This is a genomic window from Parasedimentitalea nitratireducens (assembly GCF_057444295.1).
The window spans coordinates 1-211612 of record NZ_JBYAXC010000007.1 but is presented as its reverse complement, the minus strand read 5'-3'; the positions used below and the strand labels follow the sequence as shown (position 1 = coordinate 211612).

At 55.7% G+C, this 211612-nt stretch carries 196 protein-coding genes, 1 tRNA gene and 1 pseudogene; 100 read left to right on the top strand and 98 right to left on the bottom strand.

Going from position 1 to position 211612, the window contains the following annotated elements; all coding sequences use genetic code 11:
• Positions 1 to 703: 703 nt before the first annotated feature.
• A complete protein-coding gene (locus AC2T28_RS18875; RefSeq protein ID WP_486750198.1) occupies positions 704 to 3196 on the bottom strand; it encodes an ATP-binding protein in 2493 nt (830 codons plus the stop codon).
• The gene (locus AC2T28_RS18870) at positions 3196 to 3924 is read right to left on the bottom strand and encodes a response regulator transcription factor (RefSeq protein WP_486750197.1); all 729 of its coding nucleotides are present in this window, start codon (positions 3922 to 3924) and stop codon (positions 3196 to 3198) included. The genes AC2T28_RS18875 and AC2T28_RS18870 overlap by 1 nt, the downstream gene beginning before the upstream one ends.
• A gap of 256 nt (positions 3925 to 4180) precedes the next feature.
• Here AC2T28_RS18870 and phnD (AC2T28_RS18865) point away from each other — a divergent pair, with 256 nt between their 5' ends.
• From phnD (AC2T28_RS18865) to phnE (AC2T28_RS18850), 4 genes are all read left to right on the top strand, one after another.
• Positions 4181 to 5161, top strand: coding sequence for a phosphate/phosphite/phosphonate ABC transporter substrate-binding protein (gene phnD, locus AC2T28_RS18865; protein WP_486750196.1), 981 nt, complete (start codon positions 4181 to 4183; stop codon positions 5159 to 5161).
• Between the two features lie 123 nt (positions 5162 to 5284).
• A complete protein-coding gene (gene phnC, locus AC2T28_RS18860; RefSeq protein WP_486750195.1) occupies positions 5285 to 6058 on the top strand; it encodes a phosphonate ABC transporter ATP-binding protein in 774 nt (257 codons plus the stop codon).
• Positions 6055 to 6849 carry a phosphonate ABC transporter, permease protein PhnE gene (gene phnE / locus AC2T28_RS18855; protein WP_486750194.1) on the top strand — a complete coding sequence of 265 codons (795 nt, stop codon included), beginning with the start codon at positions 6055 to 6057 and terminating at the stop codon, positions 6847 to 6849. The genes phnC (AC2T28_RS18860) and phnE (AC2T28_RS18855) overlap by 4 nt, the downstream gene beginning before the upstream one ends.
• Positions 6849 to 7658, top strand: coding sequence for a phosphonate ABC transporter, permease protein PhnE (gene phnE, locus AC2T28_RS18850; protein ID WP_486750204.1), 810 nt, complete (start codon positions 6849 to 6851; stop codon positions 7656 to 7658). The genes phnE (AC2T28_RS18855) and phnE (AC2T28_RS18850) overlap by 1 nt, the downstream gene beginning before the upstream one ends.
• A 324-nt stretch (positions 7659 to 7982) precedes the next feature.
• On the opposite strand, the gene AC2T28_RS18845 is transcribed toward phnE (AC2T28_RS18850), so the two are convergent.
• The 5 genes from AC2T28_RS18845 to AC2T28_RS18825 all read right to left on the bottom strand — a co-directional run bounded on the left by AC2T28_RS18845 (position 7983) and on the right by AC2T28_RS18825 (position 14381).
• A complete protein-coding gene (locus AC2T28_RS18845) occupies positions 7983 to 9074 on the bottom strand; it encodes an ABC transporter ATP-binding protein (protein ID WP_486750193.1) in 1092 nt (363 codons plus the stop codon).
• Positions 9075 to 9098: 24 nt separating this feature from the next.
• Positions 9099 to 10754 carry a beta-galactosidase BglA gene (bglA, locus tag AC2T28_RS18840; RefSeq protein WP_486750192.1) on the bottom strand — a complete coding sequence of 552 codons (1656 nt, stop codon included), beginning with the start codon at positions 10752 to 10754 and terminating at the stop codon, positions 9099 to 9101.
• 25 nt (positions 10755 to 10779) lie between these two features.
• Positions 10780 to 11934, bottom strand: coding sequence for a carbohydrate ABC transporter permease (locus AC2T28_RS18835; protein ID WP_486750191.1), 1155 nt, complete (start codon positions 11932 to 11934; stop codon positions 10780 to 10782).
• Between the two features lie 11 nt (positions 11935 to 11945).
• Positions 11946 to 12953, bottom strand: coding sequence for a carbohydrate ABC transporter permease (locus AC2T28_RS18830; RefSeq protein ID WP_486750190.1), 1008 nt, complete (start codon positions 12951 to 12953; stop codon positions 11946 to 11948).
• A gap of 75 nt (positions 12954 to 13028) precedes the next feature.
• Positions 13029 to 14381, bottom strand: coding sequence for an ABC transporter substrate-binding protein (locus AC2T28_RS18825; protein ID WP_486750189.1), 1353 nt, complete (start codon positions 14379 to 14381; stop codon positions 13029 to 13031).
• A 224-nt stretch (positions 14382 to 14605) separates the two neighbouring features.
• On the opposite strand from AC2T28_RS18825, the gene AC2T28_RS18820 reads away from it, so the two are divergent.
• The 3 genes from AC2T28_RS18820 to AC2T28_RS18810 all read left to right on the top strand — a co-directional run bounded on the left by AC2T28_RS18820 (position 14606) and on the right by AC2T28_RS18810 (position 20011).
• Positions 14606 to 15637, top strand: coding sequence for a substrate-binding domain-containing protein (locus AC2T28_RS18820; protein WP_486750188.1), 1032 nt, complete (start codon positions 14606 to 14608; stop codon positions 15635 to 15637).
• The gene (locus AC2T28_RS18815; RefSeq protein ID WP_486750187.1) at positions 15637 to 16962 is read left to right on the top strand and encodes a GH1 family beta-glucosidase; all 1326 of its coding nucleotides are present in this window, start codon (positions 15637 to 15639) and stop codon (positions 16960 to 16962) included. Before AC2T28_RS18820 ends, AC2T28_RS18815 begins: the two co-directional genes overlap by 1 nt.
• Positions 16963 to 17218: 256 nt before the next feature.
• Positions 17219 to 20011, top strand: coding sequence for a bifunctional aconitate hydratase 2/2-methylisocitrate dehydratase (locus AC2T28_RS18810; protein ID WP_486750186.1), 2793 nt, complete (start codon positions 17219 to 17221; stop codon positions 20009 to 20011).
• A gap of 121 nt (positions 20012 to 20132) precedes the next feature.
• Here the strand turns inward: AC2T28_RS18810 and AC2T28_RS18805 are convergent, their stop codons facing one another.
• The 4 genes from AC2T28_RS18805 to dctP all read right to left on the bottom strand — a co-directional run bounded on the left by AC2T28_RS18805 (position 20133) and on the right by dctP (position 23922).
• Positions 20133 to 21008: an isocitrate lyase/PEP mutase family protein gene (locus AC2T28_RS18805; protein ID WP_486750185.1), complete on the bottom strand. Its 876-nt coding sequence runs from the start codon at positions 21006 to 21008 to the stop codon at positions 20133 to 20135.
• Between the two features lie 49 nt (positions 21009 to 21057).
• Positions 21058 to 22329 (bottom strand): TRAP transporter large permease, encoded by a 1272-nt coding sequence (locus AC2T28_RS18800; protein WP_486750184.1) that lies wholly within the window; start codon positions 22327 to 22329, stop codon positions 21058 to 21060.
• Between the two features lies 1 nt (position 22330).
• On the bottom strand, positions 22331 to 22825 hold the full coding sequence (locus AC2T28_RS18795) for a TRAP transporter small permease (protein WP_486750183.1): 495 nt from the start codon (positions 22823 to 22825) through the stop codon (positions 22331 to 22333).
• Between the two features lie 101 nt (positions 22826 to 22926).
• Positions 22927 to 23922: a TRAP transporter substrate-binding protein DctP gene (dctP, locus tag AC2T28_RS18790; protein ID WP_486750182.1), complete on the bottom strand. Its 996-nt coding sequence runs from the start codon at positions 23920 to 23922 to the stop codon at positions 22927 to 22929.
• Positions 23923 to 24044: 122 nt separating this feature from the next.
• Between dctP and AC2T28_RS18785 the strand changes: the two genes are divergently transcribed.
• The gene (locus tag AC2T28_RS18785; RefSeq protein ID WP_486750181.1) at positions 24045 to 24524 is read left to right on the top strand and encodes a MarR family winged helix-turn-helix transcriptional regulator; all 480 of its coding nucleotides are present in this window, start codon (positions 24045 to 24047) and stop codon (positions 24522 to 24524) included.
• 126 nt (positions 24525 to 24650) lie between these two features.
• Here the strand turns inward: AC2T28_RS18785 and AC2T28_RS18780 are convergent, their stop codons facing one another.
• The 3 genes and pseudogenes from AC2T28_RS18780 to AC2T28_RS18770 all read right to left on the bottom strand — a co-directional run bounded on the left by AC2T28_RS18780 (position 24651) and on the right by AC2T28_RS18770 (position 28022).
• On the bottom strand, positions 24651 to 25724 hold the full coding sequence (locus tag AC2T28_RS18780; protein ID WP_486750180.1) for an ABC transporter substrate-binding protein: 1074 nt from the start codon (positions 25722 to 25724) through the stop codon (positions 24651 to 24653).
• Between the two features lie 308 nt (positions 25725 to 26032).
• Positions 26033 to 27003 (bottom strand): annotated as a pseudogene (locus AC2T28_RS18775) (ABC transporter permease).
• Positions 27000 to 28022, bottom strand: a complete 1023-nt coding sequence (locus tag AC2T28_RS18770; protein ID WP_486750179.1) for an oligopeptide/dipeptide ABC transporter ATP-binding protein — start codon at positions 28020 to 28022, stop codon at positions 27000 to 27002. Before AC2T28_RS18770 ends, AC2T28_RS18775 begins: the two are co-directional and overlap by 4 nt.
• 153 nt (positions 28023 to 28175) lie before the next feature.
• Between AC2T28_RS18770 and AC2T28_RS18765 the strand changes: the two genes are divergently transcribed.
• The 8 genes from AC2T28_RS18765 to gph all read left to right on the top strand — a co-directional run bounded on the left by AC2T28_RS18765 (position 28176) and on the right by gph (position 33978).
• On the top strand, positions 28176 to 28433 hold the full coding sequence (locus AC2T28_RS18765) for a helix-turn-helix domain-containing protein (RefSeq protein ID WP_486750178.1): 258 nt from the start codon (positions 28176 to 28178) through the stop codon (positions 28431 to 28433).
• Positions 28399 to 29085: a LysR substrate-binding domain-containing protein gene (locus tag AC2T28_RS18760; RefSeq protein ID WP_486750177.1), complete on the top strand. Its 687-nt coding sequence runs from the start codon at positions 28399 to 28401 to the stop codon at positions 29083 to 29085. The genes AC2T28_RS18765 and AC2T28_RS18760 overlap by 35 nt, the downstream gene beginning before the upstream one ends.
• 134 nt (positions 29086 to 29219) lie before the next feature.
• Positions 29220 to 30191 (top strand): phosphate/phosphite/phosphonate ABC transporter substrate-binding protein, encoded by a 972-nt coding sequence (phnD, locus tag AC2T28_RS18755; protein ID WP_486750176.1) that lies wholly within the window; start codon positions 29220 to 29222, stop codon positions 30189 to 30191.
• Positions 30192 to 30265: 74 nt separating this feature from the next.
• Complete coding sequence (gene phnC, locus AC2T28_RS18750; RefSeq protein ID WP_486750175.1) at positions 30266 to 31057, top strand: phosphonate ABC transporter ATP-binding protein; 792 nt, start codon at positions 30266 to 30268, stop codon at positions 31055 to 31057.
• A complete protein-coding gene (gene phnE / locus AC2T28_RS18745; RefSeq protein ID WP_486750174.1) occupies positions 31057 to 31869 on the top strand; it encodes a phosphonate ABC transporter, permease protein PhnE in 813 nt (270 codons plus the stop codon). The genes phnC (AC2T28_RS18750) and phnE (AC2T28_RS18745) overlap by 1 nt, the downstream gene beginning before the upstream one ends.
• Positions 31869 to 32684, top strand: coding sequence for a phosphonate ABC transporter, permease protein PhnE (phnE, locus tag AC2T28_RS18740; RefSeq protein WP_486750173.1), 816 nt, complete (start codon positions 31869 to 31871; stop codon positions 32682 to 32684). The genes phnE (AC2T28_RS18745) and phnE (AC2T28_RS18740) overlap by 1 nt, the downstream gene beginning before the upstream one ends.
• 77 nt (positions 32685 to 32761) lie before the next feature.
• Positions 32762 to 33316: a thioredoxin family protein gene (locus AC2T28_RS18735; protein WP_486750172.1), complete on the top strand. Its 555-nt coding sequence runs from the start codon at positions 32762 to 32764 to the stop codon at positions 33314 to 33316.
• A complete protein-coding gene (gph, locus tag AC2T28_RS18730) occupies positions 33316 to 33978 on the top strand; it encodes a phosphoglycolate phosphatase (protein WP_486750171.1) in 663 nt (220 codons plus the stop codon). The genes AC2T28_RS18735 and gph overlap by 1 nt, the downstream gene beginning before the upstream one ends.
• A gap of 54 nt (positions 33979 to 34032) precedes the next feature.
• Here gph and eda read toward each other — a convergent pair whose 3' ends face one another.
• The 10 genes from eda to AC2T28_RS18680 form a co-directional block, all read right to left on the bottom strand.
• Positions 34033 to 34680 (bottom strand): bifunctional 4-hydroxy-2-oxoglutarate aldolase/2-dehydro-3-deoxy-phosphogluconate aldolase, encoded by a 648-nt coding sequence (gene eda, locus AC2T28_RS18725; RefSeq protein WP_486750170.1) that lies wholly within the window; start codon positions 34678 to 34680, stop codon positions 34033 to 34035.
• Positions 34681 to 34683: 3 nt separating this feature from the next.
• Positions 34684 to 36492: a phosphogluconate dehydratase gene (gene edd, locus AC2T28_RS18720; RefSeq protein WP_486750169.1), complete on the bottom strand. Its 1809-nt coding sequence runs from the start codon at positions 36490 to 36492 to the stop codon at positions 34684 to 34686.
• Positions 36493 to 36520: 28 nt separating this feature from the next.
• Positions 36521 to 37972, bottom strand: a complete 1452-nt coding sequence (gene zwf / locus AC2T28_RS18715) for a glucose-6-phosphate dehydrogenase (protein WP_486750168.1) — start codon at positions 37970 to 37972, stop codon at positions 36521 to 36523.
• A 28-nt stretch (positions 37973 to 38000) separates the two neighbouring features.
• Positions 38001 to 39626, bottom strand: a complete 1626-nt coding sequence (gene pgi, locus AC2T28_RS18710) for a glucose-6-phosphate isomerase (RefSeq protein WP_486750203.1) — start codon at positions 39624 to 39626, stop codon at positions 38001 to 38003.
• A gap of 155 nt (positions 39627 to 39781) precedes the next feature.
• Entirely contained in the window at positions 39782 to 40777 is a 996-nt protein-coding gene (locus AC2T28_RS18705) for an ABC transporter ATP-binding protein (RefSeq protein ID WP_486750167.1), read from the bottom strand.
• Between the two features lie 2 nt (positions 40778 to 40779).
• Complete coding sequence (locus AC2T28_RS18700; protein WP_486750166.1) at positions 40780 to 41808, bottom strand: Gfo/Idh/MocA family protein; 1029 nt, start codon at positions 41806 to 41808, stop codon at positions 40780 to 40782.
• Complete coding sequence (locus AC2T28_RS18695) at positions 41805 to 42644, bottom strand: carbohydrate ABC transporter permease (protein WP_486750165.1); 840 nt, start codon at positions 42642 to 42644, stop codon at positions 41805 to 41807. Before AC2T28_RS18695 ends, AC2T28_RS18700 begins: the two co-directional genes overlap by 4 nt.
• Before the next feature lie 12 nt (positions 42645 to 42656).
• The gene (locus AC2T28_RS18690) at positions 42657 to 43571 is read right to left on the bottom strand and encodes a carbohydrate ABC transporter permease (protein ID WP_486750164.1); all 915 of its coding nucleotides are present in this window, start codon (positions 43569 to 43571) and stop codon (positions 42657 to 42659) included.
• A gap of 66 nt (positions 43572 to 43637) precedes the next feature.
• A complete protein-coding gene (locus tag AC2T28_RS18685) occupies positions 43638 to 44888 on the bottom strand; it encodes an ABC transporter substrate-binding protein (RefSeq protein ID WP_486750163.1) in 1251 nt (416 codons plus the stop codon).
• Between the two features lie 44 nt (positions 44889 to 44932).
• The gene (locus AC2T28_RS18680) at positions 44933 to 45826 is read right to left on the bottom strand and encodes an N-acetylmuramic acid 6-phosphate etherase (protein WP_486750162.1); all 894 of its coding nucleotides are present in this window, start codon (positions 45824 to 45826) and stop codon (positions 44933 to 44935) included.
• Between the two features lie 163 nt (positions 45827 to 45989).
• Between AC2T28_RS18680 and AC2T28_RS18675 the strand changes: the two genes are divergently transcribed.
• The 10 genes from AC2T28_RS18675 to AC2T28_RS18630 all read left to right on the top strand — a co-directional run bounded on the left by AC2T28_RS18675 (position 45990) and on the right by AC2T28_RS18630 (position 56930).
• Entirely contained in the window at positions 45990 to 46880 is an 891-nt protein-coding gene (locus AC2T28_RS18675) for a glucosamine kinase nucleotide-binding domain-containing protein (RefSeq protein ID WP_486750161.1), read from the top strand.
• The gene (locus tag AC2T28_RS18670) at positions 46877 to 47635 is read left to right on the top strand and encodes a GntR family transcriptional regulator (protein ID WP_486750160.1); all 759 of its coding nucleotides are present in this window, start codon (positions 46877 to 46879) and stop codon (positions 47633 to 47635) included. Before AC2T28_RS18675 ends, AC2T28_RS18670 begins: the two co-directional genes overlap by 4 nt.
• 11 nt (positions 47636 to 47646) lie before the next feature.
• The gene (locus AC2T28_RS18665; protein WP_486750159.1) at positions 47647 to 48675 is read left to right on the top strand and encodes an SIS domain-containing protein; all 1029 of its coding nucleotides are present in this window, start codon (positions 47647 to 47649) and stop codon (positions 48673 to 48675) included.
• A complete protein-coding gene (gene nagA / locus AC2T28_RS18660; RefSeq protein WP_486750158.1) occupies positions 48672 to 49814 on the top strand; it encodes an N-acetylglucosamine-6-phosphate deacetylase in 1143 nt (380 codons plus the stop codon). The genes AC2T28_RS18665 and nagA overlap by 4 nt, the downstream gene beginning before the upstream one ends.
• 75 nt (positions 49815 to 49889) lie before the next feature.
• Entirely contained in the window at positions 49890 to 51617 is a 1728-nt protein-coding gene (locus tag AC2T28_RS18655) for a sensor histidine kinase (RefSeq protein WP_486750157.1), read from the top strand.
• Entirely contained in the window at positions 51614 to 52954 is a 1341-nt protein-coding gene (locus AC2T28_RS18650) for a sigma-54-dependent transcriptional regulator (protein WP_486750156.1), read from the top strand. Before AC2T28_RS18655 ends, AC2T28_RS18650 begins: the two co-directional genes overlap by 4 nt.
• A gap of 131 nt (positions 52955 to 53085) precedes the next feature.
• The gene (locus tag AC2T28_RS18645; protein ID WP_486750155.1) at positions 53086 to 54093 is read left to right on the top strand and encodes a C4-dicarboxylate TRAP transporter substrate-binding protein; all 1008 of its coding nucleotides are present in this window, start codon (positions 53086 to 53088) and stop codon (positions 54091 to 54093) included.
• A 90-nt stretch (positions 54094 to 54183) separates the two neighbouring features.
• Complete coding sequence (locus AC2T28_RS18640; protein ID WP_486750154.1) at positions 54184 to 54816, top strand: TRAP transporter small permease subunit; 633 nt, start codon at positions 54184 to 54186, stop codon at positions 54814 to 54816.
• 12 nt (positions 54817 to 54828) lie between these two features.
• Positions 54829 to 56229, top strand: a complete 1401-nt coding sequence (locus tag AC2T28_RS18635) for a TRAP transporter large permease (protein ID WP_486750153.1) — start codon at positions 54829 to 54831, stop codon at positions 56227 to 56229.
• A gap of 158 nt (positions 56230 to 56387) precedes the next feature.
• Positions 56388 to 56930 carry a 3-hydroxyanthranilate 3,4-dioxygenase gene (locus AC2T28_RS18630; RefSeq protein WP_486750152.1) on the top strand — a complete coding sequence of 181 codons (543 nt, stop codon included), beginning with the start codon at positions 56388 to 56390 and terminating at the stop codon, positions 56928 to 56930.
• Between the two features lie 56 nt (positions 56931 to 56986).
• On the opposite strand, the gene AC2T28_RS18625 is transcribed toward AC2T28_RS18630, so the two are convergent.
• Together AC2T28_RS18625 and AC2T28_RS18620 are read right to left on the bottom strand one after the other, a co-directional pair.
• Entirely contained in the window at positions 56987 to 57931 is a 945-nt protein-coding gene (locus AC2T28_RS18625) for a LysR substrate-binding domain-containing protein (RefSeq protein WP_486750151.1), read from the bottom strand.
• Between the two features lie 9 nt (positions 57932 to 57940).
• On the bottom strand, positions 57941 to 58720 hold the full coding sequence (locus AC2T28_RS18620) for an aspartate dehydrogenase (RefSeq protein WP_486750150.1): 780 nt from the start codon (positions 58718 to 58720) through the stop codon (positions 57941 to 57943).
• Positions 58721 to 58877: 157 nt separating this feature from the next.
• Between AC2T28_RS18620 and AC2T28_RS18615 the strand changes: the two genes are divergently transcribed.
• From AC2T28_RS18615 to AC2T28_RS18595, 5 genes are all read left to right on the top strand, one after another.
• Complete coding sequence (locus AC2T28_RS18615) at positions 58878 to 60995, top strand: xanthine dehydrogenase family protein molybdopterin-binding subunit (protein WP_486750149.1); 2118 nt, start codon at positions 58878 to 58880, stop codon at positions 60993 to 60995.
• Positions 60992 to 61945, top strand: a complete 954-nt coding sequence (locus AC2T28_RS18610; protein WP_486750148.1) for a dihydrodipicolinate synthase family protein — start codon at positions 60992 to 60994, stop codon at positions 61943 to 61945. The genes AC2T28_RS18615 and AC2T28_RS18610 overlap by 4 nt, the downstream gene beginning before the upstream one ends.
• A gap of 12 nt (positions 61946 to 61957) precedes the next feature.
• Positions 61958 to 63151: a kynureninase gene (gene kynU / locus AC2T28_RS18605; RefSeq protein ID WP_486750147.1), complete on the top strand. Its 1194-nt coding sequence runs from the start codon at positions 61958 to 61960 to the stop codon at positions 63149 to 63151.
• A gap of 150 nt (positions 63152 to 63301) precedes the next feature.
• Positions 63302 to 64567, top strand: coding sequence for a sulfite oxidase (locus AC2T28_RS18600; protein WP_486750146.1), 1266 nt, complete (start codon positions 63302 to 63304; stop codon positions 64565 to 64567).
• 81 nt (positions 64568 to 64648) lie between these two features.
• Complete coding sequence (locus AC2T28_RS18595) at positions 64649 to 65359, top strand: c-type cytochrome (protein ID WP_486750145.1); 711 nt, start codon at positions 64649 to 64651, stop codon at positions 65357 to 65359.
• 87 nt (positions 65360 to 65446) lie between these two features.
• Here the strand turns inward: AC2T28_RS18595 and AC2T28_RS18590 are convergent, their stop codons facing one another.
• The 6 genes from AC2T28_RS18590 to AC2T28_RS18565 all read right to left on the bottom strand — a co-directional run bounded on the left by AC2T28_RS18590 (position 65447) and on the right by AC2T28_RS18565 (position 70676).
• Entirely contained in the window at positions 65447 to 66184 is a 738-nt protein-coding gene (locus tag AC2T28_RS18590; RefSeq protein WP_486750144.1) for a hypothetical protein, read from the bottom strand.
• Positions 66181 to 66684: an RNA polymerase sigma factor gene (locus AC2T28_RS18585; protein WP_486750143.1), complete on the bottom strand. Its 504-nt coding sequence runs from the start codon at positions 66682 to 66684 to the stop codon at positions 66181 to 66183. The genes AC2T28_RS18590 and AC2T28_RS18585 overlap by 4 nt, the downstream gene beginning before the upstream one ends.
• A gap of 196 nt (positions 66685 to 66880) precedes the next feature.
• Complete coding sequence (locus AC2T28_RS18580) at positions 66881 to 67663, bottom strand: heme ABC transporter ATP-binding protein (RefSeq protein ID WP_486750142.1); 783 nt, start codon at positions 67661 to 67663, stop codon at positions 66881 to 66883.
• Positions 67664 to 67675: 12 nt separating this feature from the next.
• Positions 67676 to 68752, bottom strand: a complete 1077-nt coding sequence (locus tag AC2T28_RS18575) for a FecCD family ABC transporter permease (protein ID WP_486750141.1) — start codon at positions 68750 to 68752, stop codon at positions 67676 to 67678.
• A complete protein-coding gene (locus AC2T28_RS18570; RefSeq protein ID WP_486750140.1) occupies positions 68752 to 69621 on the bottom strand; it encodes a heme/hemin ABC transporter substrate-binding protein in 870 nt (289 codons plus the stop codon). The genes AC2T28_RS18575 and AC2T28_RS18570 overlap by 1 nt, the downstream gene beginning before the upstream one ends.
• A complete protein-coding gene (locus tag AC2T28_RS18565) occupies positions 69621 to 70676 on the bottom strand; it encodes a hemin-degrading factor (protein WP_486750139.1) in 1056 nt (351 codons plus the stop codon). Before AC2T28_RS18565 ends, AC2T28_RS18570 begins: the two co-directional genes overlap by 1 nt.
• 297 nt (positions 70677 to 70973) lie before the next feature.
• Between AC2T28_RS18565 and AC2T28_RS18560 the strand changes: the two genes are divergently transcribed.
• The 15 genes from AC2T28_RS18560 to AC2T28_RS18490 all read left to right on the top strand — a co-directional run bounded on the left by AC2T28_RS18560 (position 70974) and on the right by AC2T28_RS18490 (position 85333).
• Positions 70974 to 72905, top strand: a complete 1932-nt coding sequence (locus AC2T28_RS18560) for a TonB-dependent receptor domain-containing protein (RefSeq protein ID WP_486750138.1) — start codon at positions 70974 to 70976, stop codon at positions 72903 to 72905.
• A gap of 23 nt (positions 72906 to 72928) precedes the next feature.
• Positions 72929 to 73366, top strand: a complete 438-nt coding sequence (locus AC2T28_RS18555; protein ID WP_486750137.1) for a hypothetical protein — start codon at positions 72929 to 72931, stop codon at positions 73364 to 73366.
• The gene (locus AC2T28_RS18550; RefSeq protein ID WP_486750136.1) at positions 73366 to 74025 is read left to right on the top strand and encodes a MotA/TolQ/ExbB proton channel family protein; all 660 of its coding nucleotides are present in this window, start codon (positions 73366 to 73368) and stop codon (positions 74023 to 74025) included. The genes AC2T28_RS18555 and AC2T28_RS18550 overlap by 1 nt, the downstream gene beginning before the upstream one ends.
• Positions 74015 to 74398, top strand: coding sequence for an ExbD/TolR family protein (locus AC2T28_RS18545; protein ID WP_486750135.1), 384 nt, complete (start codon positions 74015 to 74017; stop codon positions 74396 to 74398). The genes AC2T28_RS18550 and AC2T28_RS18545 overlap by 11 nt, the downstream gene beginning before the upstream one ends.
• Before the next feature lie 10 nt (positions 74399 to 74408).
• The gene (locus AC2T28_RS18540; protein ID WP_486750134.1) at positions 74409 to 74798 is read left to right on the top strand and encodes an ExbD/TolR family protein; all 390 of its coding nucleotides are present in this window, start codon (positions 74409 to 74411) and stop codon (positions 74796 to 74798) included.
• Positions 74795 to 75778, top strand: coding sequence for an energy transducer TonB (locus tag AC2T28_RS18535; protein ID WP_486750133.1), 984 nt, complete (start codon positions 74795 to 74797; stop codon positions 75776 to 75778). Before AC2T28_RS18540 ends, AC2T28_RS18535 begins: the two co-directional genes overlap by 4 nt.
• 119 nt (positions 75779 to 75897) lie before the next feature.
• Complete coding sequence (locus AC2T28_RS18530; protein WP_486750132.1) at positions 75898 to 77007, top strand: CaiB/BaiF CoA transferase family protein; 1110 nt, start codon at positions 75898 to 75900, stop codon at positions 77005 to 77007.
• Positions 77008 to 77106: 99 nt separating this feature from the next.
• Entirely contained in the window at positions 77107 to 79092 is a 1986-nt protein-coding gene (locus AC2T28_RS18525) for a CocE/NonD family hydrolase (protein WP_486750131.1), read from the top strand.
• A 200-nt stretch (positions 79093 to 79292) separates the two neighbouring features.
• Positions 79293 to 80288 (top strand): glycosyltransferase family 2 protein, encoded by a 996-nt coding sequence (locus AC2T28_RS18520; RefSeq protein WP_486750130.1) that lies wholly within the window; start codon positions 79293 to 79295, stop codon positions 80286 to 80288.
• Positions 80285 to 80674, top strand: coding sequence for a GtrA family protein (locus AC2T28_RS18515; RefSeq protein WP_486750129.1), 390 nt, complete (start codon positions 80285 to 80287; stop codon positions 80672 to 80674). Before AC2T28_RS18520 ends, AC2T28_RS18515 begins: the two co-directional genes overlap by 4 nt.
• Positions 80675 to 80691: 17 nt before the next feature.
• A complete protein-coding gene (locus AC2T28_RS18510) occupies positions 80692 to 81447 on the top strand; it encodes a methyltransferase domain-containing protein (RefSeq protein WP_486750128.1) in 756 nt (251 codons plus the stop codon).
• Positions 81444 to 82886 carry a hypothetical protein gene (locus AC2T28_RS18505; RefSeq protein ID WP_486750127.1) on the top strand — a complete coding sequence of 481 codons (1443 nt, stop codon included), beginning with the start codon at positions 81444 to 81446 and terminating at the stop codon, positions 82884 to 82886. Before AC2T28_RS18510 ends, AC2T28_RS18505 begins: the two co-directional genes overlap by 4 nt.
• 229 nt (positions 82887 to 83115) lie before the next feature.
• Positions 83116 to 83820, top strand: coding sequence for an ABC transporter permease (locus AC2T28_RS18500; RefSeq protein WP_486750126.1), 705 nt, complete (start codon positions 83116 to 83118; stop codon positions 83818 to 83820).
• Complete coding sequence (locus AC2T28_RS18495) at positions 83820 to 84530, top strand: ATP-binding cassette domain-containing protein (RefSeq protein WP_486750125.1); 711 nt, start codon at positions 83820 to 83822, stop codon at positions 84528 to 84530. Before AC2T28_RS18500 ends, AC2T28_RS18495 begins: the two co-directional genes overlap by 1 nt.
• Positions 84527 to 85333: an ABC transporter substrate-binding protein gene (locus AC2T28_RS18490; RefSeq protein ID WP_486750124.1), complete on the top strand. Its 807-nt coding sequence runs from the start codon at positions 84527 to 84529 to the stop codon at positions 85331 to 85333. Before AC2T28_RS18495 ends, AC2T28_RS18490 begins: the two co-directional genes overlap by 4 nt.
• Positions 85334 to 85418: 85 nt before the next feature.
• On the opposite strand, the gene AC2T28_RS18485 is transcribed toward AC2T28_RS18490, so the two are convergent.
• From AC2T28_RS18485 to AC2T28_RS18475, 3 genes are read right to left on the bottom strand one after another with little or no spacing between them, the layout of a single operon-like run.
• Complete coding sequence (locus AC2T28_RS18485) at positions 85419 to 85898, bottom strand: DUF6505 family protein (protein WP_486750123.1); 480 nt, start codon at positions 85896 to 85898, stop codon at positions 85419 to 85421.
• Positions 85898 to 86602 carry a biotin/lipoate--protein ligase family protein gene (locus AC2T28_RS18480; protein ID WP_486750122.1) on the bottom strand — a complete coding sequence of 235 codons (705 nt, stop codon included), beginning with the start codon at positions 86600 to 86602 and terminating at the stop codon, positions 85898 to 85900. Before AC2T28_RS18480 ends, AC2T28_RS18485 begins: the two co-directional genes overlap by 1 nt.
• The gene (locus AC2T28_RS18475) at positions 86599 to 87666 is read right to left on the bottom strand and encodes an Mrp/NBP35 family ATP-binding protein (RefSeq protein WP_486750121.1); all 1068 of its coding nucleotides are present in this window, start codon (positions 87664 to 87666) and stop codon (positions 86599 to 86601) included. Before AC2T28_RS18475 ends, AC2T28_RS18480 begins: the two co-directional genes overlap by 4 nt.
• A 66-nt stretch (positions 87667 to 87732) precedes the next feature.
• On the opposite strand from AC2T28_RS18475, the gene AC2T28_RS18470 reads away from it, so the two are divergent.
• On the top strand, positions 87733 to 88476 hold the full coding sequence (locus AC2T28_RS18470) for a hypothetical protein (protein ID WP_486750120.1): 744 nt from the start codon (positions 87733 to 87735) through the stop codon (positions 88474 to 88476).
• Here AC2T28_RS18470 and AC2T28_RS18465 read toward each other — a convergent pair.
• Positions 88470 to 90416 (bottom strand): 4Fe-4S binding protein, encoded by a 1947-nt coding sequence (locus tag AC2T28_RS18465; protein ID WP_486750119.1) that lies wholly within the window; start codon positions 90414 to 90416, stop codon positions 88470 to 88472. The genes AC2T28_RS18470 and AC2T28_RS18465 overlap by 7 nt on opposite strands.
• Positions 90417 to 90791: 375 nt before the next feature.
• Here AC2T28_RS18465 and AC2T28_RS18460 point away from each other — a divergent pair, with 375 nt between their 5' ends.
• The 9 genes from AC2T28_RS18460 (at position 90792) to AC2T28_RS18420 (ending at position 99359) form a co-directional block, all read left to right on the top strand.
• Positions 90792 to 91331, top strand: a complete 540-nt coding sequence (locus AC2T28_RS18460) for a DUF3305 domain-containing protein (RefSeq protein WP_486750202.1) — start codon at positions 90792 to 90794, stop codon at positions 91329 to 91331.
• A complete protein-coding gene (locus AC2T28_RS18455) occupies positions 91328 to 91960 on the top strand; it encodes a DUF3306 domain-containing protein (protein WP_486750118.1) in 633 nt (210 codons plus the stop codon). The genes AC2T28_RS18460 and AC2T28_RS18455 overlap by 4 nt, the downstream gene beginning before the upstream one ends.
• A gap of 14 nt (positions 91961 to 91974) precedes the next feature.
• Positions 91975 to 92592 carry a TorD/DmsD family molecular chaperone gene (locus tag AC2T28_RS18450; RefSeq protein WP_486750117.1) on the top strand — a complete coding sequence of 206 codons (618 nt, stop codon included), beginning with the start codon at positions 91975 to 91977 and terminating at the stop codon, positions 92590 to 92592.
• Positions 92593 to 92635: 43 nt separating this feature from the next.
• Positions 92636 to 92827 (top strand): twin-arginine translocation pathway signal protein, encoded by a 192-nt coding sequence (locus AC2T28_RS18445; RefSeq protein ID WP_167685046.1) that lies wholly within the window; start codon positions 92636 to 92638, stop codon positions 92825 to 92827.
• Positions 92828 to 92938: 111 nt separating this feature from the next.
• Complete coding sequence (locus tag AC2T28_RS18440) at positions 92939 to 95833, top strand: formate dehydrogenase subunit alpha (RefSeq protein WP_486750116.1); 2895 nt, start codon at positions 92939 to 92941, stop codon at positions 95831 to 95833.
• 12 nt (positions 95834 to 95845) lie between these two features.
• Positions 95846 to 96439 carry a formate dehydrogenase FDH3 subunit beta gene (fdh3B, locus tag AC2T28_RS18435; protein WP_486750115.1) on the top strand — a complete coding sequence of 198 codons (594 nt, stop codon included), beginning with the start codon at positions 95846 to 95848 and terminating at the stop codon, positions 96437 to 96439.
• A gap of 164 nt (positions 96440 to 96603) precedes the next feature.
• Positions 96604 to 97761 (top strand): formate dehydrogenase subunit gamma, encoded by a 1158-nt coding sequence (locus AC2T28_RS18430; protein ID WP_486750114.1) that lies wholly within the window; start codon positions 96604 to 96606, stop codon positions 97759 to 97761.
• Between the two features lie 114 nt (positions 97762 to 97875).
• Positions 97876 to 98010: a hypothetical protein gene (locus tag AC2T28_RS18425; protein WP_486750113.1), complete on the top strand. Its 135-nt coding sequence runs from the start codon at positions 97876 to 97878 to the stop codon at positions 98008 to 98010.
• Positions 98010 to 99359: a sigma-54-dependent transcriptional regulator gene (locus AC2T28_RS18420; protein ID WP_486750112.1), complete on the top strand. Its 1350-nt coding sequence runs from the start codon at positions 98010 to 98012 to the stop codon at positions 99357 to 99359. The genes AC2T28_RS18425 and AC2T28_RS18420 overlap by 1 nt, the downstream gene beginning before the upstream one ends.
• A gap of 75 nt (positions 99360 to 99434) precedes the next feature.
• Here the strand turns inward: AC2T28_RS18420 and AC2T28_RS18415 are convergent, their stop codons facing one another.
• The 10 genes from AC2T28_RS18415 to gap all read right to left on the bottom strand — a co-directional run bounded on the left by AC2T28_RS18415 (position 99435) and on the right by gap (position 111721).
• A complete protein-coding gene (locus AC2T28_RS18415; protein WP_486750111.1) occupies positions 99435 to 101384 on the bottom strand; it encodes a cache domain-containing protein in 1950 nt (649 codons plus the stop codon).
• A gap of 97 nt (positions 101385 to 101481) precedes the next feature.
• Positions 101482 to 102396, bottom strand: coding sequence for an FAD:protein FMN transferase (locus AC2T28_RS18410; protein WP_486750110.1), 915 nt, complete (start codon positions 102394 to 102396; stop codon positions 101482 to 101484).
• Positions 102393 to 102914 (bottom strand): nitrous oxide reductase accessory protein NosL, encoded by a 522-nt coding sequence (locus tag AC2T28_RS18405; protein WP_486750109.1) that lies wholly within the window; start codon positions 102912 to 102914, stop codon positions 102393 to 102395. The genes AC2T28_RS18410 and AC2T28_RS18405 overlap by 4 nt, the downstream gene beginning before the upstream one ends.
• Complete coding sequence (locus AC2T28_RS18400) at positions 102911 to 103735, bottom strand: ABC transporter permease (RefSeq protein WP_486750108.1); 825 nt, start codon at positions 103733 to 103735, stop codon at positions 102911 to 102913. The genes AC2T28_RS18405 and AC2T28_RS18400 overlap by 4 nt, the downstream gene beginning before the upstream one ends.
• Positions 103732 to 104625, bottom strand: coding sequence for an ABC transporter ATP-binding protein (locus AC2T28_RS18395; RefSeq protein ID WP_486750107.1), 894 nt, complete (start codon positions 104623 to 104625; stop codon positions 103732 to 103734). Before AC2T28_RS18395 ends, AC2T28_RS18400 begins: the two co-directional genes overlap by 4 nt.
• Positions 104618 to 105874 carry a nitrous oxide reductase family maturation protein NosD gene (locus AC2T28_RS18390; protein WP_486750106.1) on the bottom strand — a complete coding sequence of 419 codons (1257 nt, stop codon included), beginning with the start codon at positions 105872 to 105874 and terminating at the stop codon, positions 104618 to 104620. The genes AC2T28_RS18395 and AC2T28_RS18390 overlap by 8 nt, the downstream gene beginning before the upstream one ends.
• A gap of 4 nt (positions 105875 to 105878) precedes the next feature.
• Positions 105879 to 107795, bottom strand: a complete 1917-nt coding sequence (gene nosZ / locus AC2T28_RS18385; RefSeq protein ID WP_486750105.1) for a TAT-dependent nitrous-oxide reductase — start codon at positions 107793 to 107795, stop codon at positions 105879 to 105881.
• A 12-nt stretch (positions 107796 to 107807) separates the two neighbouring features.
• Positions 107808 to 110003, bottom strand: a complete 2196-nt coding sequence (locus tag AC2T28_RS18380; protein WP_486750104.1) for a 4Fe-4S binding protein — start codon at positions 110001 to 110003, stop codon at positions 107808 to 107810.
• Complete coding sequence (locus AC2T28_RS18375; protein ID WP_486750103.1) at positions 109994 to 110467, bottom strand: DUF2946 family protein; 474 nt, start codon at positions 110465 to 110467, stop codon at positions 109994 to 109996. The genes AC2T28_RS18380 and AC2T28_RS18375 overlap by 10 nt, the downstream gene beginning before the upstream one ends.
• A 225-nt stretch (positions 110468 to 110692) precedes the next feature.
• Positions 110693 to 111721, bottom strand: a complete 1029-nt coding sequence (gap, locus tag AC2T28_RS18370; protein WP_486750102.1) for a type I glyceraldehyde-3-phosphate dehydrogenase — start codon at positions 111719 to 111721, stop codon at positions 110693 to 110695.
• Between the two features lie 151 nt (positions 111722 to 111872).
• On the opposite strand from gap, the gene AC2T28_RS18365 reads away from it, so the two are divergent.
• On the top strand, positions 111873 to 112877 hold the full coding sequence (locus tag AC2T28_RS18365; protein WP_486750101.1) for a LacI family DNA-binding transcriptional regulator: 1005 nt from the start codon (positions 111873 to 111875) through the stop codon (positions 112875 to 112877).
• A gap of 178 nt (positions 112878 to 113055) precedes the next feature.
• On the opposite strand, the gene AC2T28_RS18360 is transcribed toward AC2T28_RS18365, so the two are convergent.
• The 7 genes from AC2T28_RS18360 to AC2T28_RS18330 form a co-directional block, all read right to left on the bottom strand.
• Positions 113056 to 114201, bottom strand: a complete 1146-nt coding sequence (locus AC2T28_RS18360) for an iron-containing alcohol dehydrogenase (protein WP_486750100.1) — start codon at positions 114199 to 114201, stop codon at positions 113056 to 113058.
• Positions 114201 to 115583, bottom strand: coding sequence for an aldehyde dehydrogenase family protein (locus AC2T28_RS18355; protein ID WP_486750099.1), 1383 nt, complete (start codon positions 115581 to 115583; stop codon positions 114201 to 114203). The genes AC2T28_RS18360 and AC2T28_RS18355 overlap by 1 nt, the downstream gene beginning before the upstream one ends.
• A gap of 114 nt (positions 115584 to 115697) precedes the next feature.
• Positions 115698 to 117050: a glutamine synthetase family protein gene (locus tag AC2T28_RS18350; protein ID WP_486750098.1), complete on the bottom strand. Its 1353-nt coding sequence runs from the start codon at positions 117048 to 117050 to the stop codon at positions 115698 to 115700.
• A 105-nt stretch (positions 117051 to 117155) separates the two neighbouring features.
• Positions 117156 to 118190 carry a TRAP transporter substrate-binding protein gene (locus AC2T28_RS18345; RefSeq protein WP_486750097.1) on the bottom strand — a complete coding sequence of 345 codons (1035 nt, stop codon included), beginning with the start codon at positions 118188 to 118190 and terminating at the stop codon, positions 117156 to 117158.
• Positions 118191 to 118242: 52 nt separating this feature from the next.
• A complete protein-coding gene (locus AC2T28_RS18340) occupies positions 118243 to 119745 on the bottom strand; it encodes a TRAP transporter large permease (protein WP_486750096.1) in 1503 nt (500 codons plus the stop codon).
• Positions 119745 to 120341 (bottom strand): TRAP transporter small permease subunit, encoded by a 597-nt coding sequence (locus AC2T28_RS18335; protein WP_486750095.1) that lies wholly within the window; start codon positions 120339 to 120341, stop codon positions 119745 to 119747. The genes AC2T28_RS18340 and AC2T28_RS18335 overlap by 1 nt, the downstream gene beginning before the upstream one ends.
• Positions 120334 to 121119, bottom strand: coding sequence for an N-formylglutamate amidohydrolase (locus AC2T28_RS18330; protein WP_486750094.1), 786 nt, complete (start codon positions 121117 to 121119; stop codon positions 120334 to 120336). Before AC2T28_RS18330 ends, AC2T28_RS18335 begins: the two co-directional genes overlap by 8 nt.
• A 147-nt stretch (positions 121120 to 121266) precedes the next feature.
• On the opposite strand from AC2T28_RS18330, the gene AC2T28_RS18325 reads away from it, so the two are divergent.
• The gene (locus tag AC2T28_RS18325; protein ID WP_486750093.1) at positions 121267 to 122139 is read left to right on the top strand and encodes a MurR/RpiR family transcriptional regulator; all 873 of its coding nucleotides are present in this window, start codon (positions 121267 to 121269) and stop codon (positions 122137 to 122139) included.
• Between the two features lie 7 nt (positions 122140 to 122146).
• Here AC2T28_RS18325 and AC2T28_RS18320 read toward each other — a convergent pair whose 3' ends face one another.
• Both AC2T28_RS18320 and AC2T28_RS18315 read right to left on the bottom strand, forming a co-directional pair.
• On the bottom strand, positions 122147 to 122473 hold the full coding sequence (locus AC2T28_RS18320) for an arsenate reductase family protein (protein ID WP_486750092.1): 327 nt from the start codon (positions 122471 to 122473) through the stop codon (positions 122147 to 122149).
• 66 nt (positions 122474 to 122539) lie between these two features.
• Positions 122540 to 123433: a LysR substrate-binding domain-containing protein gene (locus AC2T28_RS18315; RefSeq protein ID WP_486750091.1), complete on the bottom strand. Its 894-nt coding sequence runs from the start codon at positions 123431 to 123433 to the stop codon at positions 122540 to 122542.
• 99 nt (positions 123434 to 123532) lie between these two features.
• Between AC2T28_RS18315 and AC2T28_RS18310 the strand changes: the two genes are divergently transcribed.
• Complete coding sequence (locus AC2T28_RS18310) at positions 123533 to 125137, top strand: GMC family oxidoreductase (RefSeq protein WP_486750090.1); 1605 nt, start codon at positions 123533 to 123535, stop codon at positions 125135 to 125137.
• Between the two features lie 2 nt (positions 125138 to 125139).
• Entirely contained in the window at positions 125140 to 126240 is a 1101-nt protein-coding gene (locus tag AC2T28_RS18305; protein WP_486750089.1) for a mandelate racemase/muconate lactonizing enzyme family protein, read from the top strand.
• A 499-nt stretch (positions 126241 to 126739) separates the two neighbouring features.
• On the opposite strand, the gene AC2T28_RS18300 is transcribed toward AC2T28_RS18305, so the two are convergent.
• The 7 genes from AC2T28_RS18300 to AC2T28_RS18270 form a co-directional block, all read right to left on the bottom strand.
• Positions 126740 to 127801: an ABC transporter ATP-binding protein gene (locus AC2T28_RS18300; RefSeq protein WP_486750088.1), complete on the bottom strand. Its 1062-nt coding sequence runs from the start codon at positions 127799 to 127801 to the stop codon at positions 126740 to 126742.
• Between the two features lie 46 nt (positions 127802 to 127847).
• Positions 127848 to 129587, bottom strand: a complete 1740-nt coding sequence (locus AC2T28_RS18295) for an ABC transporter permease (protein ID WP_486750087.1) — start codon at positions 129585 to 129587, stop codon at positions 127848 to 127850.
• Positions 129588 to 129701: 114 nt separating this feature from the next.
• Complete coding sequence (locus AC2T28_RS18290) at positions 129702 to 131033, bottom strand: ABC transporter substrate-binding protein (protein ID WP_486750086.1); 1332 nt, start codon at positions 131031 to 131033, stop codon at positions 129702 to 129704.
• A gap of 163 nt (positions 131034 to 131196) precedes the next feature.
• Entirely contained in the window at positions 131197 to 132456 is a 1260-nt protein-coding gene (locus AC2T28_RS18285; RefSeq protein WP_486750085.1) for a sigma-54-dependent transcriptional regulator, read from the bottom strand.
• Positions 132453 to 134459: an ATP-binding protein gene (locus tag AC2T28_RS18280; protein ID WP_486750084.1), complete on the bottom strand. Its 2007-nt coding sequence runs from the start codon at positions 134457 to 134459 to the stop codon at positions 132453 to 132455. Before AC2T28_RS18280 ends, AC2T28_RS18285 begins: the two co-directional genes overlap by 4 nt.
• The gene (locus AC2T28_RS18275) at positions 134456 to 135772 is read right to left on the bottom strand and encodes an ABC transporter substrate-binding protein (RefSeq protein WP_486750083.1); all 1317 of its coding nucleotides are present in this window, start codon (positions 135770 to 135772) and stop codon (positions 134456 to 134458) included. The genes AC2T28_RS18280 and AC2T28_RS18275 overlap by 4 nt, the downstream gene beginning before the upstream one ends.
• Before the next feature lie 202 nt (positions 135773 to 135974).
• Positions 135975 to 136949, bottom strand: a complete 975-nt coding sequence (locus tag AC2T28_RS18270) for a potassium channel family protein (RefSeq protein WP_486750082.1) — start codon at positions 136947 to 136949, stop codon at positions 135975 to 135977.
• 616 nt (positions 136950 to 137565) lie between these two features.
• On the opposite strand from AC2T28_RS18270, the gene AC2T28_RS18265 reads away from it, so the two are divergent.
• The gene (locus AC2T28_RS18265; protein WP_486750081.1) at positions 137566 to 138945 is read left to right on the top strand and encodes a tyrosine-type recombinase/integrase; all 1380 of its coding nucleotides are present in this window, start codon (positions 137566 to 137568) and stop codon (positions 138943 to 138945) included.
• Here AC2T28_RS18265 and AC2T28_RS18260 read toward each other — a convergent pair.
• On the bottom strand, positions 138942 to 139208 hold the full coding sequence (locus AC2T28_RS18260) for a hypothetical protein (protein WP_486750080.1): 267 nt from the start codon (positions 139206 to 139208) through the stop codon (positions 138942 to 138944). The genes AC2T28_RS18265 and AC2T28_RS18260 overlap by 4 nt on opposite strands.
• A gap of 98 nt (positions 139209 to 139306) precedes the next feature.
• Between AC2T28_RS18260 and AC2T28_RS18255 the strand changes: the two genes are divergently transcribed.
• Positions 139307 to 140503 carry a MobA/MobL family protein gene (locus AC2T28_RS18255; RefSeq protein ID WP_486750079.1) on the top strand — a complete coding sequence of 399 codons (1197 nt, stop codon included), beginning with the start codon at positions 139307 to 139309 and terminating at the stop codon, positions 140501 to 140503.
• Positions 140504 to 140507: 4 nt separating this feature from the next.
• On the opposite strand, the gene AC2T28_RS18250 is transcribed toward AC2T28_RS18255, so the two are convergent.
• Genes AC2T28_RS18250 through AC2T28_RS18240 form a run of 3 tightly spaced genes read right to left on the bottom strand, consistent with a single transcriptional unit; the run spans position 140508 to position 141226 of the window.
• Positions 140508 to 140738 (bottom strand): hypothetical protein, encoded by a 231-nt coding sequence (locus AC2T28_RS18250; protein WP_486750078.1) that lies wholly within the window; start codon positions 140736 to 140738, stop codon positions 140508 to 140510.
• A gap of 10 nt (positions 140739 to 140748) precedes the next feature.
• On the bottom strand, positions 140749 to 140973 hold the full coding sequence (locus AC2T28_RS18245) for a hypothetical protein (protein ID WP_486750077.1): 225 nt from the start codon (positions 140971 to 140973) through the stop codon (positions 140749 to 140751).
• Positions 140974 to 141019: 46 nt separating this feature from the next.
• Positions 141020 to 141226: a helix-turn-helix transcriptional regulator gene (locus AC2T28_RS18240; protein ID WP_486750076.1), complete on the bottom strand. Its 207-nt coding sequence runs from the start codon at positions 141224 to 141226 to the stop codon at positions 141020 to 141022.
• Positions 141227 to 141699: 473 nt separating this feature from the next.
• On the opposite strand from AC2T28_RS18240, the gene AC2T28_RS18235 reads away from it, so the two are divergent.
• Positions 141700 to 143226 (top strand): hypothetical protein, encoded by a 1527-nt coding sequence (locus AC2T28_RS18235; protein ID WP_486750075.1) that lies wholly within the window; start codon positions 141700 to 141702, stop codon positions 143224 to 143226.
• A gap of 236 nt (positions 143227 to 143462) precedes the next feature.
• On the opposite strand, the gene AC2T28_RS18230 is transcribed toward AC2T28_RS18235, so the two are convergent.
• Positions 143463 to 143816: a hypothetical protein gene (locus tag AC2T28_RS18230; RefSeq protein ID WP_486750074.1), complete on the bottom strand. Its 354-nt coding sequence runs from the start codon at positions 143814 to 143816 to the stop codon at positions 143463 to 143465.
• On the bottom strand, positions 143813 to 144334 hold the full coding sequence (locus AC2T28_RS18225; RefSeq protein ID WP_486750073.1) for a replication/maintenance protein RepL: 522 nt from the start codon (positions 144332 to 144334) through the stop codon (positions 143813 to 143815). Before AC2T28_RS18225 ends, AC2T28_RS18230 begins: the two co-directional genes overlap by 4 nt.
• Before the next feature lie 352 nt (positions 144335 to 144686).
• Between AC2T28_RS18225 and AC2T28_RS18220 the strand changes: the two genes are divergently transcribed.
• Positions 144687 to 145208, top strand: a complete 522-nt coding sequence (locus AC2T28_RS18220; RefSeq protein ID WP_486750072.1) for a Pycsar system effector family protein — start codon at positions 144687 to 144689, stop codon at positions 145206 to 145208.
• Between the two features lie 16 nt (positions 145209 to 145224).
• A complete protein-coding gene (locus AC2T28_RS18215) occupies positions 145225 to 146181 on the top strand; it encodes an adenylate/guanylate cyclase domain-containing protein (protein ID WP_486750071.1) in 957 nt (318 codons plus the stop codon).
• Between the two features lie 385 nt (positions 146182 to 146566).
• Here AC2T28_RS18215 and AC2T28_RS18210 read toward each other — a convergent pair.
• The 4 genes from AC2T28_RS18210 to paaZ form a co-directional block, all read right to left on the bottom strand.
• Positions 146567 to 146643: transfer RNA gene (locus AC2T28_RS18210), tRNA-Met, on the bottom strand.
• A gap of 135 nt (positions 146644 to 146778) precedes the next feature.
• Complete coding sequence (locus AC2T28_RS18205; RefSeq protein WP_486750070.1) at positions 146779 to 147735, bottom strand: alpha/beta fold hydrolase; 957 nt, start codon at positions 147733 to 147735, stop codon at positions 146779 to 146781.
• Positions 147736 to 147760: 25 nt separating this feature from the next.
• A complete protein-coding gene (locus tag AC2T28_RS18200; protein WP_486750069.1) occupies positions 147761 to 148615 on the bottom strand; it encodes a PaaX family transcriptional regulator C-terminal domain-containing protein in 855 nt (284 codons plus the stop codon).
• 48 nt (positions 148616 to 148663) lie between these two features.
• On the bottom strand, positions 148664 to 150694 hold the full coding sequence (gene paaZ / locus AC2T28_RS18195; protein ID WP_486750068.1) for a phenylacetic acid degradation bifunctional protein PaaZ: 2031 nt from the start codon (positions 150692 to 150694) through the stop codon (positions 148664 to 148666).
• A gap of 118 nt (positions 150695 to 150812) precedes the next feature.
• On the opposite strand from paaZ, the gene paaG reads away from it, so the two are divergent.
• From paaG to AC2T28_RS18175, 4 genes are read left to right on the top strand one after another with little or no spacing between them, the layout of a single operon-like run.
• Positions 150813 to 151598, top strand: coding sequence for a 2-(1,2-epoxy-1,2-dihydrophenyl)acetyl-CoA isomerase PaaG (gene paaG, locus AC2T28_RS18190; RefSeq protein ID WP_486750067.1), 786 nt, complete (start codon positions 150813 to 150815; stop codon positions 151596 to 151598).
• Positions 151599 to 151600: 2 nt separating this feature from the next.
• Positions 151601 to 152026: a hydroxyphenylacetyl-CoA thioesterase PaaI gene (gene paaI, locus AC2T28_RS18185; protein WP_486750066.1), complete on the top strand. Its 426-nt coding sequence runs from the start codon at positions 151601 to 151603 to the stop codon at positions 152024 to 152026.
• Positions 152027 to 152041: 15 nt separating this feature from the next.
• Positions 152042 to 153352 carry a phenylacetate--CoA ligase PaaK gene (gene paaK, locus AC2T28_RS18180; RefSeq protein WP_486750065.1) on the top strand — a complete coding sequence of 437 codons (1311 nt, stop codon included), beginning with the start codon at positions 152042 to 152044 and terminating at the stop codon, positions 153350 to 153352.
• A gap of 4 nt (positions 153353 to 153356) precedes the next feature.
• Positions 153357 to 153953, top strand: coding sequence for a TetR/AcrR family transcriptional regulator (locus tag AC2T28_RS18175; protein ID WP_486750064.1), 597 nt, complete (start codon positions 153357 to 153359; stop codon positions 153951 to 153953).
• A gap of 169 nt (positions 153954 to 154122) precedes the next feature.
• Here the strand turns inward: AC2T28_RS18175 and AC2T28_RS18170 are convergent, their stop codons facing one another.
• On the bottom strand, positions 154123 to 154329 hold the full coding sequence (locus AC2T28_RS18170) for a cold-shock protein (RefSeq protein ID WP_486750063.1): 207 nt from the start codon (positions 154327 to 154329) through the stop codon (positions 154123 to 154125).
• Between the two features lie 58 nt (positions 154330 to 154387).
• Positions 154388 to 155416 carry a tryptophan--tRNA ligase gene (gene trpS / locus AC2T28_RS18165; protein WP_486750201.1) on the bottom strand — a complete coding sequence of 343 codons (1029 nt, stop codon included), beginning with the start codon at positions 155414 to 155416 and terminating at the stop codon, positions 154388 to 154390.
• Positions 155417 to 155539: 123 nt separating this feature from the next.
• On the opposite strand from trpS, the gene AC2T28_RS18160 reads away from it, so the two are divergent.
• The gene (locus AC2T28_RS18160; protein WP_486750062.1) at positions 155540 to 156226 is read left to right on the top strand and encodes a rhomboid family intramembrane serine protease; all 687 of its coding nucleotides are present in this window, start codon (positions 155540 to 155542) and stop codon (positions 156224 to 156226) included.
• Between the two features lie 117 nt (positions 156227 to 156343).
• On the opposite strand, the gene murJ is transcribed toward AC2T28_RS18160, so the two are convergent.
• Genes murJ through AC2T28_RS18145 form a run of 3 tightly spaced genes read right to left on the bottom strand, consistent with a single transcriptional unit; the run spans position 156344 to position 161851 of the window.
• Positions 156344 to 157894, bottom strand: coding sequence for a murein biosynthesis integral membrane protein MurJ (gene murJ, locus AC2T28_RS18155; protein ID WP_486750061.1), 1551 nt, complete (start codon positions 157892 to 157894; stop codon positions 156344 to 156346).
• Positions 157891 to 160719 (bottom strand): [protein-PII] uridylyltransferase, encoded by a 2829-nt coding sequence (locus tag AC2T28_RS18150; RefSeq protein WP_486750060.1) that lies wholly within the window; start codon positions 160717 to 160719, stop codon positions 157891 to 157893. The genes murJ and AC2T28_RS18150 overlap by 4 nt, the downstream gene beginning before the upstream one ends.
• Complete coding sequence (locus AC2T28_RS18145) at positions 160679 to 161851, bottom strand: penicillin-binding protein activator (RefSeq protein ID WP_486750059.1); 1173 nt, start codon at positions 161849 to 161851, stop codon at positions 160679 to 160681. Before AC2T28_RS18145 ends, AC2T28_RS18150 begins: the two co-directional genes overlap by 41 nt.
• 88 nt (positions 161852 to 161939) lie before the next feature.
• Here AC2T28_RS18145 and rsmI point away from each other — a divergent pair, with 88 nt between their 5' ends.
• Genes rsmI through gshB form a run of 3 tightly spaced genes read left to right on the top strand, consistent with a single transcriptional unit; the run spans position 161940 to position 164176 of the window.
• Positions 161940 to 162800 carry a 16S rRNA (cytidine(1402)-2'-O)-methyltransferase gene (rsmI, locus tag AC2T28_RS18140; RefSeq protein WP_486750058.1) on the top strand — a complete coding sequence of 287 codons (861 nt, stop codon included), beginning with the start codon at positions 161940 to 161942 and terminating at the stop codon, positions 162798 to 162800.
• A 2-nt stretch (positions 162801 to 162802) separates the two neighbouring features.
• Positions 162803 to 163183 (top strand): YraN family protein, encoded by a 381-nt coding sequence (locus AC2T28_RS18135; RefSeq protein WP_486750057.1) that lies wholly within the window; start codon positions 162803 to 162805, stop codon positions 163181 to 163183.
• Between the two features lie 60 nt (positions 163184 to 163243).
• Positions 163244 to 164176 (top strand): glutathione synthase, encoded by a 933-nt coding sequence (gene gshB / locus AC2T28_RS18130; protein WP_486750056.1) that lies wholly within the window; start codon positions 163244 to 163246, stop codon positions 164174 to 164176.
• 10 nt (positions 164177 to 164186) lie between these two features.
• Here gshB and AC2T28_RS18125 read toward each other — a convergent pair whose 3' ends face one another.
• The 4 genes from AC2T28_RS18125 to cobU all read right to left on the bottom strand — a co-directional run bounded on the left by AC2T28_RS18125 (position 164187) and on the right by cobU (position 167630).
• Entirely contained in the window at positions 164187 to 165695 is a 1509-nt protein-coding gene (locus AC2T28_RS18125) for a YifB family Mg chelatase-like AAA ATPase (RefSeq protein ID WP_486750055.1), read from the bottom strand.
• A 90-nt stretch (positions 165696 to 165785) separates the two neighbouring features.
• A complete protein-coding gene (locus AC2T28_RS18120; protein ID WP_486750054.1) occupies positions 165786 to 166472 on the bottom strand; it encodes a glutathione S-transferase in 687 nt (228 codons plus the stop codon).
• 58 nt (positions 166473 to 166530) lie between these two features.
• A complete protein-coding gene (locus AC2T28_RS18115) occupies positions 166531 to 167112 on the bottom strand; it encodes a histidine phosphatase family protein (RefSeq protein WP_486750053.1) in 582 nt (193 codons plus the stop codon).
• A complete protein-coding gene (gene cobU, locus AC2T28_RS18110; RefSeq protein WP_486750052.1) occupies positions 167109 to 167630 on the bottom strand; it encodes a bifunctional adenosylcobinamide kinase/adenosylcobinamide-phosphate guanylyltransferase in 522 nt (173 codons plus the stop codon). The genes AC2T28_RS18115 and cobU overlap by 4 nt, the downstream gene beginning before the upstream one ends.
• A 274-nt stretch (positions 167631 to 167904) precedes the next feature.
• Between cobU and AC2T28_RS18105 the strand changes: the two genes are divergently transcribed.
• The 8 genes from AC2T28_RS18105 (at position 167905) to AC2T28_RS18070 (ending at position 176276) form a co-directional block, all read left to right on the top strand.
• Positions 167905 to 168783 carry an RNA polymerase factor sigma-32 gene (locus AC2T28_RS18105; protein WP_486750051.1) on the top strand — a complete coding sequence of 293 codons (879 nt, stop codon included), beginning with the start codon at positions 167905 to 167907 and terminating at the stop codon, positions 168781 to 168783.
• The gene (locus AC2T28_RS18100) at positions 168780 to 169616 is read left to right on the top strand and encodes a ChaN family lipoprotein (RefSeq protein ID WP_486750050.1); all 837 of its coding nucleotides are present in this window, start codon (positions 168780 to 168782) and stop codon (positions 169614 to 169616) included. The genes AC2T28_RS18105 and AC2T28_RS18100 overlap by 4 nt, the downstream gene beginning before the upstream one ends.
• An 80-nt stretch (positions 169617 to 169696) precedes the next feature.
• Complete coding sequence (coaBC, locus tag AC2T28_RS18095; RefSeq protein ID WP_486750049.1) at positions 169697 to 170893, top strand: bifunctional phosphopantothenoylcysteine decarboxylase/phosphopantothenate--cysteine ligase CoaBC; 1197 nt, start codon at positions 169697 to 169699, stop codon at positions 170891 to 170893.
• Between the two features lie 49 nt (positions 170894 to 170942).
• Positions 170943 to 171398 carry a dUTP diphosphatase gene (dut, locus tag AC2T28_RS18090; protein ID WP_486750048.1) on the top strand — a complete coding sequence of 152 codons (456 nt, stop codon included), beginning with the start codon at positions 170943 to 170945 and terminating at the stop codon, positions 171396 to 171398.
• Positions 171398 to 172444 (top strand): HesA/MoeB/ThiF family protein, encoded by a 1047-nt coding sequence (locus tag AC2T28_RS18085; RefSeq protein WP_486750047.1) that lies wholly within the window; start codon positions 171398 to 171400, stop codon positions 172442 to 172444. Before dut ends, AC2T28_RS18085 begins: the two co-directional genes overlap by 1 nt.
• 65 nt (positions 172445 to 172509) lie before the next feature.
• Entirely contained in the window at positions 172510 to 173301 is a 792-nt protein-coding gene (locus AC2T28_RS18080; RefSeq protein WP_486750046.1) for a transporter substrate-binding domain-containing protein, read from the top strand.
• Between the two features lie 66 nt (positions 173302 to 173367).
• Entirely contained in the window at positions 173368 to 174168 is an 801-nt protein-coding gene (locus AC2T28_RS18075; RefSeq protein WP_486750045.1) for an amino acid ABC transporter permease, read from the top strand.
• Between the two features lie 92 nt (positions 174169 to 174260).
• Positions 174261 to 176276: a M3 family metallopeptidase gene (locus tag AC2T28_RS18070; protein ID WP_486750044.1), complete on the top strand. Its 2016-nt coding sequence runs from the start codon at positions 174261 to 174263 to the stop codon at positions 176274 to 176276.
• A 93-nt stretch (positions 176277 to 176369) separates the two neighbouring features.
• Here AC2T28_RS18070 and AC2T28_RS18065 read toward each other — a convergent pair whose 3' ends face one another.
• A complete protein-coding gene (locus AC2T28_RS18065; RefSeq protein ID WP_486750043.1) occupies positions 176370 to 177296 on the bottom strand; it encodes a 2-hydroxyacid dehydrogenase in 927 nt (308 codons plus the stop codon).
• Complete coding sequence (locus AC2T28_RS18060; RefSeq protein WP_486750042.1) at positions 177293 to 177703, bottom strand: VOC family protein; 411 nt, start codon at positions 177701 to 177703, stop codon at positions 177293 to 177295. The genes AC2T28_RS18065 and AC2T28_RS18060 overlap by 4 nt, the downstream gene beginning before the upstream one ends.
• Before the next feature lie 87 nt (positions 177704 to 177790).
• Here AC2T28_RS18060 and AC2T28_RS18055 point away from each other — a divergent pair, with 87 nt between their 5' ends.
• Positions 177791 to 178627 carry a LysR family transcriptional regulator gene (locus tag AC2T28_RS18055; RefSeq protein WP_486750041.1) on the top strand — a complete coding sequence of 279 codons (837 nt, stop codon included), beginning with the start codon at positions 177791 to 177793 and terminating at the stop codon, positions 178625 to 178627.
• Here AC2T28_RS18055 and rodA read toward each other — a convergent pair.
• The 6 genes from rodA to AC2T28_RS18025 form a co-directional block, all read right to left on the bottom strand.
• Positions 178624 to 179763 carry a rod shape-determining protein RodA gene (rodA, locus tag AC2T28_RS18050; protein ID WP_486750040.1) on the bottom strand — a complete coding sequence of 380 codons (1140 nt, stop codon included), beginning with the start codon at positions 179761 to 179763 and terminating at the stop codon, positions 178624 to 178626. The two genes, AC2T28_RS18055 and rodA, sit on opposite strands and share 4 nt — an antisense overlap.
• On the bottom strand, positions 179760 to 181703 hold the full coding sequence (mrdA, locus tag AC2T28_RS18045) for a penicillin-binding protein 2 (RefSeq protein ID WP_486750039.1): 1944 nt from the start codon (positions 181701 to 181703) through the stop codon (positions 179760 to 179762). The genes rodA and mrdA overlap by 4 nt, the downstream gene beginning before the upstream one ends.
• On the bottom strand, positions 181700 to 182239 hold the full coding sequence (locus tag AC2T28_RS18040; RefSeq protein WP_486750038.1) for a rod shape-determining protein MreD: 540 nt from the start codon (positions 182237 to 182239) through the stop codon (positions 181700 to 181702). The genes mrdA and AC2T28_RS18040 overlap by 4 nt, the downstream gene beginning before the upstream one ends.
• On the bottom strand, positions 182232 to 183146 hold the full coding sequence (mreC, locus tag AC2T28_RS18035; RefSeq protein ID WP_486750037.1) for a rod shape-determining protein MreC: 915 nt from the start codon (positions 183144 to 183146) through the stop codon (positions 182232 to 182234). Before mreC ends, AC2T28_RS18040 begins: the two co-directional genes overlap by 8 nt.
• Positions 183147 to 183200: 54 nt before the next feature.
• Positions 183201 to 184247, bottom strand: coding sequence for a rod shape-determining protein (locus tag AC2T28_RS18030; RefSeq protein WP_486750036.1), 1047 nt, complete (start codon positions 184245 to 184247; stop codon positions 183201 to 183203).
• Between the two features lie 111 nt (positions 184248 to 184358).
• Entirely contained in the window at positions 184359 to 184991 is a 633-nt protein-coding gene (locus AC2T28_RS18025; protein WP_486750035.1) for a TetR/AcrR family transcriptional regulator, read from the bottom strand.
• Positions 184992 to 185080: 89 nt separating this feature from the next.
• Here AC2T28_RS18025 and AC2T28_RS18020 point away from each other — a divergent pair, with 89 nt between their 5' ends.
• The 3 genes from AC2T28_RS18020 to AC2T28_RS18010 all read left to right on the top strand — a co-directional run bounded on the left by AC2T28_RS18020 (position 185081) and on the right by AC2T28_RS18010 (position 186697).
• The gene (locus tag AC2T28_RS18020; RefSeq protein ID WP_486750034.1) at positions 185081 to 185407 is read left to right on the top strand and encodes a darcynin family protein; all 327 of its coding nucleotides are present in this window, start codon (positions 185081 to 185083) and stop codon (positions 185405 to 185407) included.
• Positions 185397 to 186143, top strand: a complete 747-nt coding sequence (locus AC2T28_RS18015) for an SDR family NAD(P)-dependent oxidoreductase (RefSeq protein WP_486750033.1) — start codon at positions 185397 to 185399, stop codon at positions 186141 to 186143. Before AC2T28_RS18020 ends, AC2T28_RS18015 begins: the two co-directional genes overlap by 11 nt.
• Before the next feature lie 158 nt (positions 186144 to 186301).
• Positions 186302 to 186697 (top strand): DUF5071 domain-containing protein, encoded by a 396-nt coding sequence (locus AC2T28_RS18010; RefSeq protein ID WP_486750032.1) that lies wholly within the window; start codon positions 186302 to 186304, stop codon positions 186695 to 186697.
• A 292-nt stretch (positions 186698 to 186989) separates the two neighbouring features.
• Here AC2T28_RS18010 and AC2T28_RS18005 read toward each other — a convergent pair whose 3' ends face one another.
• A complete protein-coding gene (locus AC2T28_RS18005) occupies positions 186990 to 188561 on the bottom strand; it encodes a 2-isopropylmalate synthase (RefSeq protein WP_486750031.1) in 1572 nt (523 codons plus the stop codon).
• A gap of 220 nt (positions 188562 to 188781) precedes the next feature.
• Positions 188782 to 190158: a MocR-like pyridoxine biosynthesis transcription factor PdxR gene (gene pdxR / locus AC2T28_RS18000; RefSeq protein ID WP_486750030.1), complete on the bottom strand. Its 1377-nt coding sequence runs from the start codon at positions 190156 to 190158 to the stop codon at positions 188782 to 188784.
• 96 nt (positions 190159 to 190254) lie between these two features.
• Between pdxR and AC2T28_RS17995 the strand changes: the two genes are divergently transcribed.
• Complete coding sequence (locus tag AC2T28_RS17995) at positions 190255 to 190920, top strand: pyridoxamine 5'-phosphate oxidase family protein (protein ID WP_486750029.1); 666 nt, start codon at positions 190255 to 190257, stop codon at positions 190918 to 190920.
• A gap of 52 nt (positions 190921 to 190972) precedes the next feature.
• On the opposite strand, the gene AC2T28_RS17990 is transcribed toward AC2T28_RS17995, so the two are convergent.
• On the bottom strand, positions 190973 to 192418 hold the full coding sequence (locus tag AC2T28_RS17990) for an MORN repeat-containing protein (RefSeq protein ID WP_486750028.1): 1446 nt from the start codon (positions 192416 to 192418) through the stop codon (positions 190973 to 190975).
• Between the two features lie 163 nt (positions 192419 to 192581).
• On the opposite strand from AC2T28_RS17990, the gene AC2T28_RS17985 reads away from it, so the two are divergent.
• Both AC2T28_RS17985 and AC2T28_RS17980 read left to right on the top strand, forming a co-directional pair.
• Entirely contained in the window at positions 192582 to 194240 is a 1659-nt protein-coding gene (locus AC2T28_RS17985; protein ID WP_486750027.1) for an NAD+ synthase, read from the top strand.
• 167 nt (positions 194241 to 194407) lie between these two features.
• Positions 194408 to 194797, top strand: a complete 390-nt coding sequence (locus AC2T28_RS17980; protein WP_486750026.1) for a hypothetical protein — start codon at positions 194408 to 194410, stop codon at positions 194795 to 194797.
• 29 nt (positions 194798 to 194826) lie between these two features.
• Here the strand turns inward: AC2T28_RS17980 and AC2T28_RS17975 are convergent, their stop codons facing one another.
• Together AC2T28_RS17975 and AC2T28_RS17970 are read right to left on the bottom strand one after the other, a co-directional pair.
• Positions 194827 to 195216 (bottom strand): hypothetical protein, encoded by a 390-nt coding sequence (locus AC2T28_RS17975; protein ID WP_486750025.1) that lies wholly within the window; start codon positions 195214 to 195216, stop codon positions 194827 to 194829.
• The gene (locus AC2T28_RS17970) at positions 195213 to 195467 is read right to left on the bottom strand and encodes a hypothetical protein (protein ID WP_486750024.1); all 255 of its coding nucleotides are present in this window, start codon (positions 195465 to 195467) and stop codon (positions 195213 to 195215) included. The genes AC2T28_RS17975 and AC2T28_RS17970 overlap by 4 nt, the downstream gene beginning before the upstream one ends.
• A 316-nt stretch (positions 195468 to 195783) precedes the next feature.
• On the opposite strand from AC2T28_RS17970, the gene AC2T28_RS17965 reads away from it, so the two are divergent.
• From AC2T28_RS17965 to AC2T28_RS17945, 5 genes are all read left to right on the top strand, one after another.
• Complete coding sequence (locus tag AC2T28_RS17965) at positions 195784 to 196395, top strand: hypothetical protein (protein WP_486750023.1); 612 nt, start codon at positions 195784 to 195786, stop codon at positions 196393 to 196395.
• A gap of 117 nt (positions 196396 to 196512) precedes the next feature.
• The gene (locus AC2T28_RS17960; protein ID WP_486750022.1) at positions 196513 to 197844 is read left to right on the top strand and encodes an NAD(P)/FAD-dependent oxidoreductase; all 1332 of its coding nucleotides are present in this window, start codon (positions 196513 to 196515) and stop codon (positions 197842 to 197844) included.
• A 134-nt stretch (positions 197845 to 197978) separates the two neighbouring features.
• Positions 197979 to 199304 carry a glutamate--tRNA ligase gene (gene gltX / locus AC2T28_RS17955; protein ID WP_486750021.1) on the top strand — a complete coding sequence of 442 codons (1326 nt, stop codon included), beginning with the start codon at positions 197979 to 197981 and terminating at the stop codon, positions 199302 to 199304.
• Between the two features lie 528 nt (positions 199305 to 199832).
• Complete coding sequence (locus tag AC2T28_RS17950; protein ID WP_486750020.1) at positions 199833 to 200600, top strand: hypothetical protein; 768 nt, start codon at positions 199833 to 199835, stop codon at positions 200598 to 200600.
• Between the two features lie 36 nt (positions 200601 to 200636).
• On the top strand, positions 200637 to 201008 hold the full coding sequence (locus AC2T28_RS17945; protein ID WP_486750019.1) for an eCIS core domain-containing protein: 372 nt from the start codon (positions 200637 to 200639) through the stop codon (positions 201006 to 201008).
• Positions 201009 to 201025: 17 nt separating this feature from the next.
• On the opposite strand, the gene trxC is transcribed toward AC2T28_RS17945, so the two are convergent.
• Positions 201026 to 201451: a thioredoxin TrxC gene (gene trxC / locus AC2T28_RS17940; RefSeq protein ID WP_486750018.1), complete on the bottom strand. Its 426-nt coding sequence runs from the start codon at positions 201449 to 201451 to the stop codon at positions 201026 to 201028.
• Between the two features lie 171 nt (positions 201452 to 201622).
• Between trxC and AC2T28_RS17935 the strand changes: the two genes are divergently transcribed.
• Complete coding sequence (locus AC2T28_RS17935; RefSeq protein ID WP_486750017.1) at positions 201623 to 202198, top strand: L,D-transpeptidase; 576 nt, start codon at positions 201623 to 201625, stop codon at positions 202196 to 202198.
• Positions 202199 to 202485: 287 nt separating this feature from the next.
• On the top strand, positions 202486 to 202692 hold the full coding sequence (locus tag AC2T28_RS17930; protein ID WP_486750016.1) for a cold-shock protein: 207 nt from the start codon (positions 202486 to 202488) through the stop codon (positions 202690 to 202692).
• A gap of 70 nt (positions 202693 to 202762) precedes the next feature.
• Here AC2T28_RS17930 and AC2T28_RS17925 read toward each other — a convergent pair whose 3' ends face one another.
• On the bottom strand, positions 202763 to 203638 hold the full coding sequence (locus tag AC2T28_RS17925) for a DMT family transporter (protein ID WP_486750015.1): 876 nt from the start codon (positions 203636 to 203638) through the stop codon (positions 202763 to 202765).
• A gap of 124 nt (positions 203639 to 203762) precedes the next feature.
• Here AC2T28_RS17925 and AC2T28_RS17920 point away from each other — a divergent pair, with 124 nt between their 5' ends.
• Positions 203763 to 205145: an aminotransferase-like domain-containing protein gene (locus tag AC2T28_RS17920; protein WP_486750014.1), complete on the top strand. Its 1383-nt coding sequence runs from the start codon at positions 203763 to 203765 to the stop codon at positions 205143 to 205145.
• Here the strand turns inward: AC2T28_RS17920 and AC2T28_RS17915 are convergent.
• On the bottom strand, positions 205142 to 205786 hold the full coding sequence (locus AC2T28_RS17915; protein ID WP_486750200.1) for an arylesterase: 645 nt from the start codon (positions 205784 to 205786) through the stop codon (positions 205142 to 205144). The two genes, AC2T28_RS17920 and AC2T28_RS17915, sit on opposite strands and share 4 nt — an antisense overlap.
• 49 nt (positions 205787 to 205835) lie before the next feature.
• Between AC2T28_RS17915 and AC2T28_RS17910 the strand changes: the two genes are divergently transcribed.
• Together AC2T28_RS17910 and AC2T28_RS17905 are read left to right on the top strand one after the other, a co-directional pair.
• Positions 205836 to 206543 (top strand): ABC transporter ATP-binding protein, encoded by a 708-nt coding sequence (locus AC2T28_RS17910; protein WP_486750013.1) that lies wholly within the window; start codon positions 205836 to 205838, stop codon positions 206541 to 206543.
• Positions 206540 to 209059 (top strand): ABC transporter permease, encoded by a 2520-nt coding sequence (locus AC2T28_RS17905; RefSeq protein WP_486750012.1) that lies wholly within the window; start codon positions 206540 to 206542, stop codon positions 209057 to 209059. Before AC2T28_RS17910 ends, AC2T28_RS17905 begins: the two co-directional genes overlap by 4 nt.
• Positions 209060 to 209078: 19 nt before the next feature.
• Here AC2T28_RS17905 and AC2T28_RS17900 read toward each other — a convergent pair whose 3' ends face one another.
• Positions 209079 to 209525 (bottom strand): RrF2 family transcriptional regulator, encoded by a 447-nt coding sequence (locus AC2T28_RS17900; RefSeq protein ID WP_486750011.1) that lies wholly within the window; start codon positions 209523 to 209525, stop codon positions 209079 to 209081.
• A gap of 108 nt (positions 209526 to 209633) precedes the next feature.
• Here AC2T28_RS17900 and AC2T28_RS17895 point away from each other — a divergent pair, with 108 nt between their 5' ends.
• Together AC2T28_RS17895 and AC2T28_RS17890 are read left to right on the top strand one after the other, a co-directional pair.
• Entirely contained in the window at positions 209634 to 210200 is a 567-nt protein-coding gene (locus tag AC2T28_RS17895) for a gamma-glutamylcyclotransferase family protein (RefSeq protein ID WP_486750199.1), read from the top strand.
• A gap of 403 nt (positions 210201 to 210603) precedes the next feature.
• Positions 210604 to 211578, top strand: a complete 975-nt coding sequence (locus AC2T28_RS17890) for a DUF6538 domain-containing protein (protein WP_486750010.1) — start codon at positions 210604 to 210606, stop codon at positions 211576 to 211578.
• Positions 211579 to 211612 lie beyond the last annotated feature (34 nt).

The following is a 211612-nucleotide window of genomic DNA, read 5'->3' as shown; positions in this document are numbered from 1 at the left end:
TCTCATATCAATAAGGAAATTGAATCAGTCAGACATCCCTAAATCAACAAGAGTTTTTCAACAGAATAAGCCCAAAGCGGACCACCTACTTGCAAGTCGCTTGCTAGAGTCGCTGATGCAATTCGGCCGGTTTCCGGACCTACGCTGCGTTCACCACCAAATGCAGCAATGCGCAGTAATTGACCTTTGCAAAGTTAGCCCTCAGGACGCGCCGCATCCCGTCGAAATTCGTCTGCCCGTTTCAGTCCCATAGTCAGTTTCCTTTGCTGCTTTAGCGTCGGGGCGTCTCCAGAGGCTCAGCTGAAACCGGACGATTTTGCTACGGCGCCCTCGGTTTAGGCAAGCAGTTAAGATATGGGCGGAGGGTCGACCTTCGTTGCAGGTGCCTATACTTGTGATCGATAATAGACCGAAATTATTCAAAGCTACGGGGTGCGTTTCCTGAACGAAAGATAAATAGGTTGCTCAATCAGACCGGTTTAGACCGCCAATGACCTTGGCGTACATCGCAAATATACTGTTAATGCACTCGAAGCATGGCCCCTGCATCACAGCCAGTTCGTTGCGAAATCAAATCAATCAGATGAGCAGATTTCTAACACAGATGAGATCGCAATTGGTTCCAAAAACTCCGACGACAGTCACCACCGTATCCTAGCTTTAGGCGCGAACCAATTCATTGGGGGCGATTTTTTTCAAGCCATCAGGATGGCGTAACCAATTTTCGCATCATAGTTTCAGAAAAGGGTTTCATCAGAGTGGTAGGCCGAGGTGCGCTGCCAAGTGCTTTTGGAACTCGATAGGTCTCTCGGGTCGACATGAGAACTAGTCGGCACTCTGGAAACCGGTTATGCCCTAGCTGAAGAATCTCCCAACCGGACGCTCCATTGTCCAGATTCAAGTCGCTCAATACGATGTCAAATTTAGGTTGCTGCTGAAGCTGAGCGCAACCCGCGCTGAAACTCGCCGCCTTGAAAACGACATAGCCCAGACGTTCCAAAGTATCTGAGGCGGAGGCCAGATAAGTGGGGTCATCATCAACCACCAATGCAGTTCCTTGCACAAGCCTTTCATCGCGTCGGCCGACCTCTTGCGTCAGCGCAGGAAAACTTAGAGTCGCGGTGGTGCCCTGATGTGGGCGTTCGGTTTGAGAGGTGAGAGTTAGATGCCCACCAGATTGGTGGACGAAGCCGTCGACCATGGACAGCCCTAAGCCTGTGCCGCTACCATCCTCGCGGTTGGAGTAGAAGGGTTCAGTTGCGTGGCGCAGCACCTCCGGCGACATACCGGAGCCATTGTCGCGGATCGACAACGTTGCCCCTCCATCATCGGTTACGCGCACTCGGATGTGCCCGGCTCCGTCGATTGCTTGACCGGCGTTTACACAGAGATTCAGAACCGCGCTTTCCAATTGCCCTGGATCCACCCTGACCAAGACAGGCTCGGCCGGAATATCAAAGTCCATTGACACCGAGCTGGGCACCGCGATTTCTAGTAGATCGGCCATCCCTTTGACCAACACCCCAATGTCAGTCACTTGCGGCTCCAAGTGTTGTTTGCGAGCAAACGCCAACAATCTCTCTGTTAGCGAGACGCCCAGGTCCAGAGCGGATCTTAACCGGGTATGAAGATGTCGCGCATCTTCGGCCTCCGCCGCCTCAAGCAGGTGTAGATTGCCCGAGATGCTTGACAAGATATTGCCAAAATCATGGGCAACCTCGCCAGATACTTTACCCAGCGCCTCCACCCTTCGAATTTCCTCCAGTCGCTGCTCTACCCTTTTCCGCTCAGTGGTTTCTGACAAAAGCCAAACGTCTTCCCCATTAGGCAAAGGAGAGCATCGCAACTCCAAAACGTTTCCACTTGGATCTGCATATTCTTCAAATCCCCCGTGCTCAACGGCTGAGGTTCGCCGTGAAAAATTCGATTGTGCGATCAATTCTTGAAACTTTGCACGCGCTCCCTCTGTGGCAGGTTGCAATCTCAGAAGACGGCGGAGATTGTCATTTTCCGCCTCTATACTGCCATCGGTAGAGGCAATTGCCACACCATCCTTAATGTTTCGAAAAACGCGCGAAAATAGCGCGTTCTGATGGCCAATCTGCCGGGTTCTGCGTTCCAACTTGCGGGCACTCTCCCGAAACACATGAAACGCTGCATACAGCTGCCCAATTTCATCCTCTGATTTTGGCCCTTGTTGCAGAACTGTGCTGTGGTGCCCAGCTGCAAGTCTACGCATCGCCTCTGCAATGAGATGCAGATTGCGGGCTACGTAACGCGATACGTAAAGCGACGATGTGATCGCCACCAATAAGCTAGCAGCAGTTAATGCTATAAAAACATTTTTAGCAAATGCGAGATTGTTGGATGTCTCTGCACGGGCCAACGAAAGCCGAGCCTCGGCTTGTGCTACCGTTGCCTCAGCAAAAGTGCTGACACGACTGACTTCTTGCCGAATGCGAAACAACGCGTTTTCTGCGTCAAGCTGCGCTGCTAGATCGCGATGCTTTAGGGTGAACAGATTTTCGCTACGCAACGTCGCCTGCTCTATTTCTGCCAAAGTGCCTTCATGAACCGGCAATAGTTGTGGCAACAATTGATTCCGTTGATTCGTGAACCGGCGGCTGAAATTCCCCAGATCTATCAGCGTATTGGCCCGGCCCGCCCCTATCGCGCTCGCGGTAAGTTGTTGCAAACCAGCCCAGATTTCTCGCTCCTCCAATGGCAATGCTGTGTCTCCCGCTAGGCGCCGCACACGTTGGTTAAGCCGAACCATATCGCGATCAATTGCATCCAAATCCGCCTTGCGAGTGGCTTGCGGTGCCAATGCTGACGTTAAATCATCAATGGCAAACTGAAGACGGGCAACCGGTAAATCCAAGGCTCTATTGCCAGCTGCGAGTACCTCGATCCGGTTCAGGGTTTCCACCACTTTGTCCTGTTCTTGTTCCAACTGAAACGGAGGAAAGAGCGCATGCAGAAATGGCGCAGAAGTCGCCAGATCGGCGGATTCCCGTGACAAATCTAACGCATCAGACACTTCTGCCAACGTGTCTTTGTGCAACACATTCATCCAGAGTTCCGTGCGGTTTAGCACCAGCGCACCTATTAAGCTGACCAGCAAGATAAGGCCGAACAGAACGGCAAGCGCGGCCGACAAGCGAAACCGGACGCTCAAGTTGGAAAGAGTGGTCATCATTGGCCTTTCGGCAACAAGTGAAAGATATATCCCTGTGCTCGGCGTGTTTGTAGATGCACCGGCTTAGAGGCAACCGGTTCAATTTTGCGGCGCAGTCGCAGGATCAAAACATCGATAGTGCGATCCACGTAACGCTGCATATCAGACCCTAACTCTTCCAACAGTTCAGGCCGGGGGATGACCCGGTTGGGGTTGCGCGCAAAATACTCCAACAGACGGTATTCCGCATTGGTCAGCGGAATTTCCTCGCCCTCGGCGTCCAACACACGACGAGTCTGAACATCAATACGCTTGGTGCCAAAGGCAATGCCTTGCGCCGAAGTCAAGTTGGGTTTCGAGCCACCATGCCCGTAACGCCGCAACACCGCTCGAATACGTGCGACTAGCTCGCGCGGATTAAAAGGTTTGATTAAGTAGTCATCCGCGCCAGTTTCCAGTCCAATGATCTTGTCGATCTCGTCTCCCACACCAGTGAGCATAACAATTGGAATTTCGTAGCGCTCACGAATGTGGATCGCCAGAGTAAGCCCAGACTCCCCGCGCAAGCGCAGATCAATCAGTGCCAAATCAACTGGTGGCGGGTCACCCAGCGCAACAAAAGACGGGATGTCGGGACAACACACCGCATCAAATCCACTTTCGTGCATTAGAGCGGAAAGGGTGGTACGCACGCTCTCATCGTCGTCCACAATGGCAATGAGCGGTTCAGTTTTACCTGTCTGCATACAACTTTTTCCTGTGACTTACAGCGGCACCGGAATTCCACCATCTGCCGGACTTTTCAGTTTCAGTGATGCAGAGTATGCCAGACTTTTAGCCTGTGCGTACGCGTTTGTAATACTGTTAACATTAAACCGGTTTTCCGTCTGTTTCATTAACAGAACTAGTCTCGCTTCAGTGCTGTGCTCTTCTACCTTGAGCTGGTCAGCGTATTGCCTTTGGCCCAATTTGCAAAAGGCGAGCGTTTTAAGGGAGGACACCATGACACCATATATCACCCGCGCCGTAACGGCACTGGGCATCCTATCGGTAAGCGCTTTTGCTGCCGTTGCCGAAGATTGCGCTGATCGAGGCGCACTCGATGAGCTTTACTGTGACGCCAACGGCGATCTGGTTGCGGACACGCCGACCGACCCAGCGAAGCTAAGCAATCCCGATACCTTGGTATTTGCCTATACTCCGGTTGAGGATCCGGCAGTCTACGCGGACATTTGGGCCCCCTTTATTGCTCATATGGAAGACGTCACCGGCAAGGACGTGCAGTTTTTCGCGGTGCAATCCAACTCCGCTGAAGTCGAAGCGATGCGCTCGGGCCGCTTGCACGTGGCGGGTTTTTCAACGGGTCCAACGCCGTTTGCAGTGAACCTCGCAGGTGCGGTACCGTTTGCTATCATGGGCGCTGAGGACGGCCAGTTTGGCTACAAGCTACAGGTCTTCACCCAAGCAGGCAGCGATATCCAGAAAGTTGAGGATCTGGCAGGTCGCCGGGTCGCACACACCTCACCAACCTCGAACTCGGGCAACCAAGCGCCACGCGCATTGTTCCCATCTCTGGGCGTTGAACCTGACAAGGACTACGAAGTTATTTACTCAGGTTCCCATGATCAATCCATGCTGGGCGTTGTGGCTGGCGACTATGACGCGGCACCTGTAGCGTCTGAAGTAGTCGACCGAATGGCGGAACGTGGCCTCTATGACACCAGTGACGTGCGAATGATTTGGGAAAGCGATCCGTTCCCGACCACTTCCTTCAACCTGGCACACAACTTGGATCCAGCGCTTGCCGAGAAGATCAAAGAAGCCTTCTTCACATTCGAGTTTGCGGGCACAAAATTGGGTGATGAATTTGCGGGCGTCAGCAAGTTCATTCCAATCACGTATCAGGATCAATGGGCGGTTATTCGTCAGATTCAGAGGTCCAATGGAGTGGAATATACGCCCCAAGGTTTCGCTGGAAAGTAACCTGAACACCTTACTCAGCCCGGACAGCGTTTTCCGCAGTCCGGGCTCTTCTCCTGTCTATGACCTGCCGCCTTTAGAGGGAAACACGTCCTAGACAGGCAGCACTATGTCCGAGGGACCGCAATGCTAAAAATCACTAATCTGACCAAACGATATGGTTCCGGCGACCCGGTTCTCAAGGAGCTGGATCTGACTGTCGAAGGCGATCAGTTAACTTCCGTTATCGGCTCTTCCGGGGCCGGCAAAAGTACACTCTTGCGCTGTATCAATCGATTGGTTGAACCCACCTCGGGTTCCGTCGATCTGAACGGCACTGAATTCACCACCTTGAACCGACGAGACCTGCGCACCGCGCGTCGCCGCATTGGCATGGTTTTTCAAAGCTTCAATCTGATTGACCGGTTGACCGTGATGGAAAACGTACAGTCAGGGCGTTTGGGCTATATCTCGACGTGGGCCGCGCTCACTCGCCGCTATCCACGCGAGGACATTCGCCACGCTTATGAATTGATGGAGCGGGTTGGAATCGCGCATTACGCTGACCGTCGCGCCGATGAACTTTCTGGTGGAGAGCGCCAGCGCGTCGGTGTTGTGCGGGCCCTGATGCAGCGTCCCGAAATCCTCTTGGCTGATGAACCCACAGCTTCGCTCGATCCCAAAACGTCGGAGCAAATTATGTCGCTTCTTCGCGATCTAGCCTCCGAGCTGAAACTGCCGGTGATCATCAATATCCACAATGTGACTGAAGCGAAAGAATACAGCGACCGCATCGTCGGCATGCGGTATGGGCGCATCATATTTGATGACCAGCCTGCCAAGCTTGAGAAAGCGGAGATGGATGAAATCTACGCCGGAGTTCCAGCCATGGACCGCGCCGAAGTTGGAGCCGTGGCATGAACACTGGCAAAGACACCTGGCACAAGCCGCCGTTTATCAGCCACCCGGCCCTGAGGTACGGACTTTACATAGCTGTCTGCACCTATGTGGTTCTAACACTCGCCATGTTGCCAATTGACTGGGATCGGGTCTCTGATGGTATGCGCCGCGCGCAACGCATTTTTAGTGGAGCGTTTCCGCCAAATTTTGAGCGTTCCGGCCTGTTGATCGATGGATTTCTTGAGAGTTTGAAGATTGCCATATTGGCAACTGTAGGCGGCATTGCCCTTTCCGTGCCGCTGGCCTTTATGGCGGCCAGCAATATCTCGATCAAACCGATCTACTTGGTTGGTCGAAGCATAATTATTGTGGCGCGTAGCTTCCACCCGGTGATTGTTGCTATCATCTTTGTCAAGGCCGTTGGCTTTGGTCCCTTTGCTGGGGTGTTGACGCTGGTGGTCTATTCCATTGGCTTTGTTGCTAAATTGCTGGCCGAGCGCATCGAGGAGATCGATTTCGGCCAAGTAGAGGCAATGCGTTCCGTCGGCGCGGGCTTCCTTTCTACGCTGATCTATGCGGTGGTGCCACAAATTATGCCACGCCTGATTGGCCTGGGAATCTATCAGTTGGATAGCAATCTGCGAGCTTCCGCAGTGGTTGGCATCGTGGGCGCCGGCGGTATCGGTGCCACCTTGGCCAATGCCTTTGGCCGCTACGACTATGACTTTGCGCTCGCTATTACCATGGTCATTGTCGGCGCCATTCTCGTGTCTGAAGCGGTGAGTGGACTTATCAGGAAGAGGATTGCATGATGAGTACTCAATCTTTGCACCAGACACGTGATCACTGGTCTCGCTTCACGCTGCGCCAGCGTCTGATGCGCTATAGTGGCTTGACGTTAACACTCCTGGTTGTGGCTTGGGCTTTGAGCAGCATCGACGTGGTCTGGGAATGGGTTTGGGATGCGCCCGTTCAGATGGGTGATCTCTTTGGCCGTATGATGCCTCCGAACCCCAGCAATTTGCCTTCAATCCTTGAGGCTATCTGGCAGACCGTTAACATCGCAACGCTGGCTACAATGTTTGCTGTCGTGGTTTCGTTACCAGTGGCCTACATTTCAGCGCAGAACACCACGCCAAACCGAGTAACCCTCTGGATTGGCCGCTTCATCCTAGTGTCTTCGCGGTCGGTCAACACCATTATCTGGGCACTGCTCTTCGTGGCCATCTTTGGACCCGGCATCGTTGCAGGTATTGTGGCAATTATGTTTCGTTCGATCGGTTTTTTGGGCAAGCTGCTTGGTGAAGCCATTGAAGAGATTGATCAGAAACCGGTCGAAGCTCTTGAAGCCTGCGGCGCGTCGCGTCTCAAGATTGTACTCTACGCGATCGTGCCTCAGATCATGCCGGCTTTTTTCGCAATTGCCATTCTGCGCTGGGACATCAACCTGCGTGAGTCCACCGTACTGGGGCTTGTGGGGGCAGGCGGCATCGGCATGATCCTCCAAGGTGCGATAGACACTTTCAATTGGCCTGAGGTCTCCATGGTGCTGCTCACGATCCTCGCACTTGTGGTATTTGGCGAGGTGGTTTCTTCATACTTGCGCAAGAAGATCCTTTAAGAGTTTTGGCGGTCAGCAATCGCTGGCCGCCTTTCATTCGTAATTGACCAAGCATCACGATCGACACAAGTTTGACCTTTTAAAGGTATAAGCGTGTCCGGGCAGCATTGCCGACTGCAAAGGTTCATCAAGTATCTTTCTCTGGGCATGACCTGCTCCACACCGCCGCCAGGTTTTCCTACTTTCGCACTAGAGATTCGCGCCAAGTCGAACTGCGATCGCACCTATACCCTTTACGTCATCGCTACCGGCCGCAGCCTTAAAAGTCCAATTCTCTCGCCAAGTTGAACGAACTGCCTGATACTTCAATTGTGCCAAACGGCTTCATCGGTACAGTAAGGACTGGCCGTTATGGAAAATTTGAACTTTTTCGGGTTCCGCCGTCAGTCGCACTGTCTGGCCGCGAAGACCGTTGTGAATTCCCGGCAGTTTAGCAATCAAGGGGTCTTTGTCTTCTCTGGTTTGAAAGTAGAGAACAGTAACTTCTCCTAACGCCTCAACGATGTCCACGGTTCCTTCCATGATCCACTGATCGCTTTTTGTGCTCAGCATGTCTTCGGGCCGCACTCCGACGTTGACCTTTAGCCCTATATCACTGTCCAAGCTCGGAACTGTGGAGGAGGCTTCTCCACCGTTGTTCAGGCGCAGGGTTGTGATATCACCGGAGCCAACTATTTCTGCCGGAAACAAGTTCATGGCAGGGGAGCCGATGAACTGGGCCACAAATTCGTTCTCGGGCCGTTCGTACAGCTCTAATGGTGTCCCTACCTGGGCAATACCTTTGTTGGCAAGAACGACAATTCGGCTGGCGAGCGTCATGGCTTCAACCTGGTCGTGGGTGACGTAAATCATTGTGCTATTTGGCATGGCCTCTTTAAGCTGAGAGATTTCGATCCGGGTCGCAACACGCAGGGCTGCGTCAAGGTTTGAAAGGGGCTCGTCGAACAGATAAACTTTGGGATCACGGACGATAGAGCGGCCAATAGCGACCCGTTGACGTTGCCCGCCTGATAGGGCCTTGGGCAACCGGTCAAGGAGGGCATCCAGCTGTAATATTTTGGCGACCCGCTCGATCGAGGCGTCGATCTCAGCTTTGGGTTTGCCAGCAATTTTCAACGCAAAGGCCATGTTGTCGCGCACAGTCATATGCGGGTAGAGAGCGTAGGACTGGAACACCATCGCTATGCCACGTTGGGCTGGTGGAATGTCATTCACCACCTGGTCTTCAATTTCTAACGTACCCGAAGAGATCTTTTCCAGGCCGGCAATCATGCGAAGAAGTGTGGACTTGCCGCAGCCAGAAGGGCCAACAAATACCACCAACTCACCGGTTTTAATGTCGAGATTGATGTTCTTGAGAACGTCAACAGATCCCGCATAGGTTTTGGCAATATCGGTCAATTTCAGGTTGGCCATAAACGTCTATCTCCTTGTTCGTGTTCAGATCAGGCGTGCCAAGCAGGGCTGCCAGGGCTCTAACTCCACGATGTTTCCTGTTAAAAGCTCGGTGCTGCGCAGGTCCTTGCCGAATTGTTGCCAGTTACCCAGTGGAAGGGTTGCTTGGCTGGGGTCGTCGCCCAGGTTGAATGCGCAGAATAGTTTTTCGGCGCCCAGGGTTCTGGTGAAACTTAGAACCTCGCCTTTGGCCTGGATGTTGGTTAGCTCGCCCTTGGCCAGCGCGGGGCTGGTTTTCCTGAGCGCAATTGCTCGGCGGTAGTGATGCAGGATCGAACCTGCTTCCTGTTCCTGCACCGCGACCGAGCGATTGAGATGCTCAGCGCTGACAGGCAGCCATGGTTTGTTGCTGGAAAAACCGCCATTGCCGTTTGAGGCTTCCCAGGTCATCGGTGTGCGGCACCCGTCTCGGCCCTTGAATTGGGGCCAGAATTCTATGCCGTATGGGTCTTGGAGATCTTCAAATGCAACGTCAGCTTCGGGTAAACCCAGCTCCTCTCCTTGGTAAAGGCAAACAGTGCCACGCAGGCACATCAACATGGTTGTGAACAGGCGCTGTGCCTCGGCTGACAGGTTCCATCGGGATACATGGCGCATGACGTCATGGTTAGAAAAAGCCCAGCAGGCCCAACCCTCGGCGGCTACCCGGTCCACCTGTTCAAAGACTTCGACCACCCGAGCGGCGGTCAGTGGTGCTTGGGCCAGAAACTCAAAGGCATAACACATATGCACAAAGTCATTGCCGGCGGTGTACTGCCCGAGGATTTCCAGTCCCAGTTGAGCGTCACCAACTTCGCCAACAGCAGCTTTGTCTGGGTATTCGTTTAGCAGGGTGCGAAAGCGCCGCAGAAACTCGAGGTTCTCGGGTTGGTTTTTTGAGTACAAGTGCTCTTGGTGGTTATAGGGATTTACCGAGGGTGCAATGGTGGCGTTGCGATGTTGTGGCGGTAGAGCCGGATTGTCGCGCAGCTGTTTGTCATGGGTGTAGAAGTTGATGGTATCAAGGCGATATCCATCTACACCACGATCCAGCCAAAAGCGGGTCACGTCCAATAGGGCGTCCTGGACGTCAGGGCAGTGAAAGTTGAGGTCGGGTTGGCTGGACAGGAAGTTGTGCAGAAAATACTGTTCGCGTCGCGGATCCCATTGCCAGGCGGAGCCGCCAAAAATCGACAGCCAGTTGTTGGGTGGGGTCCCGTCCGGTTTGGGGTCTGACCAGACATACCAATCAGCTTTGTTATTTTTGCGACTGTTACGCGATTCCATGAACCAGGGATGTTGGTCTGATGTGTGTGACAACACCAGATCTATCATCACCCGAACACCCAGTTTGTGGGCTGTTTCAACAACCAGATCAAAATCATCCAGTGTGCCGAACATAGGGTCGACGCCGCAATAGTCGCTAACGTCGTAGCCAAAGTCTTTCATTGGTGATGTGAAGAAGGGCGAGATCCAAATCGCATCAACACCCAACGAGGCAATGTAGGGGAGGCGCCGGGCGATACCCAAAAGGTCGCCAATTCCGTCGCCGTTGCTGTCCTGAAAACTGCGCGGATAGATCTGATAGATCACCGCACCGCGCCACCAGTCTGGGTCGGCGGCCAGTATTTGTTCTGGCTGGATTTGGGCATTATTCTTCATGGTCGTAGTTCCGTCAAGAGGAGGGTTATTTGACTGAGCCGGCCAGCAGACCGCGCACCAGGTATTTCTGCATTGCAAAGAAAACGATCAGGGGAACCGAGATCGACACAAAGGCCGAGGTTGCTAGGATTTCCCAGTTGCCGCCGCGCGTGCCTAACATCTCGACGATTTGTTTGGTCATGACTGTTGTTTCTCCGGTCGAGTCGATCAGGAAAACCAGCGCCACTAGAAGGTCATTCCATGTCCACAAAAATTGGAAAATGGCAAAACTCGCCAGCGCAGGAAAGCTGAGCGGCAAGACAATTCGGGTGAAGATCTGGAAATCGGTGGCTCCATCAACGCGAGCGTTTTCGATGATATCGCGTGGGATGCCGACCATATAATTTCGCAGAAGATAGATGGCGAGTGGCAGCCCAAACCCTGTATGGGCCATCCAGGCCCCAAGATAACCTTTGCCGATGCCAATTTCGTTGTGAACTTTTAGCAAGGGGATCAACGCCAATTGTAATGGAACCACCAGCAGGCCAACGATTGCTGCAATCAACAGGGCGCGACCAGGGAATTCCATCCAGGCCAGCGCATAAGCGGCAAAGGCGGCGATCAAGATCGGGATGATTGTGGCGGGTATGGTTACGGTCAGCGTATTGAAAAACGCTTTGGCCATATTGTCAGTGGCGCCGCCGCTGATCAGAATTGTCTCGTAGTTCTTGAGGGTGAATTCCGGTGGCACCACGGCGGTTACAAAAACGCGAGGGCCGCGTTTGCCGGATATTTCCGTGTCACTTTCCAGCCGATAGCTGCCGTCAGCCTGAACCGTGATTTGGCCGCCCTTACGCAGTTCAGCCTGTTCGCCGGGTTGGTAAGCGCTAATCTCGCGGGATGAGGTTCCCCAAGCCGAGATTTCTGCGCTTTTGCTGTCCTCGGTGCCAAAGAGATTGCCCTCGATCACATATAATCCGCCAATCTGTACCTGTGTGCCCGGTGCGGCGGTGCGCAGTGTCAGGTTTTGCTCAGTAGGGAACAGGGCGCGCCACCAACCGCTGGATGCGATCTGATCTGCGGTGCGGAACGATGATACAAACAGCCCTAAGGTGGGAAACACCCAGAGTGCCACTAGCAGCACAACCGAGATATGGACCGCCCAGGTAAGTGCTGATTTTTGTCCGGCAATTGAACTCATGACATGTCTCCTCAGCGCATTTCGCGGCGGGCGTTACGGACGTTCCAAATCAGGATTGGCGAGACGAGCAGCATGATGACCATGGCGCTGGCCGATCCGACACCCCAGTCATTGGCGCGGAACAGCTTGTCGAACATGTAGTTGGCCAAAACCTGTGTTTCCCATTGCCCGTTGGTCATTGCAAAAACGATATCAAAGACCTTGAGCACAACGATTGTGATCGTGGTCCAAACCACCACGACGGTTCCCATGATTTGCGGCATCTTGATGCGAAAGAAGATTTGAAACGGGTTTGCGCCGTCAACGATAGCCGCTTCGATGGTTTCCTCAGGGACGCCGCGTAGGGCTGCTGACAGAATGACCATGGCAAAGCCCGTCTGAATCCAGATCAAAACGATCATCAATAAAATGTTGTTCCAGAACGGGATAGTCAGCCACTGCAGGGCCTCATCGCCGCCAAAGTAGACATAGATTGCGTTCAGTACTCCAATCTGTTCGGCCCCGGGTGGGCGGGCATCGTAAACCAGTTTCCAGATCACTGCCGCGCCAACAAAGGAGATGGCCATAGGCATAAAGATCAGCGATTTGGCAATATTTCCCCAGGCAATTCGATCCGTCAGCTGCGCGGCAAGCAGGCCAAAGGCTGTCGACCCTGCGGGTACAATTAGCAGCCATAGGAAGTTGTTCTTCAGGGCCTCCCAGAATTTGTCCTCGCCCAGCATTTGCTGGTAGTTGTCCAGCCCTACAAAAGCTGATCCGCCACCTGGCAACCGCTCGGTCAGCGAAAGCCGCAACGTTTCAACAACGGGGTAGGCAAGGTAAAGTCCCAGTGCCAGCATCGCGGGCAGCAAGAATAGCCAAGGACGAACGATATTCGCGCGGCGAATGTTGCGAGCGATATGCTTGCCGCGCGCTGGGAAAATCAACTGATCCAGAATGACGTTGGAGATGTAGAAGTACCCAACACAGCCGCCGACACCAAAGGCGATGGTCAGAATTCCTTGGAGTGCTGGATGCATGTCGTGTTCCAAGCTGCAAAGGGAAGGGGGAGGCCGCCCATAGGGGAGGGCGGCCGGTGGTCTAACGCAGAGTGTTTACTTTAGCGCATCCCAGGATTTCTGGATTTCCTCAGCGGCGTCGCCAGCAGCCTTGCCGCCGGCATAGTCGACCATGCCGGTCCAGAATGAACCCGCACCAACACCGCCGGGCATTAGATCAGATGCATCAAAGCGGAAGGTGTCGGCCGAAAGCAGGATTTCACCCATCTTCTTCAATGTGTCCGTGGCGTAGATTTCAGTGTTCACACCCTTGTGCGGCGTCAGGAAGCTTTGTTGTGCCATCCATAGCTCATGGGCGATGGGCGACTTGAGAAACTCCATCAACGCACGCGCGCCTTTGCTGTCGTTTGTGATCGACCACAGGGTGCCGGCACCTAAAACGGGGCTTCCGAGATCTTTTTCAGCATAGGCAGGGAAGTAAAAGAAGTCGGCATCCAACCCAACTTCGGTTCCATCCGGGAAGAATGCCGGAATGAACGAAGCCTGGCGATGCAGCATGCACTGCGAAGGGCTGGAAAACAGGCCTTTGGGGCTATCGCGGAAATCAGTTGAGGCTACTGCGCCAGCACCACCCGAGACATATTTGTCGTTCAATGCGAAATACCCGAATTCTTCGATCGCATTGACTACGCGCTCATCTGTAAAGGGAATTTCGTTTGAGACCCATTGATCATAGACTGCAGGTTCCTGGGTGCGCAGCATCAGGTCTTCGACCCAATCGGTCGCTGGCCAGCCGGTAGCGCCGCCTGATCCCAGTCCGATACACCAGGGCGTGTTGCCGTCAGCCACCATTTGGTCGGTCAGCGTTTTGAGATCTTCCATGGACTCGGGGACGTCATATCCAAAGTCCTCAAAATTCTCGGGGACATACCAGACAAGCGATTTCACATCGACTTTGTAAAACATACCATAAAGGTCTTTGCTGCCATCAGGTCCTGCAAATGTGCTGAGATCCACCCAAGAACTGCCTGCGGCATAGTTATCGCGAACCCAGTTGGCGGTTTCGTCACCTAATGGAGCAATAAATCCGCGCGAGGCCATATCCGCCGCGAGCCCGGGTTGCGGGAAGATGGCGATATTAGGGGCAGATCCCGCCTCGGCGTCCACCATGATTTGCTGTTCAAAGCTGTCTGATCCGACATAACGGACATCAGCACCCGTAGCTTCGCTGAAGTAGGCCAGTACGTTCTCAGCCATTTCCTGGTCCGGACCAAGCCATGGGCCAAAGACAGTGACTTGCTCTCCGTCGAGCTGCATGGCCTTCAGTGTATCAAAGCTTTCCCAATTAAAATCACCTTCGCCAACCGGAAATGGCATTTTTCCTTCAGCGTAAGTCAGGCCTGATGAAAGTGCTAAGATACCCGCTGCTGCAAGTAGTTTGGTCTTCATGGTTGATCCTCCCATACTGCGCCTAACCCGCGCTTGTTCGTACTGGCTTTGGTTCATCCAAAGCGATTTGGTAGGCCGAAACTTTAAGATTCTCCTTGATCTGTCAATGGTGAATGTCGGTGAGTCTATATAAATAAGTGAATCGTGTGTTAGGAGTAAGAACCTTTGACCTCACTAATTCTGCGCGTTATGCAGGGTGAGTTGAAAGCGCTTTGGATGGATGAATGAACCTCAAGGACCTGTCTGCCCTTCTGGGATTGTCACAAACAACTGTGAGCCGTGCCCTAAACGGCTATCCCGAAGTGAGTGAGGCGACTCGCCAACGTGTTGCCGTCGCTGCTGAAAAACATAGCTATCGCCCCAACACTCGGGCCAAAGGCTTGGCAACGGGGCGGTCAATGGCGATTGGTCATGTGATTCCGATCTCTGCACAGCATGAAATGGTGAACCCCGTCTTTGGCGATTTCATTGCAGGTGCTGGCGAAGCTTATGCAGCAGTCGGATATGATATGGTCCTGTCTTTGGTGCAGGATAGCCAAGAAGAGCGGGTTTACCGTGATATGTTTGCCAAAGGTAATGTAGACGGGATCGTTGTGCACGCTCCCGAGATGCGGGATCCGCGCATTGCGTTGTTGCAAGGTATAGGTTTGCCATTTGCGGTTCACGGGCGTGCCTCGGATGTTTCGACGCCTTACAACTGGTTGGACGTAAACAACAAAAGTGCCTTTCAGCGCGCTACAGATTTCTTGCTGGATTTAGGGCACCAGCGTATCGGATTGCTCAACGGCCTTGAAACTATGGATTTTGCCCACAGACGTCGGGAGGGTTATGTCGAGGCACTCCAGCGCCGAGGGCTGGGCATAGATGCGGCAATGATGCGATCAGAGGAGATGACCGAAAACTACGGTTATCAAGCGGCATCTCAGATGATGAAGCTGCCCGAACCGCCAACAGCATTCCTGGTGTCTTCGATGATCCCGGCGATTGGCATACGGCGGGCCATTCATGACGCCGGGCTTGAAATGGGGCGCGATATTTCGGTTATTACCCATGACGACGATCTATCCTACCTTAGAAATGGTGAGGATATTCCGCTCTTTACAGCAACGCGGTCGTCTGTTCGTGAGGCGGGGCGTCAATTGGCCCGTATCCTGATTGAACAGATCTCGGATCCGACCAAATCAGCTCAGACAAAGCTTCTTGAGGCGGAATTGACCGTTGGTCGGTCTACTGGCCCGAACTTGGGAGCGCGCTAATGCTGTCGCTGGGTCGTGCCGATTTTCCTAAGGGGTTCATGTTTGGGGCCGCAACCTCTAGCTATCAGATCGAGGGTCACGGTTTCGGAGGTGCTGGCGCGACCCATTGGGACAGTTTTGCCGCAACGCCGGGCAATGTCGCTCGTGCCGAGAGCGGTCAACGAGCCTGCGACCACTATCACCGCTACGAAGAGGATCTTGACCTTGTCGCAGCAGCTGGCTTTGACTTCTATCGTTTTTCAACCAGCTGGGCGCGGGTTCTGCCAGAGGGGCGGGGTGCTCCTAATCCAGAAGGGCTGGATTTCTACGACCGGCTTACCGATGCAATGCTGGAGCGGGGATTGAAGCCCTGTGCGACGCTGTATCATTGGGAGCTTCCGCAGCCTCTTGCGGATTTGGGGGGCTGGCGCAACCGTGACATAGCTGGCTGGTTCGCAGATTTCACCGAGATCATTATGGGCCGTATTGGGGATCGAATGTATTCGGTTGCGCCGATCAACGAGCCCTGGTGTGTGACTTGGCTCTCGCATTTCCTGGGGCACCATGCGCCAGGTATGCGGGATATTCGCGCTGCTGCTCGCTCGATGCACCACGTACTGTTGGCACATGGCCACGCCATTCAGGCAATGCGCGGAATGGGGATGTCAAACCTCGGAGGGGTCTTCAATTTAGAATGGGCGCACCCCGTGGACGATTCCCCGGAAGCAGTTGCAGCTGCAGAGCTATACGACGCCATTTACAATCAGTTTTTCCTAAGTGGTGTGTTTAAGGGGGAATATCCAGACAGCATAGTAGAGGGGCTTGGGGCTCACTTGCCTAAAGGCTGGCAGAATGACTTCGGCGTTATCACAACGCCTTTGGATTGGTGTGGGTTGAACTATTACACCCGAAAAATCATTGCTCCATGCGATGGCCCGTGGCCCGCTCATGCAGAAGTGGAAGGCCCGTTACCTAAGACCCAGATGGGATGGGAGATTTATCCTGACGGTCTATACAAATTCCTCAAGCGTACGGCTGATGAGTATACCGCTGATTTGCCGCTATTGGTCACCGAGAATGGTATGGCGTCCAACGATCGAATTGTAGATGGTAACTGTATTGACCTATCTCGGATCGATTTTATCGACACACATTTGCAGCGGACAAAGCAGGCCATAGATGAGGGCGTGCCGGTTCAGGGGTACTTCCTTTGGTCGCTTCTGGATAACTTTGAGTGGGCTTTGGGGTATGACAAACGCTTTGGTCTTGTGCATGTGGATTTTGAAAGTCTGAAGAGAACCCCCAAAGCATCATTTGAAGCTGTCAAAAATGCTTTGGTACGCTGACACTGATAGGCTGGGCGTTTTGTAAAATTGGATAGGTTTTGGATCCAAAAAGATGCAGCTCTGTTAGGACATGTTTGTTATCTGCTCGTCGGCAGCCATGATCTGTGGCATGAAACTGCTGATGCCAAGCCTGGGCATCTTGCAACCTAAGTTCGCTTGGTATACTGCCGCATACAACCCCTTGAGCGTCGGCTAGGCAGAGGTGCCTGAGACCCGGCGCTTGAACATCTTCTCGCACCTAACTGTTGGATTCGTCATGAGCCTGTATACAGACTACCTAAATGAGATCGCCACTCGTAAAGAGCAGGGACTGAACCCCAAGCCCATTGATGGTGCTGAACTTGTAAAGGAGCTCATCGCGCAGATTAAAGAGACCGGCAACGAACACCGTGAAGCTTCGCTGAAGTTCTTTATCTACAACACTTTGCCGGGCACGACGAGCGCCGCTGGCGAAAAAGCTGGGTTCCTGAAAGAGATCATTCTGGGCACTTCTGTTGTCGAAGAAATTTCACCTGAGTTTGCATTTGAGCTGCTGTCGCACATGAAGGGTGGACCTTCGGTTGAGGCGCTTCTTGATCTTTCTTTGGGGGATGACGCCGCCATTGCACAACAAGCAGCTGACGTTCTGAAAACCCAGGTTTTCCTATACGAAGCCGATACAGATCGGTTGACCGCTGCTTATTCTGCGGGCAATGCCATGGCCAAGGAAATTCTGGAAAGCTATGCAAAAGCAGAGTTTTTCACCACTCTTCCCGACATCGACGAAGAAGTTAAAGTTGTCACCTACATTGCTGGTGAAGGCGATATCTCTACTGACCTGTTGTCGCCTGGTAATCAGGCGCACTCGCGGTCTGATCGTGAGCTGCACGGTAAATGTTTGATCTCCGAAACGGCACAAAAAGAAATTGAGGCGTTGAAGCTGCAGCACCCCGAGGCCCGTGTGATGTTGATCGCGGAAAAAGGCACCATGGGTGTTGGCTCATCGCGCATGTCTGGCATCAACAACGTCGCCCTTTGGACCGGTAAGCAGGCCAGCCCCTATGTTCCATTTGTGAACTTCGCCCCGATTGTTGCGGGTACCAATGGCATTTCGCCGATCTTCCTGACCACTGTTGGAGTGACCGGCGGCATCGGCATTGATTTGAAGAACTGGGTCAAGAAAGTTGATGAAGACGGCAACGCGATTCTGAACAACGATGGCAACCCGGTACTAGAGCAGAAATACTCGGTGGAAACCGGTACTGTTCTGACCATCAACACTAAAGAAAAGAAGCTTTATAATGATGCAGGTGACGAAGAACTGGTGGATATGGCCAGCTCTTTTACACCGCAAAAAATGGAGTTCATGAAGGCTGGTGGGTCTTATGCCATCGTCTTTGGTAAGAAACTGCAGACATTTGCCTGTGAGACCTTGGGTGTGAAACTGGAATCTGCTTTTGCCCCGGCGAAAGAGATTACACATGAGGGTCAGGGCCTGACCGCCGTTGAGAAGATCTTTAACAAAAACGCCCGTGGTGTATCGTCAGATGCAGATCTACACGCCGGGTCGGACGTTCGTGTGAAAGTGAACATCGTTGGTTCGCAGGACACCACCGGTCTGATGACCTCGCAAGAGCTGGAAGCGATGGCGGCCACTATCATCTCTCCTTCGGTTGATGGTGCGTATCAGTCGGGTTGTCACACTGCTTCGGTTTGGGATCTTAAGGCGCAGGCCAACATCCCGCGTCTGATGAGCTTTATGAACAAGTTTGGACTGATCACCGCGCGTGACCCCAAGGGTGAATATCACGCGATGACCGACGTGATTCACAAGGTGCTAAACGACATCACTGTGGATGACTGGGCAATCATCATCGGCGGCGATAGCCACACCCGTATGTCCAAGGGCGTTGCCTTTGGTGCGGACTCGGGCACCGTGGCGCTGGCACTGGCAACTGGTGAAGCCACCATGCCAGTTCCCGAATCTGTCAAAGTGACCTTTAAAGGCGCCATGGCGGATCACATGGATTTCCGTGACGTGGTCCACGCTACCCAGGCGCAGATGCTGAAGCAGTTTGGCGACAACGTGTTCCAGGGACGGATCATTGAGGTGCACATCGGCACGCTTCTGGCGGACCAAGCGTTCACCTTCACCGACTGGACTGCCGAGATGAAGGCAAAAGGCTCTATCTGTATTTCCGAAGATGATACGCTTGTTGGATCGCTCGAGATCGCCAAGAGCCGTATTCAGATCATGATCGACAAGGGCATGGAAAACGAAGCCGGCACCTTGCAGGGGCTGATTGATATTGCCGATACACGCATCGCTGAAATCAAGTCGGGTGAAAATCCTGCTCTGACACCAGATGATAACGCCAAGTATTTTGCTGAGGTTGTTGTTGATCTGGACGAGATCGTTGAACCAATGATCGCCGACCCGGATGTGAACAACGCGGACGTCTCCAAGCGCTACACCCACGATACCATTCGTCCTGTGTCTTTCTACGGCGCGACCAAGAAGGTGGATCTGGGCTTTGTTGGTTCGTGCATGGTCCACAAGGGCGATATCAAAATCGTTGCTCAGATGCTGAAGAACATCGAGAAGAAAAATGGTGAGGTTAAGTTCAACGCGCCGCTGGTTGTTGCATCTCCGACCTACAACATCATCGATGAGCTGAAGGCCGAGGGTGACTGGGAAATCCTGCAGAAGTACTCGGGCTTTGAGTTCGACGACTTCATGCCAAAGAGTGCTGCGCGGACCGAGTACGAGAACATTCTGTACCTCGAACGCCCTGGCTGTAACCTTTGCATGGGTAACCAGGAAAAAGCCGCCAAAGGTGACACTGTTCTAGCGACCTCGACCCGTCTGTTCCAGGGCCGTGTTGTAGAAGACACCGCCGAGAAGAAGGGTGAATCCCTGCTAGCCTCGACCCCTGTTGTTGTCCTGTCGGCTATTCTGGGCCGGACACCAAGCATGGAAGAGTACAAGACTGCGGTTGCGGGCATTGACCTGACCAAGTTCGCTCCACCGGTTGAAAAACCTGCTGGCGCTAAGTCGGCTCACTTCTAAAGCCCTCGGGGGCACAACCCCTTATTGAATAAAACTAATGAGTCGCTCCACCTATGTGGGGCGGCTCATTGACTATTGGCGGGGAGGGCCAGTGCTTCGCCGAGCACCTAAGATCAATCGATCAGCTCGGTTTTTGATTGCGATATTGTTGTTCGGCTTTGAAATAGTCATTAAAGCCGATACGGGTCTTAACTTCATCAAATGGCATCAGGATCTCATGGCTTACCCGGTCAGATTTAAGTTCGCCAAGTACCGTAGTCATTGCCTTCATTGCGGCGGCCATCAGGGTGATGGGATAGGCTGCGATCTGAAATCCCAAATGCTGCAACTCTGCAGGAGAGAGGTTAGGGGTAAGCCCGCCCTCAATCATATTGGCCATTTTGGGGCCTGGCAGTTCGGTGCAGATCCGCTGCATTTCGTCTTGGTCACGCGGGGCTTCGACAAATAGGATATCTGCGCCCAATTCGTGAAAAACTTGGGCACGACTTATGGCTTCATCAAGGCCGTGATCGTGACGGGCATCTGTTCTGGCAAGGATCAGAATGTCATTGCCTTCGTTTCGCGCATCCACAGCTGCACGAATGCGATCAAATGCTTCTTCCTGATCAACAACAGCTTTACCTGCGGTATGGCCACATCGTTTTGGCGCGACCTGATCTTCGATCATCACTGCTGCAAAGCCAGCTTGGGCAAAACCCTGGACCGTGCGTTTGACATTCAAGGCATTGCCATAGCCGGTGTCGCCATCACCAATCACTGGAATATCGACCGCATTGCAGATGTTGCGTCCTTGGTCGATCACTTCCCCGTATGACATCAGCCCTGTATCCGGCATCCCAAGGCGGGCCGCAGACGCCCCGAAACCGGACATAAAGGAAAGGGGGAAGCCCTCTTGCTCAATCAGTTTGGCCGATAGCGGGTCAAAACAGCAGGGCATGACAATGATCTGCTCATCCTGCAACAGGGCGCGCAATTGGTCTGGCGGCGTTAGTTTCATGCGCTTTCCTTTTAGTGTGCTTGGGTGGTTCATGTTGGCAAAAGCAGCCCTAGAATAGCCGGTACGGAATATAGAGCGCGAGATCTTGCCAGAACCAAAGCAAGGCAGCCATCCCCAGCATCATCAATGCAAACGGCCAAGCGCCTTGGACGACACTTTCAAGCCTAGCTTTGCCAACCGCCTGAATGACAAAAAGGTTCAAACCTACCGGTGGGGTGATGAGTGCGGCCTCGATCAGCACAACAAAGAAGATACCAAACCAGATCGGATCGATGTTCATCGCCTGAAGGGCAGGGAACAGCACCGGCACCATGATTAGCATCATCGATAGGGATTCTAGGAAAAAGCCAATTATCAAGAGGACTATGCCAACCGCAAGAATGAACATGGTTGGGTCAGTGATGTTGTTGATCAGATAACCGCTAATGGTCTGAGGTATCAGATAAAGGGTTATCGCATATGAGAAAACCTTAGCCCCGGCCACGATGATGAAAATCATAGCGGTGGTTTTTAGTGAGTCCTCGACCGCGCCTTTCAGTTTGATCCAGTTCATCCGACCCATCAGAAACGTCATCACAATGGCAATCACAAAGCCCACACCAGCACTTTCCGATGGGGTTGCGATGCCGGCATAGATAGACCCGATGATTGCAAGCGCAAGAACAACTGTCGGCAATGCATAAACCGTGGCTTTTGCACGCTCGCTCCAGCTTGCCTTGGCTATGGGGGCCGCGGCGCCCATGCGGCTGTAGATCATCGCGTAGACGATAAAGACGCTGGCCATCAGCAGGCCCGGCCCGATGCCTGCCAAAAACAGGGTTGGGATCGAGGTCTCTGTAATTACACCGTAAATAATCAGAGGAATAGATGGCGGGATCAGGATCCCTAGGGTGCCCCCAGCAGCAAGCTGACCCAAAATGAATGGTTCGTCATATCCGCGTTGTTTCATCTCGGGGATAGCGACAGTGCCGATAGTGGCTGCAGTTGCAACGGATGAACCGGAAATAGCTGAAAACAAGGTGCAGCTCATGATGGTGGCAACGCCCAAGCCGCCAGGCCAATGACCCACCCAGGCCTGCACGCTGGCAAACAGGTCACGGCCTACGCCGCCCTTAAGCAGCACGTTGGACATCAGCAAAAACAGAGGTACTGCCAACAATTCAAAACTGTCCATCGTGCCAAACAGGCGTTGCGGAACTGCAATCAGCGGGAGCCCTTTGATCCAGAGCAGGGTTGCGCCCAACGCACCCATCGCAAAAGCCACAGGCACACGCAACAGCAGCAGCCCAATCAGGCTTCCGAGAATAAGAATAGTTTCCATGTTAGTGTACCAGTGTTTGCTTGGGCAGGTCGTCAGGATCCCAAGTCCAGATTTTGATAACCTCAGCCATGGACTGAAGGGCCATCACGCCAAAGCCAACCCAAATTGCTGATTGGATAAAGACTTTGGGAACGGCTAGATAGCTATCGGTGGTGTGGCCAGAGACGGTGGATTTCCACCAGATATCAATCCCGTATTTCACCGTGATCAGACAAAAGAAAATAATCACTGACATGGCAAAGGTGTCGGCCACCTTACGGTTAAACGAGTTGGGGTCGCGAAAGGTGATATCAATAATGATGTGGGCCTTGTGTTTCAAAACATATGCGATGGCCAGATATGCCGCCCAGACCTGAAAAATGCGGCTGACTTCATCCACCCAGATGGTTGGTGAATTCAGGACATAGCGCATGAACACCTCGAATGTAACAATGACGCCGGTGAAGAAAAACATCCACGCCGCGATCTTGCCGGTGATTTCCGATACGACATCCATCGTTCGGACATATGTTTGTAGTGTCGACGCCATATTTCCCCACACATCTCACAAAATCGCGGCCACCAAAGGGCGACCGCGACCTGATTTGCTTGTCTTGCTTAGTTTGCGGCTGCGCGAACTGCGGCTACGGCTGCAGCTCCGGCATCAGCCGTCTCGGCAACAAAACGGTCAACAACACCTGCGGTGGCCGAGATCCACTCGGCACGCTCAGCTTCGGTTAGTTCGACAACGTTCATCTTGCTGCTCACTTCGGTAACGGCCTCAGCTTCCTGGGCGTAGATAGCATCACGAAGTTTGGCCTCAACAATTGCTGCTGACTCCAGAACAATCTTTTGATGTTCTTCTGACAGGCCTTCAAAGAAGTCATTGTTGATCACAGCCACAAATTCAATCGCGCTGTCATAGGACAAAGTCAGGTTATCCATGACTTCGTAGAGCTTGCGCGACCGCACAGCAGAAGCCCCAGTCATGCCTACATCCACTGCACCCTGCTGGTAGGCCAGAAACTGTTTGGAGCCAGACATAAGGGTAGGTGCGCCGCCAAGTGCTTCGACGGTCCAGCCATGTACTTTGCCATAGGTCCGAACTTTTTGGTTTGCCATATCTGCGGGAACGCGGATCGCCTTGTCATTGGACAAATAGATATTACGGCCAAAAGCCTGCCACCACAGCACTTTGGCGTTTGTTTCTTTTAGAATTTCTGCATCAAGCCCGGTCCGCAGCTCGGATCCTGATGCCACTGCGGAACGCAAATGAGCTTCGTCTTCAAAAATAAAGGGAATTGCAACGACATCAACTGCGGGTACGGCGCCAGTGAAACGGCCCAGGAAGGCTGTCCCAGCCTCGACAGCGCCAGTTCCGACCGCTTCGGGCACTTCTTTGTCCTTAAACAGCTGGGCTGAGTCAAACAGTTGGAGTGAAAGCTCTCCGCCGGATTTCTCTTCGATCAGTTCTTTGAAATCCAACCAGTTCTGCCCCAGAGAATGAGTCTTGGGCAACTGCAGTGTGACCCTAATCACCGTTTCAGCCTGAATCGTGGCGGCTGACAGCAACACAGATCCGGCACACATGGCCCCCAATAATACTTTACGCATATTTTCCCTCCTTGAATAATAGAGCAATTTCCGCCCCTTTTTTGTTATAGAGTTGCGCGATGGTTGTATTTTTGTCAAGTTACCCATGTAACCAAAATGTATATGATAGCTGGTGAAGCCAAATGGATCAGAAACTGAATGGAATGACATCCGGCGAAATGATCTTTGCCGCAATCTATTCGCTCTCTCAAAAAATTATGATGCTTTATTCAAAAGCGGTGCTCCGTGAAACCGGATTGAATTGGCAGGATTGGCGTATTCTGCGAGCGGTCGTTTCACTTCAATCTTGTAGGGCGCAAGATATCTGCGAAGAAAGTGGTATTAAAAAATCGCATGTCAGCAACGGGTTGGCGCGACTTGAAGAATACGGACACATATCCAGGGTTGAGAATGAAGGGGACAAGCGAAGTCGAATTGTTGTCTCTACCGAGCAAGGGCAAGACCTTGTCGCGCGGGCGGAACCCAAGCTGCAGGAGTTTGAAGCGCAGATTTCAAACCAACCTGAAGTGGGAGATCCAGATGCTTTGCTAAGCAGCCTTAAGTCCTACAAGGATGAGCTGGGCCGATTACTTGAAGATAGTGAACCTGAACTAAAGTCCTAAAGTGATTGATGTTGCTCTTATTCAAAGTGCCAGGGCAAAGCGAAATAGGAATCGTAATCATTTAGACTGATAGCTTGTGTGTAGTTAACGGGGCCCAAAATGGCCCTCTTTGTTTTTGGAGTGGAGCTATTTTGGGAAATGCAGTCGGTCGTCCGCGTCCCAAGTGAATCCTGCGCTTGAAAGGATCTGACGTGCATTGTCCAAATTATAAGCTGGAACTTCAGGATCTGGATTGCCCCAAAACGCAGTTGAAGGAACGATCGAAGACGGCGTTGGCTCTGCATCGCCGCCCAAAACTTCTTCGATAATGGCCTCAAACGGAATGGCGTGTGACAAAGCCTGTCGAACCGCTTTATGCCCAAACAGCTCGTTGTTCATGTTGTAGCATGCCGACATGTAGCCTTTTGACTGGGCCTGTACCAATTCCAGTTGCTCGTAGGTTTTGAACTCTTCAATAACTGTTGGGACCAAAGGCTGCAGGGTGATGTCGATGTCGCCTTTGGTTAGCGATGCAGACAGGATTTCTGCTGATCCAAACTGGACCATCAGAAGGTCGGCCTTTGGCTCCATGAAGTGGTTTTCATTGCGTTCGAAATAAATCTCGCGCCCTTCTTTCCTGTGCTTCAGGCTGTATGGGCCGTTGCCAACAATAGTTGTGTTGTGGTTGTCCTGAGGCTTCTCAAAGCCGGTTTCCTCGAGGATGTTGGAACAGATGTACTCTGGCAGGATTGGGATTTGCCCCAAGGCACCAGACACAAATGGTGCTGAAGGTGTTGCCAGTTCAAAGCGGATCTTCTGACCGTCGATGCTGACTCCAACGAGGTAGCCGAAGGTAAATTTAACGTCCTCTGGGGTCAGCACCTCACCGTCGTTAAAGGTTAGGCCCTCGCGAAGGGAAACTTCAAATGTGGTTTCATTCACGGCTTCCAGTGATTCTGCGGCCCACATTTCGGGTTTGCCCGATGGGCTGGTGACAACCAGCCGGTCATAGACCAAACCAAGGCGACCGAGATCTTCAAGTGTTTTGAACGACAGGGGCTTCCAGCTGTCCTGATCAATGGTCCAGCCCAGGCGAACAATCTTGTCGTCGCTCAGTGGTTCGATGTTCAACTGGTTCCAGACCGACCGCAGGCCTTCGGGTGTGCTTTGGTAATCGTCGATGCGAACGTTTTCTTTGTTAAATGCGGTGGTGTTGACCACATAGGCCACCAATGCCCAGGGCTGTTAGTAGTCCTACCAACATTGCGGTGCGGGCTCCGAACAGCATTTGACTCAGGATATCGCGGCTTAATACTGCTGGTTCCCAGCTTGTGATCCAACGAAGGCGGGTCAAGCCGGAGCAGTTTCCCCGCGGCATCACAGCAGCGCTCATTAGGGCTATAAGATGCGATGCATGGTCCAACGAGCGCTAGTAGAAAGCAAAAGCCAAAGATCAGGATACTGATGCGGCCGCTGGTGGACTTCCAGGAGATCGTCAAAAAGGTCTTGAGAATGTTCATCTGTTTCGCTCACTCATTGACGATGCGCGGATCAAGCAGGGTGTAGAGAAGGTCGGCCCGCAGGGTGCCAGGCACTGTCAGCACTGCAATCAGAAGGAAGGCAGCCTGAACTACCGGGTGGTCAGAGCGTCCAACCGCCTCGACCATCAAGAGACCCAGACTTGGCCACGAGAAAACGGTTTCGATGACCACAGATCCAGCGACAGCCCCCCCAATGTCATCGGCAGTGTTGTTGCCAGCGGCAGCAGCGAATTGCGCATGGCATGGCGATAGAGGATTTCACGCTCGGACAGGCCTTTCATCCGGGCCAGTTCTATGTAGTCCTCGCCGATAGGGGCTAGAATGCTGGACCGCATTAGCAGGAAGGGGAAGCAGAACTGGTACAGAGTGTTGACCAAAAACGGCAGCGCCAAGTGGTGCAGGAAATCCAGCGACAAATACATCCGCCAGTTTTCGTCGGGGAACATGCCCGGCGAGACAATAAGGCCGATGGGAAACAGATCGAGCTGGATTGAAAAATACAGGGTCGACAGCATAGACAGCCAGAACACCGGCGCAGATTGCAAGGCGGTCGACAGGAATACCAATATGGTTTCGAGTTTGGAGCCCCGGTTCCAGCCAACAATCGCGCCCACCCACGATCCCAATGCATAAGCGGCAATCATCGAGGGGAAGACCAACAGGATGGTATTCAGCAGGCGACTGCCAATTTCATCTGCAACAGGGCGACCAGTGTGGAACGACAGGCCGAAATCCAGCACTGACAGATTGCCGAGGTATGTGAAATATTGCTGCCACAGTGGCTTATCCAAGCCGAATTGAATGCGTAGCAGCTCTTGGGCTTTGGGGTATAGCGCAGGGCTGATGACCGTGGCCGTTGGGTCGCCGGGCAACATGCGGAACATGAAAAACATCAGGGTCAACATGGTGAACAGCGTCAAAGCAGACTGCCACAGGCGGCGGAACCAAAATGTACTCACTGGGCGACCTCGACTAGTGGCGGGTGCTCGGCCTGAGCAAACGCAAACCGACAGCTAACTTGGTGACTGGCTTGGTGGATCTTCTCAGGCGCGCGTTGTGCGCAGTCGGGCAATGCCACTGGGCAGCGCGGGTGAAACCGGCATCCGCTGGGCATATTGCTGGCGTTGGGGATCGCGCCCCTGATCTGCGCGGCTTCGCGTTTCAGATCGGGATCAAGGGCGGGTGTCGAAGCCAGAAGGGCGCGTGTATAGGGGTGTTGCGGGTTTGAAATGACCTCTTGGGTCGGGCCCGTCTCAACAATCTGCCCAAGATACATGACAGACAGTCGGTCACAGACCGCGGCGGCAGATGACAGGTCGTGGGTGATGTAGACCATCGCCAAATTCCGGTCACGCACCAGCTTTTTCAACAGCTGGACGATGCCCCACTCGATTGACACATCCAGCATCGAAATCGGCTCATCGGCTACCAAAAGTTCGGGGCCTAGAACAATGGCGCGGGCAATGCAGACCCGTTGGCGCTGTCCGCCGCTAAGTTGGTGGGGGAACTTGTGCAGATAGTCCGAAGCCGGGGAAAGCCCCGCTTCTTCTAGCGCAGAGATAACCAGTCCCTGGCGCTCGGCTGCTGTCAGCCGCATTTTTTGATAGAGCATTGGGCGGACAATAATTTCGCCAATCCGATGTTGAGGGTTCAACGAGCCGTAGGGATCTTGAAACACCATCTGAACGCGCCGATGGAATGCGCGGCGGTCTTGTTGCTGCAATGTCTGGGCACTGACGCCGCCAAATTGAGCTGAACCCAAGGTTGGAGGTTCAAGACCAACAAGCAGTCGCGCGAGCGTGGATTTTCCGCAGCCGCTTTCCCCAACCAGACCGACAACTTCGCCAGCGGTGATCGGGAAGCTCACTCCATCTACTGCGCGCAGCAATTTTCCTGGTCGACCACGCAGTGCGTTTTTGACCGAGCGTGACAGGGCATAGTGCTTGCTCAGATTTTCAACTTCGATCATCTGGTGCATGCCCGCTTTGGCTGACGAATTGGCTCCACGGTGCCTCCCTCTGTTACCCCTCACTTTCCGAAAGCGGGTGGTTCATGCATCAAGCCTATGTCTGGAGCGGAGGTTTGCATAATTCAGTTTTCCCGGATTGTCATTCCAAATTAGAATGATGGGATGGAACATGCGCAGAACTCTGCCACCAACAAATCACTTGCTTGCTTTGAGGCTGTTTTCCGTCACGGCAGTGTGACACGCGCGGCGGAAAAGCTGAATATGACACGAAGTGCTGTCAGTCGTCGGATCATTTCGCTGGAGGATTCGCTTGGGAAGCCACTTTTTAGGCGTGAAAATAGGCAGTTGATCCCTGATCTGGCTGCCATTCGGTATGGCAAGGATCTTGAGCGAGCTAGAGGCCGTTACGACACGTTTTAACTCCAAGGGTAACGAGCCTGGGTTACTCACAGTAGCTGTGCCACCAACCCTTGCGTCACGCTGGTTGATACCAAGACTGAATGATTTTATCACCAAACACCAGCACATCGATCTGAACCTAGTGTTCAAAATAAAACGTTTTGATTTTGATAGTGAGCCTATCGATGTTGCGGTTTATCTTGGGGATAGCAACTGGCCTTATGTTCATTTGCAACCGCTCATGAGCGACTATGTCGTTCCCGTTTACGCACCTTCTCTGCTGGAAAGTGCGAAGGTAAAAAACGTCAAAGAACTGTTAGAATTTCCGCTGATTCAGCACACAACGCGACCGATTCTTTGGAAGAATTGGTTTTCTGAGTTGGGCGTTGAAAGCGCAAAGGCAACCAGTGGTCCCAAGTTTGAATTCCACTCTCATGCTATTGGTGCGGCGACCAATGGGATTGGCATTGCATTGATGTCCGACCTGGTTGTTCAGAGCGAGATTGAGGCCGACGACCTTGTCATCCCGTTTGGCGGTCGCCGGAGATTTGAAGATGGATATTTCTTCGTTTACCCACCCAAAATGAAGAATGACGTAAACGCACAGACCTTTGGTTTTTGGCTGCAGCAGCAATGTGCTAATTTTTTGGCCGAGGACCGTTTGGCAAGTTAGCGCTGTTTCTTGCAGCAGTTTCTTTGCAAGAATTGACGTTTGAATAGGAGATAAGTCCACAAGAACAACAAACTTCTTGATGCATGAGTATTTGCCGCTACGCTTTGTTGAATAAAAAACAAAGGGAGAAGGAAATGAGTGTTTTTACCAAAGCGGTTTCGACTGCTGCATTTATCACTAGTCTGACCCTCGCAGGTGCCGCTGCGGCAGAATGCGAACGCGGCACCCTGGATGACCGGTTCTGCGACGTTGATGGGGATCTGGTTGCGGATATTCCTACAGATGCCAGCGAGCTGGTCGACCCGGATACACTGATTTTCACTTATACACCGGTAGAAGATCCCGCTGTTTATGTGTCGGTTTGGGCCGAATTCATGGATCACTTGGCGGCAAAAACTGGCAAAAAGGTCCAGTTCTTCCCAGTGCAGTCCAACGCTGCACAGATTGAGGCCATGCGTTCCGGCCGTTTGCACATTGCTGGCTTCAATACCGGTTCCAACCCGCTGGCGGTGAACTGTGCGGGTTTTCGTCCATTCACCATCATGGCCTCACTCGACGGTAACTTTGGCTATGAAATGGAGATCCTCACATATCCGGGTTCGGGCATCGAAAAAGTTGAGGACATCAAGGGTGGACAGCTGGCCTTTACCTCGCCGACTTCGAACTCTGGGTTCAAGGCGCCTAGTGCTATCCTGAAGGGCGATTATGATTTGATCCCGGATCGGGATTTCGAGCCGGTTTACTCAGGCAAGCACGACAACTCAATCATGGGTGTGGCCAACCAGGACTATATGGCAGCTTCGATTGCCAACTCGGTTCTGCACCGGATGATCAGCCGTGGTGAGTTGAAGGCAGACGATGTGGTTTCGATCTACAAATCGCAAACATTCCCAACCACTGGTTTTGGGACCGCCCATAACCTGACACCCGAGTTGCAGGCGCAGATCCAGGACGCGTTCTTTAGCTTTGAGTGGGACGGTACTGCGTTGCAGGAAGAGTTTGAAAAGTCCAATGAAGGCCAGTTCCTGCAGATGAACTACAAAGAGTTCTGGGACGTCATTCGTAAAATCGACACTGCAAACGGCGTAAGCTACGCTTGCAACTGATCCTTGATCTAAACTGATTTTGGTACGCCCCGGATATCGGGGCGTACGCCTTTTTTGCGTTCCACGAGGCTTCAATGCTGCGTCTAGAAAAACTAACAAAAATCTACAAAACCGGCGACAAGGCGTTGAACGCTGTCGATTTGGAAGTCCCCAAGGGGCAGGTGCTGGCACTGATTGGTCCGTCAGGTGCAGGCAAGTCCACCATGATCCGCTGCATCAACCGTTTGGTCGAACCGACGTCGGGAACGGTGACACTTGATGGTGTTGAACTCACCAGCTTGGGACTAGGCGGCTTGCGCAAGGAACGCCGCCGCATGGGGATGATTTTTCAAGAATATGCCTTGGTCGAACGTTTGACCGTGATGGAGAACGTGTTGTCCGGGCGGCTGGGTTATGTCGGCTTCTGGCGCAGCTTTCTGCGTAAGTACCCGCAAAGTGACGTGGACGAAGCCTTTCGTCTGCTAGACCGGGTAGGCTTGGTCGAAATGGCCGATAAACGCGCTGATGAATTGTCGGGCGGACAGCGCCAGCGAGTAGGTATTTGCCGGGCGCTGATCCAGAACCCTTCAGTCTTGCTGGTGGATGAACCAACCGCGTCACTCGATCCGAAAACTTCGCGCCAGATCATGCGGTTGATTGTCGAGCTGTGTGAAGAGCGTGAGTTGGCGGCCATTGTGAACATTCACGATGTGGCTCTGGCGCAGATGTTTGTGTCGCGCATTGTTGGGCTCAAGCTGGGCACAATGGTGTTTGATGGATCGCCTGCCGATCTGACCGAGGATGTTCTGACTACGATTTATGGCGACGAGGACTGGTCAGAGACCATCCAGAAAGTTGACGACGACGATGAAGTGGACGCTGCATAATGAGCGCTGCACTTGATGAACGGCTGGGAAAGCCGTGGAAAAAACCTCCCCTTATTACTTCTGGCGGGTTGCGCTGGGCGTTGCTCATCGGTTCGGTGATCTACCTGATCCTGGCGATTTATTCGATCGACGTAAACTGGACACGGGTTTATCGCGGGCTGGATCGCGGCTGGCAGTTTGTTCTGGCTTTTGCCTATCCGGATTTTGTCTCACGTGCCGGTGAAATCAAGGACGGCATGATCGAAAGCGCGGTGATGGCGCTTGCTTCTACCGTGGTTGGTATCGCCATTTCCATTCCTATTGGCTTGGGGGCAGCGCGTAACATCTCGATCCTGCCAGTCTATCTGGTGTGTCGCTCAATTATTGCGATTTCACGGGCGCTGAACGAGATCGTGGTGGCCATCTTGTTGGTGGCTATCTTTGGCTTTGGACCGTTGGCTGGTTTCCTGACGCTCAGTTTTGCCACCATCGGCTTTTTGTCAAAGCTGTTGGCCGAAGAGATCGAAGACATGGACAGGGTGCAGGCCGAAGCTGTTCGCTCAACCGGGGCAACCTGGTTGCAACGCTATGTCTATGGTGTCCATCCGCAGGTTGTTCCACGTCTGATCGGTTTGTCGATCTACCGTCTCGATATCAATTTCCGCGAAAGCGCAGTCTTGGGTATTGTTGGCGCTGGAGGTATTGGTGCAACACTGAATACGGCCTTTGACCGTTATGAATTTGATACCGCAGCGGCAATTCTCTTGATGATCATCGTCACTGTTATGGCGCTTGAGTATCTGTCTGGCATTATCCGCGCGAGGGTTCAGTAATGGCTGTTTCTACAATTGATGGCCAAAAGGTCTGGCAGCGGCGTGACCGTAATAAACAGTTGGTAATCTGGGCGGTCTGGATGCTTGGAACCGCTGTTTTCATGTGGAGCTGGCAACAGATCTCCGACGCAACAACCTGGGCGTTCTTCTGGGATGCTCCGCGTATCGCCGCTGACATCGGTGGCCGTGCGGTGCCTCCGCGCTGGTCCTATATGGACAAGTTGTGGGAACCCTTGTGGGATACGTTGAACATTGCCACTTTGGGGACGGTTCTTGCCCTGCTGATGGCGGTGCCTGTGGCCTTTATGGCTGCGCGCAATACCACCCCTTCGGCTCTATTTGTGCGCCCCATTGCGCTGCTGATCATCGTTTCCAGCCGTTCGATCAACTCGCTGATTTGGGCACTGCTGCTGGTCAAAATACTTGGTCCCGGCGTGTTTGCCGGACTGATCGCTATCTCGATCCGTTCTATCGGGTTCTGTGCGAAATTGCTGTACGAGGCGATTGAAGAGATTGACGAGACCCAGGTCGAGGCAATCACGGCAACAGGCGCCAGCCGTTGGCAGGTTATGGCTTACGGGATTGTACCGCAGATCATGCCTGCATTCGCCGGAATTGCAGTGTTCCGTTGGGATATCAACCTGCGTGAATCCACGGTTCTGGGGCTTGTTGGTGCTGGGGGGATCGGACTGCAGCTCAAGGGTTCGCTTGATACTCTGGCTTGGCCGCAGGTCAGCTTGATCCTGCTGGTGATCCTGTTGGCCGTGGTGGTCAGCGAATGGGTCTCTGCCAAGGTACGCGGCGCGATCATCTGACCCGTCTCAAATTCATAGCCACCAACGCATTTGTGTTGGTGGCTGTTTTGTTTGGTCCCACTATCCGGAGGTCTGTTATGGCTGTTTCTCCTTCTGTTTGTGATTTTGGCTGGAAAGCGGTTGATTTCACTCTGCCCGCAACTGATGGTCGCCCGATTACACTGGCTGATGTGGCCGGAGCCAAGGGAACATTGGTGGTGTTCATCTGCAACCATTGCCCCTATGTGCTGGCTGTGCTCGACCGGATCATTCGCGACGCAACAGAACTCCAGGACCTGAGTGTCGGCGTTGTGGCTATTTCTTCGAATGATGTTACGGCCTATCCACAAGACAGCTTTGAAAACATGCGGAAAATGGCCGAGGAGCACAGTTTCTCATTTCCCTATCTCTATGATGAAGACCAGAATGTTGCGCGCGCATATGATGCGGCCTGTACGCCGGACTTTTTCGGTTTCAACGCCGATCTCGAACTGCAATACAGGGGGCGATTGGATGCTTCGAGCAGAGCCGCAGGACCTGCAGATCTGCGCCGCGACCTGTTTGAAGCAATGAAGTTAGTCGCCGCAACAGGCGCTGGCCCATCCGAGCAGATTGCGTCGATGGGCTGCTCAATTAAGTGGAGGGATGCCTGATGGCGCGCATTGTTTTTGATCTGGATGGCACTTTGATTGACAGTGTTCCAGATATTCACGGCATCGCAAACGAAGTACTGATACAAGAGGGATGCGAGCTGCTGTCTCTCGAGCAGACACGCAACTTCATCGGCAACGGTGCACCGACCTTTATCAAACGCATGTGTGCCGCCCGTGGCATCGATGACAGCGAGCAGGCTCGACTTCTGGCGAATTTTGTATCTCGCTATGAAGGTGCTGTAACGCTAACGCAGCCTTATCCCGGTGTGATGGACGCGCTGAATGATCTCAAGGCAAAGGGGCATAGTCTTGGGATTTGCACCAACAAGCCAATCCGCCCCTGTCGTACGGTTTTGGCGCATTTGAAAATGGATCACTTCTTTGATGCGATATTGGGCGGCGACAGTCTGCCGGTGCACAAACCAGATCCTGCACCTTTGCATGCGGCCTATGAAATGATGGGCAAGGGGCCACGGATCTATGTTGGCGACAGTGATGTCGACGCTGAAACAGGTCAACGGGCCGAGGTGCCATTTATGTTGTTCACCGAAGGCTACCGGAAATGCCCTGTCGAGGAGATGCCACACACCGTGGCGTTTGATGACTTTGTGAATTTCGTGTCGCTTACCGAAGGCCTGCTTACCGAAGAAGTTGTTGCCTGAAATGGATGGGCAAGCCGAGTAGGCCTGCCCATAGACCACTAAATGGGTTTCGACCTAGCGTGCCAATTGGCTTGCGACACGTGCTAGCTCTTCAATCTTGCCCCATTCTCCATTGTTCACCAGATCACTGGGCGCGACCCAGCTGCCACCAGCACAGGCAACATTGGGTTGCGACAAATAACTCACCGCGTTGGATGGGCTAACACCACCGGTTGGGCAGAACGAGATTTGCGGAAGTGGCGCACCGATTGCCTTGATCGCCGCAGCCCCGCCCGAGGCTTCAGCCGGGAAAAATTTCAACATGTCATAGCCACGTTCCAGCAGGCGCATTGCTTCGCTGGCTGAAGCGGCGCCAGCTAACATAGGCAGGCCAATTTCCTCGCATGCATCCAATAAAGTGTCGGTAGCACCGGGGGAGACACCAAAGTTTGCACCCGCATCAACAGCGGCAGCAACGTCGTCGGGTGTGACCAGAGTACCTGCGCCAACAACACCACCTTCAACCTGAGCCATTTCTCGGATTACATCCAGCGCGACTGGTGTCCGCAAGGTGACTTCTAGCGCGGGCAAACCTCCGCGAACCAGTGCTTCGGCTAGTGGACGGGCATGGGCGACGTCGTGGACGACCAGCACTGGAACAATTGGCGCCAGTTGGCAGATTTCGCGGTTTCGCGCGCTGGCCGCTGCAGGGGTAATAGGCATCTATCAAACTCCAAAAACACTGGCGCCGGTGTCGGCGGATCCAACGGCATGGCGGAAGGGGGCAAACAATTCACGACCCATGCCAAAGGCATTGGCCGACAGATCAGCGGTTGCGGGCGCACGGTCAGTGACACCGGGGGTCAGAATTTCCAGAGTTCCAGCAATGGCATCAACACGCAGCGTATCGCCATCTTGAAGATAGGCGATTGGGCCAACGTCCAGTGCTTCGGGCACCACATGGATGGCCGCAGGTATCTTGCCACTTGCACCTGACATTCGGCCATCGGTGACTAAAGCCACCTTGTGTCCGCGCCCCTGCAGGATCGACAGCATTGGCGTCAGGCTGTGCAACTCGGGCATACCATTGGCCTTGGGCCCTTGGAAGCGCACAACGACGATGACATCACCAGTGAACTCACCTGCTTTGAACGCAGCCTTGGCTTCGTCTTGATCATGGAAAACCCGAACCGGGGCTTCGACAATGCGGTGTTCCTCGGCCACAGCCGAGATCTTCATCACACCAGTGCCTAGCGATCCGGTCAGGCGGCTAAGACCACCGGTGGGCTGGAAGGGATCAGAGGCTGGACGCACAATTTTCTCGTTTAGGCTTTTGTCAGTTCCCTTGCGCCAAGTTAGCCCTTCTTCGCTTAGGAAGGGCTCGGTGACATAATTGATCAGCCCGTCACCGGCGACGGTTTTGGTGTCCGGATGCAACAGGCCCGCCGACAGCATCTCACCAATCATATACCCCAGCCCACCGGCAGCGTGGAAATGGTTCACGTCTGCCAAGCCATTGGGGTAAACCCGTGCCAGCAATGGTACAACCTCTGATAGCTCTGCAAAATCCTGCCAGTCCAGAATGATCCCACCAGCGCGTGCCATGGCGATGAGATGGATTAACAGGTTGGTCGATCCTCCAGTAGCCATCAGGCCTGCGATCCCATTAGCATAGGCTTTTTCATCCAGAATATCGCACACGGGTGTGTATGCATTGCCAAGCACGCTAAGAGACAGCGCGCGGCGTCCACCTTCCTTGGTCAGGGCATCCCGCAGTGGCGTGCCGGGATTGACAAAACTAGACCCCGGCAGGTGCAGCCCCATAAACTCCATCAGCATTTGGTTGGTGTTGGCCGTTCCGTAGAAGGTACATGTGCCTGGACCATGATAGGCGGCCATTTCGGCCTTCAGCAATCCTTCGCGGCTGATTTCGCCCAGAGCAAATTTCTGACGGATCTTAGCTTTGTCGTCATTGGCCAAGCCACTGGTCATCGGTCCGGCTGGCAAGAATACGGCGGGTAGGTGGCCAAAGACTTGGGCACCGATAATCAGACCTGGTACAATCTTGTCGCAGACGCCCAGATAGACCGACGCATCAAAAGTGTTGTGGCTCAGCGCAATCGCAGTCGACATGGCAATAGCGTCGCGAGAAAACAGGCTCAACTCCATCCCAGCCTCACCCTGAGTGACGCCGTCACACATTGCGGGTACACCGCCTGCCACTTGCGCGGTTCCTCCGGCCTCGCGTACGGCGTCACGGATCAGCTGCGGGTAGGTCTCAAATGGCTGATGTGCCGACAGCATGTCGTTATAGGCGGTGACAATGCCAAGATGACCGGTTGAAGCCTCGGCCAAAGCAGCCTGATCTGGGCCAGCAGCAGCATATGCATGGGCTTGCCCACTACAGGACAGATGCGCCCGCGCCGGGCCTTTGCTTTGCGCCGCTTTCATGCGCTCAAGATAGGCTTGGCGAGTGGGCGCGCTGCGTTCAATGATGCGCTCAGTAACCGAGGCCAGTATTTTATTCAGGGTCATTGGGTACCACTTTCTTTCGGTGCCTTGGTCATTTGCCGATGCTGCGCCAGCGACGCCCGTCACGGTGCAGCAGCAAGAGGGCGTCCTCGGGGCCCGAAGTGCCGATATCATACTGCGAAGGCGCATAGCGGGACTCGGCCCAGCCCGAAATGATCGGATCGGCCCAGGCCCAGGCGGCTTCCACCTCGTCACCGCGCATAAACAGTGTTTGGTTGCCGCGGATCACATCCATGATCAGGCGCTCATAAGCATCCTGTGGGCGCTCGGCCTCGGGGAGGCTGTCGGCAAAGGTCATATCTAGTGCCGCCTCTGTCAGGCGCATACCACCGGGACCGGGGTCTTTGATGGTGGTGTGCAGGGTGATGCCTTCATCCGGCTGCAACCTGATCACCAAAACATTGCCTTTGGCCGGGTCACTGCCTTGGAAAATGTTATGCGGAGGGTCGCGGAAGAAAACTGCGATTTCCGAGGTTCTTTCACGTAAACATTTCCCGGTGCGCAAGTAGAACGGAGTTCCTGCCCATCGCCAATTGGCAACCTGGACCTTCATCGCAATATAGCTTTCGGTCTGGCTGTCCGGATTTCCGGAATGGTCAGTATAGCTACCGCTGCCATTCTTGCTGCGGTACTGGCCACGGGCAATGTCGACGTTTTTAACCGGTTCAAGAGCCTCGATCACTTTGACCTTTTCATTGCGCACTGCATCTGGCGTAAAGTTTCCAGGGGGCTCCATCGCAGTGAGACACAACAGCTGCATCAAGTGGTTCTGTACCATGTCTCGCATCGCGCCCGAACGATCATAATATTCGCCGCGCCCTTCGACCCCGATACTTTCAGCCACCGTGATCTGCACGTGATCGATGTGGGACGAGTTCCACAAGGGTTCGAAAAGCGAGTTGGCAAATCGCAAAGCCATCAGGTTCTGGACGGTTTCTTTACCTAAATAGTGATCGATCCGGTAGATCTGACTTTCTTCGAAATTTGCCCGCAGGGCTTTGTTCAAAGCCTGTGCACTGGCCAGATCGTGACCAAAGGGTTTCTCTACAACGATACGACTGTCATCGGTTGCAATGCCGGTGCTGCGCAGGCGGGTTGCAATGTCACCAAACAGGCTGGGCGCAACAGAGAGATAGAAGGCACGCACGACGTCTTCACGCATGTGTTTGGCCAGAATATCCCAGCCACGGTCGCCTTTGGCATCGATAGCGACATAGTCCAATTGTTCTACAAAGGTGGCAATATCTGCCTCGTTAATTTCGTCTTTCTGGCCAAACTGGCGAATGGCGTCAGCGACCAGATCGCGAAAACTGGCCACATCCATATCGCTGCGCGATGCACCAATGATACGAGAGCTGTCGCAGAACTGTCCCAATTGGAACCGATGATACAGGCTGGGCAGGATTTTGCGCCGCGCAAGGTCGCCCGTTGCTCCGAAAAGCACCAGATCAAAGGAATGGACGGGGATGACTCGGGAAACCATAGTATTCTCTGACGTATTGAACTGGGGGTTAGGTCTGTGTGTTGGGGGCGGGGGTTAGTTTGGCGAGCAGTCCGCAGGTCGAACTGTCTTTGCCGTCTGGTGATGCGCCCTCGACTAACGGGAGCAGTGAGACGGCGAGCTCTTTTCCAAGCTCAACGCCCCATTGGTCGAACGAATTGATCCCCCAAATTGCGCCTTCTGTGAATACGCGATGTTCATACAGGGCAATGATCTGTCCTAGGACAAAAGGGGTGAGTTTCGGATAGGCGATTGTGACTGACGGACGGCTGCCAGGAAAGCTTAAGTGGGCGGCCATTCGGTTCTGTTCAGCCCCTTCGAACTCGCGTGCCGCCGCAATTTCGCGTGCTTCAGCTTGGGTCCGTCCGCGCATCAGTGCCTCAGATTGGGCCAGGCAGTTGGCCTTGAGTAGATTGTGGTGATGCTCGAGGTCTGGCTCATGGGCTTCAGCCGCAATGAGAAACTCGGCTGGGATCACCGCGGTGCCCTGATGGATCAACTGGTAGAACGCATGCTGGCCGTTGGTTCCGGGCTCGCCCCAGACAACTGGGCCCGACGCACGGGGCAGGGCGCTACCATCCTGGGCCACGCTCTTACCGTTGCTTTCCATATCCAGCTGCTGAAGATAGGCAGGCAGGCGCTGCAAGTGCTGGTCATAAGGCAGGATTGCCCGGCTGCCGTAGCCGCAGATATTGTTGTGCCAGATGCCAATCAGCCCCAGCAAAGCAGGCAGGTTTTCTTGCAGTGGTGCAGTTTTGAAATGCGTATCCATGGCGTCGGCGCCACGCAGGAATTCGGTGAATTTCTCAGGACCTATTGCCAGCATGATCGGGAGGCCAACAGGTCCCCACAGTGAATAGCGCCCGCCAACCCAGTCTTCAAAACCAAAAACACGTTCGGGTGCGATCCCCAGCGCGGCGGTTTTGTCTAGTGCTGTTGAAACGGCCGCCAGATGGTCCACAGCATTGTCGCCTAATGTGGCACGCAGCCAGAACACAGCTGTTTCAGCATTGGTCATGGTTTCGATAGTTGTGAACGTTTTGGAAGCAATGATCACCAGGGTGCGCCGGGGATCTAAGCCAGCCAGTGTGTCATGGATGTGTGCCCCGTCAACGTTGGAAACAAAGTGACAACGGGGGCCGTTGTGGTATGGGGTTAATGCAAGCGTTGCCATGGCGGGGCCAAGGTCTGAACCGCCGATGCCGATATTGATAACATCCGTGAAACGCCCGCCATCTGCGGTTCGGATCTCGCCGTTGCGCACACCATCAGCAAAGTTTTCCATCTGACGGCGGATAGAACGGATTTCAGATTGCACGTCCTCTCCATCCACCAAGATCGGGGCGTTGGACAGCGCCCGCAGCGCGGTATGAAGTACAGCGCGTCCCTCTGTGGTGTTGATCGCGTCGCCGTCAAACATTGCCTTGATCTTGTTCCCAAGATCTGCGCGCTCTGCCAATTGCACGAGTAGATCCAGGGCTGTGTTGTTCAAGCTGGTTTTTGAAAAATCCAGCAGCAGCCCATCACTCTCGGCTGAGAATGATGAAAACCTTTCCTCATCCTCGAACAGCGCCAGAATTGGCGAACTTGCTGTTTCGGCTCGATATGCCTCAAGTTGCTGCCAAATAGCTTCCATTTGATCCTGTTCCTTGCTGCCATAGCTGACAAATTGCTTAGCCATTAGCGAAAAGTTAGCGATAACATTCGGATGTATAGCGCCAATAACCACAAAAGGCGAGGGCTACATTGTTTCAGTATGTATCCGTGCTGTCCATCGTCGGTTTGCGCCGATCAGACGCGTTGGCCATCACCATCAAAGACCAGGCATTTGCTCTCATCGAAATCCAGTGCGATTTCTTGGTCGACTTGGGCGTCGTATTGGCCAAACATCCGCGAGGTAAAGGTCCGATCATTACCGAGATCGACTAAGATATTGGTGTCTCCTCCCAGTTTCTCCACATGTACGACCGTACCTTTAAGGCGCCCGTTTGGACTGACTTGCGCATATTCGGGTCGTATCCCAACAAACTGACCCTCTGGTCCGCCCAGCATCGCAGCGGGGACAAAATTCATTGATGGAGAGCCGATGAATTCGGCGACAAACTGGTTGGCAGGATTGTTGTAGATTTCCATCGGGCTGCCGACTTGCTCAACACGACCATCGCGTAACACGACGATTTTATCGGCAAGTGTCATCGCTTCGATCTGATCGTGGGTTACGTAGATCATACTGGCGCCCAGTTGGCGATGCAGGCGGGCAATTTCCAAACGGGTATTCATCCGTAAGGCTGCGTCCAGGTTGGACAGGGGTTCGTCGAAAAGAAACAGTTCGGGTTCACGCACAACGGCACGCCCAATGGCAACCCGCTGACGCTGCCCGCCAGACAATTCCGACGGGCGCCGGTCGAGATAGTCACCAAGCGATAACATCCTGCTTGCCTCTGTCACGCGTGCTTCTATCTCGTCCTTGGGCCTGCGTTCTTGTTTCAACGCCAACGCCATATTGTCACGAACTGTCAGGTGTGGATACAGAGCGTAGGACTGGAATACCATCGCAATGCCGCGTTTCGCTGGAGGCACGTTATTGACGGATCGTTCGCTGATTTCAATGTCACCGGATGTGGCCTCTTCCAGTCCTGAAATAACGCGCAGCAGGGTGGATTTACCGCAACCCGAAGGTCCAACGAATACCACGAACTCACCTTCTTCAACGATGAGGTCGATGTTTTTTAGAACCTCAACCGGGCCAAAGGATTTACAGACATTGCTAAGTTTGAGTGCGGTCATGATCAGGATCCAGTTAGGTCAACGGGGCGGCCGGAGCGGATGCTCTGGTCGGCGGCCAAACAGATTTGAAGTGATGATACGGCGTCACTCATATGGCGGGTCAGGTCGATATCTTCGGCGATGGCGCGTAGCATGTAGGCCTGTTCGGCATCGCAAAGTTCTTGGTGGCCAGGCTCATCGGGAAGGTCGATCAAACGGTCCCCATCAGGCTGGTGCACCAGCAGTGCGCCAACTGATGTATGGCCATCAACGTCATCCGATCCCGCCTTGTCCTTTTCGGTAATCGACACCGAACCATTGGGAGTAATCACGTCTTTCACAAAGAACGCGGTTTCTGACATCATCGGGCCCCAACCTGCCTCGTACCAGGCCACCGAGTTGTCCTCGAACACCACCTGGAATTGGCCATAGTTGTACATGTCCGCGGCTATTTCATCCGACAGGCGCAGCCCCATGCCATTTACCCGAACGGGCTTGGCGTCGGTGATCTGGCACATGACATCCACGTAGTGCACGCCGCAATCCACGATAGGAGGCGTGGTCTGCATCAATGCCTTGTGGGTCTCCCAGGTTTCGCCGCTGGACTGCTGGTTCAGGTTCATGCGAAACACAAACGGGCCACCCAGATTGCGGGCTTCCTTGATCAGGCGGACCCAGGACGGGTGATGGCGCAGGATATAGCCGATCACCAGTTTGCGGTTCAGCTCAACCGCCTTGGCTGTGACGCGCTTGGCGTCTTCGACCGTAGTGGCCAGTGGCTTCTCGACAAATACATGCGCACCTGCCTCCATCGCGGCAATTGCGTAATCCGCGTGGCTGTCCGAGTAGGTGGCAACGACGACAAGATCAGGTTTCAGCTCGGCCAAGGCTAGCTGAAAGTCAGTGAAAACTGGATAGCCTTGCAGATCAGGGTGGCTGGCCTCGCCGGACCGATTGACTAGCCCGACAACCTGTGCCTCGGCATGTTGGTGATGCGCAAGCGCATGTGACAGCCCCATATTGCCGAGACCTGCAATCAAGACGCGGATCATTTGACAGCTCCTGACGTGATGCCGCGGATTAGTTGGCGCGAGAAGATCACGTAAAGGATCATCACTGGCAGGATCGCCATCGACAGCGCTGACAGGACGGCGTTCCAATCGGTGACAAATTGGCCGATGAAAACTTGGCTCCCCAAAGTCAGGGTCTTGGTTTCCTCGGCAGGGGCCAGGATCAGCGGAAACCAAAGGTCGTTCCAGATTGGGATCATGTTGAAGACAGCGACCGTCGCCATCGCAGGGCGTACCAGTGGCAGCACCAGTCGGAAGAAAATAGTGTACTCTGAAAGCCCATCAATCCGGCCAGCGTTCTTCAGGTCATCACTGACCTGTCGCATGAACTCAGACAGGATGAACACCGCCAGTGGCAGGCCTTGCGCGGTATAGACTAGGATCAGCGCCCACAGGGTGTTCACTAGACCGCTGCTAACCATCATCTCAAGAATGGCTACGGTGCCAATGCGGATCGGGATCATGATCCCCAGCGCCAGATACAGACCCATCAACATGTTGCCCTTGAACCGATATTCAGCCAGTGCAAAGGCCGCCATGGCGCCAAAAAGCAGGACAAAAAACAGCGAGGCGACGGTAACGATCATCGAGTTCTGAAAATAGAGGAAGAAATCCCCCTGCTTCATAACGGTCTCATAGCCGATCATCGTGAATGTATCACTGTCAGGCAGCGCAAGTGGGTCTCGAAAGATTGCCTTACGTGTCTTGAAGCTGTTGATCAGGATCACAAACACCGGGAACAAGGCGATGAGCGTATAAGCAATCAGCGCAGCATGTGCGGCAATGCTGTTAAATGGGTTCTGGCGGGCTTTTGACATCTCTGCTGCTCCCTAAAACTGATATCGGCGCAGGCGAGTCTGGATGCCAAACAGGTAGATACAGACCCCCACTAGGATGATGCCAAACATGCCGCTGGCGATGGCGGACCCCATGTGAGGATCCCCCAGTTGCAGTTGGAACCCAAAGAAGGTGCGATACATGAAGGTACCCAAAATATCGGTCGAGTACGCCGGTCCCGCAAGTGCGCCTTGGGTGGTGTAGATCAAGTCAAAGGCGTTGAAATTACCAACAAAAGTCAGGATCGAGATGATCCCGATAGACGGTAAGATTAGTGGTAATTTGATCTTCCAGAACGCGGAAAACCCGGTAATGCCATCAACTTCACCAGCCTCAATTACCTCTTCGGGAATCGAAAGTAGAGCGGCGTAGATCAGCATCATCGGGATGCCGACAAACTGCCAGACTGAGATCAGCGCGAGCGTAGTCAGGGCGTATTCTTCCTTGCCCAAATAGGGGGCGTAAAGCCATTTCAGGCCAACCGCTTTCAGCATATCGGGGGTGATGCCCCAGATCGGGGACAGGATCAGTTTCCAGGCGAAACCCACGATCACAAACGACAGGATGGTGGGTACAAAAATGGCGGTGCGATACAGGGCAGCAAAACGCAATCGCGGGTGGCTCAGAATAGCAGCCAGAGCAATGCCAATCGGGTTTTGCACAATCATATGAATAAAGAAGAACCAGAAGTTGTTGCCCAAGGCATTCCAGAACTGTTCGGACCAGTGGGTGTTGCCAAACAAGGTGCGGAAATTATCCAGCCCGGCAAACTGACGCACTTGGTCCACCTCGGTGAACAATGCCAGCCGCAAAGTATTGAACAGCGGGAAAATCATAATGGCGGTGTAGACCAACACGGCAGGGGCCAGAAATACAACCACGTGCCATTTGATACCTGAGTTCTTCATGTCATCCCCTTCCACTTGGGTGTTCCGGGCCAATGACTGGCCCGGAACCTTTGCTCGTGAGTGGTCTTATTTCTGAGGGTCGTACCAGCTGGAGAGACCGGTTTGCAGTTCCATCCCAAGATCGCTAGCCGACTTGCTGCCCTTGATGGCTGCAACCGAAGCGCCCCAAGTCTCGTTTTCGAGGTTCGGAGTGCCGCGCGACAGCACCTGATAGGTGGACCGGATGGTGGATTCACACTCACCGCGCCAGCTGACGAATTCCTGTGCCAGTGGATCTTCCATTGCCACGTCATGGTTGGACAGCGAGAAGAAGCCCGGAAGTGCGTTGGCGTAGATGCCAGCGAACTCAGAAGTGCCCATCCAGTTGAGGAAGGTCTTGGCCGCCTCGGCATTCGGGGATGCAGCGTTCATGCCAAGTGCGATGTCGGTGTGATCCGAAATGTAGCAGGTGTCGCCAGCGTTTTGGACCGGAGCCTTGAAGGCGCCCATTTCGAAATCGGCCTGTGCGTTGAAGCCTGTGATTTCCCAGCTGCCTGCTGGGTAAATTGCAGCGCGGCCCAGAGTAAAGATATTCTGGCTGTCTGGATATGTTTGAGCCTCATATCCGTCACCCAGATACTCGCCCCATTTGGCTAGCGTCTCATAAGGTGCAACCCATTGGGCATCGGTTAGTTTCTGGTCGCCGGCGATCAAAGCCAGACGGCCTTCCTCACCTTTCCAGTAGTTCGGGCCAATGTTGTTATAACCCATTGTGGCGGCTTCCCATTGGTCATTGGTGCCCATCGCCATTGGGATGTAATTGCCATCTGCCTTTACGGTCTCAAGCGCAGCAAAGAACTCGTCTTCGGTTTCAGGTACATCAATACCCAGCTCCGCAAAGACCTCTTTGTTGTAGATGAACCCGTGAATGACTGAGGCCATCGGCATACAGAACGAAGCAGCTGCATCGTCGGTCTGCCAGGCCGATTTGGCTACGTTCGAGAAGTTCGCCATGCCTTCAAGGTCGGAGATGTCAGCCAGATGGCCACCGTCGTACAGCGCTAGCGAAGCGTCGAATGGGCGGCATGTGATCAAATCACCGGCGCTGCCGGCATCCAGTTTCGAGTTCAGCACCGCATTGTATTCGGCTGGCGCAGAAGGTGTGAATTTCACCTTGATACCTGGGTTGGCAGCTTCGAACGCCGGGATGATCTTGTCCTGCCACAGGGTCAGGTCGTCATTGCGCCAGCTCTCGATGGTTAGTGTTACCTCGGCAGCAGCAGCGCCACCAAGAATGGTAGATCCCAAAAGCGCGAGGCTTAGTAGTTTCCGGTTCATGTCTTTCTCCCTTGCTAGTCTTGTGTTTGGCCGATTGGCCGTCGTTATAGGTGCTGCAGGGCAGCACGTAGGTCTCCATTGGCCTGCTCGATTATCTTGTTTGCTTGCTGGAGCGATTTGGCTCCAGCTGCCAGCAGCACGGCGGGTTTGACCGCTCCATTGGCTTGCTGCAGGCATTCTTGGGCGAGCGTAGTCGGCGCGCCCGTAATCTGAGTGACAATTCCGGTCGCCCGTGCACGGAGCTTGTCGTTGTCGGCGATCAAATTGACCATCATGCCGTCAAAGACGTGGCCTAGGCGAATACCGGTTAAGGTGGAGATCATATTCAGCGCGACCTTTTGTGCAGTGGCAGCGCCAAGGCGGGTTGAACCCGCGATTATTTCTGGCGGGGTGTCCAAGTGAATGGGCGCGTTCGCCAGTTCCAAAAGTGGCGTCCCTTTGTTGTTAGAAATACTTATTATTGCGGCTCCACACTGCTTTGCCTTTTGAGCAAACGCTAACGGATAAGGGGTAGAGCCGCTTGCAGAGATGGCAATGACCACATCCTCAGATTTAACGGTCTCTGCAGCGATTAGCGCTGCAGCATTGTCATCTTCGGTGTGGCCCGGCATGGTGCCACCATGCGGAATGCCTCCGGCCATATGAACCGCAATGCGACTTGGATCTATTCCGAATGTGCCGGGAATTTCGGCACCATCCGCGAGGCCCATCAAGGCAGATGATCCTGCTGCAGTGTAATGCACAGTGCCAGCGTTGCGAAGAGAGCTGACTGTCAATTCAGCAGCCGCTGCGATGCTGGGTAGGGAGGTGGTCATAACGGCAAGTGCACATTTCTGAACATCCAGGAACTGCGACAGAATTTCAGCGTCGGTGCGCTGATCTAGTCCGGTTGCGCTACTGTGGAGCGTTTCAGTTTGTGGCGTTCGCTCGGCTGTCACGTGATTCCCCTCAACTCTTCAGCTCAACTGACACTATTAAATACCTATACAATACCTTTTGTCTACCATTTATTATTTCGTAATCACTTTGGTATGCATTTCGGGCGTTGTCAGGTCGCTAAAGGTCTTTTATTCTCGCGATAGGTATTGTATAGGTATCTACATGAGCGACTCGCGACCCCCATACTTCATGGCCATTGATGGCGGCGGCACCTCGTGCCGATTTGCGCTGCAAGCACCGGGTGGCGAGTTTAGCGTTCACCGGGGTAGCGCGAATGTTTCCAGTGATTTTCAGGCTGCTTTGGCGGTGCTGAATGATGGGGTGTCCGAGCTGGCTTCTCAGGCGGATCTTGATGCCGACAGATTGAGGGAAACTCCCATCTATGCAGGTCTCGCCGGCGTTGTGGATGGCGATGTTGCACAGGCTGTCGCTGATCAGCTGCCATCGCGGTATGCGCAGGTCGAAGATGACCGCCGATCCGCAGTTGTTGGTGCCTTGGAAGACCAGTCTGGCTGTTTGCTTGGCATTGGCACGGGCTCGTTTCTGGCGCGACAAGACGACAGAGATATCCGCTTTATTGGCGGCTACGGGTCAGATCTAGGAGATGAGGCATCGGGATGTTGGCTGGGCAAGGGGCTGTTACGGCGCACATTACATGTGTTGGATGGTGTTGAGCCCTCCAGTGATCTGGTCGATACCTGTCTCGCTGAGTTCCAACACGACGTTGCTCAGATTGTGAGTTTTTCCATTCGCTCAAGGCCGGTTGATTTCGGTGCCTTCGCGCCGCGTATCGTGCAGGCCGCCAAAGCCGGTGATCCCTTCGGTCGTGAATTGATGGAGGCCGGTGCAAAATACATCTGTAAAGGGTTGTCCGCATTGGGCTTCGTGCCGGGAGAGCCGGTTTGCCCGATAGGCGGGGTGGCTTCGTATTATGTCGATTACTTGCCGCGTGAAGTGGCTGCAAACGTCGTTTCAGGGCAGGGTACAGCGCTAGACGGGGCGCTAGAGCTGGCCTGTCGATTTGCACAACGGATAGAGCTGGAGCGGGTATGACTATTGAGAGCTTTCTCAAACCAGGAGACTGGTTGGACGATGCCACTGGCCCGCGTTATGTTCGCCTGCGCAAACGGCTTGAGGAAAGTATAGAAAACGGACTTTTACCCGCCTCTGCCCCTTTGCCAGCCGAGCGGGAGATCGCTTCTCTGAGTGGACTGTCACGCGTCACAGTTCGCCGGGCTATGCAAGATCTTGTGGATCGCGATATCGTTGTACAGCGACAGGGATCAGGCAGCTTTGTTGCTGATGGGACCCCAAAGGTTGAACAATCACTCTCTCGCCTGACTTCGTTCACCGAAGACATGGACCGGCGCGGGCTGAGTTCTTCAAGTGAATGGTTGGGACGAGGTATCTATATGCCGTCACCCGAAGAGGTCATGGTGTTGGGTCTTTCCCCTGGGGATTCCGTCGCACGGATTGAACGTTTGCGCCGAGCAAGTGACCGGCCAATGGCCATTGAGCGCGCCTCGCTTCCGGTCGATGTCCTGCCTAATCCGGTTCTTGTCGAAGACTCGCTGTACAAGGTGCTTGAGGCTGACGGAAACCGGCCAGTACGCGCGCTGCAGCGAATTTCGGCAATCAATCTGGATGCTGCAGATGCTGCGGTGCTGGGCGTGGAGCCGGGAGCAGCAGGTCTTAGCATCATGCGAACTTCATATTTGCCGAACCGTCGGGTGGTTGAATTCACCCGCTCAATTTATCGCGGCGATGCCTACGATTTTGTGGCCGAGCTACGGCTGGCCAGCCAATAGGAGCTGACACTATGATCCAGACTACCAAAATGCGTCACGAGATCGTCGAAATCCCGGATGCGGTAGAGCGACTGTTGACCAACGGCGCTGCAGAAATAACATCCGTGGCTGACGCCGCACGTGGGCTGGATCCAGCTTTTATCATGACAATTGCACGTGGATCGTCGGATCATGTGTGCACCTACCTAAAGTATGTTTCTGAAATTCTGCTGGGTGTGCCCGTTGCCTCGGTGGGGCCATCCGTGGGATCGATTTATGACAGCAGTCTAAAACTAGACAAGGGGCTGAGCTTGGCTGTTTCACAGTCAGGTAAAAGCCCGGACATCGTCACTATGGCAAGCAATGCAGGCCGTGATGGTGCCATGAGCGTGGCTCTGACCAATGATCCAGCCTCACCCTTGGCCAAGGCCAGTGCCCATACGCTTGATATTCATGCCGGGCCCGAGTTGAGCGTTGCCGCGACCAAGACCTTTGTCACATCCGCAGTTGCGGGATTGTGGTTGATGGCCGAATGGGATCGCAACGCCGCGTTGCTGGCTGCCATTCGAAACTTACCCGAGCAGCTGGAAACAGCAGCCCAGATCAACTGGCCAGAAGTGCGTGAGGCGATTGGCGAGCAACAGTCGTTGTTCACATTGGGCAGGGGGCAGGCCTTGGCCGTGTCAAACGAAGCTGCGCTAAAGTTCAAAGAAACCTGCCAGCTCCACGCCGAAAGCTATTCCTCTGCCGAAGTGCTACACGGACCAGTCTCGATTGTGGGCGAAGGTTTTCCGGTGTTGGGCTTTGCCGCTGCGGATGCGGCAGAAGGCGCCTTGGCGGGGATTTCGGATCAGATCGCTGCCAAGGGGGCACAGGTTTTTGCCACCACGGATCAGGTCAAAAGGGCAACCTGCATCGAGCATGTCCGCACTGGCCACGCTCTGACCGATCCGCTAAGTCTGATCGTGTCCTTTTATTCCATGGTTGAAGCATTTTCCACATCGCGCGGGATTGACCCCGATGCGCCAAGACATCTGAAGAAAGTCACGGAAACGGTATGAACCACAAACTGACCGCTTTGACCGGGCCTCGGATCTTGGATCAGGGGCACCTTTGCGAAAATCAGGCTCTGCTAGTTATAGATGGGCAAGTTTCGGACATTGTCGCAGCGGCGGATATTCCGTCAGATGCGGATGTGGTTGAGTTGGCTGGCGGGTATTTGGTGCCGGGCTTTGTGGATCTGCAAGTCAATGGTGGTGGTGGGGTGATGTTCAGGAATGTCGAAACTCTGCTCATAATGTCCAGAGCTCATGCCAGCATTGGTGCCACCTCGATTTTGCCGACTTTGATCACGGATACGTCTGAGAACGTGCGTCTCGCCATAGACGCAGTCGAGCAAGCAATTGTCGAAGGAGTGCCGGGTATTTTGGGCCTGCACCTCGAAGGCCCGCATCTGTCGCTATCGCGTAAGGGCGCACACGATCCGTCTTTGATCCGCCCCATGACTGACACAGACCTGGCGGTTTTGCTGGACGGAGCTGCCCGGTTGCCTGCGTTGAAGGTTACAGTGGCACCTGAAAATGTCACTAATGATCAGATCGCGGCCTTGGGCCAAGCCGGAGTACTGGTTTCGCTGGGTCATACAGATGCTGATTTTGCGACCTGCCAGAGCGCAGCCGATGCTGGCGCACGTTGTGTAACGCACCTGTTCAACGCCCAAAGCCAGATCGGAAATCGTGAACCAGGAACAGTGGGAGCAGCATTGGCACTGGGCAGCTTAAGTGCTGGCCTGATCGCGGATGGTATACATGTTCACCCCGAAAGCATGGGACTAGCCCTGCGCAGTAATTGTGGTCCGGGACAGATATTCCTAGTCAGCGACGCCATGGCAACTGCCGCATCTGACATTGATGGCTTTACCCTCAATGACCGCTGGATCCAGCGCAGCGAAAACCGCCTGACGCTAAAGGATGGAACCCTTGCTGGGGCGCATCTGGAAGTGGCAACTGCGGTGCGAAATGTTGTCGAAATGTGTGACACGCCTTTGGCAACTGCGTTGGCAATGGCCACTGAAATCCCTGCTACTTTGATCGGGGCGTCGCATGTTGGCTCATTTGCCCAAGGTACTCAGGCCGACATCCTGCATCTCACCGAAGGTTTGGAACTAGCAAAGGTCTGGCAACAGGGGCGCTTGGTCTAACCCTTGGCCGTTGCCTTTCTTGGCTGAACATCCTTTAGTCGCGTCTGCACTAATCGACTTGCGGACAATCAGCTCATGCGCTCAGTACACATCGCTCTGGCATTCGTCGCTGCCATTATCTCAGCAGTGACAATTTACGGGCTATCCTCCAGCTATTTCCAGTCGGAAGAATTGTCCAAAGCCAAGGGTCGCCTGTCACTCTACCGCAGCACTGTGATCGCAGAACTCGAGCGGTTCTTGCATCTCACCTATGTGTTGGCGCGGGATCCCTTTGTTATCGAAACCAGCATGGGTGGTGATACGCAGGCCTTGAATGGCAGACTTGCCGCCTTTGCTGAACAGTCAGGGTTGGATGCGATCTATTTGATGCGCCCAGATGGCGTGACGATTGCTGCGTCGAATGCAGATCAGCCCAGTAGTTTTGTGGGGCACGACTATTCATTTCGTCCCTACCTGCAAGGCGCCGCACAGGGAAGACCGGGCCGATTTTACGGAATTGGCAGTACAACAGGCCTGCCGGGTTATTTCATTGCCGATCCCGTGTTTGACGCGCAAAAACAAGTCATCGGCGTCATCGCCATCAAACTGGCCCTGAGTGAACTTGAGGAGAGCTGGAGCGCGTCAGGCGAGCAGGTTGTTCTGGCCAATGCTGACGGTGTGGTCTTGTTGTCGTCGAACAGCGATTGGCGATATCGCGTGCTGAAGGAGCTGACACAGGAACAGCGACAACGCATTCGAGATGCTCGACAGTTTGCTGATCAATCACTTGATCCGTGGGTTTGGGAACCTCTGGAAAATCAACGTGCAGTTATCGACGGTGACAACCGGATTCACCTCACCACGCAATCGCTTCCGCATAACTGGCAGCTGCACTATTTCGCAGATGACACGCCAGCGGTGTCTCGTAGTTTGCTGGCCACGGGGCTTGTCATGATCCTGTTGGCGATTTTTTTCATCTACTCGCAGTTTCGCAAAACCCAGCGTATTGGCGAAGCCCTGCGCCGATCCGAGGCGGAAGAAGCAGAGCTGCGCCAGGCAAATGACCGCTTGGCGATTGAGATTGATGACCGTAAGACCGCTGAACGCCGATTGCAACGCACACAGGACGAGCTTGAGCGGGCGAGCCGTTTGGCGGCGCTTGGACAATTGTCCGCCTCGGTGACACACGAGTTGGGACAGCCGATCACTGCGATGCGCAACCATCTGGCTGTGGCGGAAATGAATAGTAGCACCGCTCCAACCATGATCACTCGCATTGCGGGGCTGGTAGATCGCATGGAGGGTATCACGCGGCAATTGAAGTTCTTTGCACGGTCCAAGGGGGATGCGTTTGTTGAAGTAGACCTTGGTAACGCAATGCGGGCCTCGCTGGCCTTGGTCGAGCCAAATTTTACTGAGCAACAGGTCGATCTGACACTTTCAATCCCACAAACCCCAATTTTGGTGCGGGGTAATCAGCTTCGGTTGGAACAGGTGATGACTAACATTCTGCGCAATGCTGTGGATGCGGTTGAAGACACCGAGGGCAGACAGGTCTGGGTTTCCGTCGGCGAAGGGAGTGCAAAAGGGTGGTTCGAAGTTCGCGATAGTGGCCATGGGCTAGGCGAAGCAACGCTGCAGGATCTGCAAGAGCCCTTTGTCACCACCCGTGAAAGCGGGCGCGGCATGGGGCTTGGCCTTGCAATCTCGGCTACCATCGTCAAGGAACACCAAGGACGGATCAACGCGCACAACCGCAATGGTGGTGGCGCAGTGTTCCGTGTGGAGTTGCCAAGTTCCGAGCCAGAGGACCAGCAGGTATGAGTGAAAGCCCACTTCGCAGCGCGTTGATCGTCGAGGATGATAAGGGAATGCGCCTGTCCTTGGTTGAGTTGCTAGAGGCTGCTAGTTGGCGGGTCGAGGCAGTCCCGCGCGCAACGCAGGTCGCCGAGCGACTGAAGGACTTTCAGCCTGATGTGATCCTGTCTGATGTTCGAATGCCCGGCATGTCCGGGTTGGAACTGCTTGCAAGCCTATCGCCTGAAACCTCGCCGCCACTGGTACTGATCTCAGCGCATGGCGATATTGCCATGGCGGTCAATGCGATGCGCGACGGAGCCTATAGTTTTGTTGAGAAACCCTATGACCCACGGCGTTTACTTGCGATTCTAAGTCACGCAGCAGACCAGCATCAGATGCGACAAACGGCGGAACGTCTAAAGGAGCGACTGCACAAACTTTCTGGGCTTGATCGGGTTCTGTTGGGGCAAACCAACACGATCCGGATATTGCGGGATGAGATTCTGGACTTAGCAGACAGCGATTCCTCGGTTTTGCTGCAGGGCGAAACTGGAACGGGAAAAGAGCTGGTTGCGCGGGCTTTGCATGATCTTGGCGATGATGCTCAGGGCCCGTTTGTTGCATTGAACTGTGCAGCGTTGTCGCCAGAGACTTTTGAAAAAGAGATGTTTGGAGTGCAAGGGGGCGCCGACGGTAGGTTGCTGGCAGCGCATCAGGGGACCTTGTTCTTGGATGAAATAAGCTCTTGCCCCGAAGCTGTACAAGCCAAGCTTTTGCGCGTGATTGAGGACAAAGAGATATTGCCGATAGGGGCCTCAATACCAGTGCCTCTTCGGTTTCGCGTAATCTCGGCAACCAACGAGGATGCGGAGCAGTTGATGGCAGCGGGCAAACTCCGCCGCGATCTGTTCTTTCGCATTGGCACGATGGTTGTGACCTTGCCTTCCCTGCGACAGCGCCGCGATGATCTGATGTTACTTCTGGCGCATTTCTTGGACCATTTCTCTCGTATCTATGAAACCTCTGTCCCCCCAATCACGGGTGAAGACGCCACTGCGTTGATGGCACACGACTGGCCGGGCAATGTGCGCGAGCTGCGCAATGTGGCAGAGCGGCGGGTGCTGTCCGCACGTCGCGGTGGCGGATCCATGGCGTTGGCCATGCGCGCTGATCTGCTATCGAACGAGGTTCCAGAAACCCTGCGTGAGGCGGTGGCGGTGTTTGAACGCGAATTGATCGGCAAGGCGATCATGGCGCATCAGGGCCGGATGGACGCGGTGGCCGAGGCGCTGGGCATCGGGCGACGCACATTGAACGAAAAAATCGTCAAGCTGGGATTGGATAAAGACGCACTTTTATAACTGTTTAGGCTGCCCTGCGGATTTTCGCAGGGCTCGTCCTCGCGCGTGCGCGGTTTCCTTCATAGTCAGCCCTGTCTCAATCCCCGATGCTGTGCGCCATCTGTTTTGCATGCATTCTGGGAGGAAACATCATGCGTAAATTCCTAAGCCGTACCGCCCTTGCCGCCCTCAGCGTTACCTTTGCCGCCGAGGCCATGGCCACCGAGTGGAACGTTTCCCTGTGGGGCAAACGTCGCGCCTTTACCGAGCACGTTGAAAAACTGGCTGAGCTGGTCAACGAGAAAACCGGCGGTGAGTTCACCCTGAACATCAGCTATGGCGGCCTGTCCAAGAATAAGGAAAACCTCGACGGTATTTCCATTGGCGCGTTTGAAATGGCCCAGTTCTGTGCTGGCTATCACCGTGACAAGAACCCGTCGATCACTGTGCTGGAGCTGCCATTCCTGGGAGTGTCTTCGCTAGAGCAAGAGGTTGAGCTGTCGATGGCTGTATACCAGCACCCAGCAGTTCAGGCCGATCTGGCCCGTTGGGATGCAACCCTTCTGATGCCGTCGCCGCTGCCGCAGTACAACCTTGTTGGCGGTGGTGAGGCTCCCTCCAAGCTGGCTGACTTTGAAGGCCTGACTGTGCGTGCCACAGGCGGCATCGGCAAAGCGCTGGGCTCTGTTGGCGCGGTTCCAACTTCGATGTCCGCAACCGAAGTTCGTCAGGCCATGGACAGCGGTGTGATCAAGTCGGTGGCTTTTGCGCCGCATGCGCACATGTCCTTTGGCACCATCGAAAACGCGACCTGGTGGACCACTAACCTGAACCCAGGCACAGTGAACTGCCCAGTGGTGGTGAACACCACCGCATTGGATAGCCTCAGCGATGACTATCGCGACGCGCTGTTGAGCTCGGTTGATGAAGCTCTGGATCACTATGTGAGCGCCTATGAAGGCAAAACCATGGACGCTTGGGGCCCAGCTCTGGAAGAGCGTGGCATTAGTCAGGTGACATTTTCGGACGCGGAAATTGCATCTTTCCAGGAAACGGCTGCTCCTATTGCGGCGACTTGGATTGAAGAAAACACTGCCCGTGGTCTGCCAGCGCAAGAGCTGTATGACATGGTCACCGGCATGATTGCCGACGCCAAGTAAAACTAAGCTACTCCTGCGCCGCGTTCCTATGCGGCGCAGGAGCTTTCTTATTTGCCCCTCAAAATTTCAGAATAGAACAGGAGGCCCGCCATGGCTGGTGCATCCCTGGTGCTGAGTGATGACAGCGCCCTGAGTAAGATCGACCAACGGCTATATCGCGCCGAAACCGTGCTGGCGCTGGTCAGCGGCTTGGCGGTGTTTTCCCTGATGGTGCTGGCGGTTGTGTCTGTTGGTGGCCGCAACCTGTTCAACACGCCTCTGCCTGGATATGTCGACTGGATCGAACAGGCGATGCCGCTGATTGCATTTATGGGCATTGCCTATGTACAGCGCGATGGTGGCCATATTCGTATGGACATGCTGGTCGGGGCTTTGCGCGGTCGTGCCCTGTACATTGCCGAGTTGATCACAACGCTTGCGATCTTGTTGCTGATGGTGCTGCTAGTCTGGGGCAGCTGGGCCCATTTCGAACGCAGCTTTGATTTCACGGCACCTTTGTGGAGCCGTGACAGCAGTATGGATATCGCGCTGCCACTTTGGCCTGCCAAACTTTTGGCGCCGGTGGCTTTTGGCGTGTTGTGCCTGCGCCTGGTGCTTCAGGTCTGGGCCTATCTGCGCGCCATCGTTCTTGGCGGCAGTTCCCCGATTGCCGTTCCCCTGATTGCTGACGCCGCCACACAGGCCGCCATGGAAGCCGAGCATGTCTCGGGCTCCGACGAATAAGGAGTATCCCAAATGGAACCGATTGATATTGGCCTGATTGTCTCAGGCGGAATGCTGGTGCTTGTGGTACTGGGTATGCGGGTGGCCTTTGCTGCCGGTCTGGCTGGGCTCGTTGGGTTGTTGTGGATTTTCTGGGCCAAGTTTGGCTATGCCCCGGATAAGTTTACCAAGGCGCTAACTGTTTCGGTCAAGGTTGCCGGGCAAGTGCCGCATTCCAAGGTGTCCTCTCAGGCGCTCAGCCTAATCCCGACTTTCATTCTGATTGGATATCTGGCCTATTACGCAGGCCTTACTAAGGCGCTGTTCGAAGCGGCCAAACGCTGGTTGGCTTGGGTGCCAGGAGGCTTGGCTGTGTCTACGGTGTTTGCAACGGCGGGATTTGCCGCCGTGTCCGGGGCCTCGGTCGCTACCTCGGCTGTGTTTGCCCGCATTGCCATCCCCGAGATGTTGGCGATTGGCTATGACAAGCGTTTTGCCGCCGGGGTTGTGGCCGCAGGCGGTACGCTGGCCTCACTGATCCCGCCCTCTGCCATTCTGGTGATCTACGCGATCATCGTTGAGCAGGACGTGGGCAAACTGCTGTTGGCTGGCTTTATTCCGGGAGCGTTCAGCGCGGTCATTTATGGGCTGCTGATCATCGGCATGGCGGTGACAATCAAGGACTTTGGTCCCTCGGTTAGCGGTTTCACCTGGCGCGAGCGGTTCGCCTCGCTGCCCCCGGCGCTACCAATCCTGTTTGTCGTCGTGACGATCATCTTCTTTGTCTACAATCCCTTCGGCGGCGACTCTTGGGGCACTCCAACCGAGGGCGGCGCAATTGGGGCTTTTGTGGTGTTCTTGATGGCGATGTATCGTGGCATGCGCTGGTCACAGCTCAAGGACGCGCTACTGGAAACTGCCAAGTTGAGCGTAATGATCTTCTCGATCATCTGGGGTGTGCTGATTTACGTACGCTTCCTAGGCTTTGCCGAACTGCCCAATGCGTTTTCCGACTGGATCAGCTCGTTAGAGATGGCACCGATACTGATCTTGATCTGTATTCTGCTGGCTTACGCCATCTTGGGTATGTTCATGGATGCGATCGGCATGCTTCTGCTCACATTGCCTGTGGTATATCCCGCAGTGATGGCCTTGAATGGCGGAGAAATGGTCAGTGCAGCCGATAGCGCCTTTGGCATGAGCGGCCCAATGTGCGCGATTTGGTTTGGCATTCTGGTGGTGAAAATGGCCGAGTTCTGCCTGATCACGCCTCCCATTGGCCTGAACTGTTTTGTCGTGGCTGGTGTGCGCGACGACCTGACAGTGCAGGATGTGTTCAAGGGCGTGACACCATTTTTCATCGCCGACGCGATCACCATCGCCCTGCTGGTGGCTTTTCCGATGATTGTTTTGTGGCTGCCCGGCCAAGTGTGACGCTGACTTAAACCGGATGGAGAACCGAAACTCGCCGCTAACCTGCGGCGAGTTTTCTTGTTGGACTTCACAAAAATAGATAGCAGATTTCTCTCATATTCCTTGAGCTAATAGCAGCCCACGTTCCACAGTGGCCTAAACAGGGATAGGAATGGATCATGGGAAAGCTGAAGGCGTTCAATTTTCAAGGCTGGATTGACGAGCACAAACACCTGCTAAAACCGCCCGTAGGCAATCAGCAGATCTGGGAAGATGCCGACATGATGGTCACCGTGGTGGGTGGCCCAAACAAGCGGACTGATTACCATGATGATCCGGTCGAAGAGTTCTTTTACCAGCTCAAGGGTGACATGCTGCTCAAGTTATACGATGGCGAGGAGTTCTATGATGTGCCGATCCGCGAGGGTGAGATTTTCCTGCTGCCGCCACGTGTGCGTCACTCGCCACAGCGCCCACAAGAGGGTTCAATTGGTCTGGTGATCGAACCCAAACGCGCCGAGGGTGAGTTGGACGCGATTGAGTGGTATTGCTTTGAGTGTCAGGCGCTGGTGCACCGGGCCGAGATGCAGTTGAAGTCGATTGTTGACGATCTACCGCCTGTTTATGCACAGTTCTATGCCTCGCAAGAGGCGCGTACTTGCCCGAAGTGCAACACGGTACATCCTGGCAAAGAGCCGCCTGAAGGCTGGGTGAAACTGTAAGTTTGGTTGGGAGAGAATTGGGGTGCCCGGTTGAAAGGCCGGGCGCTGCTCTTGGTTTAGATCCCTTCTGATACCTGTTTAAGGGATTCCAGAAAGGCGCTCCCAGCTGGTGATAGTTGCCCTTCACTTCGGTAAGACACACCAACGGGTCCTTCACCCAATGGAAACGACCACGGCAGTTCTGCCAGCAAACCGCTGCTGATGTCCTGCGCTGCAACATGGGCTGGCATCAACCCGATGTAATTTTTGCTATGCAGTAGCGCCCGATTGGTCAAATACGACACACTTTCGACAGTGGTCGGGGGCACGTACTGGTCGTTGCGGACAAAGAACTGGTCCAACTCACGTCGCAAGGTGGTTTCAATCGGCGGTACGATCCAGCCAAAGGGCTTCAGGTCATCAAACGCAATGCCCTCTTGTCCACTCAGTGGGTGATTGCAGCCAACCACCAGAATGATTTTCTCATCAAACAGTTTGATCTGCTCCAAACCCTCGCGATGCCGCATCGACGGCAGGCGGCCAACGATCATGTCTATCTCGCCGGACTTAAGCGCGGGCATCAGCACTTCGTGGGTGCCCTCAACCACCTTGACCGAAACCTTGGGGCGGTCTTGCAACATGTGGTCAATGGCCTGCGGCAACAGCCGGGGCGAGGCCGCTAGCAACGTCCCCACAACCACTCCGCCACTGGATCCTTCGTTCAGGTCATCCAATTCCTGCGCTGCGTTCGAAACCTGCGCAAAAATCAACTTGCCATGGCGGATCAGGGCCTCGCCATAGGGTGTAGGGATCACCCCACGGTTTGTACGTTCAAACAGCTGCACCTCAAAATCCAGCTCCAGATCTTTGATCATCTTGGTCGCTGCGGGCTGCGAGACATTCAACTCGCGCGCAGCATTCTGGATGTTGTTGTGCTTGCCCACAGCCACCAACAGGCGCAATTGTTTCAGTTTCAAACGGGTTAGGACGCGATCAACAATACGGGAATGACGGACGGCCATCAGATACTCCTAGCTGCGAAACGGGCGTTGTGTTTCAAGGATCGCGGCAACCACGCTCATCGCCGCAAGCGCCGAACTGCGCGGGTTATCCGGTAGGCTGTTGCCTGAAATCCTGAACTCGAAACTGCCAAAATCGCCCGAGGCATGAAGTTCGTGGATGTTGCTGGTCACATTCGGATCGGCGATTAGCTCGACCTCAGTTTCGTCAAACCCAAGCCCCGCCAGTGCCACAGCAGCAGCGACATTGGCATTTTTGGGGTATTGCAGCGCGGCCTCTCGCGCTGATCCGACGAAATGAGTATGGGCTTGTTCAAGCTGTCCATGCAGGTCCAGCTTGTCCGCAGCCTGAGAACCTATCCACCCTTTGGGAGGCTTTCGGCCAACATATCTCACCCTGTCCAATCTCCCACACTTGGCTGCTCGCAGGGCATCCAAAGCCCCAATCGCACCGCTGGCCAAATGGAGGCGGCTGTTGCCCGCTACAGCGGCATTTTTCAGGTCGTCCGATAAATGCGGGTCTGCAAGCGCACCAATTGAAACCGTGATCACATCCAGCCCTCTTCGCAAAGCGCTGGGCCCATGTTGTGCAAGCCCCTGATGGCCTGCGCAATCCACAAGATGGGTAATGCCAGCGGGCAGCTCTTCAACAGAGCGACGGATTGGGACGCCGTTTACTTGGGCCTCTGATTTTGAGCGCAGCAAAAAGGCCGATACAGGTATGCCCTGCACGGCCAAAGCGTGCTGGACATATTGGGAAATGGCGCCATTTCCGATCAGGGCAAGTTTCACTGTTGGCCTCGCAGTCTGTAGGGTTGTTTGCCAATATAGTTATGTGCTGGGCGCTTGGGTATCCAAATCGGTTATATCTGCTTGCCTTCTTTGTATTTGGATGTTGGCCACCACAGTGATGGTATCTGCGCAGTAACGGATCAGGCGCGAATAGCAGATGAACAGCCAAGGCAAGAGATACATCGGGCGCAGTTTGCCCCGCCGCGAAGACCCTGCATTAGTTGCCGGGCAGGGCTGTTATACGGACGACGTACAACTCCAAAACCCGCTCTACGTTAGCTTCCTGCGCAGCCCTGTGGCAGCAGGCAGAATTGAGGGGCTGGAAACTGCCGACGCGCTGGAAATGCCCGGTGTGGTTGGGGTTCATTTTGGTAGCGATGTTGTTGATCTAGGTGTTCTGGCCGTCAATCCGCTTATCCCGATAAAACAGGAAACGGGTTTTCCGGTATTGGCACAGGATCACGTCATTTCTGTCGGCCAGCCGGTGGCAGCGGTTCTGGCAGAGACGCCACCGCAAGCGCTGGACGCGGCAGAAATGATTTTTGCCGATATAGAGGAAGGTTCAGCAAAGCGTGCTGTGATCGCAGAACAAAGCTGGAGTTCCGGCGGCTGTGACGCCGCAATGGATGCAGCAGACCATATTGTGAGCTGCACGTTGAAACATCCACGGCTCGCACCCTCACCAATGGAACCCCGCGCAATAGCGGTTGCTTATGACAGGGGTACAGACCGTGTGACCATCTGGCAATCAACGCAGACCCCGCACCGGTCGCGAAACAACTTTGCGTCGATACTGGGAGTTGATCCAAACCGCATCCGGGTCATTGCTCCAAACGTGGGCGGGGCTTTTGGCATGAAGGCTTCTGTCTACCCCGAAGAGGTCTTTGCGGTCTGGGCGGCGTTTCATCACAAGCGGGATGTAAAATGGACCGCAACCCGGTCGGAAGAATTCCAATCTGCCACTCACGGACGCGGCATTTCCAGCCGCGGGCAACTGGCGGTGAGCAAGGCCGGGGATATTCTTGCGATCCGGGCCGAGGTGGAAGGACCACTGGGGCATTGGTTGCCAAACAGTGCACTCACTACCGCTTGGAACGCCGCCCGAATTTTACCAACGGGCTATGACGTTCCCAATCTGGCCATTTCAACACAAGCAGTTGCCGACAATTTTGCGCCTACAGGTATCTATCGTGGCGCAGGGCGCCCCGAGGCAAATTGTCTAATGGAGAGGCTGATAGACAAGGCGGCCTCTGTATCTGGGATAGATCCATTGGAACTGCGAAAGCGTAATCTGGTGGCGTCAAAGGCAATGCCGCACGAAAACGGCACCGGCAATCTGCTCGATTCCGGCGACTACATTCGCGCACTGGAAATCCTTGCTGACCAAGGCGGTTATGATGCTGCCACGCAGGAGCGCGATGCGCGCCGGGCCAAGGACGAATTGGTGGGTGTAGGGCTCAGTTTTTATGTCGAACCATCAGGCAGCGGATGGGAGAGTGCGCGGGTCACCTTAAATGCGGATAGCACTGCGCACGTCGCCAGCGGTAGCTCTTCGCAGGGGCATGGACGTGAAACTGCCTTTGCCCAGATTGCTGCAGATGGGCTTGGCCTCGCCTATGACCAGATCACAGTGGCCCACGGAGACACCGAAACCTGCCCTGAGGGGATTGGCGCGCTTGCCAGTCGTAGTACGTCCATTGGTGGCAGCGCGGTGCAGCAAGCCTGTGAGGAAATCACCTCAAGACTGGCGCAGGGTGAGACCCCACCGCTCACTGCTGATATCCGTTATGAAAACGTAGGTCAGGCCTGGGGCTATGGCGCCTATATGATCGTCTTGTCGGTGGATCGTGACACTGGAGTTCCTACGCTGGAAAAGGTCGTTGCAGTCGACGATACCGGTCGGATCATCAACCCCCAAATGGTGGCCGGTCAGGTGATGGGCGGCTTTGCCCAGGGGCTGGGCGAAGCGCTGATGGAGCAGGTAATCTATGACGAGGACGGCCAATTGCTGACCGGCTCTTTCATGGACTACGCCATGCCCCGCGCCAGAGATGTGCCCAACACGCAACTCCACAAATTCGAAACACCCAGCCCAATGAACACCCTAGGCGCCAAAGGGGTGGGAGAGGCCGGAACCATTGGTGCCCCAGCCGCCATTCTGAATGCCGCTATTGATGCCCTACGCCCGCTGGGTGTTGAGGACCTGCAAATGCCGCTAACAAGCCAAACCCTGTGGCACGCCATGCGCGCCGCCAATGAAGGACCCGCTGTATGAAATACTCGAAACTGGATGCCAAGGACTATGCCCGCGAAAACATGCGCGGAATCTGGGCGGCTGCCCTGAACCCATTCGACGCGTCCGGCTTGCTGGACGAAGCAGGCATGCGCGCAAATATTCGCCACTGGGTGGATGACCTGGATATTCAGGGCCTGTTCATTGCTGGAAAGCAGGGCGAGTTTTTCTCGATGAGCTTGGAAGAGCGCATGCGCAATTTCGAGATCGCGGTGGATGAATGCAACGGCAAGGCTGGCACCATCATGTCGGCCTCGGACCAGAACTTTGACACTGTTCTGGACTTGGCAAAACATGCGCAAAACTGTGGCGCTGATTATATCGTCGTTCACGCACCGGTGCTGAACTTCAACACCGATCAGGATGAAACCGTCTATCAGTATTACAAGGCCATCTGCGACGAGGTCGACATCGGCATCGCCATGTGGAGCCACCCCGACAGTGGCTACCTGATGAGCCCCGAGCTCTGCGCTCGTATTGCTGATCTGCCCAATATCGTGGCGATCAAATACTCGGTCCCACGCGACATGTATGTGAAGCTGTCGCATTTGGTTGGTGACAAGATCCATGTCTCCACTGCCTCCGAGGGGGAATGGCTGGACAATATCGAAGAGCTGAATTGGAAACTCTACCTGTGCTCCACGCCGCCGTACCTGCTGCAAACCAAGGCCGACCGCCGGATGCACGACTATACCCAGCTCGCGTTGAACGGGCAGTTCGCCGAGGCGCGCAAGATCCGCGACAGTCTGAACCCGGTGCGCGAGGCGATCAAATCGACCAAACCCGGCGGCAAGCCCCATGCGCACGGCAAGTACTGGCAGGAACTTCTGGGGCAGGTGGGTGGCACCGTGCGCCGCCCGCTGCTGGAGCTGACTGACGATGAAAAAGCCCGCACCCGCGAGGCTCTTGCGGCCTGTGGCCTGAAACTCTGATCTGGAATTCTGATGTCCGACTTTACCAAAACCCGCGCCATGTTCGATATCCCCGAGGGGATGACCTATCTGAACGGCAACTCCCTGGGACCAATGCCTAAGGCGGCTGAACCAGCCATCGTCAACTTTCTGAATGACGAATGGAAGACCGAGCTGATCAAAGGCTGGAACACCAAGAACTGGTTCGTGCAGACCAACACCATTGGCGACCGTGTCGGCAAACTGATCGGTGCGCCCGAAGGCACCGCGGTTGTGGGTGACACCCTGTCGATCAAGGTGTTCCAGGCCGTCGCCTCGGGGTTGGCGATGGTGCCAGGCCGCCGGGTGATCCTGTCGGACAATGGCAATTTCCCAACTGATCTCTATATGGTCGAGGGCTTGATGAAGCTAAAGGCCGACGGTTACGAGCTGCGGACCCCCAATCCCGAGGATGTTCTGGACCAAATCACGGAAGAGGTTGCCGTGGTGATGGTGACTGAAGTGGATTATCGCACTGGCCGCAAACATGACATGAAGGCAATCATCGATAAAGCCCACGCTCTGGGCGCAGTGGTTGTCTGGGATCTGGCGCACAGCGCTGGCGCTGTGCCTGTGGATGTGGCTGGGCTGGATGTCGATTTTGCCATTGGTTGCACCTACAAATATCTCAACGGCGGCCCCGGTGCTCCGGCCTTTATCTATGTGGCTGAACGTCACCACAGTACAGTCGAGCCTGCTTTATCGGGCTGGTACGGCCACGCGGCTCCCTTTGCCTTTGATGTATCCTATCGCCCAGCGGACAATATCGAACGGATGCGCATTGGCACGCCTTCGATTGCCGCGTTTTCGTTGCTGTCGGCAGCGCTGGACGTCTGGGATGATGTCGATATGAACGACCTCCGGGCCCGCTCAATCGAGCTGTCTGAGCTGTTCATCGCCGAAGTCGAAGCGCAGTGTCCCGGTGTCACCTTGGCTAGCCCTCGCAATCCCAATGAACGTGGTAGCCATGTGTCGTTTGAGTTTGAACACGGCTATCCCTGTATGCAGGCGATGATTGCTGCCGGGGTGATCGGAGATTTCCGCGCGCCCAACATCATGCGCTTTGGCATCACGCCGCTGTTTATTGACGAGGATGACATTCGCAAGGCTGTCAAAACTTTGGCGGAGATTCTGAAGGACGAGACCTGGAAACAGGAACAGTTCCAGCAGCGCAGCCGCGTGACCTGATCGTAGGCCTTTTAAATAGGCGGCTTTTTAAAAGAAGCAGCAAAAATGATCTTTTTTTGAGCGGGGCGGGAATAAACCTGCCCCGTCGCCCGTTTCTCCCCTGCAAGCATCGAAATCAACAGGATGCAAATTAGTTTTCGGGAGGAACGAATGAAAGATATTGAACAGACCACAGATATTCAGGTCTCAGCAGAAGTTCAGGAAAATGCAGTTGATACAGGTCGTCGTGGTTTCTTGACACGCACTGGCCTTGCCACCGTTGCAGCAATGGTTGGTACATCAATTCCGTTCAGCAAGAACCTTCCAATCGGTTTTGTACCTGCTGCGATGGCCGGTGATAACGTTCTAGCTGGCAAAGATGGTCTGACCCTGCTGAATGACCGCCCGGTAAACGCAGAAACTCCACCACACCTGCTGGATGATGCCATCACTCCTACCAGCCGCCACTTTGTGCGCAACAACGGTATTCCACCTGAAGAGGTTGATGCTAGCACATGGACACTGACCATCGATGGTTTTGTCGACAAACCAATGACCCTGACCATTGCGGATCTGAAAGAGAAGTTCGAGGTCGTCACCAAAGCGCTGACCTTGGAATGTGGCGGCAACGGTCGTTCGGCATTTGATCCGCCTGCCAAAGGCAACCAGTGGACCCTAGGCGCGATTGCCTGCTCCGAGTGGACTGGTGTTCGTCTGAAAGACGTTCTGGAAGCTGCTGGCGTTCAGTCCAACGTGGTCTACACCGCACACTACAGTGCCGACACTCACCTGTCGGGTGATCCGGCCAAGCTGCCAATCTCGCGCGGCATGCCAATCGCCAAGGCCATGACTGACGAAATTCTGATCGCGTTCGAAATGAACGGTGCGGAACTGCACCCTTTGAACGGTGCGCCGCTGCGTCTGGTTGTTCCGGGCTGGCCTGCCTCGACCGCTCAGAAATGGTTGAACCGGATCGAGCTGCGTGACGTTGTGCATGATGGTCCGAAGATGACTGGCAAAGCCTACCGCGTTCCAAACCGTCCGGTTGCACCAGGTGAAAAGGTTGAGAAGAAAGACTTTGTGATCATCGAGCGTATGCCGGTGAAATCGCTGGTGACCTTCCCGGCTAATGGCGCCGAAGTTGGCATGGAAACCGAAGTTCGCGGCCACGCGTGGTCGGGTGACCGTACGGTTGAAAAACTTGAAATCTCAACTGATTTTGGCACCACTTGGCAGACAGCCGAGCTGGACGCTCCGGTGAATTCGGGTGCTTGGCACAACTGGCGTGCAAACGTCAAATTTGATCAGGCCGGTTATTACGAAGTTTGGGCCCGTGCCACGGATAGCAACGGCGAAATGCAGCCGTTTGCCATCAATTGGAACCCCAAGGGGTACCTGAACAACACCATGCATCGGGTCGGCCTGCGCGTCAGCTAACCCAGTGAACAGGGGCGGCGCGATCGTGTCGCCCCATCATCACGACCATCTATCCACTCTCTTAAATACCTGGAGACAACCATGCGTTTGTCAAAGCTCGGCGGCCTTGCCCTGTCCACATTCCTGTTGATCCCATCTCTGTCTGTCGCAGAGTCGGTTATTGAATTGTTGCCCACCGCCGATTTGGCCAAAGGTGAAAAGGCTTTCAAGAAATGTAAGGCCTGCCATACGGTGGATGAAGGCGGAAAGAAGAAAGCAGGGCCGAACCTGTTTGGGATTGTTGGCGCACCGGTGGCCGCAACTGATGGCTTTAACTACTCCAAGGCGATGGTTGGCTATGCTGGCGAATGGACAGTCGAGAGACTGGACGCGTTCCTGACCAAACCCAAGGCCGAGATCAAAGGCACCAAGATGAGCTTTGCTGGCCTGAAGAAGGCCAAAGACCGAGCCAACCTGATTGCTTATCTGAACAGCCAGTCTGCTGCTCCGCTGGTGTTTGGCGCTGCTGATGCCGCTGATGCGGGCGAAGAGGCTGAGGAAGAGTACGAATTTGGAATTTTGTTTGACGCTCCGGGCGTTGAAGAAACGTTTTATGCCTGCTCAGCCTGTCACTCGGAAATGATTGTCGCACAGCAGGGCATGACTCGCGACGGTTGGGAAGAACTGTTTGAATGGATGGTAGACGATCAAGGCATGTCTGAAATCGAAGAACCAGATTACAGCATCATTCTGGACTACCTGGCTGCCAACTACGGCGAAGATCGCCCCAACTTCCCGGGCAAAAATAACTAAACTCTCACAGGAGTTTCGCGGGAGATCGCGAAACTCGTTTGCCCCTCAATCTTGGCGCGATGTCCGAGTTTTGAGGGGCGACTTTATTCAAGCTTGCTGGCACGGCGCCGCATTATCGGATGCCATTTTTGCTGCCAGTACAGTTGAAGGCTGAGAAACCGAACGTGTCATCTGACGCAACAGATCCTCAATGGCGGCAAAGCGGCGTTTGTCCATTCCTGTGGCAATAACTGCATAGTCACGCTCAGCAACTTTCCAGGCACCAATCCGAATTTCGGGTATCAGTTCGGTTTTCGGAAGATCAACGCCAGACAAGACCGTCAGACGGCAGCCATTGCGTCCGGAATAATGTGCCACCAGTTGATCGTCCGACGTTACCTTTTGATCTACCAAGAATAGGTTTGCCACTTCCAGATCAAACAAACCGTCGGTATTGCCGTATTCAATCTGCTGTACCGCGTCAGGTTCAGGCACTTGGTAGGGCTGAGAAATAAAAGCAGTGTGCCAATCCATAGCAGTTTTTGGTGCATCAGGTTTAAACAGGAAAAACCCAGTGACCAAAACCATCGCCAAGGCGGTTGACGCACATAGACCCAATGGCCGCCAGTTGCGGTTTGCTGGGGGCAGGGGGGCTGTGTTGGACGGTTGGGTCTCAGGTTTCAGCGCAGACAGAGCGCCTGAAACCATCTGAATGTCGTCCAGCACCTTCCTCAGTACAGGATCTGTTGCCAGCCGCGCCTCAAATTCCGCATGCTCGGACGCGTCCAGCTCTCCATCACTAAAGGCGCTGGCCAACTCCCAATCGTGATCGGTCAAATGGGTCATTCGGACCTGTCCTTATGGCTGCCCGGATTTTCTGTATCCATTGCGTCAATCAGTGCCCGCCGCGCGCGGCTAACACGACTCATTACGGTGCCGTTTGGAATTTCTAGCACCTCTGCAGCTTCGCTATATTTCATTCCCATCACATCCACCAGAAACAGCACTTCGCGCATTGGCGCAGGAAGCTTTTCGAAAGTCATACGTACTAATACATCGTTAGCGTGATCCCGACTTTGAGTGAGATCAATGGATAAACGGCTCTGGGCCCGGGAATATTCCCTGCGGACCTTTTTTTTACGTAAACTATCTAAATTCAGATTGCGGATGACGCGGAACATCCACGGCCGTAGGTCATCTACTTTCGTAGGGGGGGATTTTGTGCGCAACGTGCGTTCCACTGCATCCTGCACCAAATCGTCAGCATCAGACACATTGTCTGAGACAGACTGTGCATAGGCCCGTAATTCAGGCAGCAAAAGTTCTATTCGCGACGCTGACGGCATTCCAAATTTTATCCGCGTTGAACGTAAGACAAAAGTTGGCTCATGCGCAGGGGGCTGGTGCGTTGGGGGCAGAATATTGCAGCTGGGTGTGTCTGGCTTTGCATTGCACAATACTACACTCAGCTTGTGCAATCGGGAAAGTACTATCCTTCTGGAATGGAGGGGAAAACGTCAGAAATTGAGGGTGCGCGGGGAGTTAAAGCGCAACTTGACGTGCTTGTGGTAGCAGAAACGGCTCACCATCAACAGGTAAGCGGTTTATGGGAACGGGGCAGCCATATGCCTGCGTAAGGATTTCGTGTGTTAGAACATGTTGCGGGTGGCCCTGTGCCGCAATGCAACCACCCTGCATGACAACCACTTTATCTGCGAACATGGCCGTCAGGTTTAGGTCATGCATCACGGTGACAACTCCGCCGCCACGCAAGGCAAAATCACGGGTCAGGTCCATCACCGTAAACTGGTGCCCGATATCCAGGCTTGCCACCGGTTCATCCAGGATCAGCCAGCGCGGCGTGTCGTCAATCACCGGTTGCCAGATTTGCGTCAGCACACGTGCTAGCTGTACACGTTGCTGTTCGCCCCCGGAAAGGTCCTGATACATTCGATTTCCAAAGCCACCAAGGTCGACTTTTTCCAGCGCTCTAAGCGGCATATCGGTTTCCGCCGCAGACAGACCCGCTGTCAGGCCCAATCGAACAATTTCCAACACTGTAAACGGGAAAGCGATGGTGGTGGATTGCGGCTGTACACCGCGAATGGCAGCCAGCTGAGCAGGGGACATGCCAGCAACGTCGGCTCCGTTTAGAAGCACCTTGCCGGTGAATGGAATTTCACCGGTCATGGCGCGCAGCAAGGTGGTTTTGCCTGACCCGTTGGGGCCGACAATAGCAGTGACTTCGCCGGACTTGGCGGTAAAATCAACCCCATGCAAGATGGGTTTGCGGCCCAAATGAACCTCGATATCAAAGGCTTGCATCTTATACTCCGATCAAAAACCCATAGCGCCGTGGCGCTTGAGCAGGATCCACAGAAAAATCGGGGCGCCCAATACGGCGGTTACGATGCCAATCGGTAGTTCCGCTGGGGCAATCACAACGCGCGAGATCATATCGGCAGCCAACAGCAGGCTTGCACCCAACAGCGCGGCATTGGGCAATAGGCTGTGATGGTCGGGGCCTGTTGCCAGCCTCAATAAGTGCGGCACCACGATACCAATGAAGCCAATGCCGCCCGATACCGCAACAGCCGCGCCAGTTGCGCCGGCAACGGCAAGGATCGACGTGTTCTTGATCCGTTGCACTGAAATGCCGATGTGCCCGGCAGCGGCTTCACCCAAGGCCAAACCGTTCAGGCCCCGCGCAATGAATGGCGTTACCAGTAATGCTGCCAGAATGATGGGGCTTGCCGCCAAAACCTTGGCCCAGGTGGCCCCGGCAAGCGACCCCATACTCCAAAAGGTCAAGTCACGCAGTTGGTTGTCATCGGCCATATAGACAAGAATGCCCGACAACGCCCCGGCCAAAGCGCCTAGAGCAATGCCAGCCAGTAACATCGTCGCAACCGAGGTTTGACCGCGCCGGGTCGAAACCCGGTACAAAACCAATGTTGATCCCCAGCCGCCAAGGAACGCCGCTGCTGGGACAAGGTAGTTCCCAAGCGTTTCGTTCGAAGCCGTTGGCAGAAAGGCTCCAAATACAATTGCGCTGATTGCCGCAAGACCAGCTCCTGCGCTCACGCCCACAATGCCGGGGTCTGCAAGCGGATTGCGAAATAGACCTTGCATCACCGCGCCAGAAACCGCCAGCGCGGCACCTACCAGAACACCCAGGCACAGGCGGGGCAGGCGGATGTCAAACAGGACAATGTGATCCAGCCTGGACAATTCGCGCCCGGCCGTCAGATCAGCCAAAGCCTGCCACAACGAAGTCCCTGATGCCCCCCAGGCCAGTGAAAACACCGACATCAAGATGAGCAGGACAATAAGCGCAAGCGTCAGTCGACGTGCCTGATGCCGACGATCTATGGTATGAACAAGCTCTTGGGGTGCATCAACGGCAAGCGACATCACTGAGCCTCGCCATAAAGCGCTTGGCTGAGTTCGGTGATGGCGGATGCGGTTCGGGGGCCAAAGCCCAAAAGGTGCAAGCCGTCCATTTGAACAATCTTGCCATTCTGGGCCGCAGGGGTTGGTATCAGGGCGGGCATCGCAAGGACCTCACTTGTTTCAACGCCGTGGTCTCCTCTGCGATCCATCATCAAGATGGCATCAGGTGCCGCGATACTCACCGCCTCGTCAGTCATGGGCTTGTAGCCGTCAAAGGCTGCAATGGCATTGATCCCGCCCGCCATGCGAATGATGCCGTCGGCGGCCGTGTTACGTCCTCCGGCCATGATGCGCCCGCCTTGGGTCGACAGGATGAACAGCACTTTCTTAGGTTGCCCATTCGCCGCCTGTGCTGCGGCATTTTCTGCTGCAGAAATCTTGTCCGCGACGTCTCGCGCCAGTGCTTCCGCGGCATCTTCCTGATCAAGTGCAACCCCAACGGCTTTGATCTTCACCACGATTCCGTCGGCGGTAAAAAGCTCGGGAACCACGACATAGTCGACCTGCGCTGCCCTCAGAACATCAAGGGTTTCAGGTGGGCCAGCACCTTCGATTGCGATGATCAGATCTGGCGCAACCGACAGGACCCCTTCGGGTGACAGCGCACGTGCATAGCCTATGTTTGGCAACTCCTTCGCCTCGGCTGGATAGGACGAAGTGGTATCCCGCGCAATCAACCGATATTGTTGGCCCAGTTCATAGACGATTTCGGTTACAGATCCCCCAACCGTGACGATGCGACTGGGCGATTGCGCCCATGCCATGTGGGCACCCATCATCATCAGAACAAGCAGGTTTAATAGGATGTGAAGGCGAGCAAAAACCGACATTATGCGTATTCCTTCACTTGATCGGAGGCAAGAGAATCTACAATTTTGTCCCAAGCCACTCGATGGTCTTTGGTATCGGAGCGGCGGCCAAAGACCTGAAAGATGATACTGCCTTCGGCGTCAAATGCTTCGACCGAAATCGCCGGGCCTCGCTTGGTGGGTTTGTTGACCGCCCAAACCTCGGCGATGTGGTCCATGCGCAGATGCAGATCAAATCCAGGATCAAGAATGTTCTGCCAGGGTCCCACTTCGCGCAGGTTCTTGACGGTCCCGCCATGGATTTCGATGCAGCCCATGTTTCCGACAAAGATCATAACTTCGACATTCTGGTCCAAAACGGCTTCTAGCATTGGATTGATCTGATCAGTGGCCAATTTGCGCGCCATGGGTTCACCAACAATGCGGTAGGCCCCCAAACGGTTCATCTTCAGTTTTGGAACCATGCGCAGGAACTGGTGGGTATCCGTCATCGTGGCCCATTCGCGGCGCAATTGATCAGCTTTCTCTGGGTTTGATCTGGGGGCATCAACGGGCTTGCGCGCCGAGACGCTGAGGCTTTGTTCTTGGTCTTCCAACTTCAGCTCAGTCACCAATTGCGCCCACGCATTCAAATCTGAATTTGGGCGAAGGTGGATCTTGTGTACGGCGTCGCCAGCCGAGTCAAAAATCTGGATAGACCGTTTGATGTCTTTGCCCGTCTGGCGTTCAACAGCAAAGGCTGACACGAAATGTTTGCCAAACAGGCGCAGGTCGATGTCTTCATTCAAGATCATTGAAGCATGCGGGCCAGAGTGGAAGTTGTCGTAAACCCCAACCTTTTCAATGACGCAGGAGCGGTTTCGGGTCAGTGCCATGACCTCTCCCAGTGCCTTGAGCCGGGGCATGATATCATCCGGGTAGGCGGCAATGCGGGTCGTATCATGGCCGACATAGGCCGCCACCAACTGCCCTTCACGAATGTTGTGTTTGTCTGCAAAATCACGGTCACGCAGTTTTGTCTCGTCAGCGCGTGCGTGTCGGATCTCTGCTGGAGTCAGCTGTGCCAAGTCGCTCATGTTAGCCCTTTCAGTTGGCTATGGTCGTGGGGATGAGCTGGCAGGGAGCCCCAAAGCAAGTAGCCTGGGCAAAGCTGGCTGCTGTTGAGAACAGCATGGTATGAATTATTGTTGACTGTTTCTATCAGTTTTACTATCAGGCTCAAGCCGGAAAATGAAATTCCGCCGTAAGAACAACACCAAGACCGCGCCAGCACCTTTGCAAGCATTCGGTATAGAAGCGATGCGAAGGGACAGCAGATGCGCGTGCATAGGCTTGGATGGAAATATCTGGGGACCGTTTCGGCCCTTGGTTTGATGATTAACGCAGCACCACTTTCGGCGCAGGAAGACGATGAGAGTTTTCTAGGCGTCATCGAGCTGGGTGACAGTAAACGTGAAGTGCAGGTGGGAACTGCCATTCCGTTGACCATTATCAACCAGGAAGAAATTGATGATCGGCAGGCTGGTACGATCGCCGAACTTATCGACTCGGTTCCTGGAGTCACGTTGGTGAACGGGAACACGCCGCAGGGCTCGGGAATTAACATTCGCGGCTTTGGTGCAAATGGCACTTACGGGACTGATTCAAAAGTTCTGGTGGTGGTTGATGGTGCGACAACAGGGGCCGAAGAGTTATATCGAATTGGTAACCAACTGTTCACTGATCCCGAGTTGTACCGCGAAGTTTCGGTGATCCGTGGCACGGTTGGTTCCTTTGAATTTGGCTCAGGGGTTGTTGGCGGCGTTGTTCAACTGGAAACAAAAAACGCCTCTGACTTTACAGGTGGTGAAATCGGTGTTCGCCTGAGGCAAACATTAGAAGCAACGTCCAACGGTAAAGGATTTGCCAGTTCTACGATTATGGCCTGGCAGCCCACCGAGAATTTTGAATTCTTGTTGAATTACACCGTCCGGGATCAGGACGATTACAAAACAGCTAATGGTACGGTGGTACCCAACAGCAAATTCCGCATGCCGTCGTATTTGGCAAAAGGCCGTTATACGTTCGGTGACGACAATGCGCATGCTATTACACTGTCCTATAATGACAGTGTCACCGACGAGAAAGACGTGCCCTATGACACCTTTGGCACAACAGGTGGCTCCTTTGGTAACGTAGACCGTAGAACGCATAGTAAAATTGCTGTGCTGCAATATGACTACAACCCAAGTGGAAATGACTTGATTGACCTAAGCGTCAATCTGTCCCGATCCGAGCAAGCCATTGATCAAACATGCCTCCCTGCATCTGCGCCATTTGGTTGCTTCTCTGTTGTGGATGCCGATCATAACTATGAAACAACCAAGCTGACCGTCAAAAATACCTCGTATTTCCTGACAGGAGCAATCGAGCACAATCTTCGCTCGGGTATCGAGTTTTCACAGCGTGATCGATTGGATGCCCCATCTGCTCCTGGCGGGTCAGACAAAAGGCTGGCGCTGTTCGCGGTTGATGAGATGCAGCTCAATCAGAACCTGACCCTGACACCTGCTCTGCGATATGAAACGCAAGACATCGAAGGGGATACAGCCCCTAATGATGCGTCGTATTCAAACGATGGGCTGATGGGTGGGCTGTCGGCGCGCTATGAATTCGACAGTGGCTTTGCGGTGTTTGCCAGCGCTGCCTATACGGAGATGATGCCAATCATTGATGATCTTGGCACCCCGCTGTACATGGCGCAGCCCGAAAAATCGCACACCTACGAAGGCGGCGTCTCCTTTAACCAGGGTGACTTGATTTCCTCAGGCGACGCGCTGCAGGTCAAAGCAAATATCTATCAGACCTACATCTGGGACGTCACCTCATATTCTGGTGTCGCCAATATCGAGGTCAAAGGGATTGAGCTTGAAGCCTCGTATAGTCACGCCAGCGGATTTTACGCTGATTTCAATGCAACCAGTGCCGATGGCACATCACGAGACAGCGCAGGTGCCAGCAGCAAATGGATCTATGCACCAGAAACGTCTGCTCGTCTGACACTTGGTAAGCGATTTGGTGAGGCGCTGGACGTCAGTTGGGAACTTGTAGCGGCGCAATCGACCACTGGGGTCGGTGACGTTGCTCTGGCTGGTTATGGAGTGAACAATCTGCGGGCAACCTATCGACCACAAAATGGTGCGCTCGAAGGGGCCGAAATTCGCCTAGGCATCGAAAACATCTTGGACGCAACTTATCAGCCCCAATTGGCCACGCGGGTCGCGCCTGGGCGAAACTTCAAGCTGACTTTGGCAAAAACCTTCTGATCATAAAACTTGAAAGGTCTTAAATGATACTTGGTACTCGTACATGGAATGCCCTGGCAGCAATGGTGCTGGCAGGGCAGATCGGAACTCCAGCTTTTGCCGAAGCGGAAAATCAACCCGCTGTTTCAATCGAGTTAAGTGCTGCCGAGGTTGTGAACGGCGATTGTCGCTTGTCTTTTGTCGTGCAGAACGGTCACCAGAATGACATTGAAAACTCGATTTACGAGACTGTTTTGTTCAATTCAGAAGGGCAGGTTGCCAAGCTGACTTTGCTGGACTTCCAGGACTTACCCGCAGGGCGTACACGTGTGCGGCAGTTTCAATTTGCAGGATTGGCATGCAGCGATATTAGCCGTGTTTTGATCAACGGATCTGATACCTGTGAGGGGGCAGACTTGCCTCAAAATGCCTGTGACCAAGGGCTGATCCTGCGCAGTTTGACCAGTGTGGAGCTGATCTGATGCAGGCGATCCAACAGGGCTTTCAACTGGTGTTGGATCTCGGTGGGCCCGTCGTGATGGTGCTCTTGGGCACCTCGGTTTTGACCACCGCCGTGGTGTTCTACAAGATCTGGCAATATCAGGCCGCACGGGTTGGTCGTCATCAGCATCTGAGTAGCGCCCTAAAGGCTTGGGACCGAGGGGATGCTGAGCAAGCCATGGATAAGCTACAGCAAAGCCGGTCGTACCTGGTGCCGGTCTTGCACATGGCCCTGACAAAGGCGCCTAGCAAGATGTTGTCAGACCGGGTTGATGCCGAAGCGGAAGACCGGTTTTCCCGGCTCGAACGAGGCCTTGGCACGCTGGATCTGGTGGCCCAATTGGCTCCGCTTTTGGGGTTGTTTGGTACCGTTCTGGGTATGATCGAAGCCTTCAAAGAGCTTGAGGCGGCTGGGTCATCTGTGGATCCGTCGATGTTGGCAGGAGGCATTTGGGTCGCCCTGTTTACCACTGCGGCAGGGCTGGCGGTCGCAATGCCAACCTCAATGGTGCTGAGTTGGCTGTCATCCAGAATGCAGCGCGAGCGCGTGTTTGCCAACAGTGCGCTGCGTACCGTGTTTGCACCGTCTGTCGAAAACCGCGACGATACTTCAGACTTGGCTGCGCGGCATGGCGGTTAAGCTGCACGGCCCCATGCGCCGCCGCCTGTCCATGACGTCGCTGATCGACGTTATATTCTTGTTGCTGCTTTTCTTTATGCTGACGTCAACCTTCTCAAAGTTCTCCGAGATCGAGCTGATGACAGTGGCAAGCGGAAATCACAGCGGCGACAAGCAGATGATGTTTGTGTCTCTGAGCGAAGACGAGCTGATGCTGAATGCGCAATCCGTGGACATGGACCGTATTGCTGGTCTTCTCGAAAGACAGCCGAAAAAGAGCGGTGGCTATCTTGTACTGATCAATCTGCAGGATGATACCACGTCTCAGCGATTGGTGGATCTCCTGGCCAATCTGCGCGGGGTTGCAGGCATGCAGACCATGATACTGGGCTAAGGGCATCGCGATGCAGATCAAAACTCCTCCCATCAGCGCCAAAGAGCCGATCATCGCTCTGATCAACATCGTCTTTCTCATGTTGGTCTTCTTCATGATCGCAGGGACCCTAGCCGCACCGATGGACCCAGAGTTGCAGTTGGTTGAGACCTCCGGCCTGGACGGCCGGGAGCCGCCGGACACATTGGTTATTCACGCGGACGGAGCGTTGAGCTTGCAGGGGCAACCCATGGGAGACGTAAGCGTCTATTTGTCTGGTTTGTCAGATGATGAGTTGAAGGTTGTTCGCATCGTGCCCGACCGCTCTTTGCCTGCAAAACAACTTGTGGCTTTGGGTAATGCACTGCGCCAGGGCGGGGCGGGACGGGTTATGCTGGTTTCAGAAAAGGGGCTGGAATGACCCCGAGCTCTCGAATTGTTGCAGTGTTGGCTTTGGTCTTGGCTGCCATGGCTCATTCTGCCCCGGCCCTTCTACAAAATGGCGAGAAAACAGAGATTGCAGGGGGCAATACTGAGCTGGCGGCTATGGGCAATTCGTTTGCAAATATGGTTGCAGGCACGCAGAGCCCCGAAACACCCCAAACCCTTTCCGAGACCGAGCACTCGCCCGAGCTGCCGCAGAAACCAACAGAAGCAACACCTGTGGACCACACAAGGGATGTACAACCCGAACAGCCAGTCAGGGCGCTTACGGGAAATGTTCCTGAGAATGTGGTTCAGCAGGCAACAACTCCAGCTCAAACACAACACAAGTCGGAGCCTCAACCGCTCTCGGCCCAAAGCCTGCCCGTGCAGAGGCCATTGAAAGCAGAGACTGCTCCAGCCTTACAGCAGGCTTCCCCTGAGCAGACCCCGACCAAGCAATTAACGGTGGCAGTGCAGCCCAATCAGCAACCAAACCAAGAATCCGAGAAACCGCTCGAGCAAGTGGCGCTAGCCCCAAAACCTGCTGTGCAATCTCCGATAACCAAGCCTGAGCCGCGCTTGAATTCCAAACCAAAACCCAAACCGCGGGGCAACAGCACGAGCAATGGTGTCCAAGGCACTTCGAACGGGCAAAACGTCGCCCAAGGTGGACAGGCACAAACCAGGCCAAGCACCGCCAAGGCGCAAGGGAACGCGTCCGCCAGCAACTATGCGGGATTGGTCCGCAGGAAAATCCACCGCGCCAAGCGACAGCGGGTCAGTATCAAGGGGGCAGCGCGGGTTGCGTTTAGTATTGCGCCTAATGGCTCGATTTCCGATGCGCGTATCACCCACAGTTCCGGCTCGGCACGGCTCGACAGTATTGCCCTATCACAAGTGCGTCGAGCAGCTCCGTTTCCGCCACCTCCACCGGGCGCTCGCACCAGTTTCACAGTCGAGATCAAGGGCAAGTAGGCCTAGAAGCATAGATTGACGCAGGATCTGATCAAATCTTGCCCGGTCTACATAAATTCGGCTAAGCAACTCCTAAGGGAATGCCGGCCAACGCGGCAATGAATTTGACAGGATTTCTTATGACCCCACTTTCCGGCCTCAAGGTTGTTGAGCTTGCCCGTATCCTTGCTGGTCCGTGGATCGGCCAGTCTTTGGCCGACTTGGGCGCTGAAGTCATCAAAGTCGAAAGTCCCGAAGGCGACGATACCCGACGCTGGGGGCCTCCGTTTATCGAACGGGATGACGATAAAACGGCGGCTTATTACTATTCGGCCAACCGGGGGAAGGATTGCGTTACCGCTGATTTTCGCACCAAAGAAGGCCAGCAAGCGGTGATCGACTTGATCCGCGATGCCGATATCCTGATCGAGAATTTCAAGGTTGGCGGGCTTAAGAAATACGGTCTGGACTACGACAACCTCGCCAAGATTAATCCAAGGCTGATCTATTGTTCGGTCACCGGCTTTGGGCAGGACGGCCCGTATGCCAAACGCGCAGGCTATGATTTCCTGTTGCAAGGCATGTCTGGTTTGATGTCGATTACCGGTGCCCCTGATGGCCAGCCGCAAAAAGTGGGCGTTGCGATCACCGATATCGTGACCGGCCTCTATGGCACCATCGGCATCCTGGCGGCGGTTGAGCAACGCCACACAACGGGGCGCGGCCAACACATCGACATGTCGCTGCTGGATTGCGCAACGGCTGTTCTGGCAAACCAGGCAATGAACTACTTGGCCACCGGCGACAGCCCAACACGCCTTGGCAACGATCACCCAAATATCGCCCCGTATCAGGTTATTCCGGTCAAAGATGGCCATATCATTTTGGCGGTGGGCAACGATGGCCAGTTTCAGCGGCTGTGTGATGTGCTAGGTCTGGATGGCATCAAAGCGGATGAGCGGTTCCTGACCAACCAGTCGCGTGTTGCCAATCGCAAGGCCCTGTCTGCGGTGCTCGAGGCTGTTCTGGCGGGCTGGGCGCAGGCCGACCTGTTGTCCGCGCTTGAACAGGCAACCGTCCCAGCGGGGCCGATCAATACCATTGGTCAGGCCTTTGAAGATCCGCAGATTCAGCACCGTGGGTTGCAGATCTCCCCCGAAGGTGTTCCCGGTGTGCGTGGCCCTTGGGTCTTTTCCAATGCAGAACTGGCGCTTGATAAATCTGCTCCAAAACTCCCCAAATCGATCTGATCAGAGGTCGCATTTGAACCAGCAGCCCAAAAGAAGTCTCCGCTAGAGTCTGGATAGGCTGATCCTGATGGGATCAGCCCTTCAAGCAGGGCGTGGATAATGTCGGATACCATCAAGATAATCGAAAACATCTGGATCCCAATGCCAGACGGGCGCAGGCTGGCGGCGCGGATCTGGCTGCCCAAAGGAGCAGGGGCCTATCCTGCGATCCTTGAATACCTGCCCTATCGCAAACGCGACGGCACTGCGCCACGCGATGAAACCACCCATCCGGTCTTTGCCGCAAAAGGCTATGCCTGCATTCGGGTGGATATCGCTGGTACGGGTGATAGCGACGGGCTGTTTGATGACGAGTATTCCGAGCAAGAGCAAAGCGACGGTGAGGCGGTCATCGCATGGATCGCAGAGCAGGGCTGGAGCGACGGCAATGTCGGCATGGTCGGCATTTCCTGGGGTGGCTTTAACGGATTGCAACTGGCCTATCGTCAGCCCAACGCCTTGAAGGCGGTTGTCAGCGTGGCCTCGACGGTTGATCGCTACGCCGATGATATTCACTACATGGGCGGCTGCCTGCTGAGCGATAATGCCAATTGGGCCAGCCAGATGTTTGCCTACCAAACCCGCCCACTTGACCCGCAATTGCGCCCCGATTGGCGGGAGGAGTGGGTCAAGCGGATTGAGCAACTGCCATTCATGGCTGCCAACTGGCTACGCCATCAAACCCGCGATGAGTTTTGGAAGTTTGGGTCGGTCTGTGAAGATTGGTCAGCCATTCAGATCCCCGTACTGGCCATTACAGGGTGGGCCGACAGCTACGTAAACGCGCCACCGGCCTTGGCTGCAAACCTGTCTTCTCCGTCCAAGGCGCTGATCGGCCCTTGGGAGCATCGCTATGCCCATATCTCGAAAATGGAAAGTTCAGACTTTCACGGTGAAGTCCTGACGTGGTTCGACCGTTGGCTAAAAGGCAAAGAAAACGGCGCCGAACACCTGCCAGACTACCGCACATTCATGCAGGAGCACTTCAACCCGACCAAACAGAATAAGCCGCGCAGGGGGCGTTGGATTGCTGAAACAGAGTGGCCCTCGGCCAATATCGTGGAGCGGGTTCTGCACTTGGGGCAAGCAGGGCTTCGAGATACCACAGGCACTGGCACCAAGGTTGTTGCCAATCCTGCGCATGTTGGACAGGCAAGCGGTTACTTCTGCCCGGGTATGCGATTTGAGAATGAGCTGGCGGGTGATCAGGCTCCTGATGATGATTTGTCTTTGTGTTTCGACACACAGCCTCTTGATGCACCACTAGAAATTATGGGCCGTGCGCGCGTGAAAATCGCGTTTTCGGTGGACAAACCCTTCGCCCAGATCGTTGCGCGCCTATGTGATGTCTCTCCGCAGGGGGTATCACAGCGGATCAGCTACCGGCCACTGAACCTGACACACTATGCCAGCCATGAAACGCCCGAAAAGCTGGTTCCAGGGCAACGCTACGAAGCCGAAATTGAACTGAATGAATGCGCCCATCGCCTGCGTGCTGGACACAAACTACGGCTTGCGTTGTCGACGTCGTACTGGCCCATTGTCTGGCCGACGCCCAAAGCCACCAAAATCACGTTGGATCTGCAAGGATGTGCGCTGATTTTGCCAGAACGCCGGGTTAGCGCCGAGATTGATCTGCAACATCCCGGTCCGGCACTGGATTTCCCAACGCTTCAGGTCGAACAGCTGCGCGAATTATCGGGGACATCCGAGCATAAGGTCTTGGATGACGGGACTTTGGTGCTCAACACTTTTGATGACTACGGAAAGTCCAGGGATCCATATCACGGCATGAGCGTAGGCAGTAATGTTGCGATGCACTACGCAATCCACCCAGATAACCCAGCCTCTGCCCAGTTCAAAAGTACATGGAATTTTACCTTTGAACGAGAGGGCTGGCAGGTCGAGATCGACACATCGAACATCATGAGCTGTGATGCTGAGAATTTCTATGTGCACCGTGTTGTAACTGCCACTGAGAGCGCAGAAAAGCACCCGGTGGTGGTTAAGGAATGGAAAGAAACGATTCCCCGTGGGTTCTTGTAAATCGGCTGCAAAAGCGGCCGCAACAAGGCGGTCGCACCACTTCCGCCATGCCAATGTCATAGTCTGTGGCGCAAAGCACACAGGCCGTTAACCTTTTTGCCCGACAATGCGAGCCCACCCGGATCGGGTTGGCTTGGTGTGTCGAATTCGTTCAGTATTCAGGCCATCGAGTAGACAAAATAGATGTGGGGACGAGTAAGGTGTACCTTTCCGTTGTAGTACCCTGCTTTAACGAGGACGAGTCAATTCCAATGCTAGTCGAAAGACTGGCGCAGGCAATTGAACCTTGGGCAGATCGGGCCGAAATCATTCTGGTGGATGATGGCTCAAACGATGAAACATGGGCCGCTATGGAAGCGGCTAGCATAAAGGTGCCCCAGTTGCGCGGGCTGCGCCTGTCGGCCAACCGTGGCCACCAGGTGGCCCTGACCGCCGGGCTCGAGGCTGCCCGTGGTGAGCGCGTCTTTATGCTTGATGCGGATCTGCAGGATCCGCCTGAAATTTTGCCTGACATGATGGCGATGATGGATCGTGGATATGATGTGGTTTACGGGCGCCGGGCTGAACGCAAGGGCGAGACGCTATTCAAACGCATGACGGCGCACCTGTTCTATCGGTTCCTGAACAAACTATCCGACGTGCCTATTCCCAATGACACGGGTGATTTTCGCCTGGTCAGCCGCCGTTCGCTTGATTCAGTGCTTGGGATGCCTGAACGATCCCGATTTATCCGCGGTATGTTTGCCTGGGCTGGCTTTCATCAGGTTGGGTTGGAATATGTCCGCGAAGCACGGGTGGCGGGCGTCACCAAATATCCGTTCCGCGCCATGCTGCGCTTTGCCACTGATGCGCTGACCGGATTTTCCACAAAACCGCTCAAGATTGCCACCCGCCTGTCTTTTGTCAGCTTGCTCATCACGGTGTTGATGGGGGTTTACGTCTTTGGCTCTCTGGTGCTGTTTAACACCGCCCCTGGTTGGGCCTCGATGTTGCTGGCGATCTCCTTCTTCTCGGGAATCCAACTGCTGACTTTGGGGATTTTGGGCGAATACGTTGGCCGCCTGTATATGGAGAGCAAGCAAAGACCTCTGTACTTTCTTTCTCAGGAAACCGGCCAACCCGGGCAATTACAACAAGCGGCAGATGTTGAAGTTGCAGAACCTTCGAAGAAGACTGCTAAGACCGAGCGATCATGATCAGCGAAAGCCGTTTCAGGATACTGCGGTTTGGAATAGTCGGAGGTACAGTAGCCGCGATATACGTGCTTCTTTATCTTGGACTTCTGGCGTTGGGCATGATCCAACCTTTGGCCAATGTACTGGCTTTTGGTGTGGCGGTTGTGGTGCAATACATAGGGCAGGCCTGGTGGACATTCCGCCAACCCTTGGCGCTGCCTGAACAGATCTTTCGTTTTGGCTGCACAATTTCGTTGGGCTTCCTGGTGTCGGGCATAATTACCGGGCTGATTGGTCCGGCTTTGAACTGGCCCGAGGTTGTGGCCGCTGCAGTGGTAACAGTGGTGTTGCCGGTACAAAACTATCTAATCTTCCGCATCTGGGTTTTTGCCCATGCCGGTGAATAAGTAAAATCGGAGCAGTCATGTCTCATATCTATTCCAACCAGTTTTTCGACTACATCGACACCGGCGCCCGGACATCTGCGCAGGCGATGATACGAGTGGTGCAACCCTGGCTAGGCGCCAAGAGTGTACTGGATCTTGGTTCGGGACGCGGTGTCTGGCTAGGCGAATGGATCAAGGCAGGCGTCACCGATGTCGCCGCTGTTGATGGCGATTATGTTGATCGTGAACGGCTGGCAGTGCCCAAGGATCAATTCCATGCGGCCGACCTGACCAAAGTGGTGGATCTGGGGCGCAAGTTCGATTTGGCTCAGAGCCTCGAGGTGGGTGAACACCTCCCTGAAGAGGCGTCCGGGATTCTGGTTGAAAGCCTGACGCGTCACGCGGATCGAGTGCTGTTTTCCGCAGCTGTTCCCGGGCAAGGAGGGGAGTTTCACATCAATGAAAAGCCACTTTCGTTCTGGCAGGATCTATTTGCAAAACGTGGTTTCGCGCCCTTTGATTGCGCGCGTCCCGAGTTGAAAGACGCAGAGGGCGTTGAACCCTGGTATCGCTACAACACTGTGCTGTACGCCAATGAGGAAGGCCGCAAAGGGCTGTCCCCAGATGTTCTGGCAACAGAAGTCCCAGTTGGGGAACAGGTGAAACTAGCCGGTGGTCTTGGTTGGCGCCTGCGCCTGATAGTCGTCTCTTTGATGCCACGTGGCATGGTGACCAAAATCGCACAGGTTCGTGCCGGTATTTTGGCGCGCAAGGCACAGCGGGCAAACGGATGAGTGACGCTGCAACGCCGGTTGAAAACTGTCGCCTAGCCCAATTTCCGGTACTGACCACGACAATTGTCTTGACCTTTCTAGGGTTGTTGTTGGCCATGGGTGCGCAGGTTTTGGACCCGATTGTCCGACATGACGATTTCCCGGCATTGCTTGCGGATCCATCCGGCTATTATCTTAAAACTCTCTATGAAGGGCGTTGGATCAACTATCCTTGGCACCTTCGAGGTTTCATAACCCCATCTTGGCTGAACTATCTGGTATACCAATTCTGTTGGTCTGTTTTTGCCGCTAGCCTAGCTGTGGTCGCGTTAGGAGATAAGGGCGGTCTTTGGCACCGCGTGGGTTTGGCTTTGCTCGTAGCTATTGGCCCGTCGGCTACACTTATGTCGTACTGGTATAACACCTTGATACCGGGAATGGCATTGGTCGCACTCTATGCCTGGCTGTCTACGCGGCTTAGCGAGAAACCGGCGCGCTGGCTCTTGGTCGTCTTTGTGCCGATGACACTCATGGCTTACACAACTTACCCGCTGTTTCTACTGGCGCTTTGCCTGGCTCGGACTGAAACACGGCGATCATTTGGTGACCTGACCAAGGTGATGGCCCTGTTCATTGGTAGCTTCGCGCTGGGCATGGCGCTGATCTTCACCTTCAACTATTTGGAACATGGCATATTTGGCGTGACCATGGCCCCTTGGCGCGAAGGAAACCCGGCGCATGATCTTGCTTCGGCTCTGGAGAACTCCAAGCGCATTTGGGGGTTCTTACAAGCAAGCGCTTTTGTGCAGGGTTTTGGGTCTGTCCCATTGTCGATTGTGCATCTCGTGCTGCTTGTCGCTTCGATCGGTATCGTTGGCCGACGTGATCCTTGGCGGGTGACCTATATTCTTTGCGGCGTTTTTGCTGGCCTGGGGCTGATTTTTATCCAGACCGTGAAAACAGGGATCTTCTTACCCGTGCGCGTCAATGGGTTTGCTTGGGCTGGCTACATTGTGTTGCTCACCCTGATGATCCTGCAGCTGAGCGAAAAGGGTGGACTGACCAAACGGATGAGCACCAATGTGCTTAGGTTCTTTGTCTTGGCCTACATGGCTGGAACCTTCAAAGAAGCACTGGGCTTTACTGCTTGGCAACAACAAACCCGCGAGCTGGCTGCCGTCATCGGAACGGGGGAAACTCCGGTTTATGTGACTGGTACATACAAATCGCTGCCAAGCGCTGAGAACGCTGGAATCCAGCAACCACGTGGGCTGCGTTCGCGGCTAACCTATCTGAACGGACGAACTGTTTTCACGTGTGAGGAAGAACCAGAAAAATGTGAAGACCTGCCTGTAGAAATGCTTGCGGACATCCCCATGGGCAATGTCGAGGTCCACCATTTAGAGGACAAGGTTGTGGTGCGTCTGTCATCGCAAAGTGCTCAAGAGGAAGAGCAATAAGGCACTGGCAGCCTGGTTGCTAATACAGCAGGCACGTTTGGATTGCGCATCGTCATGCGCAATCTGACCTGAGGTCGATGTTGCTGGAGGATTCAGTTGGTCAAACTGACCTTTTGTTAGACCTTTGTCGTTTTTGCCTATTTCTACGACCTATCCTGTGATTTGGAAGTTGCGGCAGCCGTGCTAGGCTGTCGCGATCCGTGTGACGAGCAGGAGCAAACCGGAAATAATGTCAGACTTGTGGAACGGAATGGCACAGGCCTTCTGGTTGGTGGTAACGTTGGATGCTGATCTGGTTGAGATCAGCCTGCGCTCGCTTCGCGTTACTCTGACAGCGTTGCTTATCGCCTCGGCGATTGCTTTGCCATTTGCTGCGTTTCTTTCGGTACGCCGGTTCCGCATGCGCCGCATCACCATTGCGGTGCTGAACGCCCTAATGGGATTGCCGCCGGTTGTTGTGGGCTTGGTGGTCTACGTATTCCTGTCGCGATCCGGGCCGTTTGGGGTGTTTGGACTGCTGTTCACCCCCACCGCGATGATCATCGCTCAGGTGATCATCATCGTGCCGCTGATTGCTTCGATCGCGCATCAATCCCTGCGTGAATTGTGGAGCGACTACCATGACTTGCTGATATCGATGAATACCACCCAATTTCAGCGTATTCAGGCGCTGCTGTGGGATGGTCGCAGGGCGTTGCTGACGGCTGCCTTGGCAGGCTTTGGTCGCGCCATCGGAGAGGTCGGCGCAATTATGATTGTTGGCGGCAACATTGATCACGCCACCCGGGTTCTGACCACGGCGATTGCTCTGGAAACTGGTAAGGGTGAATTTGCCATAGCATTGGGGCTTGGCTTTGTCCTGATCGCCATCGCCGTCACGGTGAACTTGATGATCCACCGGCTTAGCCATACTGAAAGCGAGGGCCGCTGGTAATGCAGATGTTTCCACTTATCGCCCATCAGGCAATGGTGCGCCGCCGTGGCAAGGTTCTGGCCGGACCAATTGACCTGACACTCGAAGGGCAGGGTGTGACTATCGTGATCGGGCCCAATGGCGCTGGCAAAACCACAATGTTGAAGATGCTGCATGGCATTGCACGCCTAAACGGTGGCAGTCTCGACTGGGCCTGTGACATGGCCGAAGCACAGAAACGCCAGGCCTTTGTGTTCCAGTCCCCGGTGATGATGCGACGGTCGGTGGTTGATAACATTGCCTACCCTCTGCGCTTGATCGGAGAGACAAAGGCCAAGGCAAGGCAACGCGCTCAGGACTGGGCAGAACGGGTTGGTCTGGCGCACGCGCTGAAACAACAGGCCACGATGTTGTCCGGCGGCGAGAAGCAGAAACTGGCCCTGGCCCGTGCCCTGATCCGTGACCCCGAAGTGCTGTTTCTAGACGAGCCCTGCGCCTCGCTGGACGGGCGTGCCACGCGCGAGATTGAAGAGATCCTGACCCGCGCTGCAGCCGACGGAACCCGCCTGATCATGTCGACCCACAATATGGGCCAAGCTCAGCGATTGGCGGACGAGGTGATCTTTGTCTTGCACGGCAAGATCCACGAATTTTCAAAGGCCGAGCAGTTCTTTGCCGGGCCTGAAACCAAACAGGGACGCGCGTTTCTAAGAGGAGACATTGTAGAATGAAACACATGCTGATCGGAGCGGTCACCGCTGTGGCATTGGCCACCTCAGCATATGCCGACACGATGAAGATGGCGGTCACCACATCCTTCCATAATTCAGGTCTGTCGGATGTTTTGCTGCCCGCGATCCAGGGAGATCTGGGGCTCGAAGTGCAGCTCTTGGTGGTGGGTACAGGCCAGGCGCTGCGTCTGGGTGAGGCCGGTGATGTGGATGCGATCCTGGTGCATTCAAAGAAGGCCGAGACGAAATTTCTGGCCGGTGGCAACGGCACTCACCGTCGTGAGATCATGTATAATGATTTTGTCTTTATCGGCCCCAAGGATGATATCGCCGAGGTTGGTGTCGCCTCTGATGCCGCCGGCGCCTTGCAGAAGATCGCTGGTGCCAAGGCGACCTTTGTCAGCCGTGGCGATGACAGTGGAACTCACAAGAAAGAGCTGAGCCTGTGGACGTCAGCAGGTCTGGAGGTCGAGGGGTTTGACGGATGGTACAATGCGGTTGGCGCAGGCATGGGCGCGGCGCTGAACACTGCCGCAGGCATGAACGCTTATATCTTGGCTGACCGTGCCAGCTGGCTGAACTTTGCCAACAAGGGGGATCTGGCGCTGCTGTTTGCTGGTGATCCGGTGTTGTTCAACCAGTACGCCTATATTCCTGTCAGCCCTGAAAAACACGCCCATGTGAAAACCGATCTGGCCCAGCAGCTAGAGGCTTGGCTGGTGTCAGACCGCGCCAAAGTGCTGATTGATGGCTACCAGATCAATGGCGAAACACTGTTTGTGTTCAACGCAGTGCACCAATAGGCGAATTTTTGGTAATGAGTGCAAAGGCGCCAGTCCATGGCTGGGACCCTTTTTTTGTTTTGCAGTGTTTGCTCAGCCCGTGGTTTTAAGTGCCGGTATCGCCGTGAATGGCGAATTGCTCTAGTCCGGCATCCTGCGGCTCGATCGCGCGGAAGCTTTCCCTGATCCCAGCGCTGGTCAGTTCGCGGCTGACGGTGAGCAAAGTGTTTGCCTCATGATCCTCACACAGCCCGCGCATCTGCGACAGTTCCTCTGTGGCAACGGGGCGGGCGGCGGCAATGTCTGGCGCTCCGTAGTAGGTCACGAAATGATGCGCTAGCAGGTCGGTCAGAATATCCAACTCGCCTTGTTCAATCTGGGTGACAGCAACAAACGTCACGCGACCAGCGGTTTCCAGACCCATCCAACCATTGGCAAAGGCTTGTTTTGGCTTGCCACTCAGATCTGCCTCGCTCCAGTTGGAAAATTCAAAACCACCCGAAACGCACCATTCCCCAGTGCGGGCCGGACTGGCAAAAACGCGTTGATCGCTTTCGTCAAAATGAATGGCACGGGCAAGTTGCATCAGGGGTTCTCCAGCAGAGTTGTCAGGGGAATTAGGTGAGTTTTATCATCGGCACGCAGCAGCATGCCAAAGTCTTCGTCGATGCCAAGGAAAGTGCCCGATTGCCCGGATTGAACCGCTTCTTCGCCAACACCATGGGCCAAGGCGCGCCATTCGGAATGCAGCGCCTTGCTGCCTTCATCTTCCCAGCGGGTGATCCAGTGCAGGCTGTGACGCGCCCAGCTCTCCAATAGCGCGGGTGCTTCAACATCCGCGCAGCCTTCGGCATAAAGGGCCGTGTCGTCTGGTGTGTTGCCACTGTCCTCGGAAGCAGGCCACAGCGGCAGTTCCAAGCCAACGACCAACCAATTGGGCACCGCGTCAGGATCGGCGGTGCTGGCAGCGGTGCGCAGGGTTCCACAGCGGGCTCCGTTGACGCGGATCTGCCCTTGCCATTCCAGATGAACAGCAACCTCTGGCGGGGCCAGCGCGCCAAGGGCGTTCTGAAAACCAACACCGCAGGTCGGCAGCATTGACATCGCCTGCCGAAGGGGGACTTCGGGGGCGAACACCATCGCCGCGCGCAACTGGTCGGGTGCCAGATTGTAGGTCACCAACCCTGCGTCACATCCCAAGATTGCTTTTTTGCAGGCGGTCTCAAACGGATCCTCTTGCCCGCTGACAGCATGGCCCGATAGCAGTGGTGGAAAGGCGACCTCGCTCATGCGGCGCCCCGTTCAACCAGTGTTTTGGCAATGGACTGGAACACCTGTGCCTGCGGGCTGTCGGGCTTGCTGACCACAATCGGTGCCCCACCATCCGAAGCCAGTCGCACGTCCAGATGCAGCGGTACTTCGGCCAACAGCGGCACGTTCAGCTTGTCCGCTTCGGCAGCAACGCCACCATGGCCAAAGACATGTTCCTCGTGCCCGCAGTTCGAGCAGATATGGGTCGACATGTTTTCAATCATGCCCAGGATTGGCACGTGAAGCTGATTGAACATGTCGATGCCTTTGCGCGCATCAATCAGCGCCACATCCTGCGGTGTAGACACAATGATGGCACCATCGACCTCGGCCTTTTGTGCCAGCGTCATTTGCACGTCACCAGTGCCCGGCGGCAGATCCACGATCAGCACGTCCAGTGCGCCCCATTGCACCTGCATCATCATCTGCTGCAGCGCGCCCATCAGCATTGGTCCACGCCAAACCACGGCCTGATCCTCGTTGGTCATCAAGCCAATCGACATCATGGTCACACCGTGATTGCGCAGCGGCAGAATGGTCTTGCCATCCGGACTGGCAGGGCGTCCGGAAACGCCCAGCATACGCGGCTGCGACGGGCCATAAACATCCGCATCCAGCAGCCCAACACGCCGTCCTTGCGCCGCCAACGCACAGGCCAGGTTGGCCGATACGGTTGATTTCCCAACGCCACCTTTGCCCGAAGCAACAGCAATGATCCGATCCACGCCGGGGATTTTTTGTGGTCCAGCGGGCTGCGCGGGTTTGGATGGTTTCAGATCGGGTGGCGGTGTCTTGGCGGCATGACCAGTCAGCAGGGCCGAGACTTTGTCGACACCTTCAAGGTCGGTTACGATCTTCTCGGCAGCGTCGCGCACCGGGCCATAGGCGTCAGCCTTGGCTGGGTCGATTTCAAGCACAAAGCGGACCTCGGCCCCTTCGACGGTAAGGGCGCGCATCACGCCTGCGCCGACAATATCGCCGCCACTGATTGGATCGGTGATAGTTTTCAGCGCGGCTAGAACAGTTTCACGGGTGAGAGACACGTTTGTGTTGCTCCTTGGATTGAGGGGGTGCTTGACGAATGGGAGGAGGTCTTCCTACCATTTCGCATGACCCGTCTGATTTTTCTGATTTATGTCTGCCTGAGTTTCGCACCGATTGCACGGGCGGATGACAGGCTTGTTCGATTGTCTGCGCCGCTCGAGCTGGTGGAGAGCGGCCTGTTGAAGCATCTGCTGCCGAGGTTCTCGCTGAAAACTCAGATCCGGGTGCAAGTTGTACAGGCGAGCGAGGCCCATGAGATCGCCTTTGGGCCTGATGGCAAAGCGCTGTTTGTCGGACCCATGGCCACGTGGCACATGCAGGTTCTGACACCCGACCATCCCGGCACCCGCCGGTTTATCGACTGGCTGAATTCTGAGGTTGGGCAACGCACCATCACCAGCTACGCGCCGGGTGGGGAGCAGATGTTCCGGCTTCCTGATGAGGGCGAGGTAGAAACTGTCGCGCTGGATTTTGACGGCGACGCCGCCACGGGCAAACAAGTGTCGCGGCAAATGTGCGGTCGCTGTCATGTGGTGTCCAGAGACTCTACAATGAACGCCATTGGTTCGACCCCGTCGTTTTTTGTGCTGCGTACGTTGGACAACTGGGCGGACCGCTTCCAGACGTTCTATGTTCTGAATCCGCATCCGTCCTTTACCCAGGTCGAAGGCGTCACAGCACCCTTTGCGGCTGACCGGCCTCCACCGATTGTGCCGGTTGAGATGACACTCGACCAGTTGGAGGCCATACTGGCCTATGTTGCCAAGCTGGAACCGGCCGATTTGGGCGCGCCTTTGCAGCATCAGTGATCGCGACGCTTGCTAAGATAGTCGTCGGTGGTGCGCACCTTGGGGCGGTCACCGCCAGCAAAGGGTGAGTTTTCCTGATGGTATTGGGCGTCGACGCGGCAGTCATCGCACATCTGGATCATCCGCGCGGCATTCGCATTCTGATACATTGAGTGCTTGCCAGCCAGTTTCTCCACTATCTTCTCAACAGTGGATTTCACTCCGAACAAGGACCCGCATTCAATACAGGCAAAGGGCTCTTCCTCGTGCAAAACAGCCTGTGACAGTGCACTGTCAGCCAGATTCAACTGCGGCTCCAATGTGATCGCTTTCTCTGGGCAGGCGCTGGCACACAACCCGCACTGCAAACAAGCATCCTCCTGGAACCTCAGCTGAGGTAGATCTTCGTTGTCGCCCAACGCGCCCGAAGGGCACAGCGAGACACAGGACAGACACAGGGTACAGGCGCTGGTATCCACCAGAACCGCACCATAGGGCGCGTCAGTGGGGAGCGTCAAAGCGATTGCCTCAGGGTTCAGTGCCCTGGCAGCCTGTCTTGTAATCTGGCGTCGTGTTCCCACCGGACGTACGATATTGGCGTTTGCAGCGGGGACTTCTGCTTCAAACAACGCTGTGCTCAGGCCTTCGGGATCAAAGTGGTCCAACAGCGCCATCTTGTCACCGCCAATGGCTGTGGCCAGTTCGACCTCACGCTCCAGCACCTCGCGTTCCACAGTGGGGGACAGCAGAATGTCTACATGGGCAAAACCCGCAGCCAGAGCCGCCAAAATCTCTGCGTGGCCAAAGGTATTCAGCGCTTCCAACTCTAGCGGCACAACATCCGCGGGCAGGCCGCGGCTGAGACGGGCGGCATAGCTGATCATCTCGCGGCCATGTTCATTGACCACCAGCAGCCGGGGGGCAGTGCCTCCTGCATCCAGAAACGCCTTGGCCAATGTCTGAATGCGGCGGAACAGACTGTCGGTTGGCGGCGCATCATAAGTCAGCGCACCGGATGGGCATAGCGTGGCACAGGAGCTGCACCCGGCGCAGATCATCGGGTCAATACTGACATGATCTCCCCTGGAGGTGATGGCTCCGGTTGGGCAGATGTCCAGACAGTTGCTGCATCCGGTCTGACCTGCCCGTGAATGGGCACATAGCAACGGTTCGTTGCGCACATAGAGAGGTTTCTCAAAAGTCCCAACCAGTTGCACGGCCTGCAAAACAGCGTAGGCGACCGACGGGGCATGTTTTGGATCAGCACGCAGGTATCCTTCACGTTTTTCAGGCGCGGGGAACAGCGAGCTGTCGCCGGTCAGATCCAGAATGATATCGCAGTTGGTGTGTCCGCCGTCGCGCGGCGCTCCCCATCCCCAGTTGCGGCCAGCGGGGTACAATTGCTGCAACGCATCAAATCGCAGGTCAAACTGTCCCAAGGCCCCGGATGCATGGGTCAACCGACCCCGGATCACCTCAAACGCGCGGGTCGTTGGTGGCTCAATGCCATCTTCCAGCACCACGGTCACCGCCAATGCATCTTGCAATTTGGCGGCCGCTTCCAGTGCCACTTCGGCAGGTCCGAGGATCAGGCACAACCCTTCCGAGATCACGTCAATACTTTTGGCTGCAGGGACGGAAAGTCCCGCCTCGGCGATCAGTGCGGACATTTTGGGTAGTGTTGAGGCCGTATCTTCGGTCCATCCGGCCCGGTCGCGCAGGTCCAAACAGGGGGGAGAGGGGGCGTCAACTTCAGCTGCCAGCTCCTCAAAAATCTGCTGTTCCTGGGCACAACAAATTGTTGCCTCACCCTCGGCAATTGCCTTGGCCGCGTCTTCGATTTGATCGGTGCACAGGGCGGAATGCAGCTTGGAGCAGCTTAAACCAGTGGCCTGTGATAGGCCCGCGGAATCGATGGTTTGTGACCCTGAACAGTCACATAAAATCAATTGCTTAGGCATGTTGTCCTCGCTTGCACTTTGGTCGGCAGATAGGGCGTTTTTCGCCAGATCTGGATCACAAACTAGGCATGATTCTGCGGGTTCGTAAACCGGTTTTGGAAACTCGAAGTGGGCGAACACAGCGCGAATCAGTGGGGGTGATTCGGATAATATGCCCGCTCACCATTTGTTGAGTGAATTAGTCGAATTAGACAAAACGACCGGACCGTTACATTAGGATAAAACACTCGCCCCAAATTGTCCGGATCTGAAGAAATACCGGCAAATCGCAAAAACCAGCTTTGGAAACCACAAGCAGCTACTGCAACTTAGTGGAGCAACTTAGCCAGATGGGACCGCAACGGGGTGATCCACAATCCAGACAAATTCGACACGATGCCGCTTGGCGTTGTGCTGCGCCGCGCCCCGGGTGTCACCCGGTGGGCCAAGTATTCGTGGAAAGCCGTCGCTGTCCTCCCCGGTGCGGCCGAAGCCAACTGGCAGCTGTTGCGCGATCAGGACGACGTCAGCGAGTTTCACGCTGCCACACTGGACCTGGAACTACATGGGTCGGACGCCGAAGCCTATCTGCACGGGCTAAGCACCAAGGTGCCCTGCATCTACGTCGTGTTGCGCGAAAGTGATGTCGTGACGCATCCGCTTGAGGTGACGCTGGTCACAGCCTCCCCCTACGAAGCACAAGATTATGCCGATAGCAGCGAAGAGATTGTCGAGAAAGTACCAATGCCGGATGGTCTGATTGCCTGGGTGCGGGATTTTGCACAGATGCATCACCACGAGGAAAAGTTCAAAAAACGTCGCCGCGACAAGACCGACATCGGAGCCTCCGAAGATGGCATCGGTGATGCACGTATATCCCAGATGGCTGATGTCTACCGCTCGCCGGTTCAGGCCAAAAAGGAGCGGCTGCAATGAGTGGCGGTGATTTCTGGGCCCGCCGCAAGGCAGCAGTTGAGGCCGAAGCTGTCGCGGATGAACGCGCCGAAGCCGTCGTACTGGCCGAGCAGCGCGATGCCGAACTGGCGGACAAGAGCGATGCAGAGATCCTAGCAGACTTGGATCTGCCAGACCCCGACCAAATGGGCGAGGGCGATGATTTTACAGTGTTCCTGACCGAGACCATTCCCACCCGCATCCGCACCCGTGCCCTGCGCCGATTGTGGTTGACCAACCCAGTGTTGGCCAATGTCGATGGGCTGGTCGATTACGGTGAAGATTTCACCGACGCCTCTTGTGTGGTTGAGAACATTCAGACCGCCTATCAGGTTGGCAAAGGCATGACCGCCCATGTCGAAGAGATGGCCCGTCAGGAAGTTGCCGAAGCCGAAGCTGAAGCGCTAGAGGCAGAAGGCTCAGAAATCGCCGACGATGAGCCCGCAGACGAAACACCCGAAACCATTATCGAGCAGCCTGAACAACCCGTAGTAGTGCAACCTGCTGCCGTTGCCGCTGCCCCATTTGAGCCCGAGATGGACGAGACCCCGACCTATGCCGCCCCGCGCCGTATGCGATTTGCATTCGAAGACGAGGTCGCCACGACATGACACAGGAGACACCAATGACAGCCACGGCCCAACAGGTCCAAGTGATGGAAGAGGATCGCCTGCGCGCGGATCTATACAATTTCCTGGGCCTTCTGCTGTCGGCCCCACCCGAGCAGATGCTGCTGGAACAAACTGCCGGTCTGTCCGGTGACGAAGGTGATCTGGGCACCGCGATCAACGCGCTGGCGAAACTGGCCGGCCTGTCGAAACCAAAAGCGGTTGAAAGCGAGTTTAACAAGCTGTTCATCGGGATGGGCCGCGGGGAGTTGCTGCCCTATGCCAGCTATTACCTGACTGGTTTCCTGAACGAAAAGCCGCTGGCCTCGCTGCGCCGTGATATGGCTGCACGCGGGCTGACCCGTGCCCAGATCGTTTATGAGCCCGAAGATAACATCGCCTCGCTGATGGAGATGATGGGCGCGCTGATCGTTGGCCGTTTTGGCGAGCCGGCTAGCCTGACTGACCAAAAGTCCTTCTTTAACAAGCACATCGGCCCCTGGGCCAGTCACTTCTTTTCAGATCTCGAGAGCGCAAAGAACTCGGTTCTTTATGCCGCCGTCGGCGCCGTTGGCCGGGTGTTTATGGAGATCGAGGCTGAGGGTTACAGAATGAGCGCGGAGCAATCCGCATAATTGGACGGGCAACCGTCTTTCACCAATGGGGAGGAGAATTCTCATGACAAGAAAGACCGAGGAGACATCAAGTCGCCGCGACTTTCTGAAACTGGCCGCAACATCGGCACCGCTGGCTGCGGTGGCTGTTGCGACCACCGGGGGCGAGGCGCAGGCCGCAGAACCCGACCTGTCATCCAACAAGATGCAGGATACGGCGCATACCCGCGCTTACCTTGACAGCGTGCGGTTCTAAGCAACCGGACGTGGTTTTCCATTGCAGGCAACTGGTTGCGAGACGCCCGACCGCCTGCTGATTTTCTTAAACCTAGCAAGCCCGAATTAACGGGTAGCAAGGGAGGTTATAATGCTTAGGAAAAAGACCAACGGGGTTGCGAGACGCCCCCAGCGGACAAGTATCCTTTCCAAGGTCGCGGATAGTTCCGTTGACCGCCGCGCGTTTCTGCGTGGATCAGGTTTGGCCATTGGTGGCATGACTGCCATCGCCGCCACTGGCGGGTCGGTGACCCGGGCCAGCGCGCAAACCGCAGCAAACAGCGCTGTGGAAACCGTAAAATCCATCTGCACCCACTGTTCGGTCGGCTGTACAGTTGTGGCGGAAGTTCAGAATGGTGTCTGGATCGGGCAAGAGCCCGGATGGGACAGCCCGTTCAACCTCGGTGCCCACTGCGCCAAGGGGGCTTCGGTTCGTGAGCACGCCCACGGTGAACGCCGCCTCAAGTACCCGATGAAAAAAGAGGGTGGTGAGTGGAAGCGCATCAGCTGGGAACAGGCGATCGACGAGATCGGTGGCGGCATGATGGATATCCGCGAGGAAAGCGGTCCTGACAGCGTTTACTGGCTCGGCTCGGCCAAGCATAACAACGAACAGGCCTATCTGTTCCGCAAGTTTGCGGCCTATTGGGGCACCAACAACGTCGACCACCAGGCGCGTATCTGTCACTCGACCACTGTTGCCGGTGTAGCCAACACATGGGGCTACGGCGCCATGACCAACAGCTACAACGACATTCACAACTCCAAGGCCATCTTTGTGATTGGCGGTAACCCGGCTGAGGCACACCCGGTTTCCTTGCTGCACATTCTCAAGGCCAAAGAGCAGAACAATGCACCGCTGATCGTTTGTGATCCGCGCTTTACCCGGACTGCCGCACACGCCGACGAGTATGTCCGTTTGCGTCCAGGGACCGACGTCGCACTGGTCTGGGGTATTCTGTACCACATCTTTGAAAACGGTTGGGAAGACCGCGAGTTCATCCGCACCCGTGTTTGGGGAATGGACCAGATCAGGGATGAGGTCAAAAAATGGAACCCCGAAGAAGTTGAGCGCGTAACCGGTGTTCCGGGATCGCAGCTGCACCGGGTTGCCAAGACATTGGCCAACAACCGTCCGGGCACCGTGATTTGGTGCATGGGTGGCACCCAGCACACCACTGGTAACAACAACACCCGCGCATACTGCATCCTGCAATTGGCGCTGGGCAACATGGGCGCAAGCGGCGGCGGAACCAACATCTTCCGTGGTCACGATAACGTTCAGGGCGCAACCGACCTTGGCGTGTTGTCCCACACCCTGCCAGGATACTATGGCCTGTCCAATGGCGCGTGGGCGCATTGGGGCCGTGTTTGGGGTGAAGATGACGAATGGCTGTCCAGTCAGTTCGACATGCTCAAAGGGGCTGATGGCAAGGAAAAATCCCTGCAAAACCTGAAGGGTATACCGGTCAGTCGCTGGATTGATGGCGTTCTGGAAGACAAGGACAACATCGATCAGCCCAATAACGTTCGGGCGATGGTTCTTTGGGGCCACGCGCCCAACTCGCAGACCCGGATGCCGGAAATGAAGACCGCGATGGAGAAGCTGGACATGCTGGTCGTGATCGACCCGTATCCCACCGTCTCGGCAGTTCTGCATGACCGCACCGATGGCTGCTATTTGCTTCCGGCCTGTACCCAGTTTGAAACCCGTGGGTCTGTGACTGCCTCCAACCGTTCGCTTCAGTGGCGTGACAAGATTGTCGAACCGCTGTTTGAAAGCAAAACAGACCATGAAATCATGGGCCTGTTTGCGAACAAATTCGGCTGGGCAGATCGTTTCTTCCGCAATATCGAAATGGAAGACGAAAACACCCCCAACATCGAAAGCGTCACCCGTGAGTTCAATGCAGGCCTATGGACCATTGGCTATACCGGCCAAAGCCCGGAACGCCTGAAGAAGCACATGGCCAACCAGCACACCTTTGACCGCACCACGTTGCGGGCTGTTGGTGGCCCTGCTGACGGGGACTATTACGGTCTGCCATGGCCGTGTTGGGGAACTGCCGAGATGAACCATCCCGGCACGCCGAACCTTTATGACATGTCCAAACCGGTATCCGAAGGTGGTCTCACCTTCCGTGCCCGATTTGGTGTCGAACGGGATGGCGACAACCTGCTGGCTGATGGTGTCTACTCGGTGAACTCGGAAATCCAGGATGGATACCCGGAATTCACCATGCAGATGCTGATGGATCTGGGTTGGGATGGCGATCTGACGGACGAGGAACGCGCGTCGATTGATGCCGTGGCTGGTCCTAAAACCAACTGGAAAACCGACCTCTCGGGCGGCATCCAGCGGGTTGCGATCAAGCACGAATGTGCGCCATTTGGCAACGCCAAGGCCCGCGCCGTGGTTTGGACCTTCCCGGATCCGGTGCCAATTCACCGCGAGCCATTGTACACCAACCGTCGTGATCTGGTCGAAGACTATCCAACATACGAGGACCGTCAGGCCTATCGCCTGCCAACCCTCTATGCCTCGATCCAGAAGAAAGACGTGTCCAAGGAGTTCCCGATCATCCTCACATCCGGCCGTTTGGTCGAATACGAGGGCGGCGGTGAAGAAACCCGGTCCAACCCTTGGTTGGCCGAGTTGCAGCAGGACATGTTTGTCGAGATCAACACCCGTGACGCCAACAATTTAGGTGTTCGTGACGGTGCTCAGGTCTGGGTCGAAAGCCCCGAAGGCGGCAAGGTCAAAGTGATGGCCATGGTCACCGAGCGGGTCGGCGAAGGCGTTGCCTTTATGCCGTTCCACTTTGGTGGGCACTTCCAGGGTAAGGACCTGCGGGACAAATACCCCGATGGCGCTGATCCCTATGTTTTGGGCGAAAGCTCAAACACCGCTCAGACCTATGGCTATGACTCAGTCACGCAAATGCAGGAGACTAAATGTACTCTCTGCAGCATCAGCGCAGCATAAGGAGAAAGAAAGATGGCAAGAGCTAAGTTCCTCTGCGACGCCGACCGCTGCATTGAATGCAACGCCTGCGTCACCGCCTGTAAGAACGAGCACGAGGTGCCCTGGGGTATCAACCGCCGCCGTGTTGTGACCATCAATGATGGTAAGCCCGGCGAACGGTCGATCTCGGTCGCCTGTATGCATTGTTCGGATGCGCCTTGTATGGCTGTGTGCCCCGTGGATTGCTTCTACCAGACCGACGACGGTGTGGTGCTGCACTCCAAGGATCTGTGCATCGGTTGTGGTTACTGCTTCTATGCGTGTCCGTTTGGCGCGCCGCAGTTCCCACAGGCCGGCAACTTTGGCAGCCGTGGCAAGATGGACAAATGTACCTTCTGTGCCGGTGGCCCCGAAGAAAACCACTCAACCGCCGAGTTCGCCAAATATGGCCGCAACCGGATTGCTGAAGGCAAACTGCCGATCTGCGCCGAGATGTGTTCAACCAAAGCACTGTTGGCTGGTGACGGTGATGTTGTGTCTGCGGTCTACCGCGAACGCATCGTTGCTCGTGGCTTTGGTGCAGGCGCCTGGGGTTGGGGTACAGCCTACGAGTCAAAAGGCGAGTAACCCGCGTTAACAGCACCGGCGGCTTTGACTGTCGCCGGTGCAACCGTATCCGGAATTTTCAAAATTCCAGCCCGTTTTCTGTCACGGAAAACGGATGATCAAATTGTTTTCAGAATGTCGAGGACCCGATGCGCGTTCTTCTTTGGCTCCTGGTTTGTCTAACCATGGCCTTGCCTGCTACGGCACAAACTGCCCCTGATCGTACCGCCACCGGCGGTGCCCAAACCCTTGCCGATATCTTGGCCCGCCAAAATGGCGAGGCGGTGGATGACGCGTTTCGTCGCGACAACATTGGCGACCCTGCTGGAATGCCGGGCGTATCGCAACTAGGCACACGGGGCGGTGTCTCGGATCCCGAATTCTGGCGCGGCTTGCGCTATGGATCAGCAGATGTGAGCGTCTCAACCGGCGGCGAGGTTGCCACGGTTCTGGTACAGGACGGCGGCATGAAATGGTTGGCCTTTCGGGCCGGCCCCTTGCGCCAATATGGCGGCTGGTTGCTGTTAGGGACCATTGCGCTGTTGGTGGTATTTTACCTCTTGCGCGGAAAAATTCGCATTGATGGCGACAAAACAGGCCGGACCGTGACACGTTTCAAAGCTTTTGAACGTTTCGGCCACTGGCTGCTTGCGGGTTCTTTTATCCTGTTAGGCATCACCGGTTTGTTCAACCTGTTCGGCCGGATTTGGATTGCGCCTTATCTCGGCAAAGAGGCCAATGCGACCCTGCTAGAGTTGGGCAAATGGGTCCACAATAACGTTGCCTGGGCTTTTATTGTGGGGCTGCTGATCATCTTTGTGATGTGGGTCATTCACAACCTGCCAGACCGCACCGATCTGGTCTGGATCAGCCAGGCTGGCGGTATCGTTGGAAGCAAACACCCCCCCGCCAAGAAATTCAATGCCGGGCAAAAGGTGATCTTCTGGTCGGTGGTCTTGTTCGGTGCGTCCATTTCGCTGACGGGTGTGTCGCTTCTGTTCCCTTATGAATTGCCATTGTTTGCCAAAAGTTTTGCCGTGGCCAACGACATTGGCCTGTCTGGTCTGCTTGGGTTTGGTGAGCTGTCGGAAACTCTCGCACCTCAGGAAGAAATGCAGCTGGCCCAGCTTTGGCACGCCATCCTGGCCTTTGTGCTGATGGCCATCATCATTGCACATATCTACATCGGCTCCGTTGGCATGGAAGGCGCCTATGATGCCATGGGCAGCGGCGAGGTGGACGAGGCCTGGGCCAAGCAACACCACAGCATCTGGCTGGACGAGGTGAAAAATGCCGAGAACACTGCGCCGCCTGGAGCCACTAAGGTGTCGTCATCTGACTGAACTATTCAGACTGTTGGCCATTCGTAATTCCTGACCAGTCCTGCTAGCGTTGCGTTGTGGGTCTGGCCAGATCTGGTCAGTTTTAAATCTTTTCCACGATGGAGACACAATACCATGAAAGCCATGTTGATCGGATTTGCCGCCATTTTGGTGATTGCCGTCGGCGCCAGTTTGCTGCTGCAACAGGCGGGCTTTGCCAGCCACGAGAAACACGCAGGACCCTCGGTCCGGCTGGATGTGAAGAACTAATGCAGAATACGACCACGCGCGATGAATATGGTGAAAACCTGGCGAGTGCTTCGATCCTGGTGATTGATGACGAGCCGGGAATGCGCAACTTCATGACCAAGATCCTGACCCCGCGCTGCAAACGGGTCGAACAGGCGGCTTCGGCTGCCGAGGCAAGTGCCATTCTGGATCAGTCGCATTTTGACCTAGTCATTCTGGACAATATCATGCCGGGCAAGACCGGTTTGGAATGGGTGCAGGAACAGCATCGGGTAGGGCTTTTTGCTGATACCATTTTGGTCACCGCCTATGCGGATTTGGAAACCGCCATTCAGGCCCTGCGCATTGGGGTTGCTGATTTTGTGCTAAAACCCTTTCGCGCCAACCAGATTCTCAATTCGGTGGCGCGGGCCCTGGATCGCAAATACCTACGTCGCGATAACTACCTGTTGAAACACGAGCTGTCTGCCGAAGGATCTGCTGCGCGCGGTCGCTTGCTGGGGAAATCAGCCGCGATTTGTCAGGCCCGTGAAATGCTGACCCGGCTTGCCCCGCTGCCAACACCGGTTTTGTTCACCGGCGCTAGTGGCACTGGCAAAGAGATCGCCGCCCGTACCCTGCATTCGCAGTCAGAGCGTGCCAACAAACCCTTTGTTGCGGTCAACTGCGCTGCCATTGCGCCGGATCGGATTGCGCACGAGCTGTTTGGCATGGTGGATGATCAGGACCGCCGCAAGGATGGTCTGTTCTTGCACGCAGATGGCGGCACCTTGTTCTTGGACGAGGTGGCGCAGATGCCCGATCAGGTACAGGCGGCACTGCTGCGGGTGCTCGAGGATCAACGCATTCGTCCGGTCGGGGCGGAACGTGATATCCCGCTAAACCTGCGGTTCCTGTTTGCCACCAACGCTGACTTGCAACAGGCCGTGGCCGACGGCCGGTTCCGCGCTGACTTGTATCACCGTATCAACGTCGTTGAGATTGTGATGCCGCCCCTGCGTGAACGGGTCGAGGATATTGTTGAATTGGCCTCGCTGTTCATGGAGCAGTTTGCGGTCAAGCTGGGCATGCCTGCGCTGGAGTTGAATGAAGAGACGCTACTGAAATTCAGTCGCTACGACTGGCCGGGCAACGTGCGCGAGCTGCGTAACCTGATCGAACGTTCGGTGATCCTGGGTGAGATTCCCGAGGAGTTCTCGGGCACCGGCTCCATCACCGGAGCCGCCGCGATTGAGACTTTGGATCTGGTGACACAACGCCATATCATGCATGTGCTGGATGCCTGCGACGGCAACCGGGCCGAAGCCTCGCGCAGATTGGGCGTGTCTCGCAAAACCATTGATCGCAAATGTGCATCTTGGGGGTTCTGAGGGGCGCTGCACCTCTTGTCGGATCAGGCAATTCACCCCGGGAGATTTCTGGCCAGATAAAGTTTGGATCCAGTGTTAGGTGGCAGCAGGGAGCCAGATGTTGAACTCGGCACCTGAACCCTCCCTGTTGTGGACCGAAATTAGGCCCCCGGCCCGTTGGATTAGTGTTTGGCTGATGGAGAGCCCCAAGCCGGTGCCTTCGCCCAGTTTGGTGGTGTAGAAGGGGTTGAACACGTTGCTAATGTCCTTGGATGTGATGCCGGGACCGGTGTCGGCAACTGTGAGCAAAGCACCGGTTTGATCCTCTCGATCTGCGGCTGTCAGGCTTAGGTAAATATCCCCTGCGCCTCCCATGGCTTGGGCTGCATTCATCACCAGATTGATGACCACCTGTTGCAGCTCACCAGGATTGATACTCACCGGCGGCGCTGTTTGAAAATCGCGATGGACGGTTATGTCCTGTTTCGAAATCACATGGTCCACCAGCACCAGGCAGTCTTGCACCACAGGGGCAACTTCAACGCTTTCCTCAAATGTGCCAAATTCGGTGGGGCGGGCAAATTGCAGAAGTTTCCCTACGATGGCGTCAATCCGTAGCACTTGATTGTCGATCAGATTCAGCTCGGTCTCGATCTCGCCCGCCTGACCTTCCAGTGTCATGCGAATAACATCGACATTGCCCTGGATCACCGCCACCGGATTGTTGATCTCATGCGCTACGCCTGCCGTGATTTCACCAATCGAGGCCAGCTTTTCGCTCATCGCCAGTTGCTTGAAGGTTTCCTCAAGCTTGCTGTTGGCAGCACGCAACTCGGCAGTGCGCTTGTCGACACGGGTGTTCAGCTCATCCGCCCAGTCGCGTAAGGCCTGATCGCGGTCTTGAACCTGATCCAACAAGCTGTCGAGGTGGGCCGCGACCTGACCAATTTCATCCTTGCTGCCAACGGCCCCGTTGCGCGCTGCCAGATTACCTCGTTCGACCTTTTTCATGGTTTTGCTCATGCGCTCCAACGGCGAGAAGATGCCTTTGGCCAGCCACAAAAACAAAGGGGCAGAAAGCGCCAGAACGCCAACAAAGGCCGCCATGATAGTCCAATAGGCGGCCCGTTTGGCTCGCTGGTATGGAGCTTCAAGAAATCCGACATACAGCATGCCAACACGACTGCCGAAACTGTCGGTCAGCGGCAGGTAGCCCGAGATATACCAATCATTGACCACAAAGGCGCGGTCCAGCCAAGTTTGGCCCAGGTTCAGCACCCGGTGACGCACGCTTGCCGACACACGTGTGCCTAGGGCACGGACATCCTCGAACAGGCGCACATTGGTAGACACGCGGGTATCATCCAGAAATAGGGTGGCGGTGCCCTGACGGTTTTCTCCGGCGCTGTCACTTAGATAAACCAGCGCATTGATGGTATCGATAAAGTCGAGATTGCGGTTCAGCAGGATGCCGCCAACAAGCACACCGTTGTGTCCCAATACTGTGACAGGAGAGGCGGTGTGTACCACCATGCCACGGTCCTCGGTGGTGCGTGCCGTGGGAACAGCCGCTTCGGTTTCGATTAGCGGAATACGGGCCTGTTGCTGGAGTTCGGATGAAAACTTGAGCAGGTCTTCGGCTGAGAAAATATCGATTTGCGAGCTAAGACTGCCCGCGGCCGCCGCAGCGATCACCGGCCACTTGGATGTTGGCCCCGACAGGCTGTCGTCAGGGATAAAATAAAGAAAGTCCAGTTGCAGTTCGGTACGGCGTTGATCCAGAAAACGCAGCCGCTCGCGTGGAGGGGCCAGAAGGACGTCGCTGAACACGGTCGACTCGGCAACGCTTCGGATGTCAGTGCTGGTCCCTGCCAATATCCGCCCGAGATACTGTTCGGCGATGCGCAAGTCACTGTCGACATTGGCAATCAGCATGTTGTCGTAATCGGCATTCCAGCGGGTCATCGCCAGCACCAGCAGCAGCGGCATCAGCACGCTGATCGGGATCAGGGCAAGCAGAAGAAGACGGAGGCGGACGGATTTCAAAATAGCGTTCCCGTAATCCGCAGGCAGGCCGAACCGCCCCCCGCGCTGACGCCCACATTGGCATTGCAGCCGGGACCAGCGCAAGGGGCGGAAAGAACTATGTAATAGTGCGCAGCGCCTCTATTTGGGCTCCGGGGAATTGTGCCAGAACCTGCGCGATTTCAGCATCGGTCAGCAAACAGCAAGCGGTGGACAGACCATCTGCAATTGCAGCGGTTGGGGCGGAAATGGAAACCAGAGATTGCTGGATTTGGTGGGTCAAAGTCGGCGGCAAGATATGGCGTCGCGTCTGACCGGACAGATCCGGTGTATCAGGGGCCGAGGTGGACAGCGCATGGTTAGACAGACTGACCCGGTTCACCACTTGGGCTGTTGGATCAGCTACTCCAACCTGCCAGGGCTTGCCATTCGATGAAGTACCTCTGGCAGCGATTTCACCTATGTCGACCAAAACATCCCTCAGGCCAAAACTGCGCAGCAGCGACGCGATACGGTCCGTCACTGCACCTTGGGCAATGCCGTTTAGGGTCAACGCCATACCCTCGCTATGCGGTACAGTGAATTTGACTTGGCGACTGTTAAAGCTCAGGTATTGCCAGTTCGAGGTTTGATGGTGCTCTGGCTGGGCCATCCCTTGGGCAGAGGCAAGCCAAAATGGCTGAATGCTAGGGTCAAACGCTCCACCTGTCGCATCGTGGATAGAGCCCGCCAGACTCAAGACTTCCAGCAGGTCCGAGGACGGGTTGCGTAAATTGCCGTTTGCATTCAATCGCCGGAGTTCAGACCCTTCTTTGTAGAGACTGAAAATCAGTTCCAAACGGGACAACTCTGCCTTAACTGCGTTGAAGATGGGCTGCGCCTCTATCTGCTCCAGTCCTGCAAGTTGTAGCGAAGCCGGGGCTCCCAGCGCTATACCACGCCACGTTGCTGTCGGGAGGGTAGTCGCATGTGCAGGCAAGGCTGCGGTTGCAGCAGAAATCGCCAGAAAACGGCGGCGGGTCAGGGCAGTCATGAAGGGGTTTCCAACTCTTGCGACAAATCAACAGGCGCGAGTGCAGCCGTGTCCGGTATTTCTGAAAACGGCAGCAAATGACCTCCATATCGGTTCAGGAACGGTTCTGCGGCGGTTTCCGAGCTAAATGGTACGATCTCGGGCGCCCCCATGCCGCCTGCCACGCCAGCATCCACGACAAACACGGCGTCATCCAAAGGAATCCAGTTGTCGATACCCGGCTGTTCCCAGCTGGGCGCTACGCTCATATCGCTGACATAGATCGCCGTGATCTTGGCGTCCCGCTCGGGGCTTTTCATATAGGCCACCAAGTCCCGCACCTGAGCAAAGAACAGCGGCGCAGGGAAGCCCTCAAGGTGGATTTGCCCCTTGGGGCCGCCGTGTTCAGCAATGTTCATCTGGCAAAAGAAGCTCAGCGCTTCCTGTGTTAGCTCAACAGGTGGCGGTGGCGCCTTGGCCTCTTCCTCTTTACAGGCGGTTAAGGCGAGGGCGATCAGCAGCGGAATGTGCAGTTTCATGGCTCCACCCTTCCGAATGCAATCCGAGCCAGGCCAAGACCGATTAGCGGCCAAACCAGCAACGACAATGGGGCAGCCCAAGCGGGCAGGGCACTTGCAGCACCTGTCATGCCGCTGGTGACTGCGATGGTTTCAGACGCGGCAATGTTCCAGACACGAAACGCATCGGCTGGGTTGGCGACCATTAGCCAGGGGAACACGGACTGAGTGAACACGCCACCTTCATCCATGACAACCGCGCCCAGCAGGCCAAGGTCGTAAAGAACAACAAAAATCAACCAAAGGGCTGCCGACATCCCCGCCGCAGCGGTAGAGCTGCCAGAGATCGAAGATACCCCATAGCCCAAGGCCAGGAACACAGCCCCCAGCAAGATTGAGGTCGCGATTAAACGTCCAAGCGCCAGGAGGCTGTCAGCCCCAGCTCCGCCCGACCACGCGGCAAGGGCACCAGCGGTGCCAAACCCAACGGTCATGGCAAAGGCAAGCGCAGCTAGGTGGGACAGGAACTTGCCCAACAGGATTTCGCCACGCCCGGCAGGATAAGACAGCAACAGCGACAGGCTGCCACGATCCCGGTCACCGGAGATTGCATCAAAGGACATCATCAAGGCCAGCAATGGTGCAAGATAGACCGACAGGGTGGTCATCGAGGCCACCGAAACAGTGAGCATATCCACGCCCAGACTACCAGTTGGCGCACTGCCTGCAAAGGTCAGCGCCAGGGCAAACAGCACCATGATCAGGGTGGCCATGAACAGCCAGCGGTTACGACGTAGGATCCGCAGCTCGGATCCGGCAATGGCAAGGGCACGCGGGGTCATTGGCGGCTCTCCTTGGCAAAGTGACGATACAGGTCTTCAAGACGGGGTGGGGTCATGCTGAAATCAACAACCACATCCCCCAGCGCCGCAATCCGGCGTAGCTCGGCCATCTTTTGGTCGGCGCTGCAACACAGCTCAACCGAAGCACCGTTGACACGGGTGCCGCCAACCTGCTGTGCCAGTTTCTCAATTTCTCCAGCCCGCGCAGTGATGCGCAGCCGGGTGGGCAGATCCGCCTCGGACGACAGCTCGGCCAGTGTATTGTCGGCCACCTTCTCGCCCTTACGCAGAATGGCGATGCGGTCGGTGCGCGCTTCGACCTCGGTCAGCGCGTGGCTGGCGATCAGCACGGCGGTACCTTGTTCAGCCAGCTCATCAATGATGGCATAAAGGTCTTGGCGTGAGATTGGGTCCAACCCGCTGGTGGGCTCATCTAGCAGCGCCACCTTGGGGCGCCCCAACAGCACCTGTGCCAGCCCCAATCGCTGCCGCATTCCCTTGGAGTAGGTGCCAATCCGGCGATCCAGTGCATCCGCCAGCCCAACCCGCTCCAGCAGGCCAGCAACATCGGCCTTAGCGCCAGACAGATTTGCAAACAGGCTCAACTGCTCGCGACCGGTCAGAGCAGGGTGAAAACTCACCGCCTCGGGCAGAAAAGCGGTACCCCGGCGGGCTGCTGCAGATCCCGGCGCGGCGCCGTTTATCGAAATGCTGCCGCCATGGATCGGTGTCAGGCCCAGGATTGATTTGATCAGGGTCGATTTGCCCGCGCCGTTGTGACCCAGCAGGGCCAAACGTTCTCCGGGGGCGACTGACAGATCAATGTCCTGCAGTACCTGTGTTTTGCCGCGAAACTTGTCCACGGATGTAATGATCAGGCTGTTATCCATCCTGTGCTACCTTATTGCTTGCCGCCGGTTTGACCGGGGCCATCAGCGCATGGCTGTCCATTACTCCACCTGGCAACAGCGCCGGAAAGGCGGCCTGCGACCAGCGCACCAGCTGCACAGCGGGTGAGCCAAGCAACATCTTGGCTGCGGGTTGGGTCCACAAGACGTGGTCCATGCTGTCATTTGGTCGATAGGGGGTATCGGCAATGCCGTTGCCATCTACATCATAGGCGGCAAAGTCGCTCCAGTAATTGCCACGGCCCTGTTCGGACCATTCTACCCATTTGGACGACACGTATTTGACCTGTGTGCGGTTGCCGATGAAACTGTTTTCTACCATGCGGTTGTTGCCCGATCCGGCTGTGAAATGGATGCCGATATCGCAGCCCTGGAACCAGTTGCCGCTGAAATCGTTCTTGTGCGAGTTGTACAAAAACGTGCATTTGCCCGATGCGTCTTTGACATAGTTCCCGGTCACGACGCTTTTGTTGGCATAGTTCATCATAATCCCGTGATCGCGGTCATTCAGCGACACATTGTCGGTGACACGCACACGGGTGGAAAACATCACGGCATACCCCAGGTGGTTGCCGATCGAGATATTGCCGGAAACTTCAGAGTCATCGGCATACATGTAGTGCACCGCAAACCGCAGATCGCGGAAGGTGTTGTTGCGGAACGTGTTTTTCTTGGAGCTGTTGACAAAAATCCCGTCACGACCCCAACGGACCGAATTGTCCTCGACCACAGAACCGGGTGCGTTCCAGACATAGATGCCATTGCCACGCGCGTTCATGTGGCGGTCCTGGCGGCCTTCGACGGTGTTGCCAGCAACCAGTGAATCGCGCGCGCCGTGAATGTCGATGCCATACAGGTTGCCGCGTAGCGTGTTGTTCAGAACTTGCGGCGCCTTCGCCGTCTTGGTCAGTTTGATCCCACTGTCGAGGGTTTCGTGATCTGATCCCGAGCCGACAACCGTAAGGCCGGATACAATAACATCCGGGCCGGTAACAGTAATCACAGTTCCGGTTCCGCCGCCGTCAATCACGGCAACGCCGCGCCCATCCAGGGTGATGGGCCGGTCTAATGTAATGGTTTCGGTATAAGTACCGGGGGCGAGGCGGAGGGTGTCTCCATCCGCCGCCTGCGCCAGTGTTGCCGCAATGGCTCCCGCCCGGTTGGGCACGTCCCACTCAGCCGCCAAAGCAGGTGAGCAGATCAGTGAAACTATGGGTAGGAGCCAACGCATTTTCTTAAGCCTCGCGAGGTTTGACCATCATCCGACCGCGCATCTCCATGTGGAGCGCGTGGCAGAACCACTGGCAGTAGAACCAGTGAACACCGGGGCGTTCAGCAATGAAGGTAACCGATGCGGTTGCCATTGGGCCGATTTCCATGGCGACACCAAAGTTGGCCATACACAGACCGTGGGTCACATCATCCACGTCATCCAGGTTGGTGACATAGATTGTTACTTCGTCACCCTGGTTGACTGTGAATTTCTCCATCGAGAACATAGGCGCCTGGCTGGTCATGTAGACGCGCACCTTGGTTGGATCATCCTTGTCGCGGATGATGTCCTCGGCACCTTCTTCCAGATCGATACCATCAGCTTCGGCCTGAATGCGCGCATCTTCCCACATTGGGTCGTTGCGGTCCCAGACGTTGACCGGGTTCACGATATCACGGCGAACAATGATGCTGTCGTGTGGCTCGGCAAAGGTTGGACCATCGTGGACAACCTTCATCTTGTCACCCGAGATGTCGATCAGCTGCTCGTTTTCAGGCTTCAGCGGACCAACGTTCAGGAAGCGGTCTTTCGAGAACTTGTTCATCGAAATCAGCCACTGGCCATCAGCATCGGCAGTTTCACCCATCGAGGTCGAGTTGTGACCCGGCTGATACTGCACGTCGACTTTGTCGAGGATCGGATCAACATCCGCGCCTGCAAACAGGTCGATTGCCTTCTGGATGTCCCACTTCACCACCTGGCTGTCCAGGAACAGTGTGGTGTAGGCATTGCCCTTGTTGTCGAACGCAGTGTGAAGAGGACCAAGGCCCAGCTCTGGCTCAGCAACGATAGCCGAACGTGGATCAGCGTTATCCGCAAACAGCGCGTCGACTTTCTCAACATCAATGACAGATACGGTTGGCGACAGCTTACCGTTGATCATGATGTGCTTTTTGTCAGGCGCAGCGTTCACACCGTGTGGCGAGTTCGGGATCGGAATGTAGCGAGTGAAGTTCGAACCCGCGTTCTTGCGGCCATCAACCACTTTCACACCGTTCAGCTCTTCGTAGTTACCCGCAGCGATAGCTTCTTCGATGGCCTTGATGTTGAACACAACAACGTGGTCCATTTCGCTCTCGGTCATCTCGGCCAGGGTCATACCCATTTCCGAGTTGTACGAGGTCGAGAAGGCATATTTGCCCTGATAATCACAGTCGGTGTTATCGAGGTTACCCGAGACGATCACCTGCCATGCCACTTCCATCTCGTCGCCATCAATGGCGCTAAATATGTTCACATATTCCGATGGCTCGTCCAAAATTTTACCATCATTCACCAGCGGGGCTTCGTGCTCACCATTGGCAAAGACATAACCGGTGCGTGGGAATTTCTGTGGACGCAGACCGTGGATGTCCATTGCGTTGGGGATCTCGATGATCTTGTCGCACTTCATCACGTCACAGCGCACACGGGCCACACGAGTGTTGGCCTTGTCGTTCATGAACAGGAAACGACCGTCATAAACACCGTCGGTGAACGACATATGTGGGTGGTGAAGGTCACCGTTGTCATATGTTTCCTTGCCGTTAGCCGCCAGGAATTCCTTGGTCTCCGGCAGCAGGCCTTCGGTCAGGATTTTCTTGGATTCGTTGGTCTGACCCCAACCAGTGGCCGAACAGCGGTTGAACACAGGAACGCGCATGAATTCACGCATGGATGGAACACCCATGATGCGCAGCTCGCCGGTCTGACCCGAGGACCAGAAACCGTAATAGTCATCCAGTTCACCTGGCTCCAGTGCGGCTTTGGCCGCAGCGCTTGCCTCTTTGGCGGACATCAGGGTTGCGCCAACACCAGCTGTTGCCATGACGGCGCCAGTCGCTGTCGCACCCAAAAGGCCACGACGGGTGACATTCAGGTTGTTGTCTTGTTCTGACATTGTGTTTCTCCTTCAGGAAACGAGTGATTTTTTGGCGTTCGGGTGGTTCGCCGGTGGCTGTCCGATGGGCATTTTCATGTCGGCAGCGCCAACCTTGGCGCGGCGTTTGATCTGTTTGATCACCACCGGGCACTTGCTTTCGGACTGATAGAGAACCTGACAATGCAGGCAGTCGACGCACTCGTTCGGGTTGATTTCACCAGTTGGGTGAATGGCCTGAACGGGGCATTCGTTGGCACAGGTCTGACATGGGCTGCCGCATTCCTTGTAGCGGCGCAGCCAGTCAAACATGCGGATACGGGCGGGGATCGCCAGTGCGCCACCCAGCGGGCACAGATAGCGACAATAGAAACGTTCGATAAATAGACCAGCAACCAGCAGCAGCACGGCAAAGATGACAAAGGGCCATTCGCGTACGAACTTCAGGATGATCGCGGTCTTGAACGGTTCCACCTCGGCATAGGTCTCGGCCAGTGTCATCGACACCATCGACAGACCAAACAGACCAAGGAAAATCATGTACTTCAGCGGCCACAGGCGCTCGTGCAGGCCCCAGGGCAGGGTCCACTGCGGCACCTTCAGCGCGCGCGCTGCCTTGTTCAGCAATTCTTGCAGCGCGCCAAACGGGCACAGCCAGCCACAGTACGCTCCACGACCCCAGAACAGCAGGGCAGCGGCGATGGCAAACCACTGGATGAATACCAGCGGATCCATCAGGAAAGCATCCCAGGTAAAGCCACTGCGCAGGCTACCGGCCAGGGCCATCAGGTTGACCACCGACAGCTGTGCATTTGCGTACCAGCCCAGGAAAACAAGGGTGAAGCTCAGGTAGCCAATGCGGAACCAGTAGAACACATTGGCATTCATGGTTGCATGGAACTGGAAGAAGAAGACCCCAGTCAGAACCAAAAGCATGATGCCCAAGATGCCGATCTCAACGGTCTTGTCTTTCCAGATCCGCTGCCATAGCGCGGATTTGGCGGCGGCCTCATCTGTGTCGCTGTTGACAATGACAGGGGCCGCAACCGGCAGCAGGTACTGCTCGGGCAGTTTGTAGCCCAGATCAAAAGTCAGGAATGTCTTCTCAACCGCGCCAACAGCTCGTTGGGCCAGCAGTTGCAGGCGGAAGGGTTCAGCCGGGTCAAACTCAGCATCCGCTGGGACCTTGAAGATGTCCAACTCAGCAAAACTGGGGCTGTCAGCAGTGGCCAGATCGCCCAGACGACGTTGCTGTTTGTCAAAGAAACGAACCGAGTTGTCGCCCTGGATCAGCTGGATACGGTCAAAGATACCACCGCGCACATAGCCGGACCCTTTAAAGCTATAGGCCCCACGACCCAATACCAGAATGGCTTGTTCTCCGTCCTCCAGCCACTCGGTCAGGTTCTGATACTCGGCATCGCCTAACAGGCTGCGACCGATAGAAGGGACCGAAACCAGCGCCATGTGCATGTCGATATAGGTATCGTCGGGTTCACCCGGCTCTGGCCGTTTTGCGGCACGCGCATCACCGGTAGCCTCAAACGCGGAGTTGATCTGGCCAATGTCCAAGGTCAGGCGGCGCACCGATCCGTCACCGGATAAAGCGGACCAGTCATAAGTCGCTTCTTGCGCCATATCGACTTCGCGTTTCGGACCATCAGCAACCTGTGGCGACAACCCGCCCAGACCAAGCAGGCGCGAGACTTTGATACCTGCCCGCACTAGGCTGTCGTCGATAACCATGATGGTCACGGTGGCACCGGATATGATGTCCAGATCATGGGCTTCACCACCAGTGGCGGCTTCGGCTTTCAGATCAAGGCCAGCATAACCTTCGGTCAGGGCGATCATTTTGGAGTTTGGGATGCCGATCAGGATAATCGGTTCCGAGTGTTTGACCAGTTTCACACCAGTCAGCACCGCGTCACTGTCAATTGCAGCGACAACATGGATGGGCTTGCCGGAATAGCCGGTGGTGCCGACAAAATCAGAGGTCAGGAATGCCCAGGCCACAGGTTTGCCATCCTTCAGGACAGGGGCAACTTTGGTGTCCGGTGACACCGGGCCAAAGGTCTCGGCTCCGGGGGCTAATTCTGCAGGGGACAGGTCGGCAAGAAAGCTGGCAAGGCTATCGGCCTTGGCGTTCGAGGCGACCATGAAAAGAGTGGTTACGAGGAGGCAGGCAAGTGTTTTTGCGAGGCTCGGGATCGCGCGTCTTAAGTCCATGACGCACCTCCTTTGCTAAGAGTTTCGTCAATGGATGGGCGACAGATGCTGTCGCTATAAATCTTGGTGTGCACCGGCGGTCCGCGGTTGTCTGGCCAGAAATGGGCCGGGTTCGCCGCGACACTGATATCGGATTTCCCAAATGTGAGCGGCGCGCTGTGGATGCTCACCTGATGTTGGGTCGACGGGAATACTGCGCTGGACAAGGTCAGGGTGGTGCAGAATTTGCACTCACCGCAGTCCGGGCAATCTGGTGACTCGTCATCCGACAAGTCTACCCGCATCAGTGTGGGGCCATCGCTGCCACAGATCTCCATCCATTCCCCGGCACTGGCCGAGCCTGCATAGACAGGCGAAAGTAGCTGCAAAACCAGCGCACAAATTCCCAACACAGCGCACAGCCATGCAGGGGTAGGGCGTCGCTTGTGCGGGTTGGATTGTTTGGTTGCGCGGGGGGGTACCATCGGAGGGCCCAATATTGTTTCTTCGCAACCGGGATACTCCCGCTTGTGGTCCAGCAACTTTGATCTCGCGCAAATAAATTGTTTAATTTCAAAATACTAAAGGTGCCGCAAATATGTATGTTATCGCCATCGGGTGCCTATAAACCAAAGAAAAAACCCGCAAGCACAGGCTTGCGGGCAGTTGGTCACAGGAAGAGAGACAGAAAAAGAAGCTGTGTGGTGGATCTAGCTGGCCAGCGATAGTTTCTGAGATTGCATCAGCGCGCCGATGTGGCGGCCAGTGTCGATCATCCGATTTGAGAAGCCCCATTCGTTGTCATACCAGGCCACAACCCGCACCAGCCCGTCCTCGGTCACCTTGGTCTGCGCGGCGGCAAAGCACGACGAATGAGGATCATGGTTGAAGTCGATCGACACCATTGGGTCCTCTTCATAGGCCAGAATACCGGCCAGATCGCTCTCAGCAGCGGCTTGTATAGCCTGATTGATCGCCTCGGCCGTGGCAGGACGCTCAGGCACAAAGCTGAGATCGACCAGCGACACATTGGGGGTAGGGACCCGGATCGCCGAGCCTTCCAGGCGGCCCTTCAGATGTGGCAGCACTTCAGAAATCGCCTTGGCCGCCCCGGTCGAGGTTGGGATCATCGAAACCGAGGCCGCGCGGGCCCGATACAGATCCTTGTGGCTGGTGTCATGGGTTGGCTGGTCGCCGGTAAAGGCATGAATGGTGGTCATATAACCGGTCTTGATGCCAAATGCAGTGTCCAGCACCTTGGCCATCGGGGCCAGACAGTTGGTGGTGCAGGATGCGTTCGAAACGATCACATCATCCGCCGTCAGATCATTGTGATTGACGCCATAGACAACAGTACGGTCCACTTCTTTGCCCGGTGCCGAAATCAGCACCCGCTTAGAGCCATTTTGGAGATGTTTCGCAGCGGAATCGCGGGTGGTGAACAGCCCGGTGCATTCATAGGCAATGTCGACATCCTGCCACGGCAGCTCTTCGGGATTACGAATCGCGGTCAGCTGAATGCTGTTGCGACCAATCTTCAGCACCCCATCGGCCAATGAAATCGGGGCCCGCAAACGGCCATGCACACTGTCGTATTTCAGCAAATGCACCAGCGTTTCGGGCGGGGAGAGATCATTGATCGCAACAACTTCGATGTCGCGGGTGTCATTTTCGATCAGCGCGCGCAATACGCCACGGCCGATCCGTCCAAAACCATTGATTGCAATTTTCAGGGTCATTTTAAACTCCGACGAGGGTGCTCGAGTCTGTTATCAACTTCGTTATCGATAACGGTTGTGCTATCGTTATCGCTAACGGGTGCGAAAATCAAGTCCTGATATGGTGGGGAACCTCCTTGTGATCACTGCCGGAGTAGTTGAGAATATGGCCATGACGAAAAAACTATTGCTCAAAGATGTGGCCCAATTGGCGGGGGTCAGCGAAATGACGGCCTCGCGGGCACTGCGCGGCGCGCCGGATGTGTCACAAAAGACCAAGGCCAAGGTTGTCGAGATTGCCCGTCTTCACGGTTATGTTCCTAACCGCATTGCCGGGTCGCTGTCGTCGCAGTCGGTCAACCTGGTGGCGGTGGTGGTGCCGTCGCTCAACAGCTTTGTCTTCCCTGAGGTGCTGTCAGGTATTTCCGCCACCCTTAAAGATAGCCCGCTGAAACCCGTTGTCGGGATCACCGGCTATGATCTTGAGGAAGAAGAAGAAGTTATCCGTGAAATGCTTAGCTGGCAGCCTTCGGGTCTGATTGTGGCCGGGCTGGAACACAGCGAGCCGACCCGCAAAATGCTGCAACAGGCAGATATCCCAGTGGTCGAGGTGATGGATGTCGACGGCGATCCGGTGGGGCACTGCGTTGGTATTTCTCATCTTGAGGCCGGTCGCGACATGGCCGAACTGATCTTGTCGCGCGGTTATGGTCGCATCGGCTTTATCGGCACCAAGATGCCGCAGGATTTCCGCGCCCGAAAACGCTTTGACGGTTTTGTCGATGGGTTGGCGGCGCAGGGCATGAGCCTGCACGACCAAGAGCTTTATTCCGGGGATTCCTCGATTGAAACAGGTCGGCAACTTACCGCCAGCATGATGCAGCGCAATCCTGATCTGGAGTGTATTTACTACTCAAGCGATGTGATGTCGGTGGGCGGCCTGATGCATTGCCTGGCCGAGGGCGTATCGGTGCCCGGAGATGTGGCACTGGCGGGGTTCAACAATCTTCAATTGTTGAAGGGGCTACCACTAGATTTGGCCACCACCGACGCCTGCCGCCGACAGATCGGCGAACGCGCCGCGCAGATCATTCTGCAAGCGCGCGAGGCCAAGGGTGATATGGATTCGGTGCTAGAGGTCCTGCGCCCGACCATCAGTCTAGGTGCGTCTCTTTAGTACGTCTTTCAAAGAGATTGCGATTTCCCGGTGGAACACCGGGCTGCACGCGCCCGCCCCCAGGCGGGTGCATGCGCACCCACCTCGGTCGGGCGCAGCCCTCATTTGATTGATCCTGAAAACAAAAAAGCCCCCCAGCCTAAGGCCAGGGAGCTATAGCCGTGAGTGGCCTGGGTCGTTACAGGGCTGCTTTGAACAGCTCTGTAAGGTTTGCTTCGGTCAGCTCAACTGGGTTGCCGCCGCAGGATGGGTCGATGATCGCGCCTTTGACCAGCTCTGGAATGCTGGCCTCGGTCACGCCCAACTCAGACAGCTTGCGTGGAATGCCCATGCTGTCGTTCAGTTCGTCCACATAGGCGCGGAAGCCGTCAAAGCCGCCGTCGATGCCCAAATAGGCAGCCGCTTGGTCAAAGCGATCAGCAATGGCGCTAGCATTGAATTTCAGCACTTCGGGCATACAGACCGCATTGGTGGTGCCGTGGTGGGTGTTGAACACCGCGCCAATCGGGTGGCTCATGGCGTGAATAGCGCCCAGCCCTTTTTGGAAACCAGTGGCGCCCATCGCAGCGGCTGACATCATCTGCGCACGCGCTTCAATGTCGGTGCCATCGGCATAGGCGCGCGGCAGGTAGTCCTTGACCAGACGCATACCTTCTAGCGCGATGCCCTGTGACATTGGGTGGTAGTGTGGGGACGAGAACGCCTCGACACAGTGAGCAAAGGCATCCAGACCGGTGCCAGCAGTGATGAACCTGGGCATGCCCACGGTCAGTTCAGGGTCACAGATCACCACCGTTGGCAGTACCTTGGGGTGAAAGATGATCTTCTTGGCGTGGGTGACACTGTCGGTGATCACGCTGGCACGGCCCACTTCGGAACCGGTGCCGGCAGTGGTTGGCACGGCAATGATCGGCGCGATGGCGTCGGCATCCGCGCGGGTCCACCAGTCGCCAATGTCTTCAAAATCCCACAGCGGACGGGTTTGACCCGCCATAAAGGCAACCATCTTACCCAGATCCAGACCGGATCCACCGCCAAAGGCAATCACACCGTCATGACCTCCTTCGTTATACGCGGTAACGCCAGCCTCAAGGTTCTTCTCGTTTGGGTTGGGATCAACTTCCGAGAACATGCCGCGGCCCAGACCGGCGGCTTCCATGATGTCGAGCGTCGACTGGGTTACAGGCAGGCTTGCCAGCCCTTTGTCTGTGACCAACAGTGGCTTTTTGATGCCTGCAGCAGCACAGGCGTCTGCCAGTTCCTTGATCCGGCCAGCGCCGAATTTGATTGCGGTCGGGTAGGACCAGTTTCCAACAAGGCTCATCAGCTTGTCACCTTCTTTAGATGGTAGGATTTGGGGCGTGTCAGGTTATGGAACCCGATCACCGAAAGGCCGCCACCGCGACCCGTGTCTTTGCAGCCGGTCCAGCACAGGCCCGGATCCAGATAGTCAGCCCGGTTCATGAACACGGTGCCGGTTTCAATCTGGTCGCCAACCGCTTGCGCGCGGTCCACGTCCTGCGTCCACAGCGATGCGGTCAGGCCAAACTGGCTGTCGTTCATCAGCGCGATGGCTTCTTCGTCCGATGACACCTTCATGATGCCAACCACAGGGCCAAAGCTTTCGTCCTGCATGACGCGCATGTCGTGGGTCACGTTGGTCAGGATCTGTGGCGTCAGATAGGCGCCGCCGTCATCCTCGGCCATAGTGTCGATATGGGCCACTGCGCCTGCTTCAACAGCTTCGGCAATTTGATCACGCACTTCCTGGGCAAAGCGCACGTTGGCCATCGGGCCAATGGTGGTTTCCTCGTCCAGCGGGCTGCCCAGATTGTAGCCTTTGACGATGTCAATCGCCTCGGCCAGAAACGCATCATACAGGCTTTCGTGCACATAGATGCGCTCGATCCCACAACAGCACTGGCCCGAGTTGAACATGGCGCCATCAATAAGCGTATCAACAGCTGCATCCAGATCGGCGTCTTCCATGACATAGCCCGGATCTTTGCCGCCCAGCTCGGTGCCTACACCAGTAAAGGTGCCAGCCGCAGCGCGTTCCATCGCCTTGCCGCCACCGACCGATCCGGTGAAGTTGACAAAGTTGAACGCCTTCTTGGCGATCAGCTCAGACGTGGTGTCGTGGTCCAGGAACACGTTCTGGAACACGTCTTCGGGCACACCCGCACTGTGGAAGGCTGCTGCCATCCGCTCGCCTACCAGCAGGGTTTGCGTGGCGTGTTTCAGCACAACGGTGTTGCCTGCAATCAGGGCAGGGGCCACAGTGTTGATCGCGGTCATGTATGGATAGTTCCACGGCGCAACCACCAGCACCACGCCGTGGGGCACGTGCTTGATGTAACGCTTGAACGTGGCGTCTTCACCAACCTCGATATCGGCCAAAGCCTCTTCAGCGATGCTGGCCATATGGCTGGCACGCTCATTAAAGCCACCAAACTCGCCGCCAAAGCGTACCGGGCGACCCATCATATGGGCCAGTTCTGGAACGATCTCATCGTTCATCGCACCAACTGCCGCAACACCGGCCATCACCAGTTCGGTGCGTTCCGCCAGTGGGCGGGCTGCCCAGGCCGCCTGTGCCGCGCGGGCACGGTCGGTGGCGGCAAACGCCGTGTCTTGCGACAGGGTATCGCGTTCTGCATAGACCGATCCATCGATCGGCGAGATACATTTCAGTGTCTGGCCCATTGCCAAACCTCCAGCTTCAGGGGCAGCAATTGCCCTGTTTCACTCTTCAAAGTTTTTCCTAAACCACCGCCAGACAATCCCTACAGGTAGCTGGCGGTGGGATTATGAATTCAATCAGACCTGTTCGAAACCGCGGGCGATTTCATAGTCGGTCACAACGCGATCAAAGTCCTCGACCTCGACCTCAGCCGCGCGGGTGTAGTGGTCTACTACGTCGTCACCGAGAGCTGCGCGCAGCATCTCGGACCCCTTCAACGTGGCCGCTGCATCGCGCAGAGTGCCCGGGATCATGCCGGTGTTGCCCTGATAGACGTCACCCTTGGATGGCTCTTGCAACTCCAGACCTTCTTCAATCCCGGCAATCCCCGCGGCCAGCATGCCAGCCATTGCCAGATAGGGGTTCATGTCGGACCCCGGAATGCGGCATTCAACACGGATCGCCTTGGAGCCTACACCACACAGGCGGTAACCTGCGGTGCGGTTGTCCACCGACCAGATGATCCGGGTCGGGGCAAAGGTGCCCTTCATGAAGCGTTTGTAGCTGTTGATATAGGGCGCCATAAAGGCGGTATAGTCAGGCGCGTATTTCAGCAGGCCTGCCATATAGTTCTTCATCAGAGGTGACATGCCCAGCGGGTCGCTCTCATCAAAGAACGCAGGGGCGCCATCTTTCCACAGTGACTGGTGCACGTGGCTAGAGGATCCAACTTTGTCGTGGCTCCACTTGGGCAGAAAAGTCACCGCGTGACCCTCTTGATGCGCGATCTCCTTGATCGCGTGCTTGGCGATAGTGTGATATTCAGCCGTGTTCATCGCATTGGCGTATTTGATGTTGAGCTCTTCCTGGCCGGTTTCGGCCTCGCCCTTGGAGTTCTCGATCGGCAGGCCCGCATCCCACAGGTGGTTGCGGATTGGGCGCATCACGTGTTCCTCGCGCGAGGTCTGCATGATGTTGTAATCTTCGTTGACGCCAGAAATCGGCTCCAGATCGCGGTAGCCCGACTTGCGGATCTCGTCAAAGCTCTTCTCGAACAGGAAAAATTCCAGCTCGGTGGCGGTCATCGGCTCGTACCCCATGGCCTGCAAACGCTGAACCTGTTTCTTCAGGATCGCACGCGGCGAGTGGGGGACTTCTTGGTGGGTGTGGTGATCCAGAACATCACAGAGCACCATCACGGTGCCCTCCAGCCATGGCACTGGGCGAAGCGTAGACAGGTCGGGCTTCATGACGTAATCGCCATAGCCGCGTTCCCAGCTGGTGGATTCGTAACCATCGGGTGTGGCCATCTGCAGATCAGTGGCCAGCAGGTAGTTGCAGCAATGGGTTTCTTCCCAGGCGCCAGCCACAAAGTGACCAGCATGGAAGCGTTTGCCCATCAGGCGGCCCTGCATGTCCACCAGGCAGACCAGAACGGTATCAACGGTGCCATCGGCAACCTGTTCTTTAAGCGTGTCGAAGGAAAGCATGAGCAACCTTTGTAATGTTAGGCCGGGCAATCAATTTGCATCCGGAAATTGTCAATGAAGGGAGCTGGCCCACGTGGGGCCAACTCCGATGATATGTAGTCAGTCTTAGCCGTAACGGTAAGGGCGGCCAGCCGCCTGCATGTCGGCGTTGTACTTCTTGAAGATCTCGACAACTTTGGCCTTTGTGGGGCTCTCGGCTGCGATTTCGTCCCAGAACTTGACCGCTGCGTCTTCGACGGTCTTCCACTCTTCATCAGGGATCGAGGTGAGCTCCATTTTCGGACCGTTGACCCGCAGGGAAGCTTCGCCACCCCAGTACCACCACTGACGATAGTAGTGTGATTGGTCACAGCAGGCACGGAACAGGGTCTGCATGTCTTCTGGCAGCTCGTTCCAACGGCCCTGGTTGGCAAAGAAAGAACCAGCCCAAGCGCCCGAGATGTTGTTGGTCAGGAAGTAGTTGGTCACGTCAGCCCAGCCAACGGTGTAATCTTCGGTGATACCGGACCATGCAATGCCGTCCAGCTCGCCTGTTTGTACCGCAACTTCGATGTCTTCCCATGGCAGTGTCACAGGAACAACGCCGAACTGGCTTAGGAAACGACCAGCAGTTGGGAAGGTAAAGACGCGCTTGCCCTTCAGGTCAGCCAAGGACCGGATTGGGTCTTTGGTGGCAAAGTGGCACGGATCCCATGCACCAGCCGAGATGTGCTTGACGCCAACCTTGGAATACTCTTCGTCCCAGATCTCGTTCAGGCCGTACTGGTTGAACAGCACAGGCACGTCGAGCGAGTAGCGCGAACCAAACGGGAAATAGCCGCCAAACACGGTGACTTCGGTTGGTGACGCCATCGAGTCATCGTCGGACTGAACCGCGTCGATGGTGCCGCGCTGCATGGCGCGGAACAGCTCACCCGTTGGGACCAGCTGATCGGCATAGAACAGTTCGATCTGCATGCGGTCGCCTGCGATCTTGTTGAACATGTCGATAGCCGGCTTGATCACGTGCTCACCCAGTGATGCACCCGCATAGGTCTGCATGCGCCACTTGATGGTGGACTGAGCAATGGCAGGTGTTGCCAGTGGTGCAGCAACTGCACCAGCGCCAGCTGCGGCTAAAAACTTACGTCTTGTCGTCATAGTCATTTCTCCTTGTTAAGAATGCGGCCCCCTGGCGGGGCTCTTTTTGGGATTATTTTCCGTAAACGTAGTCAGGTAGCCACGTGGCAATCTGCGGGAAGATCATGACCAATGCGAGGGCCGAAACCATGATCAGCGCAAAGGGGATGATCGACACGTAGATGTCGCGCAGCGAAATCTCGGGTGGGGCCATCGCCCGCATCAGGAACAGGTTGTAGCCAAACGGCGGTGTCATATAGGCGATCTGCGTGGTGATGGTGTACAGCACGCCGTACCAGATCAGGTCAAAGCCCAGCTCGCCCACCAGCGGCACATAGAGCGGTGCCACAATCACCAGCATGGCGGTGTCATCCAGGAAAGTGCCCATCAGCAGGAAACTAACCTGCATCAGGATCAGGATCATCCAAGGGCTCAGACCCAGCTGGCTGGTGAACAGATCCTTGATCGCGTTGACCGCGCCAAGACCGTCAAAGATCGCTCCAAAGCCAAGCGCGGCCAAGATGATCCACATGAACATGCAGGAAATGCCCAGTGTCGAACGGACGGATGTTTCAAACACCTCTTTGTTCATCCGACCCTTAAGAACCGCCGCCACAAAGGCGGTCATCGCCCCAATGGCCGAGCTTTCCACCAGCGAGGTCCAGCCGTTGACAAAGGGCACCATCATCGCGGCAAAGATCGCCAGCGGCAGCACACCCGAGAACAGCAACCGGTGCTTTTCTTTCATAAAGATGTCTTTGAAGAACATCGGGTTGTGGCGCAGGGCAAAGGACCCAACCGCAGCAGCCAGCGCAATTCCGGCAGTGGTTTTGGCATCGGACAGGCCAGTCATTGCCAGCAGAGGCAGCAGGATCAGCGCAGCCAGAACAATGTAGTTCAACCGCAGCGGATGGTCGGAAATCTGTTCGAATTCGGCCAGATCCTCGGGCTTCATGGCTGGCCCCAGATGCGGTTGAATACGGGCGCGCAGATAGATGTAGATGATGAACATGGTCGCCATCATCAGCCCCGGCAGTACACCCGCCAGCCACAGCTGACCTACGGGTTGGCGTGCGATCATCGCATACAGGACCAGCACCACCGACGGCGGCACCAGAATGCCAAGCGACGATCCGGCCTGAACAACACCGGTCACCAGAACCTTGTCATAACCCCGGCGCAACAGCTCGGGCAGGGCGATGGTGGCGCCGATGGCCATACCAGCAACTGACAGACCGTTCATAGCAGACACCAGAACCATCAAGCCGATGGTGCCGATGGCAAGGCCACCTTTGACCGGTCCCATCCAGACGTGGAACATTTTGTACAGGTCGTCAGCAATTTTCGATTCTGACAGCACGTAGCCCATGAAAATGAACATCGGCAGCGTCAGCATTGGATACCATTTCATCAGCTTCATCGCTGCGGCAAATGGAATATCCGACCCGCCGACGCCCCACAGGGCCATACCAGCAGCGGCTCCGATAAAGCCGATGGCGCCAAACACCCGTTGGCCGGTCATCAGCATCAGCATCATGCCGCTGAACATCAGGATTGCGATCAATTCATATGACATCAGAGGTCAACTCCACGAAGACGTCCGATATCCCGGAACAGTTCTGCAAGGCTTTGCAACAGCATCAGGATGACACCGACGCAAAGCATGGATTTTACCGGCCACAGGAAGGGTCGCCAAGCGGTTGGGCTGCGTTCCAGATAGCCGAGCTTTTCGCTGGCTCCGGTCACACCTTCGGTCAGGAAGGTCTTGAAGAGATCCCAGAAGAACGAGAACGGCTCGACCCCGAAATAGCCAATGGAATAGGCGGTTGATCCCACCGCGCCGTACAGCAGCACGCCGAGATAGAAGATCAGGAACAACACGGTAAAGGCATCAATCCAGGCCTTGGTCTTGGTTGACCAGCCGCCATAAAACAGATCCATCCGCACGTTAGATCCCATCTGGATCGAATAAGGTCCGCCCAGGATGTAATAGGCCACCATCACAAACTGTGCAGTCTCAAGCGTCCAGATCGACGGATAGAAAAATGTCTTGGAAATCGACGACCACAACAGCACGCCAACCAGCACAAAGATCAGGTACATGGCGATCCGGCCGATAAATCGGTTCATCGCGTCCACGCCGCGGATATATCCGGTTATCACTCTAGGCATTGTCGCCCCCTTGTTGCGCCAGATCTGCCAGCGCGGGCTGGATCAGGGTCAATAGCTCTTCGGCCATTGCGGTTTCTTCCTCTGGCGTGCGCACCAGATCGTTGCGCACCTCGATCATCACATTGGCCAGACCGTGGGCCAGACCGTGGATCCGCAATGAGTGGGTGACGCCGTCTTGTGGGCCATAGGGTTCATTGCGCTCGACAAGACGGTTTGGCAGCAGATCGGCATGGGCCAGCATGGCATCCGCCATGGCGCTGTCGTCATCATGCAAAATGCCAATCTCAACCGCACGCTGCTGGCCGTAATAGACCGGGGTAAAGCTGTGAATGGTAATCAGAATGGTCTGCAATCCTGCGGCTTTGCGCGCCTGAACCACATCGCTGACAGTATCACAGAACGGGATATAGATCTCGTCGGTTCGCGCCTGACGCTGCGTCGCAGTCAGGTTCTGGTTACCGGGCACTTCGATCAGTTCAGACTTCGCGGGCATGGCTGATGCCGCTTCGGGAGGGCGATTGCAGTCATAAACCAGTCGCGACACCCGGCTTGCCACCATGGGTGAATTCAGGACTTCGCTTAGATACAGTGCAATGTTCCGTGCGCCGGGGTCCCATGCAGCATGGCTGTCGCGATCCTCGGCCCGCAGTCCCAACCCAGAATAGGCATCAGGAATGTGATTGCTGGCGTGCTCGCACAAGATCAACGCAACACCGGATCCCTCCGGGTTGTTGATTTCCACGACCTCAGCGTGAGCGTTGGATTCGCCCAAAGACATACATGACTCCCCATTTTGGAAAAATCTTTTCATGAACTTTGAATTGTGTCAATATAATTTCAGAAGACAATTTGCTCGCAAGGGTGAAGGTCTTCTCTTTGCGATACATGTGCTCTAAAAAGCGGCATTCAGCATGGGACCAGTACATTGACCGAACCAACTGCCACAGTGCGTGATTTGCTGCGCGAACATTACTCAACGCTGACCCAGTCCGAGCGTAAGTTCGCGACATCATTGCTAGAAAACTATCCCGCAGCTGGTTTGGCCTCGATCACTATTGTGGCCGCAAACGCAGATGTGTCGACACCGACCGTGGCCCGGATGGTACAAAAACTGGGTTTCAAGGGTTACCCGCAATTCCATCAAGCGTTGTTGAAAGAGCTTGAAGCAACTGTTTCAGGGCCCACGCAAAGACGCGACAAATGGACCACCGAAGCGCCCGAAGGTCATATGCTGAATAGATTTGCACAAGCAGTGACAGACAATTTGGGGCAGACATTTTCCAACATTGATGCCACGCAATTTGACGCTGCGGTCCGCCAATTGGCCAATACCGAGGGTCGCCTGTACGTGGTGGGGGGGCGGATCACGCGTGCCCTGGCCGACTATGCCTTTACTCACTTTCAGGCGATCCGGCAGCGGGTCACACATATGACCTCGTCCTCGGCCACCTGGCCGCACTATGTGCTGGATATGGTCGAAGGCGACACGCTGCTGATGTTCGATGTGCGCCGTTATGAAACCAACTTGCAACGGCTGGCCGAACTGGCGGCTGAACGCGGGGTCAAGGTTGTTCTGATCACTGACCAATGGGCCAGCCCCATCGCGCCTGTGGCGGAATACAGTTTCAACTGTTGGGTCGAAATCCCTTCGGCGTGGGATTCCAACATCTCAACCATGATGCTGCTTGAGGCGATGATCGCCGCGACACAAGAAGAAAGCTGGTCCGAGACCCGCGACCGCTATGAACGGCTGGATGAGTTGTTCGACATGACCCGGCTATTCCGCAAGTTCTCGTGATACTTGCTTAGGAAAGCAGGGCTTTCTGAATGTCGTCGTCCCAGCCCAGATAATAGCTGTCGCCATTCTGGATCACCGGACGGGCCATCACCTTGGGCTTGGCGGCGATCTGATCTTCGGCCTCTGAATGCTTCAACCAATCACTTAGCCCACGCCAATCATTGGTGGTGCGATCAACCAAACGATCGCCAAATTCAACGATAAGCGTTGCAAGCTCCGCTTCACTCAGCGGCTCAGCCCGGACATCGCGAAACGTGACCTCCACGCCCTCCGCTTCCAGCGTCTTGCGGGCCCTTTGGCAGGTTGAGCAGGTGCTTAGTCCATAGATCAGCATGGTGAGGTCTCCGATTTCATTTCCGGTCTTGTGTCGAGTATTAAAGGGGCTAGCGCAAGCGATATGCTAGGCACCACTATTCAATTCGTTTTTGATCCAGTCGCAGAACACCAAGGCCTCAGCCGACAGATTTTTGCGCGGGCCCGAGTAGACAAGATAATGGCTGTTCTGGGTATCCATCGCGATATCGCAGGACTGCACCAATTGCCCCCTGTCCAAATAGGGTTGGGCAAAGCTTCGCAGGACCAGACAGTGCCCCAATCCTTGCATCGCAAGCTCTAGAGCGGAAACGGATTGATCAACCTGCAACCCCAGGTCACGGGGGCCTATTTTGATCCCGTGCTGGAGGAAATAGTTCTCCCAGGTGTCGACCACACCAATAACGTCGATGCGCGGCGCAGTGGCAATCTGTTCAAGCGGGTTCTCAACGCTCTCTAGAGTCAGGTCCGGGTGGCATACGGGGATGATCGGTTCGTTGAGCAACAGTTCGGCTGTGCCGTCCTGCCAGCTCCCATCGCCAAATCGAATATCCAGATCCAGCATTTCGTCCTCCAGCGTTTCGGACCACGAGGCCGAGGTCATCTGCAGGTCAATATCCGGGTGCTGCACGCGAAACTCTTTCCAGCGGGACACCATGATCAAATGGCCAAAACTGTTGAGGCAGCGAAACCGCACCGGGCGGCGTTCGCGACTGCCAAAGACACTGACGGTAGAAACTGACAGATCGGAAAAGGCCCGGCTGACGGCGGGCAGATAGGTATGCCCCAGTCTGGTCAGCTGCAGAGACCGGTGGCCGCGCTCGAACAACGGATAGCCAAGGTGCTGTTCCAGGGAACGCACCTGGTAGCTGACGGCGGCAGGGGTGATCAGCAACTCGCGCGAGGCATTAGTGAAACTGCCCAACCGGGCAGAGGCCTCGAACGCGCGGAGCCAGATGAGAGGGGGCATTTGATAGGTCATGTCCAATTGCTACAAATATTTTGCAGGTTGCGGCAAATGATTTTTAGTTTTGTCTGTGGCCTGTCCTCACCCATACCCACACGGAAGACGGGGAGAGATATGACCAAGTTTGACTATATCATTGTCGGAGCAGGCTCGGCGGGCTGTGTGCTGGCCGACAAGTTGAGCCGCGATCCGCGCAACAAGGTTTTGTTGCTAGAGGCTGGCGGCAGTGACAAATCCCCTTGGGTCTCGCTGCCGCTGGGCTATGGCAAGCTGTTCAATGATCCACGGCGGAATTGGAAATTCACCGCAGCACCGGAAAAGGCATTGAATAACCGCGTAGCCTATTGGCCACGTGGGAAATTGGTTGGTGGGTCAGGTTCCATCAATGCGCTGGTTTATTGTCGTGGGCTGCCGGGAGATTTTGACGATTGGCAAGCAGCTGGTGCGACGGGGTGGGGCTGGGATAAAGTTCAACGTCACTATGCGGCGATTGAAACCAAAGTTACGTCTGCCGGAACAAAGATCGGCAATGGACCGATCCACATTCAGGATTCATCGAAACAGATTCACCCAGTTAACCGACACTATTTTGCAGCGATGGATGACCTAAACCTGCCCGTAACCAAGGATTGCAATGGTTCCGCGCCAGAGGGGGCGACTGCATATGGGATCAATACCATTGGTGGCCGAAGGTGTTCATCGGCCTATGGGTTTCTGAAACCAGCGTTGCGGCGCAAGAATTTGCAACTCAGGACCAACACGCCGGTTCGGCGGATCATCATCACAGATGGGCAAGCAACCGGAGTTGAAACCGGCAGCGGTGATATTTTTGAGGCCCAGGGCGAGGTTATCTTGAGCGCCGGAGCAGTTCAATCGCCGCAAATCCTGCAGCTGTCAGGGATTGGGCCGGGTGAGGTTTTGCAACGACATGGTATCCCAGTGCTGGTGGACAATCCCAATGTCGGTGGCAATCTTCAGGATCATCTGGGTATCAACTACTATTTCAAAGCCACTGAACCCACTCTGAACAATGTGCTGCGCCCTTGGTATGGCAAACTGGCCGTTGGCATGCAGTATGCGTTGACCCGCAAGGGGCCATTGTCGCTGAGCGTCAATCAATGTGGAGGATTTTTTCGAAGCTCAGCAGACCTGCAGCGCCCTGATCTGCAGTTGTATTTCAATCCGGTGTCTTACAAAACGCAAGTGAGCGGCAAGCGGAGAACGGTTCACCCAGATCCGTTCCCCGGCTTTATCATCGGGCCACAGCCGTCCCGACCAACCAGCCGGGGGCGGATTGATATTCAGAGTGTAGCCCCCAGCGCTGCGCCATTGATCCAGCCGAATTCATTGAACACGGACAAGGATCAGCAGGACGTGATCGCTGCAGGGCGGTTCTGCCAGCGGCTTGTCAAAACTGCGTCGATGCAACGGTTGATCGAGGCACCGGTGGATGTGGATTTGATGGCCATGAACCACGAGAACATTCTGGAAGACTTCCGCGAGCGTTGCGGCACCGTGTTCCACCCTACCTCGACCTGTCGCATGGGGCCGGGTGCAGACACTGCGGTTCTGGATGAAAATCTGCGGGTTTATGGGGTTGATGGCCTGCGGGTTGTCGATGCCTCGGCCTTTCCTAACATTACATCCGGTAACACCAATGCCCCCACCATGATGCTGGCGCATCGGGGGGCAGATCTTATTTTACAATCAGGACGCTGAGCATGAAAATTACCAAGCTGGAAAGTTTTGCCAATGAATTTGTCGGCTTTATCCGGGTCACGGCCGAGGATGGCAGCACCGGTTGGGGGCAGGTGTCGACCTATCATTCCGACATCACGGTGCAGGTGTTTCACCGGCAGGTCGCGCCCTGGGTGCTGGGGCGCGATATGTCGGAACTGGAAGTCCTGACCGTTGAGGTGACTGAGCGTGAGCACAAGTTTCCGGGCTCTTACCTGCGTCGTGCCTTGGCAGGTTTAGACACCGCCATTTGGGACTGGCGGGGCAAGCAAGCGGGGAAGCCGGTTGCAGAACTTCTGGGCGGTTCGGCTGGACCAGTGCGCGCTTATGCCTCGTCAATGCGGCGGGATATCAGCGCGAGGGACGAGGCGGACCGACTGTTGGCCCTGCGAGACCGGGACGGGTTTGATGCCTTTAAATTCCGGGTGGGGGCTGAATGTGGACATGACATCGATGAATGGCCCGGTCGGACCGAAGAGATTGTGCCAACCGTGCGCAAGGTACTGGGTGAGGATGTCTCGCTGTTGGTCGACGGCAACTCGGGCTTTACCGCGCCGCGCGCCATCGAAGTGGGCAAGATGTTGCAGGACAATGGGGTCGAGCATTTCGAGGAGCCCTGTCCCTATTGGCTGATGGAAGAGACCAAGAAGGTGACAGAGGCGTTGGAGCTGGATGTGACGGGGGGCGAGCAGGACTGCGATTTTCAGCACTGGAGACGGATGATCGACATACGGGCGGTGGATATTATCCAGCCGGATATCCTGTACATGGGGGGTATGCACCGCACGATGCAGGTGGCTGAAATGGGGCAGGCGGCGGGGCTGCCCTGTACGCCACATTGCGCCAACCTGTCGATGGTGACGCTGTTCACCATGCACCTGCTGCGGGCGATCCCAAATGCGGGCAAGTATCTGGAGTTCTCAATCGAGGGCGCGGATTACTATCCGTGGCAGCAGGATCTGTTTGTTTGGGATCCCTATGAGATCAAGGATGGTCAGGCGATGGTGACGGAGGCTCCGGGCTGGGGTGTTGAAGTGAATCCAGAGTGGTTGGCTCGCTCGATCTATCAGGTGAGTGAGATTTAGAGTTTACGTCCTGTGTTCGTTTTTCAGGGCCGCTTGCGGCCCGGGAATGCGCCAGCCCGCCCCACGGCGGGCGCATTCTGCACCCACCCGGGCAGCCGCATTCCTTAATGGGGGGGTAAGCCAAGCAATATTCTTGGCCCGGTTGGGGCACTTCCCAACCGGTTTGGAGATCCTGCGTTCAATGTATAACCGTTAGTTCAGTCAGTTCTTTGTTACATGTGGCGACGTCGCCAAAAGCGGAGTTGGTCGGGAACTTTATCCCCCGAGCGTAAATGCATTCCAATAGCGCCCCTTTCACAAGGGGGCCCAGTACCTGTGCCGGGCTTGTCAGGCCGGGCGGTGATCATGATCGGGGGTAATGTGTCAGGGATTTCAGAATATCCCGTAACCTGACCGTACGGTGGGTGCGCAACACCCCTAGAGCAGATCGAATATCGGCAACAAAAAAGGCTGAGCCAGATCGCTCTGGCTCAGCTCAGTTTGGCGTGATCGGGGATCACTAGTCAGCGATTACCACCGCTGTTTGTGCATTGACTTGCAGGGCTACGTCGCCACCGATTTCCTGCCAGTCCGCGCCTACGGCGTGGCTTTGGTCGACGATGATTTCAGACCCGGCGGCCTCGACGATGTAACGGATTTGACTACCGAGGAATTCGCGGTGCAGCACCTTGCCCTTGATAGTGTCGTCATCACCCTTGGCTGAAATAGTGATGTTCTGCGGGCGCAGCACAATCGAGCCTGAGGTCACACTGGTGTCGCCCACGGGCAGAACGTCGCCAGTGCTGGTCAGGAACCGCATCTGGTCGCCTGACTTTTCAACCTTGCCGTTCAGCACGTTTGCGGTGCCAAGGAAGTTGGCCACAAACAGGTTTTCCGGGTTGTCATACAGCACCTGAGGTGAGCCCACCTGCTGGATCACACCGCCGTCCAGAACCGCCATGCGATCGGATGTGGTGTTGGCCTCTTCCTGATCGTGGGTCACAAAAATGGTGGTCAGACCAAGCTTGCGCTGCAGCGATAACAACTCGCGCCGCATCTGCACCCGAAGGTTGGCATCCAGGTTCGACAGCGGTTCATCCAGCAGCAAAACCTGCGGTTCCACAACCACGGTCCGTGCCAGAGCGATCCGTTGTTGTTGACCACCGGACAGCTGGTTTGGCATCCGGTCTGCCAGATGGCTGAGACCCACCAGATCCAGCGCTGCATCCACCCGTGGGCCGATCTCGGCGCGGGGCATTTTGCGCTCGCGCAGACCAAAGGCCACGTTGTCACGCACGCTTAGGTGAGGCCACAGCGCGTAGCTTTGGAACACCATGCCGACGTTGCGCTTCCACGGTGGCAGATCGACGATGTCCTTGCCGCCGATCTTGATGGCACCGCTGGGGCGTGGACCAAAGCCCGCGATGGCCCGCAGCAGGGTGGATTTGCCAGACCCCGAAGGGCCGAGGAAGGCAAAGAACTCACCCGGTTCGATTGTCAGGTTTACCCCTGTCAGAACCTCTGTGTCGCCAAAGGAGAGGTGGACGTTCTCAATTTCAATACCGACCATTTGCTGTTTCATGTTCGATCTCCTGCCCGCATGGGGGTCTTTTTGAATGATGTGAACATCACTGTTCTTGTCCGCTCATGCGGTATTTCTTGTCGCGCTCGACGACCATTTGCGAAAGGAAGGTGCCCAGTCCGACGATCAACACCGCAACCAGACCCAGGGCGGCCCCTGCACCACGACCCGAAGGCGTCTGCATGAAGAGGTAGATGCCATAAGCAAGTGGCGCGTCACTGTCCGAGGAGACCAGCATGATGGTGGCCGAGAGCTCCACCGCTGCGGTGGCAAAGCTGGTGACAAAGCCAGCCAGAATGCCGCCGGTCATCAGTGGGATCACGATCTTCTTGACGGTTCGGGCCTTGCTTGCTCCGAGGTTTTCAGCCGCTTCCTCAAGCGAGACGCTGACCTGCTGCAGGGCAGCGGTACAGGCACGCAGGGCATATGGAAGGCGACGGATCATCAGGGCCAGAGCAATGATCACCCACCAGCTGGCCATAGGCTCGCCACTGAATGGCACTTCCATACCGTGGAACAGGCGCAGATAGCCGATACCCAGCACAACACCTGGAACAGCCAGCGCAGCGGTTGCCAGATAGTCCAGCGCCTTGCGGCCAAAGATCTTGGTGCGCAGCACGATATAGGCGATGGCGGTGCCGATGATGATGTCAGCTACAGCGGCCAGACCAGCGTAGATCACGGTATTGGTGATATATTCACCGGACGAGTTCCACATGGTGACAAAGTTCTGCATCGTGTAGCCATCCGGCAGCGGTGCATAAGACCAGATTGTCGCAAAGGACAGCAGGGTCAGCCCGATGTGGGGTGACAGCACCGCCAGCAGGATCAGCGCAACAACACCGTAAGCCATGACTTTCTCGTGGGTGCGCAGGTCACGCTTGCTGAGACCGCCGCCACCTTTTTGTGTGGTGGAGTAGTCCTTGCCGCGCATGAACAGGAACGAAGCCCAGAGCGAGAAGATTGAGAACATCACCAGGATGAACGAAATCACATAGCCCATTGGGTCACTGATGCCGATCGACGAGATCCGCAAGAAAGCCTGGGGTGCCAGCATGTTGTTGACGTTCAACAGCAGCGGGGTGCCCAGATCGTCAAACACCTTGATGAAGACCAGCGCCGCACCAGCGATATAGCCGGGCATGGCCAGCGGGAACACAACCCGGCGGAACAGGCGCATGCCGTAGGAGCCGAGGTTCTGTGCGGCTTCTTCCATTGACCGATCAATGTTGCGCAGCGAGGTGGACAGGTTGATCAGAATGAACGGGAAGTAGTGGATACTTTGCACCAGGATCACACCGTTCAGACCGTCCATGAAGGGGATCGAAACGCCGAACTTTTCTTTCAAAAGCAGGTTGATGGTGCCGTTGCGGCCAAAGATCAGCTGCATGGCAACCGCGCCGACAAAGGGTGGCATGATCAGTGGGATGAACCCCAGCGACTGGATGACCATCGACCCGGCAAAGTTAAAGCGGGTGGTGATATAGGCCAAGGGCAGGGCGATGATGGTGGCCACAACCACGGACATGGCCGAGACGTAGAAGGAGTTCCAGAAGCTTTCCCGGAACAGCGAGGAGCCAAAGAAATCCTGGAAGTTGTTGAGCGTGAGTGCCCCGGTATTTGGGTCCAGAAACGCGACATAGATAACCAGCAGAACTGGGATGATGAGCAGGCCGATCAGGAGCATGGCGATCAGCGCGGCGACCATGCCCAATCCGCTGAGGCGCGGAAATAAGGCCGAGGGTAATTTGTCGGCTAAAGAGCCGGGGCGAGAAGTGTCGGACATTGGGGTTCTTCCGTTGTCAAAACTGACGAAATCGAGGTCCCTGCAAGCTGGGGGAGAGGCCGCTTGCAGGGATTTGAGTTGGCACGGGCCGCAGGGGCCCGCGCCGGGTGCGCCTTACATAGCGGCGGCTTTTTCAGCGAGTTCCTGAGCACGGCGGTAGTTTTCTACAACCATGGTATCCCAGCCCTGCTCAACCTGAGCCTGACGTTCACCTACAGTGTCAGTCGCTTTCTTGCGCTTCTTGGTGAAGGTCGCGGCAAACTCAGCGTCCAAGCTTTTGGCTTCGTCGATTGGGTTGGCTTCGATCAAGGCACGGGCTTCGGCAATCAGAGCTTTGGCTTCGGCGTTGTCACCGTCGGCGTGCTTAGCTTCGGCCAGCTGTACGGCACGTACGGCGGAACGAAGATCATCCAAGCGGTAGGTGATCATTACGTCGAACATCGAGTTGACGAGGTTGTAACGCGCCTTGGATTTGAACACGTCAAATTCAACTGCGGCACCAATGGTCGAGCCTTCGGCGAACGGGTTTGGGAAGCCTTCTGGAGCAGCTTCATATGTCGCCGGGTTAACAGGCAGACGCATGATGGCTGGGTCCAGCAGAACCTCTTGGCCCGCTGGGGTCAGCAGGTATTCGATGAATGCGCGTGCGCCGTCACCGTTTGGAGCTTCGTTGACTACTGCGATGTTGGCCGGAACCAGAGCAGTCACTGTTGGGTAAGCAAAATCAACCGGGAAGCCCGACGCCTTGGACGAGAAGCCAAAGAAGTCGATCACGATGCCCAGACCAAAGTTACCGGTGTTGACGCCATCAGGCACACCAAAGCTACGCTCGGTGACGGTGGCAAAGTTACCAGCGATCCATTTCCATTCAGCCCAGCCTTTGTCCCAGCCTTCGCCCTGTAGCAGGGTTTCAACAGTCAGGTGCGTGGTGCCCGAACGCGATGGCGCAGACATGCCAACGTGGCCGTGGTATTCAGGGTTCTTCAGCTCGGACCACTCTTTGGCGGGCTCAAGATCGTTGCCTTTCAGGTAACGCTCGTTCCACATGATGCCGTAACCAGCAGCTGCAAAACCGATGTATTTTCCGTCCGGATCGTTGATCGGGTAAGAACCGATTGTGTCAGGAATACCGGTCGAGGTGACACTGGCAGTTGCAAGGAGATTGTCGCCCTTCAGAACCTCAAAAGCATCAGGGGCAGAGGCCCAGAAAACGTCGGCGGTGTTGGCGCCGGCAAGTTCTTGGATGTATTTCACACCAGCCGATGTCTTTTTGTTCAGGATCTCAAGATCGACGCCTGGATTTGCGGCTTCAAAAGCAGCCTCAATCGGGCCGGTCATGGAGTTCGGGAACGAGGTGATCACCACCACTTTTTCCGCAGCCATGGCCATGGATGATGTGGTTGCAAGAAGTGCAGCAGCAACTGTGCCACGTACAAAAGATTTCATTGTATTCCTCCCAGAATGAACTCCGGCAGGCGAAAGAACACCTCCGGATAGGCTAAAAGAGGCCGACGGGTGGTGTTTTGTCAAATAATTGAAGTAATTGAATTTTTTTGAAAAAATGGGTCAATTTTGACACGCGAATTGGGTCGGTATTGACCCGATACTACTAATCCAGTCCCAGTGTCTTGAGCCGCAGGTACAGGCGTTTTCTGGGGATGCCCAACGACTCGGCTGCCTGGCCTTTGCGCCCGCCTGCTTGCATCAGCGCATGCCGGAGCAGGGCCTTTTCAAACCGGGCCATCGCGTCGTCATAGCTTTCATCCTTACCAAATGGGGCCTTGGCATCAGACGTTCCAGCCGTCAGCGAAAGCGGCAGGCCGATGACCATTTTTTCGGCAACATTACGCAGCTCGCGGACGTTGCCGGGCCAGGTGTGGACGCGCAGCGGGTTGAGCATCTCTTGGGTGATTTCTGGCAGCTTGAGCTGGTGGCGCGCGGCGGCGTCGCGAATGAAGAACTCGAGCAGTACAAACAGGTCATTCTCGCGCTCGGTCAGGGGCGGCAGAATGATCTGGGCAACATTGATGCGGTAATACAGATCCGCCCGCAGGCGACCTTCGGCGATCAGTTGGGCAGGATCACTTTTCAGTGCGGCGATGATACGCGGGCCATGGCTGTCGCGGCTCTCGATCAGGGCCAAAAGACGCAGTTGCAGCGGTTCGGGCAGCGCCTCCAGCTCGTCCAGGAACAGGGTGCCGCCGTCAGTGGCTGTTAGTTTGGTCTCGATTGCGTCGTGCCAGTTGTCATCCGACAGCATGCCGCAATTGACGGTTTGAAACGGGGTGTCGTCCTGCGGGGACAGATCGTGGATGCTTTGCGCGGTGAGTTCTTTGCCGGTGCCGGTTTCACCCAGCAGCAGGATATCAATCTTGAGCGGGGCAACGGCCAGGATTTCCTTGCGCAGCGCCTTCATGGCCTTGGACTTGCCAATCAGCCGAGATTTGAGCGTGCCACCATCAGCAACGATGTTTTTCAGGTTCGAGTTTTCGATCTGAAGGCGGCGCATTTCCAGCGCGCGGCGTACCACGTCGACCAGATGGTCGGGGCGGGCCGGTTTTTCCAGAAAGTCAAAGGCCCCGGCCTTCATTGCGTTGGTGGCGGTTTGCACATCACCGTGGCCGGTGATCATGATAAATGGCACTTCTGGGAACTGTTCACGCGCCGCGTGCAGGAACTCCATCCCACCCATGCCCGGCATGCGAATGTCGGACACAACCACACCGGGCCAGTTGGGGTCCAGCTGCTCTAGTGCTGCGCCTGCCGAGGCAAAACCTGCGGCAGGAAGACCGGTATCTTCTAAGGTATCAAGCACCGCTTCACGGAGATCATTGTCGTCGTCAACGATGTAGACTAGCGGCTCGGTCAAGGTTGTGGGTCTCCGGTTGGCAGGGTCAAAATGGCCTGTGTGCCGCCAGTTGGATTGGCTGCCAGCTTCAGGTCTCCGCCCATGCCCTTAACAATGTTGTATGAAATTGACAAACCCAGCCCGAGGCCCTCGCCAACTTCTTTGGAGGTGACAAAGGGGTCAAACGCGGTGCTTGGGTCCATGTCACCAAGACCGCCGCCATCATCACTGACCACCAGAGAGAACATACCGTTCTCGGTTGTGCCCTTGAGGCTGATGGTTCCGGTGTCGCGCTCGGTGGCCTGAATTGCGTCCAGCGCATTGGACAGCAGGTTGACTAAAACCTGTTCAATCAGGATATGATCGCCCTGAATTTTAGCCTGTTTGACGTGGTCAGAGACTTTGAATTCGATGCCGGGTGCATCAATCCGTCCTTTGAGCAACAGGGCACTTTCGCTGACCAAAGCGCCCAGCTCCAAAACGTCCGAGCGATAGGTCGAGCGCCGTGCAAAGCGTTTCAGGTGGGTGATGGTGGCGGCCATACGGTCGGTCAAGCCATCCATGCGTTCGATCTGGCGGCGCACCTTATCATCGTTGCCTTTGTCATAACCTTCTTGCAGCAGGTGAATGCGGTGCTTCATGGCCGCAAGCGGTTGGTTCAACTCGTGGCTGATGCCCGATGACATCTGGCCAAGTGCGGCCAGTTTACCGGCCTGAACCAGATCTTCCTGCGTTTGCTTCAGCGTTTCAACAGCGCGGCGGCGTTCGGCCACTTCAGTGGTGAGCCGGGCATAGGCCGCGTCTCGGGACTGAACTGATTCCTGGAACACGCCAACGGCATGGGCCATTTGCCCGATTTCGTCATCTCCAATGCGGGGGAGGGGACCGGGCGGATCGCCGCGGGCAATGGCCAGCATCGCTGCGGACATTTCGCCCAGGGGGCGAACGATGCCAGGGCGTACGTAGCCAAACAGGGCGACCACGCCAATCAGGCCTGCAAACACGGTAAGCCCAAGCAGCACCTTAATCGCCAGTTCTGACCGCGCGGCGGCCTCTTGGGTCACTGTCAAAACCTGTGCGCGCTGCTCGGCCCCAACGCTGGCAAGTTCGGATTGCAGATCCGCCAGCCTGGTTTGCACCGCACTTAGCAGCTCCAGCAGTTCCACCTGGCTGTCCATCCAATTGCCACGCAGTTCAAACACGCCCCGTTCGCCCTGCGCCATGGGGCCCAGTGCCTGCACTGATTGGCGCAGAGTCAGATACTCGGTTGCGCCGGGCAGGGCCACGGCCATGACATTCAGTCGGGTCATGGAATCCTCGGCCAGGCTCAGAAACAGGCTTAGCTGTGTGGGTTCAACTGCAACCGAGCTTTGGATGATCAGGGTGACCAGGGTGGCGGCTTCGCTGCCGATGTCCTGCACCAGATCGCGGGCTTCCCGCTCGGCCGTGATCCGTTTGGACAGGCTCTCGCGAAACGCCGGGTCAGAGCTTTTGGCCAGATTGTCTGTGGCCACGGCAATGTTGAATGTGAAATCACTGAGCAGTGGATCGACTTCGTCCTGGATGTCGACGTTTAGCCAGCGCAGGTCTCCGATCCGCGCGGTGGTGCGCAGGGCCAGGTCGTGACGTTCCTCCAAAACGGTCAGTACCTTGCCCAACAGCTCGCCCAGGCCACGCCCGATGGGTTGACCGCTGTCTGCACCCGCTCGATTTACCTGATCGGTAATTGCAAGGATGACCTGTTCGAGAGATTTTTGAATTTGCCGATCCTGCTGGCCATCCTGCCGCCCTACGATCGCAGCGGTGATATTGGCCAGTTTGGCCGAATTTTCAGCCAGCTCGCTGGCCAGCGCAAGTCGGGGGATATGCGATCGCGCCAGCGTGGCGTAGTCATCATTCACCTGTTTGAAAAAAAGGATCGCCACCGCCAGCACCGCCCAGACCACTGTGACAATGGCAAGGACCACCACCATAAGGCGGGCCCAGATGCTTGGTATCCAGTTGGTGGACGGTTTAATCGTCATTCGCGCTGGTCCGCCATTTGTTCTAGGCCATTCAACAACACGGTTACGCTTTTCATCGTAGCAGCGGCGTCCGCGTGCCAACGCGCAAGCATGTCTTGCTGCGTGGCCGTGGGTGCAGAGAAGGCGGTGACGCGGGTCGGGACATCGTTTACCCCCTGACTGATTGCATTCGTCTCGGTCACAGGCATGTGCCGAAGCAATTGTTCCACTTCGGGCAGACGGGACAGAATTTCAGTGTCGTCGCTTTGTTGTAGTTCCCGTAGCCGCCGCCAGGCGCTTTGGCGTTCCTCCAGTTGGAAGGTCACAAAGACATCAAACAAGCTGTTCACTGCCCAGTATCTGTCACGCGCAAGCAGCGCATCATACGGTAGCCAGTTCAATTGCAACGCGGATTCGATGTCCCTTGCTGCGGGCCCTGCATCGGCGCGCAATTTGGCATCTATTGGGATGCGACGGATTTCAGGTCGCAGCAGTATTCTCTGGCCTTCTGGTGACAGCACCAACTGGACAAATTTCTTTGCCAGATCCGGTGACTGTCCACCAGATAGGATGCCAATTTGGGCAGGCATCACCATTACAGGTTTCCCGTAGCTAAAGGTCAGCCCATCGTCTGCTTGGGCAAGGGCCAAAAAATCAATGGTGATGCCAATATCAAAGCGCTGTTTTTCGAGCCCGTCGATCACACCAAAACTGCGCGACGTCAGAGTGGACAGATTTCCCGATAGCGCAAGCAAGTAGGCCCAGCCACCTTCCCAGCCACGCACCTGTAGAAAACGCTCGACAAACATATGGGTTGTGCCAGACCGGGAGGGGCGCGTCATCGCAACCTTACCCACATAGTCTGGGCGAAGCAGGTCGTCCCATTCGCTGGGCCGCGGGGCCTTGGAATCCTGCATTTGCGCCCAGCCAATTGACGACAGCGCAAATGGATAAAAGGCCGCGTTGCCGCGCGGTGTAGGCTGCCAATCAGTGGTGCTGTCGTCGGCCAGAAAGGCGTTATGGGCATTAATAACGGCAAAGGCTTCTGCCGAGGAGACCCAGAAAATATCAAACCCCCGCGGGTTCCCACGCACGATTTCTTCGACCCCGGCATTGGTGTTCTTGTTTAACACATTGACCGAAACATCAGGGTGCTGTTCCTCAAAAGCCTGGGCATAAGGTTCGAACAGGGCTGCCGGCATCGAGGTCAAAATGCGGAGCTCTTGTGCCATTGCAAATCTGGGCAGCAAAACGCATGCAGCGAGCAGGCAAAAAACAGCACCGACATGGCTGCGCTGAAGACCATTGCGGGTTAAGCGCAAAATCTTTTTCATGATGGCCTCCCAGTTGTTCGATGAAGCAATACCACGGCTGAAGAGGAAGGTATCGCCTCGCCCGAATATTCTCGTGAAATTCAGATGTGGAATTGTGCAGCCAGGACCTGTTTCACCGCGTAGGTTTGTTGGCCAAAAAGTGAATCCCAATCCCTTGGTTGATCATTGGATGGAACTTTTCGGGGTGCTGCAGATATCGTATCTAAACCACAATCTCGATATTCTTGTCCGCCATGCCTGCCGATATCTCGGTGGCACTGAGCCGTTCTTGTGCAAGGTAATAGAACACACCCAAAGCGCCCAGGGTTTCGGGGAACGGCCGGAAAATGACCTGTGCATTGTTTTGTTGGGAAATTGCGATCAAGGTGGCTTCTGCTTTACGCATTGCAGTATCCAGCGTGGCAGTCTCAACTGGGGTAGCTGCAGTGGCAGAATAAATTGTGGCACCAACATTGGCTGCGGACAAAGCCATCAAGATCTTGCCCGATCCAGGATCTTGAGCCGCACGCACCAGAGATTCGCTGGCATTTGATACGACAGGTTCAATACCCGCAATCTTTCCGGCCCGGCGCGCGGTGTCCCGGTCTTCAAAATAGGCTGCAATATGCAGGTCTTCGTTCAACTCACGGATGGCAAGGCAGGTGTTGAACGTCTCGGCATCGCTGTCGGCATAGACAATGGCCTTTTGCGCCTGCGCGATAGCTGCTCGGCGAAGGGAGCCAAGCGCATCCAGTCGATCTGATTTCACGAGATACAAATTATCAGGAAGATCGCCAAGGACCTCTTTGGCCAGAAGAACAATTTTGTCGTCGCCGTCGTGTCCGGCAATCAGGTTTTCGACCATAAGTGGCGTCTGGTCTCGGTGATAACCAACGATAACAGTGGCGTTTCTCATGCCTTCGTAATTTCCATAGCCATCGGCCATTCGTCGTATCCTTTCAACCATTGTCCCGGCGAGGCGCCCCAATACGGCCGAGAAGATGAGTAGAGACCCAGGGAAAAACCAGAACGCTGCGATCAGGCGTCCGGCTTTGGTCTGAGGCGAGATGTCTCCGTAGCCAACAGTTGAGGCAGTGGTGGCCGCAAAGTAGATGAAATCAGTAATGCTTTGGGTGAGTTCAAGTTCACCTGCAAGTCGAAATAAAACCCAGGAAATGACAAAGAAAACAAAGGCCATTACGGAAATCAGCCAGAGTTTCAGCTCCGAAACTTCTCGATAGAACCTGAAGAATAATTTGTAGACTATCAGCAATGGGTGATCTCAAATAGTTTCACTATACTGTGGAAACTTGGCTCCTGCGCTAGGTGATGTCAATTCCCATGCCGAATGGGTCAAAAGTAACCCATTGAAATCCCGAAACCTCTTTTGGGTTTCGCGCTGATGAGGGGGCTTGCGCATTGGCCAAGGTAGCCATGAATTCAAATAACCTGTGCCAACGGAATTGCCCTGACACAACGGCTCATTCATCTCGGATTTTGGTCTGGGGATTTGGTGGCGGTACAGGGACTTGAACCCCGGACACGCGGATTATGATTCCGCAGGATACCGTTCACCTAAAGGTTCAGACTGATACATCAATGTTCAAATTGAGACGGGTCAATACGGAAAATTACCTTTGAATGCAGGTGATTATGTTTCTTCGGTGAGCTTTGTCTGCAACATAAGTTGTCTAAACCTGTCCCACCCTTTCTCATCCAATCTAAGCGGTTTTGCAGTCCCGCGCAGTCCAGGTTTGGGATTGTCGGAAGTCGCCAATTTCGTTTCTGCAACAACGAAATGATTGGAACGACAAGTGAAAAAAGAGATCACCGACCGCGCAGCTAAGCACGCCGAAATTAGGTCCAAACGCTATCACATAAAGGACACGAAGGTTGAAGGCTTTACCTTGCGGATAATGCCGAGCGGCAAGAAATCCATGGCGGCGATGTTCCGGGATCATCGGGGGAAAAACCGCACCATTACCATCGGTGGGTATCCCGAGATGAGCATCAAGGTGGGCCGGGAACGATGCAAGAAGATTATCTATGGCCTCAAATATGTCGGTGAGGACTTTGAAATGCCCACCGGCGCGCAAAGAAATGACCAAACGACCCTCGCGGAGCTTCTGCTCGAGGCGCAGCAAGCGTTTGCGGGTACTAAGAAAGGGTGGCGTCCGCGGGGTGGGCCTAAGTCGAAAAGCAATATGCGCAGCACAATTGAGTGCGTATTCGCTCCCCTATTGGATAAACCTGTTGAAGAAATCTCTGAAAAAAACATTGCCGCCTGTACGGTCAACTACAAGCCTCTTCGCCCGTTGAAAGGGAAAACCAGCGCTAATGGGCAAGTGTCACGGGCATTGGCCTATATATCTCCAGTATTTGAGTGGGCAGCACATCGCGGTGAATATGTAAAGATCGGAGCAGGGCGGTTGAACAGGCTGAACACTCCTAATGTTCATCTTGTTCATGACCCATCCGCCGATGATCCGAGCATCAAGGGTATTCGTCATCGCGTGTTGATGGAGGAAGAACTGGCAAAGATTTTGCCATTCCTGATTTACCCAACTCACCCAGCATTGCGTCGCCGAAATACTCCGCCCGAAAATGACTTCGGGCCGATAGCAATGAAGTTTGCATTCTTAACACTCGCCCGTGTCAGCGAGATTTCAAACGCCAGGTGGAGTGACGTCAATTTCAAAAGCGGAGTTTGGACACGTAAGGTAAAGGCAACCGAAGGAGGAGAACGGGAGGACGAACTTCCCCTTTCTCGCGCCGCCTTGGTTTTGCTCAAAGATCTACCCGGGTTCCGAAACCGTGTCCCCACAGCCTATATTTTCCCAAACCGTGATGGCGGTATACTTTCTAACTGGGACAGGACGAGCCGCGCTGTCTTTATGGTAAGCGATACGAGCAACTGGACGCGCCATGACATCCGCCGGACTGGTTCAACGCTTCTAAAAGAACTACGAACGCCTGTTGAAACCATTGACGCAATACTCGCACATCTCGATCCGTTGGCTAATTCTGGGGCAAGTGGTTCTGCCAAACATTACTTGGCTGCTACCCGGATTTTGGTGGGGATCGAAGACCCCAGAGTTGATGCATTGAATAACCTGTCGGATGCCTACGAATTGATCGTCAACACATCTGGCATCGACGACGAAGAGGATGGCGAGAACACGACGCGGCATTAACCCCGCGACTGGCCCCGAGAACCGGGTTTGCCAGCATCATATGACGCCCCCACCCCAGGGGGCGTTTTCTTGTAGAGTTGCAAATAGCGATCTTCAAACAGATCGACCACTTCGCAAGCTATCTCGTCAAGCGCTTCTTGCGATAACTCCAACAGATCATAAGATCTCATCCGGTGCTTGCGACAATAGCTGACAATGAACTTCATTATTTGGCTGCGTTTTTTCCGCTGAGCTTCAAACAAGTCAAGGTTTTCCGTTTGCATGATGAGTGCCCTAATTCCGTTTCAGGAAGGAGATAGGGAGTAAGGCGCACAACGGATAAAAAGCTTCGCAATTTTATCCACGCCGCCCTCAGTAAAAAATGGCATTATTTTCATTTCGGCATTCGGTAAAGACATTTTCAGCAAAGCGAACGGATCAAAGCCGCGCGGCAATAGTGGGCCAAACAGCGGCCCACATTCGTTACATCGTTCGGCCACAGGCAGCGCGTGTCGTGATGCAGGAACGGCTTTCTGGCGGTTCCCATCAGAAGGCCGCCGCCTTTGCTGAGGATGAAGCTCAAAAGCGCAAGGGACGCGTCTGTGAGCGATTTGTTATTGCACTGCCAGCAGAATCTGCCCCAGAGCACAGAGAGGCCCTGACACGAGCCTACGCGGAGCAATTGAGCAAGGGTCTTGCTGGGTATGTCGCAGCCATCCACGACCAACATGGTAACGACAGGAAGAACCCACATGCCCATTTCGTGTTCTTCGATGTTCAGCAGAAGACAGGTGGGCGCGGAAGGCCGAAGAGCACCCTTGGATTTGCCCGAAAAAATGCCATCGAAACCGCTGCGCGGGCGTGGGCCGAGCTTCACAATAGGATGATGCGAGATTGGGGCTTTGGTGCAGAATCCGAGATTAGCCACCTGTCATATGCGGAGCGAGGCATCGACAGAATTCCAACTATCCACGAAGGCGCAAGTTCCCGGGCGACCCCGGAAGCTAAGAAGAAAAGTAAAGAGAAATGGACGCACATCGACCAAGGCCACACACGGGACGAGGCGAATGCAGTTATCCGCGAAATCAATAAACTAAAAGAGGAGAAGGAAAATGCAGGAACCATTCGATTGGGAACAGGCTATGGAATCAACAAGACGAAGCGCAACGGCGGCGTCTCAAAACAGCGAGAGCGCGGTAGCGGGCATGTCGAGGCTTCTGACGGAAATCGACCGCCATTCGAACAATCTGGCCAGCCTAACCAAGAACATAGACAATCTGACAGACACACAGGACCAGCAAGTCGCCCATTCCAAAGCGGTCCTCGACTATGCCCAGGCCGCCAACCGTCATTCTTGGCGGCTGCCCGCGTTGGGCTTACTCGCCATATTCTCCATGGGCGTCGCGTTCGGCGGATTTATCGTGAGTTGATCGTACTGCGCGATACCTTGAAGGCGCGGCTTTTGCCTCATGAGGGGCAACACCGCTCGCCCCCAGAAGCAGCCGAGGCAGAACACTATCATTACCGCCCACCCAAAAAGACAAAGCCCCGCATAGGCGGGACTGAGCGTGGTGGTTAACAAGTCAGATTTCGTCGACTATTTTTTCCAAGGCATTTTCAAGGATACTATTCATCCTTTCTATTGAAGCGAGAACTTGATCGAGGTTTTCATCGTTAGCGGAATACTGCAGCTCGAGCGATTTCCCGTGTGTCAGTACCGACATTCCAGCAACAAGCTGCCCCGTATAGAGAAGGCCGTGTGTCGTATGGTGAAGGTGGAAAGGGCAATTGGGGGGATAGGTGGGATGTGTCATTTTTTGTCCTTTAGTGAAGACGGGAATTCGACGATGAAGTTTGTTGCGCACATGCGACAAGGAATAGAGCCTGAAACATGAAAGCGCGTATTCCGCCCGTTTGGGTCTCCACAACTTCGATGGATGCGTCGAGCAACGAAGTCGCTGCTTCCAGATCCCCCTCATCAATGAGATGGGAGAGCGCCAGCTTGATGCCTTCTGCTTCAATGCTGGTCAGGTTTGTGATGGGTTTCATTTTAGTTCCTTGCTTTCTAAATGTAGTCGGTGCGGTATGCTCTGGTTCAAGCCGCTGTCGAAAAATCGGGATCAATGATTTTGTTGAGATCGGACATACGCCAACGTGATGAACCGCCCAGCTTGATCGGCTCGGGAAAATCACCGCGTTTAATGTCGCGGTAGATACTGGCGCGAGACCGGCACAAGGTCGCGCAGACGGTTTTGATGTCAACGAGAGAATTTATGGGTTGCGGTGTTGGTGGAATTATCATATCGGCTCCATGGTTATAATCGCGGCACATGCCGCGATTATAAAATTGGCCATTTTTGAAAATCCGAAGGGTCAAACGGAATTTTTCCGTGAGAGCTGGCTCAGATAGCCAGAGCAAATTGATAACCTGAGATATCGCACCGTGGTGTTATATGCGGTGCATTTCCGCAGGCTTGCTAAAGCGAAATGGGAGCGATTGCTCTGGATTTCAACCCCGTAAGATAGAGTGCGAGAGCAATCAACGCATTGTGATGCAAAAAGCGGTTCTTACCATTAACTTATTGCTCGAAAGTTTTGTTCGGAGAATGAGAGCGAAATATAGGACTCCGTATTTTGCGGTAAAGAGCCCGGTTTCCTTTCAGGTCTTCATCTTGGAAATGCACGCTTCAAGGAAACGATCAGGGCAAGTAAGTTGTGAAAACGAAACCGTACCCCAGCTAATTTCTTTGGGTAATATTTATAAGTGGATTCAAAATGCACCTTAAGCTGAACGCGACAGGGCCCGCCGAAAGCCCCTCACCTCAAAAGCACGCGGTGAGAAATAGCTACAGTCGATATCCGAGCGGAAGCACTTGGGAAGTTACGGCAAGGCTAATTGACGTTTCCACCGAGGAGTTTTTTGAAAACCTTTTCCTTTCGGCTGAAAAAAATGGTGGAAATAGCTACTTCTACCCAAATCAGGACGGAGAAAAGACGATAATCCGATTTGAATGGCACCTGCCATGGCGAAACCGAGCTGCAACAGTCCGCATCGGTGTTGTTTTTGAACTTGAAAAGGGGGCTCCCCCCTTTAAGGCAAGAGGCTATCTGGCTACTTCTGAAATGTATGGAAAAGGCGAAGGTAACCCAAGTATCAAAAAAATTTCTGGAAAGAAGTATGACGAACTAAAGGCGCTATTGGATGCCCATATCAATGAAGCAGGGCGACCAAAGAGGAAGTTCGAACTAACCAGGCGCCTATTTATATTTTACATTCATATGCCAGTGTCTTTCAAAGTGACCAGTGGTTTCTCCGTGCAGAACGGGATCATTAGAGTACTCCCTTCTCAAATGTACGGTGACAAACACATCGCGGCGGTGTTGATCAAAACTACAGGCAAAACTCGGCGTGATGCACAAAGAAAAGCAGTCGAAAAATTTAGCTTATTTTTGGCAATCGGTTCAATAGCAACGGGGACACTTTGGAGAGAAGCCAATCTCGAAAATACACCTGACGAAGTGACTGGAAATATTGACCGTTTCAAAATTTCGGACGGTCACAAGGTATATGGCAAGGGCTTTGTCGATGCTCGGTGGTCCGCCGTCCCTCTTCAAAAAGAATCTAAGTCTCTAATCAGATCCCTTGTAGATCAGTTCGAGAAATTCCCCCCAAAGAAGAAAGAGGAATTTCAAAATGCCCTTCTTGCTCATTACGGAGCGTTAAGAGTTTCTTCTGAAAACCAAGCCTTGGCGATTGTTGGATTTTTGGCTGGAATGGGGGCGCTTAGCAAGCACCTTCAAGCCCAATGCTCTGGGAAGGTGATCTGCGAAAAATGCGGAACCATACATAGTCACAACCTTGTTGGGGATAGGAAGGCTATCACCGAAAACTTGATTAGCTCACTTTCAAAATCATTTCCTTTGGATAAGGAAAATTGCAACGGATTAGAAAACTGGGTTAAGCGTTTATATAACAAACATAGATCTCAGTTTGTTCACAGTGCGAGCCACCGTTTTAACGAATACAATCAACGCAATGCAAAGTCTCAGACTTCAGGGGGGCCGACAGCTGTGCCAAATGGTGCCAGAATTGTCAGGGATCTAAATGAGTTCACCACAGATTTTTCCAAGCTACCTACGATAAGCCGATTTCTGCTACTCGACCAGTTTGAGGGATACATGGATTTGTTGACGCCGGGCTCACAGTGTGGCTTCCAGATGCCTGACTTCAGAGAACGCTATACTAACGAAGCTTTCATCGGCTCTCCGACCGCTGGGTGGGTGCAAATTGCAGGTGACTAACGGCGTGTCGAGATTGTGTTTAGGCGCGCCGTGAAAAAGTGCGAGGTCTTTAATCGTCATAGATCGCAAAAATTTCAAACGCCGAACCTACTGCCAACACGCCCCTTCCAGCCATGGGAGGTAGGAGCTTTCAGCGGTCTCTCGATAAAATCGTGCGCGGCGTTTGTTGGGCTCGAAGCGGCGGCTCGTAAAAAGGGAGTCAGTTTCCTTTTTGCCCTTCGGTCTTTCCAAAGTAATTAGGTGAGTTCCATTTGGGGGGTGCACAAACTGCGTAAGTAATCCTGTTCGGGACCAGACAAAGGAAGCTCGTAGCCACCAAAATCTCGGTTTAGGCGATAATTCAAGATCATCTTAGCTCGGATCAAATTACCGGGATCAAGTGAGCTGAATAGACCGAAGTCAAATAGGCCGGAACTGCAATGGGCGGCCCAAATGAACTCGGCCAACCGTTGGCTGACACCGCTACTTGCTCGCACAACTGAAAGAAGCTTATCGAGTTCAGTGCGAATTTCCTCAGTAGTTGGAATCGGCATAGTATGTCCGTCTAAGTTTGATGAAAATATCAGGTGGCAGTTTTGAACCGTGGTCATTGAGTTTCTCCTTGGTCTTTCAACAAGACCTTGACGCGCCGATTAAGACGCCCTGGTTGATCGGATTTTTTGGTGAGTGTTTTGGTCCGAAACGCCGCTGTTTCTTTTGCACTGTCTCTGGACTTCCAAACCTCAGTCTCACTCAGGGCATACGCATAGTACGATCCGCCAACTTTGAAGCGGATCAGCGATCCAACTTCTTCTAAGTGTTTAGAAGCACGCCAAAGCGTTGTCCTGCTCAGCCCCGTTTCATCCCCCAGAGCCTCCTGAGAAGCGATAAGCGCTCCACTCGATGCGTCAACATGTTGAGCAAGGTAGGAATACAAAATTGCGGCTGACTTATTTTGCACAATGAGAAAGCGCAGTTTTACCCATCCCTTTTCGTAAACTTGGGTGAATCCCTCATTTTGCCTGTTTTTGTCGTATGCCTTCCGAGCCTCTTCCTGCTCCGCGTTGATGAAATCACGCATTTGCACCCGTTCTTCCGGCGTCTTAAGAAATGTATCGCTTGGTCCCAATTCTGATCTCCTCTGTTTCAGATACAGAGGGAAATGGACCGTTTGTTGAAATTAAAAAAAATCCGATGAAACAAATTTAAACCGTTTAATATCAATGACTTACATGTCTGAAACATCGACATTTCATTTTATTGAAACATAAGGGGGTGGTAACTAATTGATATTGCTCAATAAATAATCTTGGTCCTCTTACTCTTGGAGACGATGTCTCAAGAGTAAGAAGTCCCTGACAAATGTACTTTTGGCTTTTTTAGGGCATGCCTCAACGGGCGAGCGGTATTGTCACCTTTCATCTTCCCGGCGAAATCAGATAGTCTTCATTTCAACAATCCGTCCCAAGAGGTAGTCGTAAATGACCCCAAACCAAGCAGGCTTGATCGCCCTTCACCAAGACAACCTTCAACGAGCCATAGATTTTTTGAAATTTGCAGAGACGAAAAACGGTGCAGCAATTGCGTTCGCATCGGCGTTGGTTCTTGCTACGCTGCAAATTCGAGATCAGCTAACAGATCTCCAACCACACGAGGTTTTGGGCTTATGCATAGCTTTGGCAGCGGCCTTAGTTTCGGCCCGGAGCTTCATACCCCAATTAAGCTGGAAAAAAACAAAACAGAAGGTCGGCGCCGAAACGTCGAACCTTCTTTTTTTTGGCGATATTGCCTTACTGAGCGCCGAAGAATTTCAGTCTGAATTTTCTTCACGGTATGGTGAAGCAAGCGGGGCGTTAGAGCACGATCTGTCGGTTCAAACTGTTGTGAACTGCCGGATTGCTGCCGACAAGATGAACCATTTTTCTGTGGCGGCATTGCTGCTTGTTTTAAGCTCAGTGATGTTAACCAGTAGTTTTGTAATAGAGCTATTCAGTCGAATTTGAGCGGAGCCACTCATTTATGAGCTTAGAGACATTGAAAGAAGAGCTTTCAGAGGAGGTGGCGTCGATTTTGGCATCAGATTTTGATGTTGAGGTTGTCGAAACCGATTTCGTGCCAAAGCCAGACGACGCCAGGATCACTTTCCCCAACACGGATACTCAGAAACAAAGCTGTAAGCTGATTGAAACTTGCGTTTTGTATATCGACATCCGGAAATCGACCGAACTGAATTTGTCCCACCGGAGGGCTACTGTCGCAAAGCTATATAGCGCGTTCGGCCGTTCGATGACGCGCGCCGCCAGATATTATGGAGGACACGTTCGTGGGATCATTGGCGACCGTGTGATGGTGGTGTTTGATAAAAAGGATTGTTTCAAGCACGCTGTAGAAACTGCTGTTCTAATGAATTCAGTCTCTCAGTACGTTTTGAACAAACACTTCAAACACAATGAGATCCAATGCGGTATTGGCATAGACTTTGGGAAAATGCTTATAACTAAAGTTGGAATCGTCCGCCGTGGCAATGAAACAAATAGCTACAAGGGGTTAGTCTGGTTGGGGAGGCCAGCAAATGTCGCTTCAAAACTAACCGATATGGCGAACAAGCCGCAGACGACACGACAAGAGGCCTGCCTGAATGTTGGCTATTATTACCCCTACATCAAGGAATGGGTCTGGCTGAAGAAGAGTTTTGAAGAGTTTGTGGATGAGTTGCCTATACACTCGTTTTCACGCTCAATTATCCATAATGATCCCCACTATTACGCTCATCATAAAATTTTTCGCAACGTGGTTGAAACAAGCAGCACGCCGCCAATCTTGATGACGAAAGAGGTCTACCTTGGGTTTAAGCGGCAATTCCCTTCCTCAGACATCATCAAAAACGGATGGTTCTCTAAAAAGAGTGTGGCGGTTTCAGAGTACCAAGGTGATATTTATGGTGGCGATGTGATTAAGACTGCTTTCACTTCATAGCGATGCAGAAAATCGCTCTACATCGCAGCTGACGTGTGATGCAAAATATGAAACAGAAAATGCACACATCAAGGTGTCGCTTGGAAAATCTAAGGGTAGCGATCTGTTGGCCTGAACGCTATCGAGTTGAATGGTGCCCTGGGCGTGCACGATGCACTAAAGTCAGGATTTTAAACGCCAAATCAATGAAGTTTGGACTATCTCCAGCGATGAATGCTACTTGGTCTGCACGCCAACTTCCGGGGGCAAGCTAATAGTAAAGACAATCGGTTAGGACCGGGTTAGAATCCTTAGCGTCGGGTTGCAGTCCTATTGCAGTCCCGGTGGGAAACTCGCAAGGAGGATTTTGGCTACTGCCTGCAAACGTCTGATTTTCAGGGTGTTTTGGTGGCGGTACAGGGACTTGAACCCCGGACACGCGGATTATGATTCCGCTGCTCTAACCAACTGAGCTATACCGCCACGCTGTGTGGAGGCGATTTAGGAGGTTCACGGGGTGGGGTCAAGAGAGAAAAAGGTTCAAAATGACATTGCATGTGTTTTTCTCTCTGGGAGGGAATTGATCCGGCGTGGCACACCAAATTGGCTGTGCACTGATTAGGACAGATCCGCAGCGGTTTTCCGTATGAACTGGTCGCATAATGCCGGGGCGGTGATTGGCAACATATGCCCCTCGGCGGCTGTTACCTGGCAGGGCAGGCCGAACTGGGCCATCGCTGAGCCTTGGGTGTTTGGATCCAGTATGGCGTCGGCTTCTCCGAACAGGATTGCACCCGGAGTTCTGAGGTCGGATGCATAGCGTGTGGATTGCTGGTCAATGCGACTGCTGGCCAAGGTCGCGTCGGAAGAGGCCGCCACAAAGCTTTTCGGGCGCAGACCCAACGCGCCGCCTGCCTTGACCAAGAAATCATCGGGGCAGGAGGATGGCGCAAAGACTTGTTGCAACACGTCGGCAGCGGTGCGTTGTGCGGCAGGGATGGCAACGGTTTGCGCTATTAAGCGACGCATGAAGGGGGTGTTGACGATCAACCCTTTGAAAACGCCTGGATCAGCAACCGGGTGGGTGAGCGGAGCCAGCAGTGCCAGTCCCTTTACTTTATCCGGGGCTTCCATCGCCATCGTCAAGGCAACAGCACCACCTAGCGAGTGGCCGCATAGAATGGGCTGTTCCACCTTGCGGGCCTCTAGAAAGGCTAGGATCATCTTGGCTTGCTCAGGCAGCGTGGCCAGATCGTCGTGGTCGCGGGTCGAGTAACCGCAGCCGGGGCGGTCGAGGATGATAAGTCGGAAGTCCGGCGCAAGCAGGTCTGCAAGCGCATAGGTGAAGTGTTGCAGTTGCCCGGATAATCCGTGGATGAGGACCAGCGGCTGGGCATCAGCTGGTCCCATTTCGACATAGTGGATCAGGCCGCCGGGAACGGGTTGCAGCTGGCCACAGAGCGGCACCAGCGTTTCGGCCTGTTTCGCCAGCCGCCGTGTTTTCAAATGGGACGCACCAAGCAGTGCCGCAGGTAGGGCGGCAGTGGCAACGGCAATGGAAGCTAGGGCAGACATGTCTGAAATCCGTTTTGAGAGGTGGTCAAAGGTCGGCTGGCTCGGGCATGACCGCCAATTTTGGGCGCGGTATCCGGTCGAGCAGGGCAAAAACATTGTCCCGGCAGGCGTCACCGGGCCAGGCTGTGGGGTGAAAGCTAGCCGGAAGATCAGGATGGCGCAGCACAATGCGCCGCCAGCGGTGCACGATCAGAGTGCGCAGGGTTGCCATTTGCTCGGCGGTCAGGTCGGGTATCGGGTCGGCAATGCGGTTGAGCGCTTTTAGAAAACTGGCGCTAGATCTGGACAGCTCGGATGGGAATAGCTGGGTTTTCAGCCAATTGGGCAGGCTGATGTTGGTGGCGTCCAGCGCCATCAGATCATGCGATTTCTTGGGCTTTGGCCCCGTGCCCAGCACCGTGGTGCGATTGACCGCTATATATCCAGGAAGCAACAGCATTTCATCCAGGGCTGCCTGACCATGGGCATCAGCCGCGATCAGCACATGCCAGTTCTGTGGCGAGGCAGGTTCGCGGGCATAGATCCGGGGCGTGACAGCTGCGCATTGGTTACGGCCATATTCGGTCAGATAGTGGATCGAGGCACGCCCAGAACGAGAGCTTTCGAGCCAACCATCCTTGCGCAAGCGGTGCAGCGCCACCCGGATGGCCTCGGGTTTGATCCCCATGGGGGTGATGATCTGGGTGAGGGTGCCACCACTGATCTGATTACCGGGTTTCTGGGCCAAATCGCCAAACAGGGAAATGATCACCGACCAAACACGCTGGTTTTGCGGGTCGCTCAGCAGGTTAACAGTGGTTTCAAACCATTGGTCATCTGAATAGGTCATGTAACCTATGTAGGTCTCGCCGCCGGGCGAGACCAGTCGATTTCCGTGCAAATTCGCCGTCTTGCACAACTTGGGGCGGTTTGATGCCGATTTTCCTGCTTAGAATGCGTTCATTGTCAGCAATTCGTATTCGGCCACCTTTTCGTCGTCCTGATTGGTCAGCGTCACATGCCAGCGTACTTCGCCGTATTCCTCGTTGCGCGGCGTTTTCTTTTTCACCGTGAGGCGCACCTTGATGCTGTCACCGGCGGATACCGGCTGCATGAAACGCAGGTTGTCCAACCCGGTGTTGGCCAGAACTGGGCCCTCGTTGGGTTCGACAAACAGGCCGGCGGCAAAGGAGAGCAGCAGATAGCCATGGGCGACGCGACCCGGGAAGAACGGGTTCCGCTTGGCGGCATCGTCGTCCATGTGAGCGTAGAAAGTATCGCCGGTGAAGTTGGCAAAGGTTTCGATGTCTTCCAGCGTCACGGTGCGGGATGGGCTGTGCAGGGTTTCGCCAATCGCCAGTTCGCCAAACTTGCGGGTGAATGGGTGCGCTGGCCCCTTAACCTCAGTGCCGCCGGGCACCCATTGCTGGCCGATTGCCGACAGAATGTCGGGGCTGCCCTGAATAGCGGTGCGCTGCATGTAATGCATCACACCGCGCACGCCGCCCAACTCCTCACCTCCACCGGCGCGACCGGGGCCGCCGTGCACCATGTGCGGCAGGGGTGAGCCGTGACCGGTGCTTTCCTTCATGCTGTCGCGGTTGTTGAAATACAGACGCCCATGATAGGCGCCTGCGCCCATGGCAACCTGTCGCGCAACCTCGGCATCATGGGTGATAACCGAGGCCACCAGCGAGCCTTGGCCCTTGTTGGCCAGCTCAACCGCGTGGTCCACATCGCGATAGCCCATCACGGTGGAGACGGGGCCAAAGGCTTCGGTGTCATGCACGCGCTGGGCCTTATCTGGGTCGGCGCAGTGGAACAGCATCGGCGGGACAAAGGCCCCCTTGTCGGCGTCGGCGCCATCGACGGTGAAGTTGTCGGGGTCGCCGTAAACGCGGGTGGCCTCAGACCCGATAATAGCGGCCTTTTCCAGCACGTCATGTTTCTGGCCCATGCTGACCAGCGCGCCCATGCGGGTGGTTTCCCGTCGAGGGTCACCGATAGTGGTTTTGGCTAGTCGTGCTGACAGAGCCTCGATCACTGCCTCTACTTGGCCGTTCGGTGCGATGATGCGGCGCACGGCGGTACATTTCTGCCCCGCCTTGGTGGTCATCTCGCGGCTGACCTCTTTGACGAACAGGTCAAATTCAAGCGTGCCGGGAACGGCATCTGGGCCGAGGATCGAGGCGTTGAGGCTGTCTTGCTCGGCCACGAACCGGACCGAGTTTTCCAGGATCACCGGGTTCGAGCGTAGTTTCAACGCGGTATTGGCAGATCCGGTAAAGCTGACCACATCCATCATGCTCAGATGGTCCAGCATGTCTCCCAATCCGCCCGAGACCAGTTGTAGTGCACCAGCGGGTAAAATGCCGCTGTCGAGCATCAGGCGGACGGCCAGTTCGGTGACATAGCAGCTGTTGGTTGCTGGTTTGACGATGGCGGGCATGCCAGCCAGCAGGGTGGGGGCGAGTTTTTCCAGCATGCCCCAGACCGGGAAGTTGAAGGCGTTGATATGCACTGCGACACCCTGCAGCGGGGTGCAGATGTGCTGGCCCAAGAAGGTACCATTGCGGCTGAGTTGTTCAATCTCGCCATCCAGATAGACCTGCGCGTCGGGCATTTCGCGCCGCCCCTTGGAGGCAAAGACAAACATGGTGCCGATGCCGCCGTCCACGTCGATCATGTGATCGCTCTGGGTCGCACCAGTATCAAATGAAGCCTCGTAGAGCGCCTGCTTGTGCTGGTTCAGGTGCCCGGACAGCGCCTTGAGCATGCGGGCGCGGTCGTGGAAGGTCATCGCGCGCAGGGCCGGGCCTCCGACATTGCGGCCATAGTTCAGCATCGCCTGCACATCCAGCGCGTCGTTGCCTGCGGTGGCGATGACCTCACCAGTGATGGCGCTGGCGATATTGCGCGCGCCTGCGCCCGGAGCAATCCATTGACCACTGGCAAAGCTGGAAACCTGTTGAATGCTCATAGTGCGCTCCGTTCATGATGGGCTGAAATTGTCTGTGGAATTTATTGACCAACCGGTCGGTTTATGCAAGAAATTTGTTTAAGCGCCTTTTGAGGCGGTATTTTCAGGGGGAGAATTCATGAGCGACACTATCCTGACAGTGGATCACGGCAATTGGATCGAGATCACGTTGAACCGCCCGGACCGGTTGAATTCCTTCAATGACGAAATGCACTATGCGCTGCGATCAGTCATTCAGGGCGCGCGGGATACCGGCATGCGCGCAATCCTGCTAACCGGTGCTGGGCGTGGGTTCTGCGCTGGGCAGGATCTGGGTGATCGGGACCCCTCCAAGAAGGATGGCCCGCCGGATTTGGGTAACACTGTGCGCACATTCTATGCGCCGCTGGTGCGGCTGATCCGCTCGCTGAACTTTCCAGTGATCTGCGCGGTGAACGGTGTGGCGGCTGGGGCCGGGGCCAACTTGTCACTGGCCTGCGACATCGTCATGGCAGGACACAGCGCCAGATTTATTCAGTCCTTTGCCAAGGTGGGCCTGATCCCTGATACCGGCGGCAGCTGGCATCTGCCGCATCTGGTGGGCGAGGCGCGAGCCAAGGGGCTGGCGATGACTGGCGAACCATTGTCAGCGGAACAGGCGGCGGATTGGGGGCTGATCTGGAAGGCGTTGCCGGACGACGAGTTGATGGAGGAGGCCCGTGCGCTGGCTGACAAGCTGGCCAACGGGCCGACACTGGGTTTGGGGATGACCAAGCAGTGCATTCAGGCCTCGGCCGTCAACACACTGGACGACCATCTGGAAGTTGAGGCGGACGCCATGAAGACCTGCGGTGAAAGCGCCGACTATGCCGAGGGCGTTTCGGCCTTCCTGGAAAAACGCACGGCGGTGTTTCAGGGGAAATGACGATGACACCAAAACAACGGGCCGAGAAAGCCGCAGGGGCCATGTGGGCTGATGACCATGCCTCGAAATGGGCGGGGATGGAGATCACCCACATGGATGAGGGTGAAAGCGTCATTGAGCTGACGGTGGCGCAGCATCACTGCAACGGCCACGGGATCTGCCACGGCGGCGTGACCTTTATGCTGGCCGACAGCGCCTTTGCCTTTGCCTGCAACAGCCGCAATCAGTCGACTGTGGCGCAGCATAATATGATCAGTTTCACCGCGCCGGGCCGTTTGGGCGACCGGCTGACTGCCAATGCGCGCGAGGTCTCGTTGACGGGGCGCAGCGGCATCTATGACGTGACAGTGACCAACCAACAGGGCCAGCAGATCGCCGAATTCCGGGGCATGTCCCGCGCGATCAAGGGCCAGCTTTTTGACGAATGAGATGAGGACGTTTCCATGAAAGATCTGACCCCAAACCAGGCTGACCTTGACCCGATAGAAATCGCCTCAGTCGATGAAATCCGCGCGCTGCAGCTAGAGCGTCTGAAGGCCTCGCTGCGGCATGCCTATGATAATGTGGCGATGTACAAGCAGCGCTTTGACGAGGCGGGGGTGCACCCGGATGACCTGCAATCGCTGTCGGATCTGGCGAAATTCCCGTTCACCTACAAGAATGACCTGCGCGACAATTACCCCTTTGGCCTGTTTGCAGTGCCACAGGACCAGATTATTCGCCTGCATGCCTCATCTGGCACCACCGGCAAGGCCACTGTGGTTGGTTATACCAAAAACGATATCGACAACTGGGCCGATCTGGTGGCGCGGTCCTTGCGGGCCTCGGGCCTGCGCAAGGGCGACATGGTGCATAACGCCTATGGGTATGGGTTGTTCACCGGCGGGCTGGGTGCGCATTACGGGATTGAACGTCTGGGCGCGACTGTGGTGCCCATGGGTGGTGGCCAGACCGAGAAACAGTTGGGCCTGATCACAGATTTCCGCCCTGATGGCATCATGGTGACGCCGTCTTATATGCTCAACATCCTAGAGCAATTCCACAAACAGGGGCTGGATCCGCGGGAAAGCTCGTTATCGGTTGGAATCTTTGGCGCCGAACCCTGGACCAATGCCATGCGGCTAGAGGTCGAGGCGGCGTTTGATATGCATGCGGTGGATATCTATGGGCTGTCTGAAATCATGGGGCCGGGTGTGGCTAACGAATGTGTCGAGACCAAAGACGGGCTGCACATCTGGGAGGATCACTTCTACCCCGAGATCATCGACCCCAAGACCGGAGACGTGGTTGAGGATGGCGAGATGGGGGAGCTGGTGTTCACCACGCTGACCAAGGAAGGTCTGCCAATGATCCGCTATCGCACCCGCGATCTGACCCGTTTGTTGCCGGGCACCGCGCGCAGTATGCGGCGGATGGAGAAGATCACTGGCCGGTCGGATGACATGATCATCCTGCGCGGCGTTAATGTCTTCCCAACCCAGATCGAGGAACAGGTGATGGCCACAGGTGGTCTGGCACCGTATTTCCAGATTGAGCTGTATAAATCCGGTCGCATGGATGCGATGCGGGTCTTTGTTGAGGCCTCACCGGATGCGGCAGATGAGCTGTCCAAGACTGCTGCGTCGCGCATGTTGGGCAAGCACATCAAGGATATGGTCGGGGTCTCAACCGAAATCATCGTCGGCGACCCGGGGTCGGTTGCCCGCTCGCAAGGCAAGGCTGTACGGGTCATCGACAACCGCGACAAAGGATAAGGCTATGGCCCGTACAATTGCCAAAGACCATGATCAAAAGCGCGAGCAGATCCTGAAATCCGCCGCCAAGGTGTTTGCCGAGCAAGGGTTTGACCGGGCTTCGATGACCCAATTGGCGCGTGAATGTGGGATCTCCAAGGCCAATATCTATCACTACTACGACAGCAAGGACGCGATCCTGTTCGATATCCTGGACACCTATCTGCGGGATCTGCGCGATCGGGTTTGTGGGCTCGATCTGCAGGGGCAGGCGCCTAGCGAAAAGGTGCATGCCACGGTCGCCGGAATCTTGCAGGCCTATCAAGGCGCCGATCACGAGCATCAGGTGCAGATCGGATCCATGTCGGCGCTGCCCAAGGAGCAACAAGAGCTGTTGCGCGGTTATCAGCGTGAATTGGTACAGTTTGTCAGTGACGCCATCGCTGCCGCTGCGCCGCAGGTGTTTGAAGATGATGCCGCCAAGCTGCGTGCAACGACCATGTCGGTCTTTGGGATGCTGAACTGGTATTACATGTGGAATTCTGGTGCGGGAACACAGGCCCGCGAAGATTATGCCCGCACCGTAGCCAATCTGACTCTGAGCGGGGTTGGGGGACTCTGACCTGTCGTCCTGCGCCGCAGGTGCACTGCCACGCCCAACCAAGAGGTGGTCTCTCTGAGACCCTCCGAGTGGGAGGGAGCCCCTGCTTTTTGGAGCAGCAATAAAAAAAGGCCACCCTTGGAAAAGGGTGGCCTTTAAAGTCTCTACAGCCGAAGCTGTTGCCTCTGCTTTACAGCAGTTGCAGCGAACCAGCGGACTCTTTGCCATCACGGCCAGTTTCCAGCTCGTAGGAAACTTTCTGGTTGTCGTTGAGGCCGTTCAGGCCCGAACGCTCAACAGCAGAAATGTGTACAAACACGTCTTTTCCGCCTGCTTCTGGCTCGATAAAGCCGAAACCTTTAGTTGCGTTAAACCATTTTACGGTGCCGTTAGCCATCCGATTTTCTCCAGTATATCGCCCAAACAACGTGTAAGGGCTTGTTGTCGTTCAGTTATTACAAAGTGGTAGGTGGTACCATACCCACAATGTCATATGTCTTGCGCAGAATCGGCGCGGTGATTTCTCGCGCCCGTTCTGCACCACGAGATAGTATGCGGTCAATCTCTGTTTGCTCATTCATTAATCGTGACATTTCTGCCGCAATTGGTGACAGCTTGGCAACCGCCAATTCAGCGAGCATCGGCTTGAATTCGCCGAATTGCTTGCCGCCAACCTCGGCCAGCACTGCATCGACGCTTTGGTCGTTCAAGGACGCATAGATATTGATCAAGTTACGCGCCTCAGGGCGGTCTTCCAGACCCTTGGCTTCGCTTGGTAGTGCATCCGGATCGGTTTTGGCCTTGCGGATCTTCTTGGCCAATGTGTCAGCATCATCCGTCATGTTGATGCGGCTGGCATCCGAAGCGTCGGACTTCGACATTTTCTTGGACCCGTCACGCAGGCTCATTACCCGTGTGGCGGCCCCTTTGATCACCGGTTCGGTCATCGGGAAGAAGTCAACGCCATAGTCGTGGTTGAACTTGGCCGCGATGTCGCGGGTCAGCTCCAGGTGCTGCTTCTGGTCATCACCCACAGGCACGTGAGTGGCGTGGTAGACCAGAATATCCGCCGCCATCAGCGCAGGATAGGCAAACAGCCCCAACGAGGCGTTCTGGGCGTTTTTACCGGCCTTGTCCTTGAACTGGGTCATCCGCTGCATCCAGCCCATACGGGCGACGCAGTTAAAGACCCACGCCAGTTGGGCGTGCTCGGGGACCTGGCTTTGGTTAATCAGGATCGATTGCTCTGGGTCGATACCACTGGCAATAAACCCGGCGCACAACTCGCGAGTGGATTTCATCAGATCTTGGGGGTTTTGCCAGACAGTGATCGCATGCATGTCCACCATGCAATAAACGGTCTCGAAATCCGAGCCCTGCATATCGACAAAGCGCTTGATTGCACCCAGGTAGTTGCCCAGGTGCAGGTTGCCGGACGGCTGAATGCCCGAGAACACGCGGGGGGTAAAACTGGTTTCGCTCATCTGGCGATAACTCCCGTCTGGAATTACGATCCAACGTGCCTTACCCATGGGGCCAACCCTCGTCAACCGGTGCCAAGGCCCCAGACGAGGAAGAACAGCCATGTGTGGCTAAGGAGTAAGACTATGAGCAGCGATCCCAATCCACTACCTGTCAATCCGTTGCCACCCGCCGTGGTGGCGCTGGTGCTGGTCATCATGGGGATCGAGGCGATGTTTTCGCTTGGCACCCGCGGCATCATTGGCGGCCCTGAGGCTGTGGGATGGCGGCTGGAGTATATGCAGCTCTACGGCTTCTCAGGTGATATTTTCTGGTGGATGTGGGATACGAGCCAATGGCCCGCTGAACACTTGATCCGCTTTGTGTCTTACACCTTTGTGCATGTGACCTTTACCCAAGCGCTGTTTGTCTGCGTGTTTGTCCTGGCTATGGGCAAGATGGTGGGTGAAGTGTTTGGCGATTTAGCGATGGTGATCATCTTTGTGTTGTCGAGCATTGGCGGCGCGTTGGGCTATGCTTTGTTGGTCGATTCACAGTATCCGTTGATCGGAGGCTTCCCAGCTGTATATGGTCTGATCGGGGCCTATACCTATATTCTATGGCGATCGCTGGGGATGGTGGGCGCACAGCAAAGTCGGGCGTTTACGTTGATCGCGTTCCTGCTGGGAATTCAGCTGGTGTTTGGCCTGCTGTTTGGCGGGCAAAAGGACTGGGTGGCGGATCTGGCTGGATTTGCCACTGGATTTGGGTTGTCGTTTTTCCTGGCCCCGGGCGGTTGGGCGCGGATTCGAAGCAATATTCGTCGCGATTGACTGGGGCGACCGCCCGCCCCAAGGCATCTCATCACAGATGAGCCCCAAGGCGCGGGCGGTCGCGAAGCGACCGTCCACGGCGCCGCCTGCTACCGTTCGGCGGTTCATCCCGGTGATTTAGGCGCGACTTCCCCGGCGCAGCGCGCGCTTGAACTCGCCCAGCTTGAAGGCGCCGAGCAGTTGACCCGCACCAAAGTAACTGATGGCGCCCAGTATGATTAGGCCGAGCAAGGCCAGGTAGCGCCAGTTGGGCAGGGTAAAGAGCCAGGCGAATTGGGTGGTGACGGCCAATAAGACAGCGCCCATCACGGCTGATGCCGCGACGATACGCCAGATGCGGTGATGGAAGCGGGCATCAAACCGTGCAACCTCTCCCATACCGCGCGCGCCGAACATCAACATGCCAACCATGACCCAGCCGGCGGTTGAGGCGGCTATGGCAGGGGCGATCCAGCCGACCACGGGCTTCAGGCCAAAGGCCAGTGCCGCATTCACAACCATGGCAACCAGCGCATAGTGGAACGGCGAGCGGGTGTTTTCGCGGGCGAAATACAGTGGTTGTAGCAGCTTGTGCAGTACAAAGGAGGGCAGGCCAACACCATAGACGGCAACGGCGAGGGCAATTGCGGCCACATCCTCGGGGCCAGTGGCGCCGCGCTCATACAACACCGAGACCAGCGGGATTGGCATCACCAGAAAGGCAACGGTTGAGGGGATGGTGAGCATCAAGGAGAATTCACCAGCCCGGGACAGGGCGTCGCGGGCTCCGATTTCGTCCCCAGCGCGCAAGCGGCGAGACAGGTCTGGCAGCAGCACGATGCCCACAGCGATGCCCACCACGCCTAGCGGCAATTGATACAGTCGGTCGGCCACAAACAGCCAGCTCACAGCGTTTTCAATGTCTGAGGCGACCAGTTGACCCACGACCAGATTGATCTGGGTGACTCCCATGGCGAGGGCGGCAGGAACAGCGACACGCACCAGATTACGCATGTCCGGCGTCAAGCGCGGGCGCCCAAAGCGCAAGCGGATGCCAGCCTTTTCCGTGGCGCGCCAGACCAGGGCGAGCTGCGCCACACCGGCAACCGGGATGGTCCAGATCAGCCAAATGATCACGTTGCCACCCAACAATGCGCCAGTTACCATGGCAGAGCAGGCAAAGATGTTCAGCAGAACCGGTGCAGCGGCGGCGGCGGCAAAGCGGCCGGTGGCGTTCAACACGCCAGAAAACAGCGCTGCCAGCGACATGAACAGGATATAGGGGAACACGATGTAGCCAAAGCCGACGGTCATGTCGAAACGCGCATCCCCGGCAAACCCCTGGGCTGTTGCCCAAACCAGAGCGGGCATAAAGACCATGCCCAAACCAACCAGTATCAGAACTGCCGTTGTCAGTAGGCTGAAGGCTGATTGAGCAAAGCCTTGTGGGTCATCTCCGGACTCAAGCCGCTTGGCAAACATTGGCACAAAGGCGGCGTTGAATGCACCTTCGGCAAAGAAGCGGCGAAACATGTTGGGCAGGCGAAAGGCGGCGACAAAGGCGTCCATCACCGGGCCGGGGCCAACAAAGGCAGTCAGCAGGATTTCACGCGCAAAGCCCAATATGCGGCTGGCCAGTGTCCAGAACCCGACGGTCAGGAAGCCGGATAACAATTTGATTGGCTTCATGTTTCAGCCCGCTTTGCGCCGTCGACTATTGCGGTGCGCAGTCGTTTTTCAAGGAAACGTTGTTTGGATTCTGCGTAGTATTTCAATCCGAACATATCCTTGACGTAGAATGTATCCACCACCTGTTCGCCATAGGTCGCAATGACGGCATTGGCGACATAGACGTTTGAGGTGGTCAGGGTGCGGGCCAGATCGTACAGCAATCCGGGACGGTCGCGGGTGTCGACCTCGATGATTGTGTAAATTTCCGAGCCGTCATTATCAAAAGTGATATGGGTTGGTACGTTAAAGGCGCGCTCGCGCTTCTTGATCTTGTCGCGCGATTTCAGGGCCTCGCGCGCGATCACCTCACCCTTGAGGGTTTTGTCGATCATTTGGCGAAGCCTTGGCAGGCGGGAGGCCTCATACGGGTGACCATCGGCATCTTGAACCCAAAATGCATCGGTCACATAGCCATCTTTGGTGGTATAGGATCGCGCATCCACAACGTTGGCACCAACCAGTGCAAGAGCCCCGGCCACCCGTGAGAAAATACCCGGGTGATCGGGCATCACAAAACAAGCCCGAGTGGCGTCGCGGTCATCGTCGGGATAGAGGCGAACAACGATGCCATTCGGGTCGTCGCTTTCCTCGAGCACGCGCAGCATTTCGGCGAAGTCAACATGGGTTGGTAGGTGAAGTCCCTGCCAGTAGGGCGGATAGTGTCGGCCGGTTTCGGTCTTCAGCAGGGCCTTGGGCCAGTCGGGCAGGGCTGCGCGCAGGGCCTTTTTGGCCTCGGTTCCGCGTTGCTCGCGGTTCAGCGCCTCCATACCGTTCTCCAGCGCCTCGCGGGTCTGTTTATACAGCGTCCGCAGCAGAGTGGCCTTCCAGTTGTTCCAGGTTTCTGGGCCAACGCCACGGATGTCGCAGACCGTCAAAACAGTCAGCAGGTCCAACCGCTTAATTGTTTGTACTGCCTTGGCAAAATCACGCACCGTGCGCGGATCCGAAATATCGCGTTTCTGCGCCATATCCGACATCAGTAGGTGATAACGGACCAACCATTCCACGGTTTCACTGTCGGACTTGCTGAGGCCCAGCCGTGGGGCCACTTTGCGGGCAATTTGTGCGCCCAGAATCGAGTGATCAAGCTCTTGCCCCTTGCCGATGTCGTGCAGCAACATGGCTACCATCAACACCTTGCGGTTCAGTCCCTTGCGCAGGATCTTGGAACTAAGCGGCAGCTCGTCTTCCAGTTCTTCGCGCTCAATGGCGGCAAAGTTTGAGATCACCTGAATGGTGTGCTCGTCCACCGTATAAGAATGATACATGTTGAACTGCATCATCGCCACGATGGGGGCAAACTCTGGCAAGAACGCCGACAAAACGCCCAGTTCATTCATCCGGCGCAACGCGCGTTCCGGGTTGCCGTGTTTCAGCAACAGATCCAGAAATATCTGCCGGGCCTCGGGTGTTTTGCAGAACTGGTCGTCGATCAGATCCAGATTGGCGGTCACCAGACGCATGGCATCCGGGTGGATCAGCATACCGGTGCGCAGGCCTTCTTCGAACAGGCGCAGTAGGTTTAGCTTGTCATCTAGAAACGTATCAGGATCGGCAACGTCCAGCCGGTTATTCACCACCTGATATCCCGCTTTGGTGCGGGGGCGGCGGCGGAACAGGCGTTCTAGCAGGGGTTCACTTTTCTGGTGGGTGGCTTCTAGCTTGGTCAGGAAAATCCGGGTCAGGTCGCCAACTGTTGTGGCCTGGCGGAAATAGTCCTGCATAAAGATCTCAACGGCGCGGCGTCCGGCGACATCCTGATACCCCATGCGGTCAGCCACTTCGACCTGCATGTCAAACGACAGGACCTCGGTTGGGCGGCCAGTAAGCAGATGCAGGTGCGAGCGCACAGCCCAGAGAAAGTTATCGGCCTTGGCAAACAGATCATATTCTTCGGGCCGAAACAGACCCAATGGAACCAATTCGGCGGTGTCCTGCACCTCGTACAGATATTTCGCAATCCAGTACATCGACTGTAGATCGCGAAGGCCGCCTTTGCCCTCTTTAACGTTGGGCTCGACCATATAACGCTGGCCTTGCTTGATGTGGCGTGCTTCGCGTTCATTCAACTTGGCTTCGATGAACTCATATGCGGTTCCGCGGAACAAATCTTTGCGAAGGTGCTTGTCCAGCTTTTCTGCAAGCGGCTGATGACCGGCAAGAAAGCGATGCTCTAGCATGGCGGTGCGGATGGTGAAGTCTTCGCCGCCTAGGCGCACGCAGTCTTGAATAGTGCGGCTGGCGTGGCCGATTTTGAGCTTTAGATCCCACAGGATGTAGAGCATCGATTCAATGACGCTCTCGGCCCAGGCGGTGATCTTGTAAGGGGTCAGGAACAGCAGATCGACATCTGAGGCAGGTGCCATTTCACCACGACCATAGCCGCCGACTGCCATCACAGCGATGCGCTCGCCCCGAGTCGGGTTGGCAACGGGGTGCATGATTTCATTGGCTGCAAACAGCGCCGAGGTCACCAGGCCGTCGGTCAGATAGGTGTACGAACGGGTTACAGGCCTCGAGTCAAACGGCGCCTTGGCAAAGGCCTCGGCGATTGTCTTGCGACCAGCCTTGTTGGCTGCACGCAAGAGCGAAACGATCCCACCTCGTAGAGAGGTGAGATCATCGTTGTTTGCAAGATCCGTAATCTGGTTGCGAATTTTTTGGGTATCAAAAATCGCATTAGGATCACAAACCAATGGTCCCAGGGCTTGGGGGTGGCGGGTTAGCGCATTTACCGCCGGATCAGGACCCGGCGCCTGCGAAGCTGCTTGGGGCTGGTTCAATGACAACCACCTTCTGTTCTTGGATTGTTGCAACCGCTAGGCCGCGTTCGTTGGTCCCATCCGTCCGCAGGCGGAAAATGCCGCTGACACCCTGGAATCCTGCGCCCTGAGTCAGGGCAGCGCCGGTTAGCGCGTCTGAGTTACCTGCGCTGACCAAGGCGCCGATGGCTGCGATACCATCATAGGCCAGCCCCCCGATGGAATGTGGCGCGGCGCCATATGTGGCGCTATAGCGATCGCGGAATTGTTGCGACTTTCCTGGATCCGGCATGGCAAACCAAGCCCCCTGAACACCAGGCAGGGCCAAGGTCTGAGCAGGAATATCCCAGCGGGTTAAGCCGATATACTGCGTTGTAGCAGGATCAAGCCCGGCTTCGGGTAGAAGCTGGGTCAGCAATGGCAATGCCCCAGCTGTAGTCGCGGTCATAAAGACCGAGCTGGCACCGTTGCTAGATGCTGAATCCCGGATTGTTTGGATCGAGTTGATCACGCCCTGTTGCGACAACTCGTAGCTGACGCTGCCAACAACGGTTGCTGTTGAACCTGCCGCTGCTTTCTCAATCGCAGACCGACCAGCTTGCCCAGCGGCGTCATCACCGCTGACCACCAGCATGTTGCCGCGACCATTGCGGGCAGCATAGCCCGTCAGGCGACGGGCGGTGTTGTCAAAGGTAGAACCCAGAATATACACGTTACCGCCGGCGATTGCGGTGTTGTTCGAGAAGGCAAGCACGTTCACGTTACGCTTGGCGGCTGCGACGCCCGCAGCATTGGCTGCTTCGGCATAAACCGGGCCAAGCAAAATGCGCGCGCCGTCGTTCACCGCCTGGGTCGCTGCTGCGGCTGCCGTTTCAGGATTGCCAGCCGTGTCATAAACCCTGAGGTCAATCTTGATACCCTCGAGGTCAGACATCGCCAGACGTGCTGCGTTTTCAAGGCTTTGTGCAAGAAGCAGATCGCCTTGTTGGGCTGATCCGCGTGGGACCAAGAGGGCAACCGGAACGGGCTTGGATGTGTTGATAGTGGGGCCGCCACCGGTGCTAACTGGGTCGCAGGCACTCAGAACAATTGAGGATACGACTGCGATTGCGGCTAAAGTGACCTTGCGGGTGGGCTGGAAAACAGCAAACATAATGGACTTAAAACTCCCTGGACCGGCGATGAAATGCCGTGTTGGTGTTGGGAGTGAATAATAAACGACGAGATAGGCGGGTCCAGCGTTGAATCACCAGAAAGTAAGATTGTCTCCAGGACTGCACTTTGTTGCCACTCCAATAGGCACTGCGCGCGACATTACGCTTAGGGCGCTGGATGTTTTGGCATCCGCAGAAGTGATCGCCGCTGAAGACACTCGATCACTGCGCCGGTTGATGGAAATTCACGGGGTGCCGCTCGATGGTCGCCGGGTGATTGCCTATCACGATCACAGCGGTGAAGGCGCGCGGGCTGGGTTACTGGCAGCGTTAAGCGAGGGAAAATCGGTGGCCTATGCATCCGAAGCTGGCATGCCGCTAATTGCGGATCCGGGGTACGATCTGAGCCGGACCGCGGCCGAGGCTGGCCATACTGTGACGGTGGCGCCGGGTGCATCCGCCGGGGTGGCGGCACTGACTCTGGCCGGTTTGCCAACCGATGCGTTTTTCTTTGCCGGGTTCCTGCCAAATGCCAGCGGCGCCCGGCGCAAGCGGCTGGAAGAGGTCAAACAGATCCCCGGCACGCTGATTTTCTACGAATCGCCCAAGCGTGTTGCGGCATCGCTGGCGGATATGGCCGAGGTGCTTGGTGATCGCCCCGCCGCATTGTGTCGCGAGATCACCAAGAAGTTCGAAGAAGTGCGACGTGCATCTTTGTCTGAACTGGCAGCGCAGCTGGCCGAAAACGGCGTGAAGGGTGAGATCGTTGTATTGGTCGACCGCTCGAAAACCAAAGATGTGAACCCGGATGATCTGGAAAGTGATCTGCGGGCGGCCCTCCGGGATAACTCGGTCAAGGATGCTGCGGATATTGTGTCGAAACTGCATGACCTGCCCCGCCGCAAGGTTTACCAGATGGCGCTGAAGCTGCCCAAGGACGACGGATAGATATGGCTGGACCGCGGGATACGTATGACCGCGGCCAACGTGCCTATTTGGCTGGTGCCGCCGCCGAGGATCTGGTGGCGCGTCACTACGTGCAACGTGGTTATATCTTGGCCGAACAGCGTTGGCGCGGGGCAGGTGGAGAGATCGATCTGATTTTTCGTCAGGGCGATGCGTTGGTCTTTGTTGAGGTGAAACACAGCAAGACGCAGGCCCGCGCAGCACTACGGATTACGAACACGCAAATAGAGCGTATCTATGCCAGCGCGGGCCAGTATCTGGACAGAGAGCCCGCCGGTCAGCTGACCGAATGTCGCTTTGATGCGGCGCTGGTGGATGGCGCCGGCCGCATTGAAATCATCGAAAACGCCTTTGGACAGGGGTGAGGCATTGAACATGGGCAGCTGCTGGGCCATGTAACTGACCGACAGACAAGGGATAGACGCATGAAGATCGCCTTTCAGATGGACCCGATCGGGGACGTGGACATTAACGCAGACAGCAGCTTCCGACTGGCCGAAGAGGCACAGAAACGCGGACACGAGCTGTTTTTCTACGGACCAGACCAGCTTGCCTATCAAGAAGGACGGATTACCGCTCGTGGTCATGACATGACGGTGCAGCGTGTTGCGGGTGATCCAGCAGTGCTGGGCCCGCTACGCGAGGTGGAGTTGACGGATTTTGACGTGGTCTGGCTGCGTCAGGACCCGCCGTTCGACATGCATTACATCACAGCCACCCATTTACTCGACCGGCTCAAAGGGCAGACTTTGGTGGTGAATGACCCGTTCTGGGTGCGTAACTATCCTGAAAAGCTGCTGGTGCTGGATTTCCCGAACCTGACACCGCCCACTACAATCGCGCGCGACCTGGACACCATCAAGGCGTTTAAGGCCAAGCACGGCGATGTGATCCTGAAGCCGCTGTACGGCAATGGCGGAGCCGGGGTGTTCCGGCTGGACGCGAATGACCGCAACCTGACCTCGCTGCACGAGCTGTTCACCGGATTTAGTCGTGAGCCACTGATTGTGCAGAAGTTCCTGCCGGATGTGAGCAACGGTGACAAACGGGTGATCTTGGTGGATGGCGAACCGGTTGGTGCAATCAATCGTGTGCCTGCAGCCGGTGAGACACGGTCGAACATGCACGTGGGCGGGCGGCCAGAAAAGATCGGGTTGAGCGAGCGTGATCTAGAGATTTGTGCCGCCATCGGGCCATTGCTGAAAGAGCGTGGGCAGGTGTTTGTTGGCATTGACGTTATTGGTGATTACCTGACCGAGATCAACGTGACTTCGCCCACTGGCATTCAGGAGCTTGAGCGTTTTGATGGGGTGAACATTGCCGAGAAAATTTGGCAGGCAATCGAGGCAAAACTGTAGTCTCGGCAGCTTAGTGCGATGTGGCCAGCCTGAAGCTTAAGGCTTCGGCCACATCCCTACGTCGGATATCTGGTTCGCTGTCAAGATCCGCGATGGTGCGCGCAACGCGCAGCACGCGGTGATATCCACGCGCTGTCAGGCCAAACCTTTCAGCAGCGCGCATCAAAAGATCACGGCTGTCGCTGTCGATCTGTGCAGTGTGTTCCAACAACTCGCCTTCGATATCGGCATTTTGGCGCAAGTCCGGATGTTCAGCATAGCGTTCTGCCTGTAGAGTGCGGGCAGCGGCCACGCGACTGGCGACCTGCTGGGTTCCTTCGCCGTTGGCAGGCATGTCCATGTCCTGAAACGCTACCGGGGGGACCTCGACCCGCAGATCAAAACGGTCCATAAGCGGACCTGAAATGCGTCCCATATAGTCCTCGCCACATACCGGAGCACGTGAGCAAGCCCTGGAGGGATCTGTCAGATAGCCACATTTGCAGGGATTTGCCGCTGCAATCAGCAGGAAACGACTGGGGTATTTCACATGGGCATTGGCGCGGGCGATCATGACTTCGCCTGATTCAATGGGTTGGCGCAGGGTTTCCAGCACCGCGCGGTTGAACTCTGGGAACTCGTCTAGAAACAGCACGCCATTGTGGGCGAGGCTGATCTCGCCGGGCTTGGCCTGGCGACCACCGCCAACGATGGCCGCCATGGATGCGGTGTGATGGGGTTCGCGAAACGGACGGGCGCGATTGATCCCGCCTTCTTCGATCATGCCGCACAGGGATTGAATCATTGAGGTTTGCAACGCCTCACTCGGTGTCAGTGGCGGCAGGATGCCGGGCATACGAGCTGCTAGCATAGATTTTCCAGATCCAGGTGTTCCCACCATTAGCATGTGGTGGCGCCCGGCAGCCGCAATCTCCAGTGCGCGCTTGGCCCGTTCTTGACCTTTCACATCACGCAGGTCCTTGGTTGCGGGGCTATTGTTGACCTCACCTGGTTGGGATGGCGCGATGGGCATCTGCCCGGTGTAGTGACGCACCACATCGGCCAGGCTAGATGCGCCGATGACACAGGCCGCCTCGACCCAGGCAGCTTCGGCGCCCGAGGCCTGAGGGCAGAGCAAGGTGCGTTGTTCTTCGGCAGCAGTCATGGCGGCAGGCAGGGCGCCGACGACGGGAACAAGCGTGCCGTCTAGCGAAAGCTCCCCCAGTGCGATGGTTTCGGCGGCCGCATCTGCCGGAATGATTTCGATCGCGGCCAGTAAGGCGAGTGCGATGGGCAGGTCAAAATGGCTGCCTTCCTTGGGCAGGTCAGCAGGGGACAAATTGATGGTGATCCGCTTGGAGGGCAAGGCAATCGACATGGCCGACAGGGCTGAGCGGACTCGGTCACGGGCTTCGGATACCGCCTTGTCAGGCAGACCAACCACCGAAAAGGCGGGCAATCCGGGGGCAACGGCGCATTGCACCTCAACCGGGCGGGCCTCGACCCCTTGAAATGCGACTGTATAGGCTTGTGCAACCATCCCGGCCTGCTCCCAAAGCTCAAGCCAGAATGGTTGGAAATCATGGTTTCCGAATAGTTAACGAAAGCGTCTATTCACGGAGAATTGCCGTTAGCCGTCGAGGCTCCAAGCCCGTTTGGGCAGGTCCAGATCATAGGGCATTGGATCGTATTGCACCTTGCGGGCTTGTTCTTGCCAACGCAGGACTGCTGGATCGGTCAACAGCAGCTTGCAATAGTCGCGCGACGCCTGAGAGACGGGCAGATCGTACCCGACAATACGCGCGGCCACTGGGGTGTAAAACACGTCAGCCAGTGAATAGGCGCCAAACAGGTAACCCTTGGTGTTGTCGGATACAGAGCGGGCATGGGACCAAAGGGTTTCGACGCGCGCCAGATCTGCCTTCACGGCGTCCGAGGGTTCAAAGCCCTCCCAAATATGGTTCAGTTGCATAGCGCAGTCACCGCGAAGTGCGCCAAAACCGCCGACCATTTCAGCGCAAAGCCAGCGGGCAGTTGCCCGTTGAGCAGGATCCGCTGGCCAAAGCCCCGCATCCGGGTGCCGCTCGGCCAGAGTTTCACCCATGGCCAGGCTTTCGCCAACTACGGTGCCTTCGGGGGTGCGCAGGGTTGGAACCAGACGGGCCGGGGCCAAATGCGCCATGTCCTGTGCCATGGTGCCCGAGTAGAGCCCGATCATGTGGGGGGTGTGCGGGATTGCGAATTTTTCGAACATGAGCCAGCCGCGAAAAGACCAGCTGGAAAACATGCGGTCGCCAATATAGAGATCATAAGTCATATGGCGACGTTAGTGTAGTTTAAGGTATTTCAAAATGGAATATTTGTGAGGATTTATATCACAGATTTTGATTTATCTTGCTGAGCGTCCACCCACTTGAGCTCAGGCAAACTTCAGTGACAGACAAATTATCGATCCGGTGGGAAAAGGCTTCTTCAGCGGTCAGCCTGTCAGCCCTTTGGATCTGGGTCAATATTTGCCCGAAATGTCCAACAACCACCAGATTCCTTTTGGGGTGGCGTTGAACCAGCATGTCAATGGCGCCGTCCACGCGGGTGCAAACCTGATGCCAACTTTCGCCACCAGGTGGGGTGACATCCCCCGGAGTTTCCCAATAGGCGCGGATACGTTCGGGATCTTCGGCGTCAATCTCGGCCCAGGTGCGCAGCTCCCAATCTCCGAAATGGATTTCACGCAGGTCAGGGTCATGGGGCAGGCGGCTACGGTTGCCTTGAATGGCATCGGCGGTTGTGACGGCGCGGATAAGATCGGACGAGATGATCAGGGCGTCCTGTGGTAAATGGCGTTCCAGCCGCGCCAAAGCAGCGGTGTCGGACAGGTCAGCAGGCAGGTCAGACCAACCCACCATGGATTTGGCATGGGTTGGCCCATGGCGTACCAGAAACAGTCGCGAGGTCACGGCAATTGCCCCTTGAGCAGTATTGGCAAACCGGCAACAACCTGGATCGCAGTGTTGGCTTGGGCTGCCAATGCAATGTTCAACCGCCCCTGTGCTTCCCTGAATTGACGGGCAAGTGCATTATCGGGGACAATTCCCATTCCAACTTCATTGGAAACAATCACTAGCTTTGCCTTGCAATTGTTTATTGCTTTCAATAGATCTTGCTGCGCAGAAATAAGATCGTTTTCAGCCAATAGGTGATTTGTTAGCCACATTGTGGCGCAATCCAACAGGCAGATTTGTGATTCATTTAGCGATTCTAATATCGGTAAAAGGTCGAAACTTTCCTCATAGGTTGTCCAGCCATCACCTCTTTGCACGACATGTTTGTCTACTTTAACGCGCATTTCATCATCAACTATTTGTGATGTGGCTAAGTAAACTCTTTCTTTTCCAGAGGTTATGCATATTCGTTCGGCATATGAACTCTTTCCAGAGGCTGCACCGCCAAGAATAAATGTGACTTGTGTGGACAAGTTTAATAGCCTTTTAGTTACAGAAGCCGTGCCTGTGGGTAACCGCAGGGCCCGCTTAAAACAAGATAACACTAAGCAGTTCCCTGTGTCGCAATTGTCGAATGGGGAGGCAGGCAACAGGGTGGAGCATTATGCGCCGCTCCACTCAGGTCCCTGTTGCTGCGTGGCAGAAAGCCACCTTGCCAGATAAGCTGCAAATCATATTGATGGGCCCATTCTGAATAATGCGTTGCTCCAGGACGTAGACGGCTTAGCTGTTTTCGGGGGAAATTGCATGGCACGTGAAACACAACATGACAATCCATTGCCAAAGAAGGCGATGAAGGCGGAACTTTTAGACGCCGAAACCGAATTGCGCTTGGCTTATGCATGGCGTGATAACAGAGACGAGGCTGCACTGCACCGTCTGATCAATGCATATCTAAGACTTGCGATATCAATGGCCGCTAAATTCAAACGCTATGGCGCGCCCATGAACGATCTTATCCAAGAAGCCGGGTTGGGGCTGATGAAGGCTGCGGATAAGTTTGACCCAGACCGTGGTGTTCGGTTTTCGACATATGCGGTTTGGTGGATCAAAGCTTCGATCCAGGACTATGTGATGCGAAACTGGTCGATGGTTCGTACAGGTTCCACGTCATCGCAAAAGTCGCTATTTTTCAACATGCGCCGGGTACAGGCACAGTTGGAACGCACAGCAACGGCGCGAGGTGACAAACTGGACCGCCATCAATTGCACCAAAAGATCGCCAGTGAAATTGGTGTTCCTATTCGCGATGTGGAGATGATGGAGGGGCGTCTGTCGGGGTCTGATTTCTCGTTAAACGCGGTGCAATCGGCGGATGAGGATGGCCGCGAATGGATAGACGCGCTGGAAGACGACAGCACCCAAGCCGAGGATCTGGTAGAGCAACGCCATGACCGGCGGCAGTTGCGGGGCTGGTTGGTTTCAGCGATGCAGGCCCTGAATGGGCGTGAACGGTTTATCGTCAAAGAACGTAAACTACGCGATCGGCCACGGACATTGGAAAGCCTTGGGACTGAATTGGGACTGTCCAAAGAACGTGTTCGTCAGTTGGAAGCTGCGGCCTTTCTGAAAATGCGGAAAAGTCTTGAAACGCAATCGCGTGAGGTGCATAGCCTGTTGGCATGATAAACCTTATTAATTCTGTAAGAAAAGGCGCTACCTATGGCGGTGGCGCCTTTATTTTGTCCCTAGTTGCTGCTGGAAGTGCTGGATCGAGCCCGGAGCCTGACGTCGTGCGGGCCTTGGCCAAGGCAGATGTAGTAATTTTGGGAGAGGTCCACGACAATGCAGCCCATCATCAGATGCAGGCCGATGTGTTGGCCGAGCTATCGCCTAGGGCGGTGGTTTGGGAAATGATCACGCCAGAACAAGCCAGCGGGCTTGATCCGATGCAGATGGCGGAGGCAGCAACGATCGCAGAACAGTTGGACTGGGGCAATTCCGGTTGGCCGGACTTTGAAATCTACGCGCCGGTTTTTGCCGCTGCGCAAGGTTTGCAACAGTTTGGCGGCCAAGTGCCGCGCGCGGTGGCGGGTGAGGTCATGACACAGGGGGCGGCGGCGTTCTTTGGCGATGAGGCTGCCCTGTATGGGGTGAGTGCACCGCTATCTGATGGGGAGCAGCAGCAGCGTGAAGAAGATCAACTGGCCAACCACTGCAATGCGATGCCTGCGGAAATGCTGCCCATGCTGGTTGAGTTCCAGCGCCTACGGGATGCAACATTGGCGCAGGCTGTGGTGCAGGCACTAGAAGCTACTGGCGGGCCGGTTGCGGTGATCACTGGCAACGGACATGCACGGATAGACCGTGGAATACCGGTCTATCTGGCCAAAGTGCGACCTGAGCTGTCAGTGGTATCGCTGGGGCAGAGTGAGGCGGGGCAGATTTCCGGTGTATTTGACCTAGTCGCAGATGCGCCTGCAGTGGACCGCCCAGATCCCTGTTTGGCTTTTCAGTAGCGACATCGTCAGGAAAACCGTTTCACACTTGTGGTGTGGCACAGTAGTGTCGCTTGGACCGCTAGGCGAGGACGCATGACATGCTGGCTGACAAACATATTCTTTTGATCATTGGTGGCGGAATTGCCGCCTATAAATCGCTGGAGCTGATCCGGCGGTTGCAAGATCAAGGGGCGACGGTGACCCCAGTTCTGACCCGTGCTGGTGAAGAGTTTGTCACGCCTTTGTCGGTCTCCGCTCTGGCGGGCAAAGCGGTACATCGTGACCTGTTTGATCTGACGTCCGAGGCCGAGATGGGCCATATCCAGCTGTCCCGCAGTGCCGATTTGGTTGTGGTGGCCCCGGCGACAGCGGATCTGATGGGTAAGATGGCGCAGGGGCTGGCCAATGATCTGGCCTCGACCCTGTTGCTGGCCACAGACACGCCGGTTCTGATTGCCCCAGCGATGAATGTGCGCATGTGGGAACACCCGGCCACCCAGCGTAATATTGAAACCTTGAAGGCAGATGGTGTCAGCTTTGTTGGCCCGAACGAGGGCAGCATGGCCTGTGGTGAATTTGGACCCGGGCGGATGGCCGAGGTAGAGGAGATTGTTGCTGCGATCTCGACCAAGCTGTCCGATGGACCGTTGCAGGGGAAACGCGTTCTGGTAACTTCGGGGCCGACACATGAGCCAATTGACCCGGTGCGCTATATCGCCAACCGATCATCCGGGGCGCAGGGGGCAGCGATGGCCCGTGCTCTGCGCGATCTGGGTGCGGAGGTGGTGTTTATCACGGGCCCGGCAACGGTGCGCCCGCCTGAGAGGATGCAGGTGGTGCAGGTGGAGACCGCGCAGCAGATGCTGCAGGCGGTGGAGGCAACTTTGCCGGTCGAGGCAGGGGTTTTTGCCGCGGCGGTGTCCGATTGGCGGGTGCTGAATGCATCGGACCGGAAGCTGAAGAAATCCAAAGACGGCCTGCCAGTGATGGAATTTGCCGAGAACCCGGACATTCTGAAACAGGTGTCACAGATGGAGAGTGGGCGACCCAAACTGGTGGTTGGCTTTGCTGCGGAAACCAATGATGTGCTGGACCACGCTAACGCCAAGCGGCTGCGCAAGGGCTGCGACTGGATTGTGGCCAATGATGTATCACCTGCCACCGGTATCATGGGCGGCAGTGAAAACGCGGTGGTGTTGATTACCGATGCTGGTGCGGAAAGCTGGCCCCGCATGGGCAAGGACGAGGTTGCGCAGCAGCTGGCTGAACGCATTGCCGCAGAACTGGGCGCATAACTTTTTGCACCAGGCGCGTGTATTTGGAAAAACAAGAAGGGACACCGGCATGATTTCGATCCGGGTGGTGTATGACGCGGAGGCTGATCAGTCGGTGCCGCTGCCAAGCTATGAAACTGCGGGGGCTGCGGGAGCGGACTTGCGGGCGAACCTGCCAGATGGTGGCAGTGTGGTGTTGCAGCCCGGTGCGCGGGCACTGGTGCCGACTGGGCTGCGGATAGAAATCCCTGAAGGCTACGAGGTGCAGATCCGGCCCCGGTCGGGGCTGGCGCTGAAACATGGGATCACCCTGCCTAATACGCCGGGCACCATCGACAGCGACTATCGCGGGCCACTGGGGGTGATCGTAATGAACGCCGGGCAAGAGGCATTTGAAATTGCCCATGGCGACCGCATTGCCCAGATGGTGGTTGCGCCGGTACTGCAGGCCTCGTTTGAGGTGGTCGGGGACCTGTCTGACACCACGCGCGGCAGCGGTGGCTTTGGCTCGACCGGGCAGAGCTGATGTTGCGAATTCTATTTCTGGCCGCGTTGTTCTGGTGGGGCGGGCGGTTTCTGGGCATGCCGCTGGCGCTGCGAAGGACGCTTGTGCTGGTGCTGTTTGTGGGGGTGCTGATTGTCCATCTCACCCTGCCCAATGGGCATAATCTGCGGGTGGCAACCGGGGGATCGGTTGGACCCTGGCTGCTCTTGGGCGGCATTGGGATCTTGGCGTCGGGCTATGGGCATATTATTGCTGCCTTAAAGACACGCGCCCATGCCGAGGAGGCCCCCATGTCGCAGAAAACAGGCACATTTTCCGAAACTGAGCTGGATCGGTACGCCCGCCACATCGTTTTACGGGAATTGGGAGGCCCTGGGCAGAAGAAGCTGAAAAACGCCAGGGTGCTGGTGATCGGTGCAGGTGGGCTCGGTGCTCCGGCACTGCAGTATCTGGCGGCAGCGGGTGTGGGCACCATTGGGGTGATCGACCACGACGAGGTGGAAAACGCCAACCTGCAGCGGCAGGTGATCCACCGGGACAAAGATATCGGTATGCCCAAGGTGTTCTCAGCCGAGCAGGCGATGAAGGCACAGAACCCCTATGTGGAGGTGCGTCCCTATCATCGCCGACTAGAGGCCGAGAATGCCGAGGCGTTGTTTGCCGACTATGATCTGATTTTGGATGGGACCGATAATTTCGACACCCGTTATCTGGTCAATCGCACCGCCGTTGCGCTGGGCAAGCCGCTGATTTCCGGGGCCCTGTCGCAGTGGGAGGGGCAGCTAAGCCTGTTCCATCCCAGCAAGGGCGGCCCGTGTTATCAGTGCATCTTTCCCGAGGCCCCGGCTGCGGGGCTGGCACCATCTTGTTCCGAGGCCGGAGTGGTTGGGCCATTGCCGGGTGTGGTGGGGGCGATGATGGCGCTTGAGGCGATCAAGTATATCTCTGGAGCGGGAGAGGCTTTGCGTGGGGCAATGCTGATTTATGACGGGTTGTATGCAGAAACGCGACGTATTCAGCTAAAATCAACGCCTGATTGCCTGATTTGTGGAACAAAAAGCGACTGATCACTTGCGCCGAGGCGCCTCACGCGGCAAGTCTGTTGCAACAAAAAAATAGGAGAGGGGATATCATGAAATCGATTTTCACACTAACCGCAGCTGCGGTATTTGGTCTGGCCAGCGGCGCGATTGCGGCGGACCTGCCTGATCTGGGCGGCCAAGAAGTTGTTGTTGCGACAGAAAACGCCTATCCACCGCTGCAGTTTATCGACCCGAAATCGGGCGAAGCTATTGGCTGGGAATATGATGCGATGGCTGAAATTGCCAAGCGCATCAACATCACTGTGGTCTATGAAAACAGCAGCTGGGACGCGATGATCCCTGCGGTCAGCGAAGGCCAGTATGATCTGGGCATGACCGGTATCACCATCCGCGAAGACCGCAAGGAAAAAGTCGACTTTTCCGACAAATACCTGACATCGCAGATGCGAATGATCGTGGCTGGTGACGAGAGCCGTTTTGATGATGCCAAGAGCTTTGCTGCCAACAGCGATTTCCTGGCGGCCGCACAGCCGGGCACCACACCGTTCTACGTGACTGTCTATGACATTCTGGACGGTGACGAGGCCAACCCTCGTATCAAACTGTTCGAAAACTTTGGCGCGGCTATTCAGGCCCTGCGCGTTGGCGACGTCGACCTGGCACTGTCTGATAGCACAGCAGCTAACGGCTATGTGGCGTCTTCAGATGGTGGTTTGAAAATTGTTGGCGAACCGCTGGGCACCGAGGACTTTGGGTTCATTTTCCCAAAGGGAAGCGAACTTGTTCCTTCGATCAATGCCGCAATTGCCTCGATGGAGGCGGACGGTACGCTGGATGCGCTGAACACCAAGTGGTTCCTTGAGTATAAAATGGGCCAGTAACACCAACTGGTTTTAATATCCTGATCCCCGGTCCTTTGGGCCGGGGTTTTTACTTGAAAGACGACTATGGCTGCGCGCTCAAACGACAAAGAAGATTTTCCTTGGTGGCTGGTAGCGGTGCTGCTGCTGGGTCTGTATTTTGGCTGGCAGGTGGCAAGCGACGATCTGTATCTTCAGGTCCTGGGCACCCTGTCCAAAGGCATCAAGACCACTATTTTTGTAACCATCGTTAGCTTTACATTGGCATCCTTGCTTGGATTGTTGCTGGCGCTTGGGGCTGGGTCTAAGTACTTGGTGGTTCGACAGATCACCCGGCTCTATGTCGAAGTGGTGCGCGGCGTTCCGATCATCGTGCTATTGCTCTATGTGGCCTTTGCCATGGCACCGGCATTGGTTGAATTCCGGAATTGGGCTGGCGAATATCTAGGCCTAGACCCAATCCGAACCCGACAGTTTCCGCTGATCTGGCGTGCGATCATTGCGCTAATGATTGCCTATTCGGCCTTTATTTCCGAGGTGTTTCGCGCGGGTCTGCAATCGGTGGACGAGGGCCAGATCGAAGCCGCTAATGCGCTGGGGTTGAACCGCTGGCAAACGTTTCGATTTGTGGTGTTCCCGCAGGCCATTCGCACCATCATGCCGCCGCTTGGCAATGACTTTGTTGCGTTGGTTAAAGACAGCTCGCTGGTGTCGGTTCTTGGCGTGCTGGATGTGACCCAACTGGGTAAGGTGATCGCAGCCGGAAATTTCCGCTACTTCGAGACCTACAATGTGGTGGCGTTGATCTATCTGACGATGACCATTGGCCTGTCCTTGATGCTACGCCGGTTTGAAAGTCATCTGCGGGATAAGCAAACGGTCGAGTAAGCGATTTTATTGCGTGCAGCGCGGATTGTTGCTGTAGGCTATTGAAGTTGGGTTGGGCCAAGCACTAGCTTGTGGGCAAAGGAGACTTTGCCATGACCAACCCGCTTTTGACCCGCTGGGACACACCGTTTCAACTCGCCCCGTTTGCCGAAATTTCTGACGAAGACTTTGCCCCGGCTTTGGATCAGGCGCTGACCACACATAGCGCGCAGATTGATGCCATTGCCAACAGCGTGGATGTCCCGACTTTTGCCAATGTGATCGAGGCGCTGGAACAGCCCTGTCACGAGATGGATCAGGTGCTGTCTGTGTTTTACACCGTCGCCGGGGCTGACAGTAATCCTAAGCGGGAAGAGTTGCAGCGGGAGTTTTCACCCAAGCTGGCGGCGCATTACTCCGCGATCACAGCCAACAAGGCTCTGTTTGCTCGGGTGGCTGCAGTGTGGGACGCGCGCGAGGAACTTGATCTGACCGATGAGCAACAGCGGGTGCTGATGCTAACCCATCGCGGCTTTGTGCGCGGCGGTGCGGCGCTGACCGGCGATGCGGACGCGCGGATGCAAGAAATCAAGGGCCGACTAGCAACTCTGGGCACCTCCTTCACTCAGAACCTGCTGGCTGATGAGCGTGAGTGGTTCATGCCGCTGGCCGAAGAAGATTTGGAAGGCCTGCCTGAGTTTGCGATTGAGGCTGCCCGCGCAGCTGGAGAAGAGAAGGGGGCAGATGGTCCGGTGGTGACCCTGTCGCGGTCAATCATCACGCCGTTCTTGCAGTTCTCGCCCCGCCGCGACTTGCGCGAAAGAGCGTTTGAGGCATGGGTGGCCCGCGGAGCCAACGGTGGTGAAACTGATAACCGTGAAATAGCTGCCGAAACCCTGAGCCTGCGCAAGGAGCGTGCACAGCTTCTGGGCTATGAAACCTTCGCCGACTACAAGCTGGAAACCGAAATGGCCAAGACACCGGATGCGGTGCGCGGGCTGTTGATGGACGTCTGGGGCCCGGCCAAATCGCAGGCCGAGGCAGATGCCAAGGTGCTAACCGAGATGATGCAGGCCGATGGTATCAACGGCGATCTGGAGCCCTGGGATTGGCGCTACTATGCCGAGAAACGCCGCAAGGTGGAGCATGATCTGGATGAGGCCGAGCTGAAGCCGTTTCTGCAACTGGACAGGATGATTGATGCTTCGTTTGCCTGTGCAACCAAGCTGTTCGGGTTGGAGTTCAAACCGCTGGAGGTTGACCTCTACCACCCCGATTGTCGCGCGTGGGAAGTGACACGGGGTGGCGAGCATGTGGCAGTCTTTATCGGAGACTACTTCGCCCGTGGCTCCAAACGGTCAGGTGCGTGGTGTTCCGCCATGCGCTCTCAGACCAAGTTCCCCGAGACGCAGGCTCCGATCGTGATCAACGTCTGCAACTTTGCCAAGGCCGAACCCGCGCTGCTGTCTTGGGATGACGCCCGCACCCTGTTCCATGAATTTGGTCATGCGCTGCACCAGATGCTGTCGAATGTGACGTATGAAAGCATTTCCGGCACCTCGGTGGCGCGGGACTTTGTTGAGCTGCCAAGCCAGTTGTACGAACACTGGCTGGAAGTGCCTGAGGTATTGCAGGAATATGCAACCCATGCAGACACTGGCGAGGCCATGCCCAAAGAGATGCTGGACAAGGTTCTGGGCGCTGCCAATTTCGATATGGGCTTCCAGACTGTAGAATATGTCGCGTCAGCCATTGTCGATCTGGCCTTTCACGAGGGCGAAGTGCCGAGTGATGTTATGGCGAAACAGAGCGAGGTGCTGGAGAAAATCGGCCTGCCATCCGCCATCACCATGCGCCACGCCAGTCCGCATTTTGCCCATGTCTTTGCCGGGGATGGCTATTCGTCGGGCTATTACAGCTACATGTGGTCCGAAGTGATGGACGCCGATGCCTTTGCTGCATTTGAAGAGGCTGGTGGCGCCTTTGATCCGGAACGGGCCAAGGCGCTGGAGGAGAACATCCTGTCGACTGGCGGTTCGGTAGATCCGACTGACTTGTATGTTGCCTTTCGTGGTCGCCTGCCGGGTGTTGAGGCCTTGCTCAAGGGGCGCGGTCTAGCCGCGGAATAACAAATGGTCCGGGCGCAAGCCCGGGCCACGCCCGACCCTCCCCACGGGAGGGCGCTTTCGCACCCACCCAGGGTCAGGCGCTGCCCTGTGGTCTCAGTAACCTAGATCGCGGTCTACAAGGTTCATAAAAGGCTCATCAGCCTCGCCACGACAAATGTTCTCGGCGATGATCTGTGCCGAGGTTATGGCGCGGGTTTCGGCAGCGATATGGGGCGTGACGGTTACATTGGGGTGCGCCCAATACGCGTGATCAGCGGGCAGGGGTTCAACGCGGAACACGTCCAGAGTGGCATGGCCGATTTGGCCACTCTCTAGCGCTGCCAGCAAGGCATTGTCATCAATCAGCGGCCCGCGACCGGGGTTGATGATACGGGCTCCACGCGGCAGCTGGGCGAGGGTTTCGGCGTTTAGTGTGTTTTCTGTAGCGGGGGTGTCGGGGAGCAGCAGCACCACGATCTCTGCTTTTTCCAGCGCCTGCTTTAGCCCCTGATCCCCATGCAGACAGGTGATGCCGTCGATAGATTTAGGCGAACGCGACCAGCCTGTGACCGGGAAGCCAAGTTGCGAAATGGCTTTGGCACAGGCCTGTCCCAAGGCTCCGAGGCCAAGCAATGTGACAGGGCGTTCCATTGCCAATGGTGGTATCTCGGGCTCCCAGCGATCCTGTGTTGCAATGGAACGGTCAATGTCCAGATGATAGCGCAGCACATGGCCGGTAACCCATTCCACCATACCCGCCGTCAGACCCGGATCCACCATTCGGCACAGCGGCATGGTTAGGGTTTTGTTGCCAACGATCTTTTCCACGCCAGCCCAAAGGCTCAGCACCGCCTTGCAGTTGATGTATGGGGTAAAGTCAGCCAGCGGCCCATTGGGGGCATAGACAATATAGTCGACGGTTTCTGGGGCGTGATCCTGGCGCAGGTCCACGTCCAACCCGGCCTCGGCAAAGGCGTTTTTGAGAGGGGCAGCATAGGCCTCCCAGCGTTCGGGACGGGCGGCGAATAAAACGTTGATCATGTGGCAAAAACTCCCGCCATATCTGCGAACCCCTTGATCTCGACTGGATTGCCCGCCGGATCATGGAAGAACATTGTGCTTTGTTCCCCCGGTTGTCCGGCAAAACGGGTGGTTGGCGCAATGGTAAATTCAACACCCTCGGCCACCAGGCGGTCCGCCAGTTGCCGCCAGTCGTCCTGTGGCAGGATCACGCCGAGATGGGGCATCGGCACCATATGGTCGCCGACTTTACCGGTATTGGCAGTGGCAAAGACCGGCCCCAGATGCAGCGAGATCTGGTGACCGAAGAAATTGAAATCGACCCAGGTGTCAGTGCTTCGGCCCTCGGCACAGCCCAGCAGGGTGCCATAAAACGCACGGGCCCGGGTCAGATCGTCAACGTGATAGGCGAGGTGGAAAATGCTCATCATTGATGTCCTTTTGTTTCCTCTGACCTAATGCAGACCCACACATTGTCCTAGCTTGTTTTTCTGTGATCAGACATAAGGAAAACTATGGATTTACGTTTTGTCTCAAGCCTCATTGCGGTTGTTGATCATGGTTCCATTGCAGCAGCTGCCCGGGTTGAGGGGATCACTGCCTCGGCAGTAACGCAGCGCGTGGCTGCGCTGGAAGACGAGTTGAAGGCAACATTGCTGCGCCGGTCGGGGCGGGTGATGCAGGCCACTCCGCAGTGTATGGCGGTCTTGCCACAGTTGCGGCACATGGTTGCAATGCAGGGCGAGTTGCGCCTGTCGTTGCAAGATCAGGTGCTGGCAGGGCCATTTCGGCTTGGGGCGATTTCGACCGCATTAGGAGACTATGCCCCGGCGCTGGTAAAGGTGCTGCGGGATAAGGCACCCGAGGTGGATTTGCATCTGGTTCCGGGTACGTCACACCAGCTGCATATAGCCTTTGAGGAAAAGCGGTTGGACGCGGCATTGATTGTCCAGCCACCCTTTAAGTTGCCAAAGACGATGCGGTTCACGTCGCTTGCTCAGCAGCCAATATGTTTGATGACGCCCGAAGGTGGGCAACCAGATGAAGAATTGCCTTATCTTGTCTACAGCCGAGAGGCTTGGGGTGCGGCGGGCTGTTGGGCAGCTTTGAATGCGCTTGAGCCGCAACCGCGCATTTTGGCGGAAATGGATGCGGTCGAGACGATTGCGCAGATGGTACAGGATGGGGTGGGGCGTGCGGTGTTGCCGGATTGGCAGGGTCGGGCCGGGCGTTTTCCCCGAATTAAGGCCCTCACATTGGATGCGCCTGCGCGCACCCTTGGGCTGCTGAGTTGGATAGGCGACAGGGATCGGCCGGTGCTGGAACTGGTTCAGCGACACCTGGCCAATTAACGCGGGCGGTGGATATGGGCGCTTTGCACCAAGCCAAATGCGCCCAGCAGCACCAGCATCACCGACCCACCGTAGGAGACCATCGGCAGCGGAACACCAACCACCGGGGCCAGCCCCATCACCATCGACATGTTCACCGCGAAATACAGGAAGAATGTCAAAGACACGCCCATGATCACCAGTGACGAGAACCGGTCCTTGGTGGCCAAAGCGGCGGCGATGCAGAACATCACGATCAGCATGTAGATCCCCAGCAAGGATACGCCGCCGATAAACCCAAACTCTTCGGCTAGGGTGGTGAAAATGAAGTCGGTATGTTTTTCCGGCAGGAAGTTCAGCCGCGACTGGGTGCCCTGCATGAACCCTCGGCCTGACCAGCCACCAGACCCAAGTGCGATCTTTGATTGGGTGATGTGATAGCCAGCCCCAAGTGGATCGGTTGAGGGATCCAAAAAGGTATCAATACGCCGGTATTGGTAATTCTTGAGAAGCTGCCATTCAGTGCCACGGCTTTGGAACACAGCTGTGACCAACCCCACACCAGCACCGATTACGGCGGCGAAATAGGCCCAGTGAACACCGGCAAGGAACATGACACCGCCACCGGCTGCAAGAAGCAGGATGGATGTTCCCAAGTCAGGCTGACGCAGAACCATAAAGGTCGGCAGTAAGATCAGGATCACCGGAGCCAGCACCCATAACGGGCGCGAGGTCCGTTCGCGCGGGAGCCAGTCGTAATAGGCGGCCAGCAGCATCACCAGGGTGATTTTAGTCACCTCAGAAGGCTGAAGTCGCATGAACCCCAGATCAATCCAGCGCTGCGCCCCCATGCCCACTGAGCCAAAAAACTCAACCGCGACCAGCAGCACAATTGAGCTGAGATAGGCAAGCACAGCCATATTCCGCCAGAACCAGATGGGCACAAGGGCGATGATCAACATGGCAACCAGACCCAGGCCAAAACGTTTGACCTGCGGTTCCACCCAGGGGCTGAACGAGCCGCCAGCAACCGAATAAAGCATCAGAAAGCCAACGCAGGCCACCGAGATCAGCAAAAGGATCAATGGCCAGTTCAGATAAAGAACTTTGCGCAAACCGGTTGGCGTGGTCTTGGCGTTGTACTCAAGATAGCTCATGCCCGATCACTCCCATCCAGCTGCCGTTGGGGGCGTTCGCGTTCGAGACGTTCCTGTTGGGCCTTTATCCGGTTGCGGTCTTTTTTGGGATAAGCGCTAAGCGGCGGGGTGCCGCCGTATAGTGCCTGCAGCATGACATCTCGGGCAATTGGCGCAGCAGCGGTTGACCCGCCGCCACCGTGTTCTACCACCACCGAAACGGCATATTTCGGGTTTTCAACTGGTGCAAAGCAGACAAACAGCGCGTGGTCGCGGCGCTCCCACGGCAGGTCACGGTTGTGGATCACCCCAGCCGCACGTTCAGCAGCGGTAATGTTGCGAACCTGACTGGTGCCGGTTTTGCCAGCCATTCGCATAGACTCTTCGATGATCCGCGACTTATAGGCCGTGCCGCGCCGATCATTTGATACTGAATTCATACCGCGACGAATGGTGCGCAGATTATTTTCATTCAGTCCGAGAGATTCACCAGCGCCGCTGGGTTGTTCGATACCATCAATGGATTTGATCAGCCGAGGTGTAATGCTACGACCGGTGGCAAGTCGGGCAGACATCACTGCCAGCTGCATGGGCGATGCCAACATGAACCCCTGACCAATTGAGGCGTTTGCGGTGTCGCCAATCAGCCAGTCTTCTCCACGGTTGCGCGCCTTCCAGTCTTTGGTTGGGGTCAGGCCGGATGCCACAGCCGACATTGGCAATTTGTGGCGAATACCCAGCCCCATGCGTTGTGCCATGGCCGAGATCTTGTCGATGCCAACCTTTAGGGCCAGATCGTAATAATACACATCGCAGGATTGTTTCAACGATGTGTTCAAGTCAACGTTGCCGTGACCGGCCCGTTTCCAGCAGTGAAACTTGCGGCCAGCCACTTCCAGATGACCTGGACACCACACGGTTTCCTCGGGGCCAATCAGGCCTTCTTCGAGCGCCGCCAGAACGGTGATCATCTTGAAGGTGGAGCCGGGCGGATAGGTGCCCTGAACCGACTTATTGGCAAGGGGGCGATAGGTGTTCTCGGTCAGCTCGCGGTAGTCAGCAACCGAAATGCCGCGTACAAACAGGTTGGGGTCAAAGCTGGGGGCCGAGGATATGGCATGCAGATCGCCATTCTCACAGTCGATGACCACGGCACTGGCACTTTCATTGCCAAGCCGCGCCTGAACATAACCTTGCAGTTCTGCGTCCACAGTTAACTGCATGTCGGCACCTGGCACCCCTTCACGGCGGTCCAACTCGCGCATCACCCGTCCGGTGGCATTGACTTCCACGCGCTTGGCTCCTGCATTGCCACGCAGGACATCTTCGCGCTTGGCTTCGAACCCTACTTTTCCAATTTGGAACCGTGGAATGCGCAAAATCGGTTCGGGGTCTTCGATCTGGCTTAGATCGTAATCGGATACCGGACCGACATAGCCAACAACATGGGCAAAATCATCTTTGCGGGGGTAGACGCGCGCCAGACCAACCTCGGGGGTTATGCCAGGCAGGGCCGGGGCATTCACCCCGACTTTGTTTATATCCTTGCGGCTCAGCTGATCGGCAAGTGTCACCGGCAAGAAGGGGGGCGAGCGGCGCATCTCGGCGATGGCCCGTTCCAGATCTTTGGGATCAATCTCGATCAATCGCGACAGATCGTTGATCACTTTGTCAACGTCGCCAGCATCTTCCGGGACGATAGTAATGCGAAACGAAGGAAAGTTGCGTGCCAGAGCAACGCCGTTGCGGTCAAAAATTTCGCCTCGGGCTGGGGCGAGCAATCGAATATTGATCCGGTTTTCTTCGGCCAGCAACCGGAACTGATCCGCCTGATCGACTTGCAGGTGGCGCATTCGCATTGCCAACCCACCAGCAAAGGCCAGCTGCACCCCGCCCAGCAATAGGGCACGTCGGGTCAGGGTGCCGTGGGTGCTGTCCAGTTCCTTTGGGTTGCGTCTCATAAGCGAACCCCCAGAGCTTCGGCTTCAACTGCGGTCAGTCTGCGCACCCCAAATACCAGATGGCTGACGGCGACGACCAGAGGATAGGCAGCAAGGGTCATGACCAGTTGGATCAGGGTCAATCCAAACGGCGCTTGTTGAACGCCGACCAAAGCCAAAATCAAACGATTAAGTACGGTAATGACGCTTAGGACCATGATCACTGAAAACCATTCTGCTGCAAATCCGATATCACGATAGGCCTGGGCACGGGGTTTAAAGTACTCACAGCCCAGTAGAACCAGCAAGGCCAGAAGTCCCGGTGGACGCTGGAACATCAGATCCGTCATCAACAGCGTGAGCGCCAATGAAAGGGTTGGCACATAATCAGGGCGGCGCAGCGACCAGGCCAATGCCAGGGCAATCAAAAGGTCGGGCGGGGCCCATCGGCGCGGTAGAGTATCCAGCGGCAGCAGGTGAAAAAAGACAATCAGCAATGCCAGCGCAGGAAAAGCAACCCGCATAAGCCAGATATGCGCAGGCGACGTGTTAGCCATTTCCGGCTCCCAAGCTTTCAGGGCGCGGGCGTGGATGGGTCGCACCGGGGAGCGGCACCACCAATCCTCCGGGATCCTGAATGACTTCGGTGCCGTGGTGGCGCAGAACACGCAAGAATTCGAGCCGTTCGTAATCGGCCGACAGGCGCACCCGCAAACGGCCCGAAGGATCGCTGGCCACCTGACCAATCAGCAGCCCGGCTGGGAACACATCGCCATCACCAGAGGTGATGACCCGGTCCCCAGGGCGCAGTTTGTCGGGGCTTTCCAAAAAGTCGATCACCGGTGCTGCGGTATTGTCACCTGCAATCAGCGCGCTTTGACCCGAAGGCTGGATGACTGCGGGTATCGAACTGGCGGCATCCGTCAGCAGGATCACCCGAGCGGTGTTGCGCCCGGTGCCCGAGATACGGCCCACCAGACCAATGCCATCCATTGCGGCCCATCCGTCCCGCACCCCGTCGCGTGACCCAACATTTAGCAACACAGATTGGCGAAACGGCGAGCCGCTGTCGGCCATGACCACACCGGTGATATAGGTCAGCCGCGCATCAAGCCGCACATTGTTGAGATCCAGAAGCCTTGCGTTCTCTTGCTCCAATTGCAGCGCGGCCTCTTTCCAGGCCTGCATCTGCCGCAGTTCTGAACGCAGCTCGCGGTTTTGCTCTGATAGGCGCTGGTAAGACTGGAAATCGCGGAACAAATTGATCGCACCCGTCACCGGCACCATGGCCCAATCCATGTTGGGCACCACAGTATCCACCACCTGTGCCCGGAACCGTTCAACCCTTGGGCTGTCGATGCGCCAGATCAGGAAAAATATGGCCAGGCACAGGCATACCACCGCTATCAGCAGCCGTTTTAGCGGGGTGGTATAGTCTTCGCGCTGGGATCGATCTTTGGCCAAGGTGTTCCTTTCGGGCGCTTAACTGGCACCGTCTATAAGCGAAAGGTAAGGGCCTTAGCTGTCGTAATCAATCGCGTGCCGCAACTGCTTTTCAAACTCCAGCGCTTTGCCGGTGCCCAGGGCCACACAGTTCAGGCATTCATCGGCAATCGACACCGCCAACCCAGTCTGTTCGCGCAACGCCAGATCCAAGTCGCCCAGCAGTGCTCCGCCACCGGTCAGCATAACACCCCGGTCCACGATATCCGCCGCCAGATCCGGAGGCGTGGCCTCTAGGGCGGTCATCACCGCTTCGCAGATTTGCTGAACTGGCTCGGCTAGCGCCTCGGCGATTTGCGCCTGGCTAATCTCGATTTCCTTGGGCACGCCGTTCAACAGGTCACGACCGCGGATCTGCATCGACTGGCCACGGCCATCGTCGGGCATCCGGGCAGTCCCGATCGATGTCTTAATGCGCTCTGAGGTGGCTTCCCCTACTAATAGGTTCTGCTGGCGACGCAGATACGAGATGATCGCCTCGTCCATCCGGTCTCCGCCAACTCGGACCGAACGCGCATAGACGATGTCGCCCAGCGACAGAACCGCCACTTCGGTGGTGCCGCCACCAATATCCACCACCATGTTACCGGTTGGATCTGTGATTGGCATACCGGCGCCAATGGCCGCAGCAATCGGTTCGGCGATCAGCCCGGCCTTACGGGCTCCGGCCGACATAACCGACTGTCGGATCGCCCGCTTTTCAACCGGAGTGGCACCATGCGGCACGCAGACAATAATTTTGGGTTTAGAAAAGGTCGACCGTTTGTGCACCTTGCGGATGAAGTGCTTGATCATCTCTTCGGCGGTGTCAAAATCGGCAATCACACCTTCACGCATGGGGCGGATCGCCTCAATTGATCCAGGGGTCCGGCCCAACATCAACTTGGCGTCTTCGCCTACGGCTAGAACCTTTTTAACGCCATCTTTGACGTGATAGGCGACCACCGACGGCTCGGACAGGATCACGCCTCGGCCTTTGACGTAGACCAGGGTGTTCGCTGTTCCGAGGTCAATAGCCATGTCCGACGTGAATAGGCCGGACAAAAATCCAAAGATCGACATATAAAGAGATCCTGTAAGTACTGCAAAGTGGACCCACGACTCTGAATAAGTTGCAGGCTTTTGATCTTATAAGCAGCAGGGCATCAACGTGAAAGAGCGTAATAGCGCTAACTAGCGCCTTTCCGCCGGGCATTGGCCCTGTTTGGCCACTTCATCAGCGGATTGAGCAAGATATCCGAGTACCGCGCGCCTGGCCCGCGCATAAAGGTCGGGGCCACCCGGCTCGCCCGCCATGGCAGCTGCGTTGATCAAGCCTTTGGTTATGGCAACAACATCACGTGCTTCTTGCAAACTGGCATCTGGCTGCACCCGCCGCACGGTGGCTAACACCAGTTGGGCCATCTCCTCGGCCAGATCAGCGGTTTCATCCGCCAGTTCCAGATGCTGCTCGACATATTCAACCTCGAAGGCCAAGGCAGGGCGTTCATATTGGTGCATCATTCCCGCACGGATCAGCGCTTCAATGGCCTGCGCCGGTTCAGCATCTATCGTTTCCAACACGGCTTGGCGCATCTGCTCCAGCAACACTTGGCGTTTGTTGCGGATCAGGGCCGCTAGGATCGCCTCTTTGTTGGGGAAGTATTGGTACAGCGAACCAATGCTGACACCGGCCCGTTCAGCAATGGCATTGGTGGTCAGATCCTGTCTGCCACTGGCTTCCAAAATGTGAGCCGTGGCCTCGACAATGGCATCCTGAGTTGCTTTGGCGCGGGCCTGACGCCCTTGTTTTCTTGGTTCATGCATCGGGTGTTTTCCTGCGGCGGGAACGCGAGTTGTGAATGTGAGCTTTAACTCACATTCTTTCCTCAGACGCAACTTAATACAGGTTTCCGATGATACTCACGATCTTTCTCCTGCTGTATGCCAAGCCTTCGTGGCTCAAACTATCCCGCGCTAAGCGGGCTGAATTGACCGAACAGAGCCTGTCCGTCAGCCTGGCGGCCCAGAACCTGACGGTTCGTCATTTTGATGCCGAAGCGTTTCATGCGCGCACCAGTGATATTGCGATAATCGAGGTGACAGATCTCGATGCCTATTACTTTGCGATCGAGGCCCTGCGCGACACGCCACTGATTACTGAGGGCTATTTTGAGGTGCGCGATATTATTCCGGCCTATGAAAACGGGTTCCAGACTTACGAGGCCTCTCATGTGGCTTGACGGCAAACATATCTTGGTGACCGGTGCGTCACGCGGCATTGGTCGTGCTTTAACCGAGCAGTTGGTTGCTGAGCGCGCGCGCGTTTTGGCGGTCGCTCGAGACTCCGAAGCGCTGAAAGCACTGCGTTGGGAATTGGGCGGACAGGTGCAGGTGCGGGCCTGCAATTTGGAAAACGGCGACGAACGTGCAGCCCTAATTGCAGAGCTCAAGACCCATGACATTCCGCTTGATGGGATCATCAACAATGCGGGCGTGCAGTTTGAGACAGACTACCTGGCCACCTCTTATCCGGACCTGTCACAGGACATCGCAACGGAAGTAAACCTGAACCTTGAGGCCCCGATGCACCTGAGCGCAGAGCTGGCGCTGGTCCTGTCACTGCGGCCGGATGGGTTCATCGTAAACGTCACCTCCGCGCTGGCTCTGGCCCCCAAGGTGGACGCGCCGGTGTATTGTGCCACCAAGGCTGGTCTGAGCAGTTTCACCAAGGCACTGCGCTATCAGGTACGCCGAAACCGATCTCAGTTGTTGGTGTCAGATTGCATCATGTCACTGGTGGAAACCGACATGACACAGGGCAGGGAGGCTAGCATGATCTCAGCGCATCAAGCGGCGCATGAGGTGCTGCAAGGGCTTAAGCGGCAGAAGAAACAGATATGGATTGGTAAAACCCGGCTGCTGCGGGTTATCCACCGGCTCATGCCCGAGCTGTCAGCCCGAATTCTACGCGGATGATAGATCCCATTTGGCCCTATCATCTCTGTGGTCTCCCGCCCCTTTGTTCTCTCATTTAAGATGAGAGCAAAGCCTTGGGCCGGGCGCCGCTGCGCGGCGCAAGGGGGAGTGGCTTCATGTCATGTTGTCGCAGCGCCCATATTGGCGCATGTTGGACCATGGATTTAAGAAACTGTATTCCCAAAGATAAATTTGACATCGCTGCAATTGAGAAGGCTGTTGATGTTGGTTTTCCAACAATTGCTCCAATCCTTCCGGATTTGCTCAGATGGGTCCAGGATGGGAACTGGCCTGTTGCAGGGCCATCAGCGCGTCTGCTTGCTAGAGCTGGGCCAGAAATTATCCCGTGGTTCAGAGAGATTGTTAACTCGGACGATGAAATCTGGATTTACTGGACGATCCATCTGGTGATTAGAAACAGTGCGATCAGCACCCAACTAGCGCTGCAGGCTGACTTAGAGCGATTGGCCGCAAGAGCGAGCCTAGATGATTGGGAGAGTGACATCGCCGAGGAGGCGCAAGCTGTTCTAACCAAGCTCAAGGACCATGTTTGAAGCCACTCGGGCGGGTCAAGGGGCGCAATAGCGCCCGTGCGCAGCACGGCTTGCCCTTGACGCGGCATTTTAAAACCAAAATTGAACAGGTGCTTTCAGGGCAAACCTGCCCCTGAAACGCCTCCCCAGCGAAAGAAAAACACCGCGCAGCGGTGCCAGGCCCAAGGCCCTAATCTGGTTCGGCGCAGCCGGAACAGCTTGGGGCGCGGGAGCATTCGGCTAACTTCAAAAACACCAGCAATGAAAAAGGGCCACCCAAATGGATGGCCCCTTGCTCGCGTTTCAACACCGCTTAGGTGATGTCTTTATACGAAATCTCGCGCGTATCAGCGCCTTCGCCAACCTTACCGCGCCGTATAATCAACCGGTTCAGCGCGCTGATATAGGCCTTGGCTGAAGCGACCACCGTATCGGTATTGGCGCTTTCACCGGTGGCGATGATGCCGTCTTCCTCTAGCCGGACGGAAACGGTGGCCTGAGCGTCGGTACCCGCGGTCACGGCCTGCACCTGGTACAGCTGTAGGTGTGCAGTGTTCGGGTGGATCTCGCGGATCGCCTTGAAGGTGGCATCCACGGGTCCGTCACCTTCGGCGGTGGCGGTCACGTCCTTGCCGTCCACTTCCATCTCAATGGTGGATTCCGCCGGGCCACCGGTGCCGCAGACAACTTTCATCGACACCAATTGTAGATGGTCATCCCCGTCACTTCCGGTGCGCATCAGGGCGATGATGTCGTCGTCGAACACCTCTTTCTTGCGGTCAGCCAGCTCTTTGAAACGGACAAAGACATCCTTCAACTGGTTGTCGCCCACCTCAAAGCCCAGCGTGTTCAGCTTGTCGCGCAGGGCAGCACGTCCCGAGTGTTTGCCCAGTGGCAGCGAGGTACCCGACAGGCCCACATCAGCCGGACGCATGATCTCAAATGTTTCGGCGTTCTTCAGCATGCCGTCCTGGTGGATGCCACTTTCATGGGCAAAGGCATTTTTGCCAACAATCGCCTTGTTCGGCTGCACCACAAAACCGGACACGGTCGAAACTCGGCGCGAGATATGCATGATCTTTTTGGTGTCGATGCCAGTGGTCCAGGGCATGATGTCATTGCGTACCTTCAATGCCATTACCACCTCTTCCAGCGCGGTGTTACCAGCCCGTTCACCCAGACCGTTGATGGTACATTCGATCTGACGCGCACCACCGGCCACCGCGGCCAGCGAGTTGGCGGTCGCCATGCCAAGGTCGTTGTGACAGTGGGTGGCAAAGATCACATCATCGGCGCCCGGAACTGTCTCGATCAGCTTTTTGATTAACTCGGCACTCTCCATCGGAGCGGTATAGCCCACGGTGTCCGGGATGTTGATGGTGCTGGCTCCGGCCTTGATGGCAATCTCGATTACCCGGCACAGGTAATCCCACTCGGTGCGGGTGGCATCCATTGGCGACCACTGAACGTTTTCACACAGGTTGCGTGCATGGGTGACGGTCTGGTGAATGACATCGGCCATTTCATCCATTGTCAGGTTCGGAATAGCACGATGCAGCGGCGAGGTGCCAATGAACGTATGGATCCGGTTCTTCTCGGCGTGTTTCACCGCCTCCCAACAGCGATCAATATCGCCAACCTTGGCACGGGCCAGACCACAGATACGGCTGTTCTTGGCGTTTTTGGCGATCTCGGAAACCGCGTTAAAATCGCCTTCCGAGGCAATTGGGAACCCGGCCTCGATGATGTCGACGCCCATGTCATCAAGCAGCCCGGCAATTTCGAGCTTTTCGGTATGGGTCATGGTGGCGCCGGGGCTTTGCTCGCCGTCACGCAGGGTGGTGTCAAAGATCACTACGCGGTCTTTGTCGGATGTATTTGTCATGTTGGTATCTCTCGTATCTGTCCTAAGCCATGTGGCGCGCTGGCGATCCCCTCTGAGCGGACGCGCCGAATGGCACGCTCAGAGGCGAGTTAGGATCAGTAGGCCACGCAGCGACGCGCCGGAAATGTCGGCGGCAGAGGAAGTGATATGTGCGCGGTTGATCATGGCAGCGATTTATACATTCCCCTTGGTAAATGAAAAGCCTCAATTGTCAGATTTTTTAACAGCCCTGAATGACTTGCCTTAGCGTGTCCAACTGACCTGGAAGTTCTTCGGGTTGCGATTGGCAGAACCCGATCAGCAGGCCCTGCGTTTGGCTTGTGGGATCGCAGTCTGAAATTCCCCGGATTGAGAAACCAGCGGCCCTGGCTGCGGTAACAATTGGGGGGTCGTTCTGGCCGGGGGGCAGAAGATAGGCAATTTGCATGCCCGCTTCGTGGCGATGGAAGCGCCCCAACCTGCGCGGCCAGGTTTCTAATGTATCTGCGATGGCGGCATAGCGCTGCGCATAAAGACGCCGGGCACGGCGAATGTGCCTGTCATATTGGCCAGATTTCAGAAATTCGGCCAACGGTCGTTGCGCAGTCACAGCGGCACCACTCGAGGCGTGTCTTAGGGCTGCGCGAAAGTGCCCAACCAGCCCCTGCGGTAGGATCAGATACCCAAGGCGCAGGGCGTGGGAAAAGGTTTTGGAAAAGGTGCCTACATAAACACATCTGCCCGCATGATCCAGCGCGGTCATGGCAGGGACGGGTTGGCCGGCGTATCGAAACTCGCTGTCAAAGTCGTCTTCAATGATCCAGCCACCTGCTTGTTCGGCTGTCGTCAGAAATGCTTGGCGTATAGAAACGGGCAGGGTGCCGCCCAAGGGAAATTGGTGCGAAGGGGTGAGCACTGTCAACTTGCTGAGCTTGGCTGGCAGCTGCGCTCCTTGGGCGCTGACAGGCAGCCATTGGACGCCCCATCCTCGGGTCGCAGCAAAACGTTGAGTGGGAATATATCCAGGAGCCTCTAATGCCAACGGACCACCTTCCCCCATCAACTCCATAGCAAGTTCCAATCCAGCGCTTGCTCCAGCGGTGACAATCACCTGATCGGCGGTGGCCGTGATGCCCCGCCAACGTCCGGCATAAGCGGCGACTTCGCGGCGTAGTTCGGGGTCTCCAAATGGATCGTCCAACTGGATGAGGGCTTTGGGCGAGTTGCGTGCAACCCGTGCCACGCAACGCACCCAGGGCTGTGTCGGGAAGATGCCTGGGTCGGGTTCCCCTGGTGTCAGCATCCCTTTTTCGGGCGTGAATGCCGCAATAGTGTGTGGCCTGGGCTGGGCCGCAGGAGACGTGATCGGGGCGACATCACAGACAAAAATTCCAGCGCCCGGTCGGCTTTCCAGATATCCCTCGGCCACCAACTGATCATAGGCCGTGACCACTGTTGATCGGGCAACGCCCAGATCCTGAGACAAGGCGCGAGAAGCAGGCAATTTCGTCCCAGCGGGTAATTCACCTTGGGTGATCTGCTCTCGCAGCCCATCGCAGATCTGCTGATAGCGCGGGGCCGCGTTCTGTGCGGATAACAGGTTGACGAAGTTGCTCATAATTGGACTGGCCATATTGTCACAATGTGGAACTTAATAACCAGCCGCTTTAGCTCTACCTGTCAAGTAAGAATTGACAGGAACGAGACGACCAAGATGAGCCAGATCCAACCAGAAGCCGAACTGAAAACCAATCGCAGCCGATTGCGCCGCGCCCATGAAAAAGGCGCCTATGACCGCGCCAGCCTCTACGCGGTGCTCGACGCCATGCCGATGTGCCACATTGGCTATCAGATCGACGGTAAGCCATCTGTGCTGCCCACCCTGCAATGGCGTGAAGGGGATCACATTTATTGGCATGGCTCCTCGGCCAGCCGTGCCCTGCGCGCGATGGAAGGCAAGGATGTTTGTGTCACTGTGACCATGCTGAATGGCTATGTTCTGGCACGGTCTGCTTTTCACCACTCAGTGAATCATCGGTCCGCGATGATTTTCGGCCAGCCAGAGAAAGTTTTGGAAGCAGAGGCCAAAGAAAGGCATCTAAAAACCATGGTCGATCAGATTTTCCCCGGTCGCTGGGAAACCCTGCGCCCGGTGACATCACAAGAGGTCAAGGCAACGGCAGTGTTGCGCATGCCCATCACCGAAGGCGCTGCCAAACTGCGCAGCGGCCCACCGGTGGATGATGATGCGGATTATGATCTGCCGATCTGGGCCGGAGTGGTGCCCATTTCAACGCAATTGGGCCATCCCGAGGATGATCCGCGCAATCTGCCTGGTGTTGTCATGCCAGATCATCTCAGCCGCATACGCATCGGTTGAGTGCGGTGTAGGGTGCGTGCTTGCACGCACCTTTGCCGGTTTAATTGCCAGTTTAATTGTCGGTTGTCGCGGTGTCTGGTGTTGCCGCCTCAGGATCTTCTGCAGCAGTTGCACCCAGCGCGCCGTTGTCCCAGTCGCCGCTGGCTTCTTGGCCGGTGGCATAGCGCATGGTGCCCGCGCCCTGACGTTTGCTGTTCAGAAAGTGGCCTTCGTAAATATCGCCATTGGCATAGGTCGCAGTCCCCTGACCACTGATCTTACCCTGCTGCCAGTCACCGTCATAGATAAAGCCGTCGGGCATTTCGATCTTGCCAGCGCCATGCCGCTGCCCTTCTGAGAATGCACCGGAATAGAGCGAGCCATCAGCATAGGTCACCTTGGCTTCGCCATGGCGTAACCCGTTTTGCCAACCTCCTTCGTAGCGATAGCCGTCGATGTAGGTCATGATGCCCATACCGTGATTGCGGGCATTTTTGAAATCGCCTTCGTACACTACGCCATTCGGGTATTTGGCCAAGCCAGCGCCTTCGATCACGCCGGCGACCCAGGTGCCTTTATAGGTTGAGCCATCAGGATAGGTGATGGTTCCGTGGCCGTCTGCCAGATCGGTACGAAACTGGCCATCATAGACCGAGCCATCAGGATAGGTCACATGTCCGTCACCCTCTATCTGGCCACCAAGCCAAGCGCCCTTGTAAATGTACCCGTCGGTTCCGGTGAACGTGCCTTGCCCATCGCGAAGGTCGTTCTCAAAATTGCCCTCGTAGACGTCGCCATTGGCATAGGTCAGCTTGCCGATACCATGCCTGCGTCCAGCCTCTAGGGGCCCCTCGTAGATATCACCATTGGGCTGCGTCAGTACGCCCATCCCATGCATCTGATCATCCACCCAGGCGCCGTCATAGATCAACCCATCGGGCATCGTCAGCTTTCCGGTGCCCTGCATTTTCCCATTTGCCACATCGCCTTCATATTTCGCGCCAGTGGAGTATGTGATCGTGGCCTTGCCCTGCTTTTTACCGTCGACCCATTCGCCGCTGTATTCATATCCGCCGGGGTTTTGCATAACGCCTTGGCCGTTGGGCAGGGCGTTTACAAAGCTTCCCTCATATCGGGCGCCGTTGGAATAGAGGACGATACCCTGGCCGTTGATCGCTCCATCTGCCCAGTCACCCTCATAGGTGCCTCCATCGGAAAAGGTGATTTTACCCTTTCCATTGGGCTTCCCTTTGCTGAATGCCCCCTCGTAAACCGAGCCATTGGGGTAGCGTGCAATGCCCTGACCTACAATTTCACCATCAATCCATTCGCCGGAATACTCATATCCGTTCGGCAGCCGATAAGTGCCGACACCATGCTGCAATCCGCCGCGAAACGTGCCTTCATAAACGCCGCCAACTTCGTCCTGGGTCGAAATCACCTGCCCCTCTTGGGCCAAAGCTGCCGCGCCCAGCGTCAATGTAACAGAAAATGCGAGTACACTGCCTAATCGGGTCATGAGAACCTCTATTTGCTCCAAGAAATCATCGCAGTACTACCACGAGTAACCTAGAAACTAGGCCACAGGATGGATTGTCGCAATGTCTTTTGCCTTCGCTCTCTTTCCCTTGATGTCAAATCTGCTAAATGGCTGGGGTGGAATTTCAAAGGACTAGGGCAATATGGCTGATCGTTTCCGCATTACTTTGGCGCAATTGAACCCAACCGTTGGGGACTTGGCAGGCAATGCAGCACAGGCGCAACAGGCGTGGCAGCATGGCTGTGATGCGGGGGCGGATCTGGTTGCTTTGCCTGAAATGTTCATCACGGGGTACAACACGCAGGATCTGGTGATGAAGCCCGCCTTTCATCAGGCGGCGATCGCCGAGGTGGAACGCCTCGCCGCTGAGTGCGCTGATGGGCCAGCCCTGGCAATCGGCGCGCCATGGGTCGAAGGCGGCAAACTGTATAATGCGTACCTAATCCTCAAAGGCGGCAAGATCGCCAGCCGTGTTTTAAAACACCACTTGCCCAATGAAACCGTGTTTGATGAAGTGCGGATTTTTACTTCTGCCCCCTTGGGTGGCCCTTATGCGGTGGGCGATGTTCGCATCGGCAGCCCGATCTGTGAAGACGGCTGGCACGAGGATGTCGCCGAAACGCTAGAGGAAACCGGGGCCGAATTTCTGCTCATTCCCAATGGCTCACCCTATTACCGCAACAAGATGGAAGTGCGCTTCAACCACATGGTGGCGCGCACCGTCGAGACTGGCCTGCCGGTGATCTATCTCAACATGGTCGGCGGTCAGGACGATCAGGTCTTTGACGGCGGCACTTTTGTGCTGAATCCGGGCGGCGCGCTGGCGCTGCAAATGCCGGTCTTTGACGAAGCCTATGCTCAGCTGGACCTTGAGCGCACCACTGATGGCTGGCGTGCCGTCGAAGGCGACAAAGCCCATCTGCCCGATGAGTGGGAGCAGGATTACCGCGTCATGGTCGAGAGCCTGCGCGATTACCTGCGCAAATCTGGTTTCTCTAAGGTGCTGCTTGGTTTGTCCGGCGGGGTAGATTCCGCCATCGTTGCCGCCATCGCGGTGGATGCTATCGGTTCGGAAAACGTGCGCTGCGTGATGCTGCCGTCTGAATACACAGGCCAGGAATCGCTGGATGATGCCGAGGCCGTGGCCAAGGCGCTGGGCGTGCATTACGACTATGTGCCGATCGCAGAAGGTCGCGCTGCCATCACCAACACATTGGCCCCGCTGTTTGCCGGTCATGATACGGACCTCACCGAGGAAAATATCCAGTCCCGCCTGCGTGGGCTGCTGCTGATGGCGATGTCGAACAAGTTTGGCGAAATGCTGTTGACCACCGGCAATAAATCCGAGGTCGCAGTGGGCTATGCCACCATCTATGGCGATATGAACGGCGGCTATAACCCGATCAAGGACATGTACAAAACCCGTGTCTTTGAAACCTGTCGCTGGCGCAACGCCAACCACCGTCCCTGGATGAAGGGCCCGGATGGCGAGGTGATCCGCCCCAATGTGATCGACAAGCCACCTTCGGCCGAGCTGCGCGACGACCAAAAAGACAGCGACAGCCTGCCGGACTACCCGGTGCTGGACGCCATCCTGGATATCCTGGTGGACCAAGAAGGCTCAATTGCCGATTGCGTCGCCGCTGGATTTGACCGGGACGAGGCCAAGCGGGTCGAGCATCTGCTCTATATCAGCGAATACAAACGCTACCAGTCCGCACCCGGTGCGCGCCTCAGTCCGCGCGCCTTCTGGTTGGATCGCCGTTATCCGATTGTGAACCGCTGGCGTGACCCAAACTAAGATGCCGCACCCTCTCTTCGCTGATTTCAACAAGGCACTGGATGCTGCGGGTGAGGTTGGGCCCGAGCTATTCGACTATTCTGGCGGCATTGTTTGCTTGAACGGTGCGTGCATGAGGATCGCAGATCTGGATCACCCCGATCTGCGAACTGCGCGATCTGGCCGCGTTGGAGCTGTTCGGCGGGCATTCAAAGCCTCAAGTCATCCATACTCTCGACGGCTTAGGGGATATGCCTTCCCTGCAAGAGCTTACACTGGTGAATCTTAAAGTGATTGAGGACGGTCTAAGGCCCTTGGGAAAAAGCGCGTCATTGCGCGACTTGAGAGTATCCCACCAATTTGACACCGAAGACTATGCCTACTTGGCAGCAAAAATGCCTCACCTCAGGTGTGATCTATGTGTTCCATTTGTATTTATTGGCGATTGCGGGTCCGGAAAAGATGTCAAGGTGACGGGAAGGCGTAAGCCCTTTCTCAACAGTAAGACGGATGCGGACAAGCTGGCACGATATGTGCAGAAATTTGAGAAGCTCGTTGCTGATTTCAAGAAGAACTAACGGCGCAGATCCCTGTTGATCTAAGTCCTCTAAACAGCTGGCGCTAGATCCGGCAATAGCGCAATACGCCGGGCCTTCGCCGACACCGCGCGGCCATTTGAATACCTGCTCAAGACTGAACCCGATGATAAATCCGGATTGGCTGCAATGAAGCTGTCAGCATCCGCATAGTCTTTGGCCTCCATCCTCTCAGCGATTTCACTCATATAGGCCATGGTGATGGTTGCGTTGAACTTCTCAGGCGCGCCAGCGCGTTGGGCCGCCGCCGTAATGCCATTGGCAACCGTTGCCATCGCGTCAAAGAAACGCTCGCGTTGTAAGGCTTCAAAAGCCACACCAATATGGTTCACGTGCTTAAACGTGGAGTTGTCCAAACTGCCATCAATCAATTGGTCCAGCTGTTCAGCATAGCGGCTCATCTCTCGTCTCCTTCGTCGCTCAATCCATGCGCATCCGCAGCTGTCAGGTCCAACTCATAGACCTCTTTCAACTGCGCGATCTTCTTCAGGGTGTTTTCTGAGAAGGGCATCTGCCCCTCGAAATTATGCAGGATCATGCCCTCAAAGACTTCGGCCAGCGAACAGTCCAGATGTTCAGCCAGCCCTTTCATGACTTTAAGCATGCGTTTTTCAATCCGCAGGCCGGTTTGTGTGCGTTCTATCTTTTTCATATTGGTACCATGGTACCAAGATAGCGATTCTGCAAGCCGATTGTAAGACTGGTGCTTAGTTGATGCTGAATCCGCTCAATATGGGCGTTCCGTAAAGTGAACCGACGCAGTGATTCTGGTTAATTGTCCGCCACTTGGCGACAGTGCCGCAGAGATGTTGGATTGTTGACGCAACAGCGCCGCTCATCCGGCATTTTCGTCTAATTTTAGGCAAAACCGACAAACTCAAGGCGGAATTGTCTAAAATGCCATCAGAGATTGGGAATTGCCCCAAGAACAACTTTGCCGCCGTATTTCAAAGACGAGGAAGCGACCAATGGGACAGCATTATCAGCCGGACTTTGACAAGATGATCCAAGGTCAAAGCATCGTCACCACAGATGATGAAATTCTGGCGGATATCCGTAGTGTAATGATGGCGGACAAAGTGGAGCATCCAGAAGTGGTTCAGCAAGCACAGCGTAAGCCACGGGTTCAAAAGCAAGCCGTAAAGCAGGCAGTGGCAAAAACGGTTTCTCCAGCGGTGCAGGTGGCCCGCCAAGCCAAAGGGTATCAGCCGCGTTGGAGCCACAACCTGTTGATCCTATTACTGGCCGCCCTGATCTATAGTCCGCTTGGTGTTATTTCGATCATCGCATCGGTGATTGCCGCAGTTTGGGCTGTATGTTGGCTTGTGGGAACTGAGCGATTGAGTGTTGCCGGTCGCGCCATTTTTGGTGTGTTTCATCGCGTACTTCCCGCGCAGGCTGACCGTATTGTCGCTTGGGCCAATCGAATGAGTGACCGTCTGCAGGCGCTGGTCAACCGGATGCCCTCGCGCTGGACCCAGGGACTGTATTTCCCCAGCTTCACTAGCGAACCAGAGGTCGAGATGGACCACGTCGAACCCTTTGACCGGTTGCTGCAACAGCGCCGTGGTGGCGTTTGAACAACAGTTCGACTGCATGCTGATGATCACGTCCCATGGGGCGTGATTTCGCTTTTCTCTGGCCATAACACTTTGCATAGTGCGGTGATTTGAAACCGTATTTGCCGGAGAAACCTTTTGCCAGGTCCCGAGTTGCCGTCCTTCCCTCAGGACAAGAAACTTCCTAAATCTGTTGATGTTGTAGTCATTGGCGGCGGTATCGTTGGTGCCTCTACTGCGTTGGAACTGGCCGAACGGGGTGTCTCGGTGCTGCTCTGCGAAAAAGGGCAGATCGGCGCTGAACAAAGCTCTCGCAACTGGGGCTGGGTACGCATGTCAGGCCGCGATCCGCGTGAAGTCCCGTTGATGATCGAGGCGATGAAAATCTGGCAGGGGCTAGAAGAGCGCACCGGCCACAAAACCGGCTATCACCGCTGCGGTAGCCTTTTTACCGCCTCGTCCCAGGCGCAGGCTGACAAATTGCAGCGCTGGACCCGGCATCTGGCGGATACTGACTTTGATTGCCGAATGATCCAGGGCGGGGAATTGCAAGACCAGCTGCCCGGCCATCACGGTGAATTGCTTGCGGGGCTGGCTACGGCGCAGGACGGACGGGCAGAACCACAATGGGCCACCCATGCCATTGCCATGGGCGCGCGCGCCGCTGGGGCTGCGATATTGACCAACTGCGCAGTGCGCAGCGTTGATGTGCAGGCTGGAAAGGTGGCTGGCGTGGTCACTGAACTAGGCCGGGTGGCCTGCACATCGGTAGTGGTTGCGGGCGGAGCATGGTCGCGGCTATTCCTTGGCAACGCCGGTATCTCCATTCCTCAGCTAAAGGTGTTGAACTCAGTCATCCGCAGCTCTGCTGTGTCTGGGGGGCCAGATGTAACGCTCTGGGCCAATAACTATGCACTGCGCAAACGGGTCGACGGCGGCTATACAGTGGCCAGCGGCACCGAAAACATGGTTGATATTGTCCCCGACAGTTTCCGACTGGGGCTCAAATTTCTGCCGGCCTATATGAGTGAATGGCGATCCATGCGGTTCCGCCTGTCGGGGCGCTGGCGCGAAGAAGCCTCGCAAAAACGGCGCTGGTCGCCTGATGAGAGAACAGCGTTTGAGCACTGTCGCATCCTTGATCCCGAGCCCTCGCAATCAGCGATAAAATCTGGCTGGGCCCGGGCCCAACAGGCGTTCCCAATCCTGCAACAGGCCGATGTTCTGCAAAGCTGGGCGGGGCTGATCGACGTGATGCCTGATGCGATCCCAGTGATATCAGGCGTGGACGATCTGTCGGGCCTGTTTATCTCTACCGGTTACTCCGGCCATGGCTTTGGTCTTGGCCCCGGGGCAGGGCGTTTGATGGCGGATATGGTCACCGGCGCGTCCCCGATTGTAGACCCGCACGCGTTCCGCCTGTCGCGCTACACCGATGGCAGCCGGGTACGCCCAGACAGCGGCACCTGAGGGGGTATCCCACTGTTGGCATCTTTTTGCTGAAAATACTCGCGCCGTAGGCCCGCGCCCGTGGCGCAGTCTTTTCTGATCAACTGGACAAAAGCTCGTCTATATGAGATGGGCAGGGCAACAGGAGACATGTGATGACCACCACCCGTTTTGCCCCATCGCCCACTGGATATATCCACGTTGGCAACCTGCGCACTGCGCTGATGAACTATCTGATCGCCCGCAAGGCTGGCGGTACATTTATTCTGCGTATCGACGACACAGACCCAACCCGGTCCGAAGAGAAATATGTCGATGCCATCAAGCAAGATCTGGAATGGCTTGGCCTGACCTGGGACAAGGTTGAGCGCCAGTCTGACCGTCTGGACCGCTATGTCGCTGCGGCGGACAAGCTGCGCGAGATTGGCCGGTTCTACGAGGCCTTTGAAACCCCAACCGAGCTGGACCTGAAGCGCAAGAAACAGCTGAACATGGGCAAGCCGCCGGTCTATGACCGCGCTGCGCTTGACCTGTCAGATGCCGAAAAAGACGCCCTGCGCGCCGAGCGTGGCGATGGTGTCTGGCGCTTCAAGCTGGATCATGCGCGCATCGAATGGACCGACGGTGTGCTGGGCGATATCTCCATCGATGCGGCTTCGGTCTCTGATCCGGTTTTGATCCGCGGAGATGGCCAGTTTCTGTACACTCTGGCGTCTGTTGTAGATGACACCGAAATGGGTGTGACCAACGTAGTGCGCGGCTCGGACCACGTTACCAACACCGCCACCCAGATCCAGATCATCGAGGCCTTGGGCGGCAAGGTGCCAGAATTTTCTCACCACTCGCTGCTGACGGGCCCACAGGGTGAGGCACTGTCGAAACGTCTGGGCACCTTGGCCCTGCGGGACCTGCGCGAGCAGGGCGTACAGCCGATGGCGCTCTTGTCACTGATGGCGCGTCTGGGGTCGTCTGATCCGGTGGAACTGCGCAGCGACATGGCCGAGCTGATTGAAGGCTTTGACATCAACCGCTTTGGTGCAGCCCCAACCAAGTTCGACGTCCAGGACCTGTTCCCGCTGACCGCCAAATACCTGCAGTCGCTATCGCTGGCGGACGTTCAGTCCCACATCGATGCGCTCGATATCCCTGCCGACAAGCAGCAGGCGTTCTGGGATATGGCCAAGGAAAACATCACCACGTTGGGTGATCTGGCCGGCTGGTGGGAGCTGTGCCGCGAAGGGGCCGAGCCGCTGATCGCGGATGAGGACAAGGAGTTTATTGCCGAGGCAATGAAACTGCTGCCCGAAGGCCCATACGACGGCGACAGCTGGAAGAGATGGACCACTGCCGTGAAAGAGGCCACAGGCCGCAAGGGCAAAGGCCTGTTCATGCCACTGCGCAAGGCCGTATCAGGACGCGAACGTGGCCCGGATATGAGCGTGCTGCTGTCGCTGATGCAAGTTGTCCGTGCCCGCGGCTAACCCCTTAAACATTCAAATAGTTTGCCCGGCCGATAGGTCGGGCAGCACCCGCCCGCCCCCCCAGGCGGGTGCGTTTGCACCCACCTTGGTCGGGCGCTGCCCTTTTGTTTTGGGCGGGAAGCTAGCCCCTTTTTTCCAATGCGTTGCGCTTCCTGCTCTTGGCCGTACGCCTTGCTAGGGGCAATTTTACCGCTCTATGGCAGAGTGCCTCTCAATCGCGATTACCGCCGGGCTTTACGACCCCGGCACATGGAACAGGGCCTCGGGTGGCACCGGGGCGCATATGAACGTTCATGGCACGGGGCAAAAACTCCGTCCACCTTCCGCTTTGGCGGCGCCGCCACTTCAACACTCGTACTGGTATAAGACCAACAGACCAAACAGTTAGATCACCGGCGCTTTGTCGCTTAACTGGGGTGCAGATGTTGCACACCCGGCCAAATCCGCGTGGCATTTGACAGGTGCCACCGTCATTCTATTCTGGGCGCGTACCAAGTTATTTTTTGATGAGTGATTGGAGGCACGAGTATGGTCGCCAAAGCAGGAACTACCAAAGGCACCGGCACCCGCAGCGTTACCTATGATGGCCACAGTTTTTCCGGTGGTTCGACCAAGGGAATGACCGCTGTTTTGTCCAGCGACAGCCTGTCCGGCAAAGGCGGGTCCTCGCCGCAGGGCGGAGCCTGTACCATCGTTGATGAGTTGAACACCACTTACCGGCTGCGTGATCATGTGGATGTCGAAAACGTCAAGAAAGCCGTTTCAAAAACCAGCGTGCAAAAGGCCCTGACGACAGCCTCAACTGCGCAGGATGTGCTGGAACTGCTTGGGTTGAACGGGCTGATGCTGCTGGCGGACTACAACCACTTGAACTCCAACAAGTTTGTTAAGGGGCATTTGCTGCCACAGTCTTTGGGTGGTCCGGGAGAAGAATGGAACCTGACCCCGATGAACCGCTCGGCAAATGGCAACTGGTCCAGCCATTTTGAAAAAGACGTTGTTACGATCCTCAAGGAGCTACAGGCCTTTGAAAAGAAGAAAACCAACAGGGACAAATGGGGCGAAAAGTTCAGAGTGCTGGTCGACTATACTGTTAAGCTACAAGGCAAAATGACACCGTGGTTTCCCAACCCCACGCAGGCCACCACTGACATGCTCAAACAACTCCCAGCCAAGGCCGTGGGCGAGGCATCGTTCAACTGTGTAGTCGACAAAGCTGGCAAGGAAATCAAACTGTCGTCCAGTGACAAGAAAGACATTCCCAACGTCAAAGCCAAGCTGACGCTAACTCTGTAGCGTTCCAATCCCATACCGCGAAACAAGGAGGTTCAAATGGCTAAATCACCCGAAGAAATCGCCGCCATGGTCGAGGCAACCGGAGGCAAAAAAGCCAAACGCAAAGCTCTGAAAAAGGCACCCGAAGGAACCAAGGAAAAGAAACTGCCCAAAGATGTGCGCGATGGGCTGGAAAAGCACTTTGGTGCCAAGCTCGCCAAAGTGCGGGTCCACACAGGCGGTAACGCCAAAGAGATCTGCAAAGAGCTAAAGGCGAAGGCCTTTACCATGGGTCCCAATGTCTATTTCATGCGGCCTGGCGATGCCAAGAAACCCGAAATGTTAGTGCATGAACTGGCCCATGTTTTGCAGCAAACCCGTGGTAAAGTCGCCAAAGAAAAAGAAGGCGAAGCCTTGATTGCCAAGTAGGGCAGGAGCCTGATTTCCTACCCTTTGACCCAGCCGACGATTTGCCCTTCACGCATTGCACCCGATTGGCGCTTTTTCTCTTTGCCGCGCTCAAAGGCCACCATAGTGGGGATCCCCTTAATCCGGTAACGGGCACCGGTGGATTGATGGGCCTGTGTGTTCAGTTTTACCAGTCGCGCCTTGCCGGTCAGTTTTTTGGCGGCCTTGGCAAACTCGGGGCTCATCATCTTGCAGGGGCCACACCAGGGTGCCCAAAAATCCACCACTAATGGCAGATCATCGTTCTGCGCTGCTTTTTGCAGGATGGCAGGATCGACGTCAGTTGGCTTGTTAGGCAACAGGTAAGCACCACAGGTTCCGCATTTGGCGGCAGGGCTCAGCTTGTCGTCTGGCACCCGGTTTAATTGGGCACAAGACAGGCAGGTCAGGGTTTTGGCCCCCATGGTACGTCCTCCGGAAATTCACTCGATCCCCATATAGGGAATAAGCCCTGCGGCTCAAGTTCAATTCATTGTCATGACAGTTTCACGGGAAATTGGCTCAGCGACCGCTAGTTCATAGGTCAGCAAGCCGCAGTTGCGCGCAGAGTTTTGTATCAATAGCCGAGTATTTCCATGTTCAAAGACCAACTAAATCGCCGTCATTTCCTTCGCTCCGGACTTGTTGCCGGGGCTTCGTTATCAATGCCTAGTCTGCTGGCAACACAGGCCCTGGCGTTCAATGCCAAGCCGCGCGAGGTAAAGATCAATTCTGGGGTTCAAATTGGCCAGATCTTTATCTCAACCAGTTCATTTTATCTGTATCTGGTGACAGAAGAGCGCAAGGCCCTGCGCTATGGTATTGGCGTGGGCAAAGCTGGGCTGCAATTTGCCGGTTCCGCCCGAATTGAGGTCAAGAAAAAATGGCCCAGCTGGAGGCCCACCAATGAGATGATAGGCCGTGAGCCCGAAAAGTATCCAATGTTTATCGGCAATGATTTTGTACAACCTGGAGGGCCAGGAAACCCTCTAGGCGCGCGGGCGCTCTATTTGTTCGATAACGGTGTCGACACCTACTTTCGCATTCATGGCACCAACGAGCCAAAATCCATAGGGCGCTCTGCCTCTAGTGGCTGTATCCGTATGCAGAATATCCATGTGATGGATCTGTATGAACGTGTTCCAGTTGGAACCATCGTCACGGTGCTCTGATTTGGTCACGTTGTTATGGAACGTGGATGTCCATAAATTTGACGTTAAACAAGGTCTGTGGAGCAGTTGAATTTGAGATTTTAGGTGCGGGACCGGCTGAAAACAACCGATTCTTGCCGATTTGGTCAATTTTCCTTGCACCCTCATGCCATTGCCGACAACAGTATATGCGCGATGTTACGCTATCGACTGTAGACTGCCCGTTATCGGCTCAGGCTTCGATTTTGCACTGACTTTGCCGACCTGCCGCATGATGCGGGCAGACTTGACGATTAGGAGATCTGACGATGGCTACTGGCACCGTCAAATGGTTTAACACAACCAAAGGCTTCGGCTTCATCGCTCCAGACGATGGCGGCCGTGACGTATTTGTACATATTTCTGCTGTTGAGCGCGCAGGCCTGACCGGTCTTGCCGACAACCAGAAGGTGACCTATGAACTGCAGCCCGGCCGCGATGGCCGCGAGTCCGCAGTAGATATCGCACTGGTCTAATTCAGTGCCAAGGCGGTCCTGAACGGGGCCGCCTTTTCTGTGTCTCATCGGTGCTTGCAGGTGGCCAGGTTTAAGCAAACCGCTTTGCTCCGATCACGCAGGCCACCACCACGACAGACACAAAAATCATTGTTGGCGCGATGATTTCGCCCAGTAATGCAGCCGTTAGCATCAGCCCGAAAAAGGGCTGCAGTAGTTGCAATTGGCCAACTCCGGCGATCCCGCCCAGAGCTAGTCCGCGGTACCAGAACACAAACCCCACCAGCATTGAAAAGACCGAGACATATCCAAGGCCGGTCCAGGCCGCAGCGCTGATACCCGACCAGCTGTCTGGCCATACAAACAGAGTAAGCGTGCCCATGACCGGCAGCGAGAGTACCAGCGCCCAACAGATGACCTGCCAGCCGCCAAGCCGACGCGACAAGCTAGCCCCCTCGGCATAGCCCAGCCCGCAAACAACAATGGCCGCTGTCATCAATAGATCACCCTGGATCGAAACCTCGGTATCTTGCGACAGGGCATACAGCGCGACAGACAATGCGCCAGCGCAGGAAAACGCCCAGAACATCGGCCGTGGTCGTTCTCCGCAACGTAGCACCCCAAAAATAGCGGTGCTGAGCGGGAGCATTCCGATGAACACAATCGAATGTCCGGCGCTGATGTGTTGCAGCGCCATGGCGGTGAGCAGAGGAAACCCCACAACCACGCCCAGAGAGACGATTCCCAACGGGAACAAATCCAGAAGACTTGGCCTTGATTGTCTGAGCAGGACCAAAAGCAACAGCCCAAGCATGGCTGCAATCACCGCCCGGACGGATGTCAACAACACAGGGTCAAACCCACTGACCGCAACGCGAGTGGCCGGCAGCGAGCCGCTAAAGATCAGCACCCCGATTAGCCCGCTCCCCCAGCCTTGCATGGATCTGTTTTCTGCTATTGCCTGCATGTCTTGGCCTCCTGGATTTTTCCCCATCCTAGGCGGTGCGGTCTGGTCAAGACAGCTACAGAGCAATACAATACCGGCAAACTGTACTGTCTGTTGGACCGGTACACTCTATTGCGAGGTGTTGATGAAACAGGGCGAACGCACGGCGATGGTGGCTGATGCCATCCAGCGCAAGATCAACAGTCGCGCACTTCAGCCGGGTGAAAAGCTGCCCTCCATTCGCGGGTTTGCAAAAACGATGCAGGTATCGCCATCAACTGTGGTCGAGGCCTATGATCGTTTGGCGGCCGATGGCATCATTTACGCGCGGCGGGGGGCGGGGTTCTTTGTGGACCATTCACCGCAGCCCTTTGCCGTTGCCGAGGTTGGCCCGCAGCTGGATCGCTCGGTTGATCCGTTCTGGGTCTCGCGGCAATCCCTGGATGCAGCGGCGGATACGTTGAAACCCGGATGTGGCTGGCTGCCCGCCGATTGGATGCCAAACACCGCCATGCGGCAGGCCCTGCGCGGGCTGGGCAGGGCTGAGGAGACCTTGTTGTCAGACTATGGCAGCACCCGAGGTGCGTTGAACCTCAGGCGGCTGTTGGCGCGGCAGTTCATTGACGAGGGGCTGGAGGTTGGGCCGGATCAGATCCTGCTAACGCCGTCAGGCACGCAGGCGATTGATCTGATCTGCCGGTTCCTGCTACGCCCCGGAGACACCGTGGTGGTCGACGACCCGTGTTATTTCAATTTTCAAGCGCTGCTGCGGGCGCATCAGGTGCAACTGGTCAGTGTGCCCTTTACCCCCAATGGGCCGAATGTTGAGCAGCTTGAACAGGTGTTGAAACAGCACAAGCCCAGCCTCTACATCACCAATTCCGCGCTGCATAACCCAACCGGCGCCACCCTATCGCCGCAGATCGCGCACAAGGTTCTAAGTCTTGCCACGGCCCACGACATGGTGATTGTCGAAGATGATATCTTTGCCAGTTTTGAAGCAACGCCTTCGCCCCGTTTGGTGACACTGGACGGTCTTGACCGGGTCATCCGCATCGGCAGCTTTTCCAAAACCCTGTCGGCCTCGGCCCGCTGCGGCTATATCACCGCCCGGCCTGACTGGGTTGAGGCTCTGGTGGACCTGCAAGTGGCAACCAATTTTGGCGGCCCCAGCCCCTTGGCGACCGAGCTGGTCTATTCGGTTCTCAGCAGCGGCGGCTATCGAAAGCACATGCAGGCCCTGCGCAATCGCCTGAATATTCAGCGCGCTGAAATCGCGGGAAAACTTGTCGAATTGGGGATCACGCCCTGGGTGATGCCGCGTGGCGGGTTTTATCTGTGGTGTTGCCTGCCGGAAGGTTTCGATTCAGCGGATCTCGCAAGGGCTGCAGTTGCGCAGAACATGGTCCTGGCGCCCGGCAATGTGTTCAGCGTGTCGCAGACAATGAACCGCTTCATGCGGTTCAATGTCAGCCAGATGCAGGATCCAAAGGTGTTTGAGATACTGGAGCAAATGCTCGCGGGTTAGGGCGCGGAAATGCGTTCTACCAGTTGCAATGCCACGGGCCCCAGTGCCGCAACATTCAGCGCAACACCTTCGGCATTGGGGTGGATGCCATCAGCTTGCAGATATTTTTGCGCCGCCACCGGATCACCCGATACCGCCTGCGAGATGCCGGTAAAGGCATCATCAAACAGTAGCGTGTCATGGGCATCTGCCAGGTCGCGATAGATGGCATCAAAATCGGTTTTGTATTCGGGGCCAAAATTGCCTGGCGCCAGCATTCCGATCAATAAAACCTCGACCCCTTGGGACAGAGCAGACGAGAGGATATGCTCAAGATTGGCCTTGGCCTCCGTTGCTTGCATCCCCCGCAGCAGGTCATTGCCGCCCAGCAGAACGATCAGCCCCTGAGGTTTGTCCGATAGCGTCCAGTCAATCCGCGCTGCGCCGCCAGCAGTGGTATCGCCAGACACCCCAGCATTTGTCAGCACCACCTCGGCGCCATTCGCATTCAGCCAGCGCTCCAACTGTGGCACCAATCCTTGGTCGTGTTCCAGGCCATATCCGTGCACCAGACTGTCTCCAAAAGCGGTGATCCGCAGCGGTTCAGCTATGGCTTGGGTAGAAAAAAATATACCCACCAAGGCGGCCAGCATCTTGTGCATCTCGGGGAAACCTCCATATCGCAACGATATACCAATTAGGCGCGGCATCATGACATTACAAACCTCTTCCCCAATTCTACGTCTTCAGGACGCGTCTTTGTCGCTGAATGGCAATACCGGGGTGGTGGAAATCCTGCACCAAATCGACCTGGAAGTCACCAAGGGTGAGACACTGGGGCTGGTTGGGCCATCCGGGTCGGGTAAGTCGTCGTTGCTGATGCTGATGGGCGGGCTCGAGCAAGCCAGTGGTGGCCAGATCACCGCGCTGGGCCAAGACCTGACCGCGATGGATGAAGACGCGCTGGCGCGGTTCCGTCGCGACCACATGGGTGTTGTGTTCCAAAGCTTTCACCTGATCCCAACCATGACCGCGCTTGAGAACGTTGCCACGCCGCTGGAACTGGCGGGGCATGCTGATGCTTTTGATCGAGCCCAAGAAGAGCTGGAAGCCGTCGGGCTGGGCGCAAGGGCGGGGCACTTCCCGGCGCAGCTGTCTGGTGGTGAACAACAGCGCGTGGCGCTGGCCCGTGCGGTGGCCCCACGCCCCGATATTCTGCTGGCGGATGAACCCACCGGTAATCTGGACGAGGCCAATGGCCGCGCCATCATGGATCTGCTGTTTGACCTGCGCGACCGCCATGGCGCGACGCTGATCATGGTGACCCACGCGCCTGAATTGGCTGCGCGCTGTGATCGTGTGGTGCATCTGCGCGATGGACGCATTGATACCGCCGCCAAACAACAGGCCGCAGAATGAGTTCGCTGTCACTGGCGTGGCGCTTTGCCAAGCGTGAGCTGCGCGGTGGTTTGCGCGGGTTTCGGATTTTCCTGGCCTGTCTGGCGTTGGGCGTAGCGGTGATTGCCGCCATCGGCACAGTGCGCGCCTCTATCGAAAACGGGTTGTCCAGACAGGGCGCGGTGTTGCTGGGTGGCGATGCCGAGATGGAGTTCACCTATCGCTTTGCCGACGCGGAAACCCGAGCCTGGATTGACGATCATGCTATGGCGGTGTCCGAGATCGCTGAGTTTCGGTCGATGGCTGTGGTAGGCGAGGATCGCGTACTGACGCAGGTGAAGGCGGTGGACGATGCTTATCCTTTGACTGGCACGGTTGAGCTTTCGCCAAACATCCCGCTGGACCAAGCCCTGGCCGGAGCAGACGGATTGCCCGGCGCTGTGATGCAACTGGTGCTGTCGGCCCGTCTGGGGATCGAGGTTGGTGATACGTTCCAACTTGGGACGCAAGAGTTTCGTCTGATGGCTGATCTGGTCACCGAACCAGATGCCGCAGCGTCCGGGTTTTCGATCGGGCCGCGCACTTTGGTTGCAACTGAGGGGCTGCGGTCGTCAGGGCTGCTGGCCCCTGGTACATTGTTTGATACCAAATACCGCATGTTGCTGGCAGATGAAGCAAACCTGGACACCACCAAGCAAGCCGCTCTGGACCAGTTTGCCGAGGGTGGCATGCGCTGGAGTGATGCCCGCAACGGTGCTCCGGGTATCTCCCGCTTTGTTGAGCGTCTGGGCTCCTTCCTGATCCTGGTAGGCCTGTCTGGATTGGCTGTTGGTGGAGTTGGTGTGTCGGCGGCTGTGCGGGCCTATCTGGCAACTAAAACATCCACAATTGCAACTTTGAGGACCCTGGGTGCGGACCGTTCGACTATTTTCATGACCTATTTCCTGCAAATCGGCGTTCTGTCCCTGTTGGGGATAAGTATTGGTCTCATCATCGGTGGACTTGGGCCGGTTCTGCTGGGCCCGTTGATTGCGGCGCAGCTGCCGTTCCCGGCGGAATTCTCGTTGTTTCCTTCAGCACTGGTCGAGGCGGCGATCTATGGCATTCTGACCGCCTTTATCTTTACTCTTTGGCCTCTGGCTCGTGCCGAGCGTATCCGGGCCGCTGCTCTGTTTCGCGATGCTTTTGCCGGGCGTAATCGGCTTCCGGCTTTCCGCTACATTTTGGCGACCGCAGTGGCGCTAGCGGTGCTGGTTGGCTCTGCCGCGCTGTTCAGCGGCTCGCCCGAACTGACGTTATGGAGCGCCGGTGGACTCAGTGCCTCGCTGGCGGTGTTGCTACTGGCAGCACTGGCAATGGGTTTTGCCGCACGTCGGATGACCCGACTGGTGCGCGGGCGTCCAGCCCTGCGCTGGGCGCTGTCGGCCATTGGCACCGCGCGCGATGGCGCCACACCTGTTGTTCTATCACTGGGCCTGGGCCTGACTGTGTTGGCTGCTATTGGTCAGATTGACGGCAACATGCGCCGCGCCATTGGGGATAACCTGCCTGACCGCGCGCCGTCCTATTTCTTTGTCGACATCCAGCGCGATCAGATGCCCGATTTCACTGATCGCATTACCAATGATCCGGCTGTGTCCAAGATGGAAAGCGCGCCGATGCTGCGCGGGGTGGTGACCAAGATCAACGGTGAAAACGCGCGCGAGGTTGCGGGCGACCACTGGGTGGTACGTGGCGACCGGGGCATTTCCTATGCCGGTAAGCTGCCCGAAGGGACTGATATCGTAGCCGGTGAGTGGTGGGCGGAAGACTACGCCGGCCCACCACAGATCAGCTTTGCCGCTGAAGAGGCAGAAGAGCTGGGGATCGAGCTGGGCGACACCATGACCCTGAACATCCTTGGGCGTGAAATGACTGCGACCATCACCAGCTTCCGTGCAGTGGATTTCTCCAGCGCGGGTATGGGTTTTGTGTTGGTGTTTAACGAGGCGGCCTTGGCTGCAGCACCGCACAGCTTTATCGCGACTGTCTATTCCGAGGAGCAAGCTGAAACGCAGATCTTGCGCGATCTGGGGCGTGAGATGCCCAATGTCACCGCCATCCGGGTGCGCGATGCCATCGAACGCGTGTCCGAGGTTCTGCGCCAGATCGCTTCGGCCACCGCCTATGGTGCGGCAGCAACCTTGTTGACCGGGTTTCTGGTGCTGCTGGGAACAGCAGCAGCTGGCGAACCTGCGCGCCGGTACGAGGCTGCATTGCTAAAAACTCTGGGCGCATCCCGGGCGCGCATTCTGGGCAGCTTTGCCCTGCGCTCGGTGATCCTTGGGGCCGGGGCCGGTCTGGTGGCACTGGGGGCTGGAACAGCAGGTGCTTGGGCGGTGAACACCTATGTGTTCGAGATCAGCTATCAGGTGATCTGGCCCAATGCTTTGGCGATCATTGCGGGCGGGGTTATGGCCACTCTGCTGGCGGGACTAGCCTTTGCCTGGCAGCCCCTGGCCGCACGCCCCGCAGGGCAATTGCGGTCGCGGGAATAAGACTAAACTCAGTTGCGGTTCAACGGCCGCAGCTGATGGGTTGCAGGATCTTCATCAGATCGATGTTGTCACAGACCAAGGCCTCGAGGGTGATTTCATCGAGCGAGGCATAAAAGGCCTGGGCTGCATCCGTCAGCGCCATTTTCAAACGACAGGCGTCGGTCAGCGGGCAGGTGTTGTCACTGTCAGCAAAACATTCAGCAATCGGCAGCTCGCCTTCGATATTGCGGAACACGTCACCGATACGGATCTCCTCGGCGGGTTTGCCCAGACACATGCCGCCATTACGGCCGCGCTGGGTGTTCAGATATCCTTGTTGCCCCAGTTGGTTGATGACCTGAGCTAGATGGTTTTCCGAAACATTGCAGACTTTTGCAATCTCGGCTTTGGTGACCAGTCGGTCGGTATTGGCGGCGCAGAACATTAGCAGCCGCACGGCGATATTGGTTCTTTTTGTAATGCGCATTTCCAGAGTTCCACTTGTTACTGATAATTCAATATTGCACAGCCGGTCAAAAAGCGGTTTGACATACATCAATACGACAGATTGACGCTGCTAAAGGGGGCTAAGCCTATGTCGAACCCGTATTTTTTTGGCTATGGCAGCCTGGTGAATGTGGCCACACACGCCTATCACGACCCGCAACCGGCCCGATTAAAGGGCTGGAAGCGGGCCTGGGTGCACACGAATCTGCGCGAGGTGGCGTTTCTAAGTGCGGTACCAAGTGAGGGCAGCGAGATCGACGGATTGATCGCCGCCGTGCCCGATGCAGACTGGGAGGCGCTGGACGCACGCGAATACGCTTATGACCGTCTGCCCTCTAACGGTGCGGTCAGTCACAGCATTGATGCGGCCCCCGAAATTTCAGTCTACGCGGTGCCGCAATCGGCGCAGGCGCCGGGGTCTGACCGGAATCCGGTGTTGCTCAGCTATCTGGATGTGGTGGTGCAGGGCTACGAACAGGTGTTTGGCGAGGCTGGCGTGGCTGAGTTTTTTGCCAGCACCGACGGCTGGGAGGCCCCCATTCTGAACGACCGCGCCGAGCCAATCTATCCGCGCCATCAGCGGCTAGAGCCTGCGCAGCGGGAGCTGGTGGATCATCATCTGGCAGCGATTGGGGCGAAGGTTGTGATGGGGTAGGGGGAACCTAATTGGGGCGTAAGGCGTAGCCGCACCGCCCGCGCCTGACCTTCCCCCCTGGCAGGCGCTTCACGCCTCCCCTAGGTCAAGCACGGTCCTGATGTCGTGAGACAATTGCAAGAGCGCGCGCCTTGGGCTCCGCCCGTTCAGACCTGAAACTGTCCCCCGGACAGTTTCCGAGACGGTCCTCACTCCCCCCGGGAAGGCGCTTCGCACCTACCCAAGGTCAGTCACGGTCCTGATGTTGTGATGCAGTTGCAAGAAAACGCGCCTTGGGCTCCGCCCGTTTCGATCTGAAATGATCCCCCGGATAAATGCATTTTTGCTGTAGACTTATATAGGCTTGTTTTACAGGTCGATGACGTTCAGAACTAGCACAAAGACTAGCACAAATGGACTCACTATGGCCGTTAGATTCCTCATCAAGCAGCAGCAATCGAAGAACTGGTATTTTCGTTGGTCTGTGCCCAAAGATCTAGTTGAGCGGTTTGGCCTTACAGAGGTAAAAAGAACCACAGGCACCACAGACACACGAAGGGCTCAAATACTCGCTGACAAGTGGGTAACAGAGTGCAGGGAGCTTGTTGTTGAGTACCGGGGCGAACCTGCTGAACAGTTTAAGGTTAGAAGCATCATAGCTCAGGAACGTGCAACCTCACCAGAGGCAACCCCAGAGGATATTATGGATATGGCCTTGTGGACTGAGCAGGAGCAGCCATTGATAGACGAGCTGGCCAGTGAGCTTGGGATTAGGCCTAAGCTGAGGTCACATATTGCAGGTTGGAAAGTCTGGATCTTAGCCAGCGGCCGGACGGTCACAACAGTTAAGACTTGGGAGTCGTTTCTCTATACATTCACCAAGCATATCAACACAATTAAGGACATGAACAGCAAGAACCTGATGAAGGCAAGCGCGGCCACAGGTCATGGACAGTCTAGCCAAAAAGGAACAGTGAATGCGGTTAGATCTCTGTGCAGATATATTGAGCGAGAAATTACTCATGAAGAGATTGATACCTCCGTTTTACGCTTTTACATGACCTCTGATAAGGTCGATAATGGCCCACAAGATAAAACCTTCAGCACAGGCGATATAAGCAAGATCATAGGTTACCAAGGGGACTCTTACCTAGGGAGCTTCCTAAAGCTTGGTTTGTTCTCTGGTAGGCGCTGTGTGGCCCTGTCCAACCTTATGACCACTGATGTTGACCTAGTGAAACGGACTTTGACCATTCGGGTTGATAAGCACCTAAAGAATGGTTCCACAGAGGTTATCCCTTATCACCCTGCCTTGCATGATCTGTTGACCAAACGAGTTGAGAACAAAACTGGCTATTGTCTGACGTCAGCGCTTATGGGTCCAAATAGCCGTATTTGATAAGAGAGAGTTCTTGGCTCATCGTAACCACTGA

Excerpts from the sequence above, each read along its gene's own strand:
- AC2T28_RS18100 (WP_486750050.1), top strand. The coding sequence starts at position 168,780 with ATGATAAACCTTATTAATTCTGTAAGAAAAGGCGCTACCTATGGCGGT.
- AC2T28_RS18795 (WP_486750183.1), bottom strand. The coding sequence starts at position 22,825 with ATGGATGTCGTATCGGAAATCACCGGCAAGATCGCGGCGTGGATGTTT.
- AC2T28_RS18665 (WP_486750159.1), top strand. The coding sequence starts at position 47,647 with ATGATCCAGACTACCAAAATGCGTCACGAGATCGTCGAAATCCCGGAT.
- AC2T28_RS18580 (WP_486750142.1), bottom strand. The coding sequence starts at position 67,663 with ATGCAAGCCTTTGATATCGAGGTTCATTTGGGCCGCAAACCCATCTTG.
- paaZ (WP_486750068.1), bottom strand. The coding sequence starts at position 150,694 with ATGAGCATTCAACAGGTTTCCAGCTTTGCCAGTGGTCAATGGATTGCT.
- AC2T28_RS18635 (WP_486750153.1), top strand. The coding sequence starts at position 54,829 with ATGGAACCGATTGATATTGGCCTGATTGTCTCAGGCGGAATGCTGGTG.
- AC2T28_RS18545 (WP_486750135.1), top strand. The coding sequence starts at position 74,015 with ATGGCGGTTAAGCTGCACGGCCCCATGCGCCGCCGCCTGTCCATGACG.
- AC2T28_RS17895 (WP_486750199.1), top strand. The coding sequence starts at position 209,634 with ATGTCGAACCCGTATTTTTTTGGCTATGGCAGCCTGGTGAATGTGGCC.
- AC2T28_RS17905 (WP_486750012.1), top strand. The coding sequence starts at position 206,540 with ATGAGTTCGCTGTCACTGGCGTGGCGCTTTGCCAAGCGTGAGCTGCGC.
- AC2T28_RS18595 (WP_486750145.1), top strand. The coding sequence starts at position 64,649 with ATGCGTTTGTCAAAGCTCGGCGGCCTTGCCCTGTCCACATTCCTGTTG.
- AC2T28_RS18145 (WP_486750059.1), bottom strand. The coding sequence starts at position 161,851 with ATGTTTGCTGTTTTCCAGCCCACCCGCAAGGTCACTTTAGCCGCAATC.
- nagA (WP_486750158.1), top strand. The coding sequence starts at position 48,672 with ATGAACCACAAACTGACCGCTTTGACCGGGCCTCGGATCTTGGATCAG.
- AC2T28_RS18485 (WP_486750123.1), bottom strand. The coding sequence starts at position 85,898 with ATGCAACTTGCCCGTGCCATTCATTTTGACGAAAGCGATCAACGCGTT.
- trpS (WP_486750201.1), bottom strand. The coding sequence starts at position 155,416 with ATGAGCGAAACCAGTTTTACCCCCCGCGTGTTCTCGGGCATTCAGCCG.
- AC2T28_RS18080 (WP_486750046.1), top strand. The coding sequence starts at position 172,510 with ATGAAATCGATTTTCACACTAACCGCAGCTGCGGTATTTGGTCTGGCC.
- AC2T28_RS18805 (WP_486750185.1), bottom strand. The coding sequence starts at position 21,008 with ATGAAACTAACGCCGCCAGACCAATTGCGCGCCCTGTTGCAGGATGAG.
- AC2T28_RS18010 (WP_486750032.1), top strand. The coding sequence starts at position 186,302 with ATGGATTTAAGAAACTGTATTCCCAAAGATAAATTTGACATCGCTGCA.
- AC2T28_RS18445 (WP_167685046.1), top strand. The coding sequence starts at position 92,636 with ATGACAAGAAAGACCGAGGAGACATCAAGTCGCCGCGACTTTCTGAAA.
- AC2T28_RS18135 (WP_486750057.1), top strand. The coding sequence starts at position 162,803 with ATGGCTGGACCGCGGGATACGTATGACCGCGGCCAACGTGCCTATTTG.
- AC2T28_RS18290 (WP_486750086.1), bottom strand. The coding sequence starts at position 131,033 with ATGAAATCTTTTGTACGTGGCACAGTTGCTGCTGCACTTCTTGCAACC.
- AC2T28_RS18255 (WP_486750079.1), top strand. The coding sequence starts at position 139,307 with ATGGCATTATTTTCATTTCGGCATTCGGTAAAGACATTTTCAGCAAAG.
- AC2T28_RS18025 (WP_486750035.1), bottom strand. The coding sequence starts at position 184,991 with ATGCATGAACCAAGAAAACAAGGGCGTCAGGCCCGCGCCAAAGCAACT.
- AC2T28_RS18170 (WP_486750063.1), bottom strand. The coding sequence starts at position 154,329 with ATGGCTAACGGCACCGTAAAATGGTTTAACGCAACTAAAGGTTTCGGC.
- AC2T28_RS17990 (WP_486750028.1), bottom strand. The coding sequence starts at position 192,418 with ATGACCCGATTAGGCAGTGTACTCGCATTTTCTGTTACATTGACGCTG.
- AC2T28_RS18460 (WP_486750202.1), top strand. The coding sequence starts at position 90,792 with ATGCCGCTTGGCGTTGTGCTGCGCCGCGCCCCGGGTGTCACCCGGTGG.
- AC2T28_RS18430 (WP_486750114.1), top strand. The coding sequence starts at position 96,604 with ATGGCCTTGCCTGCTACGGCACAAACTGCCCCTGATCGTACCGCCACC.
- AC2T28_RS18830 (WP_486750190.1), bottom strand. The coding sequence starts at position 12,953 with ATGCATCCAGCACTCCAAGGAATTCTGACCATCGCCTTTGGTGTCGGC.
- AC2T28_RS18340 (WP_486750096.1), bottom strand. The coding sequence starts at position 119,745 with ATGTCATATGAATTGATCGCAATCCTGATGTTCAGCGGCATGATGCTG.
- AC2T28_RS18640 (WP_486750154.1), top strand. The coding sequence starts at position 54,184 with ATGGCTGGTGCATCCCTGGTGCTGAGTGATGACAGCGCCCTGAGTAAG.
- AC2T28_RS18540 (WP_486750134.1), top strand. The coding sequence starts at position 74,409 with ATGCAGATCAAAACTCCTCCCATCAGCGCCAAAGAGCCGATCATCGCT.
- phnD (WP_486750176.1), top strand. The coding sequence starts at position 29,220 with ATGAGTGTTTTTACCAAAGCGGTTTCGACTGCTGCATTTATCACTAGT.
- gshB (WP_486750056.1), top strand. The coding sequence starts at position 163,244 with ATGAAGATCGCCTTTCAGATGGACCCGATCGGGGACGTGGACATTAAC.
- murJ (WP_486750061.1), bottom strand. The coding sequence starts at position 157,894 with ATGAAGCCAATCAAATTGTTATCCGGCTTCCTGACCGTCGGGTTCTGG.
- AC2T28_RS18495 (WP_486750125.1), top strand. The coding sequence starts at position 83,820 with ATGCAGATGTTTCCACTTATCGCCCATCAGGCAATGGTGCGCCGCCGT.
- AC2T28_RS18240 (WP_486750076.1), bottom strand. The coding sequence starts at position 141,226 with ATGATAATTCCACCAACACCGCAACCCATAAATTCTCTCGTTGACATC.
- AC2T28_RS18525 (WP_486750131.1), top strand. The coding sequence starts at position 77,107 with ATGTCGGATACCATCAAGATAATCGAAAACATCTGGATCCCAATGCCA.
- AC2T28_RS18365 (WP_486750101.1), top strand. The coding sequence starts at position 111,873 with ATGACGAAAAAACTATTGCTCAAAGATGTGGCCCAATTGGCGGGGGTC.
- AC2T28_RS17900 (WP_486750011.1), bottom strand. The coding sequence starts at position 209,525 with ATGCGCATTACAAAAAGAACCAATATCGCCGTGCGGCTGCTAATGTTC.
- AC2T28_RS18875 (WP_486750198.1), bottom strand. The coding sequence starts at position 3,196 with ATGACCACTCTTTCCAACTTGAGCGTCCGGTTTCGCTTGTCGGCCGCG.
- AC2T28_RS18350 (WP_486750098.1), bottom strand. The coding sequence starts at position 117,050 with ATGCTTTCCTTCGACACGCTTAAAGAACAGGTTGCCGATGGCACCGTT.
- AC2T28_RS18450 (WP_486750117.1), top strand. The coding sequence starts at position 91,975 with ATGACAGCCACGGCCCAACAGGTCCAAGTGATGGAAGAGGATCGCCTG.
- AC2T28_RS18205 (WP_486750070.1), bottom strand. The coding sequence starts at position 147,735 with ATGTCTGCCCTAGCTTCCATTGCCGTTGCCACTGCCGCCCTACCTGCG.
- AC2T28_RS18235 (WP_486750075.1), top strand. The coding sequence starts at position 141,700 with ATGCACCTTAAGCTGAACGCGACAGGGCCCGCCGAAAGCCCCTCACCT.
- AC2T28_RS18570 (WP_486750140.1), bottom strand. The coding sequence starts at position 69,621 with ATGTCGGTTTTTGCTCGCCTTCACATCCTATTAAACCTGCTTGTTCTG.
- AC2T28_RS18355 (WP_486750099.1), bottom strand. The coding sequence starts at position 115,583 with ATGGGCCAGACACTGAAATGTATCTCGCCGATCGATGGATCGGTCTAT.
- AC2T28_RS17985 (WP_486750027.1), top strand. The coding sequence starts at position 192,582 with ATGGCTGATCGTTTCCGCATTACTTTGGCGCAATTGAACCCAACCGTT.
- AC2T28_RS18230 (WP_486750074.1), bottom strand. The coding sequence starts at position 143,816 with ATGACCACGGTTCAAAACTGCCACCTGATATTTTCATCAAACTTAGAC.
- AC2T28_RS18075 (WP_486750045.1), top strand. The coding sequence starts at position 173,368 with ATGGCTGCGCGCTCAAACGACAAAGAAGATTTTCCTTGGTGGCTGGTA.
- phnE (WP_486750194.1), top strand. The coding sequence starts at position 6,055 with ATGAACACTGGCAAAGACACCTGGCACAAGCCGCCGTTTATCAGCCAC.
- AC2T28_RS18320 (WP_486750092.1), bottom strand. The coding sequence starts at position 122,473 with ATGCTGATCTATGGACTAAGCACCTGCTCAACCTGCCAAAGGGCCCGC.
- AC2T28_RS18645 (WP_486750155.1), top strand. The coding sequence starts at position 53,086 with ATGCGTAAATTCCTAAGCCGTACCGCCCTTGCCGCCCTCAGCGTTACC.
- AC2T28_RS17995 (WP_486750029.1), top strand. The coding sequence starts at position 190,255 with ATGAGCCAGATCCAACCAGAAGCCGAACTGAAAACCAATCGCAGCCGA.
- AC2T28_RS18820 (WP_486750188.1), top strand. The coding sequence starts at position 14,606 with ATGAACCTCAAGGACCTGTCTGCCCTTCTGGGATTGTCACAAACAACT.
- AC2T28_RS18500 (WP_486750126.1), top strand. The coding sequence starts at position 83,116 with ATGTCAGACTTGTGGAACGGAATGGCACAGGCCTTCTGGTTGGTGGTA.
- AC2T28_RS18825 (WP_486750189.1), bottom strand. The coding sequence starts at position 14,381 with ATGAAGACCAAACTACTTGCAGCAGCGGGTATCTTAGCACTTTCATCA.
- AC2T28_RS18555 (WP_486750137.1), top strand. The coding sequence starts at position 72,929 with ATGATACTTGGTACTCGTACATGGAATGCCCTGGCAGCAATGGTGCTG.
- fdh3B (WP_486750115.1), top strand. The coding sequence starts at position 95,846 with ATGGCAAGAGCTAAGTTCCTCTGCGACGCCGACCGCTGCATTGAATGC.
- AC2T28_RS18565 (WP_486750139.1), bottom strand. The coding sequence starts at position 70,676 with ATGAGCGACTTGGCACAGCTGACTCCAGCAGAGATCCGACACGCACGC.
- AC2T28_RS18405 (WP_486750109.1), bottom strand. The coding sequence starts at position 102,914 with ATGAAACTGCACATTCCGCTGCTGATCGCCCTCGCCTTAACCGCCTGT.
- eda (WP_486750170.1), bottom strand. The coding sequence starts at position 34,680 with ATGCCTATTACCCCTGCAGCGGCCAGCGCGCGAAACCGCGAAATCTGC.
- AC2T28_RS18335 (WP_486750095.1), bottom strand. The coding sequence starts at position 120,341 with ATGCCTAGAGTGATAACCGGATATATCCGCGGCGTGGACGCGATGAAC.
- AC2T28_RS17920 (WP_486750014.1), top strand. The coding sequence starts at position 203,763 with ATGAAACAGGGCGAACGCACGGCGATGGTGGCTGATGCCATCCAGCGC.
- AC2T28_RS18345 (WP_486750097.1), bottom strand. The coding sequence starts at position 118,190 with ATGACGACAAGACGTAAGTTTTTAGCCGCAGCTGGCGCTGGTGCAGTT.
- AC2T28_RS18425 (WP_486750113.1), top strand. The coding sequence starts at position 97,876 with ATGAAAGCCATGTTGATCGGATTTGCCGCCATTTTGGTGATTGCCGTC.
- AC2T28_RS18590 (WP_486750144.1), bottom strand. The coding sequence starts at position 66,184 with ATGACCCATTTGACCGATCACGATTGGGAGTTGGCCAGCGCCTTTAGT.
- AC2T28_RS18330 (WP_486750094.1), bottom strand. The coding sequence starts at position 121,119 with ATGTCTTTGGGCGAATCCAACGCTCACGCTGAGGTCGTGGAAATCAAC.
- AC2T28_RS18770 (WP_486750179.1), bottom strand. The coding sequence starts at position 28,022 with ATGCACCAGATGATCGAAGTTGAAAATCTGAGCAAGCACTATGCCCTG.
- AC2T28_RS18395 (WP_486750107.1), bottom strand. The coding sequence starts at position 104,625 with ATGGATAACAGCCTGATCATTACATCCGTGGACAAGTTTCGCGGCAAA.
- AC2T28_RS18380 (WP_486750104.1), bottom strand. The coding sequence starts at position 110,003 with ATGGACTTAAGACGCGCGATCCCGAGCCTCGCAAAAACACTTGCCTGC.
- AC2T28_RS18390 (WP_486750106.1), bottom strand. The coding sequence starts at position 105,874 with ATGCGTTGGCTCCTACCCATAGTTTCACTGATCTGCTCACCTGCTTTG.
- AC2T28_RS18700 (WP_486750166.1), bottom strand. The coding sequence starts at position 41,808 with ATGATCCGCGTCTTGATTGCAGGTCTCGGCAATATGGGGCTGTCACAT.
- AC2T28_RS18005 (WP_486750031.1), bottom strand. The coding sequence starts at position 188,561 with ATGACAAATACATCCGACAAAGACCGCGTAGTGATCTTTGACACCACC.
- AC2T28_RS18560 (WP_486750138.1), top strand. The coding sequence starts at position 70,974 with ATGATTAACGCAGCACCACTTTCGGCGCAGGAAGACGATGAGAGTTTT.
- gph (WP_486750171.1), top strand. The coding sequence starts at position 33,316 with ATGGCGCGCATTGTTTTTGATCTGGATGGCACTTTGATTGACAGTGTT.
- gltX (WP_486750021.1), top strand. The coding sequence starts at position 197,979 with ATGACCACCACCCGTTTTGCCCCATCGCCCACTGGATATATCCACGTT.
- phnE (WP_486750204.1), top strand. The coding sequence starts at position 6,849 with ATGAGTACTCAATCTTTGCACCAGACACGTGATCACTGGTCTCGCTTC.
- AC2T28_RS18310 (WP_486750090.1), top strand. The coding sequence starts at position 123,533 with ATGACCAAGTTTGACTATATCATTGTCGGAGCAGGCTCGGCGGGCTGT.
- AC2T28_RS18530 (WP_486750132.1), top strand. The coding sequence starts at position 75,898 with ATGACCCCACTTTCCGGCCTCAAGGTTGTTGAGCTTGCCCGTATCCTT.
- AC2T28_RS18085 (WP_486750047.1), top strand. The coding sequence starts at position 171,398 with ATGTTGCGAATTCTATTTCTGGCCGCGTTGTTCTGGTGGGGCGGGCGG.
- AC2T28_RS17910 (WP_486750013.1), top strand. The coding sequence starts at position 205,836 with ATGACATTACAAACCTCTTCCCCAATTCTACGTCTTCAGGACGCGTCT.
- edd (WP_486750169.1), bottom strand. The coding sequence starts at position 36,492 with ATGACCCTGAATAAAATACTGGCCTCGGTTACTGAGCGCATCATTGAA.
- AC2T28_RS18690 (WP_486750164.1), bottom strand. The coding sequence starts at position 43,571 with ATGAAGAACTCAGGTATCAAATGGCACGTGGTTGTATTTCTGGCCCCT.
- AC2T28_RS18020 (WP_486750034.1), top strand. The coding sequence starts at position 185,081 with ATGATACTCACGATCTTTCTCCTGCTGTATGCCAAGCCTTCGTGGCTC.
- AC2T28_RS18440 (WP_486750116.1), top strand. The coding sequence starts at position 92,939 with ATGCTTAGGAAAAAGACCAACGGGGTTGCGAGACGCCCCCAGCGGACA.
- AC2T28_RS18735 (WP_486750172.1), top strand. The coding sequence starts at position 32,762 with ATGGCTGTTTCTCCTTCTGTTTGTGATTTTGGCTGGAAAGCGGTTGAT.
- AC2T28_RS18410 (WP_486750110.1), bottom strand. The coding sequence starts at position 102,396 with ATGACTGCCCTGACCCGCCGCCGTTTTCTGGCGATTTCTGCTGCAACC.
- AC2T28_RS18765 (WP_486750178.1), top strand. The coding sequence starts at position 28,176 with ATGGAACATGCGCAGAACTCTGCCACCAACAAATCACTTGCTTGCTTT.
- gap (WP_486750102.1), bottom strand. The coding sequence starts at position 111,721 with ATGACCCTGAAAATTGCAATCAATGGTTTTGGACGGATCGGCCGTGGC.
- AC2T28_RS17950 (WP_486750020.1), top strand. The coding sequence starts at position 199,833 with ATGGTCGCCAAAGCAGGAACTACCAAAGGCACCGGCACCCGCAGCGTT.
- rodA (WP_486750040.1), bottom strand. The coding sequence starts at position 179,763 with ATGAGCTATCTTGAGTACAACGCCAAGACCACGCCAACCGGTTTGCGC.
- AC2T28_RS18585 (WP_486750143.1), bottom strand. The coding sequence starts at position 66,684 with ATGCCGTCAGCGTCGCGAATAGAACTTTTGCTGCCTGAATTACGGGCC.
- AC2T28_RS18295 (WP_486750087.1), bottom strand. The coding sequence starts at position 129,587 with ATGTCCGACACTTCTCGCCCCGGCTCTTTAGCCGACAAATTACCCTCG.
- AC2T28_RS18610 (WP_486750148.1), top strand. The coding sequence starts at position 60,992 with ATGAAATACTCGAAACTGGATGCCAAGGACTATGCCCGCGAAAACATG.
- trxC (WP_486750018.1), bottom strand. The coding sequence starts at position 201,451 with ATGGGGGCCAAAACCCTGACCTGCCTGTCTTGTGCCCAATTAAACCGG.
- AC2T28_RS18015 (WP_486750033.1), top strand. The coding sequence starts at position 185,397 with ATGTGGCTTGACGGCAAACATATCTTGGTGACCGGTGCGTCACGCGGC.
- phnE (WP_486750173.1), top strand. The coding sequence starts at position 31,869 with ATGGCTGTTTCTACAATTGATGGCCAAAAGGTCTGGCAGCGGCGTGAC.
- AC2T28_RS18480 (WP_486750122.1), bottom strand. The coding sequence starts at position 86,602 with ATGAGCGAGGTCGCCTTTCCACCACTGCTATCGGGCCATGCTGTCAGC.
- AC2T28_RS18070 (WP_486750044.1), top strand. The coding sequence starts at position 174,261 with ATGACCAACCCGCTTTTGACCCGCTGGGACACACCGTTTCAACTCGCC.
- AC2T28_RS17970 (WP_486750024.1), bottom strand. The coding sequence starts at position 195,467 with ATGAAAAAGATAGAACGCACACAAACCGGCCTGCGGATTGAAAAACGC.
- AC2T28_RS18125 (WP_486750055.1), bottom strand. The coding sequence starts at position 165,695 with ATGGTTGCACAAGCCTATACAGTCGCATTTCAAGGGGTCGAGGCCCGC.
- paaK (WP_486750065.1), top strand. The coding sequence starts at position 152,042 with ATGAAAGATCTGACCCCAAACCAGGCTGACCTTGACCCGATAGAAATC.
- AC2T28_RS18685 (WP_486750163.1), bottom strand. The coding sequence starts at position 44,888 with ATGAACCGGAAACTACTAAGCCTCGCGCTTTTGGGATCTACCATTCTT.
- AC2T28_RS18815 (WP_486750187.1), top strand. The coding sequence starts at position 15,637 with ATGCTGTCGCTGGGTCGTGCCGATTTTCCTAAGGGGTTCATGTTTGGG.
- AC2T28_RS18220 (WP_486750072.1), top strand. The coding sequence starts at position 144,687 with ATGACCCCAAACCAAGCAGGCTTGATCGCCCTTCACCAAGACAACCTT.
- paaG (WP_486750067.1), top strand. The coding sequence starts at position 150,813 with ATGAGCGACACTATCCTGACAGTGGATCACGGCAATTGGATCGAGATC.
- AC2T28_RS18420 (WP_486750112.1), top strand. The coding sequence starts at position 98,010 with ATGCAGAATACGACCACGCGCGATGAATATGGTGAAAACCTGGCGAGT.
- AC2T28_RS18510 (WP_486750128.1), top strand. The coding sequence starts at position 80,692 with ATGTCTCATATCTATTCCAACCAGTTTTTCGACTACATCGACACCGGC.
- AC2T28_RS18785 (WP_486750181.1), top strand. The coding sequence starts at position 24,045 with ATGGATCAGAAACTGAATGGAATGACATCCGGCGAAATGATCTTTGCC.
- dut (WP_486750048.1), top strand. The coding sequence starts at position 170,943 with ATGATTTCGATCCGGGTGGTGTATGACGCGGAGGCTGATCAGTCGGTG.
- AC2T28_RS17925 (WP_486750015.1), bottom strand. The coding sequence starts at position 203,638 with ATGCAGGCAATAGCAGAAAACAGATCCATGCAAGGCTGGGGGAGCGGG.
- AC2T28_RS18515 (WP_486750129.1), top strand. The coding sequence starts at position 80,285 with ATGATCAGCGAAAGCCGTTTCAGGATACTGCGGTTTGGAATAGTCGGA.
- phnC (WP_486750175.1), top strand. The coding sequence starts at position 30,266 with ATGCTGCGTCTAGAAAAACTAACAAAAATCTACAAAACCGGCGACAAG.
- AC2T28_RS18600 (WP_486750146.1), top strand. The coding sequence starts at position 63,302 with ATGAAAGATATTGAACAGACCACAGATATTCAGGTCTCAGCAGAAGTT.
- AC2T28_RS18270 (WP_486750082.1), bottom strand. The coding sequence starts at position 136,949 with ATGGCCTTTGTTTTCTTTGTCATTTCCTGGGTTTTATTTCGACTTGCA.
- AC2T28_RS18175 (WP_486750064.1), top strand. The coding sequence starts at position 153,357 with ATGGCCCGTACAATTGCCAAAGACCATGATCAAAAGCGCGAGCAGATC.
- AC2T28_RS18655 (WP_486750157.1), top strand. The coding sequence starts at position 49,890 with ATGCGCTCAGTACACATCGCTCTGGCATTCGTCGCTGCCATTATCTCA.
- AC2T28_RS18615 (WP_486750149.1), top strand. The coding sequence starts at position 58,878 with ATGAACAGCCAAGGCAAGAGATACATCGGGCGCAGTTTGCCCCGCCGC.
- AC2T28_RS18065 (WP_486750043.1), bottom strand. The coding sequence starts at position 177,296 with ATGATCAACGTTTTATTCGCCGCCCGTCCCGAACGCTGGGAGGCCTAT.
- AC2T28_RS18810 (WP_486750186.1), top strand. The coding sequence starts at position 17,219 with ATGAGCCTGTATACAGACTACCTAAATGAGATCGCCACTCGTAAAGAG.
- AC2T28_RS18465 (WP_486750119.1), bottom strand. The coding sequence starts at position 90,416 with ATGCCTAAGCAATTGATTTTATGTGACTGTTCAGGGTCACAAACCATC.
- AC2T28_RS18835 (WP_486750191.1), bottom strand. The coding sequence starts at position 11,934 with ATGAGTTCAATTGCCGGACAAAAATCAGCACTTACCTGGGCGGTCCAT.
- AC2T28_RS18275 (WP_486750083.1), bottom strand. The coding sequence starts at position 135,772 with ATGAAAAAGATTTTGCGCTTAACCCGCAATGGTCTTCAGCGCAGCCAT.
- AC2T28_RS18375 (WP_486750103.1), bottom strand. The coding sequence starts at position 110,467 with ATGGTACCCCCCCGCGCAACCAAACAATCCAACCCGCACAAGCGACGC.
- AC2T28_RS18260 (WP_486750080.1), bottom strand. The coding sequence starts at position 139,208 with ATGCAAACGGAAAACCTTGACTTGTTTGAAGCTCAGCGGAAAAAACGC.
- AC2T28_RS18505 (WP_486750127.1), top strand. The coding sequence starts at position 81,444 with ATGAGTGACGCTGCAACGCCGGTTGAAAACTGTCGCCTAGCCCAATTT.
- AC2T28_RS18280 (WP_486750084.1), bottom strand. The coding sequence starts at position 134,459 with ATGACGATTAAACCGTCCACCAACTGGATACCAAGCATCTGGGCCCGC.
- AC2T28_RS18490 (WP_486750124.1), top strand. The coding sequence starts at position 84,527 with ATGAAACACATGCTGATCGGAGCGGTCACCGCTGTGGCATTGGCCACC.
- AC2T28_RS18120 (WP_486750054.1), bottom strand. The coding sequence starts at position 166,472 with ATGACTTATGATCTCTATATTGGCGACCGCATGTTTTCCAGCTGGTCT.
- phnE (WP_486750174.1), top strand. The coding sequence starts at position 31,057 with ATGAGCGCTGCACTTGATGAACGGCTGGGAAAGCCGTGGAAAAAACCT.
- zwf (WP_486750168.1), bottom strand. The coding sequence starts at position 37,972 with ATGGTTTCCCGAGTCATCCCCGTCCATTCCTTTGATCTGGTGCTTTTC.
- phnD (WP_486750196.1), top strand. The coding sequence starts at position 4,181 with ATGACACCATATATCACCCGCGCCGTAACGGCACTGGGCATCCTATCG.
- AC2T28_RS18315 (WP_486750091.1), bottom strand. The coding sequence starts at position 123,433 with ATGACCTATCAAATGCCCCCTCTCATCTGGCTCCGCGCGTTCGAGGCC.
- AC2T28_RS17975 (WP_486750025.1), bottom strand. The coding sequence starts at position 195,216 with ATGAGCCGCTATGCTGAACAGCTGGACCAATTGATTGATGGCAGTTTG.
- nosZ (WP_486750105.1), bottom strand. The coding sequence starts at position 107,795 with ATGTCAGAACAAGACAACAACCTGAATGTCACCCGTCGTGGCCTTTTG.
- AC2T28_RS18040 (WP_486750038.1), bottom strand. The coding sequence starts at position 182,239 with ATGGCTAACACGTCGCCTGCGCATATCTGGCTTATGCGGGTTGCTTTT.
- AC2T28_RS18575 (WP_486750141.1), bottom strand. The coding sequence starts at position 68,752 with ATGTCGCTTGCCGTTGATGCACCCCAAGAGCTTGTTCATACCATAGAT.
- AC2T28_RS18470 (WP_486750120.1), top strand. The coding sequence starts at position 87,733 with ATGACCCGTCTGATTTTTCTGATTTATGTCTGCCTGAGTTTCGCACCG.
- AC2T28_RS17915 (WP_486750200.1), bottom strand. The coding sequence starts at position 205,786 with ATGCACAAGATGCTGGCCGCCTTGGTGGGTATATTTTTTTCTACCCAA.
- AC2T28_RS18030 (WP_486750036.1), bottom strand. The coding sequence starts at position 184,247 with ATGTCGATCTTTGGATTTTTGTCCGGCCTATTCACGTCGGACATGGCT.
- AC2T28_RS18305 (WP_486750089.1), top strand. The coding sequence starts at position 125,140 with ATGAAAATTACCAAGCTGGAAAGTTTTGCCAATGAATTTGTCGGCTTT.
- AC2T28_RS18215 (WP_486750071.1), top strand. The coding sequence starts at position 145,225 with ATGAGCTTAGAGACATTGAAAGAAGAGCTTTCAGAGGAGGTGGCGTCG.
- AC2T28_RS18705 (WP_486750167.1), bottom strand. The coding sequence starts at position 40,777 with ATGACCGCACTCAAACTTAGCAATGTCTGTAAATCCTTTGGCCCGGTT.
- kynU (WP_486750147.1), top strand. The coding sequence starts at position 61,958 with ATGTCCGACTTTACCAAAACCCGCGCCATGTTCGATATCCCCGAGGGG.
- mrdA (WP_486750039.1), bottom strand. The coding sequence starts at position 181,703 with ATGAGACGCAACCCAAAGGAACTGGACAGCACCCACGGCACCCTGACC.
- AC2T28_RS18675 (WP_486750161.1), top strand. The coding sequence starts at position 45,990 with ATGAGCGACTCGCGACCCCCATACTTCATGGCCATTGATGGCGGCGGC.
- AC2T28_RS18535 (WP_486750133.1), top strand. The coding sequence starts at position 74,795 with ATGACCCCGAGCTCTCGAATTGTTGCAGTGTTGGCTTTGGTCTTGGCT.
- AC2T28_RS18360 (WP_486750100.1), bottom strand. The coding sequence starts at position 114,201 with ATGAGCCTTGTTGGAAACTGGTCCTACCCGACCGCAATCAAATTCGGC.
- AC2T28_RS18400 (WP_486750108.1), bottom strand. The coding sequence starts at position 103,735 with ATGACCCCGCGTGCCCTTGCCATTGCCGGATCCGAGCTGCGGATCCTA.
- coaBC (WP_486750049.1), top strand. The coding sequence starts at position 169,697 with ATGCTGGCTGACAAACATATTCTTTTGATCATTGGTGGCGGAATTGCC.
- AC2T28_RS18630 (WP_486750152.1), top strand. The coding sequence starts at position 56,388 with ATGGGAAAGCTGAAGGCGTTCAATTTTCAAGGCTGGATTGACGAGCAC.
- AC2T28_RS18455 (WP_486750118.1), top strand. The coding sequence starts at position 91,328 with ATGAGTGGCGGTGATTTCTGGGCCCGCCGCAAGGCAGCAGTTGAGGCC.
- AC2T28_RS18250 (WP_486750078.1), bottom strand. The coding sequence starts at position 140,738 with ATGACACATCCCACCTATCCCCCCAATTGCCCTTTCCACCTTCACCAT.
- dctP (WP_486750182.1), bottom strand. The coding sequence starts at position 23,922 with ATGCGTAAAGTATTATTGGGGGCCATGTGTGCCGGATCTGTGTTGCTG.
- AC2T28_RS18550 (WP_486750136.1), top strand. The coding sequence starts at position 73,366 with ATGCAGGCGATCCAACAGGGCTTTCAACTGGTGTTGGATCTCGGTGGG.
- AC2T28_RS18625 (WP_486750151.1), bottom strand. The coding sequence starts at position 57,931 with ATGGCCGTCCGTCATTCCCGTATTGTTGATCGCGTCCTAACCCGTTTG.
- AC2T28_RS18060 (WP_486750042.1), bottom strand. The coding sequence starts at position 177,703 with ATGAGCATTTTCCACCTCGCCTATCACGTTGACGATCTGACCCGGGCC.
- AC2T28_RS18870 (WP_486750197.1), bottom strand. The coding sequence starts at position 3,924 with ATGCAGACAGGTAAAACTGAACCGCTCATTGCCATTGTGGACGACGAT.
- pgi (WP_486750203.1), bottom strand. The coding sequence starts at position 39,626 with ATGGAAGCTATTTGGCAGCAACTTGAGGCATATCGAGCCGAAACAGCA.
- AC2T28_RS18845 (WP_486750193.1), bottom strand. The coding sequence starts at position 9,074 with ATGGCCAACCTGAAATTGACCGATATTGCCAAAACCTATGCGGGATCT.
- AC2T28_RS18245 (WP_486750077.1), bottom strand. The coding sequence starts at position 140,973 with ATGAAACCCATCACAAACCTGACCAGCATTGAAGCAGAAGGCATCAAG.
- AC2T28_RS18300 (WP_486750088.1), bottom strand. The coding sequence starts at position 127,801 with ATGAAACAGCAAATGGTCGGTATTGAAATTGAGAACGTCCACCTCTCC.
- AC2T28_RS17965 (WP_486750023.1), top strand. The coding sequence starts at position 195,784 with ATGGGACAGCATTATCAGCCGGACTTTGACAAGATGATCCAAGGTCAA.
- AC2T28_RS17930 (WP_486750016.1), top strand. The coding sequence starts at position 202,486 with ATGGCTACTGGCACCGTCAAATGGTTTAACACAACCAAAGGCTTCGGC.
- AC2T28_RS17945 (WP_486750019.1), top strand. The coding sequence starts at position 200,637 with ATGGCTAAATCACCCGAAGAAATCGCCGCCATGGTCGAGGCAACCGGA.
- AC2T28_RS18105 (WP_486750051.1), top strand. The coding sequence starts at position 167,905 with ATGGCACGTGAAACACAACATGACAATCCATTGCCAAAGAAGGCGATG.
- AC2T28_RS18800 (WP_486750184.1), bottom strand. The coding sequence starts at position 22,329 with ATGGAAACTATTCTTATTCTCGGAAGCCTGATTGGGCTGCTGCTGTTG.
- AC2T28_RS17935 (WP_486750017.1), top strand. The coding sequence starts at position 201,623 with ATGTTCAAAGACCAACTAAATCGCCGTCATTTCCTTCGCTCCGGACTT.
- paaI (WP_486750066.1), top strand. The coding sequence starts at position 151,601 with ATGACACCAAAACAACGGGCCGAGAAAGCCGCAGGGGCCATGTGGGCT.
- phnC (WP_486750195.1), top strand. The coding sequence starts at position 5,285 with ATGCTAAAAATCACTAATCTGACCAAACGATATGGTTCCGGCGACCCG.
- AC2T28_RS18160 (WP_486750062.1), top strand. The coding sequence starts at position 155,540 with ATGAGCAGCGATCCCAATCCACTACCTGTCAATCCGTTGCCACCCGCC.
- AC2T28_RS18650 (WP_486750156.1), top strand. The coding sequence starts at position 51,614 with ATGAGTGAAAGCCCACTTCGCAGCGCGTTGATCGTCGAGGATGATAAG.
- pdxR (WP_486750030.1), bottom strand. The coding sequence starts at position 190,158 with ATGAGCAACTTCGTCAACCTGTTATCCGCACAGAACGCGGCCCCGCGC.
- AC2T28_RS18670 (WP_486750160.1), top strand. The coding sequence starts at position 46,877 with ATGACTATTGAGAGCTTTCTCAAACCAGGAGACTGGTTGGACGATGCC.
- AC2T28_RS17890 (WP_486750010.1), top strand. The coding sequence starts at position 210,604 with ATGGCCGTTAGATTCCTCATCAAGCAGCAGCAATCGAAGAACTGGTAT.
- AC2T28_RS18055 (WP_486750041.1), top strand. The coding sequence starts at position 177,791 with ATGGATTTACGTTTTGTCTCAAGCCTCATTGCGGTTGTTGATCATGGT.
- AC2T28_RS18695 (WP_486750165.1), bottom strand. The coding sequence starts at position 42,644 with ATGTCAAAAGCCCGCCAGAACCCATTTAACAGCATTGCCGCACATGCT.
- bglA (WP_486750192.1), bottom strand. The coding sequence starts at position 10,754 with ATGAAGAATAATGCCCAAATCCAGCCAGAACAAATACTGGCCGCCGAC.